The 222291-nt window shown below is 63.7% G+C and carries 238 protein-coding genes, 5 tRNA genes and 5 pseudogenes (1 of these 248 cut by a window edge); 173 read left to right on the forward strand and 75 right to left on the reverse strand.

All coding sequences use genetic code 11. From position 1 onward, the window contains the following. Nucleotides 1-121 precede the first annotated feature (121 nt). The 3 genes from epmA to J4G43_RS25145 are packed head-to-tail and all read left to right on the forward strand — an operon-like array spanning nt 122 to nt 2578. Nucleotides 122-1186, forward strand: coding sequence for an EF-P lysine aminoacylase EpmA (epmA, locus tag J4G43_RS25135; RefSeq protein ID WP_208086657.1), 1065 nt, complete (start codon nt 122-124; stop codon nt 1184-1186). Next, entirely contained in the window at nt 1183-2277 is a 1095-nt protein-coding gene (locus J4G43_RS25140; RefSeq protein WP_208086658.1) for a lysine-2,3-aminomutase-like protein, read from the forward strand. Before epmA ends, J4G43_RS25140 begins: the two co-directional genes overlap by 4 nt. Before the next feature lie 43 nt (nt 2278-2320). Then, nucleotides 2321-2578 (forward strand): hypothetical protein, encoded by a 258-nt coding sequence (locus tag J4G43_RS25145; protein WP_063983475.1) that lies wholly within the window; start codon nt 2321-2323, stop codon nt 2576-2578. A 58-nt stretch (nt 2579-2636) separates the two neighbouring features. On the opposite strand, the gene J4G43_RS25150 is transcribed toward J4G43_RS25145, so the two are convergent. The 8 genes from J4G43_RS25150 to J4G43_RS25185 form a co-directional block, all read right to left on the reverse strand. Next, entirely contained in the window at nt 2637-3722 is a 1086-nt protein-coding gene (locus J4G43_RS25150) for a 3-deoxy-7-phosphoheptulonate synthase (RefSeq protein WP_071914247.1), read from the reverse strand. Between the two features lie 231 nt (nt 3723-3953). Next, nucleotides 3954-4532, reverse strand: coding sequence for an HdeD family acid-resistance protein (locus J4G43_RS25155; RefSeq protein ID WP_063983474.1), 579 nt, complete (start codon nt 4530-4532; stop codon nt 3954-3956). 69 nt (nt 4533-4601) lie between these two features. After that, nucleotides 4602-5642, reverse strand: a complete 1041-nt coding sequence (locus J4G43_RS25160) for a PrsW family glutamic-type intramembrane protease (protein ID WP_208086659.1) — start codon at nt 5640-5642, stop codon at nt 4602-4604. A gap of 578 nt (nt 5643-6220) precedes the next feature. Next, nucleotides 6221-6478: a hypothetical protein gene (locus J4G43_RS25165; RefSeq protein WP_063983473.1), complete on the reverse strand. Its 258-nt coding sequence runs from the start codon at nt 6476-6478 to the stop codon at nt 6221-6223. Nucleotides 6479-6615: 137 nt separating this feature from the next. Beyond that, nucleotides 6616-7623, reverse strand: a complete 1008-nt coding sequence (locus J4G43_RS25170) for an acyl-CoA desaturase (protein WP_208086660.1) — start codon at nt 7621-7623, stop codon at nt 6616-6618. A 122-nt stretch (nt 7624-7745) separates the two neighbouring features. Continuing rightward, nucleotides 7746-8372: a PilZ domain-containing protein gene (locus tag J4G43_RS25175; protein ID WP_208086661.1), complete on the reverse strand. Its 627-nt coding sequence runs from the start codon at nt 8370-8372 to the stop codon at nt 7746-7748. A 141-nt stretch (nt 8373-8513) separates the two neighbouring features. Next, complete coding sequence (locus tag J4G43_RS25180; RefSeq protein WP_225005073.1) at nt 8514-8984, reverse strand: hypothetical protein; 471 nt, start codon at nt 8982-8984, stop codon at nt 8514-8516. Nucleotides 8985-10395: 1411 nt separating this feature from the next. Further along, entirely contained in the window at nt 10396-10626 is a 231-nt protein-coding gene (locus J4G43_RS25185) for a photosystem reaction center subunit H (RefSeq protein ID WP_081369264.1), read from the reverse strand. Here J4G43_RS25185 and J4G43_RS25190 point away from each other — a divergent pair. Next, nucleotides 10625-10921 carry a hypothetical protein gene (locus J4G43_RS25190; RefSeq protein WP_225005074.1) on the forward strand — a complete coding sequence of 99 codons (297 nt, stop codon included), beginning with the start codon at nt 10625-10627 and terminating at the stop codon, nt 10919-10921. The genes J4G43_RS25185 and J4G43_RS25190 overlap by 2 nt on opposite strands. A 211-nt stretch (nt 10922-11132) precedes the next feature. Here the strand turns inward: J4G43_RS25190 and J4G43_RS55345 are convergent, their stop codons facing one another. Next, entirely contained in the window at nt 11133-11267 is a 135-nt protein-coding gene (locus tag J4G43_RS55345) for a hypothetical protein (RefSeq protein ID WP_256461574.1), read from the reverse strand. Nucleotides 11268-11360: 93 nt separating this feature from the next. Next, a tRNA-Glu gene (locus tag J4G43_RS25195) sits at nt 11361-11435 on the reverse strand. 224 nt (nt 11436-11659) lie between these two features. On the opposite strand from J4G43_RS25195, the gene J4G43_RS25200 reads away from it, so the two are divergent. From J4G43_RS25200 to J4G43_RS25210, 3 genes are read left to right on the forward strand one after another with little or no spacing between them, the layout of a single operon-like run. Beyond that, nucleotides 11660-11914, forward strand: a complete 255-nt coding sequence (locus J4G43_RS25200; protein ID WP_063983468.1) for a PilZ domain-containing protein — start codon at nt 11660-11662, stop codon at nt 11912-11914. Between the two features lie 56 nt (nt 11915-11970). After that, entirely contained in the window at nt 11971-12216 is a 246-nt protein-coding gene (locus tag J4G43_RS25205; RefSeq protein ID WP_208086663.1) for a hypothetical protein, read from the forward strand. 5 nt (nt 12217-12221) lie between these two features. After that, on the forward strand, nt 12222-12389 hold the full coding sequence (locus tag J4G43_RS25210; RefSeq protein WP_014495480.1) for a hypothetical protein: 168 nt from the start codon (nt 12222-12224) through the stop codon (nt 12387-12389). A gap of 132 nt (nt 12390-12521) precedes the next feature. On the opposite strand, the gene J4G43_RS25215 is transcribed toward J4G43_RS25210, so the two are convergent. Continuing rightward, complete coding sequence (locus J4G43_RS25215; RefSeq protein WP_085401267.1) at nt 12522-13160, reverse strand: glutathione S-transferase family protein; 639 nt, start codon at nt 13158-13160, stop codon at nt 12522-12524. Nucleotides 13161-13501: 341 nt separating this feature from the next. Then, nucleotides 13502-13954: a VOC family protein gene (locus J4G43_RS25220; RefSeq protein ID WP_014495478.1), complete on the reverse strand. Its 453-nt coding sequence runs from the start codon at nt 13952-13954 to the stop codon at nt 13502-13504. A gap of 302 nt (nt 13955-14256) precedes the next feature. Here J4G43_RS25220 and J4G43_RS25225 point away from each other — a divergent pair, with 302 nt between their 5' ends. Together J4G43_RS25225 and J4G43_RS25230 are read left to right on the forward strand one after the other, a co-directional pair. Further along, a complete protein-coding gene (locus tag J4G43_RS25225; RefSeq protein WP_028151003.1) occupies nt 14257-14463 on the forward strand; it encodes a hypothetical protein in 207 nt (68 codons plus the stop codon). Then, nucleotides 14460-15182 (forward strand): hypothetical protein, encoded by a 723-nt coding sequence (locus J4G43_RS25230; RefSeq protein WP_208086664.1) that lies wholly within the window; start codon nt 14460-14462, stop codon nt 15180-15182. Before J4G43_RS25225 ends, J4G43_RS25230 begins: the two co-directional genes overlap by 4 nt. A gap of 321 nt (nt 15183-15503) precedes the next feature. On the opposite strand, the gene J4G43_RS25235 is transcribed toward J4G43_RS25230, so the two are convergent. Then, on the reverse strand, nt 15504-15641 hold the full coding sequence (locus tag J4G43_RS25235; protein ID WP_171901125.1) for a hypothetical protein: 138 nt from the start codon (nt 15639-15641) through the stop codon (nt 15504-15506). Nucleotides 15642-16028: 387 nt separating this feature from the next. On the opposite strand from J4G43_RS25235, the gene ltrA (J4G43_RS25240) reads away from it, so the two are divergent. Further along, nucleotides 16029-17351 (forward strand): group II intron reverse transcriptase/maturase, encoded by a 1323-nt coding sequence (gene ltrA / locus J4G43_RS25240; RefSeq protein WP_456298913.1) that lies wholly within the window; start codon nt 16029-16031, stop codon nt 17349-17351. A gap of 98 nt (nt 17352-17449) precedes the next feature. Here the strand turns inward: ltrA (J4G43_RS25240) and J4G43_RS25245 are convergent, their stop codons facing one another. Continuing rightward, the gene (locus J4G43_RS25245; protein ID WP_038951335.1) at nt 17450-18799 is read right to left on the reverse strand and encodes an IS701-like element ISBj6 family transposase; all 1350 of its coding nucleotides are present in this window, start codon (nt 18797-18799) and stop codon (nt 17450-17452) included. A 123-nt stretch (nt 18800-18922) separates the two neighbouring features. Next, nucleotides 18923-20245 carry a group II intron reverse transcriptase/maturase gene (ltrA, locus tag J4G43_RS25250; RefSeq protein WP_456298913.1) on the reverse strand — a complete coding sequence of 441 codons (1323 nt, stop codon included), beginning with the start codon at nt 20243-20245 and terminating at the stop codon, nt 18923-18925. A gap of 386 nt (nt 20246-20631) precedes the next feature. On the opposite strand from ltrA (J4G43_RS25250), the gene J4G43_RS25255 reads away from it, so the two are divergent. Next, complete coding sequence (locus tag J4G43_RS25255) at nt 20632-20769, forward strand: hypothetical protein (RefSeq protein ID WP_171901125.1); 138 nt, start codon at nt 20632-20634, stop codon at nt 20767-20769. 2 nt (nt 20770-20771) lie between these two features. Here the strand turns inward: J4G43_RS25255 and J4G43_RS25260 are convergent, their stop codons facing one another. Continuing rightward, nucleotides 20772-21050, reverse strand: a complete 279-nt coding sequence (locus J4G43_RS25260; protein WP_208086665.1) for a cupin domain-containing protein — start codon at nt 21048-21050, stop codon at nt 20772-20774. A 200-nt stretch (nt 21051-21250) separates the two neighbouring features. After that, on the reverse strand, nt 21251-21436 hold the full coding sequence (locus J4G43_RS25265) for a hypothetical protein (RefSeq protein WP_028151001.1): 186 nt from the start codon (nt 21434-21436) through the stop codon (nt 21251-21253). An 814-nt stretch (nt 21437-22250) separates the two neighbouring features. Here J4G43_RS25265 and J4G43_RS25270 point away from each other — a divergent pair. The 3 genes from J4G43_RS25270 (at nt 22251) to J4G43_RS25280 (ending at nt 23562) form a co-directional block, all read left to right on the forward strand. Beyond that, the gene (locus J4G43_RS25270) at nt 22251-22985 is read left to right on the forward strand and encodes a hypothetical protein (RefSeq protein ID WP_208086666.1); all 735 of its coding nucleotides are present in this window, start codon (nt 22251-22253) and stop codon (nt 22983-22985) included. 98 nt (nt 22986-23083) lie between these two features. Continuing rightward, a complete protein-coding gene (locus tag J4G43_RS25275; protein WP_208086667.1) occupies nt 23084-23284 on the forward strand; it encodes a hypothetical protein in 201 nt (66 codons plus the stop codon). After that, nucleotides 23284-23562 (forward strand): hypothetical protein, encoded by a 279-nt coding sequence (locus tag J4G43_RS25280; RefSeq protein ID WP_208086668.1) that lies wholly within the window; start codon nt 23284-23286, stop codon nt 23560-23562. The genes J4G43_RS25275 and J4G43_RS25280 overlap by 1 nt, the downstream gene beginning before the upstream one ends. A 466-nt stretch (nt 23563-24028) precedes the next feature. Here the strand turns inward: J4G43_RS25280 and J4G43_RS25285 are convergent, their stop codons facing one another. The 3 genes from J4G43_RS25285 to J4G43_RS25295 all read right to left on the reverse strand — a co-directional run bounded on the left by J4G43_RS25285 (nt 24029) and on the right by J4G43_RS25295 (nt 25258). After that, a complete protein-coding gene (locus tag J4G43_RS25285) occupies nt 24029-24205 on the reverse strand; it encodes a hypothetical protein (RefSeq protein ID WP_014495468.1) in 177 nt (58 codons plus the stop codon). Nucleotides 24206-24297: 92 nt separating this feature from the next. Continuing rightward, the gene (locus J4G43_RS25290) at nt 24298-24600 is read right to left on the reverse strand and encodes a hypothetical protein (RefSeq protein WP_028150997.1); all 303 of its coding nucleotides are present in this window, start codon (nt 24598-24600) and stop codon (nt 24298-24300) included. 163 nt (nt 24601-24763) lie between these two features. Continuing rightward, on the reverse strand, nt 24764-25258 hold the full coding sequence (locus J4G43_RS25295; protein ID WP_208071504.1) for a hypothetical protein: 495 nt from the start codon (nt 25256-25258) through the stop codon (nt 24764-24766). A gap of 350 nt (nt 25259-25608) precedes the next feature. Between J4G43_RS25295 and J4G43_RS25300 the strand changes: the two genes are divergently transcribed. Both J4G43_RS25300 and J4G43_RS25305 read left to right on the forward strand, forming a co-directional pair. Next, entirely contained in the window at nt 25609-25905 is a 297-nt protein-coding gene (locus J4G43_RS25300) for an HU family DNA-binding protein (protein WP_007591377.1), read from the forward strand. A 128-nt stretch (nt 25906-26033) separates the two neighbouring features. Continuing rightward, nucleotides 26034-26189: a DUF2934 domain-containing protein gene (locus J4G43_RS25305; protein WP_408581441.1), complete on the forward strand. Its 156-nt coding sequence runs from the start codon at nt 26034-26036 to the stop codon at nt 26187-26189. Between the two features lie 314 nt (nt 26190-26503). On the opposite strand, the gene J4G43_RS25310 is transcribed toward J4G43_RS25305, so the two are convergent. Next, nucleotides 26504-26731: a hypothetical protein gene (locus tag J4G43_RS25310; RefSeq protein ID WP_208086669.1), complete on the reverse strand. Its 228-nt coding sequence runs from the start codon at nt 26729-26731 to the stop codon at nt 26504-26506. 344 nt (nt 26732-27075) lie between these two features. Between J4G43_RS25310 and J4G43_RS25315 the strand changes: the two genes are divergently transcribed. From J4G43_RS25315 to J4G43_RS25320, 3 genes are all read left to right on the forward strand, one after another. Beyond that, nucleotides 27076-27213 carry a hypothetical protein gene (locus J4G43_RS25315; protein ID WP_166096469.1) on the forward strand — a complete coding sequence of 46 codons (138 nt, stop codon included), beginning with the start codon at nt 27076-27078 and terminating at the stop codon, nt 27211-27213. Between the two features lie 289 nt (nt 27214-27502). Beyond that, the gene (locus tag J4G43_RS55350; RefSeq protein WP_256461575.1) at nt 27503-27631 is read left to right on the forward strand and encodes a hypothetical protein; all 129 of its coding nucleotides are present in this window, start codon (nt 27503-27505) and stop codon (nt 27629-27631) included. A 370-nt stretch (nt 27632-28001) separates the two neighbouring features. Further along, nucleotides 28002-28205 carry a hypothetical protein gene (locus tag J4G43_RS25320; protein ID WP_208086670.1) on the forward strand — a complete coding sequence of 68 codons (204 nt, stop codon included), beginning with the start codon at nt 28002-28004 and terminating at the stop codon, nt 28203-28205. On the opposite strand, the gene J4G43_RS55355 is transcribed toward J4G43_RS25320, so the two are convergent. Next, entirely contained in the window at nt 28202-28327 is a 126-nt protein-coding gene (locus J4G43_RS55355; RefSeq protein WP_256461576.1) for a hypothetical protein, read from the reverse strand. The two genes, J4G43_RS25320 and J4G43_RS55355, sit on opposite strands and share 4 nt — an antisense overlap. Before the next feature lie 78 nt (nt 28328-28405). Continuing rightward, on the reverse strand, nt 28406-28672 hold the full coding sequence (locus J4G43_RS25325) for a hypothetical protein (protein ID WP_175627352.1): 267 nt from the start codon (nt 28670-28672) through the stop codon (nt 28406-28408). Between the two features lie 244 nt (nt 28673-28916). On the opposite strand from J4G43_RS25325, the gene J4G43_RS25330 reads away from it, so the two are divergent. Then, entirely contained in the window at nt 28917-29204 is a 288-nt protein-coding gene (locus J4G43_RS25330) for a hypothetical protein (RefSeq protein ID WP_063983453.1), read from the forward strand. A gap of 69 nt (nt 29205-29273) precedes the next feature. On the opposite strand, the gene J4G43_RS25335 is transcribed toward J4G43_RS25330, so the two are convergent. After that, nucleotides 29274-29438: a hypothetical protein gene (locus J4G43_RS25335; protein WP_166096472.1), complete on the reverse strand. Its 165-nt coding sequence runs from the start codon at nt 29436-29438 to the stop codon at nt 29274-29276. A 284-nt stretch (nt 29439-29722) separates the two neighbouring features. On the opposite strand from J4G43_RS25335, the gene J4G43_RS25340 reads away from it, so the two are divergent. The 4 genes from J4G43_RS25340 (at nt 29723) to J4G43_RS25355 (ending at nt 32090) form a co-directional block, all read left to right on the forward strand. Further along, nucleotides 29723-30484, forward strand: coding sequence for an SIR2 family NAD-dependent protein deacylase (locus J4G43_RS25340; protein WP_208086671.1), 762 nt, complete (start codon nt 29723-29725; stop codon nt 30482-30484). Nucleotides 30485-30683: 199 nt separating this feature from the next. Continuing rightward, a complete protein-coding gene (locus tag J4G43_RS25345; protein ID WP_028150990.1) occupies nt 30684-31316 on the forward strand; it encodes a cold-shock protein in 633 nt (210 codons plus the stop codon). 122 nt (nt 31317-31438) lie between these two features. Continuing rightward, nucleotides 31439-31921: a DUF192 domain-containing protein gene (locus J4G43_RS25350; RefSeq protein ID WP_038959501.1), complete on the forward strand. Its 483-nt coding sequence runs from the start codon at nt 31439-31441 to the stop codon at nt 31919-31921. Nucleotides 31922-32013: 92 nt separating this feature from the next. Further along, nucleotides 32014-32090 (forward strand) — tRNA-Pro (locus J4G43_RS25355). 153 nt (nt 32091-32243) lie between these two features. Here J4G43_RS25355 and J4G43_RS25360 read toward each other — a convergent pair. After that, nucleotides 32244-32405, reverse strand: coding sequence for an RNA-binding protein (locus J4G43_RS25360; protein WP_223153565.1), 162 nt, complete (start codon nt 32403-32405; stop codon nt 32244-32246). Nucleotides 32406-33443: 1038 nt separating this feature from the next. Here J4G43_RS25360 and J4G43_RS25365 point away from each other — a divergent pair. Continuing rightward, nucleotides 33444-33635, forward strand: a complete 192-nt coding sequence (locus J4G43_RS25365; protein WP_208086672.1) for a hypothetical protein — start codon at nt 33444-33446, stop codon at nt 33633-33635. Nucleotides 33636-33700: 65 nt separating this feature from the next. Here the strand turns inward: J4G43_RS25365 and J4G43_RS25370 are convergent, their stop codons facing one another. Next, on the reverse strand, nt 33701-34882 hold the full coding sequence (locus J4G43_RS25370) for an OpgC domain-containing protein (RefSeq protein ID WP_208089408.1): 1182 nt from the start codon (nt 34880-34882) through the stop codon (nt 33701-33703). Nucleotides 34883-35138: 256 nt separating this feature from the next. Here J4G43_RS25370 and J4G43_RS25375 point away from each other — a divergent pair, with 256 nt between their 5' ends. From J4G43_RS25375 to J4G43_RS25385, 3 genes are all read left to right on the forward strand, one after another. After that, nucleotides 35139-35444, forward strand: a complete 306-nt coding sequence (locus J4G43_RS25375) for an ETC complex I subunit (RefSeq protein ID WP_208086673.1) — start codon at nt 35139-35141, stop codon at nt 35442-35444. Between the two features lie 269 nt (nt 35445-35713). Beyond that, a complete protein-coding gene (locus tag J4G43_RS25380) occupies nt 35714-36205 on the forward strand; it encodes an Lrp/AsnC family transcriptional regulator (RefSeq protein ID WP_135213563.1) in 492 nt (163 codons plus the stop codon). A gap of 239 nt (nt 36206-36444) precedes the next feature. Next, nucleotides 36445-36732 (forward strand): DUF3551 domain-containing protein, encoded by a 288-nt coding sequence (locus J4G43_RS25385; RefSeq protein ID WP_063983447.1) that lies wholly within the window; start codon nt 36445-36447, stop codon nt 36730-36732. A 91-nt stretch (nt 36733-36823) separates the two neighbouring features. Here the strand turns inward: J4G43_RS25385 and J4G43_RS25390 are convergent, their stop codons facing one another. Further along, on the reverse strand, nt 36824-37852 hold the full coding sequence (locus J4G43_RS25390) for an AraC family transcriptional regulator (protein ID WP_208086674.1): 1029 nt from the start codon (nt 37850-37852) through the stop codon (nt 36824-36826). A 147-nt stretch (nt 37853-37999) separates the two neighbouring features. Here J4G43_RS25390 and J4G43_RS25395 point away from each other — a divergent pair, with 147 nt between their 5' ends. The 4 genes from J4G43_RS25395 to J4G43_RS25410 are packed head-to-tail and all read left to right on the forward strand — an operon-like array spanning nt 38000 to nt 43677. Continuing rightward, nucleotides 38000-39127, forward strand: a complete 1128-nt coding sequence (locus tag J4G43_RS25395; RefSeq protein WP_321576350.1) for an isovaleryl-CoA dehydrogenase — start codon at nt 38000-38002, stop codon at nt 39125-39127. A 24-nt stretch (nt 39128-39151) separates the two neighbouring features. Beyond that, the gene (locus J4G43_RS25400; protein ID WP_208086676.1) at nt 39152-40756 is read left to right on the forward strand and encodes a carboxyl transferase domain-containing protein; all 1605 of its coding nucleotides are present in this window, start codon (nt 39152-39154) and stop codon (nt 40754-40756) included. A 4-nt stretch (nt 40757-40760) separates the two neighbouring features. Further along, nucleotides 40761-42764, forward strand: coding sequence for an acetyl/propionyl/methylcrotonyl-CoA carboxylase subunit alpha (locus J4G43_RS25405; RefSeq protein WP_208086677.1), 2004 nt, complete (start codon nt 40761-40763; stop codon nt 42762-42764). Between the two features lies 1 nt (nt 42765). Beyond that, the gene (locus J4G43_RS25410) at nt 42766-43677 is read left to right on the forward strand and encodes a hydroxymethylglutaryl-CoA lyase (RefSeq protein WP_208086678.1); all 912 of its coding nucleotides are present in this window, start codon (nt 42766-42768) and stop codon (nt 43675-43677) included. Nucleotides 43678-43803: 126 nt separating this feature from the next. On the opposite strand, the gene J4G43_RS25415 is transcribed toward J4G43_RS25410, so the two are convergent. The 4 genes from J4G43_RS25415 to J4G43_RS25430 form a co-directional block, all read right to left on the reverse strand. Further along, nucleotides 43804-44730, reverse strand: a complete 927-nt coding sequence (locus J4G43_RS25415) for a dihydrodipicolinate synthase family protein (RefSeq protein ID WP_208086679.1) — start codon at nt 44728-44730, stop codon at nt 43804-43806. 73 nt (nt 44731-44803) lie between these two features. After that, nucleotides 44804-45787: a TRAP transporter substrate-binding protein gene (locus tag J4G43_RS25420; protein WP_038936090.1), complete on the reverse strand. Its 984-nt coding sequence runs from the start codon at nt 45785-45787 to the stop codon at nt 44804-44806. Between the two features lie 24 nt (nt 45788-45811). Beyond that, nucleotides 45812-47077: a TRAP transporter large permease gene (locus J4G43_RS25425; protein WP_208086680.1), complete on the reverse strand. Its 1266-nt coding sequence runs from the start codon at nt 47075-47077 to the stop codon at nt 45812-45814. Further along, nucleotides 47077-47685 carry a TRAP transporter small permease gene (locus J4G43_RS25430; protein ID WP_208089409.1) on the reverse strand — a complete coding sequence of 203 codons (609 nt, stop codon included), beginning with the start codon at nt 47683-47685 and terminating at the stop codon, nt 47077-47079. The genes J4G43_RS25425 and J4G43_RS25430 overlap by 1 nt, the downstream gene beginning before the upstream one ends. A gap of 230 nt (nt 47686-47915) precedes the next feature. Between J4G43_RS25430 and J4G43_RS25435 the strand changes: the two genes are divergently transcribed. Continuing rightward, complete coding sequence (locus tag J4G43_RS25435) at nt 47916-48608, forward strand: GntR family transcriptional regulator (RefSeq protein ID WP_208086681.1); 693 nt, start codon at nt 47916-47918, stop codon at nt 48606-48608. A 130-nt stretch (nt 48609-48738) separates the two neighbouring features. Here the strand turns inward: J4G43_RS25435 and J4G43_RS25440 are convergent, their stop codons facing one another. Genes J4G43_RS25440 through J4G43_RS25450 form a run of 3 tightly spaced genes read right to left on the reverse strand, consistent with a single transcriptional unit; the run spans nt 48739 to nt 51667 of the window. Continuing rightward, on the reverse strand, nt 48739-50097 hold the full coding sequence (locus J4G43_RS25440; RefSeq protein ID WP_063983437.1) for a TRAP transporter large permease: 1359 nt from the start codon (nt 50095-50097) through the stop codon (nt 48739-48741). Next, complete coding sequence (locus tag J4G43_RS25445; protein WP_063983436.1) at nt 50094-50648, reverse strand: TRAP transporter small permease; 555 nt, start codon at nt 50646-50648, stop codon at nt 50094-50096. The genes J4G43_RS25440 and J4G43_RS25445 overlap by 4 nt, the downstream gene beginning before the upstream one ends. Beyond that, the gene (locus J4G43_RS25450) at nt 50645-51667 is read right to left on the reverse strand and encodes a TRAP transporter substrate-binding protein (RefSeq protein ID WP_063983435.1); all 1023 of its coding nucleotides are present in this window, start codon (nt 51665-51667) and stop codon (nt 50645-50647) included. Before J4G43_RS25450 ends, J4G43_RS25445 begins: the two co-directional genes overlap by 4 nt. A 297-nt stretch (nt 51668-51964) precedes the next feature. On the opposite strand from J4G43_RS25450, the gene J4G43_RS25455 reads away from it, so the two are divergent. Then, on the forward strand, nt 51965-52207 hold the full coding sequence (locus tag J4G43_RS25455) for a pentapeptide MXKDX repeat protein (RefSeq protein ID WP_028150975.1): 243 nt from the start codon (nt 51965-51967) through the stop codon (nt 52205-52207). Between the two features lie 137 nt (nt 52208-52344). Here J4G43_RS25455 and J4G43_RS25460 read toward each other — a convergent pair whose 3' ends face one another. Further along, the gene (locus tag J4G43_RS25460) at nt 52345-52692 is read right to left on the reverse strand and encodes a DUF6481 family protein (RefSeq protein WP_071914157.1); all 348 of its coding nucleotides are present in this window, start codon (nt 52690-52692) and stop codon (nt 52345-52347) included. Nucleotides 52693-52955: 263 nt separating this feature from the next. Here J4G43_RS25460 and J4G43_RS25465 point away from each other — a divergent pair, with 263 nt between their 5' ends. From J4G43_RS25465 to J4G43_RS25475, 3 genes are all read left to right on the forward strand, one after another. Then, nucleotides 52956-53183, forward strand: a complete 228-nt coding sequence (locus tag J4G43_RS25465) for a hypothetical protein (protein ID WP_028150973.1) — start codon at nt 52956-52958, stop codon at nt 53181-53183. 70 nt (nt 53184-53253) lie between these two features. Then, a complete protein-coding gene (locus tag J4G43_RS25470; RefSeq protein ID WP_208086682.1) occupies nt 53254-53490 on the forward strand; it encodes a hypothetical protein in 237 nt (78 codons plus the stop codon). 174 nt (nt 53491-53664) lie between these two features. Further along, nucleotides 53665-54447: a hypothetical protein gene (locus tag J4G43_RS25475; RefSeq protein ID WP_208086683.1), complete on the forward strand. Its 783-nt coding sequence runs from the start codon at nt 53665-53667 to the stop codon at nt 54445-54447. Nucleotides 54448-54547: 100 nt separating this feature from the next. On the opposite strand, the gene J4G43_RS25480 is transcribed toward J4G43_RS25475, so the two are convergent. Then, nucleotides 54548-54706 carry a hypothetical protein gene (locus tag J4G43_RS25480; protein WP_028161343.1) on the reverse strand — a complete coding sequence of 53 codons (159 nt, stop codon included), beginning with the start codon at nt 54704-54706 and terminating at the stop codon, nt 54548-54550. A gap of 188 nt (nt 54707-54894) precedes the next feature. Between J4G43_RS25480 and J4G43_RS25485 the strand changes: the two genes are divergently transcribed. Both J4G43_RS25485 and J4G43_RS25490 read left to right on the forward strand, forming a co-directional pair. Next, nucleotides 54895-55047: a hypothetical protein gene (locus J4G43_RS25485; protein WP_014495428.1), complete on the forward strand. Its 153-nt coding sequence runs from the start codon at nt 54895-54897 to the stop codon at nt 55045-55047. Between the two features lie 266 nt (nt 55048-55313). After that, nucleotides 55314-55532, forward strand: coding sequence for a hypothetical protein (locus J4G43_RS25490; RefSeq protein WP_166341428.1), 219 nt, complete (start codon nt 55314-55316; stop codon nt 55530-55532). Nucleotides 55533-55679: 147 nt separating this feature from the next. Here J4G43_RS25490 and J4G43_RS25495 read toward each other — a convergent pair whose 3' ends face one another. From J4G43_RS25495 to J4G43_RS25520, 6 genes and pseudogenes are all read right to left on the reverse strand, one after another. Next, nucleotides 55680-55934: a hypothetical protein gene (locus J4G43_RS25495; protein ID WP_228411358.1), complete on the reverse strand. Its 255-nt coding sequence runs from the start codon at nt 55932-55934 to the stop codon at nt 55680-55682. A 648-nt stretch (nt 55935-56582) separates the two neighbouring features. Beyond that, a pseudogene (locus tag J4G43_RS25500) lies at nt 56583-57623 on the reverse strand (IS3 family transposase). An 89-nt stretch (nt 57624-57712) separates the two neighbouring features. Continuing rightward, entirely contained in the window at nt 57713-58720 is a 1008-nt protein-coding gene (locus J4G43_RS25505; RefSeq protein WP_166341432.1) for a TIR domain-containing protein, read from the reverse strand. An 885-nt stretch (nt 58721-59605) separates the two neighbouring features. After that, the gene (locus tag J4G43_RS25510; protein WP_166341434.1) at nt 59606-59824 is read right to left on the reverse strand and encodes a hypothetical protein; all 219 of its coding nucleotides are present in this window, start codon (nt 59822-59824) and stop codon (nt 59606-59608) included. Nucleotides 59825-59848: 24 nt separating this feature from the next. Continuing rightward, nucleotides 59849-60061, reverse strand: coding sequence for a hypothetical protein (locus tag J4G43_RS25515; RefSeq protein ID WP_208086684.1), 213 nt, complete (start codon nt 60059-60061; stop codon nt 59849-59851). Between the two features lie 78 nt (nt 60062-60139). Beyond that, entirely contained in the window at nt 60140-61285 is a 1146-nt protein-coding gene (locus J4G43_RS25520; RefSeq protein ID WP_208086685.1) for a tyrosine-type recombinase/integrase, read from the reverse strand. A 59-nt stretch (nt 61286-61344) separates the two neighbouring features. Here J4G43_RS25520 and J4G43_RS25525 point away from each other — a divergent pair, with 59 nt between their 5' ends. Continuing rightward, nucleotides 61345-61641 (forward strand): hypothetical protein, encoded by a 297-nt coding sequence (locus J4G43_RS25525; protein WP_166341438.1) that lies wholly within the window; start codon nt 61345-61347, stop codon nt 61639-61641. A gap of 93 nt (nt 61642-61734) precedes the next feature. Here the strand turns inward: J4G43_RS25525 and J4G43_RS25530 are convergent, their stop codons facing one another. Then, nucleotides 61735-61992, reverse strand: a complete 258-nt coding sequence (locus J4G43_RS25530) for a hypothetical protein (protein ID WP_155258159.1) — start codon at nt 61990-61992, stop codon at nt 61735-61737. 175 nt (nt 61993-62167) lie between these two features. Between J4G43_RS25530 and J4G43_RS25535 the strand changes: the two genes are divergently transcribed. Beyond that, on the forward strand, nt 62168-62764 hold the full coding sequence (locus tag J4G43_RS25535; protein WP_208086686.1) for a DUF4118 domain-containing protein: 597 nt from the start codon (nt 62168-62170) through the stop codon (nt 62762-62764). On the opposite strand, the gene J4G43_RS25540 is transcribed toward J4G43_RS25535, so the two are convergent. Then, entirely contained in the window at nt 62761-63039 is a 279-nt protein-coding gene (locus J4G43_RS25540; protein WP_028153794.1) for a helix-turn-helix transcriptional regulator, read from the reverse strand. The two genes, J4G43_RS25535 and J4G43_RS25540, sit on opposite strands and share 4 nt — an antisense overlap. On the opposite strand from J4G43_RS25540, the gene J4G43_RS25545 reads away from it, so the two are divergent. The 13 genes from J4G43_RS25545 (at nt 63038) to J4G43_RS25605 (ending at nt 70542) form a co-directional block, all read left to right on the forward strand. Continuing rightward, nucleotides 63038-63379, forward strand: a complete 342-nt coding sequence (locus J4G43_RS25545) for a hypothetical protein (RefSeq protein WP_166341442.1) — start codon at nt 63038-63040, stop codon at nt 63377-63379. The two genes, J4G43_RS25540 and J4G43_RS25545, sit on opposite strands and share 2 nt — an antisense overlap. Before the next feature lie 57 nt (nt 63380-63436). Next, a complete protein-coding gene (locus J4G43_RS25550; RefSeq protein WP_038945118.1) occupies nt 63437-63802 on the forward strand; it encodes a hypothetical protein in 366 nt (121 codons plus the stop codon). Next, entirely contained in the window at nt 63802-63975 is a 174-nt protein-coding gene (locus J4G43_RS25555; protein ID WP_166341444.1) for a hypothetical protein, read from the forward strand. Before J4G43_RS25550 ends, J4G43_RS25555 begins: the two co-directional genes overlap by 1 nt. Then, nucleotides 63972-64229, forward strand: coding sequence for a DUF2312 domain-containing protein (locus J4G43_RS25560; RefSeq protein ID WP_028153791.1), 258 nt, complete (start codon nt 63972-63974; stop codon nt 64227-64229). Before J4G43_RS25555 ends, J4G43_RS25560 begins: the two co-directional genes overlap by 4 nt. Beyond that, nucleotides 64229-64720, forward strand: coding sequence for an HNH endonuclease (locus J4G43_RS25565; protein WP_166341446.1), 492 nt, complete (start codon nt 64229-64231; stop codon nt 64718-64720). The genes J4G43_RS25560 and J4G43_RS25565 overlap by 1 nt, the downstream gene beginning before the upstream one ends. Continuing rightward, nucleotides 64717-66777 carry a methyltransferase-A70 family protein gene (locus J4G43_RS25570; protein WP_166341448.1) on the forward strand — a complete coding sequence of 687 codons (2061 nt, stop codon included), beginning with the start codon at nt 64717-64719 and terminating at the stop codon, nt 66775-66777. The genes J4G43_RS25565 and J4G43_RS25570 overlap by 4 nt, the downstream gene beginning before the upstream one ends. Continuing rightward, nucleotides 66774-67181 carry an SANT/Myb-like DNA-binding domain-containing protein gene (locus J4G43_RS25575; protein ID WP_166341450.1) on the forward strand — a complete coding sequence of 136 codons (408 nt, stop codon included), beginning with the start codon at nt 66774-66776 and terminating at the stop codon, nt 67179-67181. Before J4G43_RS25570 ends, J4G43_RS25575 begins: the two co-directional genes overlap by 4 nt. After that, nucleotides 67178-67489 (forward strand): hypothetical protein, encoded by a 312-nt coding sequence (locus tag J4G43_RS25580; protein ID WP_028153787.1) that lies wholly within the window; start codon nt 67178-67180, stop codon nt 67487-67489. The genes J4G43_RS25575 and J4G43_RS25580 overlap by 4 nt, the downstream gene beginning before the upstream one ends. After that, nucleotides 67486-67755: a hypothetical protein gene (locus J4G43_RS25585; RefSeq protein ID WP_049807985.1), complete on the forward strand. Its 270-nt coding sequence runs from the start codon at nt 67486-67488 to the stop codon at nt 67753-67755. The genes J4G43_RS25580 and J4G43_RS25585 overlap by 4 nt, the downstream gene beginning before the upstream one ends. Further along, nucleotides 67745-68077, forward strand: a complete 333-nt coding sequence (locus tag J4G43_RS25590; protein ID WP_166341452.1) for a hypothetical protein — start codon at nt 67745-67747, stop codon at nt 68075-68077. Before J4G43_RS25585 ends, J4G43_RS25590 begins: the two co-directional genes overlap by 11 nt. Before the next feature lie 61 nt (nt 68078-68138). Next, the gene (locus J4G43_RS25595; RefSeq protein ID WP_166341454.1) at nt 68139-69371 is read left to right on the forward strand and encodes a helix-turn-helix domain-containing protein; all 1233 of its coding nucleotides are present in this window, start codon (nt 68139-68141) and stop codon (nt 69369-69371) included. Continuing rightward, complete coding sequence (gene nusG / locus J4G43_RS25600; protein WP_157790397.1) at nt 69368-70051, forward strand: transcription termination/antitermination protein NusG; 684 nt, start codon at nt 69368-69370, stop codon at nt 70049-70051. Before J4G43_RS25595 ends, nusG begins: the two co-directional genes overlap by 4 nt. Nucleotides 70052-70230: 179 nt before the next feature. Continuing rightward, entirely contained in the window at nt 70231-70542 is a 312-nt protein-coding gene (locus J4G43_RS25605; RefSeq protein ID WP_049807983.1) for a hypothetical protein, read from the forward strand. A 46-nt stretch (nt 70543-70588) separates the two neighbouring features. Here J4G43_RS25605 and J4G43_RS25610 read toward each other — a convergent pair whose 3' ends face one another. After that, nucleotides 70589-71290, reverse strand: coding sequence for a response regulator transcription factor (locus J4G43_RS25610; RefSeq protein ID WP_208086687.1), 702 nt, complete (start codon nt 71288-71290; stop codon nt 70589-70591). Nucleotides 71291-71562: 272 nt separating this feature from the next. Here J4G43_RS25610 and J4G43_RS25615 point away from each other — a divergent pair, with 272 nt between their 5' ends. The 30 genes from J4G43_RS25615 to J4G43_RS25760 all read left to right on the forward strand — a co-directional run bounded on the left by J4G43_RS25615 (nt 71563) and on the right by J4G43_RS25760 (nt 94488). Then, entirely contained in the window at nt 71563-72015 is a 453-nt protein-coding gene (locus J4G43_RS25615; RefSeq protein WP_225005075.1) for a hypothetical protein, read from the forward strand. Then, complete coding sequence (locus tag J4G43_RS25620) at nt 71999-72376, forward strand: hypothetical protein (protein ID WP_225005076.1); 378 nt, start codon at nt 71999-72001, stop codon at nt 72374-72376. Before J4G43_RS25615 ends, J4G43_RS25620 begins: the two co-directional genes overlap by 17 nt. Beyond that, nucleotides 72373-74103 (forward strand): terminase TerL endonuclease subunit, encoded by a 1731-nt coding sequence (locus J4G43_RS25625; RefSeq protein WP_166341462.1) that lies wholly within the window; start codon nt 72373-72375, stop codon nt 74101-74103. The genes J4G43_RS25620 and J4G43_RS25625 overlap by 4 nt, the downstream gene beginning before the upstream one ends. Before the next feature lie 3 nt (nt 74104-74106). Next, entirely contained in the window at nt 74107-75420 is a 1314-nt protein-coding gene (locus tag J4G43_RS25630; RefSeq protein ID WP_166341464.1) for a phage portal protein, read from the forward strand. Beyond that, entirely contained in the window at nt 75417-76169 is a 753-nt protein-coding gene (locus J4G43_RS25635) for a head maturation protease, ClpP-related (protein WP_225005077.1), read from the forward strand. Before J4G43_RS25630 ends, J4G43_RS25635 begins: the two co-directional genes overlap by 4 nt. A 140-nt stretch (nt 76170-76309) precedes the next feature. Continuing rightward, entirely contained in the window at nt 76310-77650 is a 1341-nt protein-coding gene (locus tag J4G43_RS25640) for a phage major capsid protein (protein ID WP_049813169.1), read from the forward strand. 29 nt (nt 77651-77679) lie between these two features. After that, nucleotides 77680-77889: a hypothetical protein gene (locus J4G43_RS25645; protein ID WP_157789229.1), complete on the forward strand. Its 210-nt coding sequence runs from the start codon at nt 77680-77682 to the stop codon at nt 77887-77889. Beyond that, nucleotides 77874-78263 carry a hypothetical protein gene (locus J4G43_RS25650; RefSeq protein WP_207794731.1) on the forward strand — a complete coding sequence of 130 codons (390 nt, stop codon included), beginning with the start codon at nt 77874-77876 and terminating at the stop codon, nt 78261-78263. Before J4G43_RS25645 ends, J4G43_RS25650 begins: the two co-directional genes overlap by 16 nt. Then, entirely contained in the window at nt 78260-78661 is a 402-nt protein-coding gene (locus J4G43_RS25655) for a hypothetical protein (protein ID WP_207794732.1), read from the forward strand. Before J4G43_RS25650 ends, J4G43_RS25655 begins: the two co-directional genes overlap by 4 nt. After that, nucleotides 78655-79266 carry a head-tail connector protein gene (locus tag J4G43_RS25660; RefSeq protein ID WP_166341468.1) on the forward strand — a complete coding sequence of 204 codons (612 nt, stop codon included), beginning with the start codon at nt 78655-78657 and terminating at the stop codon, nt 79264-79266. The genes J4G43_RS25655 and J4G43_RS25660 overlap by 7 nt, the downstream gene beginning before the upstream one ends. Then, nucleotides 79266-79589, forward strand: coding sequence for a phage fiber-tail adaptor protein (locus J4G43_RS25665; RefSeq protein WP_166341470.1), 324 nt, complete (start codon nt 79266-79268; stop codon nt 79587-79589). The genes J4G43_RS25660 and J4G43_RS25665 overlap by 1 nt, the downstream gene beginning before the upstream one ends. 1 nt (nt 79590) lies before the next feature. Next, nucleotides 79591-79989 carry a hypothetical protein gene (locus J4G43_RS25670; protein ID WP_166341472.1) on the forward strand — a complete coding sequence of 133 codons (399 nt, stop codon included), beginning with the start codon at nt 79591-79593 and terminating at the stop codon, nt 79987-79989. After that, complete coding sequence (locus tag J4G43_RS25675) at nt 79986-80900, forward strand: hypothetical protein (RefSeq protein ID WP_166341474.1); 915 nt, start codon at nt 79986-79988, stop codon at nt 80898-80900. The genes J4G43_RS25670 and J4G43_RS25675 overlap by 4 nt, the downstream gene beginning before the upstream one ends. Next, complete coding sequence (locus tag J4G43_RS25680) at nt 80837-81502, forward strand: methyltransferase domain-containing protein (protein ID WP_208086688.1); 666 nt, start codon at nt 80837-80839, stop codon at nt 81500-81502. Before J4G43_RS25675 ends, J4G43_RS25680 begins: the two co-directional genes overlap by 64 nt. Further along, entirely contained in the window at nt 81502-81852 is a 351-nt protein-coding gene (locus J4G43_RS25685) for a head-tail adaptor protein (RefSeq protein WP_208086689.1), read from the forward strand. The genes J4G43_RS25680 and J4G43_RS25685 overlap by 1 nt, the downstream gene beginning before the upstream one ends. After that, the gene (locus tag J4G43_RS25690) at nt 81849-82070 is read left to right on the forward strand and encodes a hypothetical protein (protein ID WP_208086690.1); all 222 of its coding nucleotides are present in this window, start codon (nt 81849-81851) and stop codon (nt 82068-82070) included. The genes J4G43_RS25685 and J4G43_RS25690 overlap by 4 nt, the downstream gene beginning before the upstream one ends. A gap of 1 nt (nt 82071) precedes the next feature. Continuing rightward, a complete protein-coding gene (locus tag J4G43_RS25695; RefSeq protein WP_208086691.1) occupies nt 82072-82476 on the forward strand; it encodes a DUF3168 domain-containing protein in 405 nt (134 codons plus the stop codon). Between the two features lie 104 nt (nt 82477-82580). Continuing rightward, the gene (locus J4G43_RS25700) at nt 82581-82982 is read left to right on the forward strand and encodes a phage tail tube protein (RefSeq protein WP_208086692.1); all 402 of its coding nucleotides are present in this window, start codon (nt 82581-82583) and stop codon (nt 82980-82982) included. Further along, entirely contained in the window at nt 82982-83374 is a 393-nt protein-coding gene (locus J4G43_RS25705; protein ID WP_208086693.1) for an HK97 gp10 family phage protein, read from the forward strand. The genes J4G43_RS25700 and J4G43_RS25705 overlap by 1 nt, the downstream gene beginning before the upstream one ends. Before the next feature lie 6 nt (nt 83375-83380). Next, complete coding sequence (locus J4G43_RS25710) at nt 83381-83806, forward strand: gene transfer agent family protein (RefSeq protein WP_208086694.1); 426 nt, start codon at nt 83381-83383, stop codon at nt 83804-83806. A gap of 35 nt (nt 83807-83841) precedes the next feature. Beyond that, a complete protein-coding gene (locus J4G43_RS25715) occupies nt 83842-83979 on the forward strand; it encodes a hypothetical protein (RefSeq protein ID WP_208086695.1) in 138 nt (45 codons plus the stop codon). A gap of 3 nt (nt 83980-83982) precedes the next feature. Continuing rightward, nucleotides 83983-86112: a hypothetical protein gene (locus J4G43_RS25720; RefSeq protein WP_208086696.1), complete on the forward strand. Its 2130-nt coding sequence runs from the start codon at nt 83983-83985 to the stop codon at nt 86110-86112. After that, nucleotides 86112-86753 carry a hypothetical protein gene (locus J4G43_RS25725; RefSeq protein ID WP_208086697.1) on the forward strand — a complete coding sequence of 214 codons (642 nt, stop codon included), beginning with the start codon at nt 86112-86114 and terminating at the stop codon, nt 86751-86753. Before J4G43_RS25720 ends, J4G43_RS25725 begins: the two co-directional genes overlap by 1 nt. After that, the gene (locus tag J4G43_RS25730) at nt 86750-87439 is read left to right on the forward strand and encodes a hypothetical protein (RefSeq protein WP_208086698.1); all 690 of its coding nucleotides are present in this window, start codon (nt 86750-86752) and stop codon (nt 87437-87439) included. Before J4G43_RS25725 ends, J4G43_RS25730 begins: the two co-directional genes overlap by 4 nt. Then, a complete protein-coding gene (locus J4G43_RS25735) occupies nt 87436-87888 on the forward strand; it encodes a GNAT family N-acetyltransferase (RefSeq protein ID WP_208086699.1) in 453 nt (150 codons plus the stop codon). The genes J4G43_RS25730 and J4G43_RS25735 overlap by 4 nt, the downstream gene beginning before the upstream one ends. Beyond that, the gene (locus tag J4G43_RS25740; protein ID WP_225005079.1) at nt 87888-88955 is read left to right on the forward strand and encodes a hypothetical protein; all 1068 of its coding nucleotides are present in this window, start codon (nt 87888-87890) and stop codon (nt 88953-88955) included. Before J4G43_RS25735 ends, J4G43_RS25740 begins: the two co-directional genes overlap by 1 nt. Beyond that, entirely contained in the window at nt 88918-90894 is a 1977-nt protein-coding gene (locus J4G43_RS25745; protein ID WP_249814876.1) for a phage tail protein, read from the forward strand. The genes J4G43_RS25740 and J4G43_RS25745 overlap by 38 nt, the downstream gene beginning before the upstream one ends. After that, a complete protein-coding gene (locus J4G43_RS25750) occupies nt 90891-91337 on the forward strand; it encodes a phage tail assembly chaperone (protein WP_038959323.1) in 447 nt (148 codons plus the stop codon). Before J4G43_RS25745 ends, J4G43_RS25750 begins: the two co-directional genes overlap by 4 nt. A 35-nt stretch (nt 91338-91372) precedes the next feature. Further along, nucleotides 91373-93634, forward strand: coding sequence for a carbohydrate-binding protein (locus J4G43_RS25755; protein ID WP_208086701.1), 2262 nt, complete (start codon nt 91373-91375; stop codon nt 93632-93634). Next, nucleotides 93634-94488 (forward strand): hypothetical protein, encoded by an 855-nt coding sequence (locus J4G43_RS25760; RefSeq protein ID WP_208086702.1) that lies wholly within the window; start codon nt 93634-93636, stop codon nt 94486-94488. The genes J4G43_RS25755 and J4G43_RS25760 overlap by 1 nt, the downstream gene beginning before the upstream one ends. On the opposite strand, the gene J4G43_RS25765 is transcribed toward J4G43_RS25760, so the two are convergent. Then, a complete protein-coding gene (locus J4G43_RS25765) occupies nt 94485-95528 on the reverse strand; it encodes an acyltransferase family protein (RefSeq protein ID WP_208086703.1) in 1044 nt (347 codons plus the stop codon). The two genes, J4G43_RS25760 and J4G43_RS25765, sit on opposite strands and share 4 nt — an antisense overlap. A 104-nt stretch (nt 95529-95632) precedes the next feature. Between J4G43_RS25765 and J4G43_RS25770 the strand changes: the two genes are divergently transcribed. The 6 genes from J4G43_RS25770 to J4G43_RS25795 are packed head-to-tail and all read left to right on the forward strand — an operon-like array spanning nt 95633 to nt 98641. Further along, nucleotides 95633-96871, forward strand: coding sequence for a M15 family metallopeptidase (locus J4G43_RS25770; protein ID WP_208086704.1), 1239 nt, complete (start codon nt 95633-95635; stop codon nt 96869-96871). Beyond that, complete coding sequence (locus J4G43_RS25775; RefSeq protein ID WP_208086705.1) at nt 96868-97137, forward strand: hypothetical protein; 270 nt, start codon at nt 96868-96870, stop codon at nt 97135-97137. The genes J4G43_RS25770 and J4G43_RS25775 overlap by 4 nt, the downstream gene beginning before the upstream one ends. Next, nucleotides 97134-97661, forward strand: coding sequence for a hypothetical protein (locus tag J4G43_RS25780; protein ID WP_208086706.1), 528 nt, complete (start codon nt 97134-97136; stop codon nt 97659-97661). The genes J4G43_RS25775 and J4G43_RS25780 overlap by 4 nt, the downstream gene beginning before the upstream one ends. A gap of 38 nt (nt 97662-97699) precedes the next feature. Beyond that, nucleotides 97700-98113, forward strand: coding sequence for a hypothetical protein (locus tag J4G43_RS25785; RefSeq protein ID WP_208086707.1), 414 nt, complete (start codon nt 97700-97702; stop codon nt 98111-98113). A 28-nt stretch (nt 98114-98141) separates the two neighbouring features. Further along, nucleotides 98142-98489, forward strand: coding sequence for a septal ring lytic transglycosylase RlpA family protein (locus J4G43_RS25790; RefSeq protein ID WP_208086708.1), 348 nt, complete (start codon nt 98142-98144; stop codon nt 98487-98489). Then, a complete protein-coding gene (locus J4G43_RS25795) occupies nt 98486-98641 on the forward strand; it encodes a hypothetical protein (RefSeq protein WP_208086709.1) in 156 nt (51 codons plus the stop codon). The genes J4G43_RS25790 and J4G43_RS25795 overlap by 4 nt, the downstream gene beginning before the upstream one ends. Nucleotides 98642-98907: 266 nt before the next feature. Here J4G43_RS25795 and J4G43_RS25800 read toward each other — a convergent pair whose 3' ends face one another. The 6 genes from J4G43_RS25800 to J4G43_RS25825 form a co-directional block, all read right to left on the reverse strand. Further along, nucleotides 98908-99495 carry an ATP-dependent DNA ligase gene (locus tag J4G43_RS25800; protein WP_208086710.1) on the reverse strand — a complete coding sequence of 196 codons (588 nt, stop codon included), beginning with the start codon at nt 99493-99495 and terminating at the stop codon, nt 98908-98910. Nucleotides 99496-99548: 53 nt separating this feature from the next. Further along, nucleotides 99549-99776, reverse strand: coding sequence for a hypothetical protein (locus tag J4G43_RS25805; RefSeq protein ID WP_208086711.1), 228 nt, complete (start codon nt 99774-99776; stop codon nt 99549-99551). Then, nucleotides 99764-100036 carry a hypothetical protein gene (locus J4G43_RS25810; RefSeq protein ID WP_208086712.1) on the reverse strand — a complete coding sequence of 91 codons (273 nt, stop codon included), beginning with the start codon at nt 100034-100036 and terminating at the stop codon, nt 99764-99766. Before J4G43_RS25810 ends, J4G43_RS25805 begins: the two co-directional genes overlap by 13 nt. Then, nucleotides 100033-100548 (reverse strand): hypothetical protein, encoded by a 516-nt coding sequence (locus tag J4G43_RS25815; RefSeq protein WP_208086713.1) that lies wholly within the window; start codon nt 100546-100548, stop codon nt 100033-100035. The genes J4G43_RS25810 and J4G43_RS25815 overlap by 4 nt, the downstream gene beginning before the upstream one ends. Next, on the reverse strand, nt 100548-101015 hold the full coding sequence (locus tag J4G43_RS25820; protein ID WP_208086714.1) for a hypothetical protein: 468 nt from the start codon (nt 101013-101015) through the stop codon (nt 100548-100550). The genes J4G43_RS25815 and J4G43_RS25820 overlap by 1 nt, the downstream gene beginning before the upstream one ends. Nucleotides 101016-101298: 283 nt before the next feature. After that, nucleotides 101299-101375: transfer RNA gene (locus J4G43_RS25825), tRNA-Arg, on the reverse strand. Between the two features lie 164 nt (nt 101376-101539). Between J4G43_RS25825 and J4G43_RS25830 the strand changes: the two genes are divergently transcribed. The 7 genes from J4G43_RS25830 to J4G43_RS25860 all read left to right on the forward strand — a co-directional run bounded on the left by J4G43_RS25830 (nt 101540) and on the right by J4G43_RS25860 (nt 112964). Next, nucleotides 101540-101782, forward strand: a complete 243-nt coding sequence (locus J4G43_RS25830) for a hypothetical protein (RefSeq protein WP_166341529.1) — start codon at nt 101540-101542, stop codon at nt 101780-101782. Further along, the gene (locus J4G43_RS25835) at nt 101779-106983 is read left to right on the forward strand and encodes an alpha-2-macroglobulin family protein (RefSeq protein ID WP_208086715.1); all 5205 of its coding nucleotides are present in this window, start codon (nt 101779-101781) and stop codon (nt 106981-106983) included. Before J4G43_RS25830 ends, J4G43_RS25835 begins: the two co-directional genes overlap by 4 nt. 95 nt (nt 106984-107078) lie before the next feature. Then, nucleotides 107079-109187, forward strand: a complete 2109-nt coding sequence (gene pbpC / locus J4G43_RS25840; RefSeq protein ID WP_208089410.1) for a penicillin-binding protein 1C — start codon at nt 107079-107081, stop codon at nt 109185-109187. Between the two features lie 50 nt (nt 109188-109237). Further along, nucleotides 109238-110980, forward strand: coding sequence for an ArnT family glycosyltransferase (locus tag J4G43_RS25845; protein ID WP_028151725.1), 1743 nt, complete (start codon nt 109238-109240; stop codon nt 110978-110980). Further along, a complete protein-coding gene (locus J4G43_RS25850; RefSeq protein WP_208086716.1) occupies nt 110981-111826 on the forward strand; it encodes a phosphatase PAP2 family protein in 846 nt (281 codons plus the stop codon). 65 nt (nt 111827-111891) lie between these two features. Beyond that, on the forward strand, nt 111892-112629 hold the full coding sequence (locus tag J4G43_RS25855) for a glycosyltransferase family 2 protein (protein ID WP_071914140.1): 738 nt from the start codon (nt 111892-111894) through the stop codon (nt 112627-112629). Continuing rightward, entirely contained in the window at nt 112626-112964 is a 339-nt protein-coding gene (locus J4G43_RS25860; protein ID WP_208086717.1) for a lipid-A-disaccharide synthase N-terminal domain-containing protein, read from the forward strand. The genes J4G43_RS25855 and J4G43_RS25860 overlap by 4 nt, the downstream gene beginning before the upstream one ends. A gap of 9 nt (nt 112965-112973) precedes the next feature. On the opposite strand, the gene J4G43_RS25865 is transcribed toward J4G43_RS25860, so the two are convergent. After that, nucleotides 112974-114662 (reverse strand): Na/Pi cotransporter family protein, encoded by a 1689-nt coding sequence (locus J4G43_RS25865; protein WP_208086718.1) that lies wholly within the window; start codon nt 114660-114662, stop codon nt 112974-112976. Nucleotides 114663-114840: 178 nt separating this feature from the next. Then, nucleotides 114841-116025 (reverse strand): cystathionine beta-lyase, encoded by a 1185-nt coding sequence (gene metC / locus J4G43_RS25870; protein ID WP_208086719.1) that lies wholly within the window; start codon nt 116023-116025, stop codon nt 114841-114843. 393 nt (nt 116026-116418) lie between these two features. Here metC and J4G43_RS25875 point away from each other — a divergent pair, with 393 nt between their 5' ends. Genes J4G43_RS25875 through J4G43_RS25890 form a run of 4 tightly spaced genes read left to right on the forward strand, consistent with a single transcriptional unit; the run spans nt 116419 to nt 120926 of the window. Next, entirely contained in the window at nt 116419-117435 is a 1017-nt protein-coding gene (locus J4G43_RS25875; protein ID WP_208086720.1) for an amino acid ABC transporter substrate-binding protein, read from the forward strand. Between the two features lie 19 nt (nt 117436-117454). Further along, entirely contained in the window at nt 117455-118660 is a 1206-nt protein-coding gene (locus J4G43_RS25880) for an amino acid ABC transporter permease (RefSeq protein WP_208086721.1), read from the forward strand. Beyond that, on the forward strand, nt 118657-120177 hold the full coding sequence (locus J4G43_RS25885; protein WP_208086722.1) for an amino acid ABC transporter permease: 1521 nt from the start codon (nt 118657-118659) through the stop codon (nt 120175-120177). The genes J4G43_RS25880 and J4G43_RS25885 overlap by 4 nt, the downstream gene beginning before the upstream one ends. Nucleotides 120178-120188: 11 nt before the next feature. Then, nucleotides 120189-120926, forward strand: coding sequence for an amino acid ABC transporter ATP-binding protein (locus J4G43_RS25890; protein ID WP_210387358.1), 738 nt, complete (start codon nt 120189-120191; stop codon nt 120924-120926). A gap of 167 nt (nt 120927-121093) precedes the next feature. Here J4G43_RS25890 and J4G43_RS25895 read toward each other — a convergent pair whose 3' ends face one another. Beyond that, nucleotides 121094-122128, reverse strand: a complete 1035-nt coding sequence (locus tag J4G43_RS25895) for a cysteine synthase A (RefSeq protein WP_028147612.1) — start codon at nt 122126-122128, stop codon at nt 121094-121096. Between the two features lie 95 nt (nt 122129-122223). Beyond that, on the reverse strand, nt 122224-123453 hold the full coding sequence (locus tag J4G43_RS25900; protein ID WP_063986386.1) for an SAM-dependent methyltransferase: 1230 nt from the start codon (nt 123451-123453) through the stop codon (nt 122224-122226). Nucleotides 123454-124089: 636 nt separating this feature from the next. Between J4G43_RS25900 and J4G43_RS25905 the strand changes: the two genes are divergently transcribed. The 10 genes from J4G43_RS25905 (at nt 124090) to J4G43_RS25950 (ending at nt 137639) form a co-directional block, all read left to right on the forward strand. Further along, a complete protein-coding gene (locus J4G43_RS25905; RefSeq protein ID WP_210387359.1) occupies nt 124090-125541 on the forward strand; it encodes an efflux transporter outer membrane subunit in 1452 nt (483 codons plus the stop codon). Further along, nucleotides 125531-126931: an efflux RND transporter periplasmic adaptor subunit gene (locus J4G43_RS25910; RefSeq protein WP_208086724.1), complete on the forward strand. Its 1401-nt coding sequence runs from the start codon at nt 125531-125533 to the stop codon at nt 126929-126931. Before J4G43_RS25905 ends, J4G43_RS25910 begins: the two co-directional genes overlap by 11 nt. Before the next feature lie 36 nt (nt 126932-126967). Next, nucleotides 126968-130117, forward strand: coding sequence for an efflux RND transporter permease subunit (locus tag J4G43_RS25915; RefSeq protein ID WP_208086725.1), 3150 nt, complete (start codon nt 126968-126970; stop codon nt 130115-130117). After that, a complete protein-coding gene (locus J4G43_RS25920; RefSeq protein WP_208086726.1) occupies nt 130117-133224 on the forward strand; it encodes an efflux RND transporter permease subunit in 3108 nt (1035 codons plus the stop codon). The genes J4G43_RS25915 and J4G43_RS25920 overlap by 1 nt, the downstream gene beginning before the upstream one ends. 213 nt (nt 133225-133437) lie before the next feature. Further along, nucleotides 133438-134250, forward strand: coding sequence for a class I SAM-dependent methyltransferase (locus J4G43_RS25925; RefSeq protein WP_208086727.1), 813 nt, complete (start codon nt 133438-133440; stop codon nt 134248-134250). Nucleotides 134251-134760: 510 nt separating this feature from the next. Then, complete coding sequence (locus J4G43_RS25930; protein WP_208086728.1) at nt 134761-135495, forward strand: tRNA-uridine aminocarboxypropyltransferase; 735 nt, start codon at nt 134761-134763, stop codon at nt 135493-135495. Between the two features lie 62 nt (nt 135496-135557). Further along, entirely contained in the window at nt 135558-136403 is an 846-nt protein-coding gene (locus tag J4G43_RS25935; protein ID WP_210387360.1) for an ABC transporter permease, read from the forward strand. A gap of 7 nt (nt 136404-136410) precedes the next feature. After that, the gene (locus J4G43_RS25940) at nt 136411-137172 is read left to right on the forward strand and encodes an ABC transporter ATP-binding protein (RefSeq protein ID WP_208086729.1); all 762 of its coding nucleotides are present in this window, start codon (nt 136411-136413) and stop codon (nt 137170-137172) included. A gap of 56 nt (nt 137173-137228) precedes the next feature. Continuing rightward, nucleotides 137229-137302 (forward strand) — tRNA-Cys (locus J4G43_RS25945). A 190-nt stretch (nt 137303-137492) separates the two neighbouring features. Next, nucleotides 137493-137639: a hypothetical protein gene (locus J4G43_RS25950; protein ID WP_008132040.1), complete on the forward strand. Its 147-nt coding sequence runs from the start codon at nt 137493-137495 to the stop codon at nt 137637-137639. Between the two features lie 81 nt (nt 137640-137720). Here J4G43_RS25950 and J4G43_RS25955 read toward each other — a convergent pair whose 3' ends face one another. Then, complete coding sequence (locus J4G43_RS25955; protein ID WP_014495402.1) at nt 137721-137915, reverse strand: hypothetical protein; 195 nt, start codon at nt 137913-137915, stop codon at nt 137721-137723. A 262-nt stretch (nt 137916-138177) separates the two neighbouring features. On the opposite strand from J4G43_RS25955, the pseudogene J4G43_RS25960 reads away from it, so the two are divergent. From J4G43_RS25960 to J4G43_RS26005, 10 genes and pseudogenes are all read left to right on the forward strand, one after another. Continuing rightward, nucleotides 138178-138440, forward strand: a pseudogene (locus J4G43_RS25960) (hypothetical protein). Nucleotides 138441-138880: 440 nt separating this feature from the next. Continuing rightward, nucleotides 138881-139798: an ABC transporter substrate-binding protein gene (locus J4G43_RS25965; protein WP_071914115.1), complete on the forward strand. Its 918-nt coding sequence runs from the start codon at nt 138881-138883 to the stop codon at nt 139796-139798. After that, nucleotides 139798-141420, forward strand: a complete 1623-nt coding sequence (locus tag J4G43_RS25970; protein ID WP_208086730.1) for an amino acid ABC transporter permease/ATP-binding protein — start codon at nt 139798-139800, stop codon at nt 141418-141420. Before J4G43_RS25965 ends, J4G43_RS25970 begins: the two co-directional genes overlap by 1 nt. A gap of 43 nt (nt 141421-141463) precedes the next feature. Next, entirely contained in the window at nt 141464-142705 is a 1242-nt protein-coding gene (locus tag J4G43_RS25975) for an acetamidase/formamidase family protein (RefSeq protein ID WP_208086731.1), read from the forward strand. Nucleotides 142706-142961: 256 nt separating this feature from the next. Beyond that, nucleotides 142962-145291, forward strand: a pseudogene (locus J4G43_RS25980) (acetamidase/formamidase family protein). A gap of 14 nt (nt 145292-145305) precedes the next feature. Next, on the forward strand, nt 145306-145689 hold the full coding sequence (locus tag J4G43_RS25985; RefSeq protein WP_208086732.1) for a RidA family protein: 384 nt from the start codon (nt 145306-145308) through the stop codon (nt 145687-145689). 340 nt (nt 145690-146029) lie between these two features. Then, a complete protein-coding gene (locus tag J4G43_RS25990; protein ID WP_208086733.1) occupies nt 146030-147193 on the forward strand; it encodes a PspA/IM30 family protein in 1164 nt (387 codons plus the stop codon). A 10-nt stretch (nt 147194-147203) separates the two neighbouring features. Beyond that, nucleotides 147204-147863 (forward strand): OB-fold-containig protein, encoded by a 660-nt coding sequence (locus J4G43_RS25995; RefSeq protein ID WP_014495394.1) that lies wholly within the window; start codon nt 147204-147206, stop codon nt 147861-147863. 23 nt (nt 147864-147886) lie between these two features. Continuing rightward, entirely contained in the window at nt 147887-149581 is a 1695-nt protein-coding gene (locus J4G43_RS26000) for a flotillin family protein (RefSeq protein ID WP_208086734.1), read from the forward strand. 210 nt (nt 149582-149791) lie between these two features. Further along, nucleotides 149792-150226: a hypothetical protein gene (locus J4G43_RS26005; RefSeq protein WP_225005080.1), complete on the forward strand. Its 435-nt coding sequence runs from the start codon at nt 149792-149794 to the stop codon at nt 150224-150226. On the opposite strand, the gene tnpC (J4G43_RS26010) is transcribed toward J4G43_RS26005, so the two are convergent. The 3 genes from tnpC (J4G43_RS26010) to J4G43_RS26020 form a co-directional block, all read right to left on the reverse strand. After that, on the reverse strand, nt 150150-151694 hold the full coding sequence (tnpC, locus tag J4G43_RS26010; protein WP_224517700.1) for an IS66 family transposase: 1545 nt from the start codon (nt 151692-151694) through the stop codon (nt 150150-150152). The genes J4G43_RS26005 and tnpC (J4G43_RS26010) overlap by 77 nt on opposite strands. Before the next feature lie 93 nt (nt 151695-151787). Further along, nucleotides 151788-152114 carry an IS66 family insertion sequence element accessory protein TnpB gene (tnpB, locus tag J4G43_RS26015; protein ID WP_208086735.1) on the reverse strand — a complete coding sequence of 109 codons (327 nt, stop codon included), beginning with the start codon at nt 152112-152114 and terminating at the stop codon, nt 151788-151790. Continuing rightward, nucleotides 152111-152509 (reverse strand): transposase, encoded by a 399-nt coding sequence (locus J4G43_RS26020; RefSeq protein ID WP_026192391.1) that lies wholly within the window; start codon nt 152507-152509, stop codon nt 152111-152113. The genes tnpB (J4G43_RS26015) and J4G43_RS26020 overlap by 4 nt, the downstream gene beginning before the upstream one ends. A gap of 360 nt (nt 152510-152869) precedes the next feature. Here J4G43_RS26020 and J4G43_RS26025 point away from each other — a divergent pair. The 9 genes and pseudogenes from J4G43_RS26025 (at nt 152870) to tnpB (J4G43_RS26065) (ending at nt 160730) form a co-directional block, all read left to right on the forward strand. Next, nucleotides 152870-152944, forward strand: a tRNA-Asn gene (locus J4G43_RS26025). Between the two features lie 465 nt (nt 152945-153409). Beyond that, nucleotides 153410-153568 carry an AlpA family phage regulatory protein gene (locus tag J4G43_RS26030; protein ID WP_249814650.1) on the forward strand — a complete coding sequence of 53 codons (159 nt, stop codon included), beginning with the start codon at nt 153410-153412 and terminating at the stop codon, nt 153566-153568. 298 nt (nt 153569-153866) lie between these two features. Then, nucleotides 153867-155657: an AAA family ATPase gene (locus J4G43_RS26035; protein ID WP_208086737.1), complete on the forward strand. Its 1791-nt coding sequence runs from the start codon at nt 153867-153869 to the stop codon at nt 155655-155657. Between the two features lie 139 nt (nt 155658-155796). Then, a complete protein-coding gene (locus J4G43_RS26040; protein WP_225005088.1) occupies nt 155797-156825 on the forward strand; it encodes a hypothetical protein in 1029 nt (342 codons plus the stop codon). A gap of 211 nt (nt 156826-157036) precedes the next feature. Continuing rightward, nucleotides 157037-157471 (forward strand): hypothetical protein, encoded by a 435-nt coding sequence (locus J4G43_RS26045; RefSeq protein ID WP_225005090.1) that lies wholly within the window; start codon nt 157037-157039, stop codon nt 157469-157471. 128 nt (nt 157472-157599) lie between these two features. Next, a pseudogene (istA, locus tag J4G43_RS26050) lies at nt 157600-159139 on the forward strand (IS21 family transposase). Beyond that, entirely contained in the window at nt 159099-159962 is an 864-nt protein-coding gene (istB, locus tag J4G43_RS26055) for an IS21-like element helper ATPase IstB (RefSeq protein ID WP_208083951.1), read from the forward strand. The pseudogene istA and the gene istB overlap by 41 nt, the downstream one beginning before the upstream one ends. 64 nt (nt 159963-160026) lie before the next feature. After that, nucleotides 160027-160425, forward strand: a complete 399-nt coding sequence (locus tag J4G43_RS26060; RefSeq protein WP_026192391.1) for a transposase — start codon at nt 160027-160029, stop codon at nt 160423-160425. Further along, a complete protein-coding gene (gene tnpB, locus J4G43_RS26065) occupies nt 160422-160730 on the forward strand; it encodes an IS66 family insertion sequence element accessory protein TnpB (RefSeq protein WP_060907863.1) in 309 nt (102 codons plus the stop codon). The genes J4G43_RS26060 and tnpB (J4G43_RS26065) overlap by 4 nt, the downstream gene beginning before the upstream one ends. On the opposite strand, the gene J4G43_RS26070 is transcribed toward tnpB (J4G43_RS26065), so the two are convergent. Further along, complete coding sequence (locus J4G43_RS26070; RefSeq protein WP_049810452.1) at nt 160718-162805, reverse strand: recombinase family protein; 2088 nt, start codon at nt 162803-162805, stop codon at nt 160718-160720. The genes tnpB (J4G43_RS26065) and J4G43_RS26070 overlap by 13 nt on opposite strands. A gap of 588 nt (nt 162806-163393) precedes the next feature. Here J4G43_RS26070 and tnpC (J4G43_RS26075) point away from each other — a divergent pair. The 9 genes from tnpC (J4G43_RS26075) to J4G43_RS26115 all read left to right on the forward strand — a co-directional run bounded on the left by tnpC (J4G43_RS26075) (nt 163394) and on the right by J4G43_RS26115 (nt 169635). Further along, nucleotides 163394-164938 carry an IS66 family transposase gene (tnpC, locus tag J4G43_RS26075; protein ID WP_224517700.1) on the forward strand — a complete coding sequence of 515 codons (1545 nt, stop codon included), beginning with the start codon at nt 163394-163396 and terminating at the stop codon, nt 164936-164938. 241 nt (nt 164939-165179) lie between these two features. Then, entirely contained in the window at nt 165180-165761 is a 582-nt protein-coding gene (locus J4G43_RS26080; protein ID WP_208086738.1) for a hypothetical protein, read from the forward strand. Beyond that, on the forward strand, nt 165754-165942 hold the full coding sequence (locus J4G43_RS26085) for a hypothetical protein (protein ID WP_208086739.1): 189 nt from the start codon (nt 165754-165756) through the stop codon (nt 165940-165942). The genes J4G43_RS26080 and J4G43_RS26085 overlap by 8 nt, the downstream gene beginning before the upstream one ends. After that, a complete protein-coding gene (locus tag J4G43_RS26090; protein WP_225005092.1) occupies nt 165935-166450 on the forward strand; it encodes an HK97 family phage prohead protease in 516 nt (171 codons plus the stop codon). Before J4G43_RS26085 ends, J4G43_RS26090 begins: the two co-directional genes overlap by 8 nt. A gap of 139 nt (nt 166451-166589) precedes the next feature. Next, complete coding sequence (locus J4G43_RS26095; protein WP_208086740.1) at nt 166590-166919, forward strand: P27 family phage terminase small subunit; 330 nt, start codon at nt 166590-166592, stop codon at nt 166917-166919. A gap of 259 nt (nt 166920-167178) precedes the next feature. Further along, complete coding sequence (locus J4G43_RS26100; RefSeq protein ID WP_208086741.1) at nt 167179-167451, forward strand: hypothetical protein; 273 nt, start codon at nt 167179-167181, stop codon at nt 167449-167451. Continuing rightward, on the forward strand, nt 167448-167636 hold the full coding sequence (locus J4G43_RS26105) for a hypothetical protein (RefSeq protein WP_208086742.1): 189 nt from the start codon (nt 167448-167450) through the stop codon (nt 167634-167636). The genes J4G43_RS26100 and J4G43_RS26105 overlap by 4 nt, the downstream gene beginning before the upstream one ends. Then, nucleotides 167620-168468 (forward strand): hypothetical protein, encoded by an 849-nt coding sequence (locus J4G43_RS26110; RefSeq protein WP_225005094.1) that lies wholly within the window; start codon nt 167620-167622, stop codon nt 168466-168468. Before J4G43_RS26105 ends, J4G43_RS26110 begins: the two co-directional genes overlap by 17 nt. A 37-nt stretch (nt 168469-168505) precedes the next feature. Next, nucleotides 168506-169635 (forward strand): IS3-like element ISRj2 family transposase gene (locus J4G43_RS26115; protein ID WP_129557670.1). Its coding sequence is split into 2 segments (ribosomal slippage): nt 168506-168758 and nt 168758-169635, totalling 1131 coding nucleotides; the frame shifts between segments, so codons are not numbered across the junction. 964 nt (nt 169636-170599) lie between these two features. On the opposite strand, the gene J4G43_RS26120 is transcribed toward J4G43_RS26115, so the two are convergent. Further along, nucleotides 170600-170827 (reverse strand): hypothetical protein, encoded by a 228-nt coding sequence (locus J4G43_RS26120; protein ID WP_225005096.1) that lies wholly within the window; start codon nt 170825-170827, stop codon nt 170600-170602. Between the two features lie 1280 nt (nt 170828-172107). Here J4G43_RS26120 and J4G43_RS26125 point away from each other — a divergent pair. The 6 genes from J4G43_RS26125 to tnpB (J4G43_RS26150) all read left to right on the forward strand — a co-directional run bounded on the left by J4G43_RS26125 (nt 172108) and on the right by tnpB (J4G43_RS26150) (nt 179051). Then, nucleotides 172108-172395: a DUF6894 family protein gene (locus J4G43_RS26125; RefSeq protein WP_208086744.1), complete on the forward strand. Its 288-nt coding sequence runs from the start codon at nt 172108-172110 to the stop codon at nt 172393-172395. A 111-nt stretch (nt 172396-172506) separates the two neighbouring features. Further along, nucleotides 172507-173637: a hypothetical protein gene (locus tag J4G43_RS26130; protein WP_208086745.1), complete on the forward strand. Its 1131-nt coding sequence runs from the start codon at nt 172507-172509 to the stop codon at nt 173635-173637. 544 nt (nt 173638-174181) lie between these two features. Continuing rightward, nucleotides 174182-175525 carry an IS1380-like element ISBdi2 family transposase gene (locus J4G43_RS26135; protein WP_208084705.1) on the forward strand — a complete coding sequence of 448 codons (1344 nt, stop codon included), beginning with the start codon at nt 174182-174184 and terminating at the stop codon, nt 175523-175525. 540 nt (nt 175526-176065) lie between these two features. Further along, nucleotides 176066-177334, forward strand: a complete 1269-nt coding sequence (locus tag J4G43_RS26140) for an IS256 family transposase (protein ID WP_038952271.1) — start codon at nt 176066-176068, stop codon at nt 177332-177334. Nucleotides 177335-178347: 1013 nt separating this feature from the next. Next, a complete protein-coding gene (locus tag J4G43_RS26145) occupies nt 178348-178746 on the forward strand; it encodes a transposase (protein WP_026192391.1) in 399 nt (132 codons plus the stop codon). Continuing rightward, nucleotides 178743-179051, forward strand: coding sequence for an IS66 family insertion sequence element accessory protein TnpB (gene tnpB, locus J4G43_RS26150; RefSeq protein WP_060907863.1), 309 nt, complete (start codon nt 178743-178745; stop codon nt 179049-179051). The genes J4G43_RS26145 and tnpB (J4G43_RS26150) overlap by 4 nt, the downstream gene beginning before the upstream one ends. Here tnpB (J4G43_RS26150) and J4G43_RS26155 read toward each other — a convergent pair. Continuing rightward, nucleotides 179039-181126: a recombinase family protein gene (locus J4G43_RS26155; protein WP_049810452.1), complete on the reverse strand. Its 2088-nt coding sequence runs from the start codon at nt 181124-181126 to the stop codon at nt 179039-179041. The genes tnpB (J4G43_RS26150) and J4G43_RS26155 overlap by 13 nt on opposite strands. A 588-nt stretch (nt 181127-181714) precedes the next feature. Here J4G43_RS26155 and tnpC (J4G43_RS26160) point away from each other — a divergent pair. Beyond that, nucleotides 181715-183259 (forward strand): IS66 family transposase, encoded by a 1545-nt coding sequence (gene tnpC / locus J4G43_RS26160; protein ID WP_225005682.1) that lies wholly within the window; start codon nt 181715-181717, stop codon nt 183257-183259. A 138-nt stretch (nt 183260-183397) separates the two neighbouring features. Here tnpC (J4G43_RS26160) and J4G43_RS26165 read toward each other — a convergent pair whose 3' ends face one another. Beyond that, nucleotides 183398-183631, reverse strand: coding sequence for a helix-turn-helix domain-containing protein (locus tag J4G43_RS26165; protein ID WP_208086747.1), 234 nt, complete (start codon nt 183629-183631; stop codon nt 183398-183400). Nucleotides 183632-183698: 67 nt separating this feature from the next. On the opposite strand from J4G43_RS26165, the gene J4G43_RS26170 reads away from it, so the two are divergent. Further along, entirely contained in the window at nt 183699-184223 is a 525-nt protein-coding gene (locus J4G43_RS26170; protein WP_225005098.1) for a hypothetical protein, read from the forward strand. A 295-nt stretch (nt 184224-184518) separates the two neighbouring features. Further along, a complete protein-coding gene (locus tag J4G43_RS26175) occupies nt 184519-184764 on the forward strand; it encodes a hypothetical protein (RefSeq protein WP_208086748.1) in 246 nt (81 codons plus the stop codon). Here J4G43_RS26175 and J4G43_RS26180 read toward each other — a convergent pair. From J4G43_RS26180 to J4G43_RS26195, 4 genes are all read right to left on the reverse strand, one after another. Further along, nucleotides 184757-185011 (reverse strand): hypothetical protein, encoded by a 255-nt coding sequence (locus J4G43_RS26180; protein ID WP_208086749.1) that lies wholly within the window; start codon nt 185009-185011, stop codon nt 184757-184759. The two genes, J4G43_RS26175 and J4G43_RS26180, sit on opposite strands and share 8 nt — an antisense overlap. A 32-nt stretch (nt 185012-185043) precedes the next feature. Then, a complete protein-coding gene (locus tag J4G43_RS26185) occupies nt 185044-185304 on the reverse strand; it encodes a hypothetical protein (protein ID WP_208086750.1) in 261 nt (86 codons plus the stop codon). Between the two features lie 228 nt (nt 185305-185532). Then, complete coding sequence (locus J4G43_RS26190) at nt 185533-186720, reverse strand: tyrosine-type recombinase/integrase (protein WP_208086751.1); 1188 nt, start codon at nt 186718-186720, stop codon at nt 185533-185535. Nucleotides 186721-187053: 333 nt separating this feature from the next. Continuing rightward, nucleotides 187054-188046, reverse strand: coding sequence for a helix-turn-helix domain-containing protein (locus J4G43_RS26195; protein WP_166341579.1), 993 nt, complete (start codon nt 188044-188046; stop codon nt 187054-187056). A gap of 510 nt (nt 188047-188556) precedes the next feature. On the opposite strand from J4G43_RS26195, the gene J4G43_RS26200 reads away from it, so the two are divergent. The 16 genes and pseudogenes from J4G43_RS26200 to J4G43_RS55650 form a co-directional block, all read left to right on the forward strand. After that, nucleotides 188557-189546: a formylglycine-generating enzyme family protein gene (locus J4G43_RS26200; protein WP_208086752.1), complete on the forward strand. Its 990-nt coding sequence runs from the start codon at nt 188557-188559 to the stop codon at nt 189544-189546. A gap of 29 nt (nt 189547-189575) precedes the next feature. Next, entirely contained in the window at nt 189576-191213 is a 1638-nt protein-coding gene (locus tag J4G43_RS26205) for an arylsulfatase (protein WP_225005100.1), read from the forward strand. Between the two features lie 76 nt (nt 191214-191289). After that, on the forward strand, nt 191290-192309 hold the full coding sequence (locus tag J4G43_RS26210) for an AAA family ATPase (protein WP_208086753.1): 1020 nt from the start codon (nt 191290-191292) through the stop codon (nt 192307-192309). 7 nt (nt 192310-192316) lie between these two features. Then, nucleotides 192317-193303 (forward strand): DUF58 domain-containing protein, encoded by a 987-nt coding sequence (locus J4G43_RS26215; protein ID WP_208086754.1) that lies wholly within the window; start codon nt 192317-192319, stop codon nt 193301-193303. Between the two features lie 10 nt (nt 193304-193313). After that, the gene (locus J4G43_RS26220) at nt 193314-193787 is read left to right on the forward strand and encodes a DUF4381 domain-containing protein (protein ID WP_208086755.1); all 474 of its coding nucleotides are present in this window, start codon (nt 193314-193316) and stop codon (nt 193785-193787) included. Continuing rightward, nucleotides 193780-194778, forward strand: coding sequence for a VWA domain-containing protein (locus tag J4G43_RS26225; RefSeq protein ID WP_208086756.1), 999 nt, complete (start codon nt 193780-193782; stop codon nt 194776-194778). Before J4G43_RS26220 ends, J4G43_RS26225 begins: the two co-directional genes overlap by 8 nt. After that, a complete protein-coding gene (locus tag J4G43_RS26230) occupies nt 194771-196294 on the forward strand; it encodes a vWA domain-containing protein (RefSeq protein ID WP_208086757.1) in 1524 nt (507 codons plus the stop codon). The genes J4G43_RS26225 and J4G43_RS26230 overlap by 8 nt, the downstream gene beginning before the upstream one ends. Further along, the gene (locus J4G43_RS26235; RefSeq protein WP_208086758.1) at nt 196291-197685 is read left to right on the forward strand and encodes a BatD family protein; all 1395 of its coding nucleotides are present in this window, start codon (nt 196291-196293) and stop codon (nt 197683-197685) included. The genes J4G43_RS26230 and J4G43_RS26235 overlap by 4 nt, the downstream gene beginning before the upstream one ends. 91 nt (nt 197686-197776) lie before the next feature. Continuing rightward, nucleotides 197777-199462: an arylsulfatase gene (locus J4G43_RS26240; RefSeq protein WP_208086759.1), complete on the forward strand. Its 1686-nt coding sequence runs from the start codon at nt 197777-197779 to the stop codon at nt 199460-199462. Between the two features lie 112 nt (nt 199463-199574). Beyond that, complete coding sequence (locus J4G43_RS26245; RefSeq protein WP_321576269.1) at nt 199575-200099, forward strand: hypothetical protein; 525 nt, start codon at nt 199575-199577, stop codon at nt 200097-200099. A 32-nt stretch (nt 200100-200131) separates the two neighbouring features. Then, nucleotides 200132-200371: a DUF3302 domain-containing protein gene (locus J4G43_RS26250; protein ID WP_071914082.1), complete on the forward strand. Its 240-nt coding sequence runs from the start codon at nt 200132-200134 to the stop codon at nt 200369-200371. Next, nucleotides 200371-201312 carry an HlyD family secretion protein gene (locus tag J4G43_RS26255; protein ID WP_208086760.1) on the forward strand — a complete coding sequence of 314 codons (942 nt, stop codon included), beginning with the start codon at nt 200371-200373 and terminating at the stop codon, nt 201310-201312. The genes J4G43_RS26250 and J4G43_RS26255 overlap by 1 nt, the downstream gene beginning before the upstream one ends. Before the next feature lie 11 nt (nt 201313-201323). Next, a complete protein-coding gene (locus tag J4G43_RS26260; protein ID WP_208086761.1) occupies nt 201324-202352 on the forward strand; it encodes a DUF1214 domain-containing protein in 1029 nt (342 codons plus the stop codon). A 23-nt stretch (nt 202353-202375) separates the two neighbouring features. Continuing rightward, nucleotides 202376-203803, forward strand: coding sequence for a DUF1254 domain-containing protein (locus J4G43_RS26265; RefSeq protein WP_225005103.1), 1428 nt, complete (start codon nt 202376-202378; stop codon nt 203801-203803). 61 nt (nt 203804-203864) lie between these two features. After that, nucleotides 203865-204881 (forward strand): SphA family protein, encoded by a 1017-nt coding sequence (locus J4G43_RS26270; RefSeq protein ID WP_208086763.1) that lies wholly within the window; start codon nt 203865-203867, stop codon nt 204879-204881. Nucleotides 204882-204903: 22 nt separating this feature from the next. Continuing rightward, nucleotides 204904-205701: pseudogene (locus tag J4G43_RS55650) on the forward strand (cache domain-containing protein); the annotation flags it as partial. A gap of 162 nt (nt 205702-205863) precedes the next feature. Here the strand turns inward: J4G43_RS55650 and J4G43_RS26280 are convergent. After that, complete coding sequence (locus J4G43_RS26280) at nt 205864-206928, reverse strand: IS630-like element ISRj1 family transposase (RefSeq protein WP_208086764.1); 1065 nt, start codon at nt 206926-206928, stop codon at nt 205864-205866. Nucleotides 206929-206935: 7 nt separating this feature from the next. Between J4G43_RS26280 and J4G43_RS26285 the strand changes: the two genes are divergently transcribed. From J4G43_RS26285 to J4G43_RS26315, 7 genes are all read left to right on the forward strand, one after another. Then, a complete protein-coding gene (locus J4G43_RS26285) occupies nt 206936-208129 on the forward strand; it encodes an adenylate/guanylate cyclase domain-containing protein (RefSeq protein WP_225005105.1) in 1194 nt (397 codons plus the stop codon). Beyond that, nucleotides 208126-209130: an ABC transporter substrate-binding protein gene (locus J4G43_RS26290; protein ID WP_208086765.1), complete on the forward strand. Its 1005-nt coding sequence runs from the start codon at nt 208126-208128 to the stop codon at nt 209128-209130. Before J4G43_RS26285 ends, J4G43_RS26290 begins: the two co-directional genes overlap by 4 nt. A 268-nt stretch (nt 209131-209398) precedes the next feature. Beyond that, nucleotides 209399-209575 carry a hypothetical protein gene (locus J4G43_RS26295; RefSeq protein ID WP_094183926.1) on the forward strand — a complete coding sequence of 59 codons (177 nt, stop codon included), beginning with the start codon at nt 209399-209401 and terminating at the stop codon, nt 209573-209575. A 138-nt stretch (nt 209576-209713) separates the two neighbouring features. After that, nucleotides 209714-210370 carry a protein-L-isoaspartate O-methyltransferase family protein gene (locus tag J4G43_RS26300; protein ID WP_208086766.1) on the forward strand — a complete coding sequence of 219 codons (657 nt, stop codon included), beginning with the start codon at nt 209714-209716 and terminating at the stop codon, nt 210368-210370. 217 nt (nt 210371-210587) lie between these two features. Then, entirely contained in the window at nt 210588-211979 is a 1392-nt protein-coding gene (locus J4G43_RS26305; protein WP_071914064.1) for a TolC family outer membrane protein, read from the forward strand. Nucleotides 211980-212318: 339 nt separating this feature from the next. Further along, complete coding sequence (locus J4G43_RS26310) at nt 212319-213053, forward strand: PopZ family protein (RefSeq protein WP_223154042.1); 735 nt, start codon at nt 212319-212321, stop codon at nt 213051-213053. Between the two features lie 150 nt (nt 213054-213203). Continuing rightward, nucleotides 213204-216080, forward strand: a complete 2877-nt coding sequence (locus J4G43_RS26315; protein WP_208086767.1) for a valine--tRNA ligase — start codon at nt 213204-213206, stop codon at nt 216078-216080. A 92-nt stretch (nt 216081-216172) separates the two neighbouring features. Here the strand turns inward: J4G43_RS26315 and J4G43_RS26320 are convergent, their stop codons facing one another. Further along, complete coding sequence (locus J4G43_RS26320; RefSeq protein WP_028147574.1) at nt 216173-216775, reverse strand: DNA-3-methyladenine glycosylase; 603 nt, start codon at nt 216773-216775, stop codon at nt 216173-216175. Nucleotides 216776-216905: 130 nt separating this feature from the next. Between J4G43_RS26320 and lipA the strand changes: the two genes are divergently transcribed. Together lipA and J4G43_RS26330 are read left to right on the forward strand one after the other, a co-directional pair. Continuing rightward, the gene (gene lipA / locus J4G43_RS26325) at nt 216906-217862 is read left to right on the forward strand and encodes a lipoyl synthase (RefSeq protein WP_208086768.1); all 957 of its coding nucleotides are present in this window, start codon (nt 216906-216908) and stop codon (nt 217860-217862) included. Nucleotides 217863-217868: 6 nt separating this feature from the next. After that, on the forward strand, nt 217869-218339 hold the full coding sequence (locus J4G43_RS26330) for a type II toxin-antitoxin system RatA family toxin (RefSeq protein WP_071914058.1): 471 nt from the start codon (nt 217869-217871) through the stop codon (nt 218337-218339). A gap of 121 nt (nt 218340-218460) precedes the next feature. Here J4G43_RS26330 and J4G43_RS26335 read toward each other — a convergent pair whose 3' ends face one another. The 5 genes in view from J4G43_RS26335 to J4G43_RS26355 are tightly spaced (at most 8 nt apart) and all read right to left on the reverse strand, a layout consistent with a single transcriptional unit that may run on beyond the window. Beyond that, nucleotides 218461-219276 carry a c-type cytochrome gene (locus J4G43_RS26335; RefSeq protein ID WP_208086769.1) on the reverse strand — a complete coding sequence of 272 codons (816 nt, stop codon included), beginning with the start codon at nt 219274-219276 and terminating at the stop codon, nt 218461-218463. Further along, a complete protein-coding gene (locus J4G43_RS26340; protein WP_208086770.1) occupies nt 219276-220898 on the reverse strand; it encodes a b(o/a)3-type cytochrome-c oxidase subunit 1 in 1623 nt (540 codons plus the stop codon). Before J4G43_RS26340 ends, J4G43_RS26335 begins: the two co-directional genes overlap by 1 nt. Continuing rightward, nucleotides 220885-221454, reverse strand: a complete 570-nt coding sequence (locus J4G43_RS26345; RefSeq protein ID WP_208086771.1) for a cupredoxin domain-containing protein — start codon at nt 221452-221454, stop codon at nt 220885-220887. The genes J4G43_RS26340 and J4G43_RS26345 overlap by 14 nt, the downstream gene beginning before the upstream one ends. After that, nucleotides 221451-221627 (reverse strand): hypothetical protein, encoded by a 177-nt coding sequence (locus tag J4G43_RS26350; RefSeq protein WP_166341619.1) that lies wholly within the window; start codon nt 221625-221627, stop codon nt 221451-221453. The genes J4G43_RS26345 and J4G43_RS26350 overlap by 4 nt, the downstream gene beginning before the upstream one ends. An 8-nt stretch (nt 221628-221635) precedes the next feature. Then, nucleotides 221636-222291 carry the 3' portion of a cytochrome c gene (locus J4G43_RS26355; protein WP_408581365.1) on the reverse strand. 601 nt of this gene lie beyond the right edge of the window, so only the last 656 of its 1257 coding nucleotides appear in the window; the start codon falls outside the window, past its right edge; its stop codon occupies nt 221636-221638.

The following is a 222291-nucleotide window of genomic DNA, read 5'->3' on the forward strand; positions in this document are numbered from 1 at the left end:
GTGGTCAAATTGATGGGGGACCTGGGGCCTCAAATCAGACCGCGGCACCCGTTTCGGGCCGCAACATACGCATTTTGTCGTTGAATGCCAGCATTTTGCTGGCCTGCGGGGCGGCCGGTTGATGGTTGGGGACAAGCCGATTTCGCCGTTCTGGTCCCCCTCGCGGCACCTCGACCGGCGGCCGTTCCTCCAGGCCAGGGGGGCCATTACCGGGTCTCTCAGGGGCTTTTTCGCCGAGCAGGGGTTCCTTGAGGTCGAAACCTCGGTCCTCCAGGTCTCCCCGGGCAACGAAACCCATCTGCACGCCCCCCGGACCGAGATCATGCGGCCCGATGGCAGCCGTGCCAGCCGGTACTTGCGGACCTCGCCGGAATTCGCCTGCAAGAAGCTGCTGGCGGCGGGCGAGGAGCGGATTTTCGAATTCGCACGGGTGTTCCGTGATCGCGAGCGCGGCGACCTGCATCTGCCCGAATTCACCATGTTGGAATGGTACCGGGCTCGCGCCCCCTATGATGCCATCATGGCGGACACCGTCGTCGTCATCGCCCGCGCCGCGCAGGCGACCGGGATCGGGAATTTCTCCTTCCGCGGCCGGACCGCGGATCCCTTCGCCGAGCCGGAGCTGGTGACGGTCGCGGGCGCCTTCGAGCGGTTCGCGGGGATCGACCTGCTGTCGACAATCTCGGGCGGCGAGGGTAACCGTGCCGCGCTCGCGCAGGCGGCCGGCGCCAAGGTCCGCGTGGCGGAGGACGACACCTGGTCCGACATCTTCAGCAAGGTCCTGGTCGAGCATGTCGAGCCGCATCTGGGGCAGGGGCGTTTGACCATTCTGTTCGAATACCCATCTCCAGAGGCGGCGTTGGCGCGCGTGAAGGCCGATGACCCGCGGGTCGCCGAGCGGTTCGAGGTCTATGCCTGCGGCGTCGAACTCGCCAACGGCTTTGGCGAGTTGACCGACGCCGAGGAACAGCGCAAGCGCTTCACGGAGTCGATGGCGGAGAAGCAGCGCCGCTATGGCGAGGCCTATCCGCTGGACGAGGATTTTCTGGCCGCGGTCGCCCAAATGCCGGAGGCGAGCGGTGTCGCGCTCGGCTTCGACCGGCTGGTGATGCTGGCGAGCGGCGCAGCGCGGATCGATCAGGTGGTGTGGACACCGCCTGCAAATGAAACGTTAAGTGAGACATGACGAAGACCAACCTTGCACGCACCCTGCGTGAGCCGGCCGAACTTGTGGCCGCGCAGCTCGCACCGGCCGAAGCGCTGCCCGCGCTCGAACGTGTCGCCGCGCGCTATGCGGTGGCGATCACGCCGGCGCTGGCCGAGCTGATCGACACGTCCGATCCCGACGATCCGATCGCGCGGCAATTCGTTCCGACCGTCGCGGAACTGGAGATGCAGCCAGGTGAGAGCGCCGATCCGATCGGCGATCATCCGCACTCGCCGGTGCAGGGCATTGTGCATCGCTATCCCGACCGCGTGCTGTTCAAGCTCGTCCACGTCTGCGCGGTCTATTGCCGCTTCTGCTTCCGCCGCGAAATGGTCGGGCCCGGCAAGGAGAACGCCCTCTCGGACGGCGCATATCGCGCGGCGATCGACTACATCCGTTCGCACAGCGAGATCTGGGAAGTGATCCTGACCGGCGGCGATCCCTTGATGCTATCGCCGCGCCGGATGAGCGAGATCATGGCCGATCTCGCGGGAATCGATCACGTCAAGATCATCCGTCTTCACACCCGCGTGCCGGTAGCCGATCCCGCGCGGATCAGCGACGAGATGGTGGCTGCGTTGAAGGTCGAGGGCGCGACCACCTGGGTCGCGGTGCATGCCAACCATGCGCGCGAGTTGACGGGGCCTGCGCGCGCGGCCTGCGCGCGGCTTGCCGATGCCGGAATTCCCATGGTGAGTCAGTCCGTGCTTTTGCGCGGCGTCAACGACAGCATTGCCGCTTTGTCGGATTTGATGCGAGCTTTCGTCGAATGCCGGATCAAGCCCTACTATCTGCATCATGGCGATCTCGCGCCGGGCACCGTGCATTTGCGAACGACGCTGGCCCAGGGGCAGGATTTGATGCGGCAGTTGCGCGGACGGGTGTCAGGACTGTGTCAGCCCGACTATGTCATCGACATTCCCGGCGGCGCCGGCAAATCGCCGGTGGGGCCGAATTATGTGTTGGCGGTGCAAAATACCGCAGCCGACGCGCGTGAAGCGGAAACGGAAACGCGCTATCGTATCGTGGATTATTGCGGCGACGTTCATCTCTATCCGCCCGAGACGTGAGCGGCGATGCAGAGAACGTGGGTTTGAGAATGGAGGAACGGACATGAAGAAGATCATGGTGGTGGCAGCGTCGCTCGTGGTCTTGCTTGGCGGCGCGGCGGTTGCACAGCCCAGCGGCTCCAAGGGGGCGACATCCGGCGGCGCGACGTCCGGGTCGGTGCCGCAGGCACCCATCGGTCATCGCCAGCCGCGCGCCGGCGATGTGCCGAACGAGAAGAATCTGAGCGATCCGAATAATCCCGTGAACAAGGAAGACGCGGCGCTCGACAAGAAGATCAAGAGCATCTGCCGCGGCTGTTAGCTTGTGGCTAGCGGCGGGCAGGGCGCGACAGCTCGCCCCGCCCGCGTTGGCTTTGGCCTTACGCCGAGCGTTCGTGCAGCCCCGCGCGCTTCGTGTTGCGCCGGATCTCGACCGCGTCAGCGAGTTGCTCGAGCGCGGTTGCCGTGGTCGCCCAGTCGATGCATCCGTCCGTGATGCTCTGGCCGTAGGTCAGCGGCTCGCCAGGCACCACGTCCTGGCGGCCGGCAACGAGATTGCTCTCGATCATCACGCCCATGATGCGGTTCTCGCCACCTGAGATCTGGCCGGCGATGTCGGCCATGACCAGCGGCTGGTTTTCCGGCTTCTTGCTCGAATTGGCGTGGCTCGCATCCACCATCACCAGCGGCGCGACGCCGGATTTGGCCAGATCGTTGCAGGCCGCCGCGACGCTTGCCGCATCGTAATTCGGCTTGCTGCCGCCGCGCAGGATGATGTGGCAATCCTCGTTGCCCGCGGTCGAAGCGATCGCCGAACGGCCGAGCTTGGTCACCGCCATGAAATGATGCGGATGCGAGGCCGACTTCACCGCGTCCGCAGCGATGCGCACATTGCCGTCGGTGCCGTTCTTGAAGCCGACCGGGCAGGACAGCCCCGAGGCCAGCTCGCGATGGATCTGGCTCTCGGTCGTGCGCGCGCCGATCGCGGCCCAGGACACGAGGTCCGCAATGTATTGCGGCGTCGTCATGTCCAGAAATTCTGCGCCGGCGGGCAGGCCGAGATTGTTTACCGCGGACAGCACGTTGCGCGCCAGCCGCAGGCCCTTGTTGATGTCGAAGCTGCCGTCCAGGTCAGGATCGTTGATCAGGCCCTTCCAGCCGACGGTGGTGCGCGGCTTCTCGAAATAGACCCGCATCACGATCTCGAGCTGGTCGGCCAGCTCTTCGCGCAAGCTCGCGAGGCGCTCGGCATATTCGAGCGCGGCCTTGGGATCGTGCACCGAGCAGGGGCCGACCACGACGAGCAGGCGGTCGTCCTGGCCGTTCAGGATGGCATGGATGGCGTTGCGCGCCGCCATCACCACACGCGTTGCGGTGAGCGTGCGCGGGACTTCCCGCATCACCTCTTCCGGCGTGCTCAGCTCTTTCAGTTCGCGGATACGAAGATCGTCGGTCGTGCTCAGCACGGCGGGCTCCTGTTTGTTTGAACCTGCCGGCAATAAAAAAGCCGCCAGGTCTGGCGGCTTGTTCGGACGTTTGCTTCAATATTCAGATTGAACGCGATCCTCCTGCCGCCAGCGAGCTGTCGTAGCTAAAGTACCAAAAATAGCTGGTGACGAGGGTGATCATGGCCGCTCATATAGCGTGCGATTGGCGGGTTGTCACCCCCCAATCGGCGCGAGCGGCCACGAGGCGCCTCAACTGTTGCTCTTGCGTGCCGCCAGCGCCATGCCGATCAGGGTGGCGCCGCCGAACAGCAAATTGATACCGACGAGGATGCCGATCGCCCATTCCGCCGAGCTCGGCAGCCCCGTGATCACCATGAACGCGATGGCGATGTCGACGAGGCCGGAGATCAGGAGCCAGGACCAGCGGCTGCTCAGCTCGCGGCGGTGCTCCAGCGCATACATGATGGTGGCGACGCCCTCGGCGAGGAAGTAGGCGCCGAGCACGATGGTCAGCGTCAGCACGGCCTGCATCGGCCGGGCCAGCAGGAGCATGCCGGCGAGCACGGCCAGCGCGGCCGAGATCAGCGACCACCAGAAACCCGGCGAGCTGCGCGCCCAATAGGTCACGATCAGTCCGCCGATGCCGCTGATCAGGAACATCCAGCCGAGAAAGATCGTGATCGCAAGGCTCGCGAGCGGCGGCAGGATCAGCGCGGCGACGCCGAGAACGGCAAGCAGGATGCCTTCGAACAGGAAAGCCTTCCAATGCGCCTTGACCGTTTCGCTCATGGCGGATTGCAGCCGGGAAAAATCCTCAGGCGATGTCATCGGCAGGCTCCAGATCGAAAGATGTCTGCTCAATCTAGTATGCACACACCGCGCTTGCCATCCCGTGGCTCAACCGCCGCCGTGCGCTGACGAAAAAGCTTCGCCGCTGGTGCGAACGCGGTTGCGGCCGAGAATGTAGATCGCGATCGTGACGATCAGGAGCGCGAGGCCGAGCAGGATCGAGACGAAGCCGATCGGGATCAGGGCCAATGTCAGATTGCGCTCGGGATTGATCAGCCAGTGATGGATCGAGGTCAGCACGAAGGCGAGGCCGAGGAAGCCGACGCCGCCGCCGGCGAGCAGCAGCGCCCACATCCGGCGCAGCTGGCTAAGCCGCTCCCGCGCGATATCGGTCCGCGGCGCGTGATGGCGCGCGACCCGCCGCACCAGGCGGATGGCGAAGGCGATCGAGCTGAAGCCGATCAGCAGGCTCGCTCCGCCCAGCCACATCCGCAGCGTCGGATCGAGATCGGGCATCCGCTGCAAGGTCAGCAGCGGGAAGTCGAAGGCCGAATGCAGCGCGACCGGACCTGCGAAGATCAGCAGGCGGCTGGACAGGCGGGCCCAGTCGCGATGGTGGCGGTTGGCGCCGAGCGCCGTGCCGGCCCGCGCGATCGTCAGGTAGGCGCCGGCGATGATGCCGAGCGCGCCGTGGAACGGCACGGTCAGCACGCTGCGCAGCGCGGCCAGCGAGCGCCACATCTCGGCGTGCTGGACGAGGTAGGCGAGGTTCTCGTAGGCGGCGAAGCCGAGGCCGACCGCTGCGCCATAGACCACGGTGTCCATCGGATTGGCGAAGGTCCGCCGCTTGGTCGAGGAGACCAGCACGATGGCGATCACCTTGACCGCTTCCTCGGGCAGCGCGACCCCGAAGACCGAATGCATGGCGAGCGCCGCCCAGGGGGTGTCGGGGGCCGCAACCATCTTGGCGAAGGGCGCGCGGGCAAGGCCCAGCAGCGAAATGCTGGCCGCTCCGAGCAGGAACGCAGTCCAGACCTGGGCCGGCGGTCCCGGGCGCTCCTCGGCGGCAATGACGAGCCACAGCATCAGCAGCGCCGGGGCGATGGCGGCAGTTCCGATGACGGTGGGCAAAGCTTCAATCAGGTACATCGGCGCCGAAAATAGGTTCCCTTGATCTGCTTATCTACGTCTACCGATGCGACCATGTGTCATGCATTTGCTGTCGCGTCACTTAACAGGCGCGACAGCCAGCGTTCATCGGGATCGGCACCGAACGTGTAGAATGCGAGCGCAATCAAGCGCATGACAGAACCAATTCGTCATTGATGGGAGCGGCCCGCGCTCGTCACCGGATCGCGATTGGCAAGTCAGATCAAGGCACTGCGCAGGTTTCTTCGATTCACGATGCACGTGCGCGAACGGCGTGTCCAGAGGCGGCGTGGCTGCCGCCTGGACAACGCGCGGCCGGGCCAACCGGCCTAGTCACGATTCGTTGTGCGCCCGCGGGGCGGCGCTGCGACCCGGCGTGCCCGCACCTGCTCCAGCTCCCAGAAGGCGCGTACGAGGCACGTGCCAAGGCAGAAGACGATGAGCAGCAGCAGGAAGGCCTGGTCGACGGCGGGGATGTGCATCATGACGTTGATTAAGCAACGTGCATGCCATGCGTTCCCGCGGTCGCCTGCGCCGCGCGCAGCCCGCAAGGCGATTTGGGCCGGCGTTCCCGCCCTTCAATGCGTGGTGAACGGCGGTGGGGTGTCCGGCGCGATGTCGAAGGCGCCGAGATGGAATTCCTCGCCGACGGCCTCGTCCGGCTCGGCGTGGTGCGCGAGCAGCGTGAAGGCGGCTTGCGGATATTGCTTCCAGATATCGAGATCGCCAGCCGTAATCGTCAGCCAGCCAAAGGTGTACATGTAGCGTCCGGGCTCGGTGACCCGGCCAACCCTGTCCCAAGTGATCTTATCAATCCTAATCTTGTTGACTGCCATTCGGTCCCCCCGATCGCAAGTCTGCAAATGAGATCCGGCACGAGGCACAGACCCTCAAAAGCTGATCCCGCAATGGGGCCGCGATAGGGCAGCGGAGCGGAGGCGAGACGGCCGGAGGAGGCCGCCGGCCTGCCGGTTCAGCGCCCCGTCGTGGCTGCCTGCGCCTCCGCTTCGGACGCCAGCTCAAGCTGACGGTGCGAGGCGTGGAAGACGTCGTGGACGAGGCCGATCTTCTCCATGCCCAGAATGATCAGGCCGTTGAGATCGATCTCCCACCAGGCGTGCGAGATATAGGCGTCCCGCGGGAAGCGGTGATGGTTGTTGTGCAGACCCTCGCCGAAGGTGAGGATCGTGGTCACGAACTCGTTGGTCGAGGCGTCCTCGACCTCGAAGCGGCGATAGCCGTAGGCGTGGCAGACCGAGCCGGTGAGCTGGCTGGTCAGGATCAGCAGGTAACAGCGGAGCAGGCCGGAGAACAGCACGCAGCCGATCATGGTGTGCACGCCACCGAAGGTGTAGCCGATCACGCCGGGAATGAAGACACCGGACATCCCGTACCAGACCCAGCGCGTGCGCACGAAGAACATCGCGATCGGATCGGCGAGGATGTCCTTGGCGTAGTATTCGTTGTCGGTGGTCGCCTGGTCGAACACCCAGCTGCCCTGGGCGTGCAGGAAACCCTTGAGCGCGCTGACATAGCGATTGCCGAAGCCGTCGAACTGTGGGCTGTGGGGATCGCCGACGTCATCGGCATAGAGGTGATGGCGGCGGTGGTTGGCGACCCATTTCGCGATCGAGCCCTGCACCGCCATCTGGGCGATGGCGCAGAAGAAGACGCGCATGATCGGGCCGGTGCGGAAGCTGCGATGGACGAACAGGCGGTGCATGCCCGCGCCGATGCCGAACGTCGTCAGCGCGAACATCCAGGCGAAGGTAAACAGCTCCACCTTGCCGACGCCTTGCGTGATGGCCCAGATGATGCCCGCGACAGCGCCGACGTAGAGAATACCGAGGAGGAGATAGCTTTCGCGCAACTTGGCCTGGACGAGCGGGCCTTCAGTGATGACGCCGGGCGGGAGTTGCGGCTTTGCGGCGGCGGGCGCGTTTTGGGCGGTCTCTGCCGGGGCGAACTCAGCGATGGACATTCCGGGACTTCCAATAAGTCGAGGCCCGCAGTGATTGCGGACGTGCTGGGTCACACCCTACCGCGCGGGGATCAGCACCTCCAGTATTTAGTTAAAATTGAGTTAAAATCGATCGGGCCGATTCAGGCCGATTGCAGCATGGGCGTACGGACGACCAGGCGGACGAGGTCGTCCCGCTGCTGTTTTTCGGCGAACTTGACCGCAAAGCCGTTGTCGAATTTGCGAATGACGCGCCCGACGCAGGCGCCGACCGCAAGCGGGGTTCCGATCACTGGGTCGTATTCGCAGGATATCGCGACGCCGGCCGTGGAGACGTCGATGATGAAGCAGGGATGGGTGCTGCCGTCGGCGAGCGTCAGAAAGCTGTGCGAGACTTGGGGAACGAAGCGCGCGTCATTGCGCAGTTCCAGAATGCTGGCGTCCTTCTGCTTCTTCTCCAGCCAGGTCAGCTTTTCCGACATCCAGGCGCGCCGCTCCCGCGTCATATCGAGTTCCATCAGGAAGCCCGCCTTCAGCGTCGCGCTGATGGTGCACTGGAATTCGCCAAAGTCCTGGAAATAGGAGGTCACGCGCTCGCCGACCTTGCCGACAACTGGCACGTCGACGATCATGCGGAACGGGGAGACACGCTTGGTGCGGCAGGCGAAGGTGCGCAGCTGGCCCTCACAATCGTACCAGCGCGGCAGCGAGTAGCTGCCGCTCACGCTGACTTCCACTGCACGCTGCCGGAGAAACTCTGAGACGGACATGAACGCCAATCGTGTTTCGGATTGTTTCCGTAGATTCACGGTAGGGCGCAACGTCTAAGCAAACGATACGCCGATCAAATAGCAGGGGTAAATTTCCGGTAAACGACCCGGCCGTCTCACGACATCGTCATTGTGTGCCGCTCAAAGAGATCCGAGCAGCACCAGCAAGGCGAGCAGGCCAAGGGCCATGAGGAGCCTGATCGTCGTCGCGGTCAGGCTGTCCGGCCTGATCTGGAATCCGAACCACGGCAATGCGTGCCGCATCGCCAACCCCGCAGACGCTTCGACGGTCGCGAACACGACGGCGATGCCGGCAATGGTGGACCAGGATGTGTCCGGCGGCATCCATGCCGCAAGCCAGGCCGGCACGGAGCCCCGCAAGGATGCGAGCAGCGCGAACCATCCGAACAGGGAAGCGAAGCCCTTGATGATGTCGGGGCCGATCGTGTTGGGCTCGAACCGGATGCCGACCGCTCTGAGTGCGTGCTCGATGCGCTCGCCGTTGGTGAGGAAGAGATAGGCGCCGAGGTAGAGCGGAATGCGCGACTGGAAGAGCAGGGCGATGACACCGAACAGGACCGCGTAGCCGAAGGCATCGCCGAGAATGTCCACGCCGCTCGTGCGCGACGGCGCTATCGCGGTTGCGGCCTGGGCTGCGGAAGCGATCGGGCGCGCGCCATGTGCTCCAGCATTCTGGCGCGCCGCTCCGGCGCGTAGGGCGCTGTACGGTGCATCCAGGACGGCGGTGCTGGCGAGGCGGCGCCGGTCTGGCGGTCCGAGGGGGATTTATGCAGCACCATGGCCTGTACCGGTTCCAACGGGACATTGGTCGTCGGTCGGGGGCGGGGAGGTTCATGCGGGGGCAGCGGATTTCGCCGCATCACCCGACCCGATGGCCCGGATGATGGCGCTCCCTGGCGGAATCGAACCCCTCTCTCCACTGTGAAAGAGATGGGATGATGTCCATGGTCGTTTATCCCCGTCTAAAAATGCGTGCTGCTTTGGCTTCCTCGTCGAGCTTACGCATCCGCTCCTGGTGGTAGGCCCTGGCGGCCGCTCGGTTCTCCACCTTGGTCATTGCGCCATCGAAGCCTGGCGCCGCGAGAGTCAAATTATCAATCCCTTGGGCCGCGGAACGAACGCGGGCTACTGCGCATCGTGGGTGTGGAAAAGCAAAGGCCCCGCCGGTTCACGCTGGCGGGCCCCAGCCTTGTTGCATGCGCTAATCATTCGTGAATTGCCCAGCCCTGACGCCGTAGAAATACTGATCCAGCTATGATGGCGGTGGCGTTGATTACCGGCTGTGTCAGCGTTTTGGCTCTAGGCGCCACATTCGCGGTGGTCATCTATTTCGATGCTAGAGCGGATCGCAGGCGCCAACAGTAAGGCCGCGCCGGAAGTTGATTGCCTGATGAACAGGATCACTCAAACGTTGGGCCGGACGGGGATGTCCCTTGTTGTCGTCTCTCTCGTCTCTGCCTGCTCCAGCTCAGAACATGCCGCTCCGAAGTCAGTTGCTCGATCTGGCGCGCCGTGGGCCCGAGACCTCAATGAGCCGCCCCCAAATCGAGAGCCCGCGAGTGCCGCAACTGCACAGACAAAGGCAGGCCTGAACGCTGCGCGCCAGAAGGCGGTTACCGGGCGGTAGGGGGGCTTTCGCGCTGAGTCGTCCGCAAGCTTACCTTTGCTGGCAGAACTTCACGAGCGGCGGGGCTTTGGTCCCGCGCCTAGATCAGCGGAAAATGGTTGTTCCTATATTGAAGGGCTGACGGATCCGCAGGGCTCATGGGTTAGGAGCACGTGCCCGTGCCAACATTCATGGTGCGTTTGGGCGAAGCCAATCAAGGCCAGGATAATCAAAGCCACTGCGACGCATCCGGCTACAACGTTCTGCATCATGGCTGCCACTCCAGGTAAACTGTGACTGGCTTTCTCGGCCAGGCACCGGCGAGCAGGCCTTCGAAGTCCGCGCTGGGCGCCGGGTCACCGAGTGATCACCGCGGACGGTGACCGGGCGGACAAGCTATCTGGCGAAACCGGAGTCTAGAAGCTTCAGAGTCGAAATCGGCCACTTGCCGTCGTGGCCACCGATCGAGATCCGGAGCCCGTGCACCTCGTCAAGGAAGACGTGATCAACCGTCCCCGCCTTACCGTCGGTCAGGATAACACCCCTGCCGATTAGCTCCGTCTCGGCAGCATGAAGTTCTCGAAGGATGTTCGTCGCTCGTTTGGTCCAGTCATCGGACATGGTCATGCCCTACGCGGCCGGCGGATTAGTGAAGATCAGTCAGCGCGGCAGATGCATCGAGGCCATCGCCGCTTCGCGCGAGTCAGTGCCGCCAACCGTCCTTGTCGAGCTCGACCCTGAAACCTTCCGGCAGCCGCGGCGTCTCGCTTTCGGTCACGACTTGCAGCGCGGGTTACTTTGGTGGGTGCAAATCGCCTTGAAGCCAGCGGCCATTGGAATGCATGGGATCTTCATGCGCTGCGAAGGTCGTAAGTGCGTGATTGCAGACAGCGCAGCGAAACATGTGCAAGTCCACGCTTAGGCTTTTTGGCTCGATGCTGACGAGCATCATCTGGGCCTTGCACCTCGGACAGGCAGGGCGCGCAAATGGAGCCGGCGGAATGGGCCGCGCCAATCTGGCGGCCCACCGATTTTCGAACTTTCTTTCGTGGTCCACAGGGATCGTGCTCATGATCCGAACTCCGGGGTTCGCGATCCTGCCCCGGTGCTAACGCCTCAACGCTCACCGCGCCCTAAAGGTCCCAAACAGCACCAGAGGGAACCATCGCGTCCGCAGCGGCGCGGTAGTCGGCCGCCAGCGCGTTCAGTCCGTCGCGCGCGAGAACGAGATCGTCATCGTCCGCCCAATCCGAGCAAAGGCGCTCCATTTCGCGCAGCTCCCCGACCCGTCGCGCTGTGAACGAGCCCATACCCGTATATTGGACACGGCGGTGGAGGAGGCGGCAAGTGATTGATTTTGTTGGCGCTCCCTAGCGGAATCGAACCGCTCTCTCCACCGTGAAAGGGTGGCGTCCTAACCGATAGACGAAGGGAGCAAACACAAGGCTCCGCCGCTTTTCACGGCATGGCCGCCGGCCATCCGAGTCGAGCCCGGCGGCTGCAGCGGGCGAACGTATAGTGGCCTTTGGCGCCGTGGGCAAGCCGTTCGGGAACGGTCTTTTGGCACCGGTGGATAGCCTCCACCCCCGCTACATTCGGGGGCGATTTCAACGGTTTCTTAGGCCGCGTGAGCTAGCGCTGGAACCGGAGAAATTTGTCCATGCCCCAGCCCAAGAAGCGCGCAGCCCGCAAATCGCTGTCGCGGCACGCCTGGATCACGCTCGACGGCGGATTCGCGGCGCGGCATTGCCTGGTCCAGGACATCTCCGATACCGGCGCGAAGATCACGCTGGACGAGGACGCGAGCCAGCTCCCGGGGGTGATCCGGATGGCGTTCGCGCGTGACGCCCGCACCGGGCGGAGCTGCCAGGTGATCTGGCGCCGCGGCAAATCGGCCGGCGTCAAGTTCATCTGATCCCGGCCGAGGCGACCCGGATGGCGCGTGGCGCCGGTCCGGGCTAGAACGGCTGCATGCGCGCGCCGCTCCTCATCCTCATCCCGTTGCTGGCCACCTCCGCGGCCGCGGCCGAGGACCTGCGCCTTCCGCCTGCCGAGCGGCCGCAGGCCGGCAAGGCGCTGCCGCTGAAGGGAACGGGTGGCACGGCGAAGGCCAGCTCCTGCGCCTCCTATGGCCCCCGCTTCGTCATGGTCGAGAGCACGGGCACCTGCGTGAAGATCGGCGGCTCGGTCAGCGTCGAGACCACGGTCAGGCGCTGAAGCCGATGCCGCCGGATCTCATGCGGCCCGACATCATCGTCCCCTTCGTGATGTATTGCGCACTGCTGTTATGGGTCGGGCGCGGCCTGAGCTGGACGGCCAAGCTCGCCACCGCCGCCGTGACACTGGTGCTGATCATCTGCGTGCTGCTGGTCGAGCGCGGCTGGCGCTAGGCACCGCCCCAAACAAAAACTGCGAAAACAACCCCATGCACAGCAGCCGTCAAGTCCCGGCGCGACGCCCGATCCGTGCGCCGTGACGACGATTCATCGCGCGCTCAGCGCAGCTTACGCCGCGCCGCCGGCTCACGACATCGGCGGTGCGACAAACTGTGCAAATCCGGGCCGTTTGCCGAGCTCGGCGAGCCAGCGGGTCAAATGCGGCTGGGCCGGGCGGGTGATGCCCTCGACCCCGAGCCAGCGCCGCGCATAGGCGCCGATCGCGATGTCGGCCAGCGTGAACTGGTCGCCGTCCATAAAGCGGCGCGACGAGAGCAGGCGGTCGGCGATGGCCCAGACCTCGGCGGCGGCATCGGCATCCCGCTGCACCTGGATCATGTCGCGCTCGGCGGGGGCCGTGCGCACGATGCCCCAGAACACCGGGCGGTCGACCGGCTGCACCATCGACAGCGTCCAGTCGAGCCAGCGGTCGACGCTGGTGCGCAGCTTCGTTGCCTCGGGATAGATCGGCGTGCCGCGGCCATGTGCGAGGCAGAGATAGCGCATGATGGAGTTCGATTCCCACAGAACGAAGTCGCCCTCGACCAGCGTCGGGATCCGTGCGTTGGGGTTCATCGCGAGATAGTCGGCCTCGCGGGTCCTGCCGAAACTCATGCCGGCGTCGATGCGCTCATAGGGCAGGTCGAGCTCGGCGAGGCACCACAGCACCTTCTGCACGTTGACCGAGTTGGCGCGGCCCCAGATCGTCCGCTTGGTGTCCGGCATGAAGTCCTCCCGCATTTCGCTTTGGCGCGCGTGATAGCGGAATTCCCTGGCGGGAGCGACGGCGATTGCGGCGCGCCCCTCATGCAAAAAGCTCCGCCGTCGGCGGAGCTTTCATTGCAAGCTAGACTCGGCAAGTTGAGCTTGGCAAATCGAACTTGGCGAATCGAACCTGGCAGATCGAGCCCGATGATCAGTGGCCGAAGAACAGCCACAACAGAATGATCACCGGGATCGGCACGCCAAGCATCCACAGCAACAGTCCTCGTCCCATTGCGTCCTCCTCCAATCGTTATGTCGGAGGGACAACACGGGTAGCGAGGGCTGGTTCCTGCGTCGCGGCCCTACCAGTGGCCGGTATTCGGCATCGACGACCAGGGCTCGGCAGGCGCCTTCGGCTCGCCCTTCTGCAGCAACTCGATCGAGTGCAGATCCGGCGAGCGGACGAAGGCCATGTTGCCGTCGCGCGGCGGACGGTTGATGGTGACGCCGGCCTTCATCAGCTGCGCGCAGGTTGCGTAGATGTCGTCGACCTCATAGGCGAGATGGCCGAAGAAGCGATCCTCGCCATACTTCTCCTCGTCCCAATTGTAAGTGAGCTCGACCAGCGGCGCGCCGCGCGTTTGCGGCTGCTTCTTCAGCGCCTCGAGATCGTCCGCCGAGCACAGGAAGACGAGCGTGAAGCGCCCCTTGTCGTTCTCGATCCGCCGCACCTCCTTCAGTCCCAGCGCATCCTGGTAAAACTTCAGCGCGACATCGAGATTGCGCACGCGCAGCATGGTGTGGAGGTATCGCATGGTTGTTGCTCCCTGATACGGAGGTGTTTTGGTTTGGGCCGGAACGGCGGGGACAGGAGATAGCAGGAAAGTGGGACGAGGGGCAGGGGGCGGGGGCACATGTGCGTGAGGGAGAGACGGTGGGTGCGGTCAGCCAACTCAGCATGGACGGACAAGCCGTAGCGTCAGCCGGGACACGCAGATGAGTTCAATGCGCTGTCAGCGGAATTCAGCGCTTCTCGTCAATGAGCAAGCCCGGTCCTGCCGATGAACCATCCTCAATGTCACGGTCACTAATGTCCATATCTGGAAGGTATTTCGCCGTGAAATGGTTCAAGCGATATGCAATTGGCTGCCTGATCTGGTTGATCCTTGGCGGCATCAACGATGGCTACAGACGGCCCGGCGAAGACATGCGTTGGGGCGCTATCGTCATGGTGGCGGGTTTTTGGCCAATCGTGACCGCCGTCATCGTTGGCAGCTCTGTTGGCGAGGTTGCGCACAAGATCAATGAAGGGAAGCTGGGGTGACTGACGTGTCCGACACCCAGAAACTGATGCCCGCACTCTCGACGCCTAGGCGCGACCTGCTGAGGCGAAAAATATATAGGAAATTCGGAGTTGATGGTCGAAAGACGCTCTTCTTGCTCCTTCTCCTTTTCGCGAACCCCGCGGACGACTGCTCCGCGCAGACACCGCCGCCCCCAGTCGACGAACATGCGTTCGAGCGCGTGCCGCCGACAGTCGTGAAGAGATTGGCGACCCGCTTTTCGCTAGGCGCATTCGCCGGCCGCTTTGAAGAGACGCGACTCGGCGCGGTTCGCGAAGCCGTGGGCGAAGGGACCATCCGACACCAAGGCGACGCTGGAGATAGCATCTATTGGCTGTGTTATCGGCGCGCGCAGCATCGATTATGGGTGGTGTCCAGCGGAGAGATGGGCGGCCCGGACCATCTCGTCACGGAGATCGTTGAAGAGCTCACCGAGAAAGACGCCGGGGCCTCGGCCGATTGCGCCATCATCCCGGAAAAGTTCTCGCCCGTCGTCCTCGACAGCAAGCTGCATTTAGGTATGTCGCGTCAGGAGGTAATCACGGCGTTGGGACCGCCGTCGAAGTCGGAAGCTGCTCAGATCGTGTATTCTCACGAGGGAAAGCTCGCAGACGGTTTCGATGAGACCGCTTGGCTCATTCTCGGATTTGGTGAGGACAAGCTCGTGTCCATGCGCGGCGGCAAGACCACGACGAATTGAAGTGGCTGCGAGCAGCGTTCGCGCTTCGCGACGGATGCGAACGGGTCACGCTCGCTCCCGCACCAGCCCCATCACATACCCCAGCTTCTCCACCACCTTCGGCGAAAGCAAGCCAATGGCACTTGGTCATCCACTTTGGCTTCGATGCCCCCGAAGCAGCGGCCGAACTGACCCAAGGTGATGAGCAGCCGGGATCAAAAGTTCGACGTTTGCGGATGCGATTGAATCCGTCTGTCGCACGAACTGGGTCGCTATAGGGGCAAAGCCGACATTGTTTTTCGTCGCTTCACGCCGCCGGGTTTATGGGTACACGGCCTAGCACTACTTTGGGTGCGCCGGGAGACCGGCAAGGAATAGATGGTGGAAGTCCATTGCGATGAAGGTGTAGCGAACCACATCGGCCCCGAGCCGTGCGCAGGCGTCCGCGAGGGTGTCGGCGAAGCGTCGGTAGGGGAGCATGCAGGCCAGCCATTGAGCCGCGAAACAGTGTTATCTCGGGAGCCGACGCTGTCCAAAGAGCGGAAGGCAATATGGGCGAGTGCGCAAACGCGAGCACCCGTCCAACCCGGCGTGGTCGTAGACCCTGGCATGTATGGAAGCTCCTTGTACGGGAACCGGGATATCTCCGGGTCGGCCATCTTCCTTCTCGGAGGAGATGGTCCGCAGCGGGAAGGCGAGGAGCTGTAGCCGCTGATGCACGACACGGAGAAGTCTGACTCTGGCATAGTAGCTGAGAAGCCAACGAACAAAGCCGGATTACTGGCGGCGGAGTGGGCGGAGCCAAGGCCGGGGACCAAGGGAAACGCGGAACAGCAGCGCATGCACCGGACACAGGGCCGGGCTCGCATGACCCAGTCGCTGGACCGCGTACGGACAGCCGCAAGGCTGAGGAAGAAGGACCGGTTCACCGCGCTCTTTCACCACATCAATGTCGATACACTGCGGGCGGCGTTCTTTGCGCTCAGGCGTAAGGCTGCTCCCGGAGTGGATGGCATGACGTGGGAGGACTACGAGGAAGATCTCGAGCCCCGGCTCGCCGATCTGCACAAACGGGTCCAACGAGGAGCGTATCGCCCGCAACCGTCTCGCCGGACGTACATACCAAAGGCAGACGGCAAGCAGCGCCCGTTAGCGATCGCGGCTCTCGAAGACAAAATCGTCCAGGGCGCCACCGTCATCGTGCTCAACGCCATCTACGAAGGAGACTTCTGTGGCTTTTCCTACGGGTTTCGGCCCGGCAGAGGACCACATGATGCGTTGGACGCGCTCTGCACAGCGATCGAGACGCGGAACGTGAACTGGATCATTGACGCCGACATCCAAAACTTCTTTGGCGCAGTCAGTCAACCTTGGCTGGTTCGCTTCTTGGAACATAGGATCGGCGACAAGCGCATCATCCGCCTCATTCAGAAATGGCTGAAGGCGGGTGTTCTCGAAGACGGCGTCGTAGCCGCTGATGACAGGGGAACGGGTCAAGGTTCGGTGATTTCACCGCTTCTCGGCAACATCTACCTGCACTACGCTCTCGACCTGTGGGCCAAACGCTGGCGACAGCGCGAGGTCTCCGGCGGCATGATCATCGTGCGTTACGCGGACGATGTAGTAGTCGGCTTTGAGCGCGAGGATGACGCACGTCGTTTCCTTGACGCGATGCGCGCGAGACTGGAGGAGTTCGAGCTGACGCTCCACCCGGCCAAGACCCGCCTGATTGAGTTTGGTCGCCATGCGGCGGCTCAACGCAAGCAGCGCGGACTCGGAAAGCCGGAAACCTTTGCGTTCATGGGGTTCACGTTTATCTGCGGCAAATCACGCCAAGGGCGCTTCCAGCTTCAACGGAAGACCCGTAGCGACCGCTTGCGAACCAAACTCCGCGAAATCAAGGAGGAGCTAAGGCGCCGAATGCACTGGCCGATCCCTGCACAAGGGAAATGGCTGAGGCAGGTCTTGACCGGCCACTTTGCGTACTTTGCTGTCCCGACGAATGGCCGAGCGCTCAATGCGTTTCGGTTCTATCTGACCGATCTCTGGAGGCGGACGCTTCGGCGGCGCAGTCAGCGGACCTGTCTGACCTGGGATCGCATAACGCAGATCACCGATGACTGGCTCCCCAAGGCTCGCATCCTTCATCCATGGCCGAAGCTGCGCTTCGCCGTCAAACACCCGAGGTAGGAGCCCGGTGCCTTAATTGGGCTCGCCGGGATCTGCGCGGGGGGCGCCCAGTGATGGGTGTCCCTACCGCGAACAGAATGTGTTTTGGCCGCTGTTTTTCAAGGATTTGCTTTCGGCAATATGGGCATTGCTGAGGCGGCGGCCGAAGGATGAGATCGACGATGGCATGGCGTACGGCGGGCATGGTTGGTTGAGGCGGAGGCCCGTTGATTCTTTTTTTTCCGCCCCGCGTATGCGAGGCGACGATGTTGCAGGAAGGCGTAGGCAATCATTGTCATAAGGGCGTGGCGATGAAGACCTTGCCATGATCGCCCTTCGAAGTGATCAAGTCCAAGCTCCTCCTTCAACTGTTGATGCGCCTGCTCACAAATCCACCGTGCCTTGATGGTGGCGGCCAGCGTGCGCAGATCCGTCGTCGCCGGAAGATTGGCGAGATAGTATTTGCTCTCCCCGGAGGCACGTTGCTCGCCAATGAGCCAGACTTCGTCGCCTGGGAGATGCTGCTGACCTTTATCCCATATCCGCTGCGGAGGGCCGTCGGCGGTGCGGACACGGAGGGCAGCAAATCGGGCTTTGAGCCGACCTTTCGTCCCGCTACGCCAACTCACGGTTTTCCATTTGGCGCTGGCCAGCATTTGTTCTGCCGCAATCGATAAGATATCGGGCACGTGGTGCTTTCGTGGTTTGCCACGGACTTTGGTGATCGGCCAAATGAGCTTCACATCGACGGGATACACTTTCTGGTGCCGAGGGATACCGACCGCCCAGGCCAGCCCGCGCTCTGTTAGCCCTTGTCGAAACGGTGCGCTGAGGCCGTATCCTGCATCCGCCAGCACACATCCAAAGCGCATGTTGGCTGCCATCGCGCGGTCAATCTCGGCCAAAGCGATCTCCGGCTTGGACCGTGGCGTTCGGTGTTCGATTGGCACGCGAGCGCGCTTCAAACGGGGCATGTCGCTTGTCCAGCTGTCAGGCAGAAAGAGACGTAACGCGACCATCACTGGCACTTCGCCGCGCGCAAGCGTTAAAGACACCAGCGTTTGGCAATTTGCAGTTTTACCGAGAGCCGATGCGTATTGCGCCGCAACACCGACCGATCGCTCACCCTTCTTCGGCAGTGAGGTGTCATCAATAACCAGCACCGCATCCCTGCCGCCGACGAGTCGGTCCGCCTGGTTGAGCAGCTCTGTCTCCAGCGGCGTCGCGTCCCAGACACCGTCGGCAATGAAATGGTGCAACTGGTCGTAGTTGCTCGTGACAAGGCGTTCCGCCATCGGCTGAACGCTCTTGCGATCGCCAGGACCGATCAATCCCGCAACATACAGAGGACACATCCGCTGCCGGGTCTTATGACCCAGCCGGTCCAAGAACGGCATCAGCCAGCGTTCGAGTTCGTCTTCCCATCCCGGCATGGTCAGCCCTCCAAGAGCCGACCACCCATGAATCATTGAAAAATTGATTCGGGAATCCTATAAAACGCGGCAAAATCAACAATCTGTTCGCGGTAGGGACACCCATCACTGGGCGCCCCCCGCGCAGATCCCGGCGAGCCCAATTAAGGCACCGGGCTCCTACCTCGGGTGTTTGACGGCGAAGCGCAGCTTCGGCCATGGATGAAGGATGCGAGCCTTGGGGAGCCAGTCATCGGTGATCTGCGTTATGCGATCCCAGGTCAGACAGGTCCGCTGACTGCGCCGCCGAAGCGTCCGCCTCCAGAGATCGGTCAGATAGAACCGAAACGCATTGAGCGCTCGGCCATTCGTCGGGACAGCAAAGTACGCAAAGTGGCCGGTCAAGACCTGCCTCAGCCATTTCCCTTGTGCAGGGATCGGCCAGTGCATTCGGCGCCTTAGCTCCTCCTTGATTTCGCGGAGTTTGGTTCGCAAGCGGTCGCTACGGGTCTTCCGTTGAAGCTGGAAGCGCCCTTGGCGTGATTTGCCGCAGATAAACGTGAACCCCATGAACGCAAAGGTTTCCGGCTTTCCGAGTCCGCGCTGCTTGCGTTGAGCCGCCGCATGGCGACCAAACTCAATCAGGCGGGTCTTGGCCGGGTGGAGCGTCAGCTCGAACTCCTCCAGTCTCGCGCGCATCGCGTCAAGGAAACGACGTGCGTCATCCTCGCGCTCAAAGCCGACTACTACATCGTCCGCGTAACGCACGATGATCATGCCGCCGGAGACCTCGCGCTGTCGCCAGCGTTTGGCCCACAGGTCGAGAGCGTAGTGCAGGTAGATGTTGCCGAGAAGCGGTGAAATCACCGAACCTTGACCCGTTCCCCTGTCATCAGCGGCTACGACGCCGTCTTCGAGAACACCCGCCTTCAGCCATTTCTGAATGAGGCGGATGATGCGCTTGTCGCCGATCCTATGTTCCAAGAAGCGAACCAGCCAAGGTTGACTGACTGCGCCAAAGAAGTTTTGGATGTCGGCGTCAATGATCCAGTTCACGTTCCGCGTCTCGATCGCTGTGCAGAGCGCGTCCAACGCATCATGTGGTCCTCTGCCGGGCCGAAACCCGTAGGAAAAGCCACAGAAGTCTCCTTCGTAGATGGCGTTGAGCACGATGACGGTGGCGCCCTGGACGATTTTGTCTTCGAGAGCCGCGATCGCTAACGGGCGCTGCTTGCCGTCTGCCTTTGGTATGTACGTCCGGCGAGACGGTTGCGGGCGATACGCTCCTCGTTGGACCCGTTTGTGCAGATCGGCGAGCCGGGGCTCGAGATCTTCCTCGTAGTCCTCCCACGTCATGCCATCCACTCCGGGAGCAGCCTTACGCCTGAGCGCAAAGAACGCCGCCCGCAGTGTATCGACATTGATGTGGTGAAAGAGCGCGGTGAACCGGTCCTTCTTCCTCAGCCTTGCGGCTGTCCGTACGCGGTCCAGCGACTGGGTCATGCGAGCCCGGCCCTGTGTCCGGTGCATGCGCTGCTGTTCCGCGTTTCCCTTGGTCCCCGGCCTTGGCTCCGCCCACTCCGCCGCCAGTAATCCGGCTTTGTTCGTTGGCTTCTCAGCTACTATGCCAGAGTCAGACTTCTCCGTGTCGTGCATCAGCGGCTACAGCTCCTCGCCTTCCCGCTGCGGACCATCTCCTCCGAGAAGGAAGATGGCCGACCCGGAGATATCCCGGTTCCCGTACAAGGAGCTTCCATACATGCCAGGGTCTACGACCACGCCGGGTTGGACGGGTGCTCGCGTTGCGCACTCGCCCATATTGCCTTCCGCTCTTTGGACAGCGTCGGCTCCCGAGATAACACTGTTTCGCGGCTCAATGGCTGGCCTGCATGCTCCCCTACCGACGCTTCGCCGACACCCTCGCGGACGCCTGCGCACGGCTCGGGGCCGATGTGGTTCGCTACACCTTCATCGCAATGGACTTCCACCATCTATTCCTTGCCGGTCTCCCGGCGCACCCAAAGTAGTGCTAGTGCACCTGCTTGCCGGTGTGGGTGACGAAGCTGCCTGCGGGCATAGGCACGGTGCCATTGTCAGGATCGAACTTCGGGCCTGAGCCGACCCACCAGGTGCCTTGCAGCACGACGATGGTGCGGTCGGTCGGATGGAAGTGCGGACGGCTGAAATGGTTGCCCTTGGTCCACTTGTTGTAGACCATGTACAAGCCGGGCTTGCTGGGATCGCCGACCACCACGGCAACTTGCGCGCCACGCGCGTCGACCGGGCCCCAGGGGATCTGGTCCGGCAATATGACGATCTCCCCTTGATTGGCGCCGGTTAAAGTTGCACCTTTTGGTTGCGGTGGGCGCGAGAGGGTCCTATTGCCGACGCAAGGCGTGGGCCGCGCATGCGTGACCTTCTGTCCGCGCGAGGACATGACACGACGCGGCTGCAACATCAAAAAGGGGGATCGCGGTGTGCGCGCGACAGCTACGTCACTTGGCTAGCTCACTTGGCGTAACCCTGGGAACGGAGCCATGCGATCTTGCGATCGCCGTTGATCCAGTCGTCGGCATCTGCCTTGCTGGCGAATCCGGTGATTTCGCGCTGTTCGTGGTCGGGGTAGTCCGCCAGTATCTTCCAGTCGCTGTCTGAGAGGCGGACGGTTTTGAAGGTCACTTTTGCTTTAGCCATGCTGCACTATGCAGGGAATTCTCTTAAATGAGAACCCGCCTTGCGGCGGCCTTTTCGTCAATCCGCATCGGCATCACTCACGGTGAAAAACCAATCCGGCCCCGATCGGCCCGTTCCTCGGCGATGATGGCTGTTTATGAGTGTCGAGCAGTGACCTTGCCAGCAACCTATCGAACCGGCACCCGCAATGGCCAACCCTTGGCAGTTGAACCCCGCCAGAGGGCAGCCAAGGACGCTCGGCGACGACCGCTTTCTGGCCGGTATCGAACGCTAGACCGGGCGCGTCCTCAAGCCAGCCAAGCGCGGACCCAAGCCATCTGCGCCAGACGGCGAATGAGGCCAGTGCACTGTCACCGTAATTTCGGCACGGCCGGATATCGTCACTCGCCATACCGTGCTGGCGCCGGTACCGGGAAGCATGGTGAGCCCACGGTGCCCATGAGGGTGCCGCTGTCGCTGGTGGAAGAGGTCGAGAATCTGGTGCGAATCCGGGGCCGCAAACTACCGGTGTACGGGGTGGACCGGAGAGCTGGTCGGTGGATAACTCAGACGGGGTGACTGACGAGACCAAGCAAAATCAATGGACTAGTACTGTCGGTTGCAAATAATTCTTGCGGACCCCTTGCACGAGTCCCGAAAAGCCGGGCACATAAATCATCCCCCTGAAAGACATGATTCGCCTCTCAATGGAGAACTGCGTCATGTCGAAACATCATCTGGAATTTAAGGGCTGGGGATTCAGCATCAGCGCGACCGGGCTCGGTATTATCGCCGCCGTCGCGATCATCGCCTTGGTGGTGTGGGTGCCTCGTCCATGGTGAAACACACCCACTGCTATCTCTGCGGCAAGCCCTTAGAGAGGCCAACCTCGGCTGACCATGTACCTCCTCAGTTGTTCTTCCCGAAAGAACTGAGGCGCAAGTACAACATCGACAAGCTGCTCACGATACCGGTACATCCTGGCTGCAATCTCTCGTACCAGTTGGACGAGGAGTATTTCGTGCACACGCTGTTGCCGATGACGAAAGGAAGCATAGCGGGTGATGCTCACCACTTCCGCGTCCGCGAGAAGATGCGGGCTGGGAAAAACGTCGCCTTGGTCAACAAGGTGATGGACGAGTTCAAGCACGTCGTGAAGGGGGTACACCTACCCGCGAACCGTGTGGCAAAGATGATCGACCACAACCGGTTCTTCCGGGTGCTCTGGAAGATCATCCGCGGGCTGCACTACCACCACACGGGTGAGATACTGCCTCCTGAATGGGGAATGCGGTACTGGATCACGGCGCCCTATGAGCCCCCGGAGGAGTTCTTCAAGCTCTATACCGAGAGTGGGCGGGAAGTGATCCACGGCGAGTACCCGCTCATCTTTGCCTATTTCTTCGACCGCTTCACCCCTGACGGCTGGAATTTTCAGTATTGGGGCTTCCACCTGTGGGACAGCATCATCGTAACGGCGATGTTTCATGACCCCACCTGCGGGTGCGAGGTTTGCCAGTTCGTCGGCCCGGTGTTTCCGGAGCCGATGCCGGGAACGATCCGGGCTTGACTGTGACGTTCTACTTTCAGGTTTGGTCATGACTGTCACCGTAATCCCGTAGTTCGTAGCCCAATTGAACCCCGCCAGAGGTGAAGCGACAAAACGCCATGGTCGCTTTCTTTGCAGAACTCCTGTTTGATCTCGTCAGAATCCTCGTCGGTGACTGGCTGAGACGGGCTGCGGTGGCGGTTTGTGCGTGGCTCGATACGAGGATTCACGGCCGCGCTGCACGCCTTGTCGTGGGCGGCCTTCTCGGGCTCGCCGCCTATTTCCTCGTTCCGATTTTCGCCGGGTTGCTGGGGTTTTGATGCTCTCCGTGAAAGCAAACCTCATCATCGCATTGGCCCTCGGGGCGCTCATCTCCTCGGTGCTCCTCGCCATCGAGCCGCTGACCGACTTCGCTTTTCTTTCGCTGGAGTGGCCCGGCATCAGCGCAGCGTATTTGTTCTGGGGAGCGGTCGGAGGCTCCAGCTTCGCAGGGATTGCCATTTCCTGGCTCGTGAATGCACTCACCTACGCTCTCGGTGCTTTCGCCATTCTCATCGTTCTCAGTGCTCTCAGGCTGCTGTCCAGACCGAAGACTTGAGAAGCGCGGCTGCCTCCTGGAGCTTATGAAGGCTGATCCGGACAAAGGCGCAGCGGAGATCCACTCCATGATGAGGGTGGCATGAAGCGCTGGCTTCAAAGGCTCGGAAAGATTGCGAGGGTTGCGGCGATTTGCGGGACCGTCGCGTGGCTTGTGCTTTTGACGAGTTCTCCCCAGCAGCCTGATGCCGCACGTCCTGAACGCTACGCGCACCGGCACGATGTCCGGTATGTGAGCCCGGAGATGGGATCGACCCTGCGTATTCTGCTCGGCTCGACGTTTGCTCTGGTGCTGGTGGCGTTCGGATGTCACTTCGCGACCAGGGACATGCGAGATGGGACGTAGCCGCAGCGTGTTCGTCGCTGTTGGACCATGCTTCGCATCGCCGGGAGCGCTGCGTCAGGGGCACGAGCGCACATGAAAAGCCGCCCCTGACATGGCCAGGGGCGGGTTTCGAAAAGTCGGTCTAGTGACCGGTGCCGGGCTTCGTCGTCTTAGGCGGCTTGCCGTCTTCGACGCGGCCTTCGTTCCTGAGGTCGCGACCCTCCTGAGCCTTCTTCTGGCTCTCAGGCGACTTGCCGTGCTCGTACAGCTCTTCCTTGACGTAGCCGGCGGCTTCCTTGGCTTTACCTTCAACGCTCATTGCAATCTCCTCATCTGGAGATGGGTCAATGTGCGGGAGAGCCGACCGTTCCTATCCGCGGGTCATCGTGAGGATGCGCTTGCCGTCGGCAATTACGCAGCAATCCGCCGTTCGACAGGCGCCGTCAGATATTTGAGCATCTGCGCATGCTCGAGGTCGGGAACCGCGATCGCCGTGTGGCTGTAGATCGCATGGGTCCGCGAGTTTGCGATTCTGTCCAGGATCTCTTTGCCCTTGATGACGTGGAGGCCCATGCCCTCCTGCGAAGGGAAGATCGCCAGCACCACGTCGTAAGCCGCGATGACGGCCTTGAGCGCTTCAGCCTTGTCCTCGGCGATGTCAACAAACACGCGAACATCAGCCGCGAGTTCACGCAGCTCGTCAAAATTCAGCACTGTGGGTTTACTCCAACGCAACGATACTGGCGGGGAGAGTGGATGGGTTAGGTTACCGAAGTCTCAACAAGGCGTGCCGGGCCGCAGGTTTCACGATGAGGTGACGCGTTGGCTGGGGATAACCGCGTTGCGGTGACGGTCCGCTCATTTCGGCGCAGCGCGCCTAGCGCTTGGCTTCGTCGTTGCGAAGCCTGTTATCCCAGGCCTCGTCCACGAGCTTCAAGGCGCTGCCGTCGTAGCTCAGCTTGAGCCCACGGCCGACGATCCACGTCCATCCGTCGCGGGCGTCCCTGGTCGGCTGGGCGTTGAACTGGTCGGAGATCGATTTGACGGCGGCGTCCTGCGGCCCAGGATTATTCAACTCGGCATTGACGCGCCGGATGGGGTGGCTGGCGTCGACGTCGTCATTATAGACCGTGACCTTGGCGCCGTTGATTTCGCATTCGAGGATGTACGAACCTCGCCCCTGTCGGCAGCGGTAGTGACGTTGCGTGACGAGCTTGTTGGTCTCCTCGAATGTCATCCCGGGCGAAAAGCCGAAGATGTCGGACTTCTTGACCTGTGCCAGAGACGCAGGCTTCAAAAACTCCGGCTGGATGGCGACCAGGGCGGCGACCGCAACGACGATCAGGCCGGCGATAACAATGGCAATCTTCATCAGCCCCTCACGAGAAACATCCGACCATATAGCAGCCGGCGCGCTCCACCAGGCCACCAAAAGCGAAAGCCCCGCCTGGGGGAAGCGGGGCTCTCTGATGGGGGTGAAGCTTGGGGACTTCAATTAGTTAGACGCGCCAGCGGCAGAATGGTTCAAAGCCAACGCGGCGCATGCTGCGACACTTTCGCGGGACGGGCTGGAACCCCAGCCGAAGCCATGCTTGTGTTTTGGGCCTCAATGGGTTCTAAGCCCCGTGACTTCATGACCTCCGGCGTGAATCGGCATCACACTTGCGTGGTTCAGCCGCGTCCTGAGCAGGATCTGCTCACCCGCACAAAAGGAATTCAGACATGGCGAAGATGACGAAAACTCAATTGATTGATGCAATTGCCGAGGGCACGCAGCTGTCGAAGAACGACGTGAAGTCGGTCATCGAGTACATGGCAACGGTCGGCTACAAGGAGCTCAACGAGTCCGGCGAGTTCGTCATTCCTGGCTTCGTCAAGATGTCGGTCGTGAACAAGCCGGCGACCGAAGCCCGCATGGGCGTCAATCCCTTCACCAAGGAGCCGATGCAGTTCGCGGCGAAGCCGGCGAGCAAGTCGGTGAAGGCCTCGCCGCTGAAGGTGGCCAAGGACTCGGTCTAAGCGACCCGCGATGTCGTCGCGGCGGCTCCCTGTCGCGGACCGCCGCAACGACCGCCGGCTGGTGTGCCGGACACGGACAAGGAACTCTCGAGCATCGTCAGGCTTTGCTTCCCAAAGGGAGACGTCACATGGCCAGTCTGAGCGAGGAACAGATCCGGGACCGCGCCTATCATCTCTGGCGGGAAGCCGGCGAGCCCGCGGGGAGAATGGACACCTTCTGGTATGAGGCCGAAAAGTTGCTCCTCGCCGAGCGGGCGGCGCAAAGCGAAGCCCGCCGGGGCTGAACGACAATTTGCCGGTCTGACGATCAACAAAGGCCGCGCGGAAATTTGCCGCGCGCCGGAACGTTGTCCGGCGTTCGGCGGTTGAGATGACGGCGACGGAATCTTGCGCGAAGCTGACAGTCGTCAAAGCAGCCACCCGGTGTAACGCCCGTGTGGCTGCTTTGTTGTTTGCTGCCTTGTTGTTCGAGCGCGCGGCAAGGAAAAACCCCGGCGTTGGGGCCGGGGCTTCTCAAAGCTGGACGGCCGCGTCGCACAGCCGCCAGCACCACTGAATTCGGCCTGATAACGCGGGGCGGGGACCTTCGTTCCGGCCGCTACTCCGGCGACACCGACACATCGATGATCGCCGGCGGATCGATCTGGCGCTCGCGCCAGACGATGAATTCACATTTGGGATTGAGCCACTGATATTCGGAGCCGCGCGCCTTGAGGTGCGCAAGCGCCGCATCATGCGCCGTGGTCTCGTCGGGGGCCTCGACCATGATCTCCACGGTCTCCTCGATCTGACGAACCACTTCGACGGCGTAAAATTTCCTGGTCACGGTCCCTCGCTCCGGAATGGCTAACGGGGAGGGCGACGGTGCGTTCCCAAAAGAAAAACCCCGCGCTTGCGCACGGGGCTCTCTTGGCCGGCGGCGTTGGGATTTCAGCGCCTGGCCGCCAGCGCCTCGAACTTAAGGTTGAAAATCCAAAAAGCAACCCGCCGTGGCGACGGAGCATGTTGGTCAGGCGGCACTGCCAGTGGCCGGGCGCGGAAATCCCCAGCTTTCAGGGGGCCGCGCAGCGCGAGCAAGGCTTGAGGCGATGTGCGTGGGAAATCGCGCGCGAGGGGCTGGACTTTTTGTTCTCATTTTGTTCTAGTTGGTCATCACGTTGGAGGTGACTCATGACCGTCGAGAAACAGCGCGAAGTGATCAGGCTCTGGAATCAGCTGAGGAAAGTCGAGGGGCCGGCCGCTGAAGAGCTCCGCATCCAGATCCTCGAATGTTTTTCCGAGAAGGCCAACGCCAAGCGAGCGGCGTGAGGCGCGCCGGCGGGCCACGACGGCGACCCAGTAAGCGCGATCTCGTCTGCCGTTGAAAATCTTGCCGATGAAGACGTGACGGCGCGCGCCTTCATCGATCGTTAGGAGTCGCGCCGCGCTGATTTGCTCGACTCCGATTCGTTCTTTGCGAACGAAATGGAGTCGGATGCAGAACAAGGCGTGCCTTCTGTGTCGATGCGGGACAGTCCTTCTCGCCGCGCGTGAGCGTGATGCTTCGCACGGTCCAGCCCTCGTGTCCTCGTTACGGAATGGAGCGAGGGAGAGCGACATGGATGCGTGCTGGTTTCTCGCCGAGATCGTCAAAGTGTTCTGGTCCGACAGGCACAAGCGGCTGCGCAAAGGCAGGCCCTCGGTGCCGCAGGTGCCGCCGCCACTGAAGCGAGACGACATGGAGTGATGGTGCCTTCGCTGCGATCGCACGTTCGCTTTCGCGACGATCCGCACCACTTGTTAAGAGTTGCTCCGTGCCGATTTTTTCGATTCCGATTCGTTCTTCGAGAACGAAATGCAGGCGAAGCTGGAACAAAGCCGTACCCGCGGCTCCGCCGGAGCGTTTACGAGATTTGGTGCGGACGTTGTCTGAAGCGGCGCGCCGGGATCTCAAGGGCAGATGTCTCAAGCCTTGCGCAAACTCCTAACGAAGATTTGCGGGAAAGCCGATAACCCCATTCGGTTAGGTTAAAACCCCAATCGCGTTGCGCTTGTCGCTGCTTGGGATAGGTGTCTTGGCAAGGACAAGAAACGACTTTGCCAACGAGCAACTTTGCATGACACCTTTTTCAGAACCATCCTTTTTTCAGGGCGACCGCCACACCTACCGGCGCGTCGCCGTCGCCGTCGTCGGCTCGCTGTTCTGCCTCGCCTTCGTGGTGATCAGCTTCTCGCTGCGGCCGCAGCTCGAGGACACGCGCGTCGCGGTCAAGGCCGACCGGCTGGTGCGCACGGCAGGCCAGGCGCCCCACACCAATTAGCGCTCGTCACCATAGGTGCGGTCGTCGGCGGAATGGCCCGGGCACGCGGTGCCGCGGCGCGCAAGCGCGACGAAGCCGGCAAAGCCGGACAGGTTGAGCAGAACTTCAAGCCACGCGGGCATGTCGGGTCCCTTCTTGCGTGAAGGGGACTCAACGTGCGCGGGAAACATTTGTTCCGTGCTCGCCGGAAACAAACCCGCTTACAGCGGAGAGGAGGGGTCCAGCCGCCGGCCGAGGGTCGCAACGGACGCGCTCGACGGCTGCTCCTTGAGGAACTCGGCGATGGCCCGCGCCAGCTCGCCGTCGCTCATCGGCGTCGGCGGCGGGCGCAGCGCGCCGACACCGAAGTTGCGGACGATCTCGTCGTAATGCTGGTCGCGCGATTTGGGAACGAGCCTGCGGATGCGCCCCAGCAAAGCGGATAGCGGCAATGTGTCCTCCTCGGCATCCGTCCCGTTGGCCGCCATTGATGTCTGCCGCCATTTTCTGTCCGCGAAACCAAAAACCCCGCCAGCATCGCGGAGATGCTGACGGGGCATCGTGCTGTCGCCTCAACCGGATAGCGGAGGCTTCCGCACTCGCAGATGCAATCCGCCGAACCGGCTTTCGTTCCGCTCGTGCCGATATTTTTCTGCCGCCCGGGTTCCACTCCTGCGCGCAACCATCGCGGGCCGGCGACGTTGTCCCCGCGAGACGCGAAGGAGGAGAGTCATGAAGAAGACATTGGCAGTTCTGGCCACCGTTGCGGCCGTCGGCGTGACCGCGGTCGCGGCGCCTGCGCCTGCAGAGGCGCGCGGTCGCGGCATTGGCCCGGGCCTCGCATTCGGCCTCGCCGCCGGCGCGATCACCGCCGGCGCGGTCGCTGCGTCCCATCCGTACGGCTATTATGGTCCGGGCTACGGCTATTATGGCGGGCCCGCCTATTACAGCCCCGGCCCGTATGCCTATTACGGCGATGGGCCGTACTATCCCCGGCGCCACTACTACCGCCACTGGTAACGGCTGACCAAGTGAAAAGCCCGGAGCGATGCTCCGGGCTTTTTTCATGCGTGGCGATCGGAGGTGCCTTTATGGCCAGAGCGAGGGCCGCTCCACCTTGCGCGCATTGTCGAGCGTCGACACGAAATACTCTTCGCGCTCGCGCTGGAATCTTTCCTGCGTGGCACGGAAGGCGGCGACACGGGCGGCGATCTCTTCGCGTTCGCGGATTTTGCGTTGTTCGTCTTCGGTCATGTCAAATCCCCTCTACACGTCAGTATCTGTGCACTCCAATATGTGTGCACGGCCGAACTCACGCACTGCCGCCGCAATCACGTTGAGTCGCGTTAACACATGCATTGGCGCTTCTGATTGGGGCGTCAATGGGGAGGAGGCATTGCAGGATTGTGATAAGCGAAGGTCGGAAAAAATTGCCGACCGTGCTTGCGCGATTCTCACACGGCAGTGGATAACAGCGTCAACGATATTGTCTCTTGCGCATGGTGCGGCCAGCGCAAGGCCAACACGGGAGGCCGCTAGTGATTGCATCGGATCTCCGCAGCGGCGTCGAACGACTCGGCGACATGATCGCCGAGTCGAGGACCATCGTGCCGTTCACGGGCGCCGGCATCTCCACCGAATGCGGCATCCCGGACTTCCGCTCACCGGGGGGAATTTGGACGCGCAACCGTCCGATCCCGTTCGACGAATTCGTCGCCAGCCCGGAAGCTCGCGACGAATCCTGGCGCCGCCGCTTTGCGATGGAGGCGGTCTTTGCCGCGGCCAGGCCCGGCCACGGTCATCGCGCACTCGCCTCGCTCTACCGCGCCGGCAAGGTTCCCGCCGTCATCACCCAGAACATCGACAATCTGCACCAGGCTTCGGGCTTTGCCGCCGAGCACGTCATCGAGCTTCACGGCAATACGACCTATGCGCGCTGCATCGGATGCGGGCAGGCCTATCAGCTCGACTGGGTGAAGCGCCGCTTCGACGAAGATGGCGGCGCACCTAACTGCACCGCGTGCGACGAGCCGGTGAAGACCGCGACGATCTCGTTCGGCCAGATGATGCCCGACGACGAAATGCAGCGCGCGACCGCGCTGTCGCAAGCCTGCGACCTCTTCATCGCGATCGGCTCCTCGCTCGTGGTGTGGCCGGCGGCGGGCTTTCCGATGATGGCGAAGAACGCCGGTGCACGTCTGGTGATCATCAATCGCGAGCCGACCGATCAGGACGACATCGCCGACCTCGTTATCCGCCACGACATAGGCGAGACTCTCGGGCCCTTTGTCGGAAATTGAGGCATCAATTTGATTCGCGGCTGTGCAAGCTGTTCATAGGTTCCGGCGAATCATTTTTTTATCTATGCGCCGCAACCGGGAGTGTTATCTTTTGAGTCGAAAGATTCGCATCGCGTCGAATTGAGAACATTCTCTTAAGACGCGTGATTCGACGCCGCCGCTGAGGCGGGTTGCAATGGGCAGTGTGGGGTCCGGGGTTATGGGGTCGTCGGACGGATTTGAGTCCAAGAAGATCGGAGTTCCCGCTGTGGGCGAGCACGGCGGCGGTCGCGATAACGCGCTAAGCCCGTTCAGCGGACTTGGTGAAGGTAGTGCCAACCTCGTCGAGGTTCACGGCGTTATCAAATGGTTCGACGCTTCAAAGGGCTACGGCTTCATCGTTCCCGACAATGGCTGGCCGGACGTGCTGCTGCACGTCACCGTGCTCAGGCGCGACGGCTTCCAGACCGCCTATGAGGGCGCCCGCATCGTCGTCGAGTGCATCCAGCGCGCCAAGGGCTACCAGGCATTCCGCGTGGTCTCGATGGACGAGTCGACCGCGATCCATCCGGCGCAGATGCTGCCGCCGCGCACCCACGTCACGGTCACCGCGACCAGCGGACTGGAGCGAGCCCAGGTCAAGTGGTTCAACCGCCTGCGCGGCTTCGGCTTCCTGACCTGCGGCGAGGGCACGCCCGACATCTTCGTGCACATGGAGACGCTGCGCCGCTTCGGCATGACCGAGCTCAGGCCCGGCCAATATGTCCTGGTCCGCTTCGGGCCCGGCTCCAAGGGCATGATGGCGGCCGAGATCCATCCCGAGACGGGATCGCCGGGATTGCAGTCGCACTAGCGGCGATCGCCAACTCCCGTAATCGTGACAAGAGGCGCGCAGGCCGTCCGGCGCGCCTCTGGCTTTTGTCACGATCGCCGCGTAAGGACTGGTCCAGTCCCACGCCCCTTGAGTACCGTCCCATGAATTTTGACCGAAAGGCCGTCTGGTCCATTGCGAGGGGCTGGCTGGCCGCCATCCTCGTCGTCGGCTGTGCCGTCGGGAGCGCGCCGGTGCGCGCCGCCAGCTTCCAGCCGCTCGAGATCGTCACCAGGAACGGCGTGCAGGTGTTCTCGGTGGAAATGGCGACGACCGAGGAGGAGAAGCAGACCGGGCTGATGTACCGCAAGGAACTGGCCGACGGCAAAGGCATGCTATTCGACTTCAAGCCCGAGCAGGAAGTGTCGATGTGGATGAAGAACACCTACGTCTCGCTCGACATGATCTTCATCCGCGCCGACGGCCGCATCCTGCGCATCGCCGAAAACACCGAGCCGCTGTCGACCAAGATCATCTCGTCCCAGGGGCCCGCGCGGGCCGTGCTGGAGGTGGTGGCGGGAACGGCGCAGAAATACGGCATCCGTCCCGGCGACCGCGTCGGCCACCCGCTGTTCGGCACCAAGTAGGGCGACCCGGCGGGGTTATTGCCGCCTTGCCGGCGGCTTGAAAGCTTGATGGCGCTTTGGGAAGCGTGTATCGACGGGGCTCGCCGGACATTCGGGGTATAGCGCAGCCTGGTAGCGCGGCAGTTTTGGGTACTGCAGGTCGTTGGTTCGAATCCAGCTGCCCCGACCAGTCCCGAGGTTGAAGCTCCTTCAACTCTCTTATTTATTGCGCCGCGCTCATCCCGTTTCGCTGCCGCCGACGACGGTCACGCCAGCAGGAAGATCCCCGCGCAATTGCGCTAACTGCAACTCTTGCGTGCGTTGGCGTTCCGGCATTTCAATTTCAGAACAACAGCCAATCGACCAGGCGCCAGGCGATCCAGGCGAGCGCGCAGATCCAGCCCAGCATGGCGATCCCGGCGACGCCAAGCCCGCACAGCGCGAACAGCGAACTTTCAGTCTCCGGCGTGCCCGAGAGCTTCTCGGTCGTATCGATTTGACTCACTGCATCCCCTTGGCTTGCGGCCTGCTGTTCGTTGGTCTCTGCTCGCTCGTGAAAATTCACCGGCCGCGCTCCAGCTCACACGGTCGTGAGACGAGATGACCGTCCGTACATCGCGCGGGCATGGATCGCAGCCACGCGGCTTCCCCGGACAGACGGGAAGGACCTGCAACTCATGGCGCGGTGATTGGTTGCGACCGCAGAGGCGGGAACATGGCAACCAGGCGGGACAGGCCTACAACGCGCAGGGCACGCTGGGCGTCAATGCGCAGAGCACGTCGCGCATCTGAGCCGGCGCGATTGGGGGGGCGGGGCAGGCGGCCTATGGCGACCTGAAGCGCGCGCGAACCTTGCCTGAAGCCCTGGCGCTTGTTCTTCACCAAACGCCACTTCTGCGCGATTTTTCAAGGCATTGCTCCGGCCGGCCCGCCGCAGAATTCGCAAAATTGCTTCGAACCTTTGGCTGTCGCCATAGACATATAGGCATTGGGGATTTCAGCGCCCAATGCCTAAACGGACGCCGCCAAGCGATGATATTCCGCTTGAGCGGCGTCGCGCTATTCCGGGGATCAGTTCGTCGCGTACCAGCCGAGCGGAAACGGCAGGAACGGCCACGCCAGATGATTGTCGTTGGCCGCCTTCGGCGGTTCAGAGACGGATGTCTTGACTGTCTTGACACGCGGCGCGGGCGGCACTGAGCGCACCGCCAGGCGCAAACGTCCACATTGCATATTCATTGTGGTGCCCCAGTCAGCAAGTTATTTGAAAAATGAAAATCAGTTCGCAATTGCCACGCGTCCAAAACGGCGCGCTCATTCTCAAATTGTGCACGCATCATAGAAAGATCGGCGCCGGCTTTCAACGGGTCTTGGCGGGTACCCACGAGGGGTAAGGTTGACCGGTTAGGTTAAGGCCGAGTGGTTGTTGCGGCCCCATTCCTGGCTGATATCAGGTCGGCAAGGCTCGCGATGGGGTGCCTGCAATCGGTGCTCACACAGGTCACAGTTCGTCGCGGCGCTCATATCTTGTGAGTTTTGCGTCATGTCTTTCGATCGCAACGTCCGAACCGTCCAACCGCAGTCGAGCTGGACCGAGATCTGGCACCTCTGGACCGTGATCGTGCCGCGCCGCTCGATCAACGGGCAGCTCGTCTATGGAAAGGTCTGGCGCCGCCACGACGGCCGCGACTGGATCTACAAGAAGTTCACCGAGTACGACAGCGAAGCTGCCTGAGCGGGCTCCGCTGCCGCGACTGGAATCTGGCGCACCGTTCCGATTTCATCGGAACGGAAATGGCTCTAGGTGGCCTTTGCGGGCGAGGCGGCGGCCGCAGGTTTGGGCGGCGGCGGCTTCAACGGCTTGTCCTGCTTTTTCGACCAGGAAATGTAATAGGCCACCGTCGTCATGATCGCGATGCCGGCGATGCTGACGAAGATCTGCGCGAACAGCGAGCCCGAACTCATCGACAGCTCGAAATGGCCGACGAAGGACAGGAACACGCCGACGCAGAACACGGCGAGCGACTGCTGGCCGCAGACGATCAAGGGATCGAACACCTTCCACTCCAGACCAGGCCAGTCCTTCGGCACGAAGCGGATCACCAGGATCACGATCACGACGAAATGGAGGAAGCGGTAGGGCGCAAGGTTGGTCTTGTCGTTGGGGTTGAAGGCCGAGAACAGCCATCCCGGGAACATGCCGCCGAGGGTAGGGAAGCGGCCGGCCATGGTCATAACCAGCGCGAAGGCGAGATAGCCGAGGCAAAGCCACAGCGTGATCGGCGAATTGATCACGGCTCCCGAACGCCGGGCGCCGCCCATCGCGCACCAGGCGCCGAACACGAACAGCACCTGCCAGGCATACGGGTTGAAGTACCACTGGCCGGCCGGATAGGCGGTCAGGTTTAGTCCGTAATGGCGGGCGGCGAGCCACAGCACGATGGACAGCGCCATCGTCAGGTCGGGCTTGCGCAGCATGAACCACAGCACCGGCGGAAACAGTCCCATCAGCACGATGTAGAGCGGCAGCACGTCGAGATTGAGCGGCTTGAAGCGCAGGAACAGGCCCTGGCGCAGCGTCTCGGTGGCGTTGTCGACGAGGCCGGCGACGTTGAACTCGTTGATCATGTCGGAATCGCCGAACCGCAGCGCCAGATAGCTGATCGAGGCGATGTAGATCACGAACAGGATGATGTGGGCGACGTAGAGCTGCCAGACCCGCTTGGTCAGCCTCGTGGCGCCGACGATGAAGCCGCGCTCAAGCATCATTCGCGCATAGACGAAGGAAGCGGTGTAGCCGGAGATGAAGACGAACAGGTCGGCGGCGTCGGAAAAGCCGTAGTTGCGGGTGGTGATCCAGTTCACCACGTTGTCGGGGATATGGTCGAGGAAGATCGCCCAGTTCGCGATGCCGCGAAACAGGTCGAGCCTGAGGTCACGGCCCTTTTCGGGAAGCGTGGCGTTGATGTTCAGGAAGGCCATGCGACGGAAGCTTTCGGAGGGGGCGGATACGCTGGTGTCGGCGAGACAGGGCCGCCGGGCGGGATCCGCGCGGAAGGCGGGTACGCAATTGTCACGGTGCAGCATAATGACTATACCCGTCGGCAAGGCACCCCCGGGGGACCGGAATCACCGATCAGTTCCCAAAAGGTGTCTCTATACTATGCCCGCGGTTTCCACCAACTGCTACCGTAACGCATCGAAATCGAACGAAAAGACCAAGAGGCCCGGACCACCCATGACCGCACGCATTTTCAAGCCCGCCAAGAACGCGATGCAATCCGGCCGGTCCAAGACCAAGGAATGGCAGCTGGATTACGAGCCGGAGCAGCCGCGTTCGGTCGAGCCGCTGATGGGATGGACCTCGTCCGGCGACATGAAGCAGCAGATCACGCTGCGCTTCCACAGCAAGGAAGAGGCGGTCGCCTATTGCGAGCGCAAGGGCATCGCCTACCAGGTGGTCGAGCCGCAAGAGTCGCGGCACCGGACGGTCGCCTATGCGGACAATTTCTCGTTCCGGCGCGGCGAGCCCTGGACGCATTGAGGGGCGGCTGGCTGCTCCGACTTCATACGACGTGATTTACTCGTCATGCCCGGGCTTGTTCCGGGCATCCACGTCTTTGGGGCGAGTGAGAGCGCGGATGGCCGCGACAAGCCCCGGCATGACGGTGGGGGTACCCCGCCCGCAGACATGACGTCGCGTCCGATGATCCCGATCGACGGATCGGCTATTGCGCTGGGCTGCGGCCCCTTGGCAGCGATTCCGCCGCGTGCTTCGCTGCCTCGCATGACACGATCATGGCGAGGTGGGGGATGGCCGGGCGTGACCAGCTCGACGGCGTCGATCTGAAGATCTTATCCGAGCTGCAGCAGGACGGTCGGGTGCGCAACAACGAGCTAGCACTGCGGGTCGGCGTGTCCGCGCCCAATTGCCTGCGGCGGCTGAAACTGCTGTTCAGCCGCGGCGTGATCCGGGCGGTCCGCGCCGTCATCGACGAGCGGCTGCTCGGCTATGAGGTGGTTTCGTTCGTCTCGATCCAGCTCGTGAGCCAGGCCCAGCCGGTGCTGGAGGCGTTCGAGAGCTCGATTGCCGCGATCCCGCGCATCCAGCAGTGCTGGCGGATTTCAGGCGACACCGACTACCTGCTGAAATGCGTCGCGCCGAACGTCGAGAGCATGCGCCAGCAGCTGCTGCATTTCGCCGCGATGCCTGATGTGAAGAACGTCCGCAGCTTTCCGGTGCTGGGCGTCGCGAAGGATGTGCCGCTGCCGTTACAGGATGTAGTGGCGGCACCCGTCGGATAGGCGCTCAAGTCTCTCTACTGAAATTCCGAAGTCTGGGGCGCTCGCGCGCGGTGCGGTCGATTCGGATAGCTATAATAGCTTAGTAACTCACCTAACTGTGACATGTGATTTAGGCAGGACTGCAATGCGCGCAACCGTGATTGTCGGCATCTTTGCGCTGCCTAGATGCAGGGTGTGAACCTCGGTCTGCGTCGCACGCCGGGGATGCTTTTGTGGGACCCTAAGCAGGAAAAGACATCATGACATCGACTTCGAAGACGATCGCAGCCTCTGCTGCGACGCTGTTTGCGTCTGCGTTTTTTGTTCTGTCGGCGCCGGCTGCGAAGGCCGACGATTATTGCATCACCAACGGCGCCCAGGCCGCTCACGGCTGCGGCTATCCGACGATGGAAGCCTGCCGTCAGGCGGCCGGTGGCATCGGCGGCACGTGCTCGCAGGCCGGCGGCGCCAAGACTAGCAACGATGCGCTCGCCTTCCAGCCGAAGCAGACGAAGCAGCCCAAGGCTCGCCAGGGCGCGCAGAACTAACGCCTGAGATCGCGACCTGATCCGAGAGATTGCGTCCTCCGAGAGTGATCTCGGAGGACGTCAATTTATGACAAGCAGGTGACGCCGCGCCTCAGCGATAGCGCTCGCGAAATTCGCGCGGGCTAGCGCCGGTCCAGGTGCGGAAGGCGCGCGAAAAGCTCTTCTCGTTGCGGAAGCCGGCGATCTCCGCGATCCGCTTGATGGGGGCGCGGCCGCGCATCAGCTCCTGCTTGGCGAGCTCGAACTTTGCCTCTTCCTTGAGATCGCGCAGCGAGGTCGCTTCCTCGCGCAGGCGCCGGTGCATGGTGCGGGTCGAGAGCGCCAACTCGCTTGCGACATCCTCGGCGCCGACAATGCGCCCGCGTGCATTGCGCAGCACGCGGCGGACGCGCTCGACCAGGAGCCGGTCGCGCCGGTAGGGCAGCACGGTGAGCCGCAGCGCGCCCTTGAGCATGCTGTCGAGATCGGCGGGGCTGCGGGTCAGCGGCAGAGAGAGATAATGCTTGTCGAACACGATGCGGGCGCCGTCCGCACCAAAGCTCAAATGCCTGCAGAAGATCGTCGGATAGACCGAGACGTGGCCCGGCTCGGAATAGGGAAACTCGGCCGCACGCAGCGCGATCGCGGAATCGACGGCCCAGCAGGAGAAGCCGAGAACATAGCGGAGCAGGGTGACCAGGCAGAATTCACGCAAGGGGCCGAGGTCGCGCTGTTCGCGAATGGAGATCGTCGCGGTCTCATCACCAAGCGAGAGCTCGAACAGCACGTCCTCGGTCAGCAGGCGATGATGCCGGCACCAGCGTTTTAGCGCGACTTCGAGATTGGGGGCCGTGATCGAGGCGCGGCACAGCATACCGTAGGTTCCCCAAGGCAGCCGGCGCGAGAACCAGCCAAGCGCTTCGTCGTCGAGCTCGCGCATGGCATGGCCGGCCAGCGCCTCGAACTGGGCCGCCGTCACCCGTCCGTCGCGGGATCGAACGAGGTCCGCGGTGACCTGCCCCTTGCCCAAGGCTTCGGCCGGATCCCGCCCGTAAAGGGCATAAGCGGCAACCACGCCGCGGACGAAGGCGGCTGGGGTCATGGCGCGGCGGGGCGTCGCGGTCGCGGCTAGAAAGGGCATGAAAAAGCCTCGCCAAACTTGGCGGAAAATGCAACCTTTTCGACCGCTGGGACGCCCGGGCGGGGGTAGGTTCGGACCCGACAAGAATACGGAGGAATCGCCTTGAACATCCCGAGCATCGATTTCGATCTGGGCGAAGACATCAGCATGCTGCGCGACACGCTGCGCGCCTTCGTGGAGGCGGAGATCGCCCCGCGCGCCGCCGAGATCGAGAAGGCCAATCTGTTCCCGGCCGACCTCTGGAAGCGCTTTGGCGACCTCGGCCTGCTCGGCATGACCGCGCCGGAGCAATATGGCGGCTCCAGCATGGGCTATCTCGCCCATATCGTCGCCATGGAGGAGATTTCGCGGGGCTCGGCCGCCGTCGGGCTGTCCTACGGCGCGCATTCCAACCTCTGCGTCAACCAGATCCGCCGCAACGGCAACGAGGCGCAGCGCGCGCGCTATCTGCCAAAGCTGATCTCCGGCGAATATGTCGGCGCGCTCGCGATGTCCGAGCCCGGCGCGGGCTCCGACGTCGTCTCGATGAAGCTGCGCGCAGACAAGCGCGGCGACCGCTATGTCCTCAACGGCTCGAAGATGTGGATCACCAATGGCGGCGACGCCGACGTGCTGGTCGTCTACGCCAAGACCGATCCGGAGGCGGGCCCGCGCGGCATGACCGCGTTCCTGGTCGAAAAGGGCTTCAAGGGTTTCACCCACGGCCAGCATCTCGACAAGCTCGGCATGCGCGGCTCCAACACCTATCCGCTGTTCTTCTACGAGTGCGAGGTGCCCGAGGAGAACGTGCTCGGCAAGGTCGGCGAGGGCGTCAAGGTGCTGATGTCCGGCCTCGATTACGAGCGCACGGTGCTGTCGGGCGGCCCGCTCGGCATCATGGCGGCCTGCATGGACGCCGTGGTGCCCTACATGCACGAGCGTAAGCAGTTCGGCCAGCCGATCGGCGACTTCCAGCTGATGCAGGGCAAGCTCGCCGACATGTATGCGACGTGGCAGTCGGCGCGCGCCTATGTCTATGCGGTCGGGCGCGCCTGCGACCGCGCCGATCACGCCCGCACGCTGCGCAAGGATGCGGCGGCCGCGATCCTCTATTCCGCGGAGAAGGCGACGTGGATGGCGGGCGAGGCGATCCAGGCGCTGGGCGGCGTCGGTTATACCTCCGAATTCCCGGTCGGACGTCTCTGGCGCGACGCAAAACTCTACGAGATCGGCGCCGGCACCTCGGAAGTGCGTCGCATGCTGATCGGCCGCGAGCTGATGTCCGAGACGGCCTGAAACCTTCACCTCATTGGAATCAACATGCCGCTCCATTCCAGCATCGATACGTCTTCATCAGACTTTGCGCGCAACTCCGAGGCCATGCGCGGGCTTGTCGCGGACTTGCGTGAAAAACTGAGCCAGGTCGCCGGCGGCGGCGGCGAGGTTTCGCGCAACCGCCACACGTCGCGCGGCAAGATGCTGGCGCGCGAGCGCGTCGACCTGCTGGTCGATCCCGGCACCTCGTTCATGGAGCTGTCGCCGCTGGCGGCCTTCGGCCTCTATGGCGGTGACGTGCATTCGGCGAGCGTCATCACCGGCGTCGGGCGCATCTCGGGCCGCGAATGCGTGATCGTCGCCAACGACGCCACCATCAAGGGCGGCACTTACTATCCGATGACGGTGAAGAAGCATCTGCGCGCGCAGGACGTGGCGCGGCAGAACAATCTTCCCTGCGTCTACATGGTCGATTCCGGCGGCGCCTTCCTGCCGCTTCAGGATGAGATCTTTCCGGACGAGCGCCATTTCGGCCGCATCTTCTACAACCAGGCCCAGATGTCGTCGCAGGGCATCCCGCAGATCGCGATCGTGATGGGCTCCTGCACCGCCGGCGGCGCCTATGTCCCCGCGATGTCGGACGAGAGCATCATCGTCCGCAACCAGGGCACCATCTTCCTCGGCGGCCCGCCGCTGGTGAAGGCTGCGACCGGCGAGGTGGTGAGTGCCGAGGAGCTCGGCGGCGCCGACGTGCATTCGCGGCAGTCGGGCGTGACCGACCACTACGCCCAGAACGATGCCCATGCGATCGGCATCGCCCGGCGCATCGTCGGCACGCTGAAGCCGTCGGTGCAGCCGAACCTCAACATGCACAAGCCGCGCGATCCGCTGTTTGCGGCGGAAGAGATCTACGGCGTGGTGCCGGTCGACGGCCGCAAGCCGTTCGACGTGCGTGACATCATCGCCCGCATCGTCGACGGCTCGGAGTTCGACGAGTTCAAGAAGCTCTACGGCACGACGCTGGTCTGCGGCTTCGCCCATGTCTGGGGCTATCCGGTCGGCATCATCGCCAACAACGGCATTCTCTTCAGCGAGAGCTCGCTGAAGGGGGCGCATTTCATCGAGTTGTGCTGCCAGCGCGGCATTCCCTTGGTGTTCCTGCAGAACATCACGGGCTTCATGGTCGGCAAGAAGTACGAGGCCGGCGGCATCGCGCGCGACGGCGCCAAGCTCGTCACGGCGGTGGCGACCGCCTCGGTGCCGAAATTTACCGTCGTGATCGGCGGCTCCTACGGCGCCGGCAATTACGGCATGTGCGGCCGCGCCTATTCGCCGCGCTTCCTCTGGATGTGGCCGAACGCGCGCATCTCGGTGATGGGCGGCGAGCAAGCCTCGATGGTGCTGAGCCAGGTCCGGCGCGACAACATCGAGGCCAAGGGCGATAGCTGGTCGAAGGAAGAGGAAGACAAGTTCCGCGAGCCTATCCGCGCGCAATATGAGAGCCAGGGACATCCGTATTACGCGACCGCCCGCCTGTGGGACGACGGCGTGATCGACCCGGCCGACACGCGCCTCGTGCTCGGCCTCGGCCTTTCCGCGGCGTCGAATGCGCCGATTGAGCCTACCAAATTCGGCCTGTTCAGGCTGTGATGCGATGGACCGTTCAATGCTCTACCGGCGTTTTCGCACGCTCCTGATCGCCAACCGCGGCGAGATCGCCTGCCGCGTCATCCGCACCGCGCGAGCCATGGGCCTGCGCACGGTCGCGGTCTATTCCGAGGCCGACCGCGACGCGATGCATGTCGCGCTCGCGGATGAAGCCGTGCTGCTCGGTCCGGCGCGGGCGCGCGACAGCTACCTCAATGTCGAGCGGCTGATCGAGGCCGCGCGCAAGACCGGCGCGGAAGCCGTCCACCCGGGCTACGGCTTCCTGTCCGAAAATGCCGAGTTCGCGCGCGCCTGCCTGGAGGCGGGCCTGGTGTTCGTCGGCCCCACCGCCGCGATGATGACGGCGATGGGCTCGAAGTCCGGCTCCAAGGCGCTGATGGAGAAGGCCGGCGTGCCGCTGGTGCCCGGCTATCACGGCGAGGCCCAGGACGAGGCGACGCTTTCGAAGGCGGCGGACAAGATCGGCTTCCCGATTCTGGTGAAGGCGTCCGCGGGCGGTGGCGGCCGCGGCATGCGTATCGTGCGCTCGGCGGACGAGCTTGGACCGGCGATCGTCAGCGCCAAGCGCGAGGCCAAGGCCGCGTTCGGCGACGACCGCATGCTGATCGAAAAATATGTCGACAATCCCCGCCACATCGAGGTGCAGATCATCGGCGACAGCCACGGCAATCTGCTGTCGCTGTTCGAGCGCGAATGCACGTTGCAGCGCCGGCACCAGAAGGTGATCGAGGAGGCACCGTCGCCGACGCTCAATCCAGCCCAGCGCGAGACCGTCTGCGCCGCCGCGCGAAAGGCGGCGGGCGCGGTCAACTATGTCGGCGCCGGCACGATCGAGTTCGTCTCCGACGGCAAGGACGTGTTCTTCATCGAGATGAACACGCGTCTCCAGGTCGAGCATCCCGTGACCGAGCTGATCACCGGCATCGACCTGGTCGAATGGCAGCTGCGCGTCGCCTTCGGCGAGGCGCTGCCGCTGAAGCAGGACGAGCTCCGGCTCAATGGCCATGCGGTCGAGGCGCGCGTCTACGCCGAAAACCCGACCAAGAACTTCATGCCGTCGGTCGGCAGGATCTCGACCTGGCGGCTGCCGGCGGAAACCGGCGGCCTGCGCATCGACGCCGGCTATCGCGAAGGCGATACGGTCTCGCCCTATTACGATGCGATGCTCGCAAAAATGATCGCGTGGGCGCCGACGCGGGACGTCGCGATCGAACGGCTGAATCGCGGGCTGCAAGACTCCGACGTCCGCGGCATCGTCACTAACATCCCGTTCCTGTCGGCGCTGATGACGCATCCGAAGGTGCGGACCAATGCGATCGACACCGGCTTCATCGAGCGCGAGCTGGCAGTTCTGACGCAGGCCCCGCCGGCGCCCGGCGAGCTCGAGCTATGCGCAGCAGTCGCCGCTGTTATCAACGACGAGCGGCAGGCCGCGCAAGACGAGGCGAGTTCGCCCTGGCAGACCTTTGGCTGGAAGCCGGTCGGCCGCCGCCAGCGCAGCTTTGCCTTCCGCGTCGGCCATGGACCCGAACAGAAGATCACGCTGAACTACGGCAGCGGTCCGTCGACGCTGGTGACCGGCGACCGCGAGTTGACGTTCACGATCGCCCCGCGTGACGGCGGCTTCGATCTGACGCTCGATGGCGTCAAATCGCAGGTCGCAGCCGTGATCGACGGTCATGAGCTCTATTTGCGCACACGCAACGGCCGCTTCGATCTGCACTGGGTCGATCCATTCGGCGGCGAGAGCGAAGAGCATGTCGGCGAGGACAAGATCGCGGCGCCCTTGCCAGGCACGGTCGTCGCCGTGCTGGCCGAGGAGGGCGCCAAGCTCGACAAGGGCGCGCCGATCCTCACCCTGGAAGTGATGAAGATGGAGCAGACGCTGCGCGCGCCCTACGCCGGCGTGCTGAAATCGATCAAATGCAAGGTCGGAGACATCGTCCAGGAGGGCGTCGAGCTCGCCGTGGTCGAGCCATCGGGAGAGTGAGATGAGCGACCCCGTCCGCATCATCGAAATGGGGCCGCGCGACGGCCTCCAGAACGAGAAGACGCCCGTCAGCGTCGAGGCCCGCATCGCCTTCATCGAGGCGCTCGTAGCCGCTGGCCTCACCACGGTCGAGGTCGGCGCCTTCGTCTCGCCCAAGGCGATCCCGCAAATGGCGAGCTCGGACGCCGTGCTGCGCGGCGTCAGCCACGTCAAGGGCGCCGAATTCCACGTGCTGGTGCCGAACGAGAAGGGCTATGACGCCGCGCGCGCTGCCGGCGCGCAAGTCGTCTCCGTGTTCGCGGCGGCCTCGGAAGGCTTTTCGCGCGCCAATATCAACTGCACGGTCGCGGAGTCCATCGAGCGCTTCAAGCCGGTGCTGGCGCGCGCCAAGGCGGATGGTGTCAGGGTCCGCGGCTATATCTCCTGCGTGCTGGGCTGCCCGTTCGACGGCGAGATCAAGCCGAAGGCGGTCGCCGATCTCGCCAACACGCTATGGGAGCTCGGCTGCTACGAGTTCTCGCTCGGCGACACCATCGGTGTCGGCACGCCTGATAAGGCCAAGGCGATGCTGCGCGCGGTTAGCGCCAATATCCCGCCGGCAAAACTCGCGATGCATTTCCACGACACCTACGGCCAGGCACTCGCCAATCTCTATGCCGGTATGGAGGAGGGCGTCCGCGTCATCGATGCCGCCGCCGGCGGCCTCGGCGGCTGCCCCTACGCGCCGGGCGCGACCGGTAACGTCGCGACCGAGGACGTCGTTTACATGCTCGAAGGCATGGGCGTCAGGACCGGTGTCGACATGGACAAGCTGCTGGCGGCCACGAACGAGATGAGCGGCGTGCTGGGCAAGCCGCCTGTGAGCCGCGTAGCCTCCGCGCTGAACGCGAAGAAGAAGCGGGCGGCTACGTAAGGCTGCCTACGCCACATTCAGGTGCCGTAGGGTGGGCAAAGGCGCGAAGCGCCGTGCCCACCATCTTTCGCAATCATCGGCAAATGGTGGGCACGCTTCGCTTTGCCCACCCTACGAGACCTTTGCTTAGGCCGCCTTCAGCCCGACATCCGGCAGGCGCGGCCGGTTCTTGAGCGCCTTGGCCATCATCGCCTCGACCTGGGCCTTCTCCTGCGGCAGCAGCGCGAGGCGGGGCGGGCGGGTCAGCGCGGTGCCGCGGCCCATGATGTGCTCGCACAGCTTGATGCACTGGACGAGGTCGGGGCGCGCATCGAGATGCAGCAGCGGCATGAACCATTCGTAGATCGGCATGGCCTCGGCAAAGCGGCCGGCCTTGGCCAGGCGAAACAGCGTCTCGCCCTCGCGCGGGAAGGCGTTGGACATGCCGGAGACCCAGCCCACCGCGCCCATGGCGATGCTCTCGACGATGACGTCGTCGAGCCCTGCGAACAGCACGAAGCGGTCGCCGACCATGTTCCTGGTGTCGATGAAGCGCCGCGTGTCGCCCGAGGAATCCTTGAAGCAGACCACGGTCTCGACGTCGGCGAGCGAGGCCAGGATGTCGGGGGTGACGTCGTTCTTGTAGATCGGCGGGTTGTTATAGAGCATCACCGGCAGGTCGGTCGCGGAGGCGACGGCACGGAAATGCGCGGCGGTCTCGTGCGGCTTGGACGAATAGACCAGCGCCGGCATCACCATCACGCCGTCGATGCCGACGCGCGCGGCTTCCTTGGCGGTCTCGACCGCAAAGGCGGTGGTAAACTCGGCGATGCCGCACAGTACCGGCACGCGGCCTTTCGCGACGGATTTCGCCGTCTCCATGATCGCGACCTTCTCCTTGCGCTCCAGCGAGGTGTTCTCGCCGACCGAGCCGCAGACGATCAGGCCGGAGACGCCGTCGCGGATCAACCCGTCCATGACCTTGGCGGTCGCGTCGATGTCGAGCGAGAGATCGTCGTGGAATTGCGTGGTGACGGCCGGGAAGACGCCTTCCCAGGAAACGCGGCGGCTCATGATGTGACTCCAAGTGAGTTTGCCGGCGGGGGGCTGGGGCCGCCGGCTGTTGTGAAGAGGATGGCGAATGGGATCAGAGCGTCGCGCCGACCTTGCGCAGCTCGGCGAGAACCGGTGCCTTGGGCAGCCAGATCTTGTCGAACTCGGCGATGACAGCCTCGGTGTCGCCGGGCGGGACCTGGCGGATCGGGATCGGCGCGTTCTTGAAATTCTCGATCAGCGCGGGCTCGTTGGAGGCCAACTCGTCGATCTGCGCGTCCAGCGTCGACTTCACCGTCTTGGCGATCAGCTCGCGGTCGGCTGCGGGGAGCGTCTGCCAGACCCGGCCGGAAACGACCGCGGCCATCGGCATGAAGACGGCGTTCATCTGCAGGATCACCTTCGACACCTTGTCGAAGCGCTGGTTCCAGGAGAATTCGAGATCGGCCTCGAGGCCATCGACCTGGCCGTTGGCCATCGCGTCGAACACCTGCGGGGTCGGGATCGGCGTCGGTGCGGCACCGAGCGAGGAATAGAAGTCGCGATAGACCGGCGTCGGGTTGATACGCAGCTTCATGCCCTTGATGTCGGCGAGCGAGTTCAGGTCCTTGGACGAGAACACCGCGCGCATGCCGGTGATGCCCCAGCCGAGGCCGATGGTGCCGGTCTCCTGCGGCAGCACATCGAACAGCTTCACCGCCGCCGGATGCCGCACGAATTTCGCGACCGCAGGCGTCGAGCGGACGATGTAGGGCGCATTGATCGCGGCGATGTGCGGCACGCGCGAACCGAGCTCGGCGGCCTGGATGAAGCCCATGTCGAGCGCGCCGGACTGCAATTGCTGCATCATCGCGGGCTCGTTGCCGAGCTGGCCGGAATGGAACACGGTCAGGGTGAGCCGGCCGTTGGTGGCCGCCTTGAGATCGTCGCCGAATTTCAGCGCCGCCTTGTTCCAGGAATGGCCGTTGGGCGTGATCAGGCCGAGGCGGAATTCCTTGGCCTGGGCAAGCGCCAACGACGGTGCGAACACCGAGGCGGCGGCGCTGGCGGCGAGAAAGCGGCGGCGTGAAAGCGGCATGGTCGGGCTTCCTTTTGAACGGGCCTATTTGATGAGGATCAGCGAGAGCGAGGGGTAGAGCGAGAGCAGCACCAGCAGGACGCAGGAGATGACGAAGAACGGCAGCGTCACCATGAACATCTTGCCCGGCTTGGCGCCGGTGACGGCGGCCGCGACGAAGAAGCAAAGCCCGACCGGCGGCGACAGCAGGCCGAGCACGAGGTTGATCACCACCACGACGCCGAAATGCCGGGGATCGATATGGTAGACGTCGGTTGCAACCGGCAGCAGGATCGGCACCGTCATGATCAGGCCGGGAATGCCATCGATGACAGTGCCGATGATCAGCAGGATGACGTTGCAGATCAGCATGAAGCTGACCGGGTCCTTGGCAGCGGACTGGATCCAGCCGGCGGTTTCCTGCGGCACCTTGCCGAAGATCAGCACCCAGGAGAACACCGCTGCGGCCGCGACCAGGAACAGCACGATCGCCGAATAGATGGCGCTGCGTAGCATCATCTGCGGCAACTGCGAGAATTCGAATTCCCTGGTCCAGTATTTCCCGACGAGTGCGGCGGCGACCGCGCCGACCGCAGCGGATTCCGTCGCATTGGCGAGGCCGCTGAGGATGGTGCCGACGATGACGATCGGGATCAGCAGGGTGGGTGACGTCCGCAGGATCGTCATGACGCGCTGGCGCGGCGTCTGATAATCGGCGCGGGGATAATTGTAGACGTATCCCATCAGCGCGATGACGAGGCAGAACATCACCGTGAGGATGACGCCCGGCACGATGCCGGCGATCAGCATGTCGCTGACCGAGACCTGCGCGAGCACGCTGTAGACCACGAACATCACCGACGGCGGAATGATCGGGCCGAGCATGCCGCCATAGGCGGTCAATCCCGCTGCGAAGGTCTTGTCGTAGCCCTTCTTCTCCATCTCCGGCACCATGATCTGGGCCATGATCGCGACCTGCGCGGTCGCCGATCCCAGGATCGAGGAGATGAACATGTTGGCGAGGATGTTGACGTAGGCGAGCCCGCCCTTGAGCGAGCCGACGAAGGCCATCGCCATGTCGACGATGCGCCGCGTGATGCCACCGCCGTTCATGATCTCGCCGATCAGGATGAAGAGCGGAATGGCGATCAGGCCGTAGCTGTCGACGCCGCCGAACAGCTGGAGCGGATAGGACTGGAACAGCACCGGATTGCCGGATGCTGCGATGTAGACGAGGCCGGCGAGGCACAGGCAGAGGCCGATCGGCACGCCGACCAGCATGATCGCGACGAAGGCGACTGACGTGATCATCAGTTGACCCCGTCGAGCTCGGAGAGCGCAAAGCCCTTCGGCGGCGTGCGCGGGACCAGCTCGAGATCTTCCAGCAGGTTGGCGAGGCCGTGGATGGTCATCGAGACCGCGAAGATCGGCAGCGTCAGATAGAGCACCCAGGTCGGCCAGTTCAGCGTCTGGGTGTGCTCGGTGTAGAGGAAGTTGAAGGTCTCGGCCGCGAGCTTGCGCCCGTCGAAGCCGGCGCGCGCAAGGCCAATCGGGTCCATCCAGAGCATGCAGGTCACGATCAGCGCGATTCCGAACACGACGACCATGCCGGTCGAGATCACCTTTGCGATCTTCTGGTGCCGCGGCGAAAGACGTTCCGTCAGCATGGTGACCGCGAAATCGAGCCGCAGCCGCGTCATCGCGGAGGCGCCGACGAAGGTCAGCCAGACCACGCAATAGACCGCGGATTCATCGATCCAGTAGATCGGGAAGCGCGCGTAGCGGGTGACGACGTTCACCAGGATCAGGCCGGTGAGCAGGTACATCAGGCCCATCGGCGCGACGCGCTCGACGGCGAGCAGGGCACTGGACGCGCGGACGACCATGCGTCGAACGCTGAATGCGCGCGTGGCCAGCATCGTCTGCTCGATCATGAAAGAGGCCCCGACCCCTGAGAAATCTCGTGCTATCGGCAAATGTATAATTTATACATTTTGCGTGTCAAACGGAGATTGCGGTCATTTCGGCGGCAGGACGCGCTTTTGCTGGGCATGGCTTTTGCCGGGCCGCACACTTTTGTTGGGCCCCTCAACATGCAAGAGAGAGACCGCTTCGGCCGGATGAGTCGGGAAGGACAACAGAAGGTCAGATGAAACAGCCTCTGAAGCACCGCACCCTGTCGGCTGCGATCGTCGACCAGCTCCGGCAGGCGATCCTCGACGGCACCTATCCGGCCGGCTCGCAACTGCGTCAGGACGCGCTTGGCGAGGCCTATGGCGTCAGCCGCATCCCGGTGCGCGAAGCGCTGTTCCAGCTCGAGGCCGAAGGCCTGGTGCGCATCGTTCCGCAGAAGGGCGCTATCGTCTCGGAGCTGTCGCTGGACGAGATCAACGACGTGTTCGACCTGCGCCGGATTTTGGAGCCGCGCCTCCTGGCGCAATCGGCGCCACGTTTCACCGCCGATGATTTCGAAGGGCTCGACGACATCCACAAGAGTTTTGAGAAGGCGATCAAGGCGCGCAACGTCAGCGAATGGGGGCAGCTCAACGCCGACTTCCACATGGCGCTCTACGTTCACGCCCCTCAGCCGCGTACGCGCGCGATCGTGCTGTCACTGCTCCAGACCAGCGACCGCTACACGCGCCTCCAGCTCTCCAACACCAAGGCGATGGGGACAGCCGAGAAGGAGCACGCCCATCTGATCGCGCTCTGCCGTGCACAGAAGGTCGAGGAGGCCTGCCGGTTCCTGGAGCGGCACATCGAGGCGGTGCGCAAGGATCTGTTGCAGGTGGTGGCCGGCAGCACGATCGCGCCGAAGGCACGGCGGAAGGATAAATCGTAGAGATCGTAGGGTGGGTTAGCTCGTAGGGTGGGCAAAGCGAAGCGTGCCCACCACTTTTATCGGGATTGCGGAGAGGTGGTGGGCACGGCGCTGCGCGCCTTTGCCCACCCTACGACAGTTGCGATCGCCTCTACCTGCTCCCGTCCGGCCCCATCACCAGGTCCGGCAGCCCGGTCGAGATTCCCGGGAAGAAGCACAGCAGCAGCACCGCGAGCATCATCAGCAGCACGAAGGGCAGGGTACCCCAGATCACCTCGCGCAAGGGAATGTCCGGCGCGACGTTGCGGATGACGAAGATGTTGAGGCCGACCGGCGGATGGATCAGCCCCATCTCCATCACGATGGTCATGACCACGCCGAACCAGATGATGTCGAAATTGGCGGCGCGGAGCGGCGGCAGGATGATCGGCGCGGTCATGAGAATAATGGAGACCGGCGGCAGGAAGAAGCCGAGCACGACGACCATGACGAGGATCGCGAACAGCAGCTCCCAGCGCGGCAGGTGCATCGCGACGATGGATTCGGCGACCGATTGCGAGATGTGCAGATAGCTCATCACGTAGGAATAGAGCAGCGACATGCCGATGATCATCATCAGCATGGTCGATTCCCGGATCGTCGACTTCAAGATCGGGGCGAGGTCGCTCGGCCGCCACACGCTGTAGATCGCCGCGATCAGCGCCAGCGCGAGCAGGCCGCCGAGGCCGGCGGTTTCCGACGGTGTCGCGTAGCCGCCATAGAGCGCGATCATGACGCCGGTGAGCAGCAGCACGAAGGGGATTACACGCGGCAGCACGCTGAAGCGTTCGGCCAGCGTGTATTCGTCGCGGGCCAGGATCGCCGCCTCCGGCCCGCCTTTCTCAAAGATCGCCTGCGCCGCGGCATATTCCTGGCGGAAGCGGATCACCGCATAGGCGCCGAACAGCGAGACCAGCAGCAGGCCGGGGCCGATGCCGGCGAGGAAGAGCCGGCCGAGCGATTTTTCCGCGGCGACCGCGAACAGGATCATCGTGATCGAGGGCGGCAGCAGAATGCCGAGCGTGCCGCCGGCCGCGATGATGCCGGCGGCAAAGCCGCCGGAATAGCCGCGCTTACGCATCTCGGGGATGCCGGCCGATCCGATCGCCGAGCAGGTCGCAGGGCTGGAGCCCGCCATCGCCGCAAACAGCGCGCAGGCGAACACGTTGGCGACGCCGAGGCCGCCGGGGACGCGATGCAGCCAGGCATGCAGGGCCGAATAGAGATCCTGGCCGGCGCGCGATTTGCCGATCGCGGCGCCCTTCAGGATGAAGAGCGGGATCGACAGCAGCGTGATCGAGGCCATTTCTTCGTAGACGTTCTGCGTCACCGTATCCAGGGACGCGGCCGGCATGTAGATGCCCATGAACACGACCGCGACCGCGCCGAGCGCGAACGCGATCGGCATGCCTGAGAACATCACGACCAGCGTCGCGATACCGTAGGCGAGGCCGATACCGAAAACGCTCATGGACGCCTGGCTCCTGCGAAAGGCAGCGCAAGCTGCACGAGGATCTGGATGCAGAGCAGGCTCATCCCGAGCGCCATCAGCGAATAGGGAATGGCGAGCGGCGGCGACCACATCGAGTTTGAGACCTGACCGTCGACATAGGCTTCATGGGTCAGCGTCCAGGACTTCCAGGCGAAAAAGGCGCAGAACAGGAACGTCGCAGCATCGACCAGCCAGAGCCTGATCCGGTTCGCGAGCGGCGACAGCAGGCCGACAAAGGCCTCGATGCCGATATGGCCGCGGTTCTGCTGCACATAGGCCGCCGTCATGAAGGTGGCGCCGACCAGGAGGAATACGGCGGCCTCGTCCTGCCAGTAATTGGCGGCCTTGAACAGGGCGCGGCTGAGCACGCTGTAGCTCAGGATGGCGCAGGCCGCGATCAGCGCGATCGCTGCGAACACGACGATGATGGTGTTGAGGACGGCGAGACCGCGATCGATCGCCGCCGCAAGGCCGGTCCCTGCGGCAGCGTTCGCCTGGTCGTCACGATCCGGAAGCGGACCGTGGCTCATGCGCCGACGTCGGAGGCGAGCTTGAGCAGGTTGGCGGCGGTCGCGGTCTTGGCGCCGTAATCCTTCCACGCGGTGTCGCGGGCAATGTCGCGCCATTTGCCGACGGTGGCGGCATCGAGCGCACTGACCTTGGCGCCGGCCTTCTCGTAGACCTTGGCGACCTCGACGTCGTCGTCCTGCGCGCCCTTGCGGCCGAAGGCTTCGAGCTCGGTGCCGACCGCGAGCAGGACGTCCTGCTGGTTCTTCGGCAGCTTGTCGAAGATCGCCTTCGACATCATCAGCGGCTCGAGCATGAACCAGTAGGAGGCACCCGCACCGGAGGTCAGCGACTTCGCGACCTCTTCGAGCCGGAACGAGATCAGGCTGGTCGAGGAGGTGATGCCGGCATCGCAGGCGCCGGTCTGCATCGCCGCGTAGATTTCGTTCGACGGCACCGAGAGCACCGAGGCGCCGGCGGTCTGGAGCACCATGTCCATTTCGCGCGAGCCGCCGCGCACCTTCATGCCCTTGGCATCTTCAGGAGCGACGATCGGCTTGGAGCGGCTGGCGACGCCGCCGGCCTGCCACACCCAGGTGAGCAGGATGATGCCCTTGTCGGCGAGGAAGTCGGTCAGCGCCTTGCCGACCGGCGCCTTCTTCCAGCGCATGCCCTGGTCGTAGGTGGTCACGAGGCCCGGCATCAGGCCGATATTGGTCTCCGGCAGCTCACCACCGGCGTAAGGCATCGGATAGAGGCTGATGTCGAGCGCGCCCTTGCGCATCGCGGAGAACTGCGCGTTGGTCTTGATCAGCGAGGAGTTCGGATAGATTTCTGCGGCGATGTCGCCTTTGCTGCGCTTGGCGACTTCAGCCGCGAACATGCGGCAAAGCCGGTCGCGGAAGTCGCCCTTGTCGATGGTCCCTCCCGGGAATTGATGCGAGATCTTCAGCGTGGTCGCGGCATGCGCGGTACCAGTGCCGAAGCGAAGAATGGCGGGTGCGGCGACGGCGGTCGCGATCAGATGACGGCGCGTGAGCATGGTGTATCCCCTTGGACGGCCCTTGGCCGGTTCTTGTTTGGTGTGAGGTGGGCTGGGTCCTTGAGACCAGCGCATAGGTCCATCCTAGCCGGTCTCTCACCCAATATTCTCTCATCTGATAGTTCGAGACCGAATGCCGGGGCAAGTGCCGGCCTTGCTGCAGTGCACACTGGCCGTCCGCGAAGCCGGCCCGCAGAAATTTTGTCAATGGGCGCGTAACAACGCCAGCGGGCAATCCGTCGAGATCAGATAGCGGCGTCCGTCGCTGACAAACACCATCTCGAAGGGAAATCACTCATGACCATTCGCACCCGCATCGTGCTCGGCGTCTCGGCTGCCGCTCTGTCGCTTGGCCTCGCGCTGTCGCCGGCCGCTTTTGCCCAGGACAAGATGGGCAAGGACGACGGCATGATGAAGAAGGACACGATGTCCAAGGACGGCATGAAGAAGGACACCATGTCCAAGGACGACGGCATGAAGAAGGACCACATGTCGAAGGACGGGATGAAGAAAGACGACGGGATGATGAAGAAGAACTGATCTTCCGCCGTCGTCGCGGCGTCTGCGAAGGCAGACGCGCGCTTGGAAGTCCGAGGGCGGTCACATGGACCGCCCCCAGCGATGTTTCAGTTCAACTTCACTTGAACGCGACGTGAGTTGAACGTGACTTGCGAACGTTACTTCCGCTTGGCCTTTCGGGCAGCGTAGCGGGCGTCGCGCTTGGCCTTTTGCTCGGCCTCGACTTCAGCCTGCTTGGCGATCGCTTCTTCCGCTTCGCGGGCGATACGCGCGGCTTCGGCCGCTGCAGCTTCTTCCGCAATACGCTTCTGCTCGGCCTTCTCGGCTTCGCGCGCGGCCTTTGCCTCTGCGCGCTTGGCCGCGAGCGCCTCGCGCTCAGCACGACGTGCCGCCACCGCCGGATCATCCAGCCCGGGCTGCGACTTGAATTTGTTCAAAAGATTTTTGCGCGCTTCCTGCGCCGCCTTTTGCCGGTCTGAAAACCCGGGTTCCCTAAATCCACTCACGGGCCTTGCCTTCCTCGCTTTCAATCCTACATCGGTGACTGTTGGTACGTCGGCTGGGCATAGCAGGCACCACGCGACGCAGAAGCGTGTACATCGGCGCGCGTCGCGAAGCCACCCATAATCGCAGCCGATCAGGTAGACGAAAAATCGCCACCCCCGACGATCTCTCGTAGCCCCGAAAAACTGCCGAATTGTGATGTCCTTCATAGAGGACCACACGGAGCGGCGCCTAGCGTCCGCCCGGTACGAGACGGAGCACGGGCATGATGATCTCAAGACTGAGCCCGAAGGCGCTCGCAATCGCCGTCGCGGTGGTCGCCTTGGCTGGCGTCGCACTGTTGCTTGCCCGCCCGAAGCCGATCGAAAGTGCCGTCCTCGGCGCGGATTGGGAATGCACCCAGACCGCATTCTTGCTGACGACCTGCGCACCGCGGGCCACACCGGCGGTCGAAACCTCGCGCAAGGATGCGATCCGACAGACCCGGGGCTGAACGATCGACCGGGATGTGACGCGACGTCGCAGAGGTGGTAAAGCCGGCTCACCCCTGCGATCGGCCAGTCATGTCCAAGTCTGAGTCCAAGTCTGAGTCCAAGCCCGAACCGGGCAAAAAGCCCAAATCCCTCGCAAAACCTCAATCCGGCGACAACCGTCGCGGCGCGATTGCCGGATTGATCATCGCGCTCGTGATCCTCGGTGTCGGCTGGTGGCTCGCCCGCGATCTCACCGCGGCCAGCAAGATGCAGGACTGCCTGATGTCGGGGCGGACCAACTGCAATGTGATCGAGCCGGCGCGCTAGAACGGTTCCGCCGCGCCCCCCGGGGCCGAAAATTGCCGTGATCTTAATCATTTGTAACGGGACTTAGCCGACCAAAGCAGGTCAGTTATGTCCGCCGGCATCAGCCAGGCGCGAGGCGAATCGTCTATCGCGCTAGGCACCACGGCAATCGCGAGAGTAGGGGGTTAAGCACGCATGAGTGCGTCCAGCCGCATGAAGATCATTATTCCCTTGGTTTCGGCCATGTCCCTTGTCGCGCTTTCGGCGCAGGCACAGGACTCATTGCCGCCAAGACCCCAGGCCCAGACGCCTGCGGGGCCCGGCGCGGGCGCGCCGCCCCAGAACAATCAGAACATGCGCAAGGGCCCCCCGCCGCAGCAGGCGGCCCGGCCCGCGCAACAGCCCGGCGGCCAGCCCCACGCCGGCGGCCCCGGTCCCGGCCCACACGGAGCAGGCGGCTCGCCGCCCGGACGCAATTACGCCAGGGGCCCCGCACCGGAGCGCGACTGGGGCGGACACGCCTATCGCGGCAATCGCGCCTGGGATGGCGGGCGCTGGCGCCACGAGGTCCGCAACGGCCGCTCCGGCTGGTGGTGGGACGTCGGCGGCGTCTGGTACTATTATCCGCAGCGGATGGCCGGCCCGCCGGCCTACATCTCCGAGGATTACTTCGACGACATGCCGGTGGCCTATGCTCCTGCGCCGCCTCCCGTCGCCTACGAACCGCCGCCGCCTCCGCCACCGGCTGATCCCGGCGCAAGCGCACTTGGCGGCGCCATCGTCGGCGGCGTGCTGGGCGGCCTGATCTCGGGCAACGCCTCGGGCGCGGCCGCGGGTGCCGTGATCGGCGGCGCCACCGGCGCGATCGCCGGCGCCACGGCTGCCTCGCGGCCCGGCTATTATTTCGCCCAGGGCAATTGCTACTACCGCTATCCGAGCGGCCAGTATGTGCAGGCCGATCCTCGCGCGTGTTACTGAGACTGCAGGCAAGGTCTGAAACAAGGAGGCGGGCGCAGGCCCGCCTCCTTTTGTCTGGGCAACGAATTGCTTGCTGAAGCGATACTGATCGCTTCGCGCGTCACACCAGCCAGTTGAAGAACGCGATCGCGGCCCAGACCAAGCCTGCGATCCAGGCCAGCATCACGATACCGATGGTGGCAAGAAACGTGGCGCCGAACAGGTCGGGCCTTGCGCGTCGCGTCGGGACGTGAGCCTCGGCTGCTGCTTCCTGTGTCATGATGGACCACCCATGCCCTCTCGCGGCGGTGCGAGCGGTTGAGTTCTGTTTAGCCGAGACGCCGGTTGCAGGCTGTGACGCAGTTCACAGATGCGTCAGGGTGGGTTCGGACGACGCGAAGCCACCCCGCATTCATACGGACGAAATTGCCATCGGTCCGTCCATATCGGTCGGTTAGGTTCGGCCTCATGTGCCCCAAGTACGACCCACAGCACGAAGCCGAGGCGGCGATGAAGCGGGCCGCGGCGTCCGCCGACGGCGCCGACCGGCAGAGACTGATCCAACTGGCTCTGGCCTGGCATCAGCTCGCCCGCGACCGGCGCGACGAGCAGACGGACTAATCGCATCCTCGGCGAGATCTCGCGTCAATGGCCGGCCGAGGTCGGGACGCTGGTTGGCCTGCATGAGAAAGCCCCGTGCTCGGGGGACAAGCACGGGGCCCTTCAAAGCCGACCGGGGCTGGCGGGTCGGCACCACTCCATTTCGTTGCAGCCAACGTGCTGGTCGTGATCTCGTTCGCGGCGCTACGCATTTCGTCGCGCCGTGGTTCGCTGCGACTGACGTTGCGCGGTTAGGAACATCCGTTCCCCGTCGACGTTGGCCGGCTATGACAGACCCCGAATTGCGCGCGCAGTCTTTCGAGATCGCCTGGAAATATCTCGACCAATCCGGCCTGCTCACCGGTGAGCCCAATGATTCAGCCCGCTTCATCCTGAACAGGATCGACCGCTTGATGCTGCGCGGCGAGCGGCGCAGGCTGCTGCTGTCGAACGCCGCGATCGATGCGTACCGATTGCGGCCCGTGCTCGTGACCTTGGATGCATGAACGAACCGAGCCAGCGAAACGCGGCATTAATGAATGCGCGCTGCCGATTTTTGCGATGACGATTCGTGCTTTTGGAACGAAGCGGAGTCGGACCGTGAACAAAAGAAAGGCCGCTTAGGCGTCGGCTGATCTGGTGCTGCGCCTGACTCAATCGATCGCCAGGCAGTGCTCCAAATGAGGCTCCGAGTCCGCCTTCTCGCGGCTTGGACGCGCCCAGGCCTGAATAGCGAAGGCGAATTGATGCTGACTGGCCGCCGCGTCCGCAATGGAAGCCCGCGCCGTCTCGATGCGCCGTGTGATCACGCTGGAGTTCACGACGCCAGCGTCGATTGCCAAATACGACATCGCGATCACGGCAACCGCAGATGCGATAGCCATTCTCGTCCACTCGGTTGGCAGCATCGAATTCCCTATCGGGCGCACGTCGCCCGGCGCATAGATAGGGTTCGTCTGCCCGGTTCAAAGACCGGGGCGAGGGTACCCACGTATTCGTGAAGTAATGAGGATAGGTAACTGTGCGTCCGTCACGTCGATCAAGCGGCACCGAAATTCCGGCAGCGCGAATCGAAATCGTCCACGGGATCGACGAGAACAGCGGGGCTCTTGAAGACGTCTCCGGTGAGCGGGCGGCCGATACCGCAAGTCGGCTCCATCGGCCTCGTCAATCCAGTGATGAATGGCGATCCCAGCAGGACTCGAACCTGCAACCCGCGGAGTAGAAACACTTAGGCTAACTCCACCATTTTCCTTGATTACCCATAGAGTTAGCCGGCTTCTGCCTCACAGTTCGGGAGTTTTTTCGGGACCTCATTTGTGTCGCCTGCGAGCCGGCATCTCGCGTGCCATGGCGCAGCTACGGCAGATGAATCAATGCAAGGATAGCGACGTGCCACAGTGCGCGCCTAGAGCTGGCCCCGGTTGTTTGGACAGCGCCCCGCTGGATTTAAGTGGATTCCTGCCGGGTTATGCTGAACGCGGGGCTTTACGGTTTTGTCGTTGCGTCGGGAGGGCGTAGCCCGACCAGAGCGACGACAAAACCGTCGGCGACGGTCATGCGGCCATCACCATAGCTTGCGTGCCGAAGTAAGCCTCGTCGGGCGTGCGCCCGTCAAGGCTCGAGTGAGGGCGTCCCTGATTGCCAGAGCCGCTCGACAAACACGTTGTCGCGCCAGGCGCCCTTGCCGTCCATGCTGATGGCGATCTTCGCGTCCAGCGGCACATCGGTGAACTCGAGGCTGGTGAACTGGCTGCCCTGATCCGTGTTGAAAATCTCGGGCCTGCCGTGCTTCGCCAACGCCTCCTGGACCGCTTCGACGCAGAAGGCCGCCTCCATTGTGATCGAGACGCGATGGGCCAGGACCCGTCGGCTGAACACATCGACGACCGCCGCGAGATAGACGAAGCCACGCCGCATCGGAATGTAGGTGATGTCCATTGCCCACGCATGGTCGGGCCGCTCGATCTTCAATCCGCGCAACAGGTACGGGTAGATCTTGTGACCCGGAGCCGGCTTGCTCGTGTTCGGGCGACGATAGACCGCCTCGATCCCCATGCGCTTCATCAGCGTCGCGATGTGGCGGCGACCGGCGTATACGTCCTCCCGCCGCAGCAACGATCGCAGCATACGCGCTCCCGCGAAGGGATAATCGAGATGCAGCTCATCGAGCCGACGCATCAAGGCAAGGTCCTCGGCCGAAACTGGCCGAGGTTCATAGTAGACCGTGCTGCGAGCCAGCTTCAGGACCTTCGCCTGGCGCACGATAGAAAGATCATGATCGCGGTCGATCATCGCTTTGCGCTCAGCAGGCCCGCCTTGGTGAGCGCGCCGGACAAAAAATCGTTTTCCAACGCCAGCTCGCCGATCTTGGCATGTAACGCCTTCAAATCGACCGGCGTCTCGGCCGATGTCTTGTCATGCCCAAACACGCCGGCGGCGCCTTCCAGGAGCTGGTTTTTCCAGATCGTGATCTGGTTCGGATGAACATCAAACAGCTGCGCCAGCTCCGCCAGTGTCTTGTCGCCTTTGACCGCAGCCAAAGCAACCTTCGCCTTGAATGCCGGAGAATGCGTCCGGCGGCTCTTCTTCGTCATCTTCGCTCCTGATTCGCAGCAAGAATCCTCGCCGCTGTCAGGCAGAAAATCCACTCAAGCTACTGTCCGAATTTGCGGGGCCAGCTCTCTTAGAAGCGTACGCGCACCGGGTCCAACTGAAAGGTTATCGTGTCCTTGCCCTTGAGAACCGCTCGAAATCGGTAGTGGGCCGCCGCTTTTTCAATATGTTGGCGGGCTGACCCAGGAACCAAGTTCAGCTCACGATCAACATCCGCATAGCGGATCGCTCTTTGATTTGAGGCTCGGTTGCGCGCGCCCATCCATGATTTGATCAGAGCCTCACAATCGACGGGATCGCTGCAAAGGTCTTGTTCTATCGATGGTTCGCTCGTTACTGCGACGGGCGGAGGTGCAGGCGTTACGGCTCCCAGTTTTTGAATAGCCTTTCGAATGCGGTTGCAAGCAGGTCCTAGCGCAGCTTGCAAATTTTCGTCCTGTCTATCGGGTTCAAATGCTGCCGGCGTTATGCCCAACAGGTCCGTAGGGAGATGCAGATCGTCTACTCCGCGAGGCACAATCAAGAAGCACCTATCGTGTCCCAATCGACCGATGAACAAACCCAATTCAAAGATCACATTGTCTCGTACGGTCTGCTTCGACGTGTCGCGAATTATCGTTACATCATCAGGCGCAAGAACAAATATTCCGAAATCGCTTTCGTCAAGTTGTTCAATTAGCGAGGCCATCGCAGTTCGCGAAAGCGCGAATACGCCCTGAGACCAAACCGTGGACACCACATCATGTTCTAAGCACTCTTGCGTAGCATAAGCTAAATCAAGGTGTTCCACTGAGGATCCAATAAATACGCGCGGTTTCATAACTCTCCCCTGCAAAATGGCCTCGAACGTTGAGACAGCCACGCACATTCGCACCATCGTCTCGTTTCTGTGGTGCGGAGGAACCTTCTCCAGTAGGCGCGGAAGATTTGACCAGGCGTGAGCAATCTGCGTATCGCTGGCCAACGATGTGCGGGCGACGCCTAGCGCCTTCGTCAGATCATCCAGCATTTGACCGGTAAGAGAGGTTGAATTTGGCAACGTAACTGCTGCGGGGGCCGGCACGGTCGGAACTGACATCAAGTTTCTCGCTTGCAACTTTCTTGAAACGCCCAAGAATAGCGCAACCTGCGGGAATGTGAATCAGTGAATGTGTCCGTTGGGCCTAGCCCGTCTTATTCGCGAGAGGGCGCCTAAGAGGCTGGCGAGCGTGGTGTAAAGCGCTGATGCGGCGTAGGATTCGGTTGTGAAGCCAACCCCATCACCTCAACCGCGAACGCCACGCCCGCCATGACCGATGGACGATTTCAGACCACTATCGAGAAGCAAGAATTCAACACAAATAAAGCCTCTGCCTCGCGCTCGATCTCTTCATGCTTCTGCCGAAGGTGCCGAATTAGTGAGAACATGTCAGTTTAGATTGGCTAATAGTTCCGTTCTTGCAAACAAACTTACCATTCTCACAATGAGAAACACCACCTTTCTTGCCTGAACAAGGCGTGTTCCGGGCTTCGGCGATCGAGACTGAGCCGAGGAAGACAAGAAGGACCGTAGCCAATAAGCCTGCGCCCGTGCCAGCGAGCGTCCCGAACGCAGCGATACCCGCGACAGACATTTTCTTGACGCAGTTCATCGCGAAATTTCTCCTGGTGGCCGAGACAAATGGTGCCATGGCATGTCGTAGTTGTAGGAGGAACGCCCCCTTGACCATGAAGTCGCAGCCAGTTTGATAGTCTCGTTTCGGAGGCTGATCACCTACCGCATCTAATAGGCCGCTCGCGCCGGTTTCTTTGGACGCGGCACGACCGCGACTCCGCGTTACTCAATCTTTCTTCAACTTAACTAGAAACTCGGACCGAGATATAGCCGCACCATGCCTGGTCAGCATGCCGTCCGATTGGCGTCGGATGGATCGACTTATCCCCAGAGCTGTCGCCCGGCTGGAGATCAGGGTGGTTCGCTGGACTAGCCCATCGTCGGCGGCTCGAAGTCGGGCCGGATATCTGCGCCGCGCTGGCCGCATTTGCTGCAGGTGAATTTGGGCTTGAGATCCGACAAGCGGACATCGTCCGGCCATTGATCGACCTGGTCAGGCGTTAGCGTGATGTGATGGCCGCAGCGATAATCGGCGTAGTAGACCAGCAGGCCGCGCGGTGCCGCCGCGACCGGCGCGCATTTCGCCAACCGTGATCTTTTGCGCGCGCTCGCTCATTCGCCGCCGACCAGGTGCAGGCCGCGGATCTCGCCGCGGGCGAGCCAATCGAGGTGGTGCAGACCTGCGCCGCAAGCTTGTCGGTGGCGCTCTTGCAAACGTTGCGGCCGTAGTCCGAGAGGCCGTCGCGGCCGCGCGCCAAAACTGCGATCACCGTGGTCCATTCCTCGCAAGACGACGCCGACCGGCGCATTCGGAAAATCAGTCATCCAAGTGCACTCCCGATCGCTGCAACAATGGCAGCGAGGAATGCGATCTCGCCGACCAGGCCAAGCAGAAAATCCATCTCAGGCGCCTTTCTTCTCGATCGCCTTGGGTTGGCTCTGCTCGACCTGGCGCGGCGCGGTCGCTTCCATCGCTGCGCGCATGTCCTCGACCGTCGCGTCAGTGTAAAACTTTGCGGTGATCGCGATGTCGGTATGGCCGAGGATTTTCTGCACCACGCGCAGATTGCCGGTTTTGCGCAAGGTGCGCATGCCGGTCGTGTGGCGCAAATCGTGGATCCGCGCGTCAACGCCGGCTTTTTTCCATTTCCGTTTGTTTGATCCGATGCCGTAATAGGTGATCGGATAGCGCTTGCCTTTGATGCGCGCCTCGCCGTTTTTCGGGTGTTTTTTCCAGGTGCGCTGCGCCTTGAACGTGAAAACATATTCGGCGTGCTGGCCGCGGCGTTTCCAGAGGATCTCGTAGGCCTCGGCCGAAAGCGGCAGCACGCGCGGCACGCCGCCCTTTGTCATGACGCGGATGACGGCGAGATCAAAATCGACCTGCGACCAGGTCAGCACCAGGTTTGCGCGGCGCAGGCCGGTGATGATGGCGAAGCGGCGCAGCTCGGCAAAGTCGATATCCTCGACCTGGTCGAGTGTGGTTTCCTCGGCCGCCGAGATTTCACGCACGGGCCGCTTTATTTCCTTCTGCTTGTGCTTTTTCCAGACCGGCTCGCGGATGATCGCGGCGTTCCAGTTGTCGCGGGCGCGGCGCATGACGCGGCGTAGCAGGTCGATGCTACGATTGACCGTGGTCGGGGTGATCGGCCGATACAGTTGCCGGCCTTTGTCGTCGACGTGGTCGCGGCGAACGTCCTTGCTGCGCTCCTCAACCATGCGCGAGACGACGTCGTCGTTGATGTCGTGCAGATACGTCCTGGCGCCGATGATCTCGACCAGGCGCTCGAGCGCGGATTTGATCTTGGCGTCGGCCAGCCTCGAGCCGTGCGTGCTCCACCAGCGATCGCAAGCGGCTTTGAATGTCAGCGGCTCGGCGCCGGCGGCGCGGATCCGGTCGACGATGATTTGCGCGTCGGCCTTGCGGGCTTCTTCAAGCCGGGCCGCGTCATCCTCATGCCGCAGCTTGGTCGAGCCGGAAAATCGATAACTGTCGATCCGGAAATCGTAATGCCAGAACGGCGATCGCTTGGGGCGATAGAGGGACATGGCTCGGTCTCGGTCAGGTGCTGCATAAACCGCGTGACATCGGCGATGGTGAAAACCCGATGGCGACGGGTGCGGCCGAGGCCTTTGAGCCGACCGACCAGGTTGCCGGCGGAAACATGCCGCGCGATCGTCTCGCGATGCAAGGGGATGAGCTCGGCGAGCTCGGGAACGCTGATGGTGGCGCGGCCGGCAAAGGCGGCCTCGAGCGCCTGGCGCAGCTCGAGCGGATCCGCGGGCAGGGGGCGGGCGGTCATCGCTCGGCCTCGACCAGGTGGACGCGATCGCCGATGATTTGCGCGCGGCCGGCAGCGACCAGGCGGTCGACGACGCTGTCGCCGATCCGCCTGCTGCCATAGCGCCAGCCGCGCGGGCGCCGCTCAAAGGGGCTGGATTTCAGCAGCGCCAGGTAAAAATAATAATCCGATGGCAATCGCCGGCTCATGCGGTCCTCACTGCGCCGCGGCGTCGAGGAACGTCATCGCCGCGGCGACGGCCGCGAGCGTAGTGTCGAGCTCGGCCTCGTCGGGAAGCGGCGCCAGCGGACCGTCGATCAGGACGTGAAAACGCGCGGCGAATGCGCGGGCCTCGTGCATCGCCTCGTCATGACCAACGTGCGGTTGCCAAGCCGCATAGATGCGTGATGCAGCATCATTAACCATGCGGGGGGATTGCGCTGGCGCGGGGTCGCGTCCGGAAATTGTGTCCATTGCCAAGGTTTCCCGATGGGGGGAGGATGGCGCCTTCTCGGCAAGGTCAGGGACGGGGTGCATGGCAAGACTCCGCTGGGATTCGCGTCAACGGTATACACGGGCAGTGCATAAATTCCTAGCAAAATGCACACGACGTTTATTTTGAGGGCCACAGGGACACGAGGAAATGCAAATGGGAATGCAATCGTCTGAAAAAACCGATGGCCTGCGCCGTCTAGCGTTACAGTTGGCGCTGCAGCTGCCGGAATCCGTGGAGGATGCACGCAGGGTGTTGGTCATGACCGGCGAGTGCCTCGATCAGTTCTTGATCGAGCAATCAGGCAGTTTGAGCGCCTGGCAGCGCGCCAAACGGCTCGGCTGGCGGGTCGACGTCGCTGCGGAGAATCGGCCCGGCCTTGCGGCGGCCGAGGCTTCGCCGTCGGTGTCGCGCGCGCTGTGCTGGGCGCTGGCGACGCTCGGCGTGACTGCGCCGCTGGCGCTGCTGCTGGTCAACACGGTCGGCGGCGGCGCCGGGTTCTGCTTTGGCTTCGCCGTGATCCTGATATCGATGGTTTTTGGAGTGCTGCCGGCGCTGGCGCTGGCCGGCGCCAGCCCGATTATCCACAATCTTGTAGTGGTGCCGCCGGCTTTCGCGCTGCAGGTGCCGAGCAAGCAGGAATTAGTTTGGGCTGTGTTCTACGTGTTTTTCGCGCTGTCGGTGCCGCCCTTGCTGCGGCGCCTGAACCATTTGCGGCGCTTGGCGGCGCGACCTCTGAAGGGTGACGGCTAGCGCTTTTTCTGCAGCTCGATCTGCACTTGCGGCGGCAGTGATGAATTCATCAGGCCGCGGTAAATCCAGTCGATTGTAACGCCGGTCGCCTGGCAGACCCTGATCGCCTGGTCGATCGAGATCCGGCGCCGGCCGCTTTCGTAATTATTCCAGGCTTGGGTTTCGATCCCGACCAGCCGGCACCAGTCGGCCTGGTTCATTTTGAACGCCTCGCGGGTCCGCTTGAGGCGGCCTGCGACCGTGTCGAGGCTGTTGTCGCGATCGTGCCGGGTCATGGCCGGCACTGTGCTGAATACGTTGGTTCCTAACAATTTTATATCCGCTTATGCTTTCAAAATGCACGTAACGTGTATATTCCGGGCCGTGTCGATGATTCGCCAATGTGATTCCTGGCCGTTGCTCGAGACCGCTGACGCGGTGATCGACGGCGTCGGCGGCACCTTCGCGGCTGCCAAAATCAGCGGCCGGCCGGCGCAGCAAGTCTCGAATTGGCGCCGGACCGGGACGTTGGCACCGGGCACCTTCCTTAATTTCCAGCGCGCCCTGGCCGAGCGCCAGCTGCGCGCCAGGCCGTCGCTGTGGCGGATCGATGAGCCGGCGAATGGCGCCGAATAAGGGTTTGGGTTCCTCATGATGAAACCAAGCTATCGGAGAGGCGGCGCGGGCGCAAAAATGGGCGCCGAGGAAATCCTCGGTAAATCCCGCAGGGATCATCGGTGGTTTGCGCCGGTCCTGGTCGAGCTGCGCAAGGTTTTTAAGCAGAAATTGGCGGCCGAGCTCGCGTTGATCGCGAATCGCTCGACCAGGGTTTGCGAGGACTGGATCGCGACGCCGCCGCGCGGCGCGCCGGACGGCGAGGCGCTCAACGCGCTGCTTAACAGCCGGATCGGCGACGTCGTCTGGAAAGCCTTGACCAGGTCATGCGCCGAGCCGTGGCGCAAAAAGCTCAATCGCCAGATGGAAATTTCGCAGCTGCTCGATCAGCAGCGGGAAACCGCGGCGCGTCTGGCGGCGCTGCAGGACGGCGGGGATCTGTGATGGATGACGATCTGCTCAGCTGGGCGATGCTCGGGACCGTGCTGCTGTCGCTCGGCATCACCACGATCGTGACCGCCGAGCTGATGCCGGACGTGCAGACCTATCGCAAGGCGCGCGTGCTGCACGCCGGCGACAATTTCCGCCCGGTCATGCTGACGGTGGTGCATCGATGAGCAAGGCGGAAACCCGCGCCGGCAAGATCGCCAAGGATCAGCTGCAATCGATCATCGAGAGGGTCGAGCGGCTGCTCGAGGAGAAAAAGGCGATCGCCGACGACGTCGCTGCTGTCTACGCCGAGGCCAAGGGAAACGGTTACGACACGAAGGCACTCAAGGCGATCGTCAGGATGCGCGCGCAGGATCCGAACGAGCGCGCGGAATTCGAGGCCATCCTCGAAACCTACATGCAAGCGCTGGGGATGCTGTGATGATGCAGGCGCCGGTCAACATCATCGGGGCGCGCGCGGTCGATTTCGAGCAAGGCCTGCCCGATTTGACGCTGACGCCGTGGCGCCGCGTCTGGCTGTCGTCGCGCGAGCCGATCTGGACGCTGGTCGACGCCGAGGATTTCGACTGGCTGATGCAATGGCAGTGGAACGTCTGGCACGGCGGCCGCGGCAAGGAATGTTTTCTCTACGCCAAGCGCAACACGGGCGCGCGGCGCGACACGGTGCGAATGCATCGCGAGTTGCAGATCCGCTGCGAGCCGCGGGATGACGACTACCTGGCGCGGCACGTCGTCGATCATATCAACGGCCAGACGCTCGATAACCGCCGCGCCAATCGTCGCTGGTCGACCAAGCGCGACAACAGCATCAACCGCCGCGTGCGCGGCGAGGCGCCGAGCCTCGACAAGATCCTCGCCGGCCTGCTCGCAACCCTGCCGGCGCGGCACCACGACCAGGAGATCCCGTTTTGAGCGAGCTCGCCAGATACGAGGCCGCCGAGCGCGCGATCGCGGCCGCGGAAGCGGTCGACGAGGTGCTCGAGATCCGCAGCCAGGCGGCCGCCTGGGCGGCCTATGCCAAGCAGGCGAAAAACAAGGATCTCGAGATCAAGGCGGCGCGGATCCGGTTCCGCGCCGAGCGGCGCCTCGGCGATATGCTGATCTTGGCAAAGGCGGCCGGTCACCTCGCCGAGGGGCGGCCTAAAAACTGTTCCGGCGAGGAACAGTTTTCCGACGCCGGCGGCGACGTCGCCGACCGGGTCGAGGCCGAGCCAGTCAAGCCGCTGCGCGTGACGCTGCAGGAGGCGGGAATCGACCGCAAGCTGTCGTCGCGGGCGCAGCGCCTGGCGGCGATGGATACGGCCGAATTCGAGCAGGCGCTCGAGCGCCAGGCCGAGGAAATGCGGTCCGGCCAGGCGCGCGTTGCGATGGATCTGCTCAAGGTCGGCGCCGAGGAAAAAGGGCGCGCCGATCGGCGCAACCTGGCGGCCGCGCTGTCCGGTCAATCGGCCGACCTGCCGTCCGGTCCGAAGGTGCCGGCGGTCTATCTCGATCCGCCCTGGCGGCGTCAGGGCGGGATCGGCGATCGCGCATATGAGAACCACTATCCGACGATGACCTGGCCGGAAATCCTGGCCTATCTGCGCCACGCGCGTGAGCGCCTGTTGCCCGACTCCTGGGCCTTCATGTGGATCCCGCGGCCGCATCTCCTGGCGCTGGTCGAGATCGAGCTCGAGGTGATGATCGCGGCGACCGGCGAGATGCAGCTCGCGCGCGTCGACATGCCGTTGTCCTGGGCCTGCGCGCAGGCGCTCGGGATGGATTCTTATTCGACCTGCTTTGTCTGGACCAAGACCGACGACGCGCATCCGGACGTCAGCGGATCCGGTCTGATCGCGTTCGATCAGGATGAGCTGCTGCTCCTGTTCAAGCGCGGGCAGGGCCTGCCAAAACCGGCCGGCTCGGAAAAATTCGGATCGAACCATCGTGAGCGGCCGCGCGAGCATTCGCGCAAGCCTGATCACTACCGGCACATGATCGCGACGATGGTCGGATGCGACGCCGAGGGGCGGCCGCTGCCCGTGCTCGAGCTGTTCGCGCGCGTCGACGCCGAGCATCCATTACCGCCAGGCTGGCTCGCCGCCGGCAACCAGGCCGCCGTTTCGCCGCCAGGCGAAATCGGCAACGCGATCGACGCGGCGCCTTCGCCGTCGTCGGCGCGTGTCTGTCCCGAATGCGGCGCTGATGTCGATCTAGAGGCTCACGCGCTGGAATGCACGGGATTCTGGCGCGTGCAGAGCTCATCAGAATCCAGTTTCGCCGCCGGAATGCCCTCCGACGCCGGCGAGACCGTGACGGCTGCGGCAAATGCAACATCAGACGGGGCCAGCGTTGCCGCGGCCGTCGCGGACGTCGTCGCGATCCCCGACCAGGTCGTCGACGATCGGGCGCCGTATGATGCCGACGACGTCGTCGCGATTGACCAGCTCGCCGGCTCGGAATGGCTGCAGCCGGCCGAGCTCGATGCGCTCGAGCTGTCCGAGCTCGAGCAGCTGATGATCCTTTCGGATTTCTGTCATCCGAAGCGCGCGACGATGCAGGACGTGCTCGGCGCGAGCTGGGAAAAGCGCGAAATGGCCTATCAATCCGGCGGGCAGTGGCAGCTGCGCGAGGCCGGCTGGTCGCGCCTGCACGCGCTGCGCGACGCAGTGACGGCGCCGCCGGTCGTTGCGCTGACCGAGCCTTACCGCGCGCCGCAAATGTCGCTGTTCGATTGTCCGGCGCCTGAGATCGTCGACGGCGCGCTGCAGACGCGCCTCCCGATCGACGATGACGAGCTCGCGGAGCAGCTCGCGCTGATCGCGGTCGACGCCGGCGGCACGATTGACGGCCAGATGGCGCGGCATCTGTGCGGCAAGGATTATCTGCACGCCACGACCAAGGCGCTAAAGGTCACAGATCTCGGCCGCGCCTTCCTGGCGCAGCTGGTCGGGCCGGCATCCGTTCAACAGCAGGGGGGCGCGCGATGAGCTGGCCTGTTCACAAGATTCGCAATCTCTGGACGGCCGCGGAGCTCGATCGGCTCTGCGCCGCAGTCGAGGGCGCCGGCGGCGATTGGGCTCGTGTTGCGGCGAACATGCCGGGACGGTCTGAGGCGGCCTGTAAGCAGGCGTACAACAGTCACCGGCGTTCCGAGCGCCTCGCCAAAGAAGCGCCGGCCGCAGCTGCGGCGCCGAAACGTTTGAAAAATTGGCAGGACAAGCGCGCCGCGGAAAAGGTGGCCGAGCAGGAGCGCGCGCGCGCCTTCGCGCAAGAGCGTTCGGCGGCGTCGGCGCTTTTCGGCGATCCGTTGCCGGGTCGCAGCGCGCTCGATCAGCGGTCAACGCAGACGCCGCCGAAGCGGCCGACGCTCTACACGGGGGACGCCAGATGATCGTTGTTCGGGTTGAGCTGCATTCGGCGATCACGCGCAAGGTCACAGAAATCGCGCGGATGCGGATCCGGAACGCCGGCGGCACAAAGGACATCGGCGATTATTCTGTCGAGACGCTGCGCGGCCGCTCGCGCGAGCAGCTCGATCGCGGCGAGTGCCAGCGCGGCGGCGAGGTCAAGAATTATCCGCGGCTGCGGATCCACGTCTGGCACCTGGTCGCGCGCGCACTGATCGCGATGCGCTACGCCGGCGCGCGGGAGCTCGAGGAGCCCGGCGATCTGTTTGCGGCCGATGAGGCTGCAAAATGAATCACAAGTGGAGCGAAAAGACGCGCGCGCCGAACGGCGACTCTCGCAAGGTCTGCACACGCGAGGGCTGCGAAATCGTTTGCGTGTCGCGGCATCGCATTGAGCCGAACGGCCGCCAGGATCATTACAAGGAATGGTTTCGCGGCAGCGCCAGGATCCAGATCGGCGGCAACACGCCGGCGTGCGAGGCCGTCGAAGTGCGCGCCGGCACCGCTGCGGCGGCCGTACAGCCCACGTTGGCGCGCGGGGGCTCGGATGTCGGCTGATCTCATTCTCGCGACGCTCGGCGCCGGCGGCGAGCCTGCCGTCAAGCTGGCGAACGTCATTCAAAAGCTGGTGCTCGAGGCCGCCAAGCTCGGCGAGCTCGATATCGCGGTTTACGTGCGCTCGACCGGCCAGCTGATGAGCGAGGATGAGGCCGACGCACTGCCGGCCGAGCAGCTCGCCGCCGTTAGAGATCACCTGGTCAGGGTGAAGCGTTTCCCGTCGCGCTGGCTCGATCGCCTCGACGACGCGATCAACCGCGGCCTGTTCTGGAATTATTCCGACGACCAAATCGTGCAGTTCATGCTGATGGGGCCGCGCTGACCAAACCCGTTCCGTTGCTTACCGCGTCCAGTTGAATCGAAACCTTAAGAGCATTGCCACGATGACGACCGAGAAACGGCGCGCGCGACGCATCGCCGCCGACGAGGCGCACGCCTGGGCGAGGAACCTGCGCCTCAACAATCCGCACGCAAAGCTGACGCTGTCTATGGCGTCACTTTACGTCGACGGTGACGGCTATTGCTTCGTATCGATCCCGACGCTTTCCGATGACACGGAATTGTCGACGCAGACTGTGCGCAACCGCCTGGCCTGGCTCGAGCAGATCGGCGCGATCGCGCGGCTGCCGCAATGGATCGACGAGTACGGCCGGCGCAACGGCGAGTGCAAAGGCAAGCGCACCAGCGACCTGATCCGGTTGATGCTCGACGTCGATCCCGACGTGATCGAAGCGGCCGCCAGGGGCGAATTTGAGGGTGTTTCACGTGAAGTTAGCCCTATGCCGCAGACAGGGCTAAATCCGGCCTCCGAAACCGTTAGCCCTGCGCCAGCCCTACGCCAGCCCTATGACTCGGCAGAGGGTCTAAACTCTGAACCTGAACCTGAATCTTCCCCTAAATCCCCTTCCAGGGGACGAGAGGGCGATCGCGAGGATCTTCAGGAAAGCGAACCGGCCGATTTCGAGCCGGCCTGGCAGAGCTGGCCTGGTCACCAGGCGATGCGGCGCGATCTCGCGCTCGCCGAGTTCCGGCTGCTCGAGCCGGACAAGCAACGGCTTTGCAGGGCGGCGATCGTGCCGTTTGTCGAGATGCTCAAGCGGTTGAAGCGCGACGCGGTGCCGAATTTTCATCTGTGGATCCGTCAGCGGCGTTTCGAGGAGTTTCCGAGCGCCAGGCTGCCGGATCCGGCGCCGGAGCGGCACTGGATCGACGGCTACGAGCTCGCCGGATTGCAGCTCGCCGCGCGTATCGGCTCGAGGCCGCTGCGCCTGGCCGAGGATCCCGAGCGCGGCCGCGGCTTGTGGTCGACCAGGCCGCCTCAACCCGACCTGGCGGCGATCGCGAAGTTTGCCGGCGAGGATCCGCAAGCGTGGCACCAGGTCGAGCTGGGAACGCCGCAGTTTGCGGCCTGGCGCGACCGCCTGGCGCTCTGGCTCGGCGTCGAGATCGAAGCGGAGCGGGTCTGGACCGAGGCCTTCGATCCGGCGGTGCACAACCTGCCGGCGCTACATCCGAATTTCCGATTGCGAAAATCCAAACAGGCGCTGCGCGTGCCGGCGCCGTGGCCGCCGCATCGCGACGGCAGCTGGTCGAGCGAGGAGGGGGAATGCGCATGAACCAAACATTGCGGCCGCGGGATCACGTGCGAGGCGAAATCGTCGGCTATGTCGATCTCGATCTGCTGCACGGTCCGCGCGAGGTGCCGGTCGAGCCTGATCGCTGGTATATCCTGCGCGTGCATCCGCACCTGCAGCTCAACGTGATGCGGACATTCCGTCAAAGGAATATCTCGGCCTGGCTGCCAATGCAGACCGAAACGCGCAGCGTGGCGCGCTATAACCGCGGCTACGAGAAGGTTTTGACGCAGCAGGTTAGGTCGCCGTTGATCTGCGGCGCGATCCTGGTGCCTGATTTCGAGGTCAAGTTTGGACGCTTCTACGCTGTCGACGGTGTGATTGACGTCATGCGCGTCGGGCCGTGTGTGCCTGTTCTCAAGGGGCAGGACGTCATTGATCTGCGCAACATCGAGGCGATCGGCAACACGCCGAAATCAAAGCGCGAGCGCAAATTCGAGCTCGGCGAGCTGGTGCGGGTAACGTCGGGACCGTTCGCTTACTTCTGCGGCCAGGTGGAAAGATTTGACTCAACTGGCCGACTCAGTGTCGGTATCAGCATGTTCGGGCGCGTCACTCAAATCTCGATCGACGAGAGTGATCTAGAGCTAGCGCCGCGGCCAAGGTCGCGGAATAGCTCGAGCGGAAGCGGTCAAGGCTTTCGGCGCATCCCTTCTCGGTGAGACCGAGTCAAGGGGACGCGCGAAGCGCAACCATCCACAAAGCCCGGCCATTGTGCCGGGCTTTTGCGTGTCTAGGGTGTGCGGTAGCGCGCTCCTGTGCTGCCGCTGCCCTCCTTGGGTGTTTCCTCCCTTGACTAGGCCGGCCGGCGATGACGCTGCGCCGGCCTTCCTTTTGTGAGATGGCAGCGCCAGTCAAGCAGCAACGCGCCGAGCCGCCCTGGCGCCAGTGGTACAAGCTGGCGCGCTGGCGCAGGCTCAAGGACCAGGTCCATCTGCGTGACGCTTACGTGTGCCAGCGAACCGGCGTGCTCTGTGACGGCGTCTACCCTGCCGACAACAGTCCTGTCGCCGACCATACCGAGGCGCATCGCGGCGATCCTGTCCGCTTCTGGGATCCCGACAACATCCACACGGTATCGAAGGCGTACCACGACGCCGAGAAACAGAAGCTCGAGCAGGCCTCGCTGCATCAGCGCGGCGTTTGGGATTGAGGATTTCGATCATGACCGAGCAAGAGAAGGAAAAGGCGCGTGAGCCTCAGGCTTCCTTGAAGAGGTAGCCGACGCCGTAGAGCGTCTCGATCATCTCGAACTCGCTGTCGACCACCTTGAACTTCTTGCGCAGCCGCTTGATGTGGCTGTCGATGGTGCGGTCGTCGACATAGACCTGGTCGTCATAGGCGGCGTCCATCAGCGCGTTGCGACTCTTCACCACGCCGGGCCGGGTCGCCAGCGCCTGGAGGATCAGGAATTCGGTGACGGTCAGCGCCACCGGCTCGTTCTTCCAGGTGCAGGTGTGCCGTTCGGGGTCCATGCGCAGCAGGCCGCGGTCGAGCGCTTTGGCATCGTTCTCCTTCGGCGCGACGGTCGGGTCCTTCGGCGCCGAGCGGCGCAGCACGGCCTTGACGCGCTCGACCAGCACGCGCTGCGAGAACGGTTTGCGGATGAAGTCGTCGGCGCCCATCTTGAGGCCGAACAGTTCGTCGATCTCTTCGTCCTTGGAGGTCAGGAAGATCACCGGCAGGTCGGATTTCTGCCGCAGCCGGCGCAGCATTTCCAAGCCGTCCATGCGCGGCATCTTGATGTCGAGAATGGCAAGATCGGGCTGGGTGGTGCGGAAGCCGTCGAGCGCGGAGGCGCCGTCGGAGTAAGTCATGATGCGGTAGCCTTCCGTCTCCAGCGCGATCGAGACGGATGTGAGAATGTTGCTGTCATCGTCGACCAAAGCGATTGTGGGCATGAGCCTCTCTTTCTGCTTTCCGTTTGGGTCGTGGCTTGAAACGGCGAGCAATCCACTGATGCGCCGCATACATGGGTGCCGAAGCCGGCGGTCGAACCTTGTCACCGAGCAATGCAAGCTGGGCTGAAGTGTGACCAAGTTCCACGAAGCGCGGCAGATTCGCCCCGTTTCGCCCCTTAACCTGACCCCGTTTAACCTGCCCCCCGTTTACCCGAAAAAAGCCCTCCCTTGCAACCACCTGACTATGGCCGGGGGCCGCGCGACGCACTCACGTGCGCCTCGTAGAAGCCGATGCACCCGCCCCCCGATTTCGACCCCGGAAAGCTCGCCAAATCGCCGCTCAGGCGCTCGCGCCAGGGGTCAAGGCGGCGATCGTCAAGGCGATGGATGAGAACGTCAGCGATGACGAAGCCAGGGCCGCCTTTGCCGGCGTGCTTGCCCATGTCGCGGACAACCTCGAGCGCAGCGCGATCGCGCTCGAGCGCCCGGTGACGCCGAACGACGTCGAACTCAAGGGGCAGGGTAGGTCAAAAATCGCCAAGCTTTTGCTCCTGAGACCGGCCCCACTCTCATTCGCAGGTTTTTTTCACTATGGCCGACAATTTCGACCTGTTGGGCGATCCGATCCCTGCCAATCACGGCGGGCGTGGTCGGCCGCCTCACATGCCGACCGCGCGAAACCGGAATCGCGTCAGCATGTTAGTCGCGATGGGTTGGAGCAATGAGCGCATCGCCGGCGCGCTCGACGTCACGCAGCCGACGCTGCGCAAGCATTATTTTGCAGAGCTCAGGTTGCGAGACGTCGCGCGCGATCGCATCGACTCCGAAGTGCTGATGAAACTTTGGGAAGGCGTGCAGGCCGGCAGCGTCAGCGCGATCCGGCAATTCCGCGCTGAGCTCGACCGCAACGACCTGATGGAGTACGGCCAGACTCGGAAGCCGCGGAAGGCGGCGCCGGCGGATAAGCCGGTCAAGGTGCCTAAGCTCGGCAAGAAAGAGCAGGCCGAGCTCGACGCGCGTTCGCCTGACGCCGGGTCGACGCTGGGCGAGCTGATGGCGCGGCGGCAGCAGGGTCTCAATTCGTGACGCCGTGGGATACGTCCTGCCCGGATTGGGAAACGCGCCTGCGCGAGGGGCGGTCGCTGGTGCCGGATCTGCCGCTGTTCGCCGGCGAGGCGGATATGGGCGTCGCGCTGTTCGACGAGATCCGGTTGCCGGACGTGCCAGGCAATCCGCGCCTCGGCGATGCGTCCGGTCAATGGTTTCGCGACCTGGTGCGCGCCGTGTTCGGCAGCTGGGATCCCGTCAACCGCGTCCGGATGATCCGCGATTTCTTTGCGCTGGTGCCGAAGGGTTCGTCGAAAACAACCTATTCGGCGGCGCTGATGCTGGTCGCGATGCTGATGAACTATCGGCCGCGTGCGACGGCCTTGTTTATCGGCGAGACCCAGGCCGTCGCCGATCGCGCGTATGAGCAGGCGGTCGGCATGATCGAGGAGTCGCCAGACCTGCGGCGGCGCTTCAAGCCTCGCGACTATGACAAGACGATCGAGGATCTCGTCACGAAATCCGAGATCATGATCGCGAGTTTCGATCTCAAGATCCTGACCGGCGCGATGGCGCTGATCTTTGTCCTGCTCGACGAGCTCCATCTGCTCGGCAAGCGCGCGCATACCTCGCGCGTGCTGCGCCAGATCCGCGGCGGCCTCGACAAGACCGAGGAGGGCGTTCTGGTCATCACCACGACGCAAAGCGACGAGGCGCCGGCCGGCGCGTTCAAAAGCGAGCTGAAGTTTGTTCGCAACGTGCGGGACGGAGTCTATCGCGGAAAGATCATCCGCCCGACCTTGCCGCTGCTCTATGAGTTGCCGCGCGAGATCGCGACGCTCACGCGCGAGGAGCGCCGCGCGAATGTCGAGCCGCGCTGGATGAATCCGGAATGCTGGCCGATGGTGATGCCGAATATCAACCGGCCGATTACGGTCGCCTCGATGCTCGCCGAGTTCTCGAGCGAGCGCGAGAAGGGCGCCGAGGCCGTGCAGATCTGGGCCTCGCAACATCTCAATATCGAGATCGGCACGGGCACGGCCGACGATGGATGGAGCGCCGCCGATCTCTGGGATCAGCAGGTCGTCGAAAAACTCGATCTCGAGTCGCTGCTCGCGCGCAGCGAAGTGGTTACGATGGGCGCCGATGGCGGCGGCCGCGACGACCTGCTCGGCTTTTCCGTGATCGGCCGCGAGAAGCAAACGCGACACTGGCTGTCATGGTCCTACGGGTGGGCAGATCCGATCGTGCTCGAGCGCCGCAAGGACATCGCCGGCCATCTCGAGGATTTTGAAAAAGAGGGTTCGTTTCGGATCCTCGACATCGGCGCCGCGCACGCCGACCTTGCGAGCTATGCCGCGCGCGTCGTCGATAGCGGGTTGCTGCCGGCGGAAAACGCGGTCGGCGTCGATCCGAACAGGGCGGGCGTGCTTTTTGAATTCCTGTTCGGCGCCGGCGTGACCGACGAGCAGCTGCGGCGGCTGCTGCAGGGTCCGGCACTGGCGCCGGCGGTTTACGGAATCGATATCAAGCTCGCGCAGGGCACGTTCTGGCACGCCGACCAGGCGCTCATGAGCTGGTGCGTCGGCAATGCCAAGGTCGAGCAGCGCGGCAACGCCGACATGATCACGAAACAGGTCGCGGGCCGCGCCAAAATCGATCCGCTGATCGCGTTGCTGCAGGCTGGAATCCTCATGAGCTGGAATCCGGTCTCGAGCCGAAAGAACCTCGACGCTTTCCTCGCAAAACCCGTCATGGTGGTCTGATCAATGGGCTTGGTCTCTTGGACGGCGGCAAAGGCCGCGGCGAGCGTTTATCGCGTCTATGCGTCGGTCAGTGACGAGATCGCGAAAGAGCGGCGGTTGCGCCTCGAGGACGGCGGCGCCTGGTCGCGCGTGTTCGGCAGCCGCGGCGCGGCGGGAAAAACGGTCACGGTCGACTCCGCAATGTCGCTGGCGGCGTTTTGGGCGTGCGTGCGCGTCACGGCGCAAGCGGTCTCGACGCTACCGCTGCAGTTTTTCGAGAAGCAGAGCAACGGCAGCCCGATCGTCGTCGATCATCCGCTCGCCGAGGTGCTCGCCGGTAGTCCGAACGTCGACCAGACGTCACTGGAATATTGGGAGGCCGTCGTCGCCTGGCTGCTGGTCAACGGCGACGCCTGTTCCGAGATCTCGTCGATCGGCCGGCGCGTCTCGGCGGTCAATGTGCTGCCGAATGCCTATCCGTATCGCGACGCTGACGGCGTGCTGTCCTACAAATATTCCGATCGCGGCAAACCCTACACGCTGCCGCGCGACAAGGTGTTTCACGTCAAGGGATTCGGCTTTGGCGGCGATGGCGGCCTGTCGGCGATCCGCTACGGCGTGCAGACGTTTTCGACCGCGCTCGCCGCCTTCGAGACGTCCGGCAAGCTGTTCTCCAACGGGATGCATTCCGCCGGCCTGCTGACGTCTGAAAACGTTCTCGAGGACAAGCAGCGCGAGCAGCTCGACAAGATCATGCAGACTTACGTCGGCAGCGAGCGCGCCGGCAAATTGATGATCCTCGAGGGCGGCCTCAAGTTTGAAAAGCTGCAGCTTAACCCGGTCGACGCGCAGCTGCTGCAACAACAGCGGTTCTCGATCGAGGAAGTCTGTCGCTGGACCGGAACGCCGCCGATCATCATCGGGCACGCGCCGGAAGGTCAGACCATGTTCGGATCCGGTGTCGAGCAGACGTTCCTCGCCTGGCTCGCGCTCGGCATCAATCCGATCTGCGAGCGGATCGAGCGGCGCATCACAAAGCAGTTGATCGCGCCTGGCGAGCAGCGCCGGATCTATGCGGAGTTCAATCGCGAAGCGTTCCTGCAGATGGATGCGGCCGCGAAGGCTTCTTTCCTGTCGCAGATGACGCAGAACGGCCTGATGGATCGCAACGAAGGCCGGCGCAAGCTCAACCTGCCGGCGCGCGCCGGCGGCGACCAGTTGACGGCACAATCGAACCTGGTGCCGCTCGATCGGCTCGGCGAGCAGGCCGGCGGCGCCAGCCAGGCGCGGGCCGCGATGCTGTCATGGCTCGGAATCAACAGCGAGGCAAAGCAATGAGCAACCGCGACCTGCCGAAAGCATCTTTCAACGTCCGCGGCGACCTGCGCTCGGTGATCACGCCGAAGGCGCTCGAGCGCTGGCGGCCGGAAGTGCAGGCCAAGGACGGCGCCGGCGAGGATGCCGCGTCTATCTCGATCCTCGACGTCATCGGCCAGGATTGGTCGGGCAACGGCGTGACCGCGTCGCGGATCTCGGCGGCGCTGCGCAATATCGGCAAGCGCGACGTCGTCGTTAACATCAATTCGCCAGGCGGCGACTATTTCGAGGGCCTCGCGATTTACAACACGCTGCGCGATCATCCGGCAAAGGTCAGCGTCAAGATCCTCGGCGTCGCGGCCTCGGCGGCCTCGGTCATTGCGATGGCAGGCGACGAGGTGCAGATCGCGCGCGCCGGTTTCCTGATGATCCATAACACTTGGATCGTCGCGATGGGCGATCGCAACGCGCTGCGCGAGGCGGCCGACTGGCTCGAGCCGTTCGACCAGGTCGCGGTTGACATCTATGCGGCGCGCACGGGTCTCGAGCCGAAGTCGATCGCAAAGATGCTCGATCGCGAGACCTGGATCGGCGGCGCCGATGCGGTCGCAAAGCACTTCGCTGATGATTTCCTGCCGGCCGATGCCGTGTCCGAAGACGCCAAGCAGGCGGCCGCCGGCCAGGCGCTCAAGGCCGAATTCCGAATCGACGAGATCCTCGCCAGAGCAGGGTGCCGCGTTCCGAGCGGCGCAACCTTGTGCAGGCGATGAAAGGCGGCACGCGCGACGCTGCTGCAACCGACACGCCAGGCGCTGTCGACGTGCTCGACCAGGTCAAGGATCTGCTCGATCGCATGAAGGCCACTTAGTTTTCGCGTTCCCTCTTTCATCATTCCAGGAGACGAAATCCAATGTCCAAGCGACATCATCTGTTCAAATCGTCGGTGCTTTCCTCGGCTGCGCTGTCGACGCTGCTCGCCTCGCCGAAGCCGGCGGCCGTGATTGGCGCGGTCCGCAACGAAGCGCCGAATCCCGGCGAGGTCGAGAAGCTGCTCGCGCAGGTCAAGTCGGAGCTCGAGCGCATTTCCGGCGACGTCAAGCGGACCGCCGAGGAGGCGCTCAAGCAGAGCAAGGACAACGGTACGTTGTCGGCCGAGCTCAAGCAGTCCGCCGACAAGGCGATCACGATGGTCGGCCAGCTCGGCGACGCGCAGACCAAGCTGACGCAGAAGATGGAGGAGCTCGAGACGCGCAATCGCGACATCGAGCAGAAGATCGCCGACACGCTGCGCCAGGGCCAGCGCGAGCAGGGCAAGTCGGCCGGCGAGGTCATCGCTCTGCACGATGATCTCAAGCAATATGTTACGCGCGGTGCCAAGGGCAGTGTTGTGATTGGCGTCAACCAGGCAATCACGTCCCTGTCAACGTCGGCAGGCGGTCTGATCACGGTTGATCGTCAAACGGAGATCGTCGCGCTCGCGCGCCGTCGTATGACTGTGCGTGCGTTGCTCTCGCCTGGTCGCACCAGCAGCAATATGGTCGAATACGCCAAGCAGGCCGCGCGCACCAACAACGCCGCGGTTGTGACCGAGGGCGGCACCAAGCCGCAATCCGACTATACCTGGACGAAAGCCGACGTTGCGGTGCGCACCATCGCGCACTGGATCAACGTCTCGCGCCAGGCACTCGAGGACGCGCAGCAGCTGCAGACCGAGATCGACAGCGAGCTGCGCTATGGTCTCGACCTGGCCGAGGAAGCCGAGCTCCTGTCCGGTTCTGGTGCCGGCGAGCATCTGTCGGGGCTGATCACCAACTCGACCGCCTATAGCGCGCCGTTTGTCCTGACCGGCGCGACCATGATCGACCAGCTGCGCCTGGCGATGCTGCAGGCCTCGCTCGCGGAGTTTCCGGCCGATGGCATGGTGCTGCATCCGTCCGATTGGGCTCGCATCGAGCTCACGAAGGACGGCGAGGATCGCTACCTCTGGTCGAATCCGCGTTCGCTCGCGGGTCCGAGCCTTTGGGGTCTGCCGGTCGTCGATACGCAGGCGATGACGGTCGACAAGTTCCTGGTCGGCGCGTTCAAGATGGCGGCAACCATCTATGACCGGATGGATGCCGAGGTCGCGATCTCCTCGGAGAACCAGGATAATTTCATCAAGAATATGTACACGGTCCGCGCCGAAAAGCGGCTCGCGCTCGCGGTCAAGCGTCCGCTGGCGCTGACCTACGGCGATTTCGGCAACGTCTGATCTTGGTGACGACAACGCGGGCGGCATACGTGCCGCTCGCGACATTCTGCCAGGGCATCATCAGGGGGCTGGACATGGTCGTGATATCCGGCGTCGGGCTGCAGCTCGCGGTCACGGGCACTGGCTGGGGCGAGGGGCCTGCAGCGTTCGAGCGGCTGTTCAACGCGATTCCTGCAGCCGCGGGCGTGCTGCTGCTGTGCATTGGCGCAATCTGGATCATCTCATGCTTGTCAAAGTAGAGCGCGAATTCCTCGACGACATGGGCAAGGTGAAAGCCGGCCGCGTGCTCGACCTGACCGACTGGCACGCGCGGCAATTGATCCAGCGCGGCCTGGTCAGCGAAGTGCAAGGGGACGCAGCTGCGCACGGTGCGCGCCACCCTATTTCATCGCCGACCAGCTGCCAGGCTGGCGCGGCGAATGTGCAATCATCGTCGGATCCGGACCGAGCGCCGCCGGCGCCGAGCGCGAGCTCGCCGGCCGAGGCCGAGCCGTCCGCGTCGTCGCCGTCAACGACAGTTGGCGACTCTGTCCCGATGCCGATGTCGCCTATGCCTGCGACGGCGCCTGGTGGAAAGCCCGGCAAGGGCTCGCATCGGAATTCGCGGGGTTGAGGCTGACGCATGACGCTGCGGCGTGCGCGACGTTTCCGGGGCTGCGCCAGGTCGGCATTGCGCGCGGCCGCGACGAGATCCTGCTCGAGGCGCCGGGCGTGCTCGGCGATGGCGGCAATTCGGGTTTTCAGGCGATCAACCTCGCCGTGCAGTGTGGCGCGACAAAATTGATCCTGGTCGGTTTCGACATGCGGCTCGATCGCGGCATCCATTGGCACGGCAAGCATGACCGCGGCCTCAACAACCCGACCGAGCGCAACATCGCGAAATGGCGCGGCATCATTGACGGCTGCGCGCCGCGCCTCGCCGAGCTCGGCGTCGCCGTCATCAATGCCAGCGCGGTTTCCGCGCTCGAGGCCTATCCGAAAATGTCGCTGATCGAGGCGCTGCAATGCTGAAACTGATTGACGTGATCGCGGATGAGGACGATCGCCCGGTGACGCTCGAGGAGCTGAAAAAGCACGTCCAGGCGGCGGATTTTTCCGACGACGATTCGCAGCTCGAGATTTTTCTCGACGCGGCGATCGATTTCGTCGCAAGCCAGACCGCGCTGACGCTGCGCCGCTCGACCTGGCGCGTCGATCGCTGCGACTGGTGGTCGGGGTGTCTCAACGTGCTGCTGACGCCGGCCCGCGACGTTGCGATCAAGTATCTCGACGCCGCCGGCGCAACGCAGACGGTCGAGGCGGATCTCTATCACTGGGAGCGGACCAAGCTCGGCACGGTCGAGATCCGGTTTCTCGCCGCTTTCACCTCGCCGGCGGTCAAGGCCGACACGTTCAACGCGGTGCAGCTCGAGATCGAGGCCGGATTTGACGAGGATCCGAACCAGACCGGCGCCGGCGACGATCCGGAGCTCATCTTTCCGCCGCGCGCGCGCCAGGCGGTGCTGATGCTCGCGGCCAGCTGGTATCGCAACCGCGAGGCGTCGGCCGAGGCCGAGCTCAAGGTCGTTCCGCTCGCCGCCGCGGCGCTGATGGGGCAGTTGAGGGTTTACCGCTGATGTCCGCAAAGGTCAGGCGCGTCGCGACCGTCAATTCGGGCCGCGGGCTGCGCTGGCCGAGCAAGCAGCCGGCCGAGGTGCTCGATTTTGCGATCGACTGGACCGCGCGCCTCGAGGGCGATGCGATCGCGTCCTCGGCCTTTGTCGTACCGCCAGGCGTGACGGCCGCGTCATCCTCGCGCAGCGCGCGCGAGACGGTTGTTTGGCTCGCCGGCGGCGTCGATCGGGGTTCTTACCTGGTCGTCAATCGCATCACCACGACGGCCGGCCGCGAGATGCGCCAGGCGGTCAGGATCCGGATCCGCGCCAGATCGCGGCAGTGAAATGGACCGTCTCGAGGCGCTGGTCGCGATCGCGCATCTGCGTTTGCGCCTGGTGATGATCGAGCGGAATCCGCAGTTGCTAGAGGGGATCACAATGCAGATCAAACGACCAATCGAGCTCGCCGGCCTGAAAAGCCGGCTGCAGCGCGCCAAACAGACCGAGGCGAGGATCGCGTTCACGGGCGAACGCTTTGACGCCGCGCTCGACGCGATCGACGAGGCGCACGACGCGGCCAAGGCGCATGTCGGCGAGCTCGAGCACTACGGCCGCGAGCTGCGCGATATGGTCGAGGGGATGGTCGGGAGCTCGAATGGCGGCCCAAACGATGGCGCGAGCTCCTCGAGCGCGTCAGGCGATGGCGGCCAGGTCATCACCTCCGAGCCTGAGACCGGCGCGTGAGGCCGTCTCTGTTGATCCGCGGGCAGTGGGGCCTCGGCGACAACATTTTCGCGCGGCCGATCGTCCGCGCCTGCGCCGAAAAATATGACGTCTGGCTCGAGACGCCATGGCCCGAGCTGTTCGAGGATCTGCCGATCAGGTTTGTCGCCGCCAGGCGGGATCTCCGCACGCAAATGCGCAACGTCGCGCGGCAGTCGCCGGCGCGCTGGTCGACGCCACCGAACGGGATCCGCGAGATCCGGCTCGGATACGGCAACGCCGAATTGGCGCGCGGCTCGATCGTCGCGGCGCTCGAGCGCCAGGTCGCCGCAATCGGCGTGCCGCTGTCGGCGCCGTGCTGGGATCTGCCTGATATGGGCGCGCCGCTGGTGCTGGCCGATCGTCCGATCGCCCTGGTGCGGCCGGTGACGGTTCGCAGCGAATGGCGCAACGAAGCGCGCAACCCGCGGCCGGAATATGTGGCGGCGATCGCGCGCGAATTGACCGCGACGCATCATGTCGTCGTCGTCGCGGATCTGCAGGACGGGCGGGAATGGCTCGAGGGCGTGCTGCCGCCGCATCATCAGGCCTTTCTCAGGGGCGAGCTCGTGGTGCGCGAGCTGCTCGCCCTGGTCGGGGCGGCCGATGTCGTCGTCGGCGGCGTCGGCTGGATCGTTCCGGCCGCGATCGCGCTCGGCCGCCGCGCCTTCGTCATCCACGGCGGCCACGGCGGCCACAACGCGCGCCACGTCATTACGGATCCGCGGATGAACCTGTCGCGGATCGGCTTCGCAACCCCTCGGGAGCTCTGCAAATGCACGGACAAGCTGCATCAATGCGACAAATCGATTCCGGATCTGGCGGCTCAATGGGCGGCGTTCTGCAGCCGGGTCGGCCTCAATTCTTTGACGCCTGCGCCGAGCGCCGCCTGACCTGGTGGCCTGAGCTCGGCGTCGGCTTCTATCCGGTCGAGTGCGGCGCCGAGCCGTATGACGCGGCCTATTTCGAGCGCTACCAGCGCCAGGCCGATAGCGCGATCGGGCGCGCGCTGATGCAGGCGCGGGTCGACCTGGTCAATCGCCATTTTGCCGGGACCGTCGTCGACATCGGCATCGGTTCGGGGGCATTCCTCGAGGGGCGCAACGGCGCCGCCGCCGGCCGGCCGAACACGTTCGGGTTCGACGTCAATCCGATCGCCGCGGCCTGGCTCAAGTCGCGGTCGCTTTGGCTCGATCCCTATCAAGGCCAGGTGCCGGCCGTGACGCTCTGGGACGTGCTCGAGCACATTCCCGATTTCGGCGAGCTGCTCGATCGGGTGAGCGCGTGGGTGTTCGTGTCGATCCCGATTTTCACCAGCGCGCAGCATGTCCTGCGGTCCAAGCATTTCCGCCGGGATGAGCATGTCTGGTATTTCACCAACGAGGGATTGATCCGCACGTTCGACGGCTGCGGATTCGACCTGGCGGCGATGAACACGATTGAGACCGATCTCGGCCGCGAGGATATCGGCTCATTCGTCTTTCGGCGCCGCTAATGACCAGCGCGGGGGATCTGCGGCATCGGCTCGGCTTTTTCCGCCGGCCGGTCATCAGTGACGGTCACGGCAATGTCGAGGGCGCTTTTCCGGATGCGCCGGAATTCGAGTGTGCCGCGGCCGTGCAAGTCCGGTTCGGCGGCGAGGCCGTGCTCGCGGCCAGGCTGCAGGGGCAGCAGACCGCGACGATCAGGGTCCGGCGCAGCCAGGCGACGCTGGCGGTGACGACCGATTGGCGGATCCGCGACATGCGCGAGGGCGCCATCTGGGAAATCAAGTCCGGGCCGGTCGATCCCGACGACGGCCGGCAATGGGTCGAGTTTCTCTGTCAGTCGGGGGTTGCGGCGTGAAAACCGTTTCGGTGCATCGCGACTATCCGTTCCGCGCCGGCGCGCGCGTGTTCGTTCAATATCGCGCCGGCAAGACCTATCGCCGTGTTCCGGAGGTGCAGGCGCGCGCGATCGTCGCCGCCGGCGCCGGCCAGATTGTCGCGAATGACGGCGACGCGGTGATCTCTGCTGTCAAGATCGTCGCGGGATCGATCACAGCCGATATCGGGGTGATCTGAGATGAGGGATCCAAGCCTGCCGCTGCAGGATGCACTGATCAAGGCGCTGCGCGCCGATGGCGTGCTGCCGCTCGTCGGTAAGCGCGTCTATGACCAGGTGCAGAGCGCGCCGACCTATCCCTATGTGTCGCTCGGCGACGGCCAGGTGCTGCCGGACAAGGCGGAGTGCGTCGACGGCGTCGAGGTGTCGCTGCAAATCGACGTCTGGTCGCGCGGGGTCGGCTATGTCGAGGCGAAACAGATCGGCGCTGCGATTATCGAGGCGCTCGACGATCAGCCGCTGACGGTCGCCGGTTTCAACGTGACCGTGTTCGAGCTCTCCGACGCGCAATATTTGCGCGATCCTGATGGGCAGACGCGACACGGCGCGATCGCCTTTCGCGCGCTACTCGAGGCCTCAACCTAGTTTGCGCCACGCGCGCGACGACCAGGCTCGCGATCCTCGCGGCCGTTTTTCCATGAAAGGGAAACAACATGGCACCTCCTAAAGTGATTGCGGGCACCAAGCTGTTGCTGCTGGTCGGCGATGGCGCGAGCCCGGAAGTGTTCGCCGAGCCGTGCGGCTTGACGACGAAATCTTTCGACCTGGCGGCGTCGACCAATACCAACCTGATCCCGGATTGCGCGGATCCGGAGGCGCCGGCCTGGGAATCGACCGACATCAATGCGCTTTCGGCAACCGGCGCCGGGCAAGGCGTCATGGCGGTCGAGTCGTTCGAGACGTGGAACGATTGGTTTATGTCCGCCGAGGGCAAGAATATGCAGATCAAGCTCGATCACGTCGATCTCGGTCACTACGTCGGTTCGTTCAAGCTGACCAGCTTCAAGCTTGCCGGCACGCGCGGCAATAAGGTGACCGTCGACCTGTCGTTCAAGAATGACGGCCCGGTCAGCTGGGTCGCCAATCCCTGATGGCCGAGCCTGACGACGAGCTGCAGAGCTGGTTTTCCGGCCTGTCGTTCAAGCTGAAACGCGAGCTCGCCGGCAAGCTGAAAGAGCAGGCCGACGAGCTCGCTGACGCGATCAAGGCCGAGGCGCCGGTCGTCAGTGGCACCTTGCGCAACTCCGTCAAGGTTCGGCGCCGGCGCAACGAGCTCGAGCTCGAGGTCGTCGCCGGTGGCGAGACGACCAGCAAGGAGATCCGCGCCGGCGCCGGCGTCGATTACGATTATGCGCTTGCGATCGAGTACGGCACCACGGAGCGGGCGGCCGAGCCGTTTTTCTACAATACGGCGCGCAAGCTGATGCCGGAAATCCAAGAGAACATCGAGCAGGCCGTCGCTGACGTGCTTGCCAAGGCGTGAGGGGTCATGAGCGCAAACGGACTGAGGACGATTGTATGGGCCGGCGGCGAGGATCAGTTCTGCCTCGCCAAGGTCGGGTTGATCCTCGATCTCGAGGCCAAATGCGAGGCTGGCATCGCGACCGTGATGACGCGGCTCGGATCCGGCACGTGGCGGCTTAACGACGTGCGCGAGCCGATCCGGCTCGGCCTGATCGGCGGCGGCATGGCGCCGGATGCTGCAATGAAAGCGGTGCGCAACCACGTCGACGAAAACCCGCTGACGTCGAGCGTGCTGCTTGCCTATGCGATCATTGAGGCGGTCATGGTCGGCGTGCCCGACGATCCTGTCGGCAAACAGCTTGACGGTGACGACCAGGGAAAAGCCGAGCCGGCGGGGGCGCAGCAAACCGGCTTCACCACGACGACGGACGCCTCCGACGCTCCGAATTAATCGCGATCGGCGCGCGGTTCGGCTGGTCGCCGCGCGTGGTCGAGGATCTCTCGCTCTGGGAAATCGTCGCCTTTATCGACGGCTACAACCGCGCGAATGCGGATCCGGAAAAACCGGAAGCGCCGAGCGATGACGAGTTCGACGCAATGCTCGCCAAACACGGGATAGGGTGACAGATGCCGCCGCCTTCTCTGCGGATTCCGATGCTGCTCAATATGGACGGCTTTCAAAAAAACATTGAAAGCGCCAAGGGGCTGACGTCGACCGCGACCAAGTACATCACCAAGCAGTTCATTGACATGAATGCGCAGGTGCTGGCGACGCAGGGCGCGACCGGCGCGGCCGTGCTCGGCTTTCGCTCGATCCTCGGCGTGCTCGGGCCGCTTGGCCTCGCGATCACGGGGATCGTCGGCGTGTTCAGGTTGATGGGCTACGCGACCGAGCTCGCCAAGGAGAAAATCGAGGAGTTCAACGAGATCGCGGAAAAGGCGGCAAAGGCGAACGTCTCGACCGATTTTTTCCAGCGTTTCACCAAGTCGGGCGAGCAGCTGCGGCTGACCGTCGACCAGGTCAATGATGCGCTCGAGCGCTTCAACAACAGTTCGCGCGCCGCACTCGGCGGGAGCGCGCTCGAGCAGCGGCTCGCCGAGCTGCAGAAGGCCGGCAATTTCGAGGGCAACGCCGGCGCCGGCGCGCTGACGAATGCGACCGATACCGAGGCAAAGCTGCGCGCGACCGTGCAGCTGATCCGCGAGGCGTTTGAGGCCGGCCAGCGCCTGGCTGGCCTCGACATCGCCAAAAATGCGTTTGGTCCGGAGATTACCGATCGCCTGCGCCAGGATGCGACGTTCCTCGATCAGATGCTGTCGACCGCGCAGAAGCTGTCGGCCGACAAGATCGTTTCCGACGACCAGGTGAGCCAGGCGATCCAGCTCAAGACGCGGCTCGAGGATGCGCAAAAGGTTCTCGCCGAAAAATTCAAGCCGATCCAGGATGATTTGGCAAAGCTCGGCGTCAACTATCACGAGAGCTGGATCGGCATCGTCGAAACGATGTCGTCGGCGGTCACGCAGGCGAATTCGCTCTATGGCGCGATCAAGCGGATCCCGGATGCTCTCGCCGATGCCGGATCCTCGTCGTTCTGGACCAAGCTGACCGAGGTGACGGGCAAGCTCGGCCTCAACTCGGATCCGAAAAGCCTCGGCATCATCTTTCCTGGCGAGCCTGGTTTCGCCGACGATCCGGCGCGCGGCAAGCTGGCGGCCGGCCTCAACAATCCCAACGCGGTGCGCCGATCGATGCAGGATGCGATCGACGTGCAGACGAAGCTGCGCGGCGATAATTCCATCGCGCCAGCGCAGAAAGAGACCGCCGACGCTTATGACCGGGCGATCGAGTCGCTGCAAAAGCATACGTCGCGCCTGCAGGCCGATACGCAGGCGGTCGGCCTCGGCGCCGGCGCGCTCGAGGAGTTTCGCGCCAAAAGCGCGCTGCTGACGGCGGCGCAGCAGGCCGGGATCCCGGTGCAGGGCGAGACCGCAAAGAAGATCGACGAGATCTCGCGCGCCGCCGGCGCCGCCGGCGAGGCGCTGGCGAAAGCGCGCGTTGCCAGCGAGATCAAGTTCGGCGCCGGGACGGCGTTTCTGTCCGACCAGGATGTCGCGATCGCGCAGCAGCTGCGCAGCATTTACGGCAATGACATTCCGGCGGCGATGTCCTCGAGCCAGGCTGCGGCGCTGCGCCTGGTCGACGCCAATCGCGAAATTTCCTCGACGATTTCCGGCGGCCTGACCAGGTCGCTCGCCGACGCGGTCGACGGCACGCAAACCGCAGAGCAGGCTTTCGCCAGCTTTGCCAAGTCGACGCTGCGCGCGATCGAGGAGGTGATTATCAAGCTGCTCGTCGTCGGGCCGCTGATGCGGACGTTGCAGGGCGGCCTGGGCGGCCTGGGCGGCCTGTTCGGCATCGGCAGCAATGCGACCGATGGGATCGGCGGTTTCGGCCCGACCGCGCCGATCGGGACGAATGCGGCCGGGACCGACAACTGGCGCGGCGGCCCGACCTGGGTCGGCGAGGAGGGGCCGGAAATCGTCAACCTGCCGCGCGGCGCGCAGGTCATCCCGAACGATATCGCGCGCCAGGCCGGCGGCAGCGTCAGCGCGCCGGTCAGTATCTCGATCGATGCCAGGGGCGCGGACAACGCGGCAGAGACGGGGATCAATCAGCAGCTCGCGCAGCTCAAGGCCGAGCTGCCGTCGATCGTGGTCGAGTCGGTCAAGCGCGCGCAGAAGGGGCGGAACCTGTAATGTCGATCGGATCTGAGCCTTTCGATCTCCTGGCCGACTTTCCCGGCTGGACAACGGGTTTTGACCTGCAGGCGCGCCAGGAGCAGTCGCGGTCGGCCGCCGGCGTCACCTATGTCAAGGATCTCGGGCCGCCGCTCTGGACGCTCAAGGCGCAGTCCAGGGTGCTGACGCCGAACGTGCTCGATCACTGGCGCGCGCGGCTCAAGGTGCTCGAGGGCGGCCTTTACACGTTCCGCGGTTATCCGCTGTCGCGGGTCTATCCGATCTCCTATCCGAAGGGGTCATGGCCATCAGGCGGAAGCTTTGACGGCGTCTCGGCGGCGCTGCTGTCGATCAACGCAAACCGCAAGGCCGTGCGCCTCGAGGATCTGCCGGCGGGCTTCAAATTCGTGATCGGCGATTATCTCGCGATCGGAACCGACCTGCACCAGGTCGTCGAGGCGACGACGGCTGATGGCGGCGGCGCGACGCCGGAATTCGAGGTGCGGCCGCACATCTGGCCCGGCGTCACGGCCGGCGCCAGCGCGGTCAAGGTCTATCGTCCGGCCTGCGTCATGGCGCTGGTGCCTGGCTCGGTCTCGACCGATGCGTCGCTGACCGGCTGGGGCACAATCGCATTTCAGGGGATCGAGATCCGATGACGCGCGCGATCGACGCCGGCACCTATGCGGCATTGTCGGCGCGCCGTCTGGTGCCGCGCGACTTCATCTGGTTCGTTGTCAGGGACCGCGTCACGGGCAATCCGGTGACGGACGGCTATTGGTCTGACGTCGGCACGATCGCGGCCGAGGTCATCGATCCCGATAGCGGCGCGCCTGTAACGCGGACGTTCAACGCCGGCGGCGGCCTGATCTCGATTGCCGATATTCCGCTCGTGTCGAACCTGACCGTGCAGAATGTCACGGTGACGCTGTCGCAGGTCTCGGAACGGATCAACGACCTGCTGCGCACCTATGACTGCAAGCAGGGCCGGGTGCAGATTTTCCGCGGCCTGTTCGATCGCGGCACGCGCGCGATGGTGGGGCCGGCATGGTCGCGTTTCGCCGGCACGATCGACGAGGCGCCGGTCACCACGCCGAAGGAAAACGACGCCGGCGACGTGGTCCTGACCTGCACGGGCAACACGCAGGAGCTGACGCGCGCCAATTCCGACACGCGATCCCATGCCTCGCAGCAGCTGCGCGATGAGGCTGACGAATTCTATTTGCACACGGCGACCGTGTCCGACTGGCAGCAATATTGGGGCAAGTCTGCCGGAACGCTCAGCGTGACCGGCGGCGCGCCGAATCCGATCGAGCTCGCGCGCGCGGCCGGCCTGTTCTCATGATCCGGCCCGGCAATATCGGCGACCGCACGCGCGCGGTCGCGCTGCTGCGGGACTCGCACCAGGCCGCCGGGTTCGCCGGCGCCGGCGGGTTCGTCTTTCCGTTCGATTGCGCCTATGCCGCGCGGCTCTATGCGGCGCACCTCGACCAGGTCGACGCCTGCTGCCTGGTGCTCGACGTCGCCGGCGTCGCGCAGGGGCTGCTGCTGGCGGTTGCTTATGAACATCCACACGGGCCGGTCCGGTTGGCACGCGAATCGGTCTGGTGGATCGATCCCGCGCATCGCGGCCGTTCGGCGATCGCGATGCTCGACGCTTATGAGGCGTGGGCCGCCGGACGGCAGTGTGCATTCGCCGGCATGGCCGGCATGGGTGACGATCCCGACGTCGCAAAGCTCTATCTGCGCCGCGGCTACTTCGCGGCCGAGCGGCATTTCCTCAAGGGTCTGTAATGGCGATTTTTACTGCGATCGCGACCGCAATCTCCGCGGCGTTCTTTGCCGGCAGCGCGATCGCGACGTCGATCATTGCGGGCGGCCTGGCGCTGGCGACGTCCTACGCCGTGCGCGCGCTGACCGGACAACCGCAGCAACAGGCAGGCGCCGATGCCTTCGGCGTGCAGGGCAAGCTCGCCGGCGGCGGCGACGTGCCGCGATCATTCGGCCTCGGCTATCACGTGACCGCGGGCTCGCTGGTCTATGCCAATACCTGGGGCAACGGCTACGACACGCCGAACGCGTTTCTCTCGCAAGTGATCGCGCTGTCGGATCTGCCCGGCGAGCGCCTGGTCGGCCTGTGGGTCAACGGCGCCAGGGTGACGGTGCCGCTCGGCGCCGCGCTCTATACCAATTTCGATTCGAGCGCTCTCGGCTATCAGGTTCCCGAGTACATTCGGCCGCACAATGGCGAGGGCGCACCGTCCGCGCATCTGTGGGTGAAGTTCTACGACGGGACGCAGACCGCGGCCGATGCCGCCATGTTCGGCGCGTCCTCCGCGGAGCGGCCCTATACGTCGGCGCACGTCGGCAAGGGCATTTGCTATGCCGTCATTCACGCCTTCAACGATGAGAATTTGTGGTCAGGCTTTCCGACCTTCAAATTCGAGCTGTCGGGCGTGCCGCTTTACGATCCCTCGAGGGATTCGACGGTCGGCGGATCCGGTTCGCAAACTCATGGCGATTATGGTGACCCGTCTATCGTGCGCGGCGGCGACGGCGACAACTTTCCTGCTGTGCAAATTTACAACCTCCTGCGCGGCTTCTACTATAACGGCGCCTGGCTCTACGGGCTGCAGAACACGAGCGCGGCGCGCCTGCCGGTTCTCAAACTGGATCGCGCAAATCGACAAGTGCCGGTCGACCGTGATCGGCGCCAGCGGTCCGGAGCCGAGCTACCGCACGGGCGGGCAGGTCAACGTCAACGCGCAGCTGGCGAACGCGATCGAGGCATTCCTGACCGGGTGCCAGGGTCGCATTTCCGAGATCGGCGGTTTCTACAAGATCCACCTTGGCGCGCCTGACTCGCCGACGTTCACGTTTTCCGATGGCGACATCCTGTCGACGGAAACGCAGGTCTATCGTCCGTTCTTCTCCCTGGCCGACAGCGTCAACGGGATCCAGGCGACCTATCCGGATCCCGACCAGGGCTGGAATACGGCGACGGCGCCGCCCTATCCCTCGCCCGACAGCGAGCTCGCGGAGACGCTGAAGGCGCGCGACGGCTCTCGTCAGTTGATGGCGGATCCGGCGTTTGATTTCGTGCCCTATGCCGAGCAGGCGCAGCGGCTGCAGAAATCGGCGCTCGACGAGGCGCAGCGGGCGCGGACGCACACGCTGTCATTGCCGCCGGCGTTCTGGATCGTCGAGCCTGGTGACGTCGGCGAGTGGACGTCGCAGCGCAACGGTTACGACGCGAAGCAGTTTCGCGTCGACGCGATGGTCGATCGCGCTAATCTCGACGTGATCTTGAGCCTGACCGAGGTCGATCCGAGCGATTACGACTGGGACAGCGACGCTGATTTCGCGCCGGTCACGGGCGGCGGCACGATCTCCAATCCGCCGGCGCCGCAGCCGATCGACAATTTTGACGCGCAAAAATATATTCTGGTCGACGCTGACGGCATCGGCCGCCGGCCGGCGATCCTGATCAGCTGGAATGCGCAGCCGGGGATCTCGGCCGTGCAGTTCGAGGTGCGCCTCGCCTCGGACGGCTCGAGCGTCACGCGCGGGCGCAGCGATCGGCCGACCGCGGGCAATATGATCATCACGACGTCGATCCTGCCGGCGACCCACTACCAGGTGCGCGGGCAATTCGTGCCGAGCTCGCCGCGCGATATGCTTTGGTCCGATTGGGTCGACGTCACGACCGACGACATCAGGTTTTCGCTCGCCGACTTCGATGCGGCGCTAAACGCGGAGGTGATCACGATCCGCGACGCGCTGTCGGATCAGATCAGGGAGGCGATCAACCGCATGGCGTCGGTCGCGTCAGATGTTGCCGCGCGTGCGCCTCTCGACAAGCAGAGCGTGCGCTCGCAGCTCGCGGCGCGCGCGGCCGATGCGCTGGCGCAGATCGACGACGTCCGCACGGTCGCCGTGACGACCGAAGCGGCCTATGCATCGTTCTCGACGACGGCGAGCGCGACATGGGGCTCGACGACGGCCTTTGTCGAGAATAGCGCGACGGCGATCGCGACGCTCGACGGCTACGCCGCGGCATCCTGGGGCGTGTCTGTCGGCGCCAACGGCGTCATTACCGGGAGCATCAGAATTGACGGCGGCGCGTCCTGGTCTGCCGTCATCATTCAGGCCGATAAGTTCCAGATCCAGTTGACGGGGTACAATGGCGATGCGCCGTCGATGCCGTTTACGATCGGAACGGTCAACGGCGTTCCTGCCGTTGGCATCAACGGCGCCAATATGTATCTCGACAATACGCTCAACGCGCGCGCGATTGTTGCGGGGTCGATCACAGCCGCCAAGATCGGCGCGGGCCAGATCACGTCGGATAGCGGTGTCATCGGCGCGCTTGCCGTCAAGTCACTGAGCCTCGCCGACTTTGCTGTGACGGTGCCGGTCGCGCAGTCGCTCGGCGGCAACGTGTCCGCCATCTCACCGGGCACGCCGCAGACTTATTTCAGCTTCAACCTGACGGTTGATACGGCCGGGCTCGCCGGAAAGAATATTGTGATCTATGCCAGCGTCAGCGGTATGTGGGCCAACGGCTCGGTGGCCACCGAAACCGGGCAGTTTTATCTCGTGATCAACGGCGGCGTCGCGAACGGATACGCGATTGCGACACCTTCCGGCACGCTTGCGCTGGTATCGCTCGGCGGCGCGATCAACGTCACTGCATCTGGTGGCGTGATGTCCATTTCGGTGCAGGCGCAATTCTACGCGAACTCGGCAACCTACATGCAGGCTGGAACGACCATCTACGCGCAGGCGGCAAAGCGATGAACATTCATTACAGCGTCACGACCGGCCAAATCATGGTAGTAGGCTTTGGCCCGGTCGATGACCAGGACGGGGCCGACAGCCATCTTGACGGCTGCAAGGTGCTAATCGTCGACGACGGCCAGGCCGTCGACGCCAGGCGCGACCGCGTCGATCCGATCACCCGCACCGTCGTCCTGAAAGACGCGCCTGACGCGCCGGACACGTTGGCCGACGTGCGCCGTGCCGTTGCGGCCGAACTCGCCGGCACCGATCGTTTCGTTCTGCCTGATTTTCCGATCTCCGAGACGGAGCGCGCCGCGTGGATCTCCTATCGCAAGGAGCTCAGGGACTCGTCGAAGGGCCGCGCCACGCCGGCGGATATGCTCTCGGCCGTTCCCGTGCGTCCCGATGATGTCGACGCTTTTGAATGGCTGCGATCTCGGCTTTCCGCGCCAGGCGTCTGACGCCTTAACTTTCAACTCTCGAAAATGGTGAAGCGATGACAGCGCTTGTCAGCTACTCGACCGGCACGGTTTCCGTGGCGGCCGGCGGAACGATCGTCACGGGCGTCGGCTCGATCTGGTCGGACGAAAATGCGCGGCCCGGCGATATCCTCCAGATCGGCAATTTCCAGTCGGTCATTTCCGATAAAACGGATACGACGCACCTCGTCATTCCGCCCTGGGGCGGCGGGGCGCAGGCCGGCGTCGCCTACAAGATCTGGCAGGTCTCGCCGCAGCGCTTTGCTGGCTCGGAATCATTGGCGACGGTCAATAAACTCGTCGCGGCGTTCAACACGTCCGGATATTTCGTGTTCGTCGACGTGGGTTTGACGGAGCCCGATCCGTCGCTCGGCGATGACGGGCAATATGCGTTCCAGCCGACGACCGGCAAGACGTGGGTGAAATCTGCCGGCGTCTGGTCCTATCTCGGCATTTACAAGGCGTTTCAGCTCAAGGGCGCGTGGAGCGGCGCGACCGCTTACACTGTCGGTGACGTCGTCACGTTGAACGGCTCGAGCTATGCCTGCATTCTCGACCACACCAATCACGCGCCGCCGAACGCGACCTATTGGCAATTGCTTGCGAGCATCGGGCCTGCGGGCAACACGGGGCCTGCGGCCTGGACGCCGCCCGCGGCATGGGCGACAGCGACGGCATACACTGCGGGTCCGCCCGCCAGCGTTGTCGTGCAAAGCGGCGAGACTTACGTTTGTCTTGTCTCGCACACGTCCGGAGCGTTCGCGTCAGACCTGGCCGCCAGCAAGTGGATCAAGGTGGCATCGGCCGGCGGCGTCGCATCCCTCAACGGCCAGATTGGAGCCTTGAGCTCTTATCTCGACATCACCGGTCGAGTCACGCCGACAAGTTTGACGCCTGAGCCGCAAACCAGCGTGGCGGGAGCGACGCAGCTTTATTTTACGCCCACCAAGGGCAACGGGCAGGGCGGCCTCGGTCTCAATTACGATGGGACCAATATATTCCCGGTCCCATTCCAGCAGCTGACGAACGTTCTCGCCAACTCATCGGTTGGCAATGCTGGTCCGGCCGCCGTCGTTCCGAACGCCTGCTACGACCTGTATTTTTGGGTCAACGGATCGACGCCGACGTTTACCCGCAGCGACTACTTCAAGAAATCCGCAACCGTCACAATGACGATTGCGTCCCCGGCCGTCATGTTCTGGGCGGCGCATGGGCTTTGGGATGGCACGCCGATCGTCTTCACGAGCACGGGCGCGCTGCCAGCGGGGCTCACGGCCGGAACCACCTATTTTACGAAATCGCCGGTTACAATCCCGGTCACGATCACGATCGGGTCGCCGGGCGTCGTCACGTGGAATTCGCACGGGATGCCGGACGGGACCGCCGTTGTGTTCAACACGTCGGGCGCGCTTCCCACGGGCTTAACGGCCGGAACGACCTATTACACCATCAACGGCGCGACCAATTCGCTCCAGGTTGCGGCGACAGTCGGCGGTGCGCCGATCAACACCAGCGGGTCGCAGTCCGGCGTGCATACGGCCACGGCGACCTCGCCGAACTACTTCAATGTTGCTGCGACTGTCGGCGGTGCCGCCATCAACACCAGCGGATCGCAGTCCGGCACGCACACGGCGACCGCCGGCGATGATACGGGCGCCGCAGCCTTGGCGCCAGGCGGCAATTGCGAGCAGCTGTTCGTCAATGGTCTCGCGCTCAACAAGAACGCAATCGCCAACGGGCCTGCGGCGTCTCGCGGCTTTCACGTCGGGACGATCAGGACCAATCCGGCGGGAACCGTTGACTTCATTATCGGCGGGCCTGGCCCGGTTGCCGCATCCTTCGGCATCGCCAATGTCTTCAACTACCGCGAATATACCTCGACGGTCATCGATCTCTCGGCTAGCTACACCTATTCGTCGACGACATGGCGGCAGGCCAATGGACTGGCGGCAATGTCGGGCGGAATTGTCGTCGCAACATCCAAGCCATTTCGATTTGATTACATGAGCCCGATCCTGACGGCATCGGCGGCCACAGCGACCGCGCGCAGCGGCATCGGTTACGACACGATGAGCGTCCCGCCGGTCCCGTCCGACAATACCCCGATCCGGGGTAACGGCCTGATTTTGCCGGCGCCGACATCTTTTGTCGTCAACAACCCGACGCGCGGGTGGCACCGGGTCATCGCAATGGAGAATGCTGACGGAACGAACGCGAGCTCGTTTAACCTCGGCGGCAGCATTTCCACCAGCGGCCTCAAGATCAAGGTGTGGCTCTGATGTTTAGCGGCCCAGCAGCACCGGATCCGTTTCTGCTCTCGGACAGCGTCGCGACCAGCGCGGGGCTGACCGGCGGGACGATGGGCTATCGCACGACGAGCGGGCGATCTCCGCGCGCGGTGACCATCAACCCGGCGCAGAAGACGCTCATTGATCTGTCGTTCGGGCAGTCTCTCAGGAGCAATATTCTGCCGACGCTGGTAGCTCCAGCAAACCCCAGCGTCATTCATAACTTCAACATCTACGACGGCAATTTCTACGACGTGGCCGGCCCGTTGTTGGGCACGACTTACGCCAGTTCGTTGGCTCCTCCGCTCGGTCCCGGCAATCCGCTGGTGCTGGAGGCCGACAAATTCATTGCGGCGGGGGTCGATCAGGCTGTTCTCTGCTCTGGCTGCATCGGCGGCACCACGGCGGCACAGTGGGGCGATCCGGGTGGGCCGCATACTGATCGCGGCCCGAAAATGATCCGCCGTCTTGCGGCGCGCGGCATCACGCCGTCGACGCCCGGCACGATCTGGATTTGCGAATTCGCGATCGGCAACCAGGATCTGGCGATCGGTACGTCTCAGGCTGCCTTCATGGCCTCCGCCATGAATTTCATCAACAACATGGTGGCGGCCGGATTTAACGGGCGGTTCTTTATCCCGCTTGAGAGTGGGGCCGGCCAGACATCCAACGCCATCAGGTCCGCACAAGCCGCCCTGGTGGATAACGTCAACATCTTCTCAGGCGGCGATTACGATTCCAGCACGATTGCCACCTCTGACGGCGTGCACCCGAACAATGCTGGAGGTGCGACGCAGGCAACGATTGGCTACAACGCCAAGCACGCGAGCGGAGTCCCGCTTTAGTGTCGCGCGTGCTCGAAAGTCTTCGCGGCGAACGCATTCTTGAGCCGCAGAAAGTGGCGTTCGATCCCATAAAAGGACAGCGCCGCAATGGCGTAAGTGGCGCCGACCGCTTCGAGCGTTGCGAGCGGCGTATCGCCGAACCAGTGAAATATGGGAAGGTGCCAAAGGTAAAGACCATAGGAGATCTTGCCAGTCCAGCGCAGCGGCGCAGTCTCGAGAATGGCCGGCGGCCTCACAACGGTGCAGACGATCGCCAGCATAGCGAGGCAATCGAGCGGCACCCATGCCCAGCGAAAGGCGGCGCCGCTGTGAAAGAACTCGAGCGATGCTGCCGCCATGAAACCTGCCAGTGCAGCGGGACCGACGATGGCACTGGTCCGGCCGCTTGGTGTCCATCCGTTTGCAACGATCCACGCGCCGAGCGCGCCCCACATGAGACCGTCGAAATGCAAATCTGTCCTGAAATAAAGATTGAAGATGCGGGCTTGGTCGTAAACGAGGAGCCGAGCGATCGGCGGGGCCGCGATTCCGACCAATAGCAGCACGAGAAACAACCGTCGAAACGGCAGCGCGAGGGTCAGCACGAACGGCCATAGCAAATAAAACTGTTCCTCGACGGACAGCGACCATAGATGCCCGAAAACCCATTGATAGGTCCAGCCGGTCGCGCCGTAGTTGAATGCGAGCGTCCAGTTCCAATAATAGAAAACGATCGATCTGGCGTTCTCCAACGTCATCGCGAGCTCGGGTGGCGCGTAAACAGCGACGTAGGCTGTCACGCACCCGACCATGATGAACAGCGCCGGCAAAAGCCGCAGCGCGCGCCGCATGTAGAAGCGAGCGACGTTGATCCTGCCGGTGGCGAGATGTTCGTTCAGCAATATCGACGTGATCAGAAAGCCGCTGAGAACGAAGAACAGATCGACGCCGATGAAACCGCTGCGGAGCAATTGCGGGTGGCTATGCGCGGCAAAGACCATCAGCAGCGCGATGCCTCGGATCCCGTCCAGGGCTGATATGTGACTGGTTTTGATGCTCATTCGGGAGCCCTAGCAGGCACAACCGAGCCGCGCAATTGCCGCCTCGTGGCTATCCCCCGACGTGTCGACGCAAAATTTCGTTTCCCTGCAATGGAGCAACACTCATGACGGCCTGGCCGAAAGACACGCAGGCGGCGCGGAACGCCTTCTATGGGGATCCCGGCAAGGGGCAGATCGCGCCGCAGATGGTGCCGATCGTGCCGCCGTTCGCGATGTATTACGAGGGGCGCCGTGTCAAGTCGATCATGTTCCATCGCAAGGCCGCGCCGGCGCTGCTCGCGGCGCTCAATGAAATCTGGGACTACTGTCAGCGCGATCAGAAAAAGATCGATGCGGCCGGCGTCTCGAATTACGCCGGCGCCTACAATCATCGGATGGTTCGCGGATCCGCGACGAAATGGTCGAACCACGCCTATGCGGCTGCGATCGATTTGAACGCCGGCGAGAACGCGCTCGGCGTCAAAAAAGGGACCATGCCGCAATTCGTCGTCGATGCCTTCTGTCGACAAGGTGCGATGTGGGGCGGCTGGTACACGTCGCGGCCGGATTGGATGCATTTTGAATTCGTCGACAATGGCGGCCGCAAGCCGAAATCGCCGGCGCCGTCGTTCGGGCGCGTGCCGCTGCTCGCGCATCCCGAAACCGGCGCGCCGCTCGACGAGCTCGAGGCGCCGCCGCCGGCGAGCTCGCCGCCGGCCGCGCCGCCGAACGTGCAGCCGCTCGATCCCGATGTCCGCGGCGATGCCGTGCTGTTCGACGTGCAGCGGCGTCTCAAAGCGCGGCGCTATTCGCCTGGCGTGCTCGATGGGCGCTGGGGCAGCGGCACCAGCGGCGCGCTGTCTGGCTTCATGAACGATCGCGGCCTGGTGCTTCCGCTGCCGTCCTCGGTCGACGAATTCCACGGCATCGCCGACCAGGTGCGCGCCGAGCTCGCCAGGGCCGAGACCGAGATCCAGCCGGACGGCAGTGTCGGCTGGTATCGGCCGGTCAGCGCGGCGCGCGCCGGCGCGGATCCCAAGATCGTCACGCAGCTCGCGCCGGAAGTGGTGCCGGCTAGGCGCAATTTCCTCGCGTCGCTTTGGGCCGCGATCCTGGCGGCGCTGAGCGCCGTTTGGGAAACGGTCCGCGGCTACGTGTCCGACGCCTGGAATTTTTTCACGGATCATCGCGACGTCGTCGACGATCATCCGGGCCTGGTCTCGGCGGCTTGGGAGCATGTCACGGCGCTGCCGTCCGGCGTCTGGCTGCTGCTCGGCGCCGGCGGCCTGTTTTTCATCGCTAACAATTCCTGGCGCGCGATCAAGACGTCGACGCTCGCCGTCACGACGGGGGAACGGCAATGATCGAGTTCAAAGCGGTCCTGGCGGCGCTGCAGGCGTCCGGCCTGGTCGCGAAACTGATAGCAGCGGTCGTCGCGGCGCTCGCGCTGCTCGCCGCCTATGGCGTCTGGCATCACCGGGTTTTTCAATCCGGCTATGACCGCGCGCTCGCCGACATCGCGGCCGAGGACAAGCGCGCGATCGGCAGGGCGACCGAGCTGCGCGACGTCTGGCGCGACTGCCGCAAGCGCGGCGGCCGCTGGATCCAAAGCGAGGGGAAATGCGCATGACCAGGCTTGCATCGATCGCGCTGCTCGCGCTGCTGCTGGCCGGCTGCGCCTCGCGCGGTCCGGCCTCGATCGCCGGCGGCGAGTGCCGGATCTTCGAGGCGCCGCGTTACGAGGTGCGCGGCGCGCGCGAGTACGACCAGGACTGGATCGATAGCCAGGTCGAGGGCGGCGTCGGCGGTTGTCACTGGAAGCGGCCGGCACGGCGGCCGGCGGCGATCGAGGCGTCGCCGGCGCCGAGGGTTGCGCCGGCCAAACCGGCGAGGCGCGGGATCATCCGGCGGATCCGCGATCGCGTGCTGCCGACCAGGTCGACGCCGCCAGTTGCGGCCGCGCCGATCGAGGTGCCGCCGGCGCCTGTCATTGCGCCGGCGCCGGATCCTGCGCCGCCGCGGCCGCAGCGCGCTCGAGCGGCTGCTGCAGCCGCGCGACGACGATTGATGGCAAAGCGGACCGGCCGGCCGCGTCAACGGCCGGCCGGTCCTAACCCGCGTGAAGCGTCAGACCTTCAAGCAGGCTGGGAATGATCCTGGCTCGAAACCTCTTAACGGCTGGGAAATTTGAAGTGGAAAGCAACAACGTCGCGACCATCGCCGTGATCATTTCCGGCGTTACCTTGCTCATCATGGTGGGCGAAAAATTGTTCGGCGGCGGAAACAGGCTGGCGGCCATGTTTGCAAAGCTCGAGAAGGAAACGACGGCTGCGATCCAGCAGCTGCGGACTGATCTGACGGGGCGCGTCGACGAATATGAGGATAACTATCGCGTTGGCCTCGACGCGATGCGCGCCAACATTCACGCGATGCAGATCGCGCTGCTCGAGTTTCGCGCCAAGATGGCCGAGGAGTATCTGCCGAAGGGCGATCACGGCGAGGGCGTGCGCGAGATCAAGAGCGACATGCGCCAGGGATTCGAGCGGCTCGAGCAGCGCCTCGAGCGGATCGAGCGCTCTGAGCGGGGCGATCGCTCCGACAAGTAACTCCATCAAACTTTAGGGAATGCATCACATGAAAACCGCTTTTGCCGCGGCGCTCGCGCTCGCCTGTCTGGTCTCGAGCGCGGCCGCGGCCGAGATCTGCGAGGCCTCGCAATATGGCGTCGGCGACGGCTACCACGGCCGCCGCACGGCGTCCGGCGCCAGGTTCAACACGTTTGCGCGGGATCCTTTCACGGTCGCGCACAAGTCGCGGCCGCTCGGGAGCGTCGTGACGATCACCAATCTTTCCAACGGCCGCGCGATCCGCGCCGTCGTCAACGATCGCGGGCCGTTCGTCCGCGGCCGCTGCGTCGATCTCGGTCGCGCCGGCGCGATCGCGCTCGGCATGGGCGACCTTGCCAGGGTCAGTGTCGAATGAGCGCCGATCGCTGCCAGCGTTGCGCGCGGATCCTCGGCCGCCTGGGCGCGCTGCTGCTCGCGCCGGCCTGGCTGCTCTACGGCCTGGTGCTCGCCTGGGCGCGCCTCGGCGACCTGGTCGCGCAGCGCGGCGACCGGCGGCGCCGGCGATGACGGCGCAGCTCGAGGCGATGGCGATCGCCGCAATCCTTCTGCTCGCCGCCTGGGCCGTCGAGGCCTGGCTCGAGGGCTGACGAGATCCGGCCGGCCGCGTTGCTGCCGCGGTTGGCCGATGTGGCGCCTGGTTGGGGGACCGGGCGACGCGAGAAACCCGCCACGGGCGACCGTGGCGGGTTTTTTCGTGCGCGAGGCGACCGAGTGGCGGGCGGGGTGGTTTTAACGCATGGACGGGCCGCGCTGCGAATCCTGGCGCGGGTCTGTCATTCAAACCGGCGCGACATTGCCGGATGCGCGCGGTTCTTGACCTTGATCCAGTCGCAGGTGCGCGGCCGATAGCGCCGCTCGCGATGCTTGGAAACGATCCCCTCGAGATTCATCCGGCAGGCCGCGTCGAACAGATCCGGGCCGATCGCGCCTGGCTCGAACGGCGCCACGAAGATTCCTTCGGCGCGGCCGCGCAGCAGCTTGCCGAGCTCGGCCTTGCGCTCGAACAGCGGCAGCTGGCGCAAATAGTCGCCGGCGAGGCCGACCAGGTCGAAGGCGTAGAGCTGCGCCTCGGCGTTGTGGCGGCCGGAATGCAGCGCGTCGAAATCCGAGACGCCGCGGAGGTCGAGCACCACGATCTCGCCGTCAATCGCGAAATCGTCCTGGCGCAGCTTGCGCGCGGTCTCGGCGATGAAGGGGAAGCGCCAGGTCCAGTCGAGGCCGGCCTTGGACTCGAGCCGGACGCGATCGCCGGCGCGCACCAGGCGGGCGCGGTATCCGTCATATTTGATTTCGTGGATCCAGTCGGGGCCGGACGGCACGGCCTTGGCGGCCTTGGGAACGCAAAACTCAAAGGGTCGCATGGGGCGCAGATAAGCATCGCCGGAGCGGTGTCAACGCGCCGGCGGCCGCAGGCCTAGGGCGTCTCGGCGGCCTCGAGCTCGGCGACCAGGCGGCGCACCTTCGCCGGCGTCAGCAGCGGCAGCAGCAGCTCGACCGCGCGCGGGATCTCGAGCGGCTCGACCTGGCGCAGCATCTTGCGGAAATGCTGCGGCGTGATCCCGACCAGGCGCGCAAAGGCCTGTTGCGAGATCTCGAGGCGCGCCAGGTGCGCGCGCAGCTGGTCGGGCGTCATACGTGGCAAGCTTGGATCCTCGCGAGCTCTATGATCGCCTCGGCCTTGGCGTCGACCAGGCGCGCAAACTTCCGATCGAGCGTCTGGCCGTCTGGCATCACGACGTAGTAGGGCCGCAGCGCGGTCGGGTGCGATATCCCGCGGATCCATAGCCCATTGGGGGCGCCGGCGACCAGCATTTGCTGGTGAGCGCGGCAGACCGAGGGATGTCGGCGCCAGGTGATGCGGTTGATCCGCTCGGTCGCGGCCAGGTTAAATCCCGCGATCATGCTGCGGCCTCGAGCTCGGGGTTTGCTGCGATCGGCGCGACCTGGTCGCGCAGCCAGGCGCCGAGCTGCTTGCGCTGCGCCAGGTAGGATCCGGTTGCGAAGGTCACGACGCCGGCGAGATCCGGCGCCTGGCGCAGCATGGTTTCGCCGAGCTGGCGGTATAGCGCGCCGCCGACGATGAAGGCCGAGCCTGCCTGGCGCACGGCCTGCTCGAGGCGCCAGGCGTGATTGCTGGTCGTCGAGATCCGAGTCGCGGCCTTGTCATCCATCTTGCGATCGTAAGTCTCGATCGCGAGGCCCGGCTCGAGGAAGCCGTACAGCGCCGAGATCGCGGCGACATTGGTCAGCGGAAAGCGCGAGGCCTTGACCTGGCGCCAGGTCGGGCCGTCGTAGAGATCCGCAAACCGCACCAGCTCGCCGCTCGCGACCTGGCGCTTTGTGCTCGAGCAGGACATCACGAGCAGGGGGCGGCCCTGCTCGATCGGGAAGGTGAAGGGTACGGGATAGCTCATTACGCGGCCTCGACCGAGACGATCGCGAGCAGGCGGCCGGTGACGCGGCGCGACGCCTTCTCGGCATTGGCGCGCGACATTGACCAGGCGGCGACGTGCGGCTCGAAATGCCCGGTCTTGAGGTAGTGCTCGAAATTTTCGATTGCGCGCTGGCGGCAGCGCTCGGCATAGGCGCTCCAATCGCCGGCGATGCGATCTTGGCTCGCCTCGATTTCTGCGCGCGAGAACGTCGTCGCGTTGTTCCAGCCTGGCGGGGTCACCGTGGCGCCGGGCGAGCATGTCGCCTTGAACGTGTCCCACTCGAAATTTGCGCGGTCGGTCCTGGTCGGCTGGTAGTCAAAGGCGCTCGCGCGGGCGGCCTGCTCGTCGTGCTGTGCGACGATGGCGAATTGATAGGGGCGCGGGCTCTTGCGGGTGCCGATGATCTTGCCCTGGTAGGTCGCGTTAAACTTGGTCGTCTTGGTCATCTCGAGATCCTCGATTTCGGCCGGCGCACCAGCGCGCCGTCGATCGAGTAAATAGCGCATTATGCGCTATATGTCTACACATAGCGTGTACGGTTTGTGGGATGCCAGCGCCGCGCACGTTTCGCTGTGCGAAATCAGTTCGGGAATTAGTTCGGTAATTTTGCCCGACATCGGCCGACATCGGCCGGCTTTGTCCGGCACCCGTTCTAGTCGATCCGTGTACTAACAATATTTCGCAGGCGGCTTAAGCCTTGGATTTGCTTGGCTTTTTGCCTTGGAAAAATGGCGATCCCAGCAGGACTCGAACCTGCAACCCGCGGAGTAGAAATCCGCTACTCTATCCAGTTGAGCTATGGGACCGTCTTGATGCCGGCCTCGGCTACCACCTTGCCGGTCTTCTATCACGCCAAATATGAAAAATCCGCAGCTTCGCCAAGTCTGAACCGAACCGTTTTCCTCAACGCCGCGACTAAGCGGAACGGTGGGGTGTCAGGGTGCCGGGTTGAGCGGCAGCGGACTGGACGATGGATTACATCGCCGGGAACGCTGGCCAGCTTCCGGGACACGGCCGCCGGTCGATCGGTCAGGTATGGCTGCGCCATCAGGACGGCGTGCGCGGTGATATCTCGATCGGTCTCCTCAGGGCTTGCCTTGTCATGGCGAATGCGACGATTTGCACCTTTGGTTCCATCGCCTTGAGTCCGTCACCTTTCCGCGCATTTCATGCTCACGCGGCGTTCGCCGCGATTTCCGGGAGCCCATTATGATCGGTCTTGTTCGCGCCGTCACACTCTGCGCCACGCTGGCGCTCGGCCTTAGCGCAGCGCAGGCCGCCGACAAGGCGTTCAAGCGCGACGACCTCGCCGATTCCGCGATCAAGCTGGAGGCCCAGATCAAGAGCGAAGCGGGGCCGGTCGCCAAGACCAGCGCGACGCTGCGCACCGACGCCGACGCCGCCTTCCGGCGCAATGATTTCCGCACCGGGCTGTCGGTGCTCGGCCAGATCGCCGCGACCACGCCGGAGGATACCGGCAACTGGCTGCGGCTCGCCAAGGTGATCTTCCAGATCTCGCCGAAAAGCTCGAGCGAGCAGACGTTCCTGCTGGAGCGGGCCTCGACCGCCGCCTACATCGCCTACCAGCGCGCCGGCAATCCGGGCGAGGAGGCGGATGCGCTCGCCGTGCTCGGCAAGTCGCTGGCCGAACGCAAGCTGTGGCGGCCGGCGCTGGATGCGCTGCGGCTGTCGCTCGACATGCGCGAGGTCGCCGACGTTCGCGGCCAATACGAGAAGATGCGCGACGAGCACGGCTTCCGGCTGCTCGACTATACCGTAGACTCGGATTCGGCGAGCCCGCGCGCCTGCTTCCAGTTCTCGGAGGAGCTGGCCAAGCGCACCGATTTCGCGCCGTACCTCGCGCTGGCAGGCCAGGACAAGCCGGCGCTGTCGGCCGAAGGCAAGCAGCTCTGCGTCGACGGGCTGAAGCACGGCGAGCGCTACAACATCAATCTGCGCGCCGGCCTGCCGTCCACCGTGAAGGAGGGCCTGCCGAAATCCGCCGAGTTCAACGTCTATGTCCGCGACCGCAAGCCGTTCGTGCGCTTCACCAGCCGCGCCTATGTGCTGCCGCGGACCGGCCAGCGCGGCATTCCCGTGGTCAGCGTCAACACGCCCGCCGTCAACGTCAACGTCTTCAGGATCGGCGACCGCAACCTGATCAACACGGTGGTCGACAGCGATTTCCAGAAGACGCTGTCGCGCTACCAGCTCGCAGATCTCGGCGGCGAGCGCGGCGTCAAGGTCTGGACCGGCGAGCTTGCGACTGCGATGACGCTGAACCAGGACGTCACCACCGCATTCCCGGTCGACCAGGCGCTCGGCGAGCTCCAGCCCGGCGTCTATGTGATGACCGCCGCGGCCAAGGGGCCGGGCTCGGACGACGATTACCAGCTCGCGACGCAATGGTTCATCGTCTCAGACCTTGGGGTCACCGCCTATTCCGGCAATGACGGCATCCACGTCTTCGTCAATTCGCTGGCGTCGACCGACCCGGTCGGCAAGGCCGAGGTCCGGCTGGTCGCCCGCAACAACGAGATTCTGGCGACCCGCAAGACCGACGACGGCGGCCATGTGTTGTTCGAGGCGGGGCTCGCGCGCGGCGAGGGCGGCCTGTCGCCGGCGATGCTCACGGTCACCGGCGAGAAGGCCGACTATGCCTTCCTGAGCCTGAAGACCTCGGCTTTCGACCTGTCCGACCGCGGCGTTTCGGGCCGGGCGGTGCCATCGGGTGCTGACGCCTTCGTCTATGCCGAGCGCGGCGTTTATCGCTCTAGCGAGACCGTCTATCTCACTGCGCTTTTGCGCGACGGGCAGGGCAACGCCGTTGCCGGCGGGCCGCTGACGCTGGTGATCGAGCGCCCCGACGGCGTCGAATTCCGCCGCGCCGTGCTGGCCGACCAGGGCGCCGGCGGCCGCACGCTGTCCGTGCCGCTCAATTCGGCCGTCCCGACCGGGACCTGGCGGGTGCGTGCCTTCACCGATCCGAAGGGCTCGTCGGTCGGCGAAACCACCTTCATGGTCGAGGACTACGTCCCTGACCGGATCGAATTCGACTTGTCCGCCAAGGACAAGCTGATCAAAGCTAACGCTCCGGTGGAGCTCAAGGCGGATGGCCATTTCCTCTATGGCGCGCCGGCCTCCGGTCTCCAGCTCGAAGGCGACATGCTGGTCGCGCCCGCGAGCGAACGCCCGGGCTTTGCCGGCTACCAGTTCGGCGTCGCCGACGAGGAGACCACCTCGAACGAACGCACGCCGCTGGAGAATTTGCCGGAAGCCGACGCCAATGGCGTTGCCACCTTCCCGGTGACGCTGGACAAGCAGCCGGCCTCGACGCGCCCGCAGGAAGCACAGATCTTCGTTCGCATGGTCGAGACCGGCGGCCGCGCCGTCGAGCGCAAGATCGTGCTGCCGGTCGCGCCCGCCAACGCCATGATAGGCATCAAGCCGCTGTTCGGCGACAAGAACGTCGCCGAGGGCGACAAGGCGGAGTTCGACGTCGTGTTCGTCTCGCCCGAAGGCGAGAGGCTGCGCCGCGATGGCCTGCGCTACGAGCTCCTGAAGATGGAGTCGCGCTACCAGTGGTATCGCCAGAACAATTACTGGGAGTACGAGCCGGTCAAATCGACTTCGCGCGTTTCCGACGGCGACCTGACGATCGCTGCCGACAAGCCGTCGCGGATTTCGCTGAGCCCGCAGCCCGGCCGCTACCGGCTCGATGTGAAGTCGAACGACGCCGACGGTCCGGTGACCTCGGTGCAGTTCGACGTCGGCTGGTATTCCGACGGCAGCGCCGATACGCCGGACCTGCTGGAGACCTCGATCGACAAGCCGCAATACGCCTCCGGCGACACCATGACGGTGTCGGTGAACGTCCGCAGCGCCGGCAAGCTCACCGTCAACGTGCTCGGCGACCGACTGCTGACGACGCAGACCATCGACGTCAAGGAAGGTACCGCGCAGGTGAGGCTGCCGGTCGGCAAGGACTGGGGCACCGGCGCCTATGTGGTGGCGACGCTGCGCCGCCCGCTCGATGCGGCTGCGCAACGCATGCCGGGCCGGGCGATCGGCCTGAAATGGTTCGGCATCGACAAGCAGACCCGCACGCTCCAGGTGAAGCTGACGCCGCCGGCACTGGTCCGGCCGAATGCGACGTTGAAGATCCCGGTCAAGCTCGACGGGCTCAATCCGGGCGAGGACGCCAAGGTGGTGATTGCCGCGGTCGATGTCGGCATCCTCAACCTGACCAATTACAAGCCGCCGGCGCCGGACGATTATTATCTCGGCCAGCGCCGCCTGAGCGCGGAGATCCGCGATCTCTATGGGCAACTGATCGACGGCATGTCGGGCACGCGCGGACAGATCAAGTCCGGCGGCGATGCCGGCGCCGGCGAATTGCAGGGCTCTCCGCCCGCGCAAAAGCCGCTCGCGCTCTACTCGGGCATCGTCACGGTCGCCGCCGACGGCACCGCCGAAGTGAGCTTCGATATCCCCGAGTTCGCCGGCACCGCGCGCGTCATGGCGGTGGCGTGGACCGCCACGAAGCTCGGCCGCGCCAACACGGATGTCGTGATCCGCGATCCCGTGGTGCTGACCACGACCTTGCCGCGCTTCCTGCTCAATGGCGACCACGGCACGGTCAATCTCGAGATCGACAATGTCGAGGGCCAGGCCGGCGACTACGTCATCAACGTGAAGACCGGCGGCCCGGTGAAGATGACCGGCAATCCCGCAACCACGGTCAAGCTCGCCGCCAAGCAGCGCAACGCGTTTACGCTCGCAATCGACGCGACGGCGGCGGGGCAGGCGACGCTCGACGTCGACATCAACGGACCGAACGGGCTAGCGCTGGCACGTCACTATGCGCTCGACGTCAAGGCGGCGACGCAGGTGCTGGCGCGGCGTTCGATCCGGACGCTGGCGAAGGGTGAAAGCCTGACGCTGACCTCGGACATGTTCTCCGATCTCGTCCCGGGCACCGGCAGCGTCTCGGTTTCGGCCAGCCTGTCGACGGCGCTCGACGCCGCAACGATCCTGAAGGCGCTCGACCGCTACCCGTATGGCTGCTCCGAACAGATCTCGAGCCGTGCCTTGCCGTTGCTCTATGTCAACGAGCTCGCCGTCGGCGCGCATCTGGCCATGGACACCGAGGTCGACCAGCGCATCCGCGATGCGATCGAGCGGCTGCTGGCACGCCAGGGCTCCAACGGCTCGTTCGGCCTGTGGTCGGCCGGAGGCGACGACGCCTGGCTCGACGCCTACGTGACGGACTTCCTCACCCGCGCCCGCGAAAAAGGCTTTGCGGTGCCGGACGTGCTGTTCAAGAACGCGCTCGACCGTATCCGCAACTCGGTCGTGAACGGCAACGAGCCCGAGAAGGACGGCGGGCGCGATCTCGCCTACGGCCTCTACGTGCTCGCACGCAATGGCGCGGCGCCGATCGGCGATCTCCGCTATCTCGCCGACACCAAGTTGAGCAACCTCGCGACCCCGATCGCGAAGTCGCAGCTTGCAGCCGCGCTGGCGCTGGTCGGCGACCGCAACCGCGCGGAACGCGTCTACGGTGCCGCGCTCGACAGCCTTGCGCCAAAACCGGTGCTGGAGTTCGGCCGCACCGACTACGGCTCGCAGCTGCGCGATGCCGCAGCGCTGGTCTCGCTCGCCAGCGAAGGCAACGCGCCGAAGGCGACGCTGACGCAGGCGGTGTCGCGGGTCGAGACCGCGCGCGGGCTGACGCCCTACACCTCGACGCAGGAGAATGCGTGGTTGGTGCTCGCGGCGCGCGCGCTCGCCAAGGAGAACATGTCGATGGAAGTCGACGGCCAGCCGGTCAAGACCGCGCTGTACCGCAGCTACAAGGCCGTGACGCTGGAGGGCAAACCGCTGAAGATCACCAACACCGGCGATGCGCCGGTCCAGGCGGTGGTCTCGGTGTCGGGCTCGCCGGTCACGCCGGAGCCGGCTGCATCGAACGGCTTCAAGATCGAGCGCAATTACTTCACGCTCGACGGCAAGCCCGCCGACATCAGCAAGGTCAAGCAGAACCAGCGTTTCGCCGTGGTGCTGAAGATCACCGAGGCGAAGCCCGAGTACGGCCACATCATGGTGTCCGACTATCTGCCCGCGGGCCTCGAGATCGACAATCCGAAGCTGGTGTCGTCGGGCGACAGCGGCACGCTGGACTGGATCGAGGACGGCGAGGAGCCTGAAGATACCGAGTTCCGTGACGACCGCTTCACGGCGGCGGTCGATCGCGCCTCGGACTCCAAGTCGGTCTTCACCGTCGCGTACGTCGTGCGCGCGGTCTCGCCCGGCAAATACGTGCTGCCCCAGGCCTATGTCGAGGACATGTACAATCCCTCGCGCTACGGCCGGACCGGGACGGGTAACGTCGAGGTGCGGGCGGCGAAGTGAGTAGAGAGATGAGAAACGCGGCGCCTCCTCAAACTCCGTCGTCATGCCCGGGCTTGTCCCGGGCATCCACGAACTGTGGCGCCGTGGCGAAGAACGTGGATGGCCGGGACAAGCCCGGCCATGACGGAGCAAAGGGCTGGGGCCGTCGTGTCCTCTCGGGCCTCGCGCTCACGCTCATCCTCGCCACCTGCGGCTTCGTCGCCTGGGTCTACTCGCTCGGCCCGCTGCCGCTCGACGAGGCACGCCAGGTCTCCACCACGGTCGTCGATCGCAACGGAAAACTGCTGCGCGCTTATGCCATGGCCGACGGCCGCTGGCGGCTGCCGGTCGATGCCAGGGCCAACGTCGATCCGAACTATCTCAAGCTGCTGCTCGCCTATGAGGACCAGCGCTTCTACGCGCATAACGGTCTCGACCCGCTCGCTCTCGGGCGCGCCGCACTACAGCTCACCACGCGCGGCCACATCGTCTCGGGCGGCTCGACCATCAGCATGCAGCTTGCGCGCCTGATGGAGCCGCGGCGGCAGCGCTCGCTCTATGCCAAGCTGCGCCAGATCGTACGCGCGATCGAGATCGAGCGCAGCATGAGCAAGGATGCGATCCTGGACCTCTATCTCGCGCTGGCGCCCTATGGCGGCAATCTCGAAGGCATCCGCTCGGCCTCGATCGCCTATCTCGGCAAGGAGCCGAAGCGGCTCTCGATGGCCGAGGCCGCGCTGCTGGTGGCGCTGCCGCAATCGCCGGAGACGCGCCGGCTCGATCGCTATCCCGAGGCCGCACGCAAGGCGCGCGACCGCGTGCTGGACCGCATGGTCGAGGAGCATGTGGTCAGCCTTGAGGACGCGAAGCAGGCCAAGGCCGTGCCCGTGCCAAAACTGCGCAAGCCGATGCCGATCCTCGCGCCGCACGCCTCCGACACGGCGCTGTCGACGGTCAAGGATACGCCGGTCATCAAGCTGACGCTCGACGCCAATCTGCAGAAGGTGCTGGAGCCGCTGGCGCGCGACCGTGCCATTGCGCTCGGGCCCAACATCTCGGTCGGCATCATCGTGGTCGATAATGAGAGCGGCGACGTGCTCGCCCGCGTCGGTTCGGCCGACTATTTCGACGAGAGCCGGGCGGGGCAGGTCGACATGACCCGCGCCGTCCGTTCGCCGGGGTCGACGCTAAAACCCTTCATCTACGGGCTCGCCTTCGAGGACGGCTTCGTCCACCCCGACAGTCTGATCGACGACCGGCCCGTCCGCTTCGGCTCCTACGCGCCGGAAAATTTCGACATGACGTTTCAGGGCACGGTGCCGGTGAAGAAGGCGCTGCAATTGTCGCTGAACGTGCCGGCGATCGTGCTGCTCGACCGCGTCGGCGCGAGCCGGCTGTCGTCGCGGCTGCGGCAGGCTGGTGGCAATCTGGTCCTGCCCAAGGACGAGGCACCGGGGCTCGCGATGGGACTCGGCGGCGTTGGTGTGACACTGCAGGACCTCACCCAGCTCTATACGGGTTTCGCCCGGCTCGGCACCACCATGCCGTTGCGCGACCTCATGACCGGCCGGGACGATCGGGAACCGCTGCGGCTGCTGGACCAGGTCGCGGCCTGGCAGGTCGGCAACGTGCTCCTGGGCACGCCGCCGCCCGAAAACGCCGCCCACAACCGCATCGCGTTCAAGACCGGCACCTCCTACGGCTATCGCGACGCCTGGTCGGTCGGCTTCGACGGCCGCATGACCATCGGCGACTGGGTCGGCCGGCCCGACGGCGCGCCGGTTCCCGGCCTGATCGGCCGCGTGGCCGCAGCCCCGATCCTGTTCGATGCCTTCGCCCGCACCGGCAAGACGCTGGCCCCGTTGCCGAAGCCGCCGAAGGGAACTCTGGTCGCCAGCAACGCCAAGTTGCCATTGCCGCTGAAGCGGTTCCGCCCGGTCGGGGAACTAGTGCGGACCGGCAGCGAGCAGGCGCTGCACATCCAGTTCCCGCTGAACGGCTCGCGGATCGATGTCGACCGTTCCGGCGGCGAGGGGAGCGCAGCCATGCCGGTGAAGGTCGCCGGCGGCGTCCTTCCCATGACCATCATGGTTAACGGAACATCACTGGGCGAGATCGACGGGCGCCGCCAGCGCCTGATCGATCCGCCTGGTCCGGGCTTTGCGCGGCTCACCGTGATCGACGCCACTGGCGCCGCGGACACAGTTGTCATTCGAATTCAATGACCCCGCCTTAACCGGTTGTCCGAATGACGGTTTCAGCGTAAGCGGAACCAATGGCCGAGACCTATCCCAGCCCCCGTTTTGGAGCACCCCGCGAGCCGAAAGCGCCCGTGAATCCGGGCAGCCGGCTCGTGCTTATGCTGGACTACGCCACGGCCAGTCACGCCCGCGCGGTCGGCTTCCTGCTGCTGTGTGCGCTGCTGCTATTCCTGCCGGGCTTCTTCACGATTCCGCCCGTTGACCGCGACGAGGCGCGCTTTGCGCAGGCCACCAAGCAGATGGTCGAGAGCGGCGATTATGTCGACATCCGCTTCCAGGAAGACGTCCGCTACAAGAAGCCAGTCGGCATCTACTGGTTGCAGTCGGCCGCGGTTGAAGCCGCATCCGCGCTCAAGCTGCCGAAGGCCGAATTGCGGATCTGGGTGTACCGGCTGCCGTCACTGATCGGCGCAATCGGCGCCGTGCTCATGACCTATTGGGCCGCGCTCGGCTTCGTCACGCGGCGCGCCGCGGTGCTCGCCGCGCTCCTGATGTGCGCCTCGGTGCTGCTCGGCGTCGAAGCACGCCTCGCGAAAACCGATGCGATGCTGCTGTTCTGCGTGACCGCCGCGATGGGCGCGATGTCGCGCGCCTATCTGTCGTGGCAGCGCGCAGAGGATGAGACCCATCCGCCCTGGAGCTGGCCCGCGATCTTCTGGACCGCGCTCGCCGTCGGCATCCTCATCAAGGGTCCGCTGATCCTGATGTTCGCGGGCCTGACCATCGTCGCGCTCGCGATCCAGGACCGAGATGCCTCGTGGCTGTGGAAGCTGCGTCCGCTCTGGGGCCTGATGTGGATGCTGGTGCTGGTGCTGCCCTGGTTCGTCGCGATCTTCTGGCGCGCAGGCGATGCCTTCTTCGCCGATTCCGTCGGCGGCGACATGCTGAGCAAAATCGGCGCCCAGGAATCCCATGGCGCGCCGCCCGGACTGTATCTGGCGCTATTCTGGATCACGTTCTGGCCCGGCGCGCCGCTTGCGGCGATGGCGGCGCCGGCGGTGTGGCGGGCCCGGCGCGAGCCCGGCGCGCAGTTCCTGCTGGCCTGGCTGATCCCTTCCTGGATCGTGTTCGAGGCAGTGCTGACCAAGCTGCCGCATTACGTGCTGCCGCTGTATCCGGCGATCGCGATCCTTACCGTCGGTGCGCTGGAGCGCAACGTGCTGTCGCGCTCGTGGCTCGCGCGCGGCTCGGCCTGGTGGTTCGCGATTCCCGCTGCCGCCTCGATCATCGCCGTGGTCGGCGCGGTCATGCTGACGCGGCAACCGGCGTTCGTGGCCTGGCCGTTCATTGCGGCCTCGCTCATCTTCGGTCTGTTCGCCTGGTGGCTGTTCGACACCAACCGCGCCGAGCGCTCGCTGCTCAACGCGCTGGTCGCAGCCCTGATGCTCGCGGTCGTGGTCTACGGCATCGTGCTGCCGTCGCTGACCCCGCTGTTTCCGAGCATCGAGATCGCACGCGCGCTTCGCAACGTCACCTGCGTCGGGCCGAAGGCAGCCGCCGCCGGCTATCACGAGCCGAGCCTCGTGTTCCTGACGGGCACGCAGACGCTGCTCACAGACGGCTCGGGCGCGGCGGATTTCCTGCGGCAGGGGAGCTGTCGCTTCGCGCTGATCGAGCAGCGCTCGGAGCGCAGCTTCGTGCAGCGGGCCGAGGCGATCGGGCTGCGCTACAAGGTCGGTACCCGCATCGACGGCTATAATTTCTCGCAAGGGCGCGCGATCTCGATCTCGATCTTCCGCTCGGAAGGCACTGAGTAGATGCCGGCGCCAGCCGACATCACGCCGCGCCCGGGCTATCCCGCGCAATTGCTCGCGGTGTCGGGCCGTGCCCTGGCGCAGCTCGTCCGTACGCCTTCGCATTCATGCCGCGCCGAAGCCGCGCGAAAGCTGGCGCGGCATTCGCTGTGGCTCAGCGCGGCCGGTGCGGCCTTGATTATCGTGCTGATGCTCGCGTTCGATCAGACCGAGATCCAGCTGATGCCGGTGCGTGGCACGCCGAGCCTGTGGCCGATCCGCATCCTCACCGATTTCGGCAAGGACGAGTATGTGCTCTCGGTGCTCGGGGGGACGCTGGTGGTCCTGGCGCTCGTTGCAGCGGGATTGCATGGCACCCGTCGTGGGCTGCTGCTCGGCCTCGGTACGCGGCTGCAGTTCATGTTTCTGTCTGTCGCCCTGTCCGTGTTCGTTGCCGAGATCCTGAAATATCTCATCGGTCGCGGACGTCCGTTCGTGAGCGGCAAGGCCGATCCGTTCAACTTCATCCCGTTCGAGGGAACGGGGGCTTATGCCAGCCTGCCGTCGGGGCATGCGGTGACGGCGTTTGCGCTGGCGTTTGCGGTCTCGGCGCTGTGGCCGCGCCTGCGCGTGTTCATGTTCACTTACGCAATCGTGATCCTGCTGACCCGGCTGGTGCTGCTCGCGCATCATCCGAGCGACGTCGTTGCCGGCGCTCTGGTCGGCATGGTCGGCGCCATGGCAGTGCGCTACTGGTTCGCGGCCCGGAGGCTCGGCTTTGCCATCCGCGCCGACGGCACCATTGTGCCTCTTGCAGGGGCGGTCTCGGGCCGCCTCAAAAGGGTTGCCCAGGGGGCATCCGCCCCATAAAAGCGGCTGCCTGCCGGGACCGCCGGTTCCCCGGGGCAGGCCAATTCCAACCACGAGCTTTCGATTTGTCGTCGTCCCAGCCTTCGGTTTCCATCGTCGTTCCCGTGCGCAACGAAGCCGACAACATCGCGCCGCTGATCGAGGAGATCGGCGCGGCGCTCGACGGCCGCTGGGCCTATGAAATCATCTACGTCAATGACGGCTCGACGGACGCGACCGGCGAACGGCTCGGCGCGATCATGCAGCAGCGCGACAATCTCCGGCAGCTTCGCCATGCCAGATCAGGCGGCCAGTCGGCAGCAGTGCGCAGTGGCGTGCGCGCGGCGCGCGGCACGATCGTGGCGACGCTCGACGGCGACGGGCAGAACAATCCCGCCTTCCTGCCCGACCTGATCGCGGCGGTCGAGAAGGGGGCGGGGCGCGTCGGCCTCGCTGCCGGTCAGCGTGTCGGACGCAAGGATACCGGCTTCAAGAAATTCCAGTCGCGCGTGGCGAACGGCGTCCGCAATGCTATCCTGAAGGACGGAACGCGCGATACCGGTTGCGGCCTGAAGGCGTTCCGGCGCGACGTGTTCCTGATGATGCCCTATTTCGACGGGCTGCATCGCTTCCTGCCGGCGCTGGTGCGCCGAGAGGGCTACGAGATCGCCTATGTCGACGTGATCGACCGGCCGCGCCGTTCCGGCGTGTCAAACTATGGTTTCTTCGACCGGCTGTGGATCGGCATCATGGATCTCGTCGGCGTGTGGTGGCTGATCCGCCGCAAGAAGCCGACACCAGATGTGACTGAGGTGAAGGCATGATCATCCAATACGGTCAGGCGTTGAATAACTATCTCTACGACGTCTTCGTCGCCAAGTTCGATTTCTGGCTGGCGTTCGGCCTCGTCGCGCAGCTGTTCTTCACCGCGCGCTTCCTGGTGCAGTGGATCGCGAGCGAGCGGGCCGGCAACAGCGTGGTGCCGATGGCGTTCTGGTTCTGCTCGATGGGCGGCGGGCTGATGACGCTGGTCTACGGCGTCGTGAAGCGCGAGCCCGTCATCATCCTTGGGCAGGCGCTCGCGACCATCATCTATATCCGCAACATCATGCTGATCATCAAGAACCGCGGCCGCGCCTCGAGGACGATGGATCGCTGAGACGCGCCGCTAGCGCGGTAACGCCGAGGCCGCGCCGGAGGCGGGCAGGGCGGCATCCGCCTCGCTCCTGCGATAAGGCTCGCCGGCGGCATCGAGCACGGGATAGGCGACCGAGCAGATATGCGAGTGGATGCGGCGCAGGTCGCGCAGCACGTCCAGATGCAGCGAGGTGGTCTCGATGGTCTCGGGGCGGCCCTCGCGCAGGCGGTCGAGATGACGCTCGACGGCGGCGAGCTCGGTGTTCTTCAGCGTGGTCTTCTCCACCAGCAGCTTGCGCGCTTCGTTGGCATCGCCCGACATGAAGACGCCGAAGGCGATCCGCAGCGAGTCCATCGTGCGCTTGTGGAAGGCGGCGAGCTCCTCGGCGCCCTCGACCGAGAACTGGAAGCGGCGCTTGATCTTCTTGGTCGCGAGCTCGCTCAGGCTCTTGTCGATGATGTCGCCGATATGCTCGAGGTTGATGGCGAAGGAGATGATCTCCATCGCGCGCCGCCCCTCGCTCTCGTCGAGGCTGCCCCGCATCAGCTTCGTCACATAGAGCTTGATGGCTTCGTCGAGGCTGTCGACGACATTGTCCATCTTCGTGACCTGGTCGACCAGCGCACGGTCGCCGGTCATCATCGCCGCCATCACCTTGCGCAGCATGACCTCGACGAGATCGCCCATGCGCAAGGTCTCACGCGCGGCGTCGGCGAGCGCCAGTGACGGCGTCTCCAGCGCGCTCTCGTCGAGATAGCGCGGCCGGGCCGGATCGTCTTCCCGGACGCGATCAGGCAGCAGCCGGGTCAGGAGCCGGGACATGATGTCGAGCAGGCCGATGAAGATGACGGCCGTGCCTACGTTGAAGGCGATGTGGAAGGCCGCCGTCATCCTGGCGAGATCAGGCTGCCAGGCGTGCATGTGCTCAGCGATCCCATTCAGGAACGGCAGCACCAGCGCGATCCCGATCACGCGGTTGGCGAGATTGCCGAGCGGCAGGCGGTAGCTTGCGGGATCGTCGCGCCGGGCGCCCTCGAACACGGGATTGATGGCGCTGCCGAGATTGGCCCCCAACACCAGCGCGAGGGCCGCGTAAGGCGTGATGAACTGCGAATAGGCCAGCGACATGATCAGCAGCACGCTGGCGACGCTCGAATGCACCGCCCAGGTGACGAGCGCGGCGATGACGATGCAGAGCACGGGATCGCCCGTGATCGCGGACATCATGACACGAACACCCGGCGCGTTCTCGGCCGGAGCCAGTGTGTCGAGCAGGATGTGCAGCGACAGCAGCATCAAGCCGAGACCGATGAAGACGCGCCCGATATCCTTGATCCGCGACCGTGGGCCGGAGCGGAAGGCGACGAGCCCGAGCACGAACAGGACAGGCGCAACGGCTGCGATGTTGAACGACAGCACCTGCACGATCAGCGTCGTGCCGACATTGGCCCCCAGCATGATGGCGAGCGCGGCGGCCAGGCTGACCAGGCCTTCTGCCGCGAATGAGCTGGTGATCAGCGCCGTCGCCGTGCTGCTCTGGAGCAGCGCGGTAAGGCCTAGCCCGGCGGCGAACGCGTTGAATCGGTTGCCGAGCGCCTTGCCGAGCAGCCGCCGCAGGTCCGGGCCGAAGGCGCGCAGAATCCCGCTGTGGACCATGTGCAGGCCCCACAGCAACAGCGCCACGCCGCCCATCAGATCGAGCAGAACCAACGTTCCCATGCTCCGCGTCCGGATTGGAGTCGATTGGTGAGGCTAGCGCCAAACGTCAGCGGTTCAAACCCTTTGTTGGCGCATCCGCGTTACGTTTGCGGCGGTTGCGCGTTCCCGCGGCGCGCGTTTTGCGCGTCCGCCGGCGCGCGATTGCCGCGTCCCGAGGCGCGATGCCTTGTGAGCAGGCTCACATTGCCGCCTTGAGGGCAGCGAAGCCGCGATCGAGATCGGACTTGAGATCGTCGACGCTTTCGAGGCCGATGTGCAGTCGCAGGGTCGGGCCGCCCGGCGACCACTTCGTGGCGGTGCGATAGGCGTCGCAATCGAAGGGAATCACGAGGCTCTCGAAGCCGCCCCAGGAGAAGCCCATGCCGAACAGCTTGAGCGTGTCGAGCATGGTGTCGACCGCCTTCTGCGGCGCCGGCGTCAACACGATGCTGAACAGGCCCGACGCGCCGGTGAAATCGCGCTTCCAGATTGCATGGCCGGGATGGGTTTCGAGCGCCGGATGCAGCACGCGCGCGACCTCGGGTCGGGCCGCGAGCCAGCGCGCCATGTCGAGCCCCGAGCGATGATGCTGCGCCAATCTCACCGACAGCGTGCGCAGGCCGCGCAGCGCGAGGAAGACGTCGTCAGGGCCGGCGCAGACGCCGAGCAGGCGGATGCCTTCGGCGATCTGCGGCCAGGCCTTGGCGTTGGCCGAGATGGTGCCGAACATGATGTCGGAATGGCCGCCGATATATTTGGTGGCGGCCTGCATGCTGATGTCGACGCCCTGGTCGAGCGAGCGATGATAGAGCGGCGTCGCCCAGGTGTTGTCGTCGATGACGAGCGCATCGCGCGCATGCGCGACCTCGGCGATGGCGCGGATGTCCGGCATCTCGAACGACTGCGAGCCCGGCGCCTCCACCAGCACCGCGCGGGTGTTGGGCTTGAACAGCTTGTCGATGCCCGCGCCGATCAGCGGATCGAAATAGGTGGTCTCGATGCCAAGGCGCGCGAGCATGCCGTTGCAGAAATTGCGCGAGGGCCGATAGACGTTGTCGCAGACGAGCAGATGGTCGCCGGTCTTCAGCACCGAGAGCAGGGTGGTGGAGATCGCCGACAGCCCCGACGGCACGATGCCGACGCCGGCGCATTGCGGCCCCTCCAGTGCCATAAGCGTCTCCTGGAACGCCCTGGTGGTGGGGGTGCCGTGGCGGCCGTACTGGAACTCGCCGCGATGGGCGTGCAGGTCCTCGGCGGTCGGATAGAGCACGGTCGAACCGTGAAACACCGGCGGATTGACGAACCCCTTCTGCGCCTTGGTGTCGCGGCCGGAGGTCACCAGCCGGGTTTCGGCGTTCTGTTGGGAGGGGTGCGAGGAATCCATGCGTCTGCTTTCAAAACCGCGTTTCCACCGGGCGCGCCGCGCCCGCGGGCCGGCCGAAGGCCGCTGCCGTTAATAACAGAACACAGAAGAGTCCCGTCAACCCCTTGACCCGGCTCGCCAGTCGTTCTGAGATGCGCGGGTGCTATTCAGTCGCCGCATGTTGAGGGGCTGCCGCGACCTTCGATCCATCGTCTGACCGGACCTTGCGTCACAGCCGTAACGGCGGGCGCCTGCGGCGGGGATTAAGGTATGGCCTCCCGGGATGGGCGAGTGTTCGGCAAGGTTTTCCAGCATGACTCTTGCAAGGCCAGTCTTGATGCGGCTAGCCCTAGCGGAGACGATCCCAAAGACGCCATTCCTGACATTGAGACGACTTTGAAAGGCCTTCAGCCCATGAAACGCGTAACCCTGGCTCTCACTCTCGCTCTCGCCGCCGGCCTCTCCGCCCAGGCCGCCGATGCGCAAACGCTCAAGACCATCAAGGACCGGGGCATGCTGTCCTGCGGCGTCAGCCAGGGCCTGCCCGGCTTCTCCTCGCCCGACGACAAGGGCAACTGGACCGGGCTTGACGTCGACCTCTGCCGCGCGATCGCCGGGGCGATCTTCAACGATCCGACCAAGGTCAAGTACGTGCCGTTGTCCGCCAAGGATCGTTTCACGGCGCTGCAATCCGGCGAAATCGACGTGCTCTCGCGCAACACCACCTGGACCATCTCGCGCGACACCTCGCTCGGCGCCAACTTCACCGGCGTGACCTATTATGACGGGCAGGGCTTCATGGTGAAGAAGTCGCTCAAGGTGAATTCGGCGCTCGAGCTCAACAGCGCCTCGGTCTGCGTCCAGACCGGCACCACCACCGAGCAGAATCTCGCCGACTACTTCAAGGCCAACAACATGAAGTACGAGGTGATCGCGTTCGGCACCAACGACGAAACGGTCAAGGCTTATGAAGCCGGCCGCTGCGACGTCTTCACCACCGACCAGTCGGGTCTGTACGCCAACCGCCTCAAGCTTGCCAATCCCAACGACCATATGGTGCTCCCCGAAATCATCTCGAAGGAGCCGCTCGGGCCGATGGTGCGTCACGGCGACGACCAGTGGTTCGACATCGTGAAATGGACGCTGTTCGCCATGGTCACCGCCGAAGAGCTGGGCGTGACCTCGAAGAACGTCGACGAGAAGGCGAAACTGGAAAATCCGGAGCTGAAGCGCGTGCTCGGCAGCGACGGCAATTTCGGCGAACAGCTCGGCCTGACCAAGGACTGGGTGGTGCGGATCGTGAAGGCCACCGGCAATTACGGCGAGGTGTTCGATCGCAACGTCGGCGCCGGTTCGCCGCTCGGCATCAGCCGTGGCCTCAACAATCTCTGGAATAAGGGCGGTCTTCAGTACGCGCCGCCGATCCGCTGATCCCGCCTGATCCGCGGCGATGAGCACCGAGGCTCGAAAACCGCCGGCCCAGATCGCGCTGAAGATCAGGCGCGTTCTGGGCGGCAAGGCAGGCTGGAACGGCGTCGCCGTCCAGTTTGCCTTCGCGGCGATCCTGGGCTGGATTGGCTACGAGATCGTCTCCAACGCCCGGGCCAACCTCGAAAACCAGCACATTGCCGCCGGCTTCGGCTTCCTGCGCAACAACGCCGGCTTCGACGTCAACCAGACCCTGATCTCCTACACCGGCTCGGACACGTTCCTGCGCGTGTTCGTGGTCGGGCTTTTGAACACGCTCGTGGTCTCGGTGGTGGGCATCTTCTTCGCCACCGTGATCGGCTTCATCGTCGCGCTGTGCCGGCTGTCGCCCAACTGGCTGCTGTCACGCGTCGGCGAGATCTATGTCGAGATCGGCCGAAATCTGCCGGTGCTGTTCCAGATCCTGTTCTGGTACCTGGCGGTTCTCGCGGCGTTGCCCAATCCGCGGCAGAGCATTTCGCTGCTGGGCATCGCCTTCATTAGCAACCGTGGGCTCGTCATTCCGCGCCCGATCGGTGAGGGCGGCTTCGAGCCATTCCTGGCGATGCTGGTCCTCGGCATCGTCGCTTCGCTGGTTTTGCGCTTCTATGCGCGGCGGGCGCTATTTCAGCGCGGTCAGATGATCCGGATCTGGCCCTATGTGCTGGGCCTGCTGTTCGGGCTGCCGCTCGCGGCCGTGCTGGTGTTCGGCCTGCCCTTCACCTTCGAGCTGCCGCAGCTCAAGGGGTTCAATTTTGCCGGCGGCTCAAGAGTCACCCCGGAATTCGTGGCGCTGACGCTGGCGCTGTCGACCTATACCGCGGCCTTCATCGCCGAGATCGTGCGCGCCGGCATCCTGTCCGTCCACTCCGGTCAGATGGAAGCGGGATCCTCGCTCGGCCTGAGCCGCGGCACCACGCTCCGCCTGATCGTCGTGCCGCAGGCGATGCGCGTCATCGTGCCGCCGCTGACCAACCAGTACCTCAACCTCACCAAGAATTCCTCGCTCGCGGTCGCGATCGGCTATCCTGACCTGGTGTCGGTGTTCGCCGGCACGTCGCTGAGCCAAACCGGGCAGGCGATCGAGATCATTGCCATGACGATGGGCGTCTACCTCCTGATCTCGCTGCTCACGAGCGCCGTCATGAGCGTCTACGGTTGGCGCGTCAGCCGGAGTCTGGGCGCATGAGCGACATCATCTCGTCCGCCTATGTCCGCCGGGACCTGCTCACTGAGCGTCCCGCGCCGGTCAAGACCACGGGCTTCATCGGCCTGATGCGCACGCGCCTGTTCAATTCGCCGACCAACATTTTGCTCACGATCGTCGGCGCCTTGCTGCTCTGGTTCACCGTCATTCCTGCCGTGAAGTTCCTGATGGTCGATGCGGTCTGGACCGGCAAGGATCGCACGGCGTGCCTGACCGAGAATGCCGGCTTTTCGGTCGGCGCCTGCTGGCCCTTCATCCAGGCCAAGCTGCCGCAACTGATCTACGGCTTCTATCCCGAGGCCGAGCGCTGGCGGGTCAACCTTTCGCTGATCCTGGCGGCGGCTCTGCTTCTGCCGCTGCTCATTCCGCGCCTGCCGGCGAAGGGACTGAACGCCGGTCTGTTCTTCTTCGCCTTTCCAGTCGTTGCATTCTTTCTGTTGCACGGCGGCGGCATCACCGGGTTTGGCCTGAGCTGGACGGCCGGCCTGCTGCGATTGTTCGACGACAGCATCATCGGCGCCGGGCAGGCTCTGCTCAGTCTCGCCAAGACCTCAACCATCGCACCGCTCTTCTGGCTGGCCGGCAATCTCATCGTGCTGCTCGGCACCGCGATCTACTGGCTGATCTTTCCGCTGACCTGGCTGCGTGACCAGCTCCAGGGAACGGGCCAGTCGGTCTGGGCCGATTTCGCCATCACGGCGGCCATCGTCTCCCTGATCGCCTTCGTCGTCGGTGGCGGCGTTCGCACCGGCGGCCGGGCGCTGACATCCAGCATCGCCACCTTTGTCGCCATCGCGGTCGTGATCAAGCTGATGGGGCTCGATCACGGCGGCCTGCCGGTCGTGACCACGAATCTGTGGGGCGGGCTTCTTGTGACGCTGGTGGTCTCCGTGACCGGCATCGTCACCTCGCTGCCGATCGGCATCGCGCTGGCGCTCGGCCGCCGCTCGACCATTCCGCTGATCCGGATCTTCTCGATCGCCTTCATCGAGTTCTGGCGCGGCGTGCCGCTGATCACCGTGCTGTTCTTCGCGACCTACATGCTGCCCTTGTTTCTGCCGGGCAATTTTACGGTCGACGGTCTGGTACGCGCGCTGATCGGCATTTCGCTATTCACGGGCGCCTATCAGGCCGAGAACGTCCGCGGCGGGCTGGCCGCGATCCCGCGCGGGCAGGGCGAGGCGGCCGCCGCCCTGGGCCTGTCCTGGTGGAAGACGACCTCGCTGATCGTGCTGCCGCAGGCGCTGCGCCACGTCATTCCGAACCTCGTCAACAGCTTCATCTCGCTGTTCAAGGACACGTCGCTGGTCTCGATCGTGGCGCTGTTCGACCTGCTGGGCTCGCTCAGGGCGTCGTTCTCGGATCCGAAATGGTCGACGCCGTCGACCGCGTTCACCGGCTTTGCCTTCGCCGGGATCATCTACTTCATCTTCTGCTTTGGAATGTCGCGCTACTCGCTCTTCGTCGAGCACCGCCTCAACGCTCACCGTCGCAACTGATCGAGGTCATCATGTCCGACCCCATCGTCAAGATTTCCGGCCTCAACAAATGGTACGGCGAGTTCCACGTGCTGCGCGACATCGACCTCGAGGTCAAGAAGGGCGAGCGCATCGTGATCTGCGGCCCCTCGGGCTCGGGCAAGTCGACGTTGATCCGCTGCATCAACGCGCTCGAGGAATTCCAGGAGGGCGAGATCGTCGTCGACGGCATCGAGCTCGGGCCGAACCTGAAGCACGTCGATGCGGTCCGCCGCGAGGTCGGCATGGTGTTCCAGAGCTTCAACCTGTTCCCCCATCTGACCGTGCTGGAGAACTGCACGCTGGCGCCGATCTGGGTGCGCAATATCCCGAAGAGGGACGCCGAGGTCAACGCGATGAAATTCCTGGAGCGGGTCAAGATCCCGCATCAGGCCAACAAGTTTCCCGGACAGATGTCCGGCGGCCAGCAGCAGCGCGTCGCGATCGCACGCGCGCTGACGATGAACCCCAAGGTAATGCTGTTCGACGAGCCGACCTCGGCGCTCGACCCCGAAATGGTCAAGGAAGTGCTCGACACCATGGTCGACCTCGCCGAGGAGGGCATGACTATGCTGGTCGTCACTCACGAAATGGGCTTCGCCCGCGAGGTCGCCAACCGCGTCGTGTTCATGGATGCGGGCCAGATCATCGAGGCCAATACGCCGAACGAGTTCTTCGCCGCTCCCCGGCACGCCCGCACCAAGCTGTTCTTGAGCCAGATCTTGCGGTGAAGCGAGCTGCCGTAGGGTGGGCAAAGGCGCGTCGCGCCGTGCCCACCATCCCTCGGCGATCTTGGCAAGCATGGTGGGCACGCTGACGCTTTGCCCACCCTACGGCACCGCGGCTTGGCTCAACTTGAGCCGGACTTGGTAATCCGGGCGGCCGCAACCCTCCCGGCCTAGACGAACGGCGGCTTGATGTTGCTGCGCTTCTCCAGCCATTCCGGCACTGGCAGGTTCTTGGCGCGCATGAAGTCGGCATTGAACAGCTTCGACTGATAGCGGCTGCCGGAATCGCAGAGCACGGTGACGATGGTCTTGCCGGGCCCGAGCTGTTTCGCGAGCCGGATCGCGCCGGCGATGTTGATGCCGGTGGAACCGCCGAGGCACAGGCCTTCGTGCTGGAGCAGCTCGTAGATCACCGTGACGGCTTCCGCGTCGGGAACGAGATAGGCGTCATCCACCTTGGCGCTCTCGACGATTGCGGTCGCACGGTTGAGGCCGATACCTTCCGTGATCGAGCCGCCCGGCGTCGCCTTGGCGTCGCCGCTCCGGAAATATTCGAACATGCCGGCGCCATGCGGATCGGCGCAGGCGATCCTCACGTTCTTGTTCTTTTCTTTCAGATAGCGGCTGACGCCGGCGAGCGTGCCGCCGCTGCCGACCGAGCAGACGAAGCCGTCGACCTTGCCGCCGGTCTGCTCCCAGATCTCGGGGCCCGTCGACTCGTAGTGCGCCTTCGCATTGTCGAGGTTGTTCCACTGGTCTGCGAACAGCACGCCATTGGGCTCGGTCTTGCGCAGCTCGTCGGCGAGCCGGCGGCCGACATGCTGATAATTGTTGGGATTGGCATAGGGCAGGGCCGGCACCTCGATCAGCTCGGCGCCGCACAGCTTCAGAAAATCCTTCTTCTCCTGGCTCTGCGTCTCCGGGATCACGATCAGCGTGCGGTAGCCGCGCGCGCTCGCCACGACCGCGAGGCCGATGCCGGTGTTGCCGGCGGTCGCCTCCACCACGAGACCGCCCGGCTTGAGCTCGCCGCGCTTCTCGGCCTCCAGGATCATCCATTTGCCGGCGCGGTCCTTCACCGACTGGCCCGGATTCATGAACTCGGCCTTGCCCAGAATGGTGCAGCCGGTCAGTTCGGAGGCGCGCTTGAGCTTGATGAGCGGGGTGTTGCCGATGGCTTCGACAACGTCATTTTTGATGGTCATGTCAGGCAATTACCGGCTGGATCATAGGGTGGCGCGACCCTAAAGTAGGGTGGCGGGCCTTACAAGCGACCCTTGCAAGCCGACCCCGCAAACCCTTATTGCTGCTTTGCGAAGATGACTTGCCGGACGTCGATATTCCCGGACAGGAATCCGGCCTCGCAATAGGACAGGTAATACTCCCACAGCCGCCGGAACCGGTCGTCGAAGCCGAGCGGCACGAGGCCCGGCCAGGCCGTCTGGAAGTTATTCCGCCAGGTGGCCAGTGTCTTGGCATAATCCTGCCCGAAGATGCGCTCGCGAATGACGGGCAGACCGAACCTGTCACCGAGCGACTTGAGCACGGCGGGCGAGGGCAGCATGCCGCCGGGAAAGACGTAGCGCTGGATGAAGTCCACCTCGCGCCGGTAGCTCTGGAACAGCCTGTCCTGGATGGTGATCGCCTGGATGCCGGCGAGGCCGCCGGGCAGCAGCCGGTCCCGCAACTGGGCAAAATATTTCGGCCAGAACTGCTCGCCGACGGCCTCGATCATCTCGATCGAGGCGATGCGGTCGTAGCGGTCGCATTCGTCGCGATAATCCTGAAGACGGATCTCGACCTTGTCGGCAAGGCCCGCCTCGTGAATGCGCTTCTGCGCAAAATCGCGCTGCTCGGTCGAGATCGTGAGGCCCACCACGCGCGTGCCGAAGGTCTTTGCGGCGAACTCGGCGAAGCCGCCCCAACCGCAGCCGATCTCGAGCAGCGTCTGGTCCGGCTTCAGGTCGAGCGCCTCGGCGAGCCGGCGGTATTTGTTGGTCTGGGCTGCCGTGAGATCGGAGGTGCTCTCCTCGAACAGCGCCGAGGAATAGGTCATGCCGGGATCGAGCCAGGCCGAATAGAACGCGTTGCCGATGTCGTAATGGGCATGGATGTTGCGCCGCGCCTGGCGGCGGGTGTTGCGGTTGAACCAGTGCTGCAGCAGTTGGACGAACCGCATCAGCGGCTTGTCGTTCAGCATGGCCTGGATGAGATCGTGGTTGACGCAGAACAGGTAGAGGAATTGCGTCAGGTCCGGCGTATCCCAGTCGCCGGCGAGATAGGCCTCCGCGATGCCGATGTCGCCGCCGTTGATGAGGCGCGACGCGAAGCCGTAATTGTGCAGCCGCATCGCCGCATTCGGGCCCGGCTCCTGGCCGCCGAGGCGGATCACGCGTCCGTCGGGCAGGGTGACGTCGAGCGTTCCTCGCCGCAGCCGCGCGCCAAAACTGAGTGCGAGCCGAACGATGCGCGGCAGATCGGCAAGCACTGTGTCTATGGTGTCTGACGTCACCGAGATGGTATGCGACATCGGCAGATCCATCACCTGAACGGATACTGTCCGACCGCGAGCCAGGCGCCCCCATACGCCTCATATCGCTGGACCCGAGGGCGCCCCGCAAACGGTCAGCGTCGAATCATGCGCATGATATAGGTGCGCGCTGCGCCGGTCGCCAAGGGGCTGGCGGGGTACCTCCGGCAGTCCACCGCCGTGTGCACAGTGCGATTGCAGGCCTAGCGCGCCGTGCGCTCAGCCAAGGCCGGGGAAGCTGCGGTGCGCCGCGGCGCAGGTTTCGGTGGAGCGGCTGCCGGGACCGGTGGTCCTAGCGTCGGCGTAGCGGCAATATCACATGAAATCTTGGTAAGCTAGAATGCGCATCGGAGCGAGGCTGGAATGCGAAAAAGCTCTGTGAGACAGGGATATTTTGTATTTGTGAGAGCTCGCAATCGACGCATTCGAGGCCGCATTTCGCAGGTGCGGGACTGTCCCCCTGTTCCGCGCCCCGCTAGTATGAACTTCAGGTTCCGCAGAAAGCATCACGGCTGTGAACGAGTTACATAAACGCCCCCGGCCGTCCCGCCACGAATCGGTTAATCCGGCTCTGCGGTGGCGGATCTATCTGCCCGGCGGGGGGTGGATGTGACACAGGATGGTCCTGCGGTCGCCATGAGGCGATCTCCCAGCCTTACGTTCCGGACGTCGCGCGCGGCGCGATGGGCTGCCGTGGCGTGCCTTGCCGCCAGTTCAGGCGCCTGCGTGCTGACGCAGGATTTGCCCGATCCCGCACTCGATGTTCCCACGCAGTACAAATACGCGGGCAAGCCGGATGCGCCGCCGTCGCTGGATTGGTGGCGCGGCTTTCGCTCCGCGGAGCTGACGCAACTGATGGAGGAGGCGCAGACTGTCAATCTCGACATCGCCGCCGCCGTCTCGCGCATCGTCCAGGCCGACGCCCAGGCGCGGCAGGCAGGCGCTGCGCTGCTGCCGAGCCTGTCGGGCGGCGGATCGGAAACCTATTCACGCACCTCGGGTTCGAGCGCCTCGGGCCTGTCCATCGGCGGCCGCGAGGTCGTCAACTATTCGGCGTCGCTGAGCGCGAGCTACCAGCTCGACTTTTGGGGCCAGAACCGCGATGCGCTGCAAACGGCGGAAGAGACGGCGAATGCCAACCGTTTCGATCGTGACGTCGTCGCCCTGACGACGCTCGCCGGCGTCGCCAACGCCTATTTCCAGGTGCTGGCCTCGCAGGACCGGCTGCGCACCGCCCAGAGCAATATCGCCAGCGCGCAGCGGATCCTTGATGCCATTCGCGAGCGCCGCAAGGCCGGCACCGGGACCGATCTCGACGTCGCCCAGCAGGAGAGCGTGGTCGCCAACCAGAAGGCGCTGGTGCCGCCGCTGCGCCAGACGCTCGACCAGAACGTCAACGCGCTCGCCGTGCTGGTGTCGCGGCCGCCGGAGAGCGTCCGCGTGCTCGGCGGCTCGCTGAACAAGATCGCCATCCCGCGCGTCACGCCCGGCCTGCCGTCGGAGCTTTTGACGCAGCGGCCCGACATCCGCCGCCAGGAAGCACAGCTCGCCTCGGCGACCGCGAACATCGGCAATGCCCGCGCGCAGTTCTTTCCGACGATCCAGCTCACCGGCAATGGCGGCTATCAGAGCTCGGCGCTGGTCTCGCTGTTCCAGCCGCATGCGGCCTTCTTCCAGCTCGTCGGCAGCGCCACGCAGCCGATCTTCGACGGCGGCAAGATCCTCGGCAATTTCGAATTCGCCAAGGCGCGGCAGGACGAGTTGCTCCAGACCTACCGCAAGACCATCATCCAGTCGTTTGCGGACGTCGACAACGCGCTGTATTCGATCAAGCAGACCACGATCAAGCTACAATTGCAGCGCGATGTCGTTACGTCGTCGAAGCGCGCCTTCGATCTCGCCGAGCAGCAATTGCGCGCCGGCACGGCCGACATCGTGACTGTGCTGAACGTCCAGCAGACACTATTTCAGGCCGAAGATGCGTTGTGGCAGGCCCAACTCGCACGGCTTCTCGCCATCGTCAGCCTGTATCAGGCGCTCGGCGGCGGCTGGGAGCCGCGAATGGAGAAACCGGTCAATGCTCTTTAAGCCGGATACGAAGGAAGGCGCGAAGGAAGGGACGGCGAAGAAATCGCGCGGCCGCGGCTTCGTCATGACCCTGATCACGCTCGCCATCCTTGGCGGGCTCGGCTATTTCGGCTGGACCGTCTGGCACCAGCAGCCACAGCAGGCGAATGGCCGCAACCAGCGGCCCGATCTGCCGGTGCCGGTGCTGGCGGCGACACCCCGCATCCAGGACGTCCCGGTCTATCTCGACGGCGTGGGTGCGATCCGCGCGCTCAACACAGTGACCGTGCGCTCGCAGGTCGACGGCAAGCTGATCGCCGTGAAATTCACCGAGGGCCAGGACGTCAAGAAGGGCGACGTGCTCGGCGAGATCGATCCCGCGCTCTACCAGGCGACGTATGATCAGGCCGTCGCTAAGAAAGCGCAGGACGAGGCGCAGCTCGCCAACCAGCGCATCGACCTTACGCGCTACGAGCAGTTGGCTGCCTCCAACGCGGGCTCCAAACAACAGGCAGACACCCAGCGCGCGCTGGTCGCGCAGACCGAGGCGCTGGTGAAGGCCGACCAGGCCGCGATCGACAATGCGGCGGCGACGTTGAGCTACACCAAGATCGTGGCGCCGCTTTCGGGCCGCGCCGGCCTGCGGCAGGTCGACCAGGGCAACATCATCCACGCCGCCGACGCCACGGGCCTCCTGGTGATCACGCAATTGCAGCCGATCGCGGTGTGGTTCAGCCTGCCGCAGCAGCAGATCATGCGCGTCAACGCGGCGGCGTCGAAGGGCACGCTCGCGGTCGACGTGTTCGGCAATGACGGCATCACCGTGATCGACACCGGCAAGCTGACCGGCATCGACAACCAGGTCGACCAGACCACCGGCACGCTCAAGCTCAAGGCGGAATTCCCCAACGCCAATTACCAGCTCTGGCCGGGCCAGTTCGTCAATGTCCGCCTCAAGGTCGAGACCTTGATGCAGGCGCTGGTGGTGCCGACATCGGCGGTGCAGCGCGGACCGATCGGCACCTTCAGCTACGTCATCGGCGAGGACAATGTCGTCTCCGCCAAGCCGGTGACCGTGACCCAGCAGAACGAGCATGACGCCGTCATTGCCAGCGGCTTGTCGCCGACCGACAAGGTCGTCACGACGGGCTTTGCCAATCTGTCCGACGGCTCCAAGGTGGTCGTCGGCCGCGATGACCAGACACCGTCGGCCGATCTCGCCCCGCGCAAGCGCACGCGCGGCCCGGACGGCCAGAAGAAGGATGGGCAGGCCAAGGACGGGCAAAAGGACGGACAGGGCAAGGACGGCGAGCACCGCGCCAAGAGGAGCAGCAGCGAAGGCGACCAGAAGGGGCAGACCGGACCGGCATCGGGGCCGGGGGCATCGGGACCTGGAGCCAAGCAGCCATGATCCCGACAACAGCCGCCTGAGCGGCAGGCATATCCCATGGGCGTCTCCGAACCCTTCATCCGCCGCCCGATCGCGACCTCGCTGCTCGGCATCGCCCTGCTGATCGGGGGCGCGCTCGGCTATTTCTCGCTGCCGGTCTCGGCGCTGCCGCAGGTCGATTTCCCGACCGTGCAGGTGTCGACGCAGCTTCCGGGCGCGAGCCCCGACGTGATCGCCTCGCTGATCACCGCGCCGCTGGAACGGCAGCTCGGCCAGATCCCGTCGCTGACGGCGATGAACTCGACGAGCTCGTTCGGCGTCAGCCAGATCTCGCTCCAGTTCGATCTCAACCGCGACATCGACGGCGCGACCCAGGACGTGCAGGCCGCGATCAACGCGGCGGCCGGCGTGCTGCCCAAGACGCTGCCTTATCCGCCGACCTACGCCAAGGTGAACCCGGCGGACGCACCGGTGATGACCCTGGCGCTTCGCTCCGACACGATCTCGCTGCGGGCGATGAGCGACATCGCCGACACGCTTCTGGCGCAGCGGCTGAGCCAGATCTCCGGCGTCGGCCGGGTCTCGGTGCTAGGTGGGCTGAAGCCGGCCGTGCGCATCCAGGCGGATCTGGCGCGCCTTGCCGCCTATGGCATCGCCATGGAGGATCTGCGCACCGCGATCTCCAATGCCAACGTCTCCGGGCCAAAAGGCTCGCTCGACGGCGCGCAGCAATCCTACCTCATCGCCGCCAACGACCAGATCGCCGCCGCCGACGCCTACAAGCCTGTTATCATCGCCTACCGCAACGGCTCCCCGGTCACGATCGGCGACGTCGCGCAGATCGTGGATGGCCTCGAGAACGACCGCACCGGCGGCTGGTACCAGGGCACGCCGGCGGTCATCATCGACATCCAGCGCCAGCCCGGCGCCAACGTCATTGATGTCGTCAGCCAGATCCGGGCGGAAATCCCAAAAGTCCAGCGCGCCATTCCGGCCGGCGTGAACCTCACCATCGTCTCCGACCGCACCGTCACGATCCGCGCCTCGGTCCGCGACGTGCAGTTCACCCTGATCCTCAGCGTCGTCTTGGTGACGCTGGTGGTGCTGCTGTTCCTGCGCTCGCTGCGGGCCACGCTGATCGCGGGCGTCGCGCTGCCGCTGTCGCTGATCACCAGCTTCGGCATCATGTATTTCGCCGGCTTCAGCCTCGACAATCTGTCGCTGATGGCGCTCACCATCGGCACCGGCTTCGTCGTCGACGACGCCATCGTCATGATCGAGAACATCGTCCGCCACATGGAGAACGGCGATAGCGCGATGGAGGCCTCGCTGAAGGGGGCCAGCGAAATCGGCTTCACCGTGATCTCGCTGACGGTGTCGTTGATCGCGGTGTTCATCCCGCTGCTGTTCATGTCCGGCCTCGTCGGGCGCATGTTCCGCGAATTCGCGCTGACGCTGACGATCGCGGTCGTGACCTCGGCCGTGGTCTCGCTGACGCTGACGCCGATGATGTGCTCGCGGCTGCTCAAGCACGCCCATGAGGAACTGGCGGTGCCGGGATTGGCCGCGATCAGCCGCTTCATCGATAGCACCGTCGAGTTCTATCACCGGACGCTGCTCTGGGTCCTGGAACGCCAGCGCGCCACGCTGCTCGTGACATTTGCGACCCTGGTCGCGACCCTCGTCCTCTACGTCGTCGCGCCAAAGGGCTTTCTGCCGCTTCAGGACACCGCCTCGATCACGGCGGTGACGGAGGCGGGACCCGACGTGTCGTTCGCCGAGATGCAGAAGCGTCAGGCCGAGGCGGCCGATGCCATCAAGGCCGATCCTGATGTGGTCGGCGTGGTCTCGGTGATCGGGGCGGGCTCGGTCAACCCGACCACCAATGTCGGGCGCCTGGTCATGACCTTGAAGCCGCGCGGCGAGCGGCGCGACGACGTCAGCGCGGTCGTGACCCGGCTGAAGGAACGGGTGTCGGCCATCCCCGGCATGACCGTCTATTTCCAGCCGGTGCAGGACGTGCAGATCTCGACCCAGTCGAGCCGTTCGCAGTACCAGTACACGCTGACCGGGACCGATGCGACGCTGGTGTCGGAATGGGCGCGCAAGCTTGTTGCCGAGATGCGGCGCGATCCGCTGTTCCGCGACGTCTCCTCGGAGGCGCAGGAGGGCGGCCTGCGGGCGCAGCTCGATGTGGACCGGACCCGGGCCGGACAGCTCGGCGTGAGTCTGCAAGGAATCACCGACACGCTCAACGATGCGTTCGCGCAGCGGCAGATCTCGACAATCTACGGCCAGGCCAACCAGTACCGCGTGGTGCTGGAGGCGCTGCCGATGTACCAGCGCGATCCCTCGATCCTGTCGAAGCTGTATCTCCCGGGCGCGGCGAGCAGCATCGTGGGCGCGCCCAACGCCCAGGTGCCGCTCTCGGCCGTGGCGACGCTGAAGCGCACCACGGCGCCGCTCGCGATCTCGCACCAGGCGCAGTTCCCGTCGATCTCGCTCAGCTTCAACCTCGCCCCGGGCGCCGCGCTCGGCGACGCCGTCGAGGCGGTGAAGACGATCGAGACCCGGATCGAGATGCCCAACAGCATCGTCGGCGTCTATGCCGGCGACGCCGCCGAATTCGCCAAGGCGCTCGCCGGCCAGCCCTGGCTGCTGCTCGCCGCCGTGATCACGATCTACATCGTGCTGGGCGTGCTCTATGAGAGCTACATCCACCCGATCACCATCCTGTCGACGCTGCCCTCGGCCGGCGTCGGCGCGATCCTGGCGCTGATGCTGTGCGGGCAGGACCTCTCGGTGATCGGCCTGATCGGCATTATCCTGCTGATGGGCATCGTCAAGAAGAACGCGATCATGATGATCGACTTCGCGCTCGAGGCCGAGCGCCGGCAGGGGATGTCGCCGAACGAGGCGATCGTGCAGGCCTGTCTCTTGCGCTTCCGTCCGATCATGATGACGACGCTGGCGGCGCTGTTCGGCGCGCTGCCGCTCGCAATCGAGAGCGGCACCGGCGCCGAGCTGCGCTTTCCGCTCGGCATCTCCATCATCGGCGGCCTGCTGCTGAGCCAACTGCTGACGCTCTACACCACGCCCGTGATCTACCTGGCGCTCGACCGCATCAACCGACGCCTCGAGCAGGCGCTGCCACCGGCTGAATCCGACGGCCCGCCGGTCGCGGGCGCGACCGAGGGGATGCAGTGATGGCATCGATCTCGGAGCCGTTCATCCGCCGGCCGGTCGCGACCACGCTGCTGTCGATCGGGTTGTTCCTGCTGGGTGTCGTCGCCTACGAGTTCCTTCCCGTCGCCTCGGTCCCGAACGTCGACTTCCCCGCCATCTTCGTGTCGGCCAGCCGGCCGGGCGCCGACCCGTCCGTCATGGCGGCGACGGTGGCCTCGCCATTGGAGCGCCGGCTCGGCGAGATCGCGGGCATCAACCAGATCACCTCGACGTCGTCGCTCGGCACGACCAGCATCCAGCTCCAGTTCGACATCGGCCGCAACATCGACAAGGCCGCGCGCGACGTGCAGGCGGCGATCAACGCCGCGCTGATCGACCTGCCGAGCGACCTGCCGACGCTGCCGCGCTTCCGCAAGGCGAACACGGCCGGCGCGCCTGTTTTCGTGCTGGCGCTGACCTCGAAGACGCTGTCGGCCAGCGCGATCTACGACGTCGCCGATACCGTGCTCGCGCAGCGCATCTCGCAGGTGCCTGGTGTCGGTGACGTGACGGTGAGCGGCGCCGACCAGCCGGCGGTGCGCGTGCAGCTCAACCCCGTCGCACTGTCCAACGCCGGCATCGCCACCGACGACGTCAGGACCGCGATCATCAACGCCAACCCGCTTGGTCCCGTCGGCATCTTCAACGGCGAGCGCCAGAGCGAGACGCTGTCGCTGAACAAGCAGATGCGGACGGCGAAAGAGTTCCGCGACATTATCATCAAGAGCTCGAACGGCAATTTCGTCCGGCTGTCCGACGTCGCCGACATCGAGGACTCCGTCCGCAATGCTCGCTCGATCGCCTGGTTCAACAAGCAGCCGGCGGTGCTGATCCAGATCACCAAGCAGGGCGACGCCAACGTCATCGACACCGTCGACCGGGTGAAGGCGCTGATCCCGGCGCTGAAGCAATGGATCCCGGCGGGTGTCGATATTTCCACGCTGGTCGATCGCACCAGCACGATCCGCGCCAGCGTGCTCGACATGCAGTGGACGTTGCTGGCAACCGCCGTCCTCGTGATGGTCGTGGTGTTCGTGTTCCTGCGGCGGCTGACACCGACGATCGCGGCCGGCATCTCCGTGCCGCTGGCGCTGGCCGGAACCTGCGCCGGGATGTGGGTCGCGGGCTTCTCGATCGACAATCTGTCGCTGATGGCGCTGGCGATCTCGGTCGGCTTCGTGGTCGACGACGCCATCGTCATGATCGAGAACATGTACCGCAATCTCGAACATGGCATGCGGCCGCTCCAGGCGGCCCTGGTAGGCGCACGGCAGATCGGGTTCACCGTGGTCTCGATCAGCCTGTCGCTGATCGCGGCTTTCACGCCGTTGATCTTCATGGACGGCATCGTCGGCCGCCTGCTGCGCGAGTTCTCGCTGACGCTGACCTTCGCGATCCTGGTCTCGACGCTGGTGTCGCTGACGGTCACGCCGATGATCTGCGCCCATTACATCCGGCAGACCACGTCCGGCACCGCGACGCTGTTCGATCGGCTGATCGAAGGCTCGCTGTCGCGCGTGGTCGCGTTTTACGCCCGCAGCTTGCGCACCGTGCTGCAATATCCGCTGCTGACGCTGCTGGTGTTCTTCGCCACCATCGGCCTCACGGTGACGCTCTACATCAAGGTTCCCAAGGGCTATTTCCCGACCGACGATTCCGGCTTCGTCATCGGCGCGACGCGCGCCTCGGCCGACATCTCGTTCCAGTCCATGCTCGGCCTGCAGCAGCGGCTCGCCGACATCGTGATGCAGGATCCGGCCGTGGCCGGGATCGGCTCGACCGTCGGCAGCGGAGGCGGGGGACCGGGGGCTGCGACCTCGAACCGCGGCACCATGTTCATCAGCCTGAAGCCGCCGGAGGAGCGCGACCACGTCTCGACGCAGGTCGTGATCGACCGTCTCAGGCGCGCCCTGTACCCGGTGCCCGGCATCCGCCTGTTCATGTTCGCCGCCCAGGACGTCCGCGCCGGCGGACGGCAGAGCGATTCCGACTACCAGTACACACTGACCAGCACCGACCTCAGCCTGCTCCAGAAGTGGGCGCCGATCGTGGCCAAGCGCATGGCGAGCGTCGAGGGCATCACCGATATTTCGAGCGACCGCGATCCCGGCGGGCTCCAACTCACGCTCTCGATCGACCGCCAGAAGGCCTCGGCGCTCGGCGTCAAGGTCCAGGACATCGACAACGCGCTCAACAACGCATTTTCGCAGCGGCAGATCGGGATCATCTACACTCAGCGCAACCAGTATATGACCGTGCTGGAGATCGACCCGAAATTCCAGGTCGACCCATCCAACCTCGATCGCATCTATGTCGCCGGTGCCAATGACGCGCAGGTGCCGCTGTCGGCCGTGGTACACGCGACGCGCGGGCTCGCTGCGCTGGCGGTCTATCATTCGCAGGGGTTTCCCTCGACCACGGTGTCGTTCAACCTGATGCCGGACGTGCCGCTCCAGACCGCGACCCAGAACGTACAGCGCGCGATCGAGGAGCTGCACATGCCGGAAGGCATTCGCGGCAGTTTTGACGGCAACGCGGGCGATTTCGCCAGGACCAGCGGCCGCCAGCCGCTGCTGATCCTCGGCGCGCTGGTGGCGATGTATATCGTCCTCGGCGTGCTCTATGAGAGCCTCGCCCATCCGCTGACGATCATCTCGACGCTGCCATCCGCCGGGCTCGGCGCGCTGCTCGCCTTGCAGCTCACCAACACGCCGCTGACGGTGATCGCCTTCGTCGGCATCATCCTGTTGATCGGCATCGTCAAGAAGAACGGCATCATGATGGTGGACTTCGCGCTCGACGCCGAGCGCCAGCGCGGCCTGTCCTCGGCGGAGGCGATCTTCGAGGCCTGCCAGGCGCGCTTCCGCCCGATCCTGATGACGACCATGGCGGCGCTGTTCGCCGGCATTCCGCTGGTCATCGCCACCGGCCCCGGCACGGAGCTGCGGCGTCCGCTCGGCATCACCATCATCGGCGGCCTGTTCGTCTCGCAGATCCTGACGCTCTACACGACGCCCGTGATCTACCTGCTGATCGACCGCCTGCGCCGCCGTTCCGAGCCGCGTCCGCTCGCCGCGCCCGCGGAATAGGCGAAGTATCGCGCACGTTCCGACACCGTCAGTCGGCTCGATCCCCTAACATTTGATGTTATCAAATTAACATCTGTATTCATAAAAGCTGCTAGTTCTCATTTCTGTCAACAAAGCTCGTTACAGAACGGAGACGGGCGCAGCCTTCGCTCGTCGCGCCGCCCGAAGCTGTTGCATTCGAACGGAATCCCGCCCCGAGAACGTGTGACGTGCTTGGGAATCCTTGCGGGCGAGCGGAAATCGGCTGGCTCGTGGTGTCTTGGAGTGATTGGCCAAATGGCTAATACCGTCGGATCGCACTTTTTCCCGGAGATTGCGGCGGGTGGATTCTCTCGGGTCGATGGCACGATTCAGTTCTGGCAGCGGGTCGGGGCCTTGGTTGGACCGGATTCCGTCGTGCTGGACTTTGGCGCCGGACGAGGCGCCGGCCAGAGCGAGGATTCGGTTGCCTACCGGCGCAGTCTGCGGTCGTTGAAGGGACGGGTGCGCGAGCTCGTCGGGGTGGATGTCGACCCGGCTGTCACGACCAACAAGGCGCTGGATCGGGCGTTCGTGATCACACCCGATGGAGAGCTACCGATCGCCGATCACTCCATCGACGTGATCGTATCGGATTTCGTGTTCGAGCATCTCCAGGATCCTGCCAGAGCCGCCCGTGAACTCGACCGCGTGCTCAAGCCGGGCGGCTGGATCTGCGCGCGAACGCCCAACCGCTATGGATACATCGCACTCGCCAACCGGATGATCCCCGACCGGTTGCATGCCCGCATCATCCAGTCGGCCCAGGACGACCGCAAGGGCGAGGATGTCTTCCCGGCCGTCTATCGGCTGAACACTGCCAGCGCGTTCAAACGGCATTTTCCCGCCTCCCGATACGATCTGTATGTGATCCCGTGGGACGCGGAGCCGGCCTACTATTTCGGATCGAAGCTGCTCTATTCGCTGTTGCTAGCGGTTCAGCACTGCACGCCGGCTCCGTTCAAGACGGTGTTGACGGCGTTCATGCGCAAACGCCCCGTGCCGTGAGCCCGACAGCCAAGTCACGTCGGGCTCAAGCCGCCGTACACCTCATTGCGAAGACGAAAGAGCGCACGGGACGAGAGGCCTTCGAGCGCGGAACGTCACGCAACGCAGGCGCCTTGTAGAAAGATCGTACCCTCCAAGACGTCACCAAGTCCGAGCGATAACGTCATTCGGCGATCAACTGATGCGTGTATTACGGCCTGACCACCACACTTCATGACCATCGCCTCCCAATCCTCGCCCCAAAGCCCATGTCGACGTAGGTGCTCAGTTCTACGACACCGACCTCAGCAAGCCGATTTGGGTCGCCAACGTGGCCGCGAATGGTACTGTGGATTGGAGAGACGCTGCCGGAACGCCGGTCTAGCAGAGCGGTCGACGCATTCGACATACCGGCGCAACGAGACCGCCTTCGGGCGGTCTTTTTGTCGTGTGCCGAGGTTCGGGGTTATGGCGGCGCCACTCCCCGCAAGAGAGTTGTTGAACCGCCGCTTCAAGCGTATAGCGGCGACCATGTCGAACCCCACAGCCGCCGCGCCGGCCGATCCCATCCCCGAATGCCCGCACTGCCAGAAGCCGATGCCGCTGTGCATCTGCGACAGTGTCACGCCCATCAAGAACCGGCTCTCGCTCCTGATCCTCCAGCATCCGCAGGAGCAGGACAGGGCGCTCGGCACCGCGCGGCTGCTTGCCAAGCACTTTGCCGATGCCACGGTGCGGGTCGGCCTGTCCTGGCCGAGCCTGTCCAAGGCGCTGGCGCGGCCGGTCGAGAACGCCTCGCACTGGGCCGTGCTCTATCTCGGCTCGGCGCGCGCGGCCGATCTGGAGGCCGAGGGCGAAATCCTGGCGCTCAACCGCAAGGGCGAGGTCGCGGACAACCAGCGCGCGATCCTCGGCAAGCTCGAAGGCGTGGTGCTGCTCGACGGCACCTGGAGCCAGGCCAAGGCGCTGTGGTGGCGCAATCCCTGGATGCTCAAATGCCAGCGCGTGATCCTCAACCCGGCGCATCCCTCCCGATACGGACGCCTGCGCAAGGAGCCGCGGAAAGACGGGCTGTCGAGCATCGAGGCGGCCGCGACCATCCTGGCCAGTCTTGAGAAGCGCCCCGATATCGCCGAGACGCTCAATGCCAGTTTTGAACGGATGTTGACGCGCTACCGCGAGGTTCAGGCCGAAATGCCGGAATTGGCGCCAAAACCGCCGGTCAAGGACCGCCGGCGCGGTGTCCGGCGCAGCAAGCGCAGCTGACTCGCGCTCAAATCCTCCGTTGATTGCCCCGCGCGAGACGGGCGGGTAGAGACGATCGGCCGATGGGCCGCGAACTGTTATCTTCGCAGCATCGGAAAGCCGGAAGCGGAAGGGGCAGTCGCATTCAGGCCGCAGCAAAGGAAATCCTTGCACAGGCGGCGCGGCCCGATCGGTGGGGCACGCTCGCGCTGATGGACATCTCGCTGCGTTACCGGCGCACCGTGATCGGCCCGCTCTGGATCACGCTGACGCTGGCAGCAACAATCGCAAGTGTCGGCACGGTCTACGCCGCACTGTTCAAGCAGGACATCGCCGGTTTCCTGCCGCCCTTCGCCGTCGGCCTGATCGTCTGGACCCTGATCGCGACGACGCTCCAGGAAGGCTCAAGCATCTTCGTGGCGTCCGGTCACCTGATCAAGGCCGTGCCGGCGCCGCTGATCGTGCATGTGCTCCAGATGATCGCGCGCAACGTGCTCATCTTCGCGCATCATCTCGTGATCGTGGCGCTGCTCTACATCGTGATGCCCTGGCCGCTGCATGGGAGCATGCTGCTCGCGGTGCCCGGCTTTGCGATTCTGCTCATCGTTCTGCTCGGCGGATCGATCGCGCTCGGCATGCTCTGCGCGCGCTTTCGCGATATCGGCACGGGGATCGTCAGCGGCCTGCAATTCATCTTCTTCCTGACGCCGATCATCTGGACCGAGGACGCCCTGCGCGGCACCGCGTTCGACTGGCTGATCCGCGCCAATCCGTTCGCGACGCTGCTCGACCTCGTGCGCAGGCCGCTGCTGTCGCAGCCGACCGATCCTGTCCAATGGCTGCTCGGGGCGATCTATGCGATCGTCGTAGCCGTCATCGCCTTCGGCTGCTACGCAAAATACCGCCACCGCGTGGCGTATTGGCTGTGACGCGCGCATGAGCCTTGCTGCCCACATCGTGCTTCGCAACGTTTCGGTCAACTTTCCGGTGCTGTCGTTCCGCGACCGTTCGCTGCGCAGCCGGTTCGTCACCGCGGTGACGCTGCGCCGGACACCAGCGGTGCCGCACATCGTCTCCGCGCTCAACGACGTCAGTCTCGACATCCGCGCCGGCGACCGCGTCGCCATCATCGGCGCCAACGGCGCAGGCAAGACCACGCTGCTCCGGGTGCTCGCCGGCATCTATCATCCGACCGCGGGCAGCGTGGACGTACTTGGCCGCTGCCTGTCGCTGTTCGATCTGTCGGCCGGCTTCGACGAGGAGGCCACGGGCTACGAGAACATCGTGCGCCGCGGGCTCGTAATCGGCGCGCGGCGCTCCGAGATCGATGCGCGGGGGGCGGAGATCGCCGAGTTCACCGAGCTCGGTGACAGGCTCGACCTGCCGCTGCGGACCTATTCCAGCGGCATGATGCTGCGGCTGATCTTCGCGGTCGCAACCGCCGTGGAAGGCGAGATCGTGCTGCTGGACGAATGGATCGGCGTCGGCGACCAGCAATTCCGCCGGAAGGCGCGGCAGCGGCTCGACGAGATCGTGGCCCGTGCGGGCATCTTGGTGCTGGCCTCCCACGACATCGAGCTGATCCAGAGCACCTGTAACCGCGCGATCCTGCTGGAGGAGGGGCGGATCACCGCGGCCGGCCCGACCGATGCGATTCTTGCGAAATATCTCGCCGGCCCCGGCGGGGCCAAGGCGTAAACGCCCGGTCGGGGTTGCCTAAGCCATTGATCCCCTATATTGCTCCGCCCTTACGGGGCCACGTGGCGGAGTGGTTACGCAACGGTCTGCAAAACCGTGTACACCAGTTCAATTCTGGTCGTGGCCTCCATAACAACCTCCTGATATTTCATCACAAATTTGCACTCACCGCGCGTTCCGCCGAACGCGCGATTGAGGCCTGCCAGGCCATGCACACCGGGTTTGCCCGGGGCTTGGCGGACACCAGCGATTCAGGCCCGATGGCATAGACTTCGCATCTGCGAAGTGATGCGTCACGAACCCCTGGAGCTGGAGAGCACGTGAGCGACGTCGTCCGATTTGTCCCGAAATCCGAGCTGGAGCGGGCTCGCCTCATTCGCGAGGCCCGTGCGATCTATGACAGCATCTTTCCGCCGGCCGCACCCGACCGGGCGCCGCAGGACGGCGAGGAGCGGGTCAAGACCTGATCGGCGCCGCGCCGTTCCGGCGCATGGCCGATAGCAAAACGCCCGCGGGAGCGGGCGCATCGGTTGACGTTGAAAGTGGCCTCAACCGGCCGCGTACCAGCCGTCCGGAAACGGCAGAAGGGGCCAGGCGCCCTCATTGTCATTGGCGGCTTTGGGCGTTGCGACGTACGACCACGAGCGGGGCACGAATTCCTCCTCCGGCTCGGGCGCGAAATCTTGATAGACCATGGCGTCCCGGACGGCATCCAGCAGCAAGTTGAATTCGGCTTCGCTCATCGCACCCTCGCAGAACGCGGATGGCGCAATGTCGCAAAGCCGGTTTGTTACCCGATTGAGCCGATCGTTCGCATTTTAGCGATCCGGCGATCGGGCTCCGATTGGTTAGCGATTCCTTAAAATCCCCGCGGAACCGTACGTTCCTCCCGTCCGGCCTCAGTGTGAAAGAGATCACATCCCCCGCGATTTATTTCTCCTACCCCTCGGCACGACACCGGCCAGCGAAGGCCGGGAGCGGGCAAGGCAGACGGGAGACTTGGTCATGAAGGCAAGGTTCTTGCGGTTTGCGGGTGCGAAGAGACGGTCGCGCCGCGCCTCGACGGTCGGGCTGTTCCTGGCGCTGTTTGCCTCCGCCGCCAATGCGCAGCAGGGAACGCCCGAGCAGCGCCGGGCCTGCACCCCCGACGTCTATCGGCTCTGCGCCGGCGAGATCCCCAACGTCGCGCCATCACGGCCTGTCTGCGCCGTAACCGCTCAAGCTTGAGCGAGGCTTGCCGCACCGTCTTCGACCAGGCCGGCGGCTGACATAGCCGCCCTGTGGGTTTGTGCGCAGCAAGTGGCTCGTGCGGTCTCGCGAATCCGGCATAGTCGGCCTGTGGATATGCTGCGGACAGGCTGTGGAAAGCGGTGAGATGCTGTGGATGTCGTCCACAGATGCGTCTGCCCCGCGCCTCATTTCCGTCAGCAAACGTCATATCTCTGTCAAATATCCTGACTGATTGATTCTCCGACCGCCCAGATTATTGCGTCGCGCGAGATCATTTGGTTCTCCCGAATTCGGAATTGCGTGCCGCAGGACACCTGACGCACGAACAGTTTTTGTGCAGCGGGCTGCCCAATTCGCGGGCCCCATTCATCCAATTTTTTGTACGCCCGCGGACAAGCTTTCCCGTCCGCACTCCACCTAGGCTCGTTCCCGAGATCTGGAACATGGCCAGTGCCATGACAATTCGAAGGAGCTGGAGATGGAGACACGGGTATTGCCCCATGCACGGGGGATCGCACGCGCATCATTGCCATGGCGCAAGGTCGCGCTCGGCGCCACCATCGCTTTCGGCTTCGTCGCCGCGGCACCGTTGAGCGCGCAGGCCGCCGCGCCCGCCGCCTGCGCCGCGCTCCAGGAGAAATATCCGGACTGGAAGGGCAAGACCCTCGTCAACGCGATCAACCCGCACACGCCGGGCTATGAAACGATCGACCCGAAGGATCCCAGCAAATATATCGGCTTCGACATCGATCTTGGCGAAGCCATCGGCGAATGCCTCGGCTTCAAGCTGACCTACAAGCCGGTGACGTTCGCAGCACTCCTCACAACACTCGCTGCCGGCCAGGCGGACATCGTCATCTCCGACATCTACGCCACCAAGGAGCGCGCCAAGGCCGCCGACTTCATCACCTACTCGAAAGTGTTCGACGGCGTGCTGGTCGCCAAGGGCAATCCGAAGGGCATCAACGGCATCAACATGTCGATGTGCGGCACGGCGGCCGCCGAAAACACCGGCTATGTCGAGGTGCCCCTGATCCAGGCCCTGATCCCGGAATGCAAGAAGGCCGGCAAGGCCGAGCCGACAATCCAGCTCTACGACAACAACGCCAACTGCATCCAGGCGATCCTGGCCGGCCGCGCCGACACCTACATCAACGACGTCAATACCGTCGACAGTGCGGTGAAGGCCTATCCGGACAAGCTGGAGAAGGCGGTCGCGGTGACAATCCCGTATTCGGTCGGCATCGCCGTCCCGAAGGACAAGCCGAAATTCCGCGACGCCGTGCTGGCCGCACTGATCGAGGTGCAGAAGGCCGGCACGCATATGGAGCTTCTGAAGAAGCACGGGCTCGATGTGAACAACTTCAAGGAACCGGACATTCTGACGGCTGACTGATGTCGCTGTTCCTCCATTACCTGAGCATGCCGTATCTGCTCGAGGGCATCGAGCTCACCCTCGAGGTGACTGCCCTCGGGCTCGGTGGCGGATTGATCCTCGGATTGATCCTCGCCGGCATGCAGCTCTCGCGCTTCTGGCCCCTGGCGGCGATCGCCAGGGCCTACACCGTGATCTTCCGCGGCACGCCGCTGATCCTCCAGATGGTGTTCGCCTACGACGCGCTGCCGCATATCGGCATCAAGCTGCCGGCGGTGCTGGCCGCCGGTCTCGCGCTCGCCTGCAACGAGGCGCCGTTCATCGCAGAGATGCTGCGCGCCGGTGTGCTCGGCGTCGACCGCGGGCAGGTGACGGCCGGCCAGGCGCTCGGCATGACGCCGCGGATCTTGATGTGGCGGGTGATCGCGCCGCAGGCGATCCGCACCATGATTCCTGCGTTTGGCAACGAGGCGGTGAGTGCGCTGAAGAATTCCTCGCTGGCGTCCGTCGTCGCGGTCCAGGAGCTGACCTTGCGCTCGACCCAGTTGGCGTCCTCGACCTTCGACTTCTTCTCGATCTTCTTCGCCTCGGGTCTTTTGTATCTCGTGCTGACCTTCGCCATCAGCATCATCCAGTTGTTCGTCGAATGGCTGCTCGATCTCGATCGCGCCAAGGGACGGAAGCGCAAGCTCGCCGACTATCTGCCCTGGCGTCGCGTCGATCTCGGCACCAAGCTGGAGCTTGCGGGGACGACCGTCGCCGATCCCGAACCCGTGCAGGCAGAGCTGACCGACACGCCGCCGCTTGCTCTGACCAGAGAGGAGCGCACGCGGCGTTCCGCGACGATCGCGCGCAACAACATCGCGGTCGAGACTAAGGACCTCACCAAGAGCTATGGCACGCAAAAGGTGCTCGGCGGCCTCGATCTGACCGTTCGCGTCGGCGAAGTGGTCGCGCTGCTCGGCCCCAGCGGCTCGGGCAAGAGCACGCTGCTCCGCTGCATCAACCATCTCGAAAGCTGGGACGGAGGCACCGTGCGCGTCGGCGGCCGCCGCCTCGGCTTTGACGACGACGGCAAGTTGCTGTCACCGCGGGCGATCGCCAACGAGCGGGCAACCGTCGGTGTCGGCATGGTGTTCCAGCAGTTCAATTTGTTCGCCCATCTGTCGGCACGCGAAAACATCGCCGGGCCTTTGCGCTGGGTCCACGGTATGCCCCGCATCGACGCCGACCGTCGCGCCACGGAGCTGCTCGACCGTGTTGGTCTCTCGCATCGCGCCGACGCGCTGCCGCGACATCTCTCCGGCGGCCAGCAGCAGCGCGTCGCCATCGCCCGCGCGCTGGCGCCCAATCCAAGCGTGCTGCTCTTGGACGAGCCGACCTCGGCGCTCGATCCCGAGCTCGTCAACGAGGTACTGGAAGTGATCCGGCGGCTCGCCATCGACGACGGTCTCACCATGATCATCTCGACGCACCAGATCCGCTTTGCCGATGAAGTCGCCGACCGCGTCGCTTTCCTGAGCGGCGGCACCATCATCGAGGAGGGACCGGCGCACGAGGTACTCACCAATCCCCGCAATCCGCTGACGGCGCGTTTCCTCAGCGTGATGGAAGCCGACAAGGCTCCGGAGGCCGTGCAATGAGCGCTGCCTTCGTAAGGTTCAAGACTCCCGAAGAGGCCACCTCATGAAGCATTTCACGCTGCCGGTTTCGCCGAAGACCGTCCACTGGGGCTATTTCTCCAAGAAGGTGACGCCGGCCCTGACATTGCGCTCCGGGGATCGCGCCACCATCGAGACGCTGACCCATCATGCCAATGACGATTACGAGCGCATGATCCAGGGCGATCCCGGTGCCGAGAGCGTGTTCCAGTGGACGCGCGAGCACAAGGCGGTGGCGCGCCGCGGCTCGGGCCCGACCGAAGGTCCGTTCATCCGCGGCGCAGGCGAGGGGATCGGCGTGCATCTCCTCACTGGTCCCGTCGCGATTGAAGGTGCCGAGCCCGGCGATATCCTGGAAGTGCGCATCCTCGACATCCGGCCGCGACCGAGCTGCAGCGCCTGCCATGCCGGCCGCTGCTTCGGCTCCAACGTCGCGGCCAATTGGGGCTTTCACTATCACGATTTGATCGAAGAGCCGAAGCCGCGCGAGGTCGTCACCATCTTCGAGCTCGACACCTCGGGCGAGCCTTATGCGAAAGCGGTCTACAACTACGTCTGGACGCCGCAGACCGACCCCGACGGCATCGTGCATCCCACCATCGACTATCCCGGCGTGCGCGTCGATCACGCCACCGTCAGTAAGCGCGAAAACATTCTGTCGAGCGTGAGGGTGCCCGCGCGATTGCATTTCGGCACCATGGGCCTCGCGCCCTCGGAAGCCGACTTCGTCAGCTCGATTCCACCGAGCTACACCGGCGGCAACATCGACGACTGGCGCATCGGCAAGGGCGCGCGGATGTTCTATCCGGTCGCGGTCCCCGGCGCCTATTTCTCGGTCGGCGATCCCCACGCCGCGCAAGGCGACAGCGAGCTCGGCGGCACCGCAATCGAGACCTCGCTCACCGGCGATTTCGAGTTCATCCTGCACAAGAAGGCTGATCTGGCCGGCACCAATCTGGAGGGCCTCGACCATCCGATGCTGGAGACCGATCACGCCTGGTCGTTCTACGGCTTCACCTATCCGAACTATCTCGCCGCGCTCGGCGCCGACGCACAAACCGAGATTGCCAATCACTCGAGCCTCGACCGTGCGATGCGCGATGCGTTCAGAAAACTCCGGCGGTTCCTGATGACCGTGCACGGTCTCAGCGAGGACGAGGCGATCTCGCTGCTGTCGGTCGGCGCCGATTTCGGCGTCACCCAGGTCGTCGACGCCAATTGGGGCGTCCACGGCACGATTCGCAAGAACATCTTTCGATGCGATTGACGGGGGTAGCCCGGATGGAGCGAAGCGCAATCCGGGACAGCGTCGATGGCGGCCCGATTCCCGGATTACGCTTCGCTCCATCCGGGCTACGCAGCGTGCTTGATGCAGCAATTGGGCGCTAACACTCTGAAGGAAATTCCATTTCCCGGATGAACGCTTGACCACCGAACGTCATTTGCGGCCCGTTGCTGCGACGGATGACCGCGTTCGTCTGGCACAGAGGTTGCTTCGATCAACTGCAATCTGGGTTGATCCGATGAGCTTCCGGCCGTTCACGAGCGAGTCCTACGCGCAAGACGACCGCCCCGAAGCCTGGCGGGACGTGCTGGCGGCGGTCGGTCTGCAACCGGCGACCGGTCATTCCTTCTTTGACGGACACGCAACCGCATCGCACCGCAATGCCGCGGGTGTCGCGCTGACACGGATGGCCGCGGCCGCGCAGACCATCAGTCCGCTCTCGCAATCCAACGAAGATATTGCGATCGCGCTGATGCCGGTCGAGGACGGCATGGTGCTGAAGAGTGCCGACGGCCACCGCATCGTTCCGGTCGGCCATCTCGTGCTGCTACCACGGAGCGGGGACTGGAGCATCGTGTTCCAGCGTGACATGCGGGCCATCGTGCTGTCGGTGACCTCGGAAGCGCTGCACGGACGCCTCTCGGGCAAGCCGCGGCTCGGCGAGCCCCGCGTGGTTTCACCCAGCGGCTTTGCCGATGTGTTCTCGCGTCTGCTGGATGCGACCGCGCGCACGCTCGACACGCTGAGCGATGCCGAATGGAATTCGGTCGCGCAGTCGCTCGTTGATCTGCTCCTGACGCTCGCACATCAACTGGCGGCCTCGACGTCCGATGCCGGATCGAGTGCGACGCAGGCAGCGCTGTTGCATCGGATCTGCCAGACCATCGAGCGCCGGCTCGACGATCCCGAACTTGTGCCGGCGCGCGTCGCGCAGACCCAGGGAATTTCCGAGCGCTATCTGCAAAAGCTGTTCGAGACGGTCGGCGACAATTTCACCCATTACGTCCGGGAGCGCCGGCTCCAGCGTGCCTGGGCCGATCTGTCCAATCCGACCGAGGCGCATCGTTCGATCTCGGAGATCGCCTACGCCTACGGCTTTGGCGATTCCGCACATTTCAGTCGTGCCTTCCGTCATCGCTTCGGCCTGCCGCCCCGCGAGTTTCGTCAGCAGGAGGCGGAGCGGGCGACCTTGCAGCACGGCATTGCCGGCCAGCGCGGCTGGCCGCAGGAGGCGCTGGCGCAGCTCCGCGTGCATTCGAGCGTCGAAGCACGCAGCACCGTTGCGTGTGCCGGCACCGAGGAGCGGACGACCACGGAACGCAGGCATCACCATCTCCCGGTCGAGGCCAGCCGCGTCCACTGGGGTTATTTCAGCCGCTCGCTATCGCCGCAAATCGAGATCGCCTCGGGCGACACCATCACCATCGAGACGCTGACGCAGCACGCCTCCGACGCGCCGGACCTGATGATTGCTGGCGATGCCGGCGCCGAAAGCGTGTTCGGCTGGACTGCCGACAACAAGAACGTTGACCGCCGCGGCGCCGGCCCGATGGATGCCAGCGTGTTCGGCCGCGGCGCCGGCGAAGGATTTGGCGTGCACATCTGCACGGGGCCGGTCGCGGTGAAGGATGCCCAGCCCGGCGACGTGCTGGAGGTGCGCATCCTCGACATCGTGCCGCGCGCGACCGCAATCCGAACCATGCCGGCCGCGTGTTCGGCTCCTCGGTCGCGGCTTGGTGGGGCTATCACTACAACGAGTTTCTCGGCGGTCCCATGCCGCGCGAGGTCGTCACCATCTACGAGATCTTCGACGATCCAGAGGAGCCGCACGCCCGGGCGCTTTATTCCTATCGCTGGGAGCCGCAGACCGACCCCTTCGGCGTCGTGCACGCCACCTACGACTATCCCGGCGTCCCCGTCGCGCCGGCCACGGTGAAGCGCCGGCATGCCGTACTCGATGGCATCCGCATTCCCCTGAGGCCGCATTTCGGCGTGATCGCGGTGGCGCCGCGCGAGGTCGATTTCGTCGACTCCGTGCCGCCGTCCTATTTCGGCGGCAATCTCGACAATTGGCGGCTGGGGAAGGGGTCTACCGTCTATCTTCCGGTTTCGGTGCCCGGCGCGCTGCTCTCGGTCGGCGATTCCCACGCCACGCAAGGCGACGGCGAACTCAGCGGCACGGCGATCGAATGCTCGATGACGGGGACGTTCGAGGTGATCCTGCACAAGAAGGCCGATCTTGCAGGCCGGCCCTTTGCCGATCTCTCTTATCCCCTGATCGAGACCGAGACCGACTGGGTGCTGACCGGCTTCAGCCATCCCAACTATCTCGCTGAGTTCGGCGCGCAGGGCCAAAGCGAAGTCTACACAAAATCCTCGCTCGACCTCGCCATGAAGGATGCGTTCCGGAAAATGCGGCGCTTCCTGATGAACGTGAAGGGCCTCAGCGAAGACGAGGCGATCGCGCTGATGTCGGCCGCCGTCGATTTCGGCGTCACCCAGGTCGTCGACGGCAATTGGGGCGTGCACGCCATCCTCAGCAAGCGCCTGTTTCGGGACGCGACTTAACAAGGACATCTCAAGTGAAATTCCACATGATCAGCGGCGGACCGAAGCCGGTCGCGCCCTTCAGCCACGCCGTCGAGACCGACGGGTTTGTCTTCGTCACCGGCCAGATGCCGGACACGCCGCAGGCGCCGGGTGTGCTGCCGGACGGCATAGAGGCACAGACGCGGGCCGTGATGGAGAATTTGAAGGTGGTGCTCGCCGGCCTCGATCTCGGCCTCGAGCACGTCGTGATGACGCGGATCTATCTGACGCGTTTCAAGGAAGACTACGCCTCAATGAACGAGACCTATCGCAGCTTCTTTCCGCCGGATCGCCTGCCGGCTCGCACGTGTGTCGGCGTCACCGGGCTCGCCTATGATGCGCTGATCGAGATCGACCTGGTGTGCCGGCGGCCGTGAGCTCGGCTTTCGCAGCCCGGACGCTGCGGCACGAACTGATGCGCAGCAGAGCCGGGGCCCATGCCACAGCTACGGTGCGGCTTTCCGGGTCCCGGCTTGGCGCCGCAACGTTCCACGTTGCAACGCGGCCGGGACACGAGAGCGGCAGTCGCCAAACGCTCCCTCCACTTCGTCTTACATTGCAACCCGCGCGTGCAAGAAGTCTTGATCGGCCGTGATCTAGGGATGATCAACCGCCTTGAACGCGTCGCCTGCGGCCGACGACTAACCCACAGAGTGCATGAGGGTCAGGGGAACGTGATCGTACTTCCTCTTCCTAAAGCACCAAAATGGTGCTTTAGTGCTTTCCATGAGCCCGTCGCCCCGAAACGCGCCGTCCGCGCTGCGTTACAGGCTTGCCCCTGACCCGGCCGCCAAGGCCGCGCTTGAGGCGACGTTCCAAGCCTATGACCGCATGATGGAGATCCTGGACGAGGTGGCGCGGAGCCATAACGTCGGCTCCAACGTCGTCCTGCTCCATGCCCATGCCTATGAGCCGATCCGGAAAGAAACCGCACTGCCGTCGCGGCTGGTGACGCTGGGCCTGCGCGACCGCGCCGATTATCGCGCCGCGCAGGGCCGCCGCCTGCCGCTCGACGACAAGCTCGCCAAGATCAAGGGCCCCGCCACCATTTCGATTGCAACCGTGGAAGGGCGCTTCAGCGTTCCCTTCGACTATGCCGGCTATGCCGAGGGTTGGGGGCAGAGCGCGCCCGCGCACCTCATCCGCACCGACGACGGTTTCGAAGTTCACTACGGCGTCACGCCGAACAATCTGCCAGAGGAGGAGAACGCTATGGATACCATCGCTGCCGCCCCCGACAACTTCCTGTCCCGGGTCGGGCGCCTGATCGCCGGGATCGCCTATGACGCGATCGAGCAGGCGGAGGGGAAGAACAAGCTGAACGTGGTTGGCCAAGCCATCCGCGAGATCGAGCGCGCGGAGAGTGAAGCGCGCGATGCGCTCGCGGCCGCGCGCGCCGAGGAATACCGTCTCAACGCGCGCCGCACCGAGATCGAACGCGAGATGACCGATCTTGCGCCCAAGATCGAAGGTGCGATTGCTGATAGCCGGGACGATCTCGCACGCGCCGGCATCGCACGACAGATGGACCTCGAGGCGCAGTTCGAGGTGCTTTCCCGGGCCATCGACGAGAACAACGAGAAGATCGAACAGTGCGTGACCTCGCTGCGCGCCGTGCTGTCAGCATTGCAAGATGCCGAGCAGCGCCGCGCCGATCTCGAAAAGAGCGAGGCTCACGCAAGCCATCAGGCCTCGGCGTCGCCCCGGAAGTCCGGTGGTGCCACGGCGGCAGCGAAGGCCTTGCGCGCGGGCAGGGCGGTGGCGCGCGCCACCGGCGTTCCGGCAGCGATCCCGTATTCAAGCGACATCGACGAGCTCAGCACGTTGCATCGCGACAAGGAGATTGCAGCGAGGCTGGCGCGGTTAAAGTCGCGCTCCTGAGTAATGTGTCATGAGCGCTCTGCTCGAACACGTGATGTCGCCGGAGGTCAGGCCGTTCGCGATCGCGGCGGCCATGATCCTCATCGTCGGCTCGATCGAGGTGGTCTCGATGCTGGTCGGGGCCTCGCTGAGCGAGATGCTCGGCACCAACATCGATTTTGGTCACCCCAGCGACAATGGCGTGATCAACGCCATCTCCTGGATCAATGTCGGCGGCGTGCCGCTCTTGATCTTCCTGCTGTTGCTGCTCGGCGCGTTCTCCATCACCGGCTTCCTGATCCAGGACATCGCGCGGATGGTGGCGGGTCCCTTGCCGGCAACGCTCGCCTCGGTCGGGGCGGTCGCCGTCTCGATTCCGCTGGTCCGCGCCGCAAGCAGGGGCATCGCGCGGGTCATTCCCAAGGATGAAAGCTATGCCGTCGGCCTCGGCGATCTCGTCGGCCGCGTCGGCGAGGTCGTGATCGGCCCGCTCGATCAGGGGCCGCCCGGCCGCGTCAGCGTCGCCGACATCCACGGCAACCGCCATTTCGTCTGGGCGGTCGCCGCACCGTCATCATCGCCGCTGCCGCAGGGAACCATGGTCCTGCTGGTCGATCGCGCCGGCACCCGCTTCGTCGCGGTGAAGGCCGACGATGAACTCAAACCTTCCAAGCCGACTCTAAGCAGCTGACAAGTCATTTATCGGAGAAAGTCATGTTCGATATCGCAGTCCCGGCCATGATCGGCGTCGCGCTGATCGTCGTCCTCGGGATCGTCTTCACCATCCTCTACAAGCGCGCCACCCGCGACGAGGCCTTCGTGCGCACCGGCCTCGGCGGCAAGAAGGTCGTGCTCGACGGCGGCGCCATGATCCTGCCGATCTTCCACTCCTACGCCAGCGTCAATCTGAAGACCCTGCGGCTCACCGTCGAGCGCAAGGAGCGGGAGTCCCTGATCACCAAGGACCGCCTGCGCGTCGACATCGTCGCCGAGTTCTACGTGCGCGTCCGTCCTGACGATGAGAGCATTGCGCTCGCGAGCCAGACGCTGGGCGCGCTGACGAATGACGCCGAAGCCCTGCGCAACCAGGTCGAGGCAAAATTCGTCGACGGCCTGCGTTCAGTGGCGGCCACCATGTCCATCCTGGAGTTGCAGGAGAAGCGCAGCGACTTCGTCAAGCATGTGCAGGCGACCGTGGAATCGGACGTAAAATCCAACGGTCTCGAGCTTGAATCGGTGTCGCTGACCAAGCTCGACCAGACCGACGTCAAATTCTTCAACCCGGAGAACTTCTTTGACGCCGATGGTCTGACCCAGCTCAAGACCGTTACCGAGACGCGCCGGCGCGACCGCAACTCGATCGTGCGCGACAACGAGGTGGCGATTGCGCAAAAGGACCTCGAGGCGCGGCAGCAGACCCTGACCATCGAGCGCACCAAGAAGGAGGCCGAGCTCTCCCAGGAGCGCGACATCGCCAACAAGACCGCGAGCACCCGCGCTGAAGTCGCAACCGCGACCCAGACCGCGCGTCTGACCGAGGAGAACGCCCGCATCGATACCGACCGCGCCGTCGCCGAGGAGGAGGCCGGCGCCAAGCAGGTCAAGGAAACCGCGGTCATCGAGTCGGATCTCGCCATCAACAAGCGCAAGACCGACGCGCAGCGCGAGATCCAGATCGCCACGCAGGAGAACGAGATCCAGATCGCGGCCAAGAGCAAGCAGACCTCGGAAGCCGTCGCCGAGGCCAAGACCGCCGAGGCGCTCGCCGTTTCCGCGGAGGAAAAGGTCGTGACCGCCCGCGCGGTCGAGGTCGCCGACCGTGCCCGTCTCACCCAGGTGCTCGCCGCGCGCACCGAGGCCGAGCGCAAGTCGACCGAGCTGATCGTCGCGGCCGAAGCCGAAAAGAAGGCCTCGCTCGATCGCGCCGAGGCCGTCAAGACGCTGGCCACCGCGGAAGCCGAGTCCAACAAGATCAAGGCTGTCGGCGTCAGGAATATCGGCGAGGCCGAAGCCGCAATCATCACGCTCAAGAACGAGGCGCAGAACAAACTCGGCGCCAACGTCATCGACTTCGAGCTCGCCAAGAAGCGGATCGAGACCATGCCCTCAGCGCTGGCCGAGATGGTCAAGCCGATCGGCAATCTCAAGGACGTCCGCATCCTGCACACCGGCGGCGCGTTCGGCGGCAATGGCACAGGCGGCGGCAATGTCGGCTTCGGCGAAGGGCTTGCGGGCGAGCTCCTCAAGGTGCATGCGCTGCGTCCGATGATCGACGAGATCCTGCGCCAGAGCGGGTTTGCGCCGGGCGAGGATCCCGTGAAAGCGCTGGTCGGCGCCGTGACGGGAAAGAGCAACGGCGCCGCAGTGCCGGCGCCCGCACCGGAGAAAACAAACACCGCCGATCTATGAACGCCGGTTCATTGCTGCGGAGAATTCGAATCGATATGAACTGCCCGTGCGCGTCTCGCGTCGCGCACGCTCCGAAGCGTCGATCGATCGCGTGTTGAACCACTCGATCGCGCTCCGGGTGAATTCTTCGAGGCAACACCATTTGTTGCCGCGGTGCCTGCGCGGATCGACGTCAGGCACCGGAGCCTCTTTCGATCGGGGGAATTTCACATGAAGTATTTTCTGTCCGGACTGATCGCGATCAGTCTTGCGATCGCCGCTACGGCGTCGTTCGCGGCCGACGCCCGCAACGTCACCGTCGTCAACGAGACCGGCTATGCCATCAAATTCCTGGGCTTCAACGCGCCGGACGACGGCCTGGACGAATGGGAGAACGAGCTCGACAAGGTTTTGCAGAACCAGGCGAGCACCTATGTCGAGTTCGAGGAGGACGACGAGGGATGTGTCTGGAACATCGTAAGCGACGTTCGCGTCCCACTCGCAAAGGTTTGGCGTGGGGATTGCAGTCTGTTGATCAACGTGTTTGCAAATCGTTGGCGGGGGGTATGGAGGCGGCAACGACGGAGAATTACGAGGTGCGGCCGAACGACCAGGGCAGGAGCTCGTCGATCCGGGACTGCGGGTGACCGGTTGCGATCGCTTTGAGCGTCGCTTTCATCCAGACGTAGGGCTCCACGCTGTTGATTTTGCAGGTGGCGATGAGCGAAGCTATGCGCGCCCATGAACGACCACCTTCGTCGTGACCAGCAAATAAACTATTTTTACGCGTCAGAGTCAGCGGCCTGATTTGATTTTCGACGGGATTGGTGTCCATCTCAACGCAACCATCGTCGAGAAACAAGGTGAGGCCATCCCAATGGTTCAGGAGATAGGCGATCGCCTTGCCCATCTCGCTGCCCGGCGACAGGCGAGCGGCTTGCTCGCGCAGAAACCTCTCGAGTTCAGCGACGAGCGGCCGTGATCGCTCGTTACGGGTCGTTTGCCGAGCCGGGGCGTCGGCGCCACGGATCTCCTTCTCGATCGCATAGAGTGCGGCGATGCGCGCGAGAACGGCTTCGGCGATGGGTGAGCCGGCTTTCGGAGTCGCTGCGATGATCTTGCGCCTTGAGTGGGACCAACATGCGGCCAGCCGCAGCGGCACGCCGCCTTTGCGCTTGGGCCGTGCGAGCCGATGATAGCCCTGGTATCCGTCGACCTGAAGGATGCCGTCGAAGCCCTCGAGGATGCGCTCAGCATGGTCACCACCGCGTCCTGGCGCGTAGTGGTAGACCACGATTGGTGGATCAGCGCCGCCGTGGCCGCGATCGTCGCGCAGGACAGCCCACAGATAGCCGGTCTTCGTTCGGCCCCGGCCCGGATCGAGCACAGGCGCCCTGGTCTCGTCTATGAACAAGCGGCCCGATTGCTTCATCACGACGCTCATGCGCTCGACCAGCGGCGCGAGGTGGAAGGCGACCGTTCCCATCCAGTCTGCCAGAACGGCGCGATCGATGAAGATGCCATGCCGAGCCAGAACCTGCGACTGACGATAGAGTGGCATGTGCTCGCTGAACTTGGCGACCGCCACCTGCGCCAGCAGCGCCTCGGTGGGGATGCCACCCTCCACGAGATGGGCGGGCGCCGGCGCCTGAGCAACACCGGTGCAGCCCTTTGCGCAGGCGTAGCGCGGTCGCACCGTCTCGATCACACGATACTGGGCGGCCATGACATCGAGACGGCGGGAGCGATCCTCGCCGATCTGGACCATCCGGCCGCAGCCGCAGGGACACTCGAGGTTCTCGGGTTCGATCACCTGCTCGATGCGCGGCAGGTGCGCGGGAAAGGCACGGGCAGCGCGCCTGGTCCGGCGGCTGGACGGCGCCGTGCCGGCGCGGCGCGCACGATCGTCCTGGCGTTCCTGGACTTCGGCGATGGCAATCTCGATGTCCTCGAGAACCAGTTGCATCTGATCGGGATTGAACTTCTCCGAGCGTTTACCGAAACGTGCGCGCTCGTACTCCTTCACGAGCAGTTCGAGGCGTTCGACGCTCTCTTTGGACGCAGCCAGTTCACTCTCGACATGAAGGCGCGCCGAGCATTCATCGTCTGCGCGACGACGCTCGGCTTCAATCATCGCTTCCTGCGCGCGGAAGAGCGCGCGCACATCGGCGGGCAGCGCTGCAAGACGGGCGGGATCAATGGGGGACGGCGGCACATCCGCAAGCTATCATCCCAAAGCCCCGCGCGAAACAGGTTGTCGGGTCTGAGTCAGTTCGCCGCAGCTGGCGTCGCGACAATCCGTTCGCCCACTCGCTTCCAGTTCAGCCCGACCATCGCGGCCAAGGCGCTTGTAGACCAAAACGAGGCCCGTGCCGTCCCATAGCAAAATCTTCAGCCGGTCGGCGCGCTTCGAACGAAAAACCACGATCAGGCCCGAATGCGGATCGAGCCCAAGCGTGTTTTGCACAAGACCGGCCAGCGCGTCGTGCCCGCACCGGAAGTCAACAGGACGCACAGCAAGCACAATCCGCAGTCCCTGCGCCGGAATGATCATGCGCCGCGCTCGATCGCAGTCACGATCTCCGCGATCCGCACCGCCGACACGTCCGCATCCAGGCGGACCGAAACCTTGCCAATCGTAATCTCGACGGGCCCCTCGCTCTTGCCTGACGCCACTGGATCGCTCAGCTCGATCGACACGAAATCCGCCGCGTCGTCCGTGACCAATGCGAGCCGGCCAGCACGCGCCAATCTGCGCCACGTCGTCAACTGCTGGGCCTTCACACCATAACGCCGTGCGACATCACATACCCGGGCGTCGGGCTTCATGCTCTCGAAAACAGCGCGCCCCTTGATCTCCGCAGACCATAACCGGCCTCCAGAACGCGTCCGGCGCGTAAGCTTCCCCACAAAGCCATCAGCTTCGGCTTCCTCCCCCGATTGTTCCATCGCCTTCAGTCTCCTCTCGGCTCTCTGACAAGCCAAGGATCGCAGAGCGAAAGCCGAAGCGAAACCAGTCAATCAAATGGGAGAAAAGCTCCGCTTACGAACATCCGCGTCGACTGGCAGAACTATGACGAGTCCGTGCTCTGGAAGAACGTCAACCTCTGCAAGATCACCGCGCTTCGGCTGCGGTACGACTCCGGAACCAAGACCACGTCCTTCGTCGCCGAATAGTTTGACCTGACGCGAGCCAGGGGAGGGCCGGCGGCCCTTCCTCGGCGCATTGTGCAAGATCGCGAATTCGTCCTTTGCAAGCGCAAGCGGCTTTGTTATACGCAGCCGCGCGCGAACGACTGGTTCGCCCTTTCCTCGGTAGCTCAGCGGTAGAGCATCCGACTGTTAATCGGATGGTCGCTGGTTCGAATCCAGCCCGGGGAGCCATTTAATCCGCATTAAGTGTTTGACTTTGCTCTGGTTTTCCAGATCAAGAAAATCGCTTCCCCGCTTTCTCTCCCCGCTTTGATCCGTGATTAGCCCCCTTCCGGCGAGGCGACTCACTTCGGCACATCTGGGCGACTCGGCTGCAAAGCCGTCCGGTCGGTTATGCGCCGTCTATCGATTGGGTGCACTTTTGCAAAAAAATAAAAAAGCAGTTTCTGACGGCTCTGGCATTGTCAATAGCAAACATTTCGCCCATATTGACCGTGCCTACGCGACTCAGTCGTAGCCCGGACTGGCCCTCTGCCGGCGGGCATCGGTTTCCTCGACGCAGCCAACGACCCCTCGGGGGCTGGTACCGGCGTCTGACTGAAATCAATCTCTCCCATGTCTACGAATCCGTCTGCCGACGAGCCTTGTCTCGTCAGCATGAAAACTGCGTGCGCGCTCACGAGTCTGAGCCGCACGATGCTCAACCGGTACCGCGCGGGGGGCCGCTTCCCTGCGGCCGTCCCGCTCGGGGACAAACGTATCGCCTTCGTTAAAGCGGAGGTCAGTGAATGGATCGCCTCGCGCATCGCTGCGCGTGCGGCGAACGATAACAAACAGAGCGGCATCCAAGTTTAGCACGATCGGCCGAGTGCACCGCGCCAGATGGCGCAACCCCATAGCGGGAATTCCACATTGAAAATCCTATCAATTCGCCCGTCGCCACCAGGCGGCAGCACAATTGCGCATGTCGACGTCGAAATAATCGACGGCGTCAAACTCTACGGGCTTCGCGTCTCGCGGGCCGATGACGGCACGTACCGAGCGTTCGGACAGAATTCCGAGCGTGGTCGGACCTGCGCATTCTCGCAAGCGATCGTCGCGCAAATTGCAGAAGCAACGCTTTCCCAACTCTCTTTGACGGGCCATCGCACACATGACCGACACGCACGCTAAACTCAACGACGAATTCACCGGCCTTCCCGATCCAGCCGACGTAGAAGCTGCGTTCCAAGCCGCCGGCGGTGCCGAGGCCGCGCAGGCGTGGCTTGCCGGACACGGCGCCAACTACACCGACGCGAAGATGATAACGATCGATGGCGAGGCGCCGGACGACGCCTTCGTCATCACCGAGGGCGAGCCGGAATGGATAGCCCTGCCGGTGTATCAGGCTGGCGAATTCGTCGACCTGTGCTTGATCCACCGAAACAACCCCAGCGGCTTCCATACGGTCTGCGGTCGGGCGCATTGGCTTGGTGCGGACAACACTGGCCGCGCCAAAATCGTTATCCACGAAAACCCGGTGGATTGGCTAAAGTCCGGTTGCGGCGGCGTCGTGTCGATTGCCGGCGGTGGCTATCGGCAACACTTCAAGGACCTGGCCAATGCTTGCACGATCGAATGCAGCACGATCGACGCTGCAAATGACGTCTGGGAATGGACATTCGGCGGCGATGAGAAAGCCCGCAAGAAAATCCAACTCAATGGCGACGCCGACGCAATCCGCGACGACCTGGCGTGGCTGGCCGCCGAGCAGGCGAAACGGCGAGTCCGTGACACGCTGGACGCTCCGGTCGGGGTTGACCTGCACAAGCTGTATCTACAGGTTGACGCGGTATTTTTGCCGCAACCGGCGAACGACAACCAAGCCGACGATCTTAAGATCGTCGATCCTTCTGACTGGGAAGGACAACCAATCCCGGAGAGGCATTGGTATCTTGAGGGCCTGGTCCCAAACGGACAGGTGACGTTGCTCTCCGGTGATGGCGGCACTGGCAAGAGCCTGCTGGCCTATCAAGTCGGTTTGGCCGGCGTGCTCGGCGTTGAAACGCTGGGGTTTAGGCCGGCGGAGGGACGCGTTGTCTACTTTGCGGCGGAGGATGACGAGGGCGAACTAAAGCGGCGCGGCCATGACATCCTGCGCTCGCTCGGCCGCACATGGGCCGACCTGAGCGGAGACATGCGCGTTATCCCGATGGCGGGAAAGGATGCCGAACTGGTATCCGAAAAACGCCGAAGCCGTGAGCTTGAACTTACAACACTCGCTAAACGGATAACGGACCTGTTGGCAGAATTTCGGCCGAGGCTCCTAATCCTCGACACAGCCGCGGACGTGTTCGGCGGCGATGAGATCAACCGCAAACAGGTTCGGTTCTTCGTGTCGATGTTGCGCCGCATTGCGATGGGCTTCGACCTGGCCGTGCTTCTGCTTTCGCATCCATCTGTCGCTGGCATGCAGACCGGGACCGGCCTGTCGGGGTCGACGGCGTGGAACAACTCGGTCAGGTCTCGACTGTATTTCACCGCAGATAAGACCGATGAGGATCTGCGCCTGCTGAAGAATATGAAGGCGAATTACGGCAGGAAGGGTGCAGAGACCAAACTGCGCTGGCAGGATGGGGCTTTCATTCTCGAAGACGGCAAGCCTTCAGTGCACGCAACGCTATTGGCCAACCATGCTGACGAAGTGTTCCTCAGGATGCTTTCCGCAATCAATGGAAGCGGCAGGCGGGTGTCATCCTCCAGAAGCAGCGCATATGCGCCGACCGTCATGGCGGCCATGCCGGAACGCGATGGCACGAGCAAGAAGGCGTTGGAAGAGGCGATGGCGAGATTGTTCGCTGAAAATAAGATCGCGGTCCTTAAGGAAGGTCCACCGTCAAAACAGCGTGAGCGATTAGTGGTGGTCGAGGATGAAATCCGCCAGAAGCGGATGACTTCCGACTAGGCCTTCCAACGGTCCTTCCAACGGTCTGCCAACGCCTACCGACGGGGTGTACGTTCCAACCCCCTATAACCCCCACCGTTGGGATGGAATCCCAACCCGGTCGGTAGGCCGGTTGGAATTCCACCCAGAAGCAAAATGTGTGCAGCCCGAAGCTGGCCACACCAAGACCGCTGAAGCGGCAAAAAACGAAACCATTCAAGGGTGCACTCACGTGAATAATCCAGCTAACGACAATGCACACACCACGCCGCCCATCGTCACGAGGCTTCGCCGCGCGGGCCGCTACGGAGACCTTGGCAATCTTGTCCGCTTCGCCGGACCTGACCAGGTTTCCCAGCATGCCGACAACGACGACGTTGCCAGCGGATACGCGATCGACACCGTCTATGAAATTCGTCCAAACGAAGGTGAGATCGAGCGGGCCTGTCTGAAGCAGGACGTGCACGGTATCGGCCTGCGGTTCGATGGACGCGGCAGGATCACGGCTTATCGGGCTCACGATGCCAAGGGCGATCCTGTCCTTGATGACCAGGGCAATGAAGGGTGGTTTCCTGCGCGGGAGGGCTATAGGCAATCGAAGGGACGCAGGCGCGTATCCCAAGCGGACCTGGCCGAGGAGAGCGCGCAACATCTGTCCCTGCGCGGGTCAGGCGGCTTTCCCGAGCGTTCTAGCTATGTTGAGCGCGGCAGCGGCGGCGCTGATGCATGGCGTATGCGCCACGCACGGATGAACCACCTTATTGCCGGTATGTACAACGGCCACAGGCTGGAGATCGACCGCCTCGGCATCGGATCGCGCGCAACGTTCGCCGAGGCCCGCAGTGCTGTTGGCTTGGCTCCAGCCGAACGCGGCCCGACCGTCGTTGCTCGCGGCGCTGTATTCCTCGCAGGAAAGACGCGCCGGAATGCTCTGGCTGCGGAAGGCTCATTTGTCGGCGCTCCCGATGCGGTCGAGAACGCCATTGCTGCGGCCATGGACGCGCCCGCTGTCAGGCACCAACTGGGCGAGCACGCTGTCGTACTAAACGACGCCCTGGACGGCCTGACAGCCCGCGATATGGCCAGCAAGCGCGGCTGGGGCAACAGCAAAGGCGCTGAACAGCGCGCGGTGCGAGCGCAAGATAAGGCGTTAGAGGCGCTTGCAGAGGCACAGAAGCAAGCTGCCTAAATTATTTCTACCGGAGTGCTACCTCCGGGTCGCTTCGGAACGAAAGTAATTGAAGGCCACGATTTGTGGTCTGACGTGACGTGCACTCGGCGCGCTGGCCACCACCCGGCGTCGCCACTTTTTCCCGGCCCTGAGCCGCGAAGCCGCTGCATGCGGCGTTTTATTTAACCCTCCAATCCCAATTTCCAATCCTGAAAGGAGAGCGGCCCCAATGGCCACTTTGAATCACGTGCTCGACGCGATCGAGCGTCATCTTGATTTCCCGCGCTCGCGAAGCACCGGAATCGCCAGGCGTCTGCAGGAGGCCGACCTCTTGCCTTCCGGTGCACCCGGCGTCGCCCCGGACCTGGATCCGGATAATGTCCTCGATCTGGTCATTACGCTCGCCTCTGACACCGAGTTGCACACCGCTGTTGACGCGGTCCGCGCCTACCACGCGATGACACCCGGTGGTGTCAACCTGGATGGGGCCCCGCAGTCGATTCCCAACGCGCCGATCGCTGTTGCGATTTTGGTCGAGGACGCACGCACTGGCGTCGCGGAGGCGCGAAAATCTCGGGTTGCCGTATCCTGCAATTGGAGAGCCGTCGCGATTCACAAGCCGGACGGTAGCGTTGTTCGTAAGCGGAGCTTTTCTCCCATTTGATTGACTGGTTTCGCTTTGTGTTTCGGCATGGAATAAGGACCCCGTATTCGGGGTAATCGGCATCCAATCGGGACCCCGGGACAAGGGTCCACAGTGGCTTCCATCAAGTCATGGAAGCCGAGGTTGGGATGCTGGTGGTGGAGACGATTGCGAAGATCCGTCGCGCTTATTTTGTTCATGGTCAGCCGATCAAGGCGATCTGCCGGGAGCTTGGCGTATCGCGCAAGGTGGTCCGCAAGGTCATCCGCTCGGAGGCGACGGAGTTCCGGTACGAGCGAGAGACGCAGCCGCTTCCGAAGATGGGCCCGTGGAGTGCCGAGCTTGACCGGTTGCTGGCGGCGAACGAGAGCAAGACGACGCGCGAACGGCTGACGCTGATTCGCTTGTTCGAAGAGCTTCGCGGCCTCGGATATGCCGGCGGCTACGACGCGGTTCGTCGCTATGCGCGGCGGTGGAGCCGAGAGCGTGGCGCCTCGACGACCTCAGCTTATGTGCCGTTGAGCTTTGCGCCCGGCGAAGCCTACCAGTTTGATTGGAGCCACGAAGTCGTCCTGTTGAGCGGAACCACGGTGGTCGTGAAGGCGGCGCATGTCCGGCTTTGCCACAGTCGGATGCTGTTTGTTCGGGCCTATCCGCGCGAGACGCAGGAGATGGTGTTTGACGCCCACGACCGGGCGTTCGCACTGTTCAAGGGGACTTGCCGGCGCGGCATCTACGACAACATGAAGACGGCGGTGGAGACGATCTTTGTCGGCAAAGGCCGCCTCTACAATCAGCGCTTCCTGCAGATGTGTAGCCATTATCTGGTCGATCCGGTTGCCTGCACGCCAGCGTCGGGCTGGGAGAAGGGACAGGTCGAGAACCAGGTCGGGTTGGTCCGCGAACGCTTTTTCACCCCGCGACTGCGCTTCAAGACATTGGACGAGCTGAACGCCTGGTTGCTCGATAAATGTATCGCCTACGCCAAGGCGCATCGGCATCCAGAGTTCGCCGACCGGACTGTCTGGGAGATCTTCGAGGCCGAGCGACCCAATCTCGTGCCTTATGCAGGTCGGTTCGATGGCTTCCATGCCGTCCCGGCCTCGGTCTCCAAGACCTGCCTGGTGCGCTTCGACAACAACAAGTACTCGGTTGCGGCAAGCGCGGTCGGGCGGCCCATTGAGGTCCAGGCTTATGCGGACCGCATCGTGATCCGCCAGGACGGCCGGGTCGTTGCCGAACATCCGCGATCATTCGGTCGCGGCGAGACGGTCTACGACCCTTGGCACTATGTGCCCGTGCTTGTGCGCAAGCCCGGTGCCTTGCGTAATGGCGCTCCCTTCAAGGACTGGGTGCTGCCCGCAGCGATTGAGCGTGTACGGCGCAAACTCGCCGGTGCCGACGATGGCAATCGACAGATGGTCGATATCCTCAATGCGGTGCTGACAGACGGATTGCCCGCGGTGGAAGCCGCCTGCGCCGAGGCGGTCGCTCATGGCGTTCATTCCGCCGATGTCGTGCTCAACATCCTGGCTCGTCAACGTGAACCTGCCCCACCGGCCAACATCATGACGCCGGCCGCCTTGACGCTTCGCCATGCGCCGATCGCCGATTGTGCCCGCTACGACAACCTCCGGAGGACAAACTGATGGAACGAACCCAAATCTTCGATCTCATGGGCGAGCTTAAGCTCTACGGCATGAAGGCCGCCTTCGACGAGATCATGGCGACCGCCGTCAAACGCCAGCACGAACCCCAGCGCATCGTCGGCGATCTGCTCTCCGCCGAGATCAACGAGAAGCAGGCCCGCTCGATCAAATACCAGCTCACCATCGCCAAGTTGCCGCTTGCAAAGGACATCGCAGACTTCCAGTTCGACGCCACGCCGATCAACCAGACGCTTGTCAATGATCTCGCCGGCGGCGGCTTCATCGCCCAGCAACGCAACGTCGTCCTGGTCGGTGGAACGGGCACCGGCAAGACCCATCTGGCCATCGCTATCGCGCGAAGCTGCATCCGATCCGGCGCCCGTGGCCGCTTCTATAACGTGGTCGACCTCGTCAACCGCCTCGAGACCGAGACCCGCAACGGGCGACAGGGCCGGCTTGCCGAGCACCTAACCCGCATGGACTTCATTGTCCTGGACGAGCTCGGATATTTGCCCTTTGCCCAGTCCGGCGGTCAGCTTCTCTTCCACCTCGTCAGCCGGCTTTATGAGCGCGCCTCCGTCCTCGTCACCACCAATCTGGCATTCGGCGAGTGGCCGAGCGTGTTCGGCGATGCCAAGATGACGACCGCGCTGCTCGACCGGCTGACTCATCACTGCGACATCGTCGAGACCGGTAACGACAGCTGGCGCTTTAAAAGCCGCGACGACGATCAAACAACCCGCGCTCGCGCCGTCTCCGCAACCCCGGCCAGCTCCGACGCCGCGAGCGCTACCATCAAGACTCGCCGATCAAAGGGGTCCCCTTTGGACGCCGATCGGGGGTCCCAGTCCAACGCCGATTGACATCGCTTCGGCTTTCGCTCTGCGATCCTTGGCTTGTCAGAGAGCCGAGAGGAGACTGAAGGCGATGGAACAATCGGGGGAGGAAGCTGAAGCTGATGGCTTTGTGGGGAAGCTTACGCGCCGGACGCGTTCTGGAGGCCGGTTATGGTCTGCGGAGATCAAGGGGCGCGCTGTTTTCGAGAGCATGAAGCCCGACGCCCGGGTATGTGATGTCGCACGGCGTTATGGTGTGAAGGCCCAGCAGTTGACGACGTGGCGCAGATTGGCGCGTGCTGGCCGGCTCGCATTGGTCACGGACGACGCGGCGGATTTCGTGTCGATCGAGCTGAGCGATCCAGTGGCGTCAGGCAAGAGCGAGGGGCCCGTCGAGATTACGATTGGCAAGGTTTCGGTCCGCCTGGATGCGGACGTGTCGGCGGTGCGGATCGCGGAGATCGTGACTGCGATCGAGCGCGGCGCATGATCATTCCGGCGCAGGGACTGCGGATTGTGCTTGCTGTGCGTCCTGTTGACTTCCGGTGCGGGCACGACGCGCTGGCCGGTCTTGTGCAAAACACGCTTGGGCTCGATCCGCATTCGGGCCTGATCGTGGTTTTTCGTTCGAAGCGCGCCGACCGGCTGAAGATTTTGCTATGGGACGGCACGGGCCTCGTTTTGGTCTACAAGCGCCTTGGCCGCGATGGTCGTTTCGAGTGGCCGCAGATCAGCGACGGCGTCATGCATCTGACGCGCGTGCAGTTCGAAGCGCTGTTCGATCACCCATGTTGATGCCCCTCCTTGTTAGGCTGACAGATTCTTAGATCAAGTTGCGCGATGACGTGGTTTCGAAGGTCTCCGATGGCGTGAAGAACGGATGGTGTATTCGGGAAGAGATAGGCGCCGCTGGGCTGGCGATCAATTAGCAAACGCTTGGTTCGGATCTGAACATAGAGCCAGTTTACTGGAATCTCGAGCCTTCGGGCCAGTTCGGGCGGGCTGAGGTATGAGTCGTCATGCTCCCATCGGCTGCGCTGGGCAGTTACCTTGATGGCGGCGGCACGACGGAGCCGCCCAACGGTGATAGGCAGCACCTTATCGGCGCAACGGGGAGAGCGGTGACCTTCCCGAGTAAGGATTGTGGCGATCTTGTCGTCTGGGACGCCGTCGCGAGCGAGCGTCAGAAGGCGTTCCCGCATCTCTGTGCCTCGCGTCAATCTGGTGACGGAGTTGACGCTCATCTTCACTTCGAGCTCCGTCACGGCGCCTCCCCGCCAGACGATCCTAGCCAGGGCCAAGTCGCGCTCACCGCGGTCGAGAACGACCTTTTCGATGAGACATCGCAACAACGCCTTGCGATGCGCATCCGAGATAGTCTCGTCACCCCATATCTGCGGGAGGCGGCCGGTGAGGCTGATGACCTTGTCGTTGAGCTCCTTGCTTATGGCCACTTGTGTGATGGCTTTGGGCGGCGTCTGTCGGGCAAGCGCCTCTTCGGCGGCGCGCACGTCGTTTAGCGCCGCTTCCCATCGACGCTCGAGTTCCGAGGCGACCAACCGATTATCTGGATCAGCTCGGTTGAACTGCCGTTCGGCGAGCGCCGCCGTGTATCGCTTGCGCTCGAGCTCTCGTTCTGCACTGGAGCGTAGCGCATTGTTCGTCTGCTGCTGCACCCGGCGGGAGCGCGACAAGGCATCGAGTTCGGCCGGCGCTAGTGCGGTTAGGAATGCGTCGCCAACGGCTGCATCGATATGGGCGGCGCGGATGTGTTGGCAGGTTGGCTGACCTTCCTGGGTACGCAGGTGATTGCATACATATTCGCCGCCGCCCTTGTAGCGGACGTACATCTTATGGCCACATCGTGCGCACCAGGCAATGCCGTGGAGCAGGAGCTCGCCATTGCGAGGCGCGCCGCGGGTTTTGATGCGCATGTATTCGGCTCGGTTATCTCTGATGACGGATCGGATTTTTTCATAAATTGGCCAGTCGATATAGGCTGGATATCGATCTTTAACGACGATCCGCCACTCCTCCATCGGCCGCGGAGCCTTTTGTGGCAGGGCCCCCTCCCGCTTCGGCGGCCGGAAGCGGGTTCGTCCATAGACAAAGGCGCCCGCGTATGCGGGGTTCTTCAAGATCGCCGCGACGGCAGCCAGCGTCGCGCGCGTCCAGCACAAATCGCCATATCGATCACGACGCGGCAGTTCCAGGTCACGCTCGTTCAACGCTCGCATGACCTTGGCAACGCTGCGCAGCTGCAGGAATAACTGGAAGACGAGACCGAGCCGCCCTTGCACGGCCATGTCGGGATCCTTAACGACCACACCGCTCGGGTCCCGCATCAGCCCGATTGGCAGCATAACCGCAAGTTCGCCGCGTTCGGCTTTGGCCAGCAGGCCGGCGGTCAGCCGGCTGCGGATCGTATGTAGCTCAAGCTCGGAGATCGAACCCTTCAGCCCGAGAAGCAACCGTCCGTTGGGAGTGCCCGGATCATAGACACCATCGCGGTCGGCGATCAGGCAGCCACGTAGACCACAGATATCCAGGAGCGGATACCAGTCGGTACAATTACGCGCCAAGCGGGTCACGTCGATCGACAGGATGAGTCCCACTTCACTCAGGCCAACACGGCCAACGAGTTCCTTGAAGCCGTTACGCTGTGCTATAGACGCGCCGCTCAACCCGAGATCGGCATCAATCACGTCGATGGCCGCCTCACGCCATCCGAGTTCGCGGGCGCGCTGGCGAAGCGCGTATTGAAGGCGCAGGCTCTCCTGATTGCTTACGACCTGATGGGGCGTCGACTGCCGGATGTAGACTACGGCTTTGCGCGCCAAGTGGCTTGGTGTGACCAGCTCGGACTTCATGAGGGATCTCCGCCAAAATTGCGGCGACGTCTTCGACGATCTGGCGTCGGAGCGCGGGCGTCAGCGTCGACCAAAGATCGGCTGGATCCATGCTCATGTGCGTCGGGACAATCCGCTGTCGATAAAAGCTCGAGTAGAGCCTCCATACTCAGCTTAATCTGATTTGCCTCTTGCTCATAATATTCGATTGCGGTTGCTTGAATCAGAAGACTGCTTCCTGCGCGATACTCAACTTCATACGAAGCGGGAATGCCTCGGCCTCGCTGACCGATCTTCCTAATCACTCGATATGAGCGCCCCCACAAAGGATGGTGGGGGTCCCCAACCTCGACCACCTCCGGAAATGATTCGTCAGACTCACTATCAGGGACATTCCTCAATCCCCTCGTTTGAAGGGCTGAACTGGAAGCGAGTGGGCGAACGGATTGTCGCGACGCCAGCTGCGGCGAACTGACTCAGACCCGACAACCTGTTTCGCGCGGGGCTTTGGGATGATAGCTTGCGGATGTGCCGCCGTCCCCCATTGATCCCGCCCGTCTTGCAGCGCTGCCCGCCGATGTGCGCGCGCTCTTCCGCGCGCAGGAAGCGATGATTGAAGCCGAGCGTCGTCGCGCAGACGATGAATGCTCGGCGCGCCTTCATGTCGAGAGTGAACTGGCTGCGTCCAAAGAGAGCGTCGAACGCCTCGAACTGCTCGTGAAGGAGTACGAGCGCGCACGTTTCGGTAAACGCTCGGAGAAGTTCAATCCCGATCAGATGCAACTGGTTCTCGAGGACATCGAGATTGCCATCGCCGAAGTCCAGGAACGCCAGGACGATCGTGCGCGCCGCGCCGGCACGGCGCCGTCCAGCCGCCGGACCAGGCGCGCTGCCCGTGCCTTTCCCGCGCACCTGCCGCGCATCGAGCAGGTGATCGAACCCGAGAACCTCGAGTGTCCCTGCGGCTGCGGCCGGATGGTCCAGATCGGCGAGGATCGCTCCCGCCGTCTCGATGTCATGGCCGCCCAGTATCGTGTGATCGAGACGGTGCGACCGCGCTACGCCTGCGCAAAGGGCTGCACCGGTGTTGCTCAGGCGCCGGCGCCCGCCCATCTCGTGGAGGGTGGCATCCCCACCGAGGCGCTGCTGGCGCAGGTGGCGGTCGCCAAGTTCAGCGAGCACATGCCACTCTATCGTCAGTCGCAGGTTCTGGCTCGGCATGGCATCTTCATCGATCGCGCCGTTCTGGCAGACTGGATGGGAACGGTCGCCTTCCACCTCGCGCCGCTGGTCGAGCGCATGAGCGTCGTGATGAAGCAATCGGGCCGCTTGTTCATAGACGAGACCAGGGCGCCTGTGCTCGATCCGGGCCGGGGCCGAACGAAGACCGGCTATCTGTGGGCTGTCCTGCGCGACGATCGCGGCCACGGCGGCGCTGATCCACCAATCGTGGTCTACCACTACGCGCCAGGACGCGGTGGTGACCATGCTGAGCGCATCCTCGAGGGCTTCGACGGCATCCTTCAGGTCGACGGATACCAGGGCTATCATCGGCTCGCACGGCCCAAGCGCAAAGGCGGCGTGCCGCTGCGGCTGGCCGCATGTTGGTCCCACTCAAGGCGCAAGATCATCGCAGCGACTCCGAAAGCCGGCTCACCCATCGCCGAAGCCGTTCTCGCGCGCATCGCCGCACTCTATGCGATCGAGAAGGAGATCCGTGGCGCCGACGCCCCGGCTCGGCAAACGACCCGTAACGAGCGATCACGGCCGCTCGTCGCTGAACTCGAGAGGTTTCTGCGCGAGCAAGCCGCTCGCCTGTCGCCGGGCAGCGAGATGGGCAAGGCGATCGCCTATCTCCTGAACCATTGGGATGGCCTCACCTTGTTTCTCGACGATGGTTGCGTTGAGATGGACACCAATCCCGTCGAAAATCAAATCAGGCCGCTGACTCTGACGCGTAAAAATAGTTTATTTGCTGGTCACGACGAAGGTGGTCGTTCATGGGCGCGCATAGCTTCGCTCATCGCCACCTGCAAAATCAACAGCGTGGAGCCCTACGTCTGGATGAAAGCGACGCTCAAGGCGATCGCAACCGGTCACCCGCAGTCCCGGATCGACGAGCTCCTGCCCTGGTCGTTCGGCCGCACCTCGTAATTCTCCGTCGTTGCCGCCTCCATACCCCCCGTCAACGATTTGCAAACACGTTGATCAACAGACTGCAATCCCCACGCCAAACCTTTGCGAATGGGACGCGAACGTCGCTTACCGTTGTTCGATTCTGCATGCCCGGTCAGGACGCCGTCCATTGGCCATCGCGAGGCCATCACAAATCGATCAAGCTTAACGTCGCCGCGTTAGCGGACGCACTCGACAAACTTTTTGGAGACGACAAGTAATGGCCCCGTTGAAGACGAAAACCACCGACGAATTCCGCGTCCCCAGCCTCGCGGAGTCGGATCCATCCTACGGCGCGCTCGTCGCCAAGCAGACCGAGCTGCATAACCGCTACATCAAACTGCGCGACGAGCGCTCAAAACTCAGTCGCGAAATTGAAGCTGAGAAAGCGGCTGGCGGTCAGCGTGTCGCGCCCGACGTTGCGCGGCTTCTCGGGGATCCCGAAGACTCTGTTACGGGATTGTCGCAGCGCCTTCGCGAAGTTGCCACCGAGATGGGAAACATCGAGAGCGCGCAGGAAATTCTTCGACGTCGTATGGAAGAAGCGCGCGGTCGAGCCAGCGCGATAGTTTGTGCAACTGTGCGACCTGAGTACGATCGCCGCCTTGGTGTTCTGTGCAAGTTGCTGAGCGAGGTAGAAATCGCGCGCCAGTCGCACGATGAATTGCTTGACGATCTGGAGCGCGAAGACGTGGCGAAGAGTTATCTGCAGCCGGTGATTCCGTTCTTTCTTGGCGATCGGCATGATGGGAAAATTGCATATTACTTGAGGGAAGTACGGGAGGCTGGTCACAATGCTTGAGAAAGCCACCTCAAAGCGTGCGGGATCAACCAAGCAATCGCGACGCATCAAACTGCCCGGCAAGTCCGAAGCCTACGCCAGTACCGATCCCGTCGAGATTGCGCGCGAGTTGCGGGCGCAATCCAGGCTTGGCAAGCGCGAGGCCCGGCTCGCCGCCGCGGAGATGAAAGCGCGTGGCTGACGTGATCACAGGATTCGCTGTGGTGTTCGGGGATGAAACCGTCATCGCGGGCGAGTTTCGCGAAAGGATCGCTCCAGGCGCGTTCACTCGCACGCTGAAGGAAAAGCCGGATGTTGTGATGTTGCTTGATCATGATTCCGGTCGCGTACTGGGCAGGACGGCGGCTGCGACGCTTTCTCTGCGAGAGAATAGCGCTGGCCTGTACTTTGCTCTGACTGTCGATCCCTCAACGCCAGAAGGACAGACAGCACTCGGAACGGTTAGCCGGCAGGATATACGCGGCTGTAGCTTCGGATTTCGGGTGCGCGCCGAGGAGTGGCAGGACGGCGGTGACCGATTGCCGTTGCGGACAATTACAGATGTAGATCTGTTCGAGCTAACGCTGACGGCATTCCCCGCCTATCCAACGACCTCAGCGGCTATGCGCTCCACGGCCAACACCAACAACCAAGCAGCCCGGCGTCGCGTCGAAGCGAAGATGCGAAAGCGCAATATCCCGCTGGCGTGAGCCGGGTAGGGGGGTATGGAAAATCGCTCCCGCCGCCGTCCATAGCTACCGGCGGCCCCCCATCGCATTCGCCCGCGAGTCCCCGGTTGAATCGGTTGTCCCCCACCGCACGACCCATATTTGAAGGCCTTTTCAGGACATGAAGCACATTATTCCGAAGCACCTATCCGCGCCAACGCGGCGCTGGATCAAACAGATTTTGGCCGATTTCGATCTTGAATCGTTTCATTTTCGCCTCCTAACAAAGGCAGGTGAGGCCTGGGACCGCAGCGAACAGGCGCGCGAGCTTCTCGCGAAGGAGGGCATCACGACGCCGGATCGGTATGGCGTCGCCAAGACTCATCCCGCCATTGCCATCGAACGCGACTCCCGGCTGGCCTTTGCCAGGCTGCTGCGTGAGTTGGCGCTTGACGCGGCGGCGCCCGACAGCCGGCCGCCTCGCACCCCCGATTACGGGAGCCGCCGATAATGCCCGTGCGTAAACGAACCGAGAGGCGGCGCAACGCCGGCACTCTCGATGATTGGGAATGGGCGCTCGAAATGGGTTGGCCGTGCACGGGGGATCTGGATGGAATCTGCGAACTCGACGCGCAAGGCTACCCTGACCGAGAGGCGGCGCGCGACGCTTGGCAACGGTTCGGCGCGCAGATCATGGCCAGGTGGCGCGCGGAACATCCGAATGGATCGAGGTACGCCTGCTGGGGACTCGAACAGTTCGGTGAGCCACCATGCCGGTAAGGCCCGCAGGGCGCGCCAAGCGGCGCCGTTCCGCGCACATCACCCCGGAAGCCGTCGCGCTGTTTCGGCGGGGGATGCGCGCGCCACATGACCAGCACATCAGGATCGCCCTGGCCGCCGAGCTTGGCCGGAGCAAGTTCGCCGCCAGCCCGCTGGATCCCAAGCCGCAATCGTTGATCGGATGCGACCGCGAGCCGGCTGAGGTCGTGCTCGGGATTCGGGCGCAGCTGCTTAGTAAGATTAGAACAAAGGATTTCGAATGATTGATTGCAACAACACTACATCAGACGCGACCGAACCACCAACGAATCCAGTTGAAGGTTTTGTGTTCACGCCCGCCGGAAGCGACGTCGTTCAAGTCTGGCAAAAAATCAACGGCCAGTACGTGCGCATCGATGTTGCAGCTGCACGCCCTGATGAGGAAGCTTATATTGTCCACACCGCTTAATTCATACTCCACCGGCACTGTCGCAGTATCGGCGGACGGCACGACCGTTACCGGCACGAGCACCATTTGGTCCAGCGCCGGCAACGTCAAGCCTGGCGATCTATTCCAGAGCGGGCATTTTTGCGTTCCGATTACGGACGTCACAGACGACACGCACCTAACCATCACGCCCTGGCCGGGTTCGGCGCTGAGCGGCGCGTCGTACGTGGTCTGGAAAGTGTCGCAACAGCGCATCGTCGGCGAGACCTACGCGCGCGACGTCGACAAGGTGGTTGGTGCGCTCAACACGTCTGGCTTCTTCGTCTTCGTCGACGTCAGCCAGACCGTGCCGGATCCATCTCTCGGCGACGACGGGCAATACGCGTTCCAGCCGACGACGGGCAAGACCTGGGCGAAGGTTGCCGGCGTCTGGACCTATCTCGGCATTTATAAGGCGTTCCAGCTCAAGGGCGCGTGGAGCGGCGCGACCGCTTACGCGGCCAACGACGTCGTGACGCTGAGCGGGTCGAGCTACGCGTGCGTTCTCGACCACACCAATCATACGCCGCCGAATGCGACCTATTGGCAGTTGTTGGCTGCGAAGGGGGACACTGGCAGCCCCGGCCCGACCGGCGCAGGCTACGGCGGCACGTCGACGACGTCGCTCGCGATCGGCACCGGATGCAAGGCGTTCACCACGCAGGCCGGACTTGCTTATCAGAATGGCGCGCGCGTGCGCGCGACTGCGACCGCTGGCGCAACCGGGTGGGTTGAGGGTGTCGCGACCTATAGCGGGACGACGAGAGCTGGCCCCGCAAATTCGGACAGTAGCTTGAGTGGATTTTCTGCCTGACAGCGGCGAGGATTCTTGCTGCGAATCAGGAGCGAAGATGACGAAGAAGAGCCGCCGGACGCATTCTCCGGCATTCAAGGCGAAGGTTGCTTTGGCTGCGGTCAAAGGCGACAAGACACTGGCGGAGCTGGCGCAACTGTTTGATGTTCATCCGAACCAGATCACGATCTGGAAAAACCAGCTCCTGGAAGGCGCCGCCGGCGTGTTTGGGCATGACAAGACATCGGCCGAGACGCCGGTCGATTTGAAGGCGTTACATGCCAAGATCGGCGAGCTGGCGTTGGAAAACGATTTTTTGTCCGGCGCGCTCACCAAGGCGGGCCTGCTGAGCGCAAAGCGATGATCGACCGCGATCATGATCTTTCTATCGTGCGCCAGGCGAAGGTCCTGAAGCTGGCTCGCAGCACGGTCTACTATGAACCTCGGCCAGTTTCGGCCGAGGACCTTGCCTTGATGCGTCGGCTCGATGAGCTGCATCTCGATTATCCCTTCGCGGGAGCGCGTATGCTGCGATCGTTGCTGCGGCGGGAGGGCGTATACGCCGGTCGCCGCCACATCGCGACGCTGATGAAGCGCATGGGGATCGAGGCGGTCTATCGTCGCCCGAACACGAGCAAGCCGGCTCCGGGTCACAAGATCTACCCGTACCTGTTGCGCGGATTGAAGATCGAGCGGCCCGACCATGCGTGGGCAATGGACATCACCTACATTCCGATGCGGCGTGGCTTCGTCTATCTCGCGGCGGTCGTCGATGTGTTCAGCCGACGGGTCCTGGCCCATCGCGTCTCGATCACAATGGAGGCGGCCTTCTGCGTCGAAGCGGTCCAGGAGGCGTTGGCGAAGCACGGCAGGCCCGAGATTTTCAACACGGATCAGGGCAGCCAGTTCACCAGCCTCGAGTTCACCGATGTGCTGCTGGACGCGAAGATCGCCATCAGCATGGACGGCAAGGGCGCCTGGCGCGACAACGTGTTTGTCGAGCGGCTCTGGCGCACGGTCAAATACGAAGAAGTATATCTCCGCGCCTACGACAGCGTGTCCGAGGCGCGAGCGTCAATTGCCAAGTATCTGGCCTTCTACAATCAGGGACGCCCTCACTCGAGCCTTGACGGGCGCACGCCCGACGAGGCTTACTTCGGCACGCAAGCTATGGTGATGGCCGCATGACCGTCGCCGACGGTTTTGTCGTCGCTCTGGTCGGGCTACGCCCTCCCGACGCAACGACAAAACCGTAAAGCCCCGCGTTCAGCATAACCCGGCAGGAATCCACTTAAATCCAGCGGGGCGCTGTCCAAACAACCGGGGCCAGCTCTTCGAAAGTCGCGCACTACTTTTCATTTTTGAAAAATGGATAAGTTAAAACGATTGCCACGGTAGACGGTGTTCACCCGAACAACGCTGGCTCAGCTACGATGGCCACCATCATTTACAACGCCATGCAGCCAGCGGAGTGCCTTACTAGTAAAGTTCTACCACGGCCAAGCGCTGGCGCCTCCGCGCGGCGCATCAGGGTTGTCCCTTCGCCATTGGATCAGCGCGCTCTTGAAGCATGAAGCGTATGGATTGCCCGACTCAACGCCTTTGCAGGCAGCCGTCGCACGAGCCACTTCCGCGGAGCTCCACCACTCGGGGGCGTTCGATGTCGCGGTCATGGATATCCCGATGAGCGAAATCACCATGGCGGCGTACCACCATAGGCGCTCGTTTTTCAGTATCCGCACCGCAGAATCCTCCGGCCGCGCAGCCTACTCCGCCACAACCGCTCCGTGCAAGCCCGCCATATAGCTACTTGACGCGCGCCGCAAATTGATCCTGCGGCTGAATCGCCACCCAGCCACTACTAAGGAGATGTCTCCCAGGGAGGATCATTGCCCAACGACGACTTTCAACGACAAATCGGCCAGTTGCCGATCAAACTTAAACGCCAACTCGCGACGGCGCTGCCTGCGATCCGAGCCTGATCGCCAAATCACTGGCTACGACCAGTCCTGGTAGTTGCTCTAGGGCATTCGTCCGGAGGATACGTTGCCCTGGTCAGCTTCTCCCTCCCTTGAGGCTGACCGGGCGAAGTTAGCGGCGCGTGATAGGGACAGCGCTTTATCTCCAAACGAGGCGCCGAGTCACGTTGCCGCTAACGTTCCCGCTGTTTAGGTCGCGCGGCTGCCACCGTGAGCCCGGTGTGATCCTTTAGGCTATCGATTACCTTGAGCGCGGCTTCGAGTTCATCTCGAAGATGCTTCGTAATCCGCAGAACGCCGCTCGCGAGCTCCTCGCGGCTGATATCTGCACCGTGAGCAACTTTTTCTTCGAGGTCGCGTATAGCTTCGTCGATCTTGTGCAGCGAGAGTGTGCTAGGCATCATCCGGCTCCGTCCTGATTAAGGGGCCGGCATCCGCCGACCACAGCGTAAAAATGCGTCCGCTACACGGTTGAGTAAAGCGGGTGGCGTTGCGGGAAAATCTGTCCCCATCTCGCGTCTGAGCGCCTCGAATTCGGATAAGGTCGAAAGAGGGCAATCCGCCACCGCGTCCATTTTTGAGCAGATAACTTCAACCCGGGATCGCCAATCGGCCATCTGTTCTTCAGTTCGCTGTGGCGCGTACGTGTCTTCTGCCGGTGTATGGCTTGTCCTACGGACGTAGTCCGTGAATGCTTGGATTGCCGCTACCACTTCGGTCCTAGGCACGGCGGCTACTCCTATGAGGCGGAGCCAGCTCGAACAGTTGCAGGCCGAGCACTTTGATATGGCATGCACGCGGGGGCGCGACAACCCACCGGTGTTGGTAGGTGCTTCCAGTTCTTCTCAGCGATACTCCTTGGTGGCACCAGGGGGGGATTTTGGCCCCCTCGGGAGCAAAGGCGGCCAGCCCCAGTCTTCGAGGACGGGCTGGCCACCGAAGTTAGCGTGATAGGGACGGCGCTTCATCGCTCCATCGCGAAGCGCCGAGTCATGTCGCCCTAACACTGGGCAGCGCGGGTGTGGCAGGGACAGCGTCGGTTGCGCATTTCCCGGCGCCGAGTCGCGCCCGCGCTGCTTAGATAGGGATGTTAGCAAAAGTCTCGTGACACCCGGAGAGGGGGGGGGGATGACTAAGGTCACCGTCCACAAGGTTTTTCTCTACGAACCCCAGGAAGACGAGCCGCTTGTTTCTCGGCGAATGGCGACTCGCGCGGGCGCGGTCGCCATGTGCGGGGTAGTCATAGAAGGCACTGGGTGCGTGATAGACGCAACGGACCTTGAGACGGGAAACCAATGGACTGCGCTGGACTTCGACCCAGTCGCTGCGGGCCGCGAGAAAACCTAACCAAATCAATCAGAGCAACGCGCGACACCGGGTCAACAGGTGGGCAACCTGTAATGCGAGCGTCGCGCGTTGCAACTCAGAAAGGGGCTCGCCTCAAATTAGCTCGCATTCCTACTAACGAGATATCGCTGCCAGCTTCTGATATTTGAAGTGTGACCGAGCGGGCTGACGAGAAGCTGTCGAGACAATCCCGAAGAGATAATGATGCGGGCTCATGGCGTTCCGCAGAGGGGGGCGGGCGATGGCGCGGGTGCACAGCGATCCCTGTCAATTTAGACAGGTGCGCCCCTGCCTGATGTTGGCACATGATCATCACTGACGGAGGGCCAAAGCTATGCAGCGCTATTATTTCCCGATCATCCACAACGGTCGCTTTCAGCCAGACAGCGATGGCGAGGTGTTTGGCTCGGCCGATCTCGCGGGTCAATACGGCGCTCGTGTCGCGCAAGATATCGGCAGCGACCCAGACTACGATCCTTTTAGCGAAACTGTCGTGGTCGTGGTTGACGACTCCGGCACCGAGATCGCGCGGCACAGGGTTGAAGAGCGGCGGAGCGATGGAGGCGAGCCAAGCTCAGGCCGCGAGGAGGGGCTATGGCGTGGAGGGTCAGGTCCCGTTTGACTGGTCCTATGCCTGACGCTGTGGCACGGTGCAGCAAGTGGTTAACGAAGGCAGCTGATTCTCATTGGCAAGCGTACCACGAAGGGCTAGGAAGGCCTGGGTAGGGCGTGAATGGCTGGCGATACAACCTTTAAGCTTCGCTACGTGGGGACGCGCTTCAATGGCGCGCGGTTGCCCGTTGACGTGCTCACCGATCTTCCGGCCTTTCGAGATTTGCTCGTAGCCTTCGCTAAAGACGAATGGCGCGACCTAAATGCCGGTCGAAAGCGCGTTCCAAAGGGATTCGACAAGAGCATCAGTTTTGATCTGGTCGGGATAGACGATGGCAGTGCCGTTCCTCTCCTGAACTGGAGCCGAAACGCTGCGCAAGAAAACCTTCCAGGCTTCGAAGATGAACTGCAGGACATCGTGGGCGGCTCGTATTTGGATGTCGTTCAGCTAATTGATGGCGCTGGGCATGAGCAATTTCCCAAGTCTCTTTCCTCGGAGCACATACGCGCTCTAAACCGGCTTGGATCTGGCCTGAGAGAGCACGAGAAGATCGAGTTTCTAGGAAGCTCGGGACAGGATGGCAAAGTAGTTTATCTAGACAGCTACCGCAGAAAGGCCCTCATTACACGCGTGCGAGAGACATACCATGCGCGATTTGAAGGCGTTGGTATCTTGCGCGGATCATTCGCTGACGAGGTGATGGGACGTGTCGTTCTTGCCACGCCAGAGCACGGTGAGATCACCATTCCGCTCGAAAGTGATCGGGTAAAAGAAGAATTCGACGGCAATATTGATTCAGAAGTTCAATTCGATCTTCAGATTGAAATGGACAATGCCGACAGATTGCGCGGGGTCGTCGGTGTCTTCGATTTAGAGCTAATTGACGTAGAAAGTGGTGCTGATCTGTTGAGATGCCGAAATAGGCTTGCGGAGCTGAGGGCTCTCTCTGATGGGTGGCACGACGGCGTTGGTCGTCGCATAGCCGATGACGCTGTAGAGCTTGCCAATCGCTTCCTCGGCAAGCGCCCTACGCTGTCCAAGCGATATCACATCTACCCCACCGAAGAGGGCGGAATACTTATCGAGTTTGAAGCCAACTCGTGGGACATCTCGGTCGAATTTTTGCCAGGGGGTGGAATGGAGCTTTACGGAGTGCAAATCGACGGGGCTGACGAGCTTCAGCCGGTGCAGTTTTCGGACATCGACGGGGACTTCATGGCGGCTTTCGACCGGCGAGTGAAGGGCGGCTAAGGGCGATGGGCGACAAACTGACAGACCAGACCGAGATACTTTTTAGGCAGATACATCCAACTTTCATCGAGAATGGAGAGCCCTCTAGCCCGTCTTATTCGCGAGAGGGCGCCTGAGAGGCTGGCGAGCGTGGTGTAAAGCGCTGATGCGGCGTAGGATTCGGTTGCGAAGCCACCCCATCACCTTCAACCGCGAACGCCACGCCCGCCATGACCGATGATACGATTTCAGACCACTATCGAGAAGCAAGAATTCAACACAAATAAAACCTCTGCCTCGCGCTCGATCTCTTCATGCTTGATAGTCTCGTTTCGGAGGCTGATCACCTACCGCGTCTAATAGGCCGCTCGCGCCGGTTTCTTTGGACGCGGCACGACCGCGACTCCACGTTTCGGCACAGAAATGATCGGGAGTCACTCAATCTTTCTTCAACTTAACCCGTCTTATTCGTAAGAGTGCGCCTGAGGGGTAAAGCGCTGATGCGGCGTAGGATTCGGTTGCGAAGCCAACCCCATCACCTCCAACCGCGAACGCCACGCCCGCCATGACCGACGATACGATTCCGCCCTTCTCGTTTCCAGCCGTTCACGCCAAGAAAGTCACAGCTGCCTTCGATGGTGGGCGCCTAACCTCGAACGGGGGCGTGATGCTTCTGGCGATGGCCGAGCGGCGTCTCGGTTTGGCCAACAATCTGGCCCGGGTGTTCCCGGATCGGCGCGATCCGACGCGGGTCGTGCACAGCCTGGTCGATATGCTCCGCGCTCGCATGTTCGCGATCTGCTGCGGCTACGAGGACGCCGACGACCTCGATCATCTGAGGTCCGATCCGGCATTCAAACTGGCCTGCGGACGGCTGCCGGACACGGGCCGGGATTTGTGTTCCCAGCCGACGCTGTCGCGGCTGGAGAATGCTCCGCGCCTGCGCGACGTGATCCGGCTGACCTACATTTTGGTCGACGCATGGATGGATAGCTACCCGCGCGAGCCGGCATCCGTCACGCTCGACATCGATGATACCTGCGACGTCGTCCACGGCCATCAGCAGCTCTCGCTGTTCAACGCTCATTATGACGAACGCTGCTTCCTGCCGATCCACGTCTACGACACGGAGAAGAGCCGGCCCGTGGCGGTCGTGCTGCGGCCCGGCAAGACGCCGGGCGGCGTCGAGGTGCGTGCCCATCTGCGCCGCCTGGTACGGCATATCCGGACGCGATGGCACAACACGCAAATTACGTTCCGTGGCGACGGGCACTATGCCCGGCCGGAGGCCATGGCGTGGTGCGAGACCAACGGCATCGACTACATCTTCGGTCTGTCCGGCACCAAGCCTCTCGCCAGAAAAGTCGACGAGGTCGCCGACGACATCCGCACGCGACGCGCCATCGAGAACCTGCCGGTTCTGCGTGGCTATACCGAGACGCGCCACAAGGCAAAGTCCTGGGATCGCGAACGGCGCACTGTCGCCCGTATTGAGGCGACGATGCTCGGCCTCGACATCCGCTTCGTCGTCACCAGCCTCGATGTCGGCTCGGCCGAGTGGATCTACGACAGCCTGTATTGCGCGCGCGGCCAAGCCGAGAATCTGATCAAGCTGCATAAGACACAGCTCGCCTCCGACCGCACCAGCTGCCGTTCGGCGCTCGCCAACCAGGTCCGTCTCGTGCTCCATACGGCCGCTTATTGGCTGATGCTGACCGTGCGCGACGCCATTCCCAAAGCCCGGGAATTGGCCGCTGCCGAGTTCGCGACGCTGCGTCTTCGTCTCTTGAAAATCGCTGCCCGTGTGGTCGAGACCACGAGCCGCATTCGCCTTGCGTTTGCCGCGGCATGTCCCGAAGCCGACCTGATCCGCGGCTTGCCAGGCGCGTTGCTGCCGCTCGGTCCTTGACCGGCGGGGCGTCCGCCCCCCGTTCGCCCAACCTATACCTCAAGCGCGTTGCAAAGTACGGGTCGTCAGGCGGTGAAAAGCCGAAGGCAATCCTGTGCGCCTCGTCAGACAAGATGTGCGGCCGCATCAATCGGGCCAAAAAGCCGCACTCTCACGAATAGGACGGGCTAGTCAGCCCTTCAAGCCGACTGAAAAGGATAGAAATCTGCTGTCTGTTGATCGATCGTCGATGGTTTCTGCGGAGCGGTCTCACGTTGGGTATACCGCAGCAGGCATGTCTTCTTCCGCTGTTTACGGTCTAACAGTCGGCGAGTTTGGTACGGAGAAGATCGTTTGCAACTCCGATCCGGTCGATGACGGAGATCTTAAAAACGCCGCTCACTCTGTTGCTGATTATTCAGCCCACACGGCGAGCCAGCAAAAGAACGTGGCCAAGCGTCTAAGAGCTATGGCGGAATCTGGGTGATGACGGTGTGAGGAAGGCGGCGTATCGAGGCGGGTGACGAGCCTGCCAGAACCTCTCGAGGAGAGCGATACGCCATGACCGAGACTACCAATGTTCTTGCTTTCCGTCAGCCGTCCGCGGTTGATGATCCACTGACCGATATCGTTCGTGCCGGCGCGCGGGACCTGCTTGCCAGGGCGATCGAGATCGAGGTTGGCGCGTTTCTGGCCAGCACGGCCAATCTGACGCTGCCCGACGGTCGAGCGCGCCTGGTCCGACATGGGCACGGTCCGGTGCGCGAGATTGCGACCGGCATCGGTCCGGTGGAGGTCGCTCGTCCCAAGGTCCGCGACCGCGGAGCGAGCGGGCCAGGCGACCGCCTCCGCTTCAGTTCGGCAATCCTGCCGCTATGGGCGCGGCGGACGAAGAGCCTGGATGCCTTGATCCCGGTCCTCTATTTGCGCGGCATCTCGACCGGCGACTTCCAGGAGGCGCTCTCGGCGCTGCTCGGCAAGGATGCGCCGAACCTGTCGCCTTCGGTGATCGCCGGCCTGAAGGCCGATTGGCAGGTCGAGTACGAACGCTGGCAGAGACGCGATCTGTCGGCGCGTCGCTATGTCTACATCTGGGCCGATGGCGTGTACCTGCAGGCCCGCATGGAAGATCACAGCGAATGCATGCTGGTGCTGATTGGCACCACGCCGGAAGGCAAGAAGGAGCTGATCGGCTTCCAGGTCGGCGTGCGCGAGAGCGCGCAGAGCTGGCGCGAACTCCTGATCGACCTGCGGCAACGCGGGTTACGGATTGCCCCGCAACTCGCCATCGGCGACGGCGCCCTCGGCTTCTGGAAGGCCCTGGACGAGGCCTTTCCCGGCACGCGGCACCAACGATGCTGGTGCCATAAAGTGAGCAACGTACTCGACAAGGTCGCCAAATCCGTGCAGGGCCCCATGAAGAACGACCTGCGGAACATCTATCTGGCCCCACACCGGGCCGAAGCTGAAACCGCGATCGACGTCTTCGTCGAGAAATACCACGTCAAATACGGACGTGCGGTGGAGTGCCTGATCAAGGATCGCCATGCGCTGCTCGCCTTCTTCGACTTCCCTGCTGAGCACTGGATCCACCTACGCAGCTCGAACCCGATCGAGAGCGTCTTCGCCACGGTGCGCCACCGAACGGTGCGGACCAAGGGATCGCTGTCGCAACAAACTGCGAAGCTGATGGTGTTCAAGCTCATCGACGCCGCATCGAAGACCTGGCGGCGATTGAAGAGCACGAACCAGTTGCCGAAAGTCATCGCCGGTGTAAAGTTCATCGACGGAATCGAAGTCATTCCGAACACTGAAAGCCACGCCGCCTGATCAGGCCGCGTCACCCAAAATCAGCCATAGCTCGCGTCTAAAGCGCAAGGCCATTGAGAGGGGCTGCCTGCATCCCGCGAGTAACGAGGCGCTGTCGAACACCCAAACTGGTACATGAGGAGAGGGCCAGAAATTAGGTGCGTTATATCTCAGCTCAATCGTTCGATTGTTCGTCCCTTCGCCTTCTCCATCAAATCGATTTGATGTGCGGTGTCCAAATCCTTTTTGAGAAGATCCCTGCATGGGCTGGCTGACAGGTCGGTCTCTTGCCCGCATTCCTCGCAAGTCCAGTTTGTTTTGTTTTCCAGTCGTCCTATGACCACCGTGTGCTTGCAGGCTAGTGGAAAAAGTATCTGATCCAACATGCTGATTGTCATTGCTCTTCTCGCCTTCAAAACAGGGGCTGCCCTCTGACGTGACCATAGGGCTGGCGAGCTGAGGGCCGCAACAGTCTATCCACCTCGTTCCATCCGCACGCCATCTTTGCCGCGCCAAATTCGGCTCATGGCCGATTCGATCGATTGGACAGACGACACACCGCGCCGCCTATCGGTGATTGCCAAGCTTGCTTTCCCCGATGGAGGGATGACCGCGAGCAGCCCTAAGGCGAGAGGCCGAGCGAGGCAGGCTCGCCGTTGAGCGCATCGCGGGGAAGGACTTCACGTCGTTTCAGGCCATCGCGGAGATGCGAAAGCTGTGTCGCGTTGAGCCAAAGGAAACACCCAGCTTTCCCCACGGGGCGTTTTCGGTAAAGCGGTCGGGGGCGTCGTGGGTTGTCGATAGCGAGCCAGGCGAGACGTCTAAGCTGGATGCGCTGAGGGCCCAAATGGAAGGGCGCCGCGCAAAGCCGTCAAAAAAGGAGGCTGCAGAAGCACAGGGCGGGCGCTGGCGAGCCCGCGCGGCTTAGGACGAGCCGTAAGCGGAGCTTTTCTCCCATTTGATTGACTGGTTTCGCTTCGGCTTTCGCTCTGCGATCCTTGGCTTGTCAGAGAGCCGAGAGGAGACTGAAGGCGATGGAACAATCGGGGGAGGAAGCCGAAGCTGATGGCTTTGTGGGGAAGCTTACGCGCCGGACGCGTTCTGGAGGCCGGTTATGGTCTGCGGAGATCAAGGGGCGCGCTGTTTTCGAGAGCATGAAGCCCGACGCCCGGGTATGTGATGTCGCACGGCGTTATGGTGTGAAGGCCCAGCAGTTGACGACGTGGCGCAGATTGGCGCGTGCTGGCCGGCTCGCATTGGTCACGGACGACGCGGCGGATTTCGTGTCGATCGAGCTGAGCGATCCAGTGGCGTCAGGCAAGAGCGAGGGGCCCGTCGAGATTACGATTGGCAAGGTTTCGGTCCGCCTGGATGCGGACGTGTCGGCGGTGCGGATCGCGGAGATCGTGACTGCGATCGAGCGCGGCGCATGATCATTCCGGCGCAGGGACTGCGGATTGTGCTTGCTGTGCGTCCTGTTGACTTCCGGTGCGGGCACGACGCGCTGGCCGGTCTTGTGCAAAACACGCTTGGGCTCGATCCGCATTCGGGCCTGATCGTGGTTTTTCGTTCGAAGCGCGCCGACCGGCTGAAGATTTTGCTATGGGACGGCACGGGCCTCGTTTTGGTCTACAAGCGCCTTGGCCGCGATGGTCGTTTCGAGTGGCCGCAGATCAGCGACGGCGTCATGCATCTGACGCGCGTGCAGTTCGAAGCGCTGTTCGATCACCCATGTTGATGCCCCTCCTTGTTAGGCTGACAGATTCTTAGATCAAGTTGCGCGATGACGTGGTTTCGAAGGTCTCCGATGGCGTGAAGAACGGATGGTGTATTCGGGAAGAGATAGGCGCCGCTGGGCTGGCGATCAATTAGCAAACGCTTGGTTCGGATCTGAACATAGAGCCAGTTTACTGGAATCTCGAGCCTTCGGGCCAGTTCGGGCGGGCTGAGGTATGAGTCGTCATGCTCCCATCGGCTGCGCTGGGCAGTTACCTTGATGGCGGCGGCACGACGGAGCCGCCCAACGGTGATAGGCAGCACCTTATCGGCGCAACGGGGAGAGCGGTGACCTTCCCGAGTAAGGATTGTGGCGATCTTGTCGTCTGGGACGCCGTCGCGAGCGAGCGTCAGAAGGCGTTCCCGCATCTCTGTGCCTCGCGTCAATCTGGTGACGGAGTTGACGCTCATCTTCACTTCGAGCTCCGTCACGGCGCCTCCCCGCCAGACGATCCTAGCCAGGGCCAAGTCGCGCTCACCGCGGTCGAGAACGACCTTTTCGATGAGACATCGCAACAACGCCTTGCGATGCGCATCCGAGATAGTCTCGTCACCCCATATCTGCGGGAGGCGGCCGGTGAGGCTGATGACCTTGTCGTTGAGCTCCTTGCTTATGGCCACTTGTGTGATGGCTTTGGGCGGCGTCTGTCGGGCAAGCGCCTCTTCGGCGGCGCGCACGTCGTTTAGCGCCGCTTCCCATCGACGCTCGAGTTCCGAGGCGACCAACCGATTATCTGGATCAGCTCGGTTGAACTGCCGTTCGGCGAGCGCCGCCGTGTATCGCTTGCGCTCGAGCTCTCGTTCTGCACTGGAGCGTAGCGCATTGTTCGTCTGCTGCTGCACCCGGCGGGAGCGCGACAAGGCATCGAGTTCGGCCGGCGCTAGTGCGGTTAGGAATGCGTCGCCAACGGCTGCATCGATATGGGCGGCGCGGATGTGTTGGCAGGTTGGCTGACCTTCCTGGGTACGCAGGTGATTGCATACATATTCGCCGCCGCCCTTGTAGCGGACGTACATCTTATGGCCACATCGTGCGCACCAGGCAATGCCGTGGAGCAGGAGCTCGCCATTGCGAGGCGCGCCGCGGGTTTTGATGCGCATGTATTCGGCTCGGTTATCTCTGATGACGGATCGGATTTTTTCATAAATTGGCCAGTCGATATAGGCTGGATATCGATCTTTAACGACGATCCGCCACTCCTCCATCGGCCGCGGAGCCTTTTGTGGCAGGGCCCCCTCCCGCTTCGGCGGCCGGAAGCGGGTTCGTCCATAGACAAAGGCGCCCGCGTATGCGGGGTTCTTCAAGATCGCCGCGACGGCAGCCAGCGTCGCGCGCGTCCAGCACAAATCGCCATATCGATCACGACGCGGCAGTTCCAGGTCACGCTCGTTCAACGCTCGCATGACCTTGGCAACGCTGCGCAGCTGCAGGAATAACTGGAAGACGAGACCGAGCCGCCCTTGCACGGCCATGTCGGGATCCTTAACGACCACACCGCTCGGGTCCCGCATCAGCCCGATTGGCAGCATAACCGCAAGTTCGCCGCGTTCGGCTTTGGCCAGCAGGCCGGCGGTCAGCCGGCTGCGGATCGTATGTAGCTCAAGCTCGGAGATCGAACCCTTCAGCCCGAGAAGCAACCGTCCGTTGGGAGTGCCCGGATCATAGACACCATCGCGGTCGGCGATCAGGCAGCCACGTAGACCACAGATATCCAGGAGCGGATACCAGTCGGTACAATTACGCGCCAAGCGGGTCACGTCGATCGACAGGATGAGTCCCACTTCACTCAGGCCAACACGGCCAACGAGTTCCTTGAAGCCGTTACGCTGTGCTATAGACGCGCCGCTCAACCCGAGATCGGCATCAATCACGTCGATGGCCGCCTCACGCCATCCGAGTTCGCGGGCGCGCTGGCGAAGCGCGTATTGAAGGCGCAGGCTCTCCTGATTGCTTACGACCTGATGGGGCGTCGACTGCCGGATGTAGACTACGGCTTTGCGCGCCAAGTGGCTTGGTGTGACCAGCTCGGACTTCATGAGGGATCTCCGCCAAAATTGCGGCGACGTCTTCGACGATCTGGCGTCGGAGCGCGGGCGTCAGCGTCGACCAAAGATCGGCTGGATCCATGCTCATGTGCGTCGGGACAATCCGCTGTCGATAAAAGCTCGAGTAGAGCCTCCATACTCAGCTTAATCTGATTTGCCTCTTGCTCATAATATTCGATTGCGGTTGCTTGAATCAGAAGACTGCTTCCTGCGCGATACTCAACTTCATACGAAGCGGGAATGCCTCGGCCTCGCTGACCGATCTTCCTAATCACTCGATATGAGCGCCCCCACAAAGGATGGTGGGGGTCCCCAACCTCGACCACCTCCGGAAATGATTCGTCAGACTCACTATCAGGGACATTCCTCAATCCCCTCGTTTGAAGGGCTGAACTGGAAGCGAGTGGGCGAACGGATTGTCGCGACGCCAGCTGCGGCGAACTGACTCAGACCCGACAACCTGTTTCGCGCGGGGCTTTGGGATGATAGCTTGCGGATGTGCCGCCGTCCCCCATTGATCCCGCCCGTCTTGCAGCGCTGCCCGCCGATGTGCGCGCGCTCTTCCGCGCGCAGGAAGCGATGATTGAAGCCGAGCGTCGTCGCGCAGACGATGAATGCTCGGCGCGCCTTCATGTCGAGAGTGAACTGGCTGCGTCCAAAGAGAGCGTCGAACGCCTCGAACTGCTCGTGAAGGAGTACGAGCGCGCACGTTTCGGTAAACGCTCGGAGAAGTTCAATCCCGATCAGATGCAACTGGTTCTCGAGGACATCGAGATTGCCATCGCCGAAGTCCAGGAACGCCAGGACGATCGTGCGCGCCGCGCCGGCACGGCGCCGTCCAGCCGCCGGACCAGGCGCGCTGCCCGTGCCTTTCCCGCGCACCTGCCGCGCATCGAGCAGGTGATCGAACCCGAGAACCTCGAGTGTCCCTGCGGCTGCGGCCGGATGGTCCAGATCGGCGAGGATCGCTCCCGCCGTCTCGATGTCATGGCCGCCCAGTATCGTGTGATCGAGACGGTGCGACCGCGCTACGCCTGCGCAAAGGGCTGCACCGGTGTTGCTCAGGCGCCGGCGCCCGCCCATCTCGTGGAGGGTGGCATCCCCACCGAGGCGCTGCTGGCGCAGGTGGCGGTCGCCAAGTTCAGCGAGCACATGCCACTCTATCGTCAGTCGCAGGTTCTGGCTCGGCATGGCATCTTCATCGATCGCGCCGTTCTGGCAGACTGGATGGGAACGGTCGCCTTCCACCTCGCGCCGCTGGTCGAGCGCATGAGCGTCGTGATGAAGCAATCGGGCCGCTTGTTCATAGACGAGACCAGGGCGCCTGTGCTCGATCCGGGCCGGGGCCGAACGAAGACCGGCTATCTGTGGGCTGTCCTGCGCGACGATCGCGGCCACGGCGGCGCTGATCCACCAATCGTGGTCTACCACTACGCGCCAGGACGCGGTGGTGACCATGCTGAGCGCATCCTCGAGGGCTTCGACGGCATCCTTCAGGTCGACGGATACCAGGGCTATCATCGGCTCGCACGGCCCAAGCGCAAAGGCGGCGTGCCGCTGCGGCTGGCCGCATGTTGGTCCCACTCAAGGCGCAAGATCATCGCAGCGACTCCGAAAGCCGGCTCACCCATCGCCGAAGCCGTTCTCGCGCGCATCGCCGCACTCTATGCGATCGAGAAGGAGATCCGTGGCGCCGACGCCCCGGCTCGGCAAACGACCCGTAACGAGCGATCACGGCCGCTCGTCGCTGAACTCGAGAGGTTTCTGCGCGAGCAAGCCGCTCGCCTGTCGCCGGGCAGCGAGATGGGCAAGGCGATCGCCTATCTCCTGAACCATTGGGATGGCCTCACCTTGTTTCTCGACGATGGTTGCGTTGAGATGGACACCAATCCCGTCGAAAATCAAATCAGGCCGCTGACTCTGACGCGTAAAAATAGTTTATTTGCTGGTCACGACGAAGGTGGTCGTTCATGGGCGCGCATAGCTTCGCTCATCGCCACCTGCAAAATCAACAGCGTGGAGCCCTACGTCTGGATGAACGCGACGCTCAAAGCGATCGCAACCGGTCACCCGCAGTCCCGGATCGACGAGCTCCTGCCCTGGTCGTTCGGCCGCACCTCGTAATTCTCCGTCGTTGCCGCCTCCATACCCCCCGCCAACGATTTGCAAACACGTTGATCAACAGACTGCAATCCCCACGCCAAACCTTTGCGAGTGGGACGCGAACGTCGCTTACGACGAGCCTGAAGTAGGACCAAGCGATTACTTCGCCAGCCTCACACCGGGGCCGCCATCAGTCGACTGGCCGTCTGCGAGGAAGATGATGCCGGCGGATTCAAATGCGGCGCGGATGGCGGCTATCGAATGACCCGGTGCCGTCGCGTCGGTCTCAACCCTCGTCACGGTGTTTCTGTGCACACCTGATTTCTCCGCAAGGTCTCGAACGGTCCAGTTCAACAAACCGCGCGCCGCCCTAATTTGTGCACTTGTCACCATGGTTAATTCCTGTATAGTGCATTTGTCACCATAGCGGTGATGGATGCACAATAAAGGAACCCGCCCAATGCTGCAAGCCGCCTCATTTCCGTCCGCTGAACGACCCACCACGCTCTCGCAGTTTTTCTACACCCATCGCCGACTGACCGACCTGGCCCGCGGCCCGATTCCCAGCCAGATCGTCGAGGAGATGACCCGCACGGCACGCGGAATCGCTGAGCGGATCCTCAAAGCCCCCGCCGCAAATTGGCGCGAGTTGAGCGAGAAAGCCATACTGCTCCTCAATGAGTTGCCCCGTGAGCCCGAATGGCTTGACAGTATCCATGAAAGCCTCCGCGAAGATGGTGCGCGCCTGTCGCTGGCGGAGTCGGTGGACGGCCGGACGTTCAATACGCTGAAGGAGGCGGAAGACCGCCTGTCCGACATGGGATTTAGCCTGGTGCCTGACAGCTGCGACTGGCGCAATGGTGCTGGTGATGACGCGGGTTGCTACGCTGTCGAGGGTGGTGGATACAGCGTCAAGATCGGGGCGGCCGAATCGGCGGCGCGCGTCTATCGTGGTGCCGGGGCGTTCGCGCAGGCGGCCGAATAGCCGGAAGCGGATCAAGGAAAACGGGCCCATACGATGTACAGGCCCGTTTTCGACTCTGGGCGCCGGATGCGCCGGCCGGTAAACGAAGCCGGTTTTCAACCCTCCAATCATACACCCTTCTCGGCACAACTTCTACCGAGGCCCGCTCCAGCCGCAAAGCTGGGGCGGGCGCTTTCTATTTCAAGGGAATGGCGCGTCTCGGTGAGCACCAGTTTCTACCCGCCGCTGAGGCGGACTTGCTGTGTTCACCCACTGGCGCTAAACGCTCGCCATTGGCTTGGCTTAGGGGAGTGCGGTGAGCAACGTTCGCGAGTTTATCGATTTTTGGGTCGAGAACAGCATTCACCCCGCCGAGCAGTATCGGACCCCAGGCGCGTCGCAGGATGTGGCGGAACTAACCCAGCGCCTGGTCGAGGCTGCAAAGGGGCAGGGCATTTCCGAGGCCGAGTTGCAAGCCGAGATTGGCGACATCTCAGACTACATCGGAGAGCTTCTGAGGGCGGCCAACAGGGCTGAAAGCGAGCGACGTCAGCCTACTTAGGCTTCGTCAACCTGTACACATCACCAGGGTCGAGTTTTAGTTCTTGGAACCTCCGCTGCTGCTCAGCTGTCAATGCGATATCCAACACTTCGGCCGTCCAGCCCTCAGGCACGGCTGCGAGTACCAAGGTCAGCGCCTGACTTGGCTTGGCGACCGCGACCCAAATCTGGTGTTTTGGCTCGTCGGGCGGCATACCGTCCGCCGTCACTTCGACGATCGTGAATGAGTTGCCGAACGACTCTGCCATTTGGTTCAATGCTGCCGCTAGCGCTCGGGTTTCTAATCCGACACGACTCGATCTCGCTTTGCCGGTCTTCCTTCCTGCATATTCTCCAGCGCGGTCGGCGGTTGTAAACCCGGCGATGTCAGCCATTCATTGATGTGAGCGGCGGTATCGGCCTGACGGGCTCGTCTAAGATATAGCTCGCGCTGGGTGCCGGGCGGCAATTGCGCTGCAGCCTCCCTGAACCGCGCAGCCTCCTCGGCCAATCTCTCTTCAAATGTTTTCGTATGCCTGGTTCGGTTGCGACGCTTGATCATGCGCTGCACCTTTCCGTTAGAGGAAGGCGGGAGCGCATTGTCGCGTTCTCATCACCGATGTTTGCCACAATACCGCGCGGTGATGGCATTAAACTAACCAGGGTCGTGGTTGCTTTCTATATCCTTTGTTAAGTCATTGATTTATTTTGAGAACTACTCAATTGTGCTAACTACTCATTTTACTGCAAACACAACTGGCCCTCTCCTGAAAGAGGGGCGGGCGCTCTACTACCCGCCGCAGTAGGCGGCCCATTGCTCCATCAGCTTGCGACGCTTTTCCAGGGCGTCCCCCCGCCGGTAGGCACGCTCAACGGCATCACCGGCGGCATGGCCGAGCGCGGCCTCCGACACGTAATTCTCGTGCTCGGTTTGCTCGGCCGCCCAGTCCTTAAAGGTCGAACGGAAGCCGTGCGTGGTCGCGTCACCACCGCCATGTGCGCCTATCACCTTTCCGAACGTCATATCGGAGATAGGTCGGTTGGCGCGCACGCCCGGGAATACGAAGTGATTGAGGGACTGCGCCTTCATGGCCTTCACGATCTCAACCGCGCGCTCGCACAGCGGGACACGGAGTTCTCTGCGCTCCTTGGTGCGCTCCTCCGGAAGCGTCCATGTGGCCGCGTCAAGGTCGAATTCATCCCACACAGCCAGACGAGTCTCAGCGCTGCGCGTGGCCGTCAGGATAAGGAGTTCCAGTGCTCTCGCCGTTATCGTGTCGGTCCCGCGCAGGCGCTCCAGGAAGGCGGGCGCGGCCTTGTAGGGCAGGGCCTCGTGATGGCCGCGCGTGGACTCGTCCGGCTTGTGGAGGACGTGCTCCATGTTGCCCTTCCACGCAGCAGGATTGTCGCCGCTACGCAGCCCCTCAACCTTGGCTGCGTCCAGCACACGCTCAATGCGCCAGCGGAGTTTTTCGGCGGTCTCCTGCTTGGTGCCCCAGAGGGGACGCACCGCCGCCAGCACGTCCTGGATGTCGATGTCCGCCAGCGCCTTGTCGCGCATCAGCTTTACGTGGTTGGTGAGGGTATTCCGCCAGCCAGCTTCGGTTTTGGCGCCCCGCCACCGACCGGCCTTCACGGCGGCGTCTATGTATGCGTCAGCGTATTTGCCGAAGGTCATGACACCGGCCGCTACCTTGGCGGCCTCGATCGCCTCAACGGCCCGGTGGGCGATTGGATCAATGCCACGTCGGAGTAAGGCGCGAGCTGCTTCGGCTCTCTGGCGCGCCTCTCCGAGCCCTACAGTGTGCAATGGCCCGATGCCCATTTCCCGGCGCTTGCCGCCGAAGCGATAGTCCAAAATCCAATATCGGCCGTTGCCCTTGGTGACCAGCCAGAGGCCACCGCCATCGCGTAGCTTTACGGATTTGCTCGCCGCTATGGCCTTCACCGTAAGCGCATTTAAGGTATGGCTCCCCATTTCGGATCCCTGCCGGCTTCCCCGCTTTTTCCCCACTTTAGGGGTATGCGCTAGCAGTAACCTCTATGGACGATATGGACAAGGGCCTTCATATACGTCTGTGAAATAACGGATTTTTTGTTCGTCCATATTGGGCACGTTGCCGATATGGGCCCGAACGAATATCCAGCCCGGGGAGCCAAAATCCAGCAAATTCAAAGCCTTACTTGCGTTGTAATTGCGCAACACCCCCCGGGGCCGCCACGTTGGGCCCGGTGCACGGCTGTGCAGTTGGCCGGTGGAGAGGGAATCGGTCGGACCATAGCCGTTCCCCAGCACAGCCGAACCAGGCGCCTATAATTCATGCTCAGAGGGTTGAACCCTCAGGCGAGGGACAGTTCGTCCTCCCAGGGTCTGCGACGGACGTTCCCCGAACATCGCATGGTAATACTGCGAGAACCGTCCGAGCTCGTAGAAGCCCTGCTGCATGGCGACAGCGGCCACGGTCGTCGAGCCGGGAACGCTCTCATGCAGAATGGAATGAACGGCACACAGCCGCTTGTGCCTGAGGAAGCTGACCGGGCCCAAGCCGAACACCTCCTGGAACGCGCGATGGAGGGTGCGGCGCGACACCCCGAGAGCGGCGCAGATCTCCGAGACATGCACCGGGCGCGTGCCGGCCTCGTCGAGATACTCCTCGACCCGGCGGATCAGCCGCCTTGCCGAAGGCAGCCAGCCGGTGTCGTCGGGCGGTAGCGACGACATCACGTTGGCCGCCATGCATTCGACGATCGATCGCTTCCAGAAATCGGCGGTCGAGGGCGTCAGGCCGCTCCTGTAGGTGCGCAGATGTGACATGATCCGGACCAGACGATGTGCGGCGATCGCGCCGCTATCGGGGGCCGCCCGGAAATGGTCGCGCCTGCGCCAGGTGTCGGGATTGCTCAGCCTCGCTTCGCCGCCGAACAGCGATGCGACCTCGTTGATGTCGAAGCGCATGGCGGCGTAAGCGGATCCACCGTGAAAGATTCCGTCATGCTCGAGCAGCGGCGGAATCACGAGCACGTCGTTGAGGCGCATGTCGAAGGACCAGTGGGTGACGCGCTCTTCGGCCGCGAGCAGCATCCCGATGATCAGCTTGTCGTCGCTGGCGACACGCTGCGTACGCATGCCGACGCTGAAGGTGCCGATGCTGAGCGAGAAATCGCCGATGCCGACATGGGAGAGCGATCCGCGCAATCGCCCGCGCCCGAGCTGCATGACATCGACGTGCGAGCCGTGAACGGCCTGGTGAAGACCTTCGAACCCGTCGAGCTTACGCGAATCAACCAGAAGGAATTGGCCCATGGCGCCACCCTGTTACTCAAGCGCGACAATTCTGCGGCAGGCGGCGGCTGAACACCACTACAACGCGAAGTGGGTACGACAGTCCGAGTTCGCGCTTTGAGGTAAATTATCGCCGAATTTGACGCGAGCTGCGCGCCACATGACGCTGTGGATTGAGGAATTTGCGACATGTGTCGTTAAGCCTCACCGATCGGCGCGACGTATTGGCACAAACTGCACATCACGGGCATCCTATCTTCGGATACCATTTGCAACCTAGGCGATATCGGCAACGATCGTTCTGCGAACCGCGGGGCGGGGATGGCGGTATGGTGTTGCCGCGGGCTCGAAGGATGTGCGCAAAAGAGGGAGAGATGCTGACGCAAGTCTACGACACCCATCTCGCACCCTCGGCGCCAAGAAGAGGGGACCAGACAATGCGTCCAGAATGCCGGGCAATGCGCTCTCGTCGACGCCTGCTGAAATCCGCGCCATAGTATCGGGTGGAATACTCGTATCGGAGTTTCCACGATGCTGCGGGCGGATACGGATCACTGCGAGTGGTTGCCGGACGACGTGAAGACCGGCGAGATGGTTTTCATTCCCGGCGGGACCTTCCGTATGGGATCCGACCATCATTATCCCGAGGAGGCGCCGAGCCACCGCGTCTCCGTCGACGGTTTCTGGATCGACCGCACCTCCGTCACCAACCGGCAGTTCAAGCAATTCGTCAACGCGACCGGCCACGTCACCGAGGCGCAGATCGTTCCCGACCCCAAGGACTATCCCGGCGCGCTGAAGGAGATGCTCTACGCCGGCTCGCTGGTGTTCTCGCCGCTGCCGCGCATCACCGATCTCACCGACTGGAGCCAATGGTGGTCCTTCATGCGCGGCGCCAACTGGCGTCATCCTTACGGCCCCGGCAGCAACATCAAGGGCCTCGACGACCATCCGGTCGTGCACGTCTCCTATAGCGATGCGGCAGCCTATGCCCGCTGGGCCGGCAAGGAGCTGCCGACGGAAGCGGAATGGGAGTTCGCCGCGCGCGGCGGCCTCGACGGCGAGGAGTTCGCCTGGGGCGATGCGCTGATGCCCGGCGGCAAGCACATGGCCAACATCTGGCAGGGCAATTTCCCCGTCCAGAATCTCGGCGAGGATGGGTTCAAGCGTACCTCGCCGGTCATGGCTTTCCCGCCGAACGGCTACGGCCTCCACGACATGATCGGCAATGTCTGGGAGTGGACCTCGGACTGGTGGTCGTCAAAGCATGCCGCCGATGCCGCAAAGCCTTGCTGCATTCCCAGAAATCCCCGCGGCGGCCGCGAGGAGGCGAGCTTTGATCCATGTCAACCCGACATCCGCATCCCGCGCAAAGTCTTGAAGGGCGGCTCGCATCTCTGCGCGCCAAACTATTGCCGTCGCTACCGCCCCGCGGCGCGCCACGCCGAGCCGGTCGATACCTCGACCAGCCATGTCGGATTCAGGTGCGTGGTGCGGTCACCCGAGTCTCCACTATCATAATGGGCCTTCGGCCACATAGGGAATGTCACATGAGCCACGACGTCAAAGACAAGGCCGACGCTAAAGCAAATCCGATCGAGAGCGGCCGTAGACCGCTGCTTCGCGGCCTGCTCGCGGTGGCTCTGGTCGCGACGAGCCTGTCGCCTTTCGTCAGATCGCCCGCAGTTGCTCAGCAGCCCAGTACGGCAAAGCCCAACATCCTCGTCATCTTTGGTGACGACATCGGCCAGTCTAACATCAGCGCCTATACGCGCGGGGTCGTGGGTTACAAGACGCCGAACATTGATCGTATCGCTAATGAAGGGATGATGTTCACCGACTACTATGCGGAGAACAGCTGCACGGCCGGCCGCTCCACGTTCATCACCGGACAGGTCTGCTTGCGCACTGGCTTGTGCAAGGTCGGTATCCCTGGCGCGCCAGTTGGCTTGCAGGATCGCGACGTGACCATCGCACAGGCGCTCAAGCCGCTCGGCTACGCGACCGGCCAGTTCGGCAAGAACCATCTCGGCGATCGGGACGAGTATCTCCCCACCAAACACGGCTTTGACGAGTTCTTCGGCAACCTCTACCACCTCAATGCCGAGGAGGAGCCGGAGCGCCCGTATTATCCCAAGAACGATACCACGTTCACCAAGAGCAACAGCCCGCGCGGCGTGCTCAAGGCATCCGCCGACGGGAAGATCGAGGACACCGGCCCGCTCAATAGAAAGCGGATGGAGACGGTCGACGACGAGACGACGGCGGCCGCGATTGACTTCATGCAGCGGCAGGCGAGGGCGAACAAGCCGTTCTTCACCTGGATGAACACGACCCGCATGCACGCCTTCACCCATGTGCGCGCGTCCATGCAGGGACAGAGCGGCATGCCAGGCAACGATTATGCGGACGGCATGATCGAGCACGACGGGGATGTCGGCAAGCTCTTGAAGACGCTCGACGAGCTCGGCATCGCCAACAATACGATTGTCATCTACACCACCGACAACGGCCCGAACCAATGGTCTTGGCCGGATGCCGCAACGACGCCGTTCCGCAGCGAAAAAGACACCAACTGGGAAGGCGCATTCCGTGTGCCGGCCATGGTTCGTTGGCCTGGCCGCATCAAGGCCGGCGACGTCTCCAACGAGATGATGTCGGGTCTTGATTGGTTTCCGACCCTGCTGGCTGCAGCCGGCGATACCGACATCAAGGACCGGCTGCTCAAGGGAACGAGCCTCAATGGCAAGTCCGCCAAGGTGCATCTCGATGGGTACAACCAATTGCCGCTACTGACGGGGCAGGGCAAGTCGGCTCGCAACGATTTTTACTATCTCAATGATGATGGCGAAGTCGTTGCCTATCGCTACGGCGACTTCAAGATCGTGTTCTGCGAGCAGCGCAAGCCCGGCGGATTCGAAGTCTGGGCCAATCCGTTCACCTGTCTGCGGGCGCCGAAGGTCTTCAACCTGCGGATGGACCCGTTCGAGCGGGCCGACGTAGTCTCCGACCAGTACTACGACTGGCTCGCCAAGAATGCTTATCTGATCCAGTACGGTACCTGGCGGGTGGCGCCGTTTCTGCAGACCTTCAAGGACTATCCGCCGAGCCAACGCTCCGCTAGCTTCAGCATCGACCAGATGGTCGAGGGGCTGATGAAAACGCTCGACAAGACGGCACCGAAATAGCGCGACAAGCACATGAGCCCCGCCGCTGAGTCTGGCGGCAGGGCTCGTTCTCATCGACAGCAACGCCGATCTTCGCATGAATCAGTTGAAAGCTGTGACAGAGCCGGAATCCTCGAAGAGCTCGCCCGCCCGCGACGCCGTGTTGGAGCTGAAGTCACGGATCGGAAAGTCCGTACTGGGGCAGGATCATCTGGTCGAGAGCATACTGATTGGCCTTCTTGCCAACGGTAATCTTCTGATCGAGAGCCTGCCCGGTCTCGCCAAGACGCGGGCAGTCAAGACGCTGGCAAAGCATCTCGCCGCCGATTTGTCGCGCGTGCAATTCACCCCGGATCTCCTGCCGTCGGACGTGACTGGCGCCGAGATCTACGTCCAGACCGACAAGGGTGGACAGTTTGAATTTCAGAAAGGGCCGATCTTCGCCAATCTTGTGCTCGCCGACGAGATCAACCGCGCTCCGGCCAAGGTGCAGTCCGCGCTGCTCGAGGCCATGGAGGAGCGCCAGGTCACGGTTGCCGGCAAGACTTACAAGATGCCGGACCTGTTCATGGTGCTCGCGACCGAGAACCCGATCGAGCAGGAAGGCACTTATGCGCTTCCCGAAGCGCAGCTCGACCGCTTCCTGATGCATGTCGTCATCACCTATCCCGACGAGGCATCCGAAGGCGAGATCATCCGGCTCAATCGCACCGAGAACGCACAAGCGCCGAAGGATCGCACAGCGGAGCCGCCACCGATACCGCAGCAGGCGATCCTGGACGCACGTGGCGAGATCGACGGCATCTTCGTCTCCGACCTCGTTCAGAAGTACATGGTCGACGTGATCTACGCGACGCGCTTCCCTGGGCGCTATGGCGAGCCCTTGAGCAAATGGATCCAAGTCGGCGCTAGCCCACGTGGCAGTCTGGCGCTGGACCGTTGTGCGCGAACTCGTGCCTGGCTCGATGAATACGATTTCGTGACGCCCGACCATGTGCGCGCGGTGATCCACGACTGCCTGCGCCACCGCATTATCCTCAGCTACGAGGCGGTGTCGCAGGGCGTTACGCCCGATCAGGTGATCGACAAGATCACTGAGCTGGTTGCAGCAGCCTGAGGCCGTGATGACCGAGACATCAGCCAATATGCCAGGTGTCTATGTCGGTCTTCACGAATTGATCGCGCTCGAACATCGCGGACGCAAGGTCTCCTTCCTTCCGCGCCAGCCCGTGCATAGCCTTTTGTCCGGCCGCTTTGCCTCCCGCATGCGGGGCCGTGGCCTGAACTTCGAGGAGATCAGGGATTATCGTCCCGGCGACGACGTCCGCTCGATCGACTGGAAGGTGACGGCGCGCCTGCGCAAGCCCCATATCCGGGTTTTCAACGAGGAGCGCGACCGGCAGACGATCCTGGTGGTGGATCAGCGCCTGTCGATGTTCTTCGGCAGCCGGCATGCGATGAAATCGGTGACGGCGGCCGAGGCCGCAGCGATCGGGGCGTGGCGGGTGCTAGGCGTCGGCGATCGCGTCGGCGCCGTCGTGTTCAACGATCGAGACTGCATCGAGGTGAGGGCGCGTCGTAGCCGGGCGACCGTGCTCCAGATCCTCGCGGCCGTCGTCGCGCAGAACCACGCGCTCGGCGTCGGGCGCGGTCTGGTGTCCGCACCGGCGATGCTCAACACCGCGCTCGATCATGCAAGGCGTCGGGCACCGCACGATGCCGCCGTGATCATCATCAGCGATTTCGACGGCGCGGACGCTGACACGCGCGATATGGTCGCCGCGCTGGCGCGGCACAATGACGTTGTCGCTGCGATGGTCCATGATCCCCTGCAAAGCGATCTGCCACCGTCGGCCAGCATGACGGTGACCGATGGCGAGTTGCAGATCCGGCTCGATGTCGGCCGTGACAGCGTCCGCAAGGGCGTATCGCAGCTCACCCGGGACCGCCTGAAGGGCATCTTCGACTGGACGCGCGAGCTCGGAATTCCCGTGCTGCCGCTGAGCGCGGCGGAGGACACCGCTGCGCAGCTTCGGCGTCTTCTTGGTGGTCTGCCGGCCGGTCGTGGCCGCGCGGCCCCGCATAACCAGACGGGGGCGGCCTTTGGCTGAGGCTACGTCCGTGACTGCCGACCCGGTGGCCGGCCTGATCGACTTTCCGCTGCCGCGCGAGGTCAGCCTTTGGCCACAGACCTGGGAGGCGAGGCTTGCGATCGCCCTGCTGCTCGCGGCCATCTGCGCTACCGTGTGGCGCGTGACGCATCTGCGCCGCGTCAACCGCTATCGCCGCGAAGCGCTCGCGGAGCTTGATAGCATCGAGCATGCGCGCAATTCGGTGCCGTCGGAGCTGTTGTCGAAGCTGACCTTGCTGGTGCGGCGCACGGCGCTCGCGGCCTTTCCGCGCGAGCGAGTGGCGCCACTGGTCGGGCCGGCATGGCTGGCCTTCCTCGATCGCAGCTATGGAGGCGAGGAGTTTTCTCACGGCGTGGGCCACCCGCTCGCGAGCGGTCCTTATCGGCAGATTCCGCCCGATGGCGCCGATCTGCAATCGCTGGTCCGTCTCCTGCGCCGCTGGATCAGGGGGCATCATGCTTGAATTCGCGTGGCCATGGCTGCTTCTGCTGTTGCCGCTGCCAGTCCTGGCGTGGTGGCTGCTGCCGCCATACCGAGCACGCCAGGCCTCGATCCAGGTGCCTTTCTTCGACAGGCTGGCGGCGGCGACTGGACAGACGCCACAGCGCGGTGCGGTCGTCCTCGAACGCCGCGCCGTCCAGATGGTCGCGGCGGTGGCCATCTGGACGCTGCTGGTTGTGGCGCTGGCCCGGCCGCAATGGGTCGGCGACCCGGTGACCCGCGAGGTCTCCGCGCGCGATCTGATCCTGGCGATCGACATTTCGGGATCGATGGACCAGCTCGACTTCAAGGCGCCGGACGGTACGACGCTCACGCGTCTCGACGGCATCAAGCGTGTGGTCACAGACTTCATCGCCCGCCGCAAGGGCGACCGTGTCGCCCTGATCCTGTTCGGGACCAGGGCCTATGTGCAGGTGCCATTCACGCAAGACCTCCAGACGGCGCAGCAATTGCTCGATCAGGCGAGGGTCGGCATGGCCGGCCAGCAGACGGCGATCGGCGACACGATCGGTCTTGCCATCAAGACGTTTGCAGCCAGCATGGCGAAACAGAAGCTCCTGATCCTCCTGACGGACGGCAACGATACGGCGAGCCGAGTGCCGCCCGAGCACGCCGCCGATATCGCTCGTCAGAACGATGTCACGGTCTACACCATCGGCGTCGGCGATCCCGCCGCCTCGGGTGAGAACCGCGTTGACCTCGCCGTCTTGCAGCATGTCGCAGACACCACCGGAGGGCACTTTTTCCGCGCCGAGGATGGCGCGCAGTTGCAGGCGATCTATGCCGATATCGATCGCCTCGCGCCGGCCAAGCTTCAGACCTTGTCATGGCGGCCGAAGCTGCCGCTGTTTCAATGGCCGTTCGGCCTGGCCATCGCGATCGGTCTGCTCTTGTGGCTTTGTCTCCTGCTCGGCAGCGAGTGGCGCCGGATGCGGAGCATCAGCCATGCGTGACGCAGCCACCATGTCCTTCCATCTCTTGCGCCCACTCTGGCTGCTCGCGCTGATCCCGCTCGCTGCCGTGTTTGCCGTGCTGCTTCGCCGGCAGGATGTGCGCGCGCAATGGGGTGGCGTGATCGCGCCGCATCTGCTGACGCATCTCATCGTGCGGCCGGGACAAGGGCGCCAAATCAACCCGCTCTATCTCGTCGCGTCCGGCATGTTGCTCGGCATCATTGGCCTGTCCGGTCTGACCTGGCGCCGCGAGCTTCCGCCCTTTGTCGAAGACAAGGCACCGTTGATGATTGCGCTCGCAGTCGGGTCGTCGATGAATGCGACCGATGTGGCGCCCTCGCGCCTCGAACGCGCCAAGCAGAAGATCAGGGATCTGCTTGCGGCCCGCGCGGGCGCCAGGACCGGGCTCGTGGCCTTTGCCGGCACCGCGCACCTGGTGATGCCGCCGACCGACGACCGCTCCGTGATCGAGCCGTTTCTGGCCGCGCTTGAGCCAGGGCTAATGCCGGCGGACGGTAAGAACGTTGCGGGTGCGGTCGCGCTGGCGGCCGACGCGCTGGCGGCCGAACCGGTTCCCGGAACAGTCCTGCTGGTCGCGGACGATCTCGGGACCGCGGATGCAGCCACGGTCCGGCAGGCTGCCGGCCGCAATGGTCTCGTTATATTCGCGGTCAGCCCGGACACATCGGCGCTGCTGGCCGGCGCGGACGTCATCCGGGTCAGTATCGACGGCTCGGACATCGTACGACTGGAGCGCCGGATCGAGACGCGTTTCCAGGCCGCCCAGGGGGATGCGTTCGGCATGCAATGGCGAGATGAGGGCTATTGGCTGCTGCCGCCGCTGGCGCTGTTGAGTCTGCTCTGGTTCCGGCGCGGTACGACGGTGGCGTGGGTCCTGGCTCTCTTCATCGTGACGCACGCCAGCGCTTCGAGAGCCGAGGAGACATCGCGCTTTACCAATCTTTGGCTGACGCCAGATCAACAGGGACGGCTTGCATTTGACCGTGGCGACTATGCCGCCGCGAAAACGACGTTTGCCGATCCAATGTGGCGCGGCATCTCGGCTTACCGCGCATACGATTTTCTCGCCGCTGCCGAGGAATTTTCGCGCGTTGACACGCTGGAGGGGAAATTCGCGCTGGGCAACGCGCAGGCGCAGAACCACGCTTATGAGAAAGCGCTCAAGACCTATGACGAGGTGCTCAAGGCGCAGCCCGGCAACGCCACCGCGAAGACGAACCGCGCCATCGTTCAGGCGGCGCTGGATGCGCGTGAAGCCAAGCGCCGCAAGCAGGAGCAGGATGACCCTGCACCGCCGGATGAGAAGGCCGACGAGATGCGCGTAGATCCCAATCAGAAAGGCGGAAAGAAGATCACGGTCACACCGCAGGACGTCACCACTGCCGGCGCCGCCGAAGCCTGGATGCGTCAGGTCCAGACCTCACCTGCGGATTTCCTCAAACTCAAATTCGCGATCCAGGCGGCCGCTCCAACCCAGGGGAGGGCGTCGCAGTGAGAGTTTGGATCGGCTTCATCGCCTTGCTGCTCGGCGGCGCGCTCCCGTCGCAGGCTGTGTATGCGCAGCAATCAGTGGCGCTCGAGCCGATCGTGCAGGTGACCATCGACCCGCCGCGAGTCGTGGTTGGGCAGAAAACCACGTTGAGTGTCATGGTCCTGGCGCCGAACTACATGACGTCGCCGCCCGAACTGCCGGATTTTCAGGTGCGCAACGCGGTGACGCGACAATTGCAGAGCGTCAACACCAGCGAGCAGCGCGATGGCGTGCCCTATGCCAGTGTGCGGTTTGAATACGCGATCTCGCCGCAGGAGCCGGGGTCCTACGCCGTCGCCGACCAGAGCGTCAGGATCAAATATGCGGCCGAGCCGCCAGCCACCCGTGAGGTGGCTGTCGCGCTGCCACGCGTGTCATTCGAAGCATTCATTCCGGATGCGGCGAGCGCGCTTCGCCCGTTCGTATCGGCCAACAGCCTGACCGCCGAGCAGGACGTCAAGCGTTCGTCTGACCCGCTCAAGGCCGGTGACGCCGTGACACGAACCATCACCATCCGGGCGGAAGGCACGCCGGCGATGCTGCTGCCGCCTCAGCAATTCCCGTCTGTCGATGGCTTGAAGCTTTATCCGGCGCAGCCGAAGCTCGAGGACAAGGTCGACGGGCGCTCCGACGTCATGACGTCGACCCGCGTCGATTCTGCAACGTATATGGTGGAGCGGGCAGGTGATTATGCGCTTCCGTCCGTCGATATCGGCTGGTGGAATGTCGGTAGCGGCAAGGTCGAGCAGGTTCATCTCGAGGCCGTGCCTCTCAAGGGAATCTTGACCTCGGCGGTGGCGGGTCCAGCTTCTTCGAACCAATTCGTTCGGCGGTGGACGTGGGATAGCATCGTCGACCTTATCTTCGACCACTGGCTGACGGCCCTGCTTGTGGTGGCCGCCACGGCCGGGATCGCTTGGTTTGCGCCTCGTATGGCACGTCGCGTTTCGGCCAGTCTTCATCGTCGGCACCAGGCTTATCTTCAGTCGGAGGCGTTTGCTTTCAGCCGGCTGCGCCGTGCGATCCGCCGTCGCGACGCAAGAGCATCCTATTTCTTGCTGCTTGAATGGCTGCCGCATCTCAACGCGACGCAGCCTCCAATCACGGCTGGAGCTTTCAAGGCCGTCGCACGCGATCCGGAGCTCGACCGCCAGCTTGATGCGATCGAGAGCGAGTTGTTCGGAAATCGGCACAATCCGGCTCATTGGTCGCCACGCCGGCTGCTGCACCGCGTGGTCGCCGCCCGCCGCAGGCTGCGCCCACGCGCCGGAAGCCGGGCCACGACAGGTCTGCCCCCGCATTTGAACCCGGTCGGGACCCCGAAGGTCACCGCGTATCGAAAGCCCGCGAGATAAGCAAAAGACAGGAGGTCACTCAGACGGAACGGACGATCTAGATTCGCCCTCATCCACGACAACCAAGATCGAATAAATCAGGGAGCGTCGAATGATCAACGAGACGAAGAAGCAGAATAATACCGTTGTTGATTCAACCCGTGGCGACCATTCGGCGATTCATCGCCGCGCCGTGCTGCTTGGTACATCGTCCATCGTCGCAACAGCGGCGCTGACATCGCAGGCATTGGCGCAGGCTCAGAAGGCGGCCCCTTCGGCGGCGCCGGCTGCTGCGCCCACCGCGGGCCGCAAGCCCAACATTCTCGTCATCTTCGGCGACGACATCGGCATTCCCCAGATCAGCGCCTATACCATGGGTATGATGGGCTATCGCACGCCCAACATCGACCGCATCGCGCGCGAAGGAGCCATCTTCACCGACTCCTACGGCCAGCAAAGCTGCACCGCCGGCCGCGCCTCGTTCATCCTGGGCCAGGAGCCGTTCCGGACCGGCCTCCTCACCATCGGCATGCCCGGCGATCCCCATGGCATTCAGGACTGGATGCCGACGATCGCGGACGTGATGAAGACGCAGGGCTACGCCACGGGCCAGTTCGGCAAGAACCATCTCGGCGACCGCGACGAGCATCTGCCAACCAAGCACGGCTTCGACGAGTTCTTCGGTAATCTCTATCACCTCAATGCGGAAGAGGAGCCGGAAGGCTATTTCTATCCGAAGGATCCCAATTTCCGGAAGCAGTTCGGGCCGCGGGGCGTGATCAAATCAACCGCGGACGGAAAGATCGAGGACACCGGCCCGCTCAACACCGCGCGAATGCCCACGGTTGACGAGGAGTTCCTGGGCGCCGCCAAGGATTTCATTGGCCGGCAGGCTAGGGCGGACAAACCGTTCTTCGTCTGGTTCAACTCGACGCGAATGCACATCTTCACGCATCTCAAGAAGGAGTCGCTCGGCAAGACGGGCAAGGGCATCCACGCCGACGGCATGGTCGAGCATGATGGAATGGTAGGCGAGTTGCTCAAGCAACTGGACGATCTCGGCATCGCCGACAACACCATCGTCCTCTACACCACCGATAACGGCGCCGAGCTTGCTCTGTGGCCCGACGGCGCGCAAACGCCTTTCCACGGCGAAAAAGGTACGACATGGGAAGGTGGCATGCGCATTCCGATGATGGTGCGGTGGCCGGGCGTCGTGAAACCGGGCACGCAATACAACGAGATCATCTCGCTGATCGATTGGTTCCCAACTTTGTGCGCCGCGGCGGGAATACCTGACATCAAGGAGAAGATGAAGGCGGGTTTCACCGCCAGCGGGAAAAACTTCAAGGTTCACCTCGACGGCTATAACTTCCTGCCCTTTTTCAAGGGTGAGATAACGACGCCGCCGCGGGATTCGCTCTACTACTTCGATCAGGGCGGCAATCTCAACGCCATCAGGTGGAACGATTGGAAGCTGAGCTTTGCAGTAGCGTCCAAGGGAAACATTGCGACCGCAACCCGCGAAGTGCCCTCATGGGCGCTGATCGCAAACTTGCGCATGGATCCTTACGAGCGCGGCATGGAGGAAGGCGGAGGAGCCATCCAGTTCCTGGCCCAGAACATGTGGCTGATCGTGCCGGTGCAGGGAAAGATCAAGGAGTTCTTCGCCGACTTCGATCAGTTCCCCTTCCAGGAGGGCAGCTCGCTGAATGCGAGCGGGATCAACTACGGCCTGCTCCGACAGCAGGCAGCATTAAAGCGACTTGGTGAGATCGAACGCATGAAGCCACAGTAGCGTGAGCGCAATGGGAGGAAGCAAGGGCATCATGAGGGCTCGCAGCAGCACAGGAACATCGCAACGACGAGGACGATTGCTGCGGGCAATGTTCAACAATGAAGTGATAACAGTGGGAGACACAATGATGCCTGAGCGTGTGCGCATGCTTCCGTTAACGAGCTGCCTGCTGGCACTGGCGACCGGCGTTTCTCTGCCGGTCGGGACGGTGTCGGCGGCACCGCTTCAGCCGGCGGCAATCCAACAGGGTGCGACTGGATCATCCGATCTCATCGAGGTGCGTGCCGCTGTTCGCCGCGGCGGGGCTGCCATGGGGCCGCGTGGTGGGGCGGTGGTCCATCGTGGCGGCGCCGTGGTCAGCCCCCGAGGCGCGGCCTATCGCGGCCGGACCGCAGTGGTCGGACCGCGCGGTAACGTCGCCGTCCGCAGCACCACGGCTGTGGCCGGGCGCGGCGGCTGGGCGCGACCCGGCTATTACCACTGGCCGAGGGGCGGCGCGATCGCCGCCGGTGCTGCGATCGGCTTCGTGACAGCGGCCACGGCTGTGGCCTGGGCGGGTGCTGCGCCCGCGCCGGGGATGTGCTGGTACTACACCGATCCATCCCGCACGCAGGGTTTTTGGGACTACTGCCAATGATAGAGCATCCCTGATGCGATGAGGCAGTCGTCATGAGCGGTTACGACATCTTCGCCTGGATCGTGCTTGTCATCCTGCTGGCGAGCGCGATCGGCGTTGTCTGCATCGCCGGATGGCTGCCCGGGCATATCGCAAAGTCGCGCAACCATCCGCATGCGCAGGCCGTGACGGTCGCCGGCTGGATCACGCTGTTCTTCGGCTTCGCATTGTGGCCGATCGCCGTCATCTGGGCCTATCTCGACGTGCCCGCGCGGAAAGCGGGAGATGCGTGATGGGCGTCGCGATCTTCAACACCTACCTCGTGCTGCTCTTCCTGCTTGTCCACTTCGGCATCGTGCGCTTCAACCTGTTCTGGAAGGCGTCGCCCGCGATCGTGCTGGTGCTGCTGCTGTTCGGGCTCTTGATCCCGATGGGGTGGGGCGCACCGCAGGGCAATGCGCTGGTCGTGCGCAATGCGGTCTCGATCGTGCCTGATGTGGCGGGCGAGGTGACGGATGTTCCGGTTCTCGCCAACACGCCGCTGAGGGCAGGCGATGTCCTGTTCAAGATCGACCCGACGCCTTACGCGGCGCAGGTCAAGGCGATCGACGCGCAGTTCAAGCTCGCCAAGACGCGCCTCGGCCAGATGACGCAGCTCTACGAGCGCGACGCCGGCCGCGGCTTCGATGTCGAGCAGCGGCAATCGGAGGCCGACCAGCTCTCCGGCCAGCTCGAGGCCGCGCAATGGAATCTCGACAAGACGGTCGTGCGTGCGCCGGCCGACGGCTACGTGACCAATCTCGCGCTGCGCAAGGGCGCGCGCGTGGCGAACCTGCCGCTGGCGCCGGTGATGGCGTTCATTGACGTCTCAAGCACCATCATCGGCGTCGAGATCAACCAGAACGATGCGCGCTACGTGGCGCCCGGCCAGGAGGTCGAGGCCACATTCAAATTCGCACCTGGGCAGATCTACTCCGGCAAGGTCGAGAGCGTGCTCCAGGCGATCGCGACCGGACAGGTGCAGACATCGGGCACGGCAGTCCTGCCGAAAGCCATCGAGGCCGCCCCCTTCGTCGTGCGCGTCAAGCTCGACGACGCCGATTTCGTCAAACGGTTGCCGGCCGGCAGCGCCGGAACGGCTGCGATCTACACCGATCACGTCAAACCGACCCACGTCGTGCGCCGCGTGATCCTGCGGCAGGTCGCGATCCTGAATTACGTCAATCCGTTCTAGCGAGAGGGCGCATGAAAAGAGCAGTGCTGACGGCTTCGTTCCTCATCCTCACCTCGGCCACGCAGGCGCAGTCGCCGGTCCCGGTGACGGTCGATAATTTTGGGCGCGCGGAATCCGACCTGTACTTCGGCAACGGCGTCAAGGACGCCGGTGGCATCGGTAAGCTGTTTCACCATCGCGAGCCGATGGCGATTGATAAGCAGGGCGTCATCCGGTCGAATCGTGACACGCTGTACTCCATGGCCGTCGTTGATCTCGATGCGGGACCGGTAACGATCAAGTTGCCGGACGCTGGCAAGCGGTTCCGGTCGTTGATGGTGGTCAACGAGGATCACTACATCGTCGGCGACATAGAGTATCGCGCCGGAAGTTACACGTACGATCGGAAGAGGGTCGGCACACGCTATGCGCTGATCGGGCTTCGAACCCTCGTCGATCCCAACGATCCCAACGATCCCAAGGATGTCGAGAAGGTCCGCGCAGTCCAGGACGCCGTCACGATCAGCCAGAAGGCGCCCGGCAAGTTCGAGATACCGAATTGGGATACGGTCAGTCAGAAGAAGGTGCGGGACGCCCTCCTGGTGCTGTCGTCAACCGCAGGCGGCTTCAAGAATGCGTTTGGCGCCAAGGGGCAGGTCGATCCGATCCGGCACCTGATCGCGACCGCCGCGGGATGGGGCGGCAATCCCGACAAGGACGCCACCTATCTCAGCGTCACCCCCGAGAAGAACGACGGCAGCACCGTCTACAAGCTGACCGTCCCCGGCAATGTGCCGGTGGACGGCTTCTGGTCGATCAGTCTCTACAACGCCGAGGGCTATTTCGAGAAGAACCCCTACAACGCTTACTCGCTCAACAATCTGACGGCGACGAAATCAGCCGACGGCGCCACGGTGGTCCAGTTCGGTGGCTGTGACGGCAAGATCCCGAACTGCCTGCCGATCATGAAGGGCTGGAATTACACCGTCCGGCTCTATCGGCCGCGCCCCGAAGTCCTGAACGGCAAGTGGAAATTCCCGGAGCCGAAGCCCGTGAGCTGAACGGCGAACAGATGGAGGTTGTCATGAGACATTTGATCACCGGGGTCGTCGCCGCGATGCTGATGGCCGCAAATGTGCACGCGCAGAGCCTGTCGCCGGATGAACTCGCCGCGCGCACTATCCAGCGTCGCGCAGTCGAGGCGATGATCTGGGGCATGCCGGCGGTGAATGCCGATCTCATGCTCCAGACCATGCTTGGGACGACCAAGGCAAAGCCGAACGAGATCATCTACTGGTCGAAGCCGGTGAACTGGAAGAACCAGACGCTGACGCCCAATCCGGACTCGATCTATCTGATGTCGTTCTGGAACGTGAAGGACGGCCCGGTCGTGATCGACATTCCGCCGGCGCAAGGCGGCTCGATCGCGGGCAACATCGTCACGGCGTGGCAGATGCCGCTGGAGGACGCAGGTCCCGAAGGCGCCGACAAGGGGCAGGGCGGCAAATATTTGATCCTGCCGCCCGGTTACAAGGGCGACGCGCCCGCGGGCTACATCTCGCTTCAGTCGGACACGTTCAGCGGCTTCGCGCTGCTGCGCTCCAATCTCGCAAGCCACGGCGATGCCGACGTGGCGAAGTCGGTCTCCTACGGCAAGCAGGTCAAGGTCTACCCACTCGCGCAGGCGAAGGATCCGCCGCAGACCAATTTCACTGACGCCTACGACGTGCTGTTCGACTCCACGATTCCCTTCGATGCGAGCTTCTATCGCAGCCTCGACCGCGTGGTGCAGAACGAGCCGTGGCTCGATCGCGATCGGGCCATGATCGACCAGCTCGCGAGCATCGGCATCGAGAAGGGCAAGGCTTTCAATCCGGATCAGAAGACCGTCGCGCTGCTCGATCAGGCCGCCCGCGAGGCCCATGCGATACTCGAACAGCGCTACGACGCCGGCTTCGCCGTAATCAACCCGGGCATCCGCTGGTTCCCGGCTGCGGTAGCGGAGATGGTCAAGGCGGCGAGCACTGGATACGCCGATCCGAACACCTATCCGGTCGACATGCGCGGCGTCTCCTACACGCTCGGCTTCACCGGTATCAAGCGACTGGGCACCGCGCAGTTCTACCTGTTGGCCAACAAGGATAGGGATGGCCAGCCGTTCGACGGCGCCGCCACCTATCGCCTGACGGTGCCCGCCAACGCGCCGGTCAAGCAATACTGGTCCGCAACAGTCTACGACCGCGAGACCCACGCGCTGGTGCGCAACATGCCGAGCGCAAGCCGGGCTTCGATCAGCCCGGGCATCCAGAAGAATGCCGACGGTTCGGTCGATGTCTATTTCGGCCCGAAGGCGCCGGAGGGCAAGGAAGCCAATTGGGTGCCGACCGATCCGGCGCGGAAGTTCGAGTTGCTATTCCGCCTCTACGGGCCCGAGCAGCCGCTGTTCGACCACAGCTGGAAACTGCCCGATGCCGAGCGTGTCGCCGCCACGATCGGGGGCGCCAAGAAGTAGTGCAATTGGGCGAGCGTGATGCGTTCGGGTGGAAGACGTGACGAGAATAGGGAGACGCGACGTGACGGGACACATTCGCAAAGCCGGGCTCGGGACTGCATTGGCGCTGGCGAGCTTCACCGCTCAGCCTGCGCTTGCCGCTTCTGGCGGCGTGAGCTTCTGGCTTCCGGGCATCTTCGGCAGCCTGGCCGCCGTTCCGGTAACGCCTGGATGGGCCTATTCGACGATCTACCTTCACCTCAACGAAAAGGCCGGAGGAGGGCAGAACTTCGTCACCAGCGGCGGCATACCCGGCTCGGTGACCGCCGGCCTCAACGCACACGCCGACGCGCTCGTCATGGGCATCACCTACACCTCGCCGATGCCGGTGCTGGGCGGCCAAGCCGGCTTCACCGTGCTCACCGCGCCCGGCAACATTGGCGCCGGCATCGATGCGACGCTGACCGGTCCGCGCGGCAATACGATCTCGGGCAGCGCCACCGACAACCGCACGACGCTGACCGACGTGTTCTACCAGGGCACGCTGAAATGGAATCAGGGCGTCCACAACGAGCTGGTCTACATCACCGGCAACATCCCGAGCGGCACCTATGATTCCAGCCGGCTCGCCAATCTGAGTTTTGGCTTCCCCGCGATCGACGTCGGTGCCGGCTACACCTATCTCGATCCGAAGAGCGGCCACGAATTCTCGATCGTCGGCGGGCTCACCTATAGTTTCATGAACGGGGCCCTCCAGTATCAGAACGGTATGGATTTTCATGTCGACTGGGCAGCCTCACAGTTCGTCAGCAAGAACGTTCACATCGGCATCGCCGGTTATTTCTTCCAGCAGATCACCGACGATAGCGGTCCCGGCGCCAAGCTCGGTGGCTTCCGCGGCCAGGCGGTCGGTATCGGTCCGCAGATCGGTTTCATGATCCCGATGTCCGACGGCTACCAGGGCTATCTCAATGTCCGAGGCTACAAGGACCTCGAGACCGAGAACCGGCCGAACAGCTGGTCGACCTGGGTTACTTTCTCGGTCTCGCCGGCAGCGCCCGCGCCGGCGGCGACGAAGCCCATCGTTCGAAAGTACTGATGGAGGCGTTCAGGCAGCTCCGATGACCGGAGAGAAAACCAGCAAACGCGTATTTCGCATTGGCTACCAGACATCGATCATCACGGTGTTCGTGGGCGTGGTGCTGCTTGTGGGCCTGACGCTGGTCTATCTCAGCTTCGAACGCGTGACCGCCATCACCAGGACGGCCGCCTCTGGCTTCATCGAGAAGGTGGCGCAGCTTGGCGCCGATCACATCGACGAGCAGTTCAAGAATGTCCGCGACAATCTCGACATCCTGTCCGGCCTGCCGCCGATCCAGGAGGCCGACATCGCGGACAATACGCGGCTATACAGCCTGATGGCGGCGATGCTGCGCAACAACCCGCAGCTCTTCAATCTCTATGTCGGCTACGAGGACGGCTCGTTCATCGAGATGGACGTGATCGACCGGGCCCAGCCGTCGTTCCGGAAGGGCTTGAACGTCGATGAGGATGCTGCCTTCCGGCTGGTCGTGATCTCGCGCACGGCGGGGGCCGCGCCTGTCACGCAGTATCTCTCCGAAAACCTCATTCAGGTTGCCGAGGTCGCCGGACCCGCGAGCTACGACCCGCGGCAGCGGCCCTGGTATGTCGAGGCGTTCAAGAACGACAAGACGCTGTTGACAGGTCCTTACGTCTTCTACGCCACGGGTGAGCCGGGCTACACGCTGCGGACGCCGTTGAGGGAAGGGCGCCGCGGCGTCATTGCGGGTGATTTGCTGCTGAACCGGTTCGAGGACATGCTGGCGGAGCAGAAGCTCGGCCAATCAGGGCTGGCGTTCCTGTTCAACGATGCCGGGCGCATCGTCGGCCATCCCGAGATGAACCGCCTGATGGCGGAGATTCCTGAGCGGCAGGACGACCTGCCACAGATCGGCGCGCTCCGGCTGCCCGCGCTCGTGCCGGTCATCCACTCCTGGCGGGACGGCGGGGCGGCCCAGCAGTTCTTTGCCGACGCGTCGGGCCGAACCTATTACCCGGAATCAGAGCTGAGTGATACGGCGGCCTTTGAAACGGCGTTGACGGACCTTTTTCTTGGTCCAGACGAAGGGCTCGGCTCTGTCGTTGTATGCGTTGACGTAGGCATCGATGTGTTCCTGAAGCTGCTTGAGGCTCGTGAAGGAGGTGCCGCTGAGCGACTGCCCCTGCAAGATGGAAAACCATACTTCGACCTGATTGAGCCATGACGCACTTGTCGGCGTGAAATGAAATTGCACGTTGGGGTGGGCCTTGAGCCAGTCCTCGTTCTTTTTATGGGTGTTGAGGTTGTCGAGGATGACGTGAAGCTTGCGGTTCGGAAAAGCCGCGGTGACGCTGTTCATGAAATCGAGAAACTCGACGCGGCGCCGGCGTTTTGAATGGGTCGCGATGATCTTTCCGGTGGCGACTTCGAGCGCCGCAAACAATGTTGTGGTGCCATGCCGCTTGTAATCGTGGCTTTGGCCGGTCAAGGCGCGGCCATTGGGCAACTTCAGATAACCCTGCGCTCGCTCCAAAGCCTGGATCGAGGGCTTCTCGTCCACGCACAGCACAATGGCCCTCGCCGGCGGCGCGACATAGAGGCCGACAACATCGGCGGCTTTGGCCGTAAAGTTCGGGTCGTTGCTCTCGCACCAGGACTTGCGAGCCACCAGGTCAATCTTGTGGCTGCGCAGGAACCGCCAGACATATTGGACATCGACATCGCCCAGCGCCTCGGCCAGCAGGGGGCCGGTCCAGCGCGCAAACCCTTGCGGTGGCGGCTTATCCAGCAGCTTCAGAATCCGCTTGTCGGTCGTCTTCGTATAGATCGGCTGCTTGCCAGGCCGCGGCTTGTCTTGCAGCCCTTCAAGGCCATGGTCGGCATAGCGATGCCGCCAAAGGCTGACAATCCGCGGCTGGACCCCAACTTCCTTGGCGATCGACCGGGTGCTGCGCCCATCCGCCGCCAACAGAACTATCCGCGCCCGCTTCAAATCGCGCTGCAACGTCACCGGTGAGCGACAGCACGCCTCAAGCACCTTGCGATCTTTCCTCGAAAGGTGGACTTCTCTTGCTTCGGGTATCATCCCGACCTTGAATCACGACTCACGTTCCAAGAAAAGTGGGTACTATGTTGCGGCGGTCCACAGGCTCGAGACGGCCGGCTCGGCCAATATCCGGATGGCGATGGTCGCGCCGCTCGACGAGTTCTATGCGCAGATCATCGACGAGCGCCGCACGCTGTTCGCGTTGGCGCTGGCCTTTGTCGGAGCCACGCTGCCATTCGCGTTCTGGCTCGGATCGCTGATGGCGCAGCCGCTGCGCAAGCTCGCCGACGAGACCGACGCGATCCAGCGGTTCGAGATTACCGAGCGGCCGCGCGTCCATTCCGTCATCGCCGAGATCGAGGAGCTTGGCCGCTCGGTGTTCACGATGCGCAGCGTGGTCCGCAGCTTTGCGAGCTTCATCCCGCGCCAGATCGTGCGGCAGCTGATCGAGACCGGCTCTTCGCTCAGCCTCGGCGGCTCCAGGCGTGAGGTCACGGTGCTGTTCACCGACGTCGCCGACTTTACCGCCAAGACGGAGCGCGCCGACCCGTCGCAGGTGATGATCCACACCTCGCGCTATTTCGCGGTACTGTCGGACGAGATCATGCGGCACCAGGGCACGGTCGACAAATATATCGGCGACGCCGTGATGGCATTCTGGAACGCGCCGGCTGACGATCCCGACCACACCGTCAATGCCTGCCGTGCCATCCTGGCATGCCTTGCGGCCAACGAAGCGCTCAACCAGGAGTTTCGGCGCGAGGGCTGGCCGCCCTACGACACCCGCTTTGGCCTGCATGTCGGCGATGCCGTGGTCGGCAACATTGGCTCGAGCGACCGGATGAACTACACCGCGCTGGGCGCCACCATCAACCTGGCGTCGCGGTTGGAGGGACTGAACAAGAATTACGGCACGCGCGTGCTGGTCAGCGCCGCGGTCCGCGCCAGCGTCGGCGATCGGTTCCTGTTCCGCAGCGTCGACAGCATCACGCCGAAGGGATTTGCCGACGCGATCGAAGTCAGTGAGCTCAGCGGCGAGATGGCGCACGCCGATGAAGCCGACGTTGCGATGTGTCGACGCTGGGATGAAGTCTTTGCGGCGATCGCGCAGGACGGCGCGGCCGAGACGACGCGGGTCCGGCTGTCGGCCTTCCTGCACGACTATCCCAAGGATAGCGTCGCGCTATTTCATGCCCAGCGATTTCGGTCCGCGGCCCGGAATGCGGGAGCGGCGGCATGAACATCAGTGGTCTCAATCGCCGGCAATTGCTGCGGCACGGCGCGGCGCTGGCGGCCGCGTCAATGCACGCGGCGCCAGCCATCGCGCAGGCGCGCAGCAGAATTCGGCTCGGTTATCTCCACGTGGTCGCCGTGGACGGACACATCTGGACCGGGCTCGATCGCGGCTCGTTCGACCGCGAGGGGATCGATTTCGAATTGCACGAGTTCAACACCGGACCTGAAGTCTTCGAGGCGATGGCGCGAGGTGAGCTCGACGTCCTCTCGGCCGGCGGCGTCATCTCCAACTATCTGGCGCTCGGCCGCGGCCGGGGCTTTCTCATCAACGACATTGAGGTCGCGACCGCACAGCTCTGGGTCCGGCCGACGCTCGGCGTCAAGGGGATGGCCGATCTCAGGGGCAAGCGGATCGCGACGACGATGAAGACCACGGCGCACATCTTTCTCGATCGCGCGCTGCGAGCCAACAACGTCAACCCGTCCGAGGTCGAGATCGTCAACGGCAGCATGGCCGCCGCCGTCAAGGCATTCATTGCCGGCGAGGTGCCGGCCGTTGCGCTCTGGGTGCCGTTCAACATTGCCGTCCGCGAGGCGTTGCCGGATGCGGTCAAGCTGGTGGACGCCTCCGCCTTCTACCCGCAATCCGCCGTGCTCGGCGGCTGGGCCGCGCGGATGGATTTTTATGCGGGGAACAGGGACGTGCTGGCCCGGATCATCCGCGCCTGGGCGGAAGCGAACGACCACATGGTGCGCAACCCGGCGGCCGCAGCGGAGGCGCTCCAGACACATTACGGGCAGTCGCGTCCCGCCGACATCGCGGAAGCCTTCAAGGCCCAGAAGCTCTATTCCTCGCGCGAATGGAAGCGGCTGTATTCCGACGGGACCGTCGTGAAATGGCTCCAGCAGGTCAGCGACTTCTTCATGACGGATGCCGGCGTCACCGCACCCGTGCGGGCCGCAGACTATTTCGACACGCAGCTCTACCTTGCAACCGTCGCCTGAACTTGCAGGGGCACAGGCTCGCACGGACACTCCCTTCGAGCCATGCATCGGCCTGCCCAGCGTCCAGATCATATTTCAATGTGTTTTCAATATCCTGCGCCCGCATTCTAATGCAGCCGCGCACCACTTCAGGTGATATCCGCCCCAGTGCAGAATCGCACTCAAGCAGTTGTGTGTGTCGGGCGCGGTCGCGTCATGAGGGCGACGCCAATTCGACCCAATTCAAATCGACCTTGGCAGGCGCCGGATCCTTACGGAGGTGATTCCAATGCCAGACGTCCTCGACCGTTCCGAAATGGCCCCCTCGATTCTGCCGGCGGACGTTCCCGAGCTCAGCGATGATGAATGCCTGGCCTGCCTCGCGCGCGCCGTCGAGGCGCACGATTCGGCGCGGCTCGACGAAGTCGCCGCATTGATCGGCCGCCTCGCAGTCACGATCGAATAGCTCACCAACCAACTTGACGCCGTGGGTTGCGTAGCCCGGTCCGCCCGGGCCAACGGACGTGTTGCGTTTTCGCGGAGCCTGTTCCAAAGATGCCGCCAAATTTCGTCCGCGGCATCGTCCGCATTGCAGGGTCCGCAAATGTCCGGTTTCTCGACCGCGCGCCTAAAAATGGTCGATGGCCAGGTGCGCACCAATGACGTCACCGATCGCCGTATTCTCGACGCGATGCTCACAGTTCCGCGCGAGGCGTTCGTGCCGGTTGCCAGGCAGGCATTGGCCTATCTCGACCTCGATCTCGACGTGAGCGAAGGCGGGGCCAAGCGGTTCCTGATCAAGCCGCAGCTGACCGGCAAGCTGCTCCAGGCCGCCGAAATCGGCGATGGGGACAACGTGCTGGTGGTCGGCTGCGCCACGGGCTACCTCGCCGCGCTGACGGCTACGCTCGCCCGTCAGGTCACCGCGACGGAATGTGATTCGGCCCTGGCCGCGAAGGCCAAGGATGCTTGCGCCAGTCTCGCCAACGTCACGTGCAAGGCCGCAGCCTGCGCCGAAGGGGATCCCTCTGCCGCTCCCTATGACGTCATTATCCTCAACGGCGCCTTCGAGGTGACGCCAGAGGCGCTGCTCGGGCAGCTCAAGGAGGGCGGGCGCCTCGTGGGGGTGTCGGCCCAATCCACGCCCCCCCGGGCCGTGATCGTGACCCATACCCACGGTGAATTCGGCCATCGGGCGCTGTTCGATGCCGCAGCTCCGGTCCTTCCCGGGTTGGAACGGGCCGCCGCTTTCGTCTTCTGAAGTCCCGATTGAGGGCTTTGGCCTGTTAAAATCCCGTTCTGAATCAGAAGTGTGGCCCGGATGCTGCACGTGAAGAGTTTCCACCGGGAACTACCTTCAGGTGGTTCCGTTGCGCCAATTGGCGGCCTATGTTGCTGAGGGGCAACGACTCCACTCGGTAGACGGTATCCTAGCTCGCGGGCACGAGCGGGGCGTTAGAATGAACGGAATTTAAGGGATGCATGGGGTGAAGCTCTTCACCGGAGCTGCGGTTTCGGTCCTGCTGCTGGCGCTTGCCGGGCCGACGCCTGCCTTGGCGGACACGATCGAGGCCGCCTTGGTGCGCGCCTATCAGAACAATCCGCAGCTCAACGCACAGCGCGCCCAGGTGCGCTCGACCGACGAGAACGTGCCTCAGGCGTTGTCGGGCTATCGCCCCAGGGTCGCGCTGACGGCGAACGGCGGCTATCAATATCAGGATACGTTGAGTTCGCCGGGGCCGGGTAACACACCAATCAACGGGCCCAGCGTGCCGCGCAGCGTGGGTGTGACCGTCACGCAAACGCTCTATAACGGCAACATCACCGGCAACAGGACGCGCGCCGCCGAGAGCCAGGTTTCCGGCTCCCGCGAAGCGCTGCGCAGCCTGGATCAGAGCGTGCTGCTTCAGGGCGCTTCGATCTACATGGACTATCTGCGCGATGCGGCTACGCTCGAAGTCCAGCGCAGCAACGTGCGCGTGCTCGAGCAGACGCTGAAGCAGACGCGTGATCGCTTCAACGTCGGCGAAGTGACGCGCACCGACGTTGCGCAATCGGAAGCGCAGCTGGCGGCTGGCAAGACGCAGGCCCTCACGGCCGAAGCAAATCTCACCACGACGCGCGCGAACTTCCGCCGCATCATCGGCAACGAGCCGACGAACCTCGCGCCCGGTTCGCCGGTGGATCGTTTCTTGCCCGCAAGCCTCGCCGGGGCAGTCGAGCTCGGCCTGATCGAACATCCCAACGTCACGGCCGCGATGTTCGGCATCGACGTCAACTTTCTGCAGGTCAAGGTCGCCGAAGGCGCGCTGCTGCCGACGATCGCGTTGCAGGTGGGGGCCACGCAGGGGAACGAACAGTCCTTGATTCAATACAGGTCGTTCAACGCGTCCGCCATCGCGCAGGCCAATTGGCAGCTCTACGATGGCGGCAATACATATTCGCTGATCCGCCAGTCCAAGGAAAACCTGGCGCAGCAGCGTCTCAACCTCGAAACCACCCGCGACCAGACCCGCGCGACGGTCGTGCAGTGGTGGGGTTCGCTGCAGGCCGGCAAGGCCCAGGTGCAGTCCGCGCAGGCGCAGGTCACGGCGTCCGAGATCGCGCTGAACGGCGTGCGCGAAGAAGCCAAGGCTGGTCAGCGTACCACCCTCGACGTGCTCAACGCGCAGCAGGCGCTGGTCAACGCGCGCGTCGCGCTGGTGACCGCACAGCACGACCGCGTGGTCGCGTCCTATCAGGTTCTGGCCGCCATCGGCCGTCTGTCGCCGCAGGTCCTCGGCCTTGCGACCACGGTTTATGATGCGAGCGTTCACTACCATCAGGTCCGCGACAGCTGGGCCGGCGTGCGCACGCCTGACGGACGCTAAGGTCCGTAGTCATCCGGTCGGCCTCGCAAACAGCCGAGGCCGACTGGTGCTTTGCTTGCAATCATCAAAATCCCTGACATAGCCTTGCCAAGAAGATGCGGGTCGATTCGCCCGGCACCTGATGTCGTGTGCGTAAAGGCTTGAGTGCCGAGGGCAGGGGCGCACCGCCGCACGTTGAGCCGTGAACTGGGGACAAGTCGGGCCGCCGCGACGAAAATGTCGGGGCGTCCGTTGCGGAACCGGCCAATCCTGTCGTGCTTGGTGTAAAACAACGCATGCGAGGGCGTTGATGATGTGGAGTCGGAGATGACGCAGCCTGCAAAGGTCACAGAACCCTCGATGGAGGAGATTCTGGCCTCGATCCGGCGCATCATTGCCGACGATGAGGCCAAGCCGCCGCCGGCCGAAGCTGCCAAGCCAGCGCCCGCTGCAGCTGCGCCGAAGCCGTCAGCAATGAACGACATTCCGCCATCCAAGGTCGCTCCCGCGAAACCTGCTGCCGAGAAGCCCGCGCCGCCGCCGGTTGCGAAGCCGGCTCCAGCGCCGCCGCCGCCCGCACCTGCGGCGGATGCATCCAATAACCAGGACGATATTGATGCTCTGCTGGCGGGGCTGGACGCGGCTACGCCTGCGCCCGAGGTCCGTGCACCTGAGCCAGAGCCCGAACCTGAACCCGACGTGCTCGAATTGACCGACGAGATGGCGGTGGATCCGGAGCCGACGCCGCCTCCGCCGCCGCCGAGCTTCCGCAAGGTCGAGCCGCGCGACGATCTGGAATTCGCCGAATCGCCGCTGCGCCTGATGCCGTCATCGTCCTATGCGGCGGTGGACTACGATGCGCCGCCGGTACCGCCCCAACAGCCGATCCTGGCACAATCGACGGTCTCGGCGGTCGAATCCGCCTTCAACTCCCTGGCCCACACGGTGCTCAGCAGCAATGCGCGGACGCTGGAAGATCTGGTCAAGGAGATGCTGCGTCCGATGCTGAAATCCTGGCTCGACGACAACCTGCCGGGCCTCGTTGAACGCATCGTGAAGGCCGAAATCGAGCGGGTCTCGCGCGGCGGCAGGTGAGGGCGGCTCCCGAGCCCTCATAAAGCCCCTCTTATGCGCCTGTTTGGCCTGCCGACCGGCCGGAAAGCCGTTTTGCCGCCGGGCTTTCCGTTGATCCTCTCCCGGACCTTTTCGTTGACTTGCCCCCCGCGCGCGGCTTTCTAGCAGCCCATGATCGAGAAAAATTACCAGCCCGCCGATATCGAAGCCCGCATGTCCGTCGTGTGGGAGGACAGCCTCGCCTTCAGGGCCGGCCGCCCCGACCGCCGCGACGCAGTGCCCTTTACCATCGTGATCCCGCCGCCGAACGTGACGGGCTCGCTGCATATGGGCCACGCCCTCAACAACACCCTCCAGGACATCCTGTGCCGGTTCGAGCGGATGCGCGGCCGCGACGTGCTGTGGCAACCCGGCACCGACCATGCCGGCATCGCCACCCAGATGGTGGTCGAGCGGCAGCTGATGGAGCGCCAGCAGCCCAGCCGCCGCGAGATGGGCCGCGAGAAGTTTCTGGAGCGGGTCTGGCAGTGGAAAGCCGAGAGCGGCGACACCATCATCAACCAGCTCAAGCGCCTCGGCGCCTCCTGCGACTGGTCGCGCGAACGCTTCACCATGGACGAGGGCCTGTCGAAGGCCGTCATCAAGGTGTTCGTCGAGCTGCATCGCGACGGCCTGATCTACAAGGACAAGCGGCTGGTGAACTGGGACACCGAGCTGTTGACCGCGATCTCCGACCTCGAAGTGCAGCAGACCGAGGTCAAGGGCCACCTGTGGTATCTGCGCTATCCGATCGAGGGCAAGACGTTCAGCCCCGAGGATTCCTCGAGCTTCATCGTCGTCGCCACCACGCGGCCCGAGACCATGCTCGGCGACACCGGCGTCGCGGTGCATCCCGATGACGAGCGCTATCAGAAGCTGGTCGGCAAGAACGTGATCCTGCCGCTGGTCGGACGCAAGATTAAGATCGTCGCCGACGAATATTCCGATCCGGACAAGGGCTCGGGCGCGGTGAAGGTGACGCCGGCGCACGACTTCAACGACTTCGAGGTCGGCAATCGCCACGGCCTGGGCCGGATCAGCGTCATCGACAAGGAAGGTTGCCTCGACCTCGTCGACAATGAGGATTACCTCCGTAACCTGCCGGAAGGCGCTTCGCAATTCGCCGAGGAGTTTCACAAGGTCGACCGCTTCGCGGCGCGCAAGCGCATCGTCGAGCGACTGGAATCCTTCGGCTTCGTCGAGCGGATCGAACCGCACACCCACATGGTGCCGCACGGCGACCGCTCGAACAGCGTGATCGAGCCCTATCTGACCGACCAGTGGTACGTCGACGCCAAGACGCTGGCAAAGCCCGCGATCGCGGCGGTGCGTTCGGGCGAAACGACGTTCGTGCCCAAGAACTGGGAAAAGACCTATTTCGAGTGGATGGAGAACATCCAGCCCTGGTGCATCTCGCGCCAGCTGTGGTGGGGTCATCAGATCCCGGCCTGGTACGGCCCCGATGGCAAGGTGTTCGTCGCCGAAACCGAGGAGGAGGCCGTCAGCCACGCGCTCGGCTATTACGTCGAGCAGGAGGTCATCACGGCCGAGCAGGGCCGCGAGATGGCGCTCGACCGCAACAAGCGCGAAGGCTTCATCACGCGTGACGAGGACGTGCTCGACACCTGGTTCTCCTCGGCGCTGTGGCCGTTCTCGACGCTCGGCTGGCCCGAGGACGCGCCGGAAGTGCAGCGCTATTACCCGACCAACGCGCTGGTGACCGGCTTCGACATCATCTTCTTCTGGGTCGCCCGGATGATGATGATGGGCCTGCACTTCATGAAGGAAGTGCCGTTCTCGACGATCTACATCCACGCCCTCGTCCGCGACGAGAAGGGCGCCAAGATGTCGAAGTCGAAGGGCAACGTCATCGACCCCCTCAACCTGATCGACGAATACGGTGCCGACGCGTTGCGCTTCACGCTGGCCGCCATGGCGGCGCAGGGACGCGACATCAAACTCGCCACCAGCCGCGTCGAGGGTTACCGGAATTTCGCGACGAAGCTCTGGAATGCGTCGCGCTTCGCGGAGATGAACCACTGCGCCGTGCCCGACGGTTTCGAGCCGGCGAAGGCCAAGGAGACGCTGAACCGCTGGATCGCGCACGAGAGCGCCCACACCACGCGCGAGGTGACCGAGGCAATCGAAGCCTATCGCTTCAACGATGCGGCCGGTGCGATCTACCGCTTCGTCTGGAACGTCTATTGCGACTGGTATGTCGAGCTCGCAAAGCCCGTGCTGCTCGGTCCGGACAGCCCCGCCAAGGACGAAACCCGCGCCATGGTCGCCTGGGCGCGCGACGAGATCCTGAAGCTGCTGCACCCCTTCATGCCCTTCATCACCGAAGAGCTGTGGGAGGTGACGGCCAAGCGCGACGGCCTGCTGGCGCTGGCGCAATGGCCGCTGAAACCGTCCGAGCCGACGCCGGAGCAACTCGCGATTTTCGCCGCGGCTGCCGGGCCGACCGATCCGCTGATCTCGCCGGTCCTGATCATGCCGATCTTCGACCATGCCGACTTCACCGATCCCAAGGCGGAAGCCGAGATCGGCTGGGTGATCGACCTGGTCACGCAGATCCGCTCGGTGCGCGCCGAAATGAACATCCCGCCGGCAACGCTGACGGCGCTGGTGCTCGCGGGCGCCTCGACCGAGACGAAGGAACGCGCGCCGCGCTGGACCGACGTCATCAAGCGCATGGCACGGCTGTCCGATATCTCCTTCGCCGACCGCGCACCTGATGGTGCGGTCCAGCTTCTCGTGCGCGGCGAGGTGGCTGCGTTGCCGCTGAAGGGCGTGATCGACGTCGCCGCCGAGCGCACGCGCCTCGACAAGGAGATCGGCAAGGCCGACGCCGACATCAAGCGCGCCGAGTCCAAGCTGGCGAACGAGAAGTTCGTCGCCAACGCGGCCGAAGAGGTCGTCGAGGAGGAGCGCGAAAAGCGCGAGGCAGCACTGGCCCGCAAGGCCAAGCTGCTGGAGGCGCTGGAGCGGCTGAAGCAGGCGTCGTAGAGCGTTTTCGAGCGAAGTGGAAACCGGTTCGCGTCAAGAAAAGGCGTCAAAACTGGAATCTAGAGCCCGTTCCATCGGAACGGGTTCTAGGCCTACTTCGGGAACGGCTTGCTCAAGAACTTCGAGCCCTTGACGCCATAGCGCCAGGGCAGCTCGACGGCCTTGGTGATGCCGATCCGGATGCCGGCCACCACCTCGACCTCCTCTGTCCGCGCATGCAGCGCGATCGGCGGCCGGTCCAACGGCAGGGCGTTGTGCGCGATGGTGATGCCCAGCGCCTCGGTCAGCTTGCCGGGGCCCGAGCACAGCGCGTGCACCTCCTGGAGATGGCGGCGGCGGCGCATCGCCGCCAGGCCATGCGTCGGCTCCAGTGCGCGGATCAGCACGGCGCTGGCGGAGCCTTCCTCCTCGCAGACGAAGTTCACGCACCAGTGAATGCCGTAGGAGCGGTAGACATAGGCAAAGCCGGGCGGGCCAAACATGATTTGGTTCCGCGGCGTCGGACCATTGTAGGAGTGCGCCGCCGGCTCGGTATGATGATAGGCCTCGACCTCGACGATGAGGCCGCCGACGCCATTGACCAGCATGGTGGCCCCGATCAGGTCGGGCGCGACCTCGTGGACGCTGCGGCCGAAAAACGCACGCTTCAGGGCTTTGCCGAGCCGCGGTGGTGAGGCTTTCGAGGTTGGAGCCATTCGAGGTGAGAATCGCCTGAGAACAGAGCAGGATATTGCCCATATCTGCCATGTTCCCTGAAGCGGCGCGAGCCGGGTTGCGGCAGGCAGCCAGACCGACTAGGTAGGACCTGAACAGACCGGACAGCCCATGGTCGTTATTGTCGACACCATCTCGAACCCGTTGCGCCCCCGCCACCCTGAAAAGGTGAATCGCCCTGATTCCGCTTCGCCGCCGAAGCCGGACTGGATTCGCGTGCGCGCCCCCAATACCCGCGGCTATGCCGACACCCGCAACATTGTGCGCGCCAACGGCCTGCATACCGTGTGCGAGGAGGCGGGCTGCCCGAACATCGGCGAGTGCTGGGACAAGAAGCACGCGACCTTCATGATCATGGGGGACACCTGCACCCGGGCCTGCGCGTTCTGCAACGTCAAGACCGGCATGCCCAATGCGCTGGATGCGGCCGAGCCGCAGAACGTCGCCGAAGCCGTCGCCAAGCTGGGGCTGGCCCACGTCGTCATCACCTCCGTCGACCGCGACGATCTGGCCGATGGCGGCGCCGAGCATTTTGCAGAGACCATCCGTGCGATCCGGGCCGCGTGCCCGTCGACCACGATCGAGATCCTGACGCCGGACTTCCTGCGCAAGGACGGCGCGCTGGAGGTCGTCGTCGCGGCGAGGCCCGACGTCTTCAACCACAATCTCGAGACCGTGCCGTCGCGTTACCTCACGGTGCGGCCCGGCGCGCGCTACTTCCACTCGATCCGGCTGTTGCAGCGGGTCAAGGAGCTCGATCCCACCATCTTCACCAAGTCCGGCATCATGGTCGGCCTCGGCGAGGAGCGCCACGAGGTGCAGCAGGTGATGGACGATCTGCGCTCCGCCGACGTCGACTTCCTGACCATCGGGCAATATCTCCAGCCGACCCGGAAGCACCACGCCGTGATGCGCTATGTGCCGCCCGACGAGTTTTCGTCCTACGAGAAGGTCGCCTACACCAAGGGTTTCCTGATGGTGTCGGCGAGCCCGCTCACCCGTTCGTCGCATCATGCCGGCGAGGACTTTGCGAGACTGAAGGCCGCACGGGCCGCGACTGCCCGCTGAACCGCCATGCCCAAATTTTCAAGCAAGCGCCGTGTCCACCACAGCGCGTCCGAGATGTTTGATCTGGTCGCCGACGTCGAGCGCTACCCGGAGTTCGTGCCGCTGTGCAGCGCGCTCAAGATCCGCCAGCGGATGGCCAAACCCGACGGCACCGAGGTGCTGGTCGCCGACATGACGGTGTCGTTCAAGCTGGTCAAGGAGTCCTTCACCAGCCGCGTGACTCTCGACCGCGCCAATCTGAATATCCGGGTCGAATATCTGCAAGGCCCGTTCAGCAACCTCGAGAACCGCTGGACGTTCGAGCCCAAGGGTGAGGGCGTCTGCGACGTCGGATTCTTCCTGGCCTACGAGTTCAAGAGCCGCATGCTGGCGATGCTGATGGGCTCGATGTTCGATGCTGCGTTCGCGCGCTTCTCCATCGCATTCGAGAAGCGGGCCGACGCGATCTACGGCCGGCCGAAGCTGGCGTCTTCGTAATTTTACGACCGAGGCACACTCTCTCCGCCGTCATTGCGAGGAGCGCAGCGACGAAGCAATCCAGAGTCTTTCCGCGGAGGGATTCTGGATTGCTTCGCTGCGCTCGCAATGACAGCGGGGCTCAATCCACCGCCTTCACCACATCCGGCGGCTGCGAGGCGTAATAGGCCGCGGCCGCCTCGATCTCCTGCGGCGTCATCGCGCGGGCGATGTTGCGCATCTGCTGGCTGATGTCGTTGCGCCGCTCGCCGGACGCGAAGGCCTGGAGTTGCGCCTTCATGTAGGCTTCGGACTGGCCTTCGAGCCATGGACTGCCGGTCTTGTTGTCGAGGCTGCCATGGCAGGCGCCGCAGGGCGCGATGCCGCGGATCGGCGCGCCGTAGATGACGATGTTGGGCTTCGGCAGCTGCGGCGTCGGGTGATAGGCTGCCGGCCGCGGCAGATAGGCGTAATAGTTGGAGAGATCGGCGATCTCCTGGTCCGTCAGGTTGACGGCGAACGGCGACATCACGGCATTGGTGCGCGCGCCCGAGTGGAAATCGTGCAACTGCTTGTAGATCACGGCGGCATATTGGCCGGCGAGATTGGGCGAATCCGCGCGGCTGATGCCGGTCGGGCCGTGGCAGATCGCGCAGCGCTGCGCCAGCGTTGCGCCCCGGCCGATCGCTTCCTGGCTCGGACGTGCCAGTGTACGCGAGGTCAGCACGACCTCCGACAATTGCTTGCTCTGCTCGGGCGCCCTGACGTTCGCCGCGCGCTGCGGGACACCGGCGGCGCTGCAGATCGCATCCCAGACATTGGCGAACTGAACCCAGGGCTGCGCGAAGGGCAGCACGATGAAGCCGGTGATCGCCGTCACGATCAGGATCGCGGCGGTGATGCCGACGCCAATCCTGAAATGGCTGTTGCGGAAGGTGAAGAGGTCGCGCGCGCTCATCACTGCGCTCCCACATAGACGGCCGGCACCGACGTGCCCTCGGTCAGCGCCAGCGTCACGATCGGGTAGCCGTAATTGGTGAGGGTGAGGACGATCATCAGCGCCACCCACAGCGCGTGCGTGTTGAGCGCGACCGGCACGGTCGCGGGCTGATGCACGGCCAGCGCAAAGCGGTAGGGGCCGGCGGCAACCCGGGGCGCACGCATGCCACGTGCCAGGATGACGATGAACATGATGCCAGACGCCAGCAGGATGAAGCCGCCGATCGCCGAGAAGGTAACGGAGAGCGCCTGAGGCGCGATCGCGGGATCGCCGAAGTCGAAATAGGCCATGCGGCGCGGCATGCCCAGGATGCCGACCCAGTGCCACGGGAAGGTCGTGATGATCATGCCGATGAACCACAACCAGAGCTGGGTGCGGATCAGGCGGATATCGATGAGCTCGCGCCCGGTCAGATGCGGCCACAGATCATAGGCGATCGCAAAGTACATGATCACGATGGCGCCGCCGAAGATCAGGTGGAAATGGCCGGTGATCCACTGCGTGTTATGGATCGACGCGTCGAGCTGGTAGCTCATGTTGATGAGGCCGCCGGCGCCGCCGAAACCGAGCATGACGAACGAGAACGCCAGCGCCAGCATCATCGGATTGTCCCAGGGCAGCGCCCTGATCCAGCCGAACATACCGCGGCCGCCGCGCAGGCGGGCGGCGATCTCGACGGACGCGCAGATCGTGAACACGGTCAGCAGCGTCGGCAACGCGACCAGTGCCGTGAAGGCCGAATGGATGAACTTGAAGCCGGCGCCGACTTGCGGATCGGCGAAGGTGTGGTGCATGCCGATCGGCATCGCCACCACCAGGAACAGAATGAAGGAGATCCGCGCCATGCTGTCGGAATAGACCCGGCCACCGATCGCGCGCGGCACGATGGTGTAATAGGCGATGTACGTCGGCATCAGCCAGAAATAGACGATGGCGTGCAGCGTCCAGGAGAAGAACACGCGGGCAAGACCCGCGTCGATGGTGGCCTTCAGGCCGGCCGCGACGGGAATGATCTGGAGCAGCAGTTCGAGCGCGGCGCCAACCGCGGTCCAGGCCCACAGATAGGAGCCCGCGACATTGGCGAACATCGCCAGCGGCACCGGTGCGCCGGGATGGGCCTTGCGCCAGACGCGCAGATTGATCGCCATCAGCGCGACCCAGATCCAGGAGCCGACCACGACCAGCACGACGCCGAGGTAGTAGAAAACGTTGCCGATCAGCGGCGGATAGAAGGTGTAGAGCACCGAAGCGCGGCCGAGCGCGACCGGGACCACTGCCATGATCGCGCCCGCCACGATCAGCCAGAAGCCGGTCCAGGCCCAACGCACGCCGACGAGGCGCTGCTCCAGCGCCGACTCGCTGATCGCATAGCCAAAGCCCATCGCGACGAGCGTGGGAAAGACGTAGCCCATCACCGTGCCGTGCGCGGTCAGCGAGCGGTAATAGAGCTCGGGATTGGACAACCAGGTGCCGATCGGGCTGCGGATGAACATCTGCCAGGCGCCGAGCGTCAGCGCAAAGCCGAACACCGCAAAGGCCAGCCAGAAATGGGCGAGGATGAGCTTCCTATTGACCAACACAGCTCAGCCTCCCGCCACCCTTCGCACGATTGGCGAAGTCGGCCTTGTCGATCACCTTGACCTTGCCCCACATGCCCTCATGGCCGAAGGAGCAGAACTCCTGGCAGGGCATCAGATAGTCGCCGGTCTTCGTAAAGCGCATCAATTGCTCGGAGATGTAGCCCGGCACCAGCATGGTATTGATGTTGGTGCCCTGGATCAGGATGCCGTGGACGACGTCGGCGCTGGTGGCGCGCATCGTGATCGGCGTATCCACGGGCACCACGATGCAGGCCGGCGTGAAGGAATATTGCTGGCCGATCGCGCGCACGGTCACATTGCCATTGGCCTCCAGCACGCTGCCGAGATTGCTCTCGACGAATTCGCCGGACAGATGAATGCGCGAGGGATCGGTGGTCTCGACGCGCGGCTGCGGCATGGTGGCGCGATGGATGCCGGCGAAGGCTGCCAGAAGCGCCATGCCGACGACGATTATCACGGCAATGGTCGCCCAGCGCCGCTCGACGCGGGCCGCGACCTCGGCGCTGCCATGGGTGTGGGTGTCCCCTGCGCTCATTGCAGCGATCCGCGCGGCAGGAAGACGAAGAGATAGAAGGCAAACCACATCGCGACCACGCAGGCCGTGGCGATGCCGGCCAGCACGATCGCGCCGGACGGTCCTTGCGAGACGACTTCCTCGACGGCCTGGTCGGCGGCGGCTGGGCTGGTCGGCGGATCGGAATTGAACATGACGCCTCTCAGTTCAGCGGTGCGGAGCGCAGGTCGTTGGCCTCGCGCGCCGACACCGGCGTGCCGCGATTGCCCCAGGCGGTGCGGATGTAGGAGACGACGGCGGCGACCTCGTTGTCGGAGAGGAGGCCTGCGAAAGGCGGCATGCCGTACGGCATCGGATTGCCCTTGGTGCCCGGCGGATAGCCGCCATTGAGCACCATGCGGATCGGATTGACCGCCGACTGCATCTCGATCGACTGGTTGTTGGCGAGCGGCGGCCAGTGCGGCGGCTTGCCTTCGCCCTGCGCCCCATGACAGCTCGCGCAATTCTTGTCGTAGACGGTCTTGCCGAGGCTGATCAGCAGGCTGCTCTCGGTGGTCGGCAGCGCCGAGCTCGGCGCCGGCGGAGGCGAGGGCTCCGCGATGCCCTTGAGGTACACCGCCATGGCGCGCGTGTCCTCGTCGTTGAGGTATTGCAGGCTGTTGTGCACGACCTCGGCCATCGGGCCGTAGACCACGCCGCGCATGGAGACGCCGGTCTGGAGCAGGTCGGTGATGTCCTTGATGCTCCAGTCGCCGAGACCCGCCTCGCGGTTGGAGGTGAGGGACGGCGCGTACCAGTTCTGCATCGGGATCAGGCCGCCCTTGAAGGCGTCCGATTGCGAGGTGCCGCCGAGCGCGT

It is taken from the genome of Bradyrhizobium barranii subsp. barranii (assembly GCF_017565645.3).
GTDB classification, from domain to species: domain Bacteria; phylum Pseudomonadota; class Alphaproteobacteria; order Rhizobiales; family Xanthobacteraceae; genus Bradyrhizobium; species Bradyrhizobium barranii.

Coding starts and splice junctions, on each gene's coding strand:
- J4G43_RS25520 (WP_208086685.1), bottom strand. CDS start 61,285: ATGTCCCTCTATCGCCCCAAGCGATCGCCGTTCTGGCATTACGATTTC.
- istB (WP_208083951.1), top strand. CDS start 159,099: ATGGAACGAACCCAAATCTTCGATCTCATGGGCGAGCTTAAGCTCTAC.
- J4G43_RS25975 (WP_208086731.1), top strand. CDS start 141,464: ATGAAGCATTTCACGCTGCCGGTTTCGCCGAAGACCGTCCACTGGGGC.
- J4G43_RS25550 (WP_038945118.1), top strand. CDS start 63,437: ATGGGCGCCGAGGAAATCCTCGGTAAATCCCGCAGGGATCATCGGTGG.
- J4G43_RS25200 (WP_063983468.1), top strand. CDS start 11,660: ATGCCCCAGCCCAAGAAGCGCGCAGCCCGCAAATCGCTGTCGCGGCAC.
- J4G43_RS26145 (WP_026192391.1), top strand. CDS start 178,348: ATGGAACAATCGGGGGAGGAAGCCGAAGCTGATGGCTTTGTGGGGAAG.
- J4G43_RS25620 (WP_225005076.1), top strand. CDS start 71,999: ATGGGTTGGAGCAATGAGCGCATCGCCGGCGCGCTCGACGTCACGCAG.
- J4G43_RS25610 (WP_208086687.1), bottom strand. CDS start 71,290: ATGCCCACAATCGCTTTGGTCGACGATGACAGCAACATTCTCACATCC.
- J4G43_RS25545 (WP_166341442.1), top strand. CDS start 63,038: ATGGCCGGCACTGTGCTGAATACGTTGGTTCCTAACAATTTTATATCC.
- J4G43_RS25810 (WP_208086712.1), bottom strand. CDS start 100,036: ATGATCGCGGGATTTAACCTGGCCGCGACCGAGCGGATCAACCGCATC.
- J4G43_RS25220 (WP_014495478.1), bottom strand. CDS start 13,954: ATGCGATACCTCCACACCATGCTGCGCGTGCGCAATCTCGATGTCGCG.
- J4G43_RS25750 (WP_038959323.1), top strand. CDS start 90,891: ATGAACATTCATTACAGCGTCACGACCGGCCAAATCATGGTAGTAGGC.
- J4G43_RS25325 (WP_175627352.1), bottom strand. CDS start 28,672: ATGGCGGCCAACGGGACGGATGCCGAGGAGGACACATTGCCGCTATCC.
- tnpB (WP_060907863.1), top strand. CDS start 178,743: ATGATCATTCCGGCGCAGGGACTGCGGATTGTGCTTGCTGTGCGTCCT.
- J4G43_RS25530 (WP_155258159.1), bottom strand. CDS start 61,992: ATGGACACAATTTCCGGACGCGACCCCGCGCCAGCGCAATCCCCCCGC.
- J4G43_RS25145 (WP_063983475.1), top strand. CDS start 2,321: ATGAAGAAGATCATGGTGGTGGCAGCGTCGCTCGTGGTCTTGCTTGGC.
- J4G43_RS25565 (WP_166341446.1), top strand. CDS start 64,229: ATGATGCAGGCGCCGGTCAACATCATCGGGGCGCGCGCGGTCGATTTC.
- nusG (WP_157790397.1), top strand. CDS start 69,368: ATGAACCAAACATTGCGGCCGCGGGATCACGTGCGAGGCGAAATCGTC.
- J4G43_RS25440 (WP_063983437.1), bottom strand. CDS start 50,097: ATGAGCGTTTTCGGTATCGGCCTCGCCTACGGTATCGCGACGCTGGTC.
- J4G43_RS25860 (WP_208086717.1), top strand. CDS start 112,626: ATGATCATCCAATACGGTCAGGCGTTGAATAACTATCTCTACGACGTC.
- J4G43_RS25895 (WP_028147612.1), bottom strand. CDS start 122,128: ATGACCATCAAAAATGACGTTGTCGAAGCCATCGGCAACACCCCGCTC.
- J4G43_RS25580 (WP_028153787.1), top strand. CDS start 67,178: ATGATCGTTGTTCGGGTTGAGCTGCATTCGGCGATCACGCGCAAGGTC.
- J4G43_RS25735 (WP_208086699.1), top strand. CDS start 87,436: ATGATCCGGCCCGGCAATATCGGCGACCGCACGCGCGCGGTCGCGCTG.
- J4G43_RS26230 (WP_208086757.1), top strand. CDS start 194,771: ATGCGTGACGCAGCCACCATGTCCTTCCATCTCTTGCGCCCACTCTGG.
- J4G43_RS25640 (WP_049813169.1), top strand. CDS start 76,310: ATGTCCAAGCGACATCATCTGTTCAAATCGTCGGTGCTTTCCTCGGCT.
- J4G43_RS25595 (WP_166341454.1), top strand. CDS start 68,139: ATGACGACCGAGAAACGGCGCGCGCGACGCATCGCCGCCGACGAGGCG.
- J4G43_RS25935 (WP_210387360.1), top strand. CDS start 135,558: ATGGGCCGCGAACTGTTATCTTCGCAGCATCGGAAAGCCGGAAGCGGA.
- J4G43_RS26255 (WP_208086760.1), top strand. CDS start 200,371: ATGGGCGTCGCGATCTTCAACACCTACCTCGTGCTGCTCTTCCTGCTT.
- J4G43_RS26200 (WP_208086752.1), top strand. CDS start 188,557: ATGCTGCGGGCGGATACGGATCACTGCGAGTGGTTGCCGGACGACGTG.
- tnpC (WP_225005682.1), top strand. CDS start 181,715: ATGATTGAAGCCGAGCGTCGTCGCGCAGACGATGAATGCTCGGCGCGC.
- J4G43_RS25160 (WP_208086659.1), bottom strand. CDS start 5,642: ATGTACCTGATTGAAGCTTTGCCCACCGTCATCGGAACTGCCGCCATC.
- J4G43_RS25955 (WP_014495402.1), bottom strand. CDS start 137,915: ATGAGCGAAGCCGAATTCAACTTGCTGCTGGATGCCGTCCGGGACGCC.
- J4G43_RS26125 (WP_208086744.1), top strand. CDS start 172,108: ATGCAGCGCTATTATTTCCCGATCATCCACAACGGTCGCTTTCAGCCA.
- J4G43_RS25965 (WP_071914115.1), top strand. CDS start 138,881: ATGGAGACACGGGTATTGCCCCATGCACGGGGGATCGCACGCGCATCA.
- J4G43_RS26105 (WP_208086742.1), top strand. CDS start 167,448: ATGATTGATTGCAACAACACTACATCAGACGCGACCGAACCACCAACG.
- J4G43_RS25905 (WP_210387359.1), top strand. CDS start 124,090: ATGAGGCGATCTCCCAGCCTTACGTTCCGGACGTCGCGCGCGGCGCGA.
- ltrA (WP_456298913.1), top strand. CDS start 16,029: ATGACCCAGTCGCTGGACCGCGTACGGACAGCCGCAAGGCTGAGGAAG.
- J4G43_RS26185 (WP_208086750.1), bottom strand. CDS start 185,304: ATGATCAAGCGTCGCAACCGAACCAGGCATACGAAAACATTTGAAGAG.
- J4G43_RS26295 (WP_094183926.1), top strand. CDS start 209,399: ATGCCAGACGTCCTCGACCGTTCCGAAATGGCCCCCTCGATTCTGCCG.
- J4G43_RS25560 (WP_028153791.1), top strand. CDS start 63,972: ATGAGCAAGGCGGAAACCCGCGCCGGCAAGATCGCCAAGGATCAGCTG.
- J4G43_RS25720 (WP_208086696.1), top strand. CDS start 83,983: ATGCCGCCGCCTTCTCTGCGGATTCCGATGCTGCTCAATATGGACGGC.
- J4G43_RS25865 (WP_208086718.1), bottom strand. CDS start 114,662: ATGGGAACGTTGGTTCTGCTCGATCTGATGGGCGGCGTGGCGCTGTTG.
- J4G43_RS25505 (WP_166341432.1), bottom strand. CDS start 58,720: ATGTCAGTTCCGACCGTGCCGGCCCCCGCAGCAGTTACGTTGCCAAAT.
- J4G43_RS26195 (WP_166341579.1), bottom strand. CDS start 188,046: ATGGGCCAATTCCTTCTGGTTGATTCGCGTAAGCTCGACGGGTTCGAA.
- J4G43_RS25680 (WP_208086688.1), top strand. CDS start 80,837: ATGGGCGGCGTTCTGCAGCCGGGTCGGCCTCAATTCTTTGACGCCTGC.
- J4G43_RS26305 (WP_071914064.1), top strand. CDS start 210,588: ATGCATGGGGTGAAGCTCTTCACCGGAGCTGCGGTTTCGGTCCTGCTG.
- J4G43_RS25385 (WP_063983447.1), top strand. CDS start 36,445: ATGACATCGACTTCGAAGACGATCGCAGCCTCTGCTGCGACGCTGTTT.
- J4G43_RS26190 (WP_208086751.1), bottom strand. CDS start 186,720: ATGGGGAGCCATACCTTAAATGCGCTTACGGTGAAGGCCATAGCGGCG.
- J4G43_RS26170 (WP_225005098.1), top strand. CDS start 183,699: ATGCTGCAAGCCGCCTCATTTCCGTCCGCTGAACGACCCACCACGCTC.
- J4G43_RS26290 (WP_208086765.1), top strand. CDS start 208,126: ATGAACATCAGTGGTCTCAATCGCCGGCAATTGCTGCGGCACGGCGCG.
- epmA (WP_208086657.1), top strand. CDS start 122: ATGGTTGGGGACAAGCCGATTTCGCCGTTCTGGTCCCCCTCGCGGCAC.
- J4G43_RS55345 (WP_256461574.1), bottom strand. CDS start 11,267: ATGGAGCGCCTTTGCTCGGATTGGGCGGACGATGACGATCTCGTTCTC.
- J4G43_RS25685 (WP_208086689.1), top strand. CDS start 81,502: ATGACCAGCGCGGGGGATCTGCGGCATCGGCTCGGCTTTTTCCGCCGG.
- J4G43_RS25170 (WP_208086660.1), bottom strand. CDS start 7,623: ATGTCCATCGCTGAGTTCGCCCCGGCAGAGACCGCCCAAAACGCGCCC.
- J4G43_RS25425 (WP_208086680.1), bottom strand. CDS start 47,077: ATGATCACGTCAGTCGCCTTCGTCGCGATCATGCTGGTCGGCGTGCCG.
- J4G43_RS25890 (WP_210387358.1), top strand. CDS start 120,189: ATGTCCGACCCCATCGTCAAGATTTCCGGCCTCAACAAATGGTACGGC.
- J4G43_RS25235 (WP_171901125.1), bottom strand. CDS start 15,641: ATGCTCCCCTACCGACGCTTCGCCGACACCCTCGCGGACGCCTGCGCA.
- tnpB (WP_060907863.1), top strand. CDS start 160,422: ATGATCATTCCGGCGCAGGGACTGCGGATTGTGCTTGCTGTGCGTCCT.
- J4G43_RS25245 (WP_038951335.1), bottom strand. CDS start 18,799: ATGATTCATGGGTGGTCGGCTCTTGGAGGGCTGACCATGCCGGGATGG.
- J4G43_RS25800 (WP_208086710.1), bottom strand. CDS start 99,495: ATGCGACCCTTTGAGTTTTGCGTTCCCAAGGCCGCCAAGGCCGTGCCG.
- J4G43_RS26020 (WP_026192391.1), bottom strand. CDS start 152,509: ATGGAACAATCGGGGGAGGAAGCCGAAGCTGATGGCTTTGTGGGGAAG.
- J4G43_RS25190 (WP_225005074.1), top strand. CDS start 10,625: ATGCCCTACGCGGCCGGCGGATTAGTGAAGATCAGTCAGCGCGGCAGA.
- J4G43_RS25140 (WP_208086658.1), top strand. CDS start 1,183: ATGACGAAGACCAACCTTGCACGCACCCTGCGTGAGCCGGCCGAACTT.
- J4G43_RS25755 (WP_208086701.1), top strand. CDS start 91,373: ATGACAGCGCTTGTCAGCTACTCGACCGGCACGGTTTCCGTGGCGGCC.
- J4G43_RS25535 (WP_208086686.1), top strand. CDS start 62,168: ATGGGAATGCAATCGTCTGAAAAAACCGATGGCCTGCGCCGTCTAGCG.
- tnpC (WP_224517700.1), top strand. CDS start 163,394: ATGATTGAAGCCGAGCGTCGTCGCGCAGACGATGAATGCTCGGCGCGC.
- J4G43_RS26005 (WP_225005080.1), top strand. CDS start 149,792: ATGAAGTATTTTCTGTCCGGACTGATCGCGATCAGTCTTGCGATCGCC.
- ltrA (WP_456298913.1), bottom strand. CDS start 20,245: ATGACCCAGTCGCTGGACCGCGTACGGACAGCCGCAAGGCTGAGGAAG.
- J4G43_RS26240 (WP_208086759.1), top strand. CDS start 197,777: ATGATCAACGAGACGAAGAAGCAGAATAATACCGTTGTTGATTCAACC.
- J4G43_RS26045 (WP_225005090.1), top strand. CDS start 157,037: ATGGCCACTTTGAATCACGTGCTCGACGCGATCGAGCGTCATCTTGAT.
- J4G43_RS25255 (WP_171901125.1), top strand. CDS start 20,632: ATGCTCCCCTACCGACGCTTCGCCGACACCCTCGCGGACGCCTGCGCA.
- lipA (WP_208086768.1), top strand. CDS start 216,906: ATGGTCGTTATTGTCGACACCATCTCGAACCCGTTGCGCCCCCGCCAC.
- J4G43_RS26130 (WP_208086745.1), top strand. CDS start 172,507: ATGGCTGGCGATACAACCTTTAAGCTTCGCTACGTGGGGACGCGCTTC.
- J4G43_RS25660 (WP_166341468.1), top strand. CDS start 78,655: ATGCTGAAACTGATTGACGTGATCGCGGATGAGGACGATCGCCCGGTG.
- J4G43_RS25370 (WP_208089408.1), bottom strand. CDS start 34,882: ATGGCCTTCCTGAACATCAACGCCACGCTTCCCGAAAAGGGCCGTGAC.
- J4G43_RS26330 (WP_071914058.1), top strand. CDS start 217,869: ATGCCCAAATTTTCAAGCAAGCGCCGTGTCCACCACAGCGCGTCCGAG.
- J4G43_RS26120 (WP_225005096.1), bottom strand. CDS start 170,827: ATGCCTAGCACACTCTCGCTGCACAAGATCGACGAAGCTATACGCGAC.
- J4G43_RS25205 (WP_208086663.1), top strand. CDS start 11,971: ATGCGCGCGCCGCTCCTCATCCTCATCCCGTTGCTGGCCACCTCCGCG.
- J4G43_RS25915 (WP_208086725.1), top strand. CDS start 126,968: ATGGGCGTCTCCGAACCCTTCATCCGCCGCCCGATCGCGACCTCGCTG.
- J4G43_RS25525 (WP_166341438.1), top strand. CDS start 61,345: ATGGCGACGGGTGCGGCCGAGGCCTTTGAGCCGACCGACCAGGTTGCC.
- J4G43_RS25540 (WP_028153794.1), bottom strand. CDS start 63,039: ATGACCCGGCACGATCGCGACAACAGCCTCGACACGGTCGCAGGCCGC.
- J4G43_RS26035 (WP_208086737.1), top strand. CDS start 153,867: ATGACCGACACGCACGCTAAACTCAACGACGAATTCACCGGCCTTCCC.
- J4G43_RS25320 (WP_208086670.1), top strand. CDS start 28,002: ATGACACCTTTTTCAGAACCATCCTTTTTTCAGGGCGACCGCCACACC.
- J4G43_RS25940 (WP_208086729.1), top strand. CDS start 136,411: ATGAGCCTTGCTGCCCACATCGTGCTTCGCAACGTTTCGGTCAACTTT.
- J4G43_RS25760 (WP_208086702.1), top strand. CDS start 93,634: ATGTTTAGCGGCCCAGCAGCACCGGATCCGTTTCTGCTCTCGGACAGC.
- J4G43_RS25475 (WP_208086683.1), top strand. CDS start 53,665: ATGAGTGCGTCCAGCCGCATGAAGATCATTATTCCCTTGGTTTCGGCC.
- J4G43_RS25910 (WP_208086724.1), top strand. CDS start 125,531: ATGCTCTTTAAGCCGGATACGAAGGAAGGCGCGAAGGAAGGGACGGCG.
- J4G43_RS55350 (WP_256461575.1), top strand. CDS start 27,503: ATGGATGCGTGCTGGTTTCTCGCCGAGATCGTCAAAGTGTTCTGGTCC.
- J4G43_RS25635 (WP_225005077.1), top strand. CDS start 75,417: ATGAGCAACCGCGACCTGCCGAAAGCATCTTTCAACGTCCGCGGCGAC.
- J4G43_RS25365 (WP_208086672.1), top strand. CDS start 33,444: ATGTCTTTCGATCGCAACGTCCGAACCGTCCAACCGCAGTCGAGCTGG.
- J4G43_RS25695 (WP_208086691.1), top strand. CDS start 82,072: ATGAGGGATCCAAGCCTGCCGCTGCAGGATGCACTGATCAAGGCGCTG.
- J4G43_RS25295 (WP_208071504.1), bottom strand. CDS start 25,258: ATGAAGATTGCCATTGTTATCGCCGGCCTGATCGTCGTTGCGGTCGCC.
- J4G43_RS25630 (WP_166341464.1), top strand. CDS start 74,107: ATGGGCTTGGTCTCTTGGACGGCGGCAAAGGCCGCGGCGAGCGTTTAT.
- J4G43_RS25670 (WP_166341472.1), top strand. CDS start 79,591: ATGGACCGTCTCGAGGCGCTGGTCGCGATCGCGCATCTGCGTTTGCGC.
- J4G43_RS25730 (WP_208086698.1), top strand. CDS start 86,750: ATGACGCGCGCGATCGACGCCGGCACCTATGCGGCATTGTCGGCGCGC.
- J4G43_RS25400 (WP_208086676.1), top strand. CDS start 39,152: ATGCCGCTCCATTCCAGCATCGATACGTCTTCATCAGACTTTGCGCGC.
- J4G43_RS25430 (WP_208089409.1), bottom strand. CDS start 47,685: ATGCTGGCCACGCGCGCATTCAGCGTTCGACGCATGGTCGTCCGCGCG.
- J4G43_RS26210 (WP_208086753.1), top strand. CDS start 191,290: ATGAATCAGTTGAAAGCTGTGACAGAGCCGGAATCCTCGAAGAGCTCG.
- J4G43_RS25300 (WP_007591377.1), top strand. CDS start 25,609: ATGGCGAAGATGACGAAAACTCAATTGATTGATGCAATTGCCGAGGGC.
- J4G43_RS55355 (WP_256461576.1), bottom strand. CDS start 28,327: ATGCCCGCGTGGCTTGAAGTTCTGCTCAACCTGTCCGGCTTTGCCGGC.
- J4G43_RS25705 (WP_208086693.1), top strand. CDS start 82,982: ATGGCCGAGCCTGACGACGAGCTGCAGAGCTGGTTTTCCGGCCTGTCG.
- J4G43_RS26335 (WP_208086769.1), bottom strand. CDS start 219,276: ATGAGCGCGCGCGACCTCTTCACCTTCCGCAACAGCCATTTCAGGATT.
- J4G43_RS25455 (WP_028150975.1), top strand. CDS start 51,965: ATGACCATTCGCACCCGCATCGTGCTCGGCGTCTCGGCTGCCGCTCTG.
- J4G43_RS25770 (WP_208086704.1), top strand. CDS start 95,633: ATGACGGCCTGGCCGAAAGACACGCAGGCGGCGCGGAACGCCTTCTAT.
- J4G43_RS26165 (WP_208086747.1), bottom strand. CDS start 183,631: ATGGTGACAAGTGCACAAATTAGGGCGGCGCGCGGTTTGTTGAACTGG.
- J4G43_RS25585 (WP_049807985.1), top strand. CDS start 67,486: ATGAATCACAAGTGGAGCGAAAAGACGCGCGCGCCGAACGGCGACTCT.
- J4G43_RS26000 (WP_208086734.1), top strand. CDS start 147,887: ATGTTCGATATCGCAGTCCCGGCCATGATCGGCGTCGCGCTGATCGTC.
- J4G43_RS25330 (WP_063983453.1), top strand. CDS start 28,917: ATGAAGAAGACATTGGCAGTTCTGGCCACCGTTGCGGCCGTCGGCGTG.
- J4G43_RS26180 (WP_208086749.1), bottom strand. CDS start 185,011: ATGGCAGAGTCGTTCGGCAACTCATTCACGATCGTCGAAGTGACGGCG.
- J4G43_RS25415 (WP_208086679.1), bottom strand. CDS start 44,730: ATGAGCCGCCGCGTTTCCTGGGAAGGCGTCTTCCCGGCCGTCACCACG.
- J4G43_RS26280 (WP_208086764.1), bottom strand. CDS start 206,928: ATGATACCCGAAGCAAGAGAAGTCCACCTTTCGAGGAAAGATCGCAAG.
- J4G43_RS26260 (WP_208086761.1), top strand. CDS start 201,324: ATGAAAAGAGCAGTGCTGACGGCTTCGTTCCTCATCCTCACCTCGGCC.
- J4G43_RS25815 (WP_208086713.1), bottom strand. CDS start 100,548: ATGAGCTATCCCGTACCCTTCACCTTCCCGATCGAGCAGGGCCGCCCC.
- J4G43_RS25875 (WP_208086720.1), top strand. CDS start 116,419: ATGAAACGCGTAACCCTGGCTCTCACTCTCGCTCTCGCCGCCGGCCTC.
- J4G43_RS26345 (WP_208086771.1), bottom strand. CDS start 221,454: ATGAGCGCAGGGGACACCCACACCCATGGCAGCGCCGAGGTCGCGGCC.
- J4G43_RS26085 (WP_208086739.1), top strand. CDS start 165,754: ATGCTTGAGAAAGCCACCTCAAAGCGTGCGGGATCAACCAAGCAATCG.
- J4G43_RS25900 (WP_063986386.1), bottom strand. CDS start 123,453: ATGTCGCATACCATCTCGGTGACGTCAGACACCATAGACACAGTGCTT.
- J4G43_RS26060 (WP_026192391.1), top strand. CDS start 160,027: ATGGAACAATCGGGGGAGGAAGCTGAAGCTGATGGCTTTGTGGGGAAG.
- J4G43_RS25275 (WP_208086667.1), top strand. CDS start 23,084: ATGGTCGCTTTCTTTGCAGAACTCCTGTTTGATCTCGTCAGAATCCTC.
- J4G43_RS25780 (WP_208086706.1), top strand. CDS start 97,134: ATGACCAGGCTTGCATCGATCGCGCTGCTCGCGCTGCTGCTGGCCGGC.
- J4G43_RS26320 (WP_028147574.1), bottom strand. CDS start 216,775: ATGGCTCCAACCTCGAAAGCCTCACCACCGCGGCTCGGCAAAGCCCTG.
- J4G43_RS25490 (WP_166341428.1), top strand. CDS start 55,314: ATGACAGACCCCGAATTGCGCGCGCAGTCTTTCGAGATCGCCTGGAAA.
- J4G43_RS25885 (WP_208086722.1), top strand. CDS start 118,657: ATGAGCGACATCATCTCGTCCGCCTATGTCCGCCGGGACCTGCTCACT.
- J4G43_RS25480 (WP_028161343.1), bottom strand. CDS start 54,706: ATGACACAGGAAGCAGCAGCCGAGGCTCACGTCCCGACGCGACGCGCA.
- J4G43_RS25765 (WP_208086703.1), bottom strand. CDS start 95,528: ATGAGCATCAAAACCAGTCACATATCAGCCCTGGACGGGATCCGAGGC.
- J4G43_RS25315 (WP_166096469.1), top strand. CDS start 27,076: ATGACCGTCGAGAAACAGCGCGAAGTGATCAGGCTCTGGAATCAGCTG.
- J4G43_RS25845 (WP_028151725.1), top strand. CDS start 109,238: ATGGCCGAGACCTATCCCAGCCCCCGTTTTGGAGCACCCCGCGAGCCG.
- J4G43_RS25420 (WP_038936090.1), bottom strand. CDS start 45,787: ATGCCGCTTTCACGCCGCCGCTTTCTCGCCGCCAGCGCCGCCGCCTCG.
- J4G43_RS25515 (WP_208086684.1), bottom strand. CDS start 60,061: ATGACTGATTTTCCGAATGCGCCGGTCGGCGTCGTCTTGCGAGGAATG.
- J4G43_RS25995 (WP_014495394.1), top strand. CDS start 147,204: ATGAGCGCTCTGCTCGAACACGTGATGTCGCCGGAGGTCAGGCCGTTC.
- J4G43_RS26080 (WP_208086738.1), top strand. CDS start 165,180: ATGGCCCCGTTGAAGACGAAAACCACCGACGAATTCCGCGTCCCCAGC.
- J4G43_RS25590 (WP_166341452.1), top strand. CDS start 67,745: ATGTCGGCTGATCTCATTCTCGCGACGCTCGGCGCCGGCGGCGAGCCT.
- J4G43_RS25285 (WP_014495468.1), bottom strand. CDS start 24,205: ATGAGCGTTGAAGGTAAAGCCAAGGAAGCCGCCGGCTACGTCAAGGAA.
- J4G43_RS25350 (WP_038959501.1), top strand. CDS start 31,439: ATGAATTTTGACCGAAAGGCCGTCTGGTCCATTGCGAGGGGCTGGCTG.
- J4G43_RS25470 (WP_208086682.1), top strand. CDS start 53,254: ATGTCCAAGTCTGAGTCCAAGTCTGAGTCCAAGCCCGAACCGGGCAAA.
- J4G43_RS25280 (WP_208086668.1), top strand. CDS start 23,284: ATGCTCTCCGTGAAAGCAAACCTCATCATCGCATTGGCCCTCGGGGCG.
- J4G43_RS26265 (WP_225005103.1), top strand. CDS start 202,376: ATGAGACATTTGATCACCGGGGTCGTCGCCGCGATGCTGATGGCCGCA.
- J4G43_RS25970 (WP_208086730.1), top strand. CDS start 139,798: ATGTCGCTGTTCCTCCATTACCTGAGCATGCCGTATCTGCTCGAGGGC.
- J4G43_RS26140 (WP_038952271.1), top strand. CDS start 176,066: ATGACCGAGACTACCAATGTTCTTGCTTTCCGTCAGCCGTCCGCGGTT.
- J4G43_RS25650 (WP_207794731.1), top strand. CDS start 77,874: ATGCTTGTCAAAGTAGAGCGCGAATTCCTCGACGACATGGGCAAGGTG.
- J4G43_RS26215 (WP_208086754.1), top strand. CDS start 192,317: ATGACCGAGACATCAGCCAATATGCCAGGTGTCTATGTCGGTCTTCAC.
- J4G43_RS25210 (WP_014495480.1), top strand. CDS start 12,222: ATGCCGCCGGATCTCATGCGGCCCGACATCATCGTCCCCTTCGTGATG.
- J4G43_RS26095 (WP_208086740.1), top strand. CDS start 166,590: ATGAAGCACATTATTCCGAAGCACCTATCCGCGCCAACGCGGCGCTGG.
- J4G43_RS25375 (WP_208086673.1), top strand. CDS start 35,139: ATGACCGCACGCATTTTCAAGCCCGCCAAGAACGCGATGCAATCCGGC.
- J4G43_RS25790 (WP_208086708.1), top strand. CDS start 98,142: ATGAAAACCGCTTTTGCCGCGGCGCTCGCGCTCGCCTGTCTGGTCTCG.
- J4G43_RS25820 (WP_208086714.1), bottom strand. CDS start 101,015: ATGACCAAGACGACCAAGTTTAACGCGACCTACCAGGGCAAGATCATC.
- J4G43_RS25465 (WP_028150973.1), top strand. CDS start 52,956: ATGATGATCTCAAGACTGAGCCCGAAGGCGCTCGCAATCGCCGTCGCG.
- J4G43_RS25830 (WP_166341529.1), top strand. CDS start 101,540: ATGGATTACATCGCCGGGAACGCTGGCCAGCTTCCGGGACACGGCCGC.
- J4G43_RS25850 (WP_208086716.1), top strand. CDS start 110,981: ATGCCGGCGCCAGCCGACATCACGCCGCGCCCGGGCTATCCCGCGCAA.
- J4G43_RS25775 (WP_208086705.1), top strand. CDS start 96,868: ATGATCGAGTTCAAAGCGGTCCTGGCGGCGCTGCAGGCGTCCGGCCTG.
- J4G43_RS25920 (WP_208086726.1), top strand. CDS start 130,117: ATGGCATCGATCTCGGAGCCGTTCATCCGCCGGCCGGTCGCGACCACG.
- J4G43_RS25435 (WP_208086681.1), top strand. CDS start 47,916: ATGAAACAGCCTCTGAAGCACCGCACCCTGTCGGCTGCGATCGTCGAC.
- J4G43_RS25185 (WP_081369264.1), bottom strand. CDS start 10,626: ATGACCATGTCCGATGACTGGACCAAACGAGCGACGAACATCCTTCGA.
- J4G43_RS25795 (WP_208086709.1), top strand. CDS start 98,486: ATGAGCGCCGATCGCTGCCAGCGTTGCGCGCGGATCCTCGGCCGCCTG.
- J4G43_RS25665 (WP_166341470.1), top strand. CDS start 79,266: ATGTCCGCAAAGGTCAGGCGCGTCGCGACCGTCAATTCGGGCCGCGGG.
- J4G43_RS26205 (WP_225005100.1), top strand. CDS start 189,576: ATGAGCCACGACGTCAAAGACAAGGCCGACGCTAAAGCAAATCCGATC.
- J4G43_RS25555 (WP_166341444.1), top strand. CDS start 63,802: ATGGATGACGATCTGCTCAGCTGGGCGATGCTCGGGACCGTGCTGCTG.
- J4G43_RS26070 (WP_049810452.1), bottom strand. CDS start 162,805: ATGAAGTCCGAGCTGGTCACACCAAGCCACTTGGCGCGCAAAGCCGTA.
- J4G43_RS25410 (WP_208086678.1), top strand. CDS start 42,766: ATGAGCGACCCCGTCCGCATCATCGAAATGGGGCCGCGCGACGGCCTC.
- J4G43_RS25345 (WP_028150990.1), top strand. CDS start 30,684: ATGGGGTCGTCGGACGGATTTGAGTCCAAGAAGATCGGAGTTCCCGCT.
- tnpB (WP_208086735.1), bottom strand. CDS start 152,114: ATGATCATTCCGGCGCAGGGACTGCGGATTGTGCTTGCTGTGCGTCCT.
- J4G43_RS25495 (WP_228411358.1), bottom strand. CDS start 55,934: ATGCTGCCAACCGAGTGGACGAGAATGGCTATCGCATCTGCGGTTGCC.
- J4G43_RS26250 (WP_071914082.1), top strand. CDS start 200,132: ATGAGCGGTTACGACATCTTCGCCTGGATCGTGCTTGTCATCCTGCTG.
- J4G43_RS26225 (WP_208086756.1), top strand. CDS start 193,780: ATGCTTGAATTCGCGTGGCCATGGCTGCTTCTGCTGTTGCCGCTGCCA.
- J4G43_RS26300 (WP_208086766.1), top strand. CDS start 209,714: ATGTCCGGTTTCTCGACCGCGCGCCTAAAAATGGTCGATGGCCAGGTG.
- J4G43_RS25575 (WP_166341450.1), top strand. CDS start 66,774: ATGAGCTGGCCTGTTCACAAGATTCGCAATCTCTGGACGGCCGCGGAG.
- J4G43_RS25445 (WP_063983436.1), bottom strand. CDS start 50,648: ATGAGCCACGGTCCGCTTCCGGATCGTGACGACCAGGCGAACGCTGCC.
- J4G43_RS26155 (WP_049810452.1), bottom strand. CDS start 181,126: ATGAAGTCCGAGCTGGTCACACCAAGCCACTTGGCGCGCAAAGCCGTA.
- J4G43_RS25265 (WP_028151001.1), bottom strand. CDS start 21,436: ATGGCTAAAGCAAAAGTGACCTTCAAAACCGTCCGCCTCTCAGACAGC.
- J4G43_RS26310 (WP_223154042.1), top strand. CDS start 212,319: ATGGAGGAGATTCTGGCCTCGATCCGGCGCATCATTGCCGACGATGAG.
- J4G43_RS25395 (WP_321576350.1), top strand. CDS start 38,000: ATGCTGCGCGACACGCTGCGCGCCTTCGTGGAGGCGGAGATCGCCCCG.
- J4G43_RS25725 (WP_208086697.1), top strand. CDS start 86,112: ATGTCGATCGGATCTGAGCCTTTCGATCTCCTGGCCGACTTTCCCGGC.
- J4G43_RS26135 (WP_208084705.1), top strand. CDS start 174,182: ATGACCGACGATACGATTCCGCCCTTCTCGTTTCCAGCCGTTCACGCC.
- J4G43_RS25930 (WP_208086728.1), top strand. CDS start 134,761: ATGTCGAACCCCACAGCCGCCGCGCCGGCCGATCCCATCCCCGAATGC.
- J4G43_RS25155 (WP_063983474.1), bottom strand. CDS start 4,532: ATGACATCGCCTGAGGATTTTTCCCGGCTGCAATCCGCCATGAGCGAA.
- J4G43_RS25335 (WP_166096472.1), bottom strand. CDS start 29,438: ATGACCGAAGACGAACAACGCAAAATCCGCGAACGCGAAGAGATCGCC.
- J4G43_RS25405 (WP_208086677.1), top strand. CDS start 40,761: ATGGACCGTTCAATGCTCTACCGGCGTTTTCGCACGCTCCTGATCGCC.
- J4G43_RS25175 (WP_208086661.1), bottom strand. CDS start 8,372: ATGTCCGTCTCAGAGTTTCTCCGGCAGCGTGCAGTGGAAGTCAGCGTG.
- J4G43_RS25605 (WP_049807983.1), top strand. CDS start 70,231: ATGGCAGCGCCAGTCAAGCAGCAACGCGCCGAGCCGCCCTGGCGCCAG.
- J4G43_RS26350 (WP_166341619.1), bottom strand. CDS start 221,627: ATGTTCAATTCCGATCCGCCGACCAGCCCAGCCGCCGCCGACCAGGCC.
- J4G43_RS25270 (WP_208086666.1), top strand. CDS start 22,251: ATGGTGAAACACACCCACTGCTATCTCTGCGGCAAGCCCTTAGAGAGG.
- J4G43_RS25740 (WP_225005079.1), top strand. CDS start 87,888: ATGGCGATTTTTACTGCGATCGCGACCGCAATCTCCGCGGCGTTCTTT.
- tnpC (WP_224517700.1), bottom strand. CDS start 151,694: ATGATTGAAGCCGAGCGTCGTCGCGCAGACGATGAATGCTCGGCGCGC.
- J4G43_RS26315 (WP_208086767.1), top strand. CDS start 213,204: ATGATCGAGAAAAATTACCAGCCCGCCGATATCGAAGCCCGCATGTCC.
- J4G43_RS25835 (WP_208086715.1), top strand. CDS start 101,779: ATGATCGGTCTTGTTCGCGCCGTCACACTCTGCGCCACGCTGGCGCTC.
- J4G43_RS25305 (WP_408581441.1), top strand. CDS start 26,034: ATGGCCAGTCTGAGCGAGGAACAGATCCGGGACCGCGCCTATCATCTC.
- J4G43_RS25165 (WP_063983473.1), bottom strand. CDS start 6,478: ATGGCAGTCAACAAGATTAGGATTGATAAGATCACTTGGGACAGGGTT.
- J4G43_RS25390 (WP_208086674.1), bottom strand. CDS start 37,852: ATGCCCTTTCTAGCCGCGACCGCGACGCCCCGCCGCGCCATGACCCCA.
- J4G43_RS25215 (WP_085401267.1), bottom strand. CDS start 13,160: ATGCCGGACACCAAGCGGACGATCTGGGGCCGCGCCAACTCGGTCAAC.
- J4G43_RS25485 (WP_014495428.1), top strand. CDS start 54,895: ATGTGCCCCAAGTACGACCCACAGCACGAAGCCGAGGCGGCGATGAAG.
- J4G43_RS25880 (WP_208086721.1), top strand. CDS start 117,455: ATGAGCACCGAGGCTCGAAAACCGCCGGCCCAGATCGCGCTGAAGATC.
- J4G43_RS26030 (WP_249814650.1), top strand. CDS start 153,410: ATGCTCAACCGGTACCGCGCGGGGGGCCGCTTCCCTGCGGCCGTCCCG.
- J4G43_RS25710 (WP_208086694.1), top strand. CDS start 83,381: ATGAGCGCAAACGGACTGAGGACGATTGTATGGGCCGGCGGCGAGGAT.
- J4G43_RS26100 (WP_208086741.1), top strand. CDS start 167,179: ATGCCGGTAAGGCCCGCAGGGCGCGCCAAGCGGCGCCGTTCCGCGCAC.
- J4G43_RS25450 (WP_063983435.1), bottom strand. CDS start 51,667: ATGCTCACGCGCCGTCATCTGATCGCGACCGCCGTCGCCGCACCCGCC.
- J4G43_RS25380 (WP_135213563.1), top strand. CDS start 35,714: ATGGCCGGGCGTGACCAGCTCGACGGCGTCGATCTGAAGATCTTATCC.
- metC (WP_208086719.1), bottom strand. CDS start 116,025: ATGGATTCCTCGCACCCCTCCCAACAGAACGCCGAAACCCGGCTGGTG.